The following is a 230,686-nucleotide window of genomic DNA, read 5'->3' as shown; positions in this document are numbered from 1 at the left end:
GGCAGTACGAGCGGCCAGTGCGACGGCGCAAAGGCGATCGCCCCCGCCGACAGCGCGAGCGTGAGCGCGATCGAACCCGCCATCTGCCGATAGAAGCCGCTCAGGTTAAGCCGGGGGGCGCCTTTCGACTGCGCGGCGGTGGTCCATTCGAGCAGGTGCCGGTGCGTCACGAACAGCCGCATCAGCGTCCGCGCGATCGCATCTCCCATGCGCCACGCGTGGTCGACGAGAAACGCGCCGGACAGCAGCGTTTGCAGCGCGGCGAGCCGCGCGTCGCCGCCGAGCGTACGAAGGCGGCTGCGCAGACGAACCCCTGTGCGACGCTGCAGGATCGCGAACACGGTCGGCAGGAAGGCAGGAATCGCGAGCACGCATAGCATCCACGCCACGCCGGCAATCCCCGCAGGCAGCGGCATGAGCCAGCACAGCGCAAGCCCGGCGACCAGCAGCGGAGCAATCAGTGAGCGGCGCAGATTGTCGAGCATCTTGAGACGGCCGATCAATGGCATCGCCTGACGGTCCCGGCGACGATGCCCGACGATCCACGGCAGCAACTGCCAGTCGCCGCGCGTCCAGCGATGTTGACGCTTCGCCACCACGTCGTAGCGAGCCGGTGCTTCTTCGACCACCTCGACATCCGATGCCAGCCCGGCACGCGCAAAGACACCCTCGAACAGGTCGTGACTGAGCAACGCGTTCTCCGGCACGCGGCCCTGCAACGCAGCTTCGAATGCATCGATGTCGTAGATGCCCTTGCCGGTAAACGAGCCTTCGCCGAACAGATCCTGATAAACGTCGGAGACAGCAGCAGCATAGGGATCCATTCCGCTGGGGCCGGAGAACACGCGCTGATGCAGCGACCCTTCCTGGCCTACCGGCAGCGAAGGCGTCACGCGCGGCTGAAGAATCGCGTATCCGCCCACGACGCGTTGCTCGACGCTGCTGAATCTCGGCCGGTTCAGCGGATGCGCCATTTTGCCGATCAGGCGCAATGCGGCGTCGCGCGGCAGCCGGGTGTCCGCATCGAGCGTGATGACGTAGCGCACATCAGGCGGCACATGCGGCGTGTATCCGGCGATCGGCACGAACGTGGTGTCGGTCGCGCCGCGCAGCAAACGGTTGAGTTCGTGCAGCTTGCCGCGCTTGCGCTCCCAGCCCATCCAGCAGTTTTCGCCTGCATTGAATACGCGTCGGCGAACCAGCAACAGGAAACGGTCGCCGCCCGGGCCCGGTCCATAGCGGTGGTTCAACGCTTCGATGGCAGCCGCGGCGACGGCGACCAGCTGCGCGTCGCCGGCGAGGGTCTCCTGATCGGCGTCGAGCCCGTCGGCCAGCAACGCAAACGATAGATCGCCGCCCGCGCCCGCCAGGTGATGAACCTCGAGACGTTCGACGAGTTCGCGCGTATCGGCTTCGCTGGTCAGCAGCATGGGTACCGCGATCAGCGTACGCAGCGACGACGGCACGCCGGCTGTCAGTTCGAGTGCCGGCAACGGGTTCGCACCGAAACTCCAGGTCACCGTCCGGTTGACGAGCGCGACGGCGATTTCCGTGGCGGGCAGGAATCCGCATACGGCGAACAGCACGAACACCCAGGGATCGTGCCATTGCGGCGCTAGCGCCGACACCGCCCACAATGCCAGCGCAAGCAGCATGGCAGCGACCGCCATCACCTCGCCGACGTAACCGATGATGCCGAGGCGGACGTTGAAGCGCATGAGCCGCAAGCCTGTCGGAGGACGAAAGCCGATCGCGTCTTCCAGCGCGCGCCGTCCCTCGGCAATCAGGTGGTAGCCGGGGTCCGCGGTGCGTTCTTCATGGGCGGAATCGGTGGCGGGCCCGGCCGTCGTATGCGCCAGATGCAGCGCGAGGTCGGTGATTTCGAGTTCGGTAAAGGCCGAGCCGCGTGCCAGTTGCTCGATTGCGCTGCGATACAGATTACGGGTCGGAAAATCCATCGCCGAGAAGGCGCTGCCCGCGCGTAGCCGTTCGTCGACGAGGCTCACGCTTTCGAACAGATCGGTCCAGCTGATGTCGGAAATCATCCGCATGCTGGTGATCACGTTGCGCACGGTGACATTGGACGCGCCTTGTCTCTGCTGCGCATGGAGCACCACTTCCTCCACCGACGAGCCCTGCTGCCTGAGCCGCTCCTCCAGCCATCCGAGCGCCGGCGTCGTGCGGGGGTCCTGGTCGCGCAGCCGCTTCGCGAGTTGGGCCGCGAACAGTTCCGACAGCAAGCCCGACGAGCGCGTCGAAATATCCGCTTCGAGCGCGGAGCGCGCGCTACCCGATTCGAGCAGACGTTCGGTCAGTGCGTCGGCATCGGCGCGTGCGATCCGGCCGGCGGTGATCTGGTCGGCGAGGCGTCTCAGGTTCTCGATCAGCACGATACGCAGCGTGATCGCGACCGCCCATAGCTCACCGATCGTCAGCGGTTGAACCCGCTGATAGGCGTCGATGAAACGCCGCAGGATCTGCGGGTTGAAGTGGCTGTCGGTGTGCGCGACGAACGCCCATGCAAGACCAAACACGCGCGGGTAGCCGGCGAACGGACCGCTCGAGAGTTTCGGCAGCAGCCGGTAATAACCAGGAGGCAGATCATCGCGGATCTCGCGGATCTGTTCTTCGACCAGGTGATAGTTGTCGAGCAGCCATTCGGCAGCGGGCACCACGCTATGGCCGCGCTCCAGTTCTCTGGCGCTTGCGCGGTAGGCGGCGAGCAGGACGGCGGCGTTGTCGTCGAGCCGCGTGTGCAGCGACAGCACGACAGGCGGTTGATCCGTCACCGGCTGCGCGGCCGCGAGGCTTTGCGCGTGCTGTTCGAGGCGTTCAATCCCGAACAGTTCGTCCCGCACCGGCGCGGTGTCGGTCCATGGCGGCGAGCGCGGACGCAATCGCGCGGCGAAGTGGAGGAGTGTTTTCATGAGCGTCCGTCCTGCGGTGGCGATGGTGTCGATGGACGAGGCAAATGCTTCGCACGCGTGATATTTCTGAAGGGCGTACCGCGCGCTATCGTCGCAGCGATGCACGGCTTGTCGAGTTGAGACATGATCGGTCCTTCCTTCGGGACAGCCGGACGAGGCGCGGCGTGTGCGGACTGAGGTGGCGCTCGTTCTGTGCGGTTGAACACACGCAACCAGATGCAAACGGACGGAACGAAGAAACGGTCGTGTGCTACCGCGGGTCAATGCGCATGCGGCCGCTGAGACCACCGATGGCAGCCGAAGCGGCACGAGACCCGGTCGAGTGCCCGCGGCCATCACCATGGGCCGCCGGTGTGACGGATATTCCGGTGCAGCGGCACAAACCGCGGACGAGGAAACCGCGCGAGGACTTCGCGACGGGTGGAGGCTCATGCCGGGATAACAGCAAACGCATGCAGGTCATCCGCGACCTGCGCAATTCGTTCCGGAGCGGGTGAGCGCGTGGGGTGTTGCCGTCGCCGATCCGTATGGCGCTGCGACAGGCAGGGGTGGAGGAGGTAAGAGAGACGCAGACCTTGGTCTGCGTGATCGGTTGCCCGCTATTTCTTCTTTGCTGGTTCGCCGGATGAGGTGGTCTTCGGAACGGCCGTCCATGACGTACCTGCTACGGGAGACGGCAATTTCTTCGGTTGCTTAGGCTTTTTCGCCTCTCGGTTACTACGCGCTTGGCCCTTTGCCATAATGTTTCCCCAATTTCACCGGCCGCAGACGCGGCCGTCGTGTCAGGCAGTTTGGGCGCATTTCATGATGCTGTCGCGATCTATTTTCGGCGGCACGCATGCAGACCTTCCGGACGGGGGATTCAGGAAAGACCGCCGATGCCCGGCGGTGGCGGCGCTGACGCTGTCGTGGGCAGCGGAATCTGAGACGAATACCATGCGGCCGTCTTGGAAAAGATGTCCGATCCGTTGATTTCCATAGGGTCCAAAGACAACTTTTCCGGCAGCCTGCATTTCTCGGGTCACGCTCCTGATACGACTACCCCCAACTCCGCCGTATCAATCCTTGCACTTGTGCTGCGGGAGCACCCAAAGCATCCGTCCGACCGCTTCGGCCTGATTCCGCGAATGGGTCTTTTCATAGATCGCCCGCAATTGGGTGCGAACCGTCGCCAGCGACACGCCGGCGATGGCCGCACATTCGTCTGGCGTCTTGCCGTTGATGAGCGCTTCGGCGACGGCGGCTTCGGCGCTCGACAAACCGAACGACTGCCGCAACTGTTGTGCGACGACGAGCGGGGTAGCGCCGCGTCGCCTGACCGTGATCAGTATCGTCGCATCGCCGAACGTCGCATGGAGCGCTTGTCCGGACAGTGCCGCAATGCCGAGAAAAATTTCGTGCGCCGCCACCCGCGTGCCGGAAAGCGCAAGGCTCTCGCTCTTGCGGGTCTTCGCGACACGCGTCAACGCCGCCTTGAGCGCATCGTTCTGCGGCGCGCTCGTCGCGCTCAGGTATCCGTTCTCCAGCCTGAGGCAGGTGGTGGCGCGCAGCATCGACTCGGCCGCGCGGTTAACGAAGACGACGCGCGCGTGCCTGTCCAGTGCAAAGACGGAAAGACCCAGCTCCTCCATCAATTCGGCGCCGAGCGCGGCGTCGCGATGCAGCACGCGCGCGTCTCGCCACAGGTTGATCGAGCGCTGCAGATGCCCGGCCATACGGGTCAGGGCCGCACGTTCTTCCGACGAATACGGCGTTCGGCCGTGTGCTCGGAGTAACCCGAGCAGAATGTTGTCGCTGCCGGGGCGTGCGAAGCGAATCCCCATCAGGTAGCGAAATCCCGACGGAATCTGAAAATCCTGGAAGAACTCGCTGCGTTCGACGTCGCAGTCGGTGAGGTGATCCTGACAGCAAACGAATTCGCCGAGCGGTGCGTTCTCGACGAAGCCGCGGCGTGGATCGAGCGCGCCGTAATACTGGTCGTAGAGAGCGATGATCTCGTCGAACTCCGCGCGCGGCGAATAGATCGAGAATTGCGGGGCATTGCGCGCGGCGTCCCAGCTGAACATGTGAAATACGTTTGCGCCGAGCGATTCGGATACCCGATGAAAAACATCGAGAAAACCGTCCGGCTGCAGCGCGGCCTCGTAGAGGTCCCCGATGAGTTCGTCCCGTTGCATGCTTCCCCCCGTCGCTTCGCGATCTTCGTATGTGGATTTTGTCTGACGATATCGCTTCGAATACCGAATTTTTTTCAGGCTAACACAGGTTATTTACGTTTCACGCGGTGTTATTTCCCGATTTTCATCCACCTGAATGATGATCGCAAAAATCGTCTTTGCGAGAATCCTCGCCGTCCAGCGTGCATGAGCAGTGCATATGACACGCATCAACCAGAAGGATGTCGGGGGAAACGCAATGAAACTCACGCCTGTCGTATCCGGTATTGCAGCGCTCGTCCTGTCGGCTTGCGGGGGTGGCGGCAGTTCGTCGTCGCAGCCGCCGGGCGAACCCGCGGCTCAGACGGTCAGCGGGGTCGCGGCCGCCGGCGCTGCGATGCAGGCCGCCACCGTGAAACTGGTCGATGCGACCGGCAAGACGGTCGACTGCCCGGCCGATGCGTCAACCGGCGCGTTTCATTGCACGGTGACCGGCCTGACCGCGCCTTTCGCGTTGTCCGCATTCGGCAACGTCGCCGATTCGCAGGCCACGCTGATCGCGCTCAGCGCGACGGCCGGCACGCAGACGATCAACATCACGCCGATCACGAACGCGATCGCCGCCACGATCATCGGCGACAATCCGACGAAGCTGCTGGCCGACACCGGTTTGCTCCAAAGCAAGGTGACGGCCCAGGCGGTTGCCGGCACGATGCAGGCCTATTCGTCAGCGCTGGCCGACCTGCTGGCCGCTACCGGCAACACGGGCATCGACCTGATTTCCGGCCCGTTGACCGCGGGTGCGCCGGGGCTCGACCGGTTGCTCGACCAGGTGAAGATCAACGTCCTGCCGGACGGCGGCGTGCAGATCAGCTCGGTGGCGGGCGCGTCCAGCGATACGCCGGTGCAGCTTCAGCTCGCGCCCGGCGTCGCGCCGCAGGCGAGCGACAAGGCCAGCCTGCCGGCCGCCGCGACGATCAATGGCGCGGTGGTGTCGAACCTGCCGAGCGCCAGCGATCTGGCGGCATTGCAGCGCGCGCTCAACCAGTGTTTCGCCGGTTCGACCGGCGCTGCGCGCACGGGCGGCAGCGTATCGGCATGCGGCCAGATCTTCGTCGACGATGTCGCGTCCGGCGCGCTGAATGCCGGCGTGCCCGCCACGTATCTCAACAACGGGATGTCGGTCGGCCAGGAGTTCGGTGCGGTTGCCGGCGGCGCGCCGGGCATCGCGGCCGACGACGCGATGAACAACGCCAGCTTCAGCTTGCCGGAAGTCATCCGTGTCGTCGCCAGCGACACGATGTGGGTCAAGCTCGCGTGGACGCGCAGCGACGGCATTCGCGACGGCATGCAGCAGCATGTTCAGCTCGCGGTGCGGGCGAGCAGTCTCGCGAATGGCGATACCGGCTGGCGCGTGATCGGCAATCAGCGCGCGGTACTGAGCAAGATCAACGCGAATGCGCAGAAGTGGGATTGGTTGAATCCGGCCAATCCGTCGACGGGGACCAACGCATTCGTCGATTCGCTCAACCTTCAGGTGGGTACCGTCGACGCGGCTGGCACGGCGGTGGATTTCGCGATCGTCAACGGTCCCGGCTTGCGCAACGGCGTGTTCCTCCAGCCGTCGAGCGGCACCTGCGACACGCTGAACATCCGTGCGCAGATCGCAAGCGGGCAGACGCCGGCGCAGCTCGCCGCCCTGGCGAAGAGTGCGCAGTGCCGCAACAACTTCCGTCTGGCCGGCGTCGCGCAGGACCCGGCCAACCAGGGCCTGTTCACGTGGCCCGGCGACGCGCCGCGCAACAATACCGCGTGGGCGAAGCCGCAACTGAGCGCCGCCGAACTGGCCGACATCAAGCCGTTCAGCGCCTATACGATCGACGTCTACCAGCACGGCAACACGTCGACGCCGGCCAGGCGTTACACGGTGCGGGTGCGTATGCCGTCGCCGTCACCCGACGCGCTGCGTCAGTACGCGTGGCACGATCTCGCGCAGTCGACGCGCGACAAGCTGACGCCGGGCTCCGCCGGCACGTTCGCGGGTGGCGCGACCTTCCCGCTGGGCTGGACGTCGAAAGCGGGGTTGCCGTTCGTCAAGCGCGGCAACGTGCAGATTCGCGCAACCGCGGCCGGGCAGACCGTGGCGACGTTCGTCAACGGTGTTGCATCGGCGTCGCCGGTCCAGCCGGGGGCGGCGGTGACGCTCAACGTGCCGGGCGATCAGGGCGTCGCGTTCCCGTCGGTGGCCGGCTGGGCAGGCAGCACGGATTTCTCGTTCGTGAGCCTGAACTGGTCGGATGCGAGCGACACGTTCTTCACCGAATCCTTCGAGTACGACCGGTAACGGACAGCCGGGCCGATGCGCCCTGCGAACACGCGGCCGACGGGACGATTTGCCATCCCGTCGGTGCGTTCCGGCTCGCAGGCTCTCCGGCTTGGCGTGACGGCGACGCCCGGCCTTGCGCACGCTTGGCAGGGACGGGCATCGAGACGTTGACGGATGAGTCGCGCTCCGGCGCATGCTACCGCCGCCCCCCAACCCGCCCTTTCAAACACTTGACCCACAGCCTCACAGCCCCGACCCCGCCCGCCACCGGGATCCGCGGCAACAGAAACGGATCGTCGGCCGCACCGGCACATCCGCGCCGGGTCGTCGTCGCATTGCCGTAACCGGCATCGACGACCTGGTCGCGCACGCGTGCATCGAGATCACCGTATGGATAACAGAACGATTCGACGCACTGGCCACTCAGCATTTCGAGTTGCCGCTTCGATTCGGTTAACTGAAAGTCCGATACGGGCGGCGGCACATACGACAGCGCGACATGATCGAGCGTATGCGAGCCGATTTCATGGCCGTGATCGCGCCATGTGAGCATGTCCTCGCACGTCATCAGCGGCGAGCGCGCGGTCGGGGCGCCCGCGTCCCAGTCGTTCGCGCCGCCGAACCGGCCGGCGACGAAGTAGCAGGTCGCGGTGAACCCGAGCGCGTCCAGCACGGGCATCGCATGCGTCAGCACGTTGAGAAAGCCGTCGTCGAACGAAATGCCGAAGACCTTTCCCCGCCGCTTCCCGCACAGGTACGGCTGCAGTTCGCGCACGCTCAGGCCGCGGTAGCCGAGCCGCTTGAACAGCGTCATCTGGCGGCGGAATGCGTCGGGCGCGACGCTCAGGCCGCGCAGCCGGTCGGTCGGCGGCGGCAGCGGGCGGATCTGGTGATACATCAGGATCGGATAGCGTGGGGTGCGCGCAAGCATCGGCGGATCGCAGGAAAGCAGAAAAGCGGGATTACGCGGCCTTGCGGAAAATCCGCAGGGTCTTGAAGTCGCCAGCCTCGGCGAAATCGGCATGCGCGGCCCACTGCGCGATGATCGGCTCGGCCTTCCGGTAGGCCGACGATCCCTTGTAGAACAGCAGGTGGCCGTTGGGCGCGGTATGGCGCGCGAACAGGTCGAGCACCGCTTCGTCGGTCTTCGCGCCGTAGCGGCTGTTCGCTTCATCGCGGAACTCGCACAGATGAAACAGCGTGACGACGTCGAACGTCGGCAGCAGGCCCGAATTGCTCGTGTAGATATCGCCGAAATACGCGAGGTAGGTCTTGCTCACCTCGGGCTGGCGCGTGACGAGATCGACATACGACTTGTATTCCTTCGGCGACGCCGTCACGCCGAAGACGGCGTTGTTCAGGTGCGGCCGCGCGCATTCGACACCGACATGGTGGTGGCCGCCGGTGCCGAAGTGATAGATGCGGATGCCCTTGAGGCGCACGGATTCCAGCCATTCGACGAAATGCACGTCGCACGGACATTCCTGCGTGCGCAGGTCCCAGTACTTCTTCCAGATATTCAATGCCATTTAGTGGGTCTCAAGGCGGTCACCCAGCGGGAAGGGTTGTGTCGAACCGATTTCTGATAGACGGACAAGGTCGCGTCGACGAACGCGTCGAACGAGAATTCGCGCTTGCCTTTCAATCGCGCGCTGCGTCCCATCGCACGGACGCAGCCGGGTTCCTGCACGATCGCGCGCAGGATCGCTTCGATCGCCGCGGGCTCGCGCGGCGGGACGACCCAGCCGTCCACGCCCGGTTCGACGTTCTCGGGCAGGCCGCCTACCCGTGTGACGATCGCGGGACAGCCGAGCGACATCGCTTCGCGGCACGCATACGACAGGCTCTCGTGGTACGACAGCACGAACGACACGTCGATGATCGAGAACGGTGCCCGCACATCGTCGAGCCGTCCGGTGAACGCGGTGCGCGATGCCATGCCGTGCCGCATGAGCTGCTCGCGCTGCTCGCCGGACGGCTGCGCGCCGACCAGCAGCACGCGAAACCGCTCGCGCTCGGCTTCGGGCAGGCGGCCGAGCGCCGCGATCAGGTCCATCCAGCCTTTTTCCGGCGCGGTGCCGGCGCTGCTGCCGAGCACGATCGCGTCCGCGCCGGCCACTCCGAACAGCGCGATCTTGCGGCGGCGGATCTCGTCGCCCGCAAGTCGTTCGGCAGCCGGCCGGCGCACACCGTGCTTGACCACCGTGACGTTTCCGTACGGCGAGCGCAGCGCGAGCATGCTCGCGACGTAGTCGCTGACGGCGATCGTGTGGTCGGTGGCCAGCCGCGCGCGCAACTGGTTGCCGAAGCTGTCGGCGCGATAGGTGTTGTGCTTGGTCAGTACGACCGCGGGCCGATGCCGGCACCCGAGCAGCGCCAGCATCACCTGCCGGTGATCGGCGGACCCGTTCACATGGATCACGTCGAAGCGCTCCGCGACGATCTGCCGACGCAGCCGCAGGATCTCCCGGCACAGCCGGTTCCAGCGCGGCTTGAACTCCATGTCGAAGATGCCCACGTCAGGGCTGTCCTGCAGCAGTCGCGACAGGCGGCTCCCTTGCGGCGACGCCACGGTCACGCGGTGACGGCGGCTCATCGCGACGGCGAGATCGCGAACGTAGGTGTCCTGGCCACCGCCATAATCGCCGTGGAAGTTGGTGTACAGAATGTTCATCACGATGCCGTTTTTTCTCCGTCCTTCATTTCAAAGGATTACTGATGAAGTGAAGGACTCGACCTGATGGAAGGGAAGCAATGACGCGAACGCGGTGCCGCGTTTCCGGCTCGAGATTGCGTGTTGACGTCAAGACATGGCGCCAACGCGAATCATTTCCAAATATTACAGACCGGTTACGTGCCGTAGTGTCGAGGTCTGCGCATCTTTGTGCGAATGTGTCGCGATCGCTGGATCGTGTCGCTTCGTGCGTGACGACCTCCCGCGATCGTGGCCGGCAGGGCGGCGCCCGGATTTGATCCCGACGGGTCTCTTACCTGCAATGCGAAATCCCCCGGCATCCGGCCGCGAGGGGAACAGGCCCGGACTGCGACACAGCCCCTTCGCGGCGACACCAGGATGCAAATCAACCGATGCCGCTTTCAGATTTGTAAGCCGACGGGCCATTTGCGTTAGAATGCCCCCCCCTGTCCGTCCAGGCGACCGCCCGAAGCGGACAGGTCGCCCGCTTGGCGACACGGGTTTCGATTCGCAGGCGAACGCGAATGATTGGCCAGCCGTTGGCAACACATGCTTTGTAATTTGGATCACTAATGAAAAAGAAGCACAACATTACCAAGTACATCGTTGTCGCGATGATTCTTGGTATCGCCGTGGGTTACGCCTGCCACAGCGCGTTTCCCGACCCGAAGATGGCGAAGGAGGTCGCCGGTTACGTGTCGCTGCTGTCCGACGTGTTCCTGCGCCTGATCAAGATGATCATCGCGCCGCTGGTATTCGCGACGCTGACCGTCGGCATCGCGCAGATGGGCGACGGCGGCGCGGTGGGCCGCGTGGGCGTCAAGGCGTTCGGCTGGTTCTTCATCGCGTCGTTCACGTCGCTGCTGCTCGGTCTGCTGACCGCGACGCTCCTGCAGCCGGGCAGCCACCTGAGCTTGCCGCTGCCGGCCGCCGATGCGGCGCTCAACCTGAAGACGGGCGCGTTCACGCTGAAGGATTTCGTGGTGCACCTGGTGCCGAAGTCGATCGCCGAGGCGATGGCGAACAACGAAATTCTGCAGATCGTCGTGTTCTCGATCTTCTTCGGCACCGCGCTGTCCGCGCTCGGCGAAGCGGGCAAGCGCCTGACCGCCGTGATCGACGATCTCGCGCAGGTCATGCTGAAGGTGACGGGGGCGGTGATGGGGTTCGCGCCGGTCGCGGTGTTCGCGGCGCTGGCGTCGACGATCACGACCGAAGGGCTCGGCATCCTGCTCACGTTCGCGAAGTTCATGGCGAGCTTCTATCTGGCGCTCGCGCTGCTGTGGGCCGTGCTGACGCTGGCTGGCGTGACGTTCCTCGGCAAGCGCGCGTTCACGCTGATCCGGCTGATCCGCGAGCCGTTCCTGCTGTCGTTCGCGACGGCCAGCTCCGAGGCCGCGTATCCGAAGCTGCTGGACGCGCTCGATCGCTTCGGTGTGAACCGCAAGATCTCGAGCTTCGTGCTGCCGATCGGTTATTCGTTCAACCTCGACGGCTCGATGATGTACTGCACGTTCGCGGTACTGTTCATCGCCCAGGTGTACGGCATCCATTTGCCGCTCGGCACGCAGATCACGATGCTGCTGATGCTGATGGTGACGTCGAAGGGGATGGCGGGCGTGCCGCGCGCGTCGCTGGTCGTGATCGCGGCGACGCTCAACCAGTTCAACCTGCCCGAAGCGGGGTTGCTGCTGATCATGGGCGTCGACATGTTCCTCGATATGGGGCGCTCGGCCACCAACGCCGTCGGCAACTCGATCGCGGCGGCCGTGGTCGCGAAGTGGGAAGGGCAACTCGGCGACCCGCGCGACGACGCGGATTCGGATGGCGACGCCGGGATCAAACAGGCGGAAGTGCGGGAGACGGCGACGTCCGCGTGATGTCCTCGTCCCGATAAATGATGTAAGCCGGCCGGGATTCGACATGAATTCCGGCCGGCGCGCGATACGCTCCGCTGGTCATTCCCTTGACCGCATCCGGCGATTTACCCGATTCGCCGAATCCCTCTCCGCTATCTCCGCCTTTGCCCTATCGATACGTCGCACCCGAATCAGCGGCTTTATTCCCGAAGGCAAAAGCCTGATTTTCCCGATATCGAATCCCGCCGTAAGTGAACGTTCACTGCGTCGGAGACACGCGTCTGCGCGGGCGGTCCGCAATTTTTTTCGATTTATATGAAGTTATGCTCGGCGTGGCCGAGTATCGAATGCGCGCCCGATGTAATACCGACCGGGCCGGATGATTCAGCGGAAGTATTTACGCGTGACCGATTTTCAAACCATCCGGCCGCCCCTTCATGTGAATGACGCCACCATTCAGGAGAGCATCCGCCATGGTCGCCCGACAACCGATTCAGGCCGTGCTGCTCGCCGCCGCGATTGCTACGATCGCGCCGGCCGGATACGCGGGCAATACCACCGACTGGATCGCCAATACCTACGGTACGCTCGCCGCCCACGTCGGCAACGTCGCGCGTTCGATGTGGGTCGCGCCCGAAGGCGTGATCTACACGGCGTCGATGTGGGACGAGGATGAAGGCGGCGTCGCGATCTACCAGAACGGCAAGAGCGTCGGCTCGATCGGCGCGCATTCGGAATTCCAGGGCAGTGCGATCACCGGTAACGCAACGTCGCTGTTCGTCGCGCTGCAGCCCGGCAAGACGTACGGCAGCGGCGCGGTGGGGCGCTACAACCGCGCGACGAAGTATCGCGACCGCGTCATCCAGATCAGCGCGGCGACCAACCAGCCGCGCATCGACGTCGTCACCGGCCTCGCGACGGCCGGCTCGCTGCTCTATGCGAGCGACTTCTACGGCAATCGGGTGCGGGTGTTCACCACCGATGGCGTGTGGCAGCGGGACATCGGCGTGTCGGCGCCGGGCGCGCTCGCGGTGGACGGCGCAGGCAACGTGTGGGTCGCGCAGAAGAGTGCGGGCTCGATCGTCGGCTTCAGCCCGGCCGGCGCGCTGCTGAATACGATCCGGATGCCGGCCGGCTCGCACCCGTCGGCGCTGTATGTCGATGCGGCGGCCGGGCAGCTGCTGGTGGGCGACGAAGGCCCCGACCAGAACATCAAGCGTTATTCGATATCGGGCCGGGCCGCGCTGGCCGGCACGTTCGGCGTACGCGGCGGCTATCTCGACACGACGACGGGCGTCAAGGGCCAGGTCGGCGCGCAACGCTTCACACGCATCGTCGGGATCGGCAAGGACACCGGCGGCAACCTCTATGTGCTCAACAACCCGTGGGGCGGGAGCTGGGATCTCGGCCGCAACGGCGCGACCGACATTCATGCGTACGGCAGCAGCGGCAACCTGCGCTGGACGCTGCAGTCGCTGAACTTCGAAGGCATCGCCGCGCCGGACCCCGTCACGGACGGCGCGCTGTTCTACGGCGGCACGCACATATACAGCGGCAGCGCGGGCGGCAAGTTCGTCGCGAACACCGTCGATCCGTTCACGTATCCGTCGGACCCGCGCATCAACATGAGCGACACGCAGCGCGACGAACATTTCGGGTTGCTCACGTCGGTCGGCGCGAACCGGATCCTCGTCGCGGCCGGCCAGAATCCGCCGGTCTTCTACTTCTATCACTTCAACGCGGCGAACGGCTACGTCGCGATTCCGGATGGATCGATCCCGGGCGCCGCGTTCAACACGACGCGGCGCGTGTCGGCCGGCTTCAGCCTCGACAGCCGGGGCGGCGTATGGGCCGGCCTCGACAAGACCGGCGCCATTTATCACTATCCGCTGACCGGTTTCGATGCAAGCGGCAAGCCGTCGTGGGGGCCGGGCGTGCCGACGCCGATTCCGGCGAGCATCGAGCCGCTCACGCGCATCGTCTATCTCGCCGACAGCGACACGATGGTGCTCGCGCAGGGCGCCGTCGGCAGCAACGACTGGACGTCGATCGGCACGCGCATCGAGGTGTATCACGGCTGGCTCGCGGGCAACACGACGAAACCGAATCCGGTGATCACGCTGCCGCACAGCGGCGCGAAATCGATCGACGCGGCGGGCAACCACCTGTTCGTCGGCTACTGGTTCAGCAGCAGCGGGCCGCTGTGGCCGAACATCGATGCGTTCAACCTCGACACCGGGAATCTCGACACGACGCTCGTCAACGCGAGCCCGGCGACCGTGGATACGAGCAGCGCGATCGATGCGATGTACAGCGTGCGCGCGTATCGGCGCACGAACGGCGAATACGTGGTGACGAAGAACAACGTGAAGGGGAACAGCATCACCGTTTATCGATGGACACCGTGACGGGGCAGCGTCGATCTGGGCGATGACAGTACGGTGGCTGTCATCGAAACGCCTTCGCTGTAACGATGTGTAATTGTCCGGTCCGCAATGGAACCGGTCACGTGCTTGACATTGGGCGGCGATGTAATGCCGGCACGTCGGCGCTCGCCGACGCAACGTATTTCGATCGATTGGCACGGGCTCCCGCCGCCGTGCGATACGGCCAGACGACGCCAGGATCATGCCGGATACGTCAGACGATACTCGCCCCCACCAGTACAGAGGATTCCTATGAGAAATGTCCAGGTCAAGCGCGCGCTCCGGCTCGGCGCCATCATGTCGGCCGTGCTGCTCGCATCGCATGCATACGCGGACGGGTTCAACGCCGCCGATGCCGCCCGCGTGCCGAGCGGCCAGTTCGTCACGCCGCTGGCCGTGCGCGGCGCGGTCCAGCAGTTCCTGAATCCCGGGCTGCCGGCCTATCCGCATTTCGTCGCAGGGGAGGCCGTGCGCTCGCAGCTGAGCCCGGACGGCAAGACGCTGGCGATCATCACCGCCGGCCAGAACTCGCTGTACAAGCCGGACGGTTCGGTCGATACCGCCGCGTCGACGCAATTCATCTTCCTGTATGACGTCGCGGGCGCGAACAAGGCGCGTCCGGTGCTCAAGCAAGTGCTCCAGCAGACCAACGCGTTCGTCGGCCTGGTGTTTTCGCACGACGGCGGCACGCTCTATGCGACCGGCGGCAGCGACGATGCGGTCTACGTGTATGCACAGCGCGGCGGCGCGTGGGCGCTGTCCACCACGATCGCGCTCGGTCACGGCGGCAAGGGCGTCGGCATCCGCGTGCAGCCGAACGCAGCCGGGCTCGCGCTGTCGGCCGACGGCAAGACGCTCGTCGTCGCGAACAACTACAACGATTCGATCAGCGTGATCGATACCGCGACGGGCAGCGTGCGCTACGAGCACGACTTGCGCCCGTTCTTCTCCGGCAACGAAGGCCGCAGCGGCGATGCCGGCGGCACGTTCCCGTTCGCGGTCGTCATGAAGGGCAACGGCGTCGCATACGTATCGTCGGATCGCGATCGTGAAATCGTCGCGGTCGACGTATCGTCGCCGTCGCATGGCCGCCTCGTGAAACGCATCAAGCTGGATGGCAACGCGCTCGGCATGACGCTCGACGCGTCGCAGTCGATGCTGTTCGTCGCGCAGGACAACGCCGACCAGGTCGCGGTGATCGACACCAACAGCAACGCGGTCGTGAACCGGATCGATGCACGCGCGCCGGCCGGCGTGCTTGCGCACGGCCAGGCACATACGGGCGCGGCAACGTACGCGGTGACCCTGTCGCGTGACGGCCGCACGCTGTATGCGACCAACGCCGGCGCGAACGAAATCGCCGTCATTCCGCTCGTCGGCGAGCGCGCGTATCGCGTCACGGGCTTGATCCCGACCGCGTTCGAACCGCATGACGTGACGTTCAGTGCCGACGGCACGTGGATGTACGTCGTGAACGGCAAGAGTACGACCGGCCCGAACCCGGATCATCTGTTCGGCGCAACGCCGGCGCAGGCAGCCGCGTCGCGCGCATCGAACGAATACCAGTTCCAGCTCGAGCGGGCGTCGCTCGTGAGCGCGCCGGTGCCGGCGGCCCGTGAACTGCCGATGCTCACGCAACAGGCCGCGCGCAACAACTTCTATCGTCCGGAAGACAACGACCGCGACAACGAAGTGATGGGCTTTTTGCGCCGTCACATCAAGCACGTGATCTACGTCGTCAAGGAAAACCGCACGTTCGACCAGGTGCTCGGCGACATCGGCAACGGCGCCGACGGCGATCCGCGGCTGGCCCAGTTCGGCCGCAACATCACGCCGAACTTCCATCGTCTCGCGAGCCAGTTCGTGACGCTCGACAATTTCATGAACCCGGGCGACGGCAGCATGGACGGCTGGTCGTGGGCGCTGCAGGGGCGCGTCACCAACACGGAGACGATCACCCAGCAGATCAATTACGCGGCGGTCAATCGCGGCCTGTCGTACGAGAGCGAAGGCACCAACCGCAGCGTGCCGGTCAACTGGGAAACGGTTCAGCAGCGCGACGCGGCGGCCGGCCCGGCCGGCACGACGAACTACAGCAACGCGGCGGCGGCCCTGCCAGGCGGCGCGGCGAACCTGCTGCCCGGCACCGGCAACCATGCGTCGTCCGATGCGCCGTTCGGCCGCCAGCGCGGCTATATCTTCGACGCGGTGCTGGCCGGCGGCGGCACCGTCCGCAACTACGGCTTCCTGGTGAACAACATCGGCAGCATCGGCACGGCCGCGAACCCGATCGTCGATCCGCACGCGGCCGGCGTCGTGCAGGCCGCCGCGCTCGACCCGCGGCTCGCGCCGATGACCGACGTGTACTTCCGCGGCTTCGACCAGACGTATCCGGATCAGTGGCGTCTCAACGAGTGGAAACGCGAGTTCGACCAGTACGTCGCGAGCGGCAACCTGCCGACGCTGTCGCTGGTGCGCCTGTCGCACGATCACATGGGCGCGTTCGGCACGGCGTTCGCCGGCGTGAATACGCCGGAAACGCAGCAGGCGGACAACGACCTGGCCGTCGGCCGGCTCGTCGAGGCCGTGGCGAAGAGCCCGTATGCGAACGACACGCTGATCGTCGTGACCGAGGACGACGTGCAGGATGGTCCCGATCACGTGGATTCGCACCGCGGGCCCGCGTACATCGTCGGGCCGTATGTGAAGCAGGGCGCGGTGATCCGTACGCGCTACAGCCAGGTCAATGCGCTGCGGACCATCGAGGACGTGCTCGGCACGCAGCACATGAACCTGAATACCGCGTACCAGCGGCCGATGACCGACGTGTTCGACGTGCATGGCCCGGCATCGTGGAGCTATACGGCCGTCGCGTCGACGGCGCTGAAGGGCACCGGGCTGCGCGTGGCCGAAGAGGCGGGCGAGAACCCGCTGCGATACGCGGCCGGCCCGGACGTCACGCCGACGCATGACGCCGCGTACTGGGCGAAGGTGACGGCGAAGTTCGACTTCGACGATGCCGACGAGGTCCCGGCGGATCAGTTCAACCGCGTGTTGTGGAAGGGGATGATGGGCGCGCGGCCGTATCCGAAGCTGCGCGGCGTGACGCAGAAGGTCGCGAGCCGCGACGACGACTGATCGTTCGAGTGGGCGATGTGGAAGCGGGCCCTTCCGGCGGGAGGGCCCGTGTTTTTTGCGGGGGCGCTCGACAACTACGGGTTTCGCCGACCGCCGACGGGGCCGCGCAACGTCACGCGCTCCAGATCAGCGTCGCACTGCGTTCCGTTTCCGCCGCAAGCCGGACCCCGTGCCGTTCGTAGAGCCGCCGTGCGGGATTGCCGTGCAGCACGCCGAGCGATACGGGTACGTGCTCGCGTGCGGTTTCGGCCGGCAGGTCGCGCAGCACGGCTTCGCCGATGCGGCATCCTTGCCGCGACGGGAGGATCTGGATCCCCAACCTCCCGACGCACGAACGCGGTTCCGTGCACAATGACAGCGACCCCCGCGGATGCTGCGCGGGCGTGCCCGATGAACGGGCGCGGCTGCCTCCTGCCGCGTTTCTCATGCTCGAAGTGACAACCCGATGAAAATGAAAACGACACCGAACCGCCTGTTGACGATCGTCGCGCTGGCCGGCGCACTGAGCGGCCCCGTCCACGCACAGACGGCCGCGACCGTCGCGACCGTCAACGGCACGCCGATCACGCAGACCGACGTCGATACGCTGCTGCGCGCGTCCGGGCAGCCCGATTCGCCGCAGATCCGCCAGGCGATCAAGAATCAGTTGATCACGCGCGTGCTGGTTCAGCAGGCGGCCGAGAAGGCGAACTACGCGGACAAGCCCGAGGTCAAGGCGGCGATGCAGCAGGCGAAGGTGACGGCCGAGGTGCAACTGTATCTGCGCGACAATGTGAAGCCGGAGCCGGTGACCGACGAGCAGGTCAAGGCCCGTTACGACGAACTCGTCGCCGCGCTCGGCAAGAACGAATACAAACCGCGCGTGATCGTCGTCAAGGATCCGGTCGCGGCGGCGACCGTGCTGAGCGAGCTGAAAGCGGGCAAGTCGTTCGACGGGCTCGCGCGCCAGTACAGCGTGGCGCCGAGCCGCGATACCGGCGGCGAGCTGCCGTGGGTGAGCTTCAGCACGCCGGCGGCGGAAGGCAAGACGGCCGGGTTGCCGCTGCCCGTCGCGCAGGCACTGGAGAAACTGACGGTCGGCGCGGTGACGAAGGATTCGATTCCGGTCGACGGCGTGCGGGCGATCGTGAAGCTGGATGCGAAGCGGCCGACGCAGGTGCCGGCTTTCGAAACCGTGAAGCCGACGCTTCAGCAGCAGTTGCAGGCGATCGCGGCCGAGAAGGCGAGTGCGCAGATGATCGGCAATCTGGTGAAGGACGCGAAGATCACGCAGTAACGCGACGGCGACCAATCGCCGGGCGTCACGCGTGCCAGATCAGGTTCGCGCTCGTGTCGGTGTCCGACACGACGCGAAAGCCGAGTCGCTCGTAGAGCCGCCGCGCGGGGTTGCCGTGCAGCACGCTGAGCGACACCGGCACGCGCTCGCGTGCCGCGTCGGTCAGCAGTGCGCGCAGCACGGCTTCGCCGATTCCCTGCCCCTGGCGCGTGGGGAGGATCTGGATCTGATGGACGTGCCATTCGCCGGCGGCGCGCGTCACCTTCAGCAGGCCGATGGCGTCGGCGCCTTCGCAGACGATCATCGCGTCGTCGAAGTTCGCGCGGATGCGCCGGTCGTGCGCTTCATCGTCGGTCGGCGCGCCGACGCGCTGCAGGTGCTCGGTCATCGTGAGCTGACGGAGCGTCAGCAGGAACGGGAGATCTTCCCTGGAGGCGGTACGCAGATGGATCGCCGGTTTCATGAGTGATGAGCGGTTGCGTCGGGCGCGAGGCTTCGACGTGGATCACAGGCCCGGCAACGGAATCTGCAGGCCGGCCGGGCGATGTTCGAGGACATTCGTGACCTCGTACTCGGTTTTTGCGCCGTCCGAAGTTTGCCACTGCTGCATACGGACATTGCACAACAGCACGTCCCCCTTGCTGAAACTGATCTGGCTGTTGTTCACGCGCGACAGGAAGCCGGCATCGGTGATCGTCGCGTGAATCGTCGACGTGCCGTCGTACAGGCGCCACTTGTTGTCGTCCTTGAACGCGAGCGACACGATCGAGAACGCCATCTTGCGATGCTCGTCGAGCAGGAGCGAATCGGCTGGATCGGGCGCGTGAAACCATGCAATCTCGTCGCGGGTGACCGTCTCGTACACCTCCGTGTCGGTGCCGGCCGCGAAAATCTCGATGCCTTCGCGCGCGAGCGGCGCAAGCACTTGCGCGGTGGCGCGGCGAACGCGGACGTCGCGCAGCAGCGTGAGCACGGGCAGGTCGATTTCGAGTGTGTCGCCGTCGACGTCCAGCACCGCGGTGTGATCCTGCATCCGCACGTGCGTGATCTCGCGCCCGCGCAGCCATTTGAGGACGGCGAAAAGCCCCTTCCTCGCCCTGGGTGCGGCGATGCCGAGCGCGGTCAGGATCGTGACCGCATTGGCGAGCGCCGTGCCTTCGTTGCCGCTCAGCATGTCGCGCATGCGGCCGAGCAGCGAGGTCGCGAGTGTGAAGTCGATGCCGAAGCTGCCGGTCTTGAAGCTGCCGCGCACGTTGACCTGTGGCCGGACCTGATCGCCGCACAGTGCGCGCGTCGACGCGTCGAGCAAATCGCCGAAGGCGAGCAGCGCGGGCGCGAGTTCGCGCACGTCCATCTCGGACGAATCGAGCGTGGGCCCGTCGTATGTGATGCGAAATCGGCTCATCGCGTCGCAGGGGCCGAGATCGGCCGGGCCGGTACTGTTTCCATTTGCGGTCATGTGGCGTGCTGGCAGGAGAGGTGGACGATACCCGAAACGAACGCTTTCGGATGTCCTTCATGTTGCACGTGAATGACCGTTTGCGCGCGATTTTGGCCATCCGGACAAGACGACTTGCCGACGTGTCCCGATAACGCCCGGCAGGCAGCGAACTTGTCCGATCGCGTCGATCCGGATGCGAATCCATGTCAGGTTCCTGCGACGTCGAGGTCGATTTCTACCCGCTTGTCGCGTGCCATCATGTTCTCCGACGGACAGGTCGCGACAGGTTCATTTCCCGCTCCGCACGAAGCATGATGGCGCGCGCTTCCGGCCGCCGTGCGATCCGCTCCCGGACCTCCGGCGCCGCGAGGCACGTGGCCACCGCTTCATACCCGGGCGCGCCCGGGTAAGGCGCCACGCGCGCAGGCGGGCTGTGATTGGCCGGGCACAACAGGATGGTTTCGTCGGGGCCGACCGCTGCCAGATCGAGGATCGCCGTCGAGCGCGTCAACAGGAACAGCGGCCGCATGCCGACGGCCGCACATTCGCGCAGATGCGCGATCAATGCCAACTGCGTGGCCCGGTCGAGGCCGTGCTCGATCATGTCGACGATCCGCACGCGCGGGCTTTCCGCTTCGAGGCTGACGAGCAGCGCGGTCAGCGCCGCCGACGGTGTCGCGCCCCGGCCGGCGAGCAACGCCGACGTGCGGTCGACGCGCGACTTCAGTGCCGGATCGGCGCGCAATGCAGCGGATGCCGCCGCATAATCGTCGTCCAGCCGATCGAGGCCCACGAACACGGCGCCGGGCAGTGCGTCGGCCAACTGAAGCGCGAGCCGCGTCTTGCCGCTCCCCAGCGAACCGATGATGTAGTTCAACGGCCGGATATCGCGACACTCGAACCGTTCGCCGCCCCACGGCCACGGCAGGCTGAACGCGACACCCGCGTCCGTTTCGCCGAGCAGCCGCGTCAGTTCGCCGTCGGCCGGCATCCGGCCGCGCGCGAGGCCGGCGCGCATCGCGCGCACGCCGTCGAGCTTGCTCACGAGCGCCTGAATCCCGTGATCGAGCGCCGCTTCGTGAGCGGCCAGCGCGGCATCGAGACTGCGCGCGTCGCCATCGAGCACGCTCGTCACCTGCGCGAGACCGAGGCCGAGCTTGCGCAGCGCCGCGATGTCGGCGGCACGCGCGAGCTCTTCCGGGCCGTACGCGCGGTATCCGGCCGGCGTGCGCGCCGGCGTGACGAGGCCGTGCCGCTCGTACAGCCGCAGCGCCTTGACCGAGACGCCGAGCCGCGCGGCGGCGGCCGATGCGTTCAAACGGGGTGTGTCCGTACCCATCCGTCACCTCTTTGCCGTCGATTCGTTGCGGTCAGCATAAAGGCGATCCCAAGGGCCGGGTCAAGCGCGATCGCGCGAGCGCTCAGTCGGCGGCCGCGAACTCGTCCCGCAGCGCGCGATACAACCGTCGATAGCGCGCGAGCCGCCCCGCCAGCAGATCGACCGAAGCGGCATCGGGCACGACCGTCTCCGTGACGGGCGGCGCGACGCAGACTTCCGCCAGGGTGTCGCCCGTCGCCGCAAGGCGCGCAAGCCGCGCGGCGCCGAGCGCCGCACCGACCGCGCCGTCCGCATGCCGCTGCATCGCGAGCCCGGTCGCATTTGCGCACAGCCGCGCCCAGAACGCGCTCTTCGAGCCGCCGCCGATGAACGACACCGCGTCGAGCGCCGTGCCGGCCGCGCGCAGCGCGTCGTAGCCGTCGGCCATCGCGAACGCGACGCCCTCCATCACCGCATACGCGAGATCGTCGGCGTCGTGTTCGTTCGACAGCCCGAAGAACACGCCGCGCGCATGCGCGTCGTTGTGCGGCGCGCGCTCGCCGCCGAGATACGGCAGGAACAGCGGCGCGCGGGCCGGATCGGCGCGTTCGGCGCGCGCCGCCAGCGCGCCGGCGGTCGTGCCCTGCGCGCGCGCGAGCCAGTCGAGGCTCGCGGCGGCCGACAGGATCACGCTCATCTGGTGCCAGCGCCCTTCGACGCAGTGACAGAACGCGTGCACGGCGGCGTCCGGGTTCGGCGCGAAGCGGTCGTTGCCGGCGAACAGCACGCCCGACGTGCCGAGCGACAGGAAGCCGCTGCCGGCGCCCGTGACGCCCATGCCGATGGCGGACGCCGCGTTGTCGCCGGCGCCGCCGGCGATCGTCACGGGCCCTGCGATGCCCCATTCGCGCCGCAGCGCGTCGCGCAACTGCGCGGCGGCCGCGTTGCCTTCGACGAGGCGCGGCATCTGCGCGCGTGACAGCTCGGTCGCGGCGAGCATCCGGTCGGACCAGTCGCGGCGCGCACAGTCGAGCCACAGCGTGCCCGACGCGTCGGACAGGTCGGACACGAATTCGCCGGACAGGCGCCAGATCAGGTAGTCCTTCGGCAGCAGCACCTTGTGCACCGCGCGAAACACGGCCGGCTCGTATTTCGCGAGCCACAGCAGCTTCGGCGCGGTGAAGCCGGGCATCGCCATGTTGCCGGTGATCGCGCGCGATTCCGGTACCAGCGCCTCGAGCTGGACACATTCGGTGCCGGCGCGCGTGTCGTTCCACAGGATCGCGGGGCGCAGCACCTGGTCCGCGCGGTCGATCAGCGTCGCGCCGTGCATCTGGCCGGACAGCGCGATGCCGCGCAGCGCGGCGAAGCCGGCCGGGTGCGCGGCGCGCACCGACGCGATCGCGTCGAGCATCGCGTGCCACCACGCCTGCGGGCTTTGTTCGGACCAGTGCGGATGCGGCCGGCTGATCGACAGCGTGGCCGAGCCGGTCGCGAGCGGGACCGATCGGGAATCGGTGAGGAGAACCTTGACCTCGGACGTGCCGAGATCGATGCCGAGATATGTCACGTATGAAGCGTCCTGTCTGGGGCGCGCGGCGGCGCGCGCCGCAGGGGCGGCGCGTCGTCGTGGCCGTGCGGTTCGTTGAGCCGGTGCAGCGCGCGGAACTTCGACGGCGGCACCTGCTTCATCGCGAGAAACTGACGGTTGAAGTTCGACAGGTTGTTGAAGCCAACCCGGTAGCAGATGTCGGTCACCGTCAGGTCGGAAAACATCAGCAGCTCGCAGGCCTCGTTGATGCGCAGCCGGTTCAGGTAGCGCACGAACGACGAGCCGGTGTGACGCCGGAAAAACCGCGTGAAGGTGCTGACGCTCATGCCGGCAAACGCTGCGACGTCGGCTTCGCGCAGCATGCCGGGCAGGTTCTGCTGCAGGTACGACAGCACCTGGTTGATGGTCGACGACATGTAGTGCTGCGCGTCGCTGCGATAGCCGGGCCCCGCGAGCACGCGCCGCTCGCGGCACGACGACAGCCGGTCGAACAGCGACATCAGGATCTCGACGCGCCGGCAGCCGTGCGCGTCCGCGAGTTCGAGCATCAGCGGCGCGACCTCGATGCCCACGCGGTCGGGAAACTGCACGCCGCGCGCCGCGTCGTCGATCAGGTCGATCACCGGCTGCAATTCGCTGAACGCGCCGACCATCTTCTCGATCGCATCGCGCGAGAACTGCAGCACGACGTCGCGCGACGGCACGCGTTCGCCGCCGGCGAGTTCGCTGACCCAGTTGTGCGGCAGATTCGGCCCGGTGACGATCAGGTTGCCCGGACCGAAATCGCCGATGTGGTCGCCGACGAACACCTTGCCGCGCGACGCCTGGATCAGGTGAATCTCGTACTCGGGATGGAAGTGCCACTTCGCGACCGAATGCGGATAGTCGTGGACCCACGCGCGGAACGATTCGTCGCGGTGGGTGGGAACGATCTCGAGATCCGGGTTCATCGTGTGCTCCGTCGGGGTGTGCCGGCGTGCTACGAACGGGACATCGACCAGCCCGTCGGGGCAGGCGGCGCGGCGCGCGTCGCGGCCGCCGGCGCCGCCGCGTGCGCGATCGGGTTCGCCTCCGGCAGCGAGACGTTGCGCTCGGTGCCGGCGTCAAACAGATGCAGGGCTTCTTCGTCGAAGCGCAACGCTACCACGGCGCCCGGCGTCGGGGCCATCGGGGCCGGCACGAGTGCCGCGCACGGCAGGCCGCGCCAGTCCAGCGTGACGAGAGCCTCGGCGCCGAGCAGCTCGACGAGTTCGACCGTGCCGGTCAGCGTGAGCGCGCTCGGGGTCGGATCGCCGTCGGGGACGAGCCGCAGGTGATTCGGGCGAATCGCGGCCTTCACCTGCTGGCCGTCCTGCAGCCGCGCGAAGCGTGAAGACGCGAGCGGCCAGCGCGCGCCATTGCAGTCGAGCAGCACGTTCGTGCCGACGCGCTCGATCGTGCCGTCCGCGAAGTTCATCGCGGGCGTGCCGACGAAGCCGGCCGCGAACACGGTATGCGGCTGGCCGTACAGCTCGGCCGGCGTGCCGATCTGCTCGATGTGGCCGCCGCGCATCAGCACGACGCGGTCGGCGAGCGTCATCGCTTCGAGCTGGTCGTGCGTGACGTACAGCGTGGTCGTTTTCAACCGCCGGTGCAGCCGCTTGATGTCGCCGCGCAACTGCGTGCGCAGCTTCGCGTCGAGATTCGACAACGGCTCGTCGAACAGGAACACGGCGGGCGTCTTGATCATCGCGCGCGCGATCGCCGCGCGCTGCTGCTGGCCGCCCGACATCGCGCGCGGACGGCGCTCGAGCAGCGCGTCGAGGCTCAGGATGCGCGCGACGTCGCGCACGCGGCGGTCGATCTCGTCGGCCGGCACCTTCAGGCGCCGCAGGCCGAACGCGATGTTGTCGTACACCGTCATGTGCGGATACAGCGCGTAGTTCTGGAACACCATCGCGACGTTGCGCTCGCGCGACGGCAGGTCGTTGACGACCGCGTCGCCGATCACGAGCTCGCCGCCGGTGATCGCCTCGAGGCCCGCGATCATCCGCAGCATCGTCGACTTGCCGCAGCCGGACGGGCCGAGCAGCACGATGAATTCGCCGTCGGCGATCTCGAGGTCGAGCGGATGCAGCACGGCGGGGCCGCCGTCGTAGTGCTTCGACAAAGCCTTGCAGGTGATCTGGGCCATGGTTTAGGGCGTGTTCACGCTAATAACGGGTTTGCGCTGGCCCCCAGAAGGGCCGAGCGAGAGGATTGCGACGAAGCGAATACTCGACGTATTCGCGAGGAGCATGACGCGGCGATCGGCCCTTCTGGGGGCCAGCCCCGCGAATGAATTTTTCCAAACAGGGGAACGTGCCTTTCCGCCCACATTGCGGCGTCGTGCGTCGCTTGTTTGGCACAGCCAAACGGCGCTCCTTTCTCCTTGCACGCGCCCAAAGGAAGTCCCCTTGGGGGACGGGCGGAAAGGCACGTTCGCAAACCCGTTATTAGCGTGAACACGCCCTAATCCATTTCGATCTGAATCTTGATGTCGCGCGGCTGCCCGCTCGCCGCTTCCTCGAACGCGCGCACGCTTTCGGAGAATGGGAACGTGCGCGAGATGAACGGCTTCACGTCGATCGCGCCGGACGCGATCAGCGCAAGCGCGCGCGGGAAGATGTTCGCGTAGCGGAACACCGATTCGATGCGGCCTTCCTTCGCCTGCAGCGCGACCACGTCGAGCGGCACCGGCGCGACCGGCATCCCGATCAGCACCGCGCAGCCGCCCGGGCACATCAGGTCGACGAGGCCCGCATACGCGTTCGCGCTGCCGCTGGCCTCGAACACGACGTCCGCGCCCCAGCCGCCGGATGCGTCGGCCACCGCGTCGGCCAGCGGCTGCGTACGCACGTCGACGGTCGTGACGGCCGGATTGCCGGCGAACAGCGCGAGCTTGTCCGGCACGACGTCCGCGAGGATCACGCGCGCGGCGCCGCCGGCCAGTGCGGCGAGCGCCGTCATCGCACCGATCGTGCCGGCGCCGATCACGACCGCGAGGTCGCCCGGCTTCATCGCCGCCTTCTTCGCGGCCTGCAGGCCGATCGACAGCGGCTCGACGATCGCGCCTTCGGCGAACGACACGTTGTCGGGCAGCCGGTACGTGAACGCGGCCGGATGCACGACGAACGGCGTCAGGCAGCCGTGGATCGGCGGCGTCGCCCAGAAGCGCACGTCGGGATCGAGGTTGTAGAGCCCGCGCAGCGTCGCGGGCGAATCGAGGCGCGGCACGCCGGGCTCCATGCACACGCGGTCGCCGACGCGCAGATGCGTGACGCCGGCGCCGGTCTCGACGACGGTGCCGGACGCTTCGTGACCGAGCACCATCGGCGCATCGACGCGGAACGGGCCGATGCCGCCGTGAACGTAGTAATGCACGTCGCTGCCGCAGACGCCCACCGTGTGGATCCTGATCCGGACGTCGCCGGGGCCGACCGCCTGCGGCAGGTCGATGTCGCGCAGCGCGAGCTCGCGCGTGCGTTCGAGTACGAGCGCTTTCAACGTGTTCTCCTTATTTTCCCTTGACCAACGAATTGAGCAGCCGGCTCAGCATGCCGACGAATACGAGCGGCGGCAGCGCGAGCAGCACCGTCGACGCGTTGATCACGCCCCACGGCACTTCCTGGCCGAGCGACGTGAACGCGGACGCGACCACCGGCAGCGTCGCGCTGCGCGACGAAGTGAGTGCGAGCGCGATCATCAGTTCGTTCCACACCAGCACGAAGCTGAACACGATGCCGCCGAGCAGCGTGCTCGCGCACACCGGCAGCGCGATATGCCAGAACACCGCGTACGGGCCGTAGCCGTCGAGCGCGGCGGCTTCCTCGATCTCGCGCGGCAGCCGGCGAAATACGGGAATCGACAGCCATGTGATGGTCGACAGCGTGACGAGCAGGTACGTGACGATCATCGACAGCTTGGTGTCGTACAGCCCGAGATCGACCCAGATCGCGATCAGCGGCAGCGCGACCGCGACGGGCGGCAGGAAGCGCAGCGACAGCAGGAAGAACTGGATGTCGCGCTTGCCGCGCACCGGGTAGCGCGCGATCGCATACGCGGCCGGCACGCCGAGCACCGCGCCGATCAGCACGGCCGCGCCGACGATCGCGATGCTGTTGCCGAGCCCGATCAACACTTCGGGGCTCGACAGCACCTGCTCGTAGTTCGCGAGCGTGGGCGTGAAGAAGAAGCGCGGCGTCGGCGTGACGATGTCGAGCAGGTGCTTGAGCGAATTGAGCACGGCCCAGAACAGCGGGAACGCGGCGACGAGCAGGATCCCGCCGGCGATCGCGACGGTGGACACGGTGGCGGCGGAGCCGCGGCGAGTCATTCGGCGAGCCGTCAGTCGTCCCATTTGTTGACCCTCTTCCAGATGAGCGTGAAGACGAGCGTGGTCGCGACCATCATCAGCACGGCCATGCCCGACGCATACGACACCTTGCCGGCGAGGCCGATGCCCTGCTGGTACGCGTAGAGATCGAGCGTTTCGGTCGCGATGCCGGGGCCGCCCTTGGTCATCACGTAGATCAGGTCGAACGAGCGCAGCGATTCGACCATCTTGATGAACACGAGGCTCACGAGCGGCGCCTTCAGCATCGGCAGCGCGATGTACGCATGCACCTGCCACGTCGTCGCGTAGTCGAGCCGCGCGGCTTCGAGCGGCTCGGGCGGCAGCGTCTCCAGCAGCTTCAGGATCACGACCGCGAAGAAGAGGCCCCATTGCCACACGTCGACGAGCGCGACCGCGTACAGCGCGAGATGCGGATCGGCGAGGAACGCGGTGTGCTCGACGCCGAGCGTGCCGAGCAGCCAGCTCAGGATCCCGGTGAGCGGCGCGTACATGAACTTCCAGATGAACGCGGCCGACACGCGCGGCAGCAGCACCGGCATGATCAGCACCAGCGACGCGAAGCGGCGCCAGCGACCGTGCACGCGCTCGAACAGGAACACCGCGAGCGCGATGCCGACCAGCACCGCGCCGGCGACCGTGACGACTTCCCACAGTACCGACACCTCGATTGCGTTCAGGAAGCGCCGGTCCGACGCGAGCCGGACGAAATTGCGCAGGCCGACGTATTCGCTGTCCGGATAGCGCAGCACGCGGTTGCGTAACGCGAGGTTGATCGCGGCGATCGTCGGGACGAGGCTCAGGACCGCGAGCAGCGCCAGCGTCGGCGCGAGGAACACCCACGGCAGGCTCGTGCGGTCGCGGCGTGCGCGACCGCGCCGGGTCGAAGACGGGGAAGGGGCCGGGCGGACGCCGAGCGCGCGTCCGCCGGCGCCGTCATTTGCGAGCGCCATGTTCGAGCGCGTCCTTCGCGTACTGGTCCGCGTCGTCGAGCGTGCCGCGGATATCCGCCTGCGTGCCGGTGAACACCTGTTCGAGCGCGATGCCGAGGTTGTCGCCGATGTCCGGCCACTGCGGCGTGCGCCAGATCGTCACCTGCGTGACGGGGTTGGTGTCGTTCAGCCCGGCCTGGATCTGCGGCGCGACGTGCTGCTTGAAGTACGGGCTGCCGATCGTGCTCGCGCGGTTGTAGTCGCTGAATACGCCGTTGCGCAGCCGCGCCTGCTCCTGGTCCTTGCTGGTCGCCCATGCGATGAAGCGGCCGGCGGCCATGCGCGTGCAGTCGTCCTTCGCGCCGACCGCCGAGATCGCGAAGCCGTGGCCGTACGCGGCCGACGGCAGCGGCGCGGGCGGCCGCGTGTAGCCGACCTTGCCGGCGACGCTCGACTTGCTCGCATCTTCCATCCAGTCCGCAAACGGCGTCGATTCGATCATGAACGCGACCTTGCCGGAGCGGAACGCTTCGAGTGCGTTGCTCCAGTCGTAGGTGGCGGCGCCGGGCGGCGCGTACTTGAACAGGTCGCTGTAGAGCTGCGTGGCCTTCACGGCGGCCGGCGAATTGAACGCGGGCTGGCCGCCCTTGTCGGTCCACGCGCCGCCCATGCCGAGCATGAACGGCGACCAGCGCCACACGTTCATCCCCGAGCCGCGCTGGCCGCGCGCGACCCAGCCGTACAGCTTCGGCGGCGCGTTGAGCTTCTTGATCGCGGCGACGAGCTGGTCGAGCGTCTTCGGCACCGGGATGTGCGCGGCGTCGAGCAGATCGCGGCGGTAGAACAGGAAGTCGCCGCCGCCGATCAGCGGCGCGAAGTACGCGACGCCGTTGTAGCTCGCGACCGCGCGGCGGCCGGGCAGGAAGTCGTCGTAGTCGTATTCCTTCGGGTAGTACTTGAGGAGCGGCACGATCCAGTTGGCCGACGCGAATTCGGCGACGTTCGCCTCGTCGACGTAGTAGATCTGGTAGGAGCCCGCGCCGGTCGACGCGTCGAGCCGCGATTTCGCGCGGCGGTCGTTCTCGCCGAAATAGCTGATCTCGACCTTCGTGCCGCTCTTCTTCTCGTAGTCGGCCAGCGATTTCTCCATCACCGACAGGCCGAGGCTCTTTTGCGCGAGCACCCGAAGGGTCGGCACCTTGCAGACCTGCGCGGTCGCGACGCCCGGCAGACAGGCGCCGAGCAGCAGGCCGGCTGCGACGATTCGCATCTTGTTCACCCGTGTCTCCTTGATTCTGCTTGTTCGATCGCCGTCAGGCGACGGCAGGATCAATGGTGGGACGCGGGCGATGTGTTCACCACATCAAAAGAAAAGACGGACCGATACTTTTTGCTCAGGATCGGTCGTGCGATGCACAAAATGTGGTGGTCGGGCGGGTGCGGCGCCCGGCCGAGGGGAGGCACGGAGGCAATGCGGCGTTACCCGCGCGCCGGACGCTGCGGTGCGTCGAGCGCGATCCGGTACACACGCAGCGCGTTGTCATGCCAGATCGCGCGGCGCGAGACTTCGTCGAGGTGCCCCATCGCGCCGGCAAACGTGCGCAGCAGCGCCGGATACGACACCCGCAACCCCGCCACCGGAAAATTGCTCGCGAACAGGCAGCGCTCCCAGCCGAAGATCGCGATCGTGTCGCGGATGATCCGCGCGTTGTCCGCGTCGTTCCATACCGCATCGCGCAGGCCGAGCTCGGAGATTTTCACGGTCACGCGCGGCAACGCGGCGAGCGCTTCCATACCGCTGCGCCAGCGCGCGAGCCCGGCTTCGGAACGATCCCACGGCAGCCCCGCGTGCTCGAGCACGACGTCGACTTCGGGTGCATCGGCCAGCATCGCGGCCGCGTCGCCGAGATGCCAGAACGGCACGCGCAGATCCCAGCTCAGGCCATGCGCGGCGAGGCGTTCGAGCGCGGCCGGCCAGCGCGGATCGTGCAGCGCGCCCGGTTCGTCGATGGGCGCGTCGGGCTCGGCCGCGGTGCGCGGTTTGAACCGCACGCCGCGCACGCGCGGCCATGCGGCCTGTTCGGCGAGCCGTTGCTCCGCGTCGTCGGCCAGCAGATCGACCCAGGCGACGATCGCCGACGGCAGCGCGTGCGCGGCCGCGACCTCGTGCAGCCAGCGCGTTTCCGCGAGCGCCTCGTCGCGCGCGCGTTCGGCTTCGACGTGCACGCTGGCGACGAGCGGCGCTGCTTGAGCGGCGAGCCGGTAGTCGTCCACGCCAAAATCGCGGCACAGCGCCGCGTAATCGCCGAACATGAAACGCGTGGGATCGTACTGCTCCTGCAGCCACGGGTAGTGCGCGCCCGCATCGAGCCGCCACAGGTGATGGTGCGCATCGACGAGCGCCACCGGCATCGCATCCGCCGGCGGCACGTCGCCGAGCCGCTCAGCGCGCGCCTGCGAGCACATACGACGCATCCGGTTCGCGCAGCGTCGGCAGTGCGCTGACGAAACGCCACGCGTCTAGATCGAGTTCGCGGACATGGTCGTCCTGGAACGACACGTACGCGACGCGCCGCGACGGATGGAACGAGAGCGCGGTCGGATTCGCGGGCAGCGCGATGCGCTCGATCTCCTCGAGCTGCCGCGCGTCGAACACCGAGATCGACTGCTCGCCCGAATTGGTCAACAGCAGCAGGTCGCGGCCGTCGGGTGCGCTCGTCCGGTAGATGCGATTCGGATCGCTGCGCGTTTTCACGCGTCGGCCGCAGGTCATCGTCTCGGTGTCGATCTCGACCAGCGTGTCGTCGCCGCGATTCGCGACGAACAGCGTGCGCTCGTCGCTCGACAGCGCATTGCCTTCGGGGCGCGGGCCGGGCATGACCGCGCGCGGCGCGACCGTCGCGTCGCGCGGATGGAATCGCGTGACCGTATTCGACAGCAGATGCACGCCGTACGCACGGCTTGCGTCGCGCGTGAGCGTCACGAGGTGCGTCTTCACGCCGCCGGACGGCACGGCCATGTTCGGTACCGGCTGCCGGGTCGGCTCGTCGAATACGAGCAGCATGTCGTGCGCCTCGCTCATCGCGTACAGCCGGCCGTCGCGGTCGCTCGCCATCCCGTGCGGCCGGTAGTACGGCCACAGGTCGAGCATGCGCGTGTGCGTGCGCTCGACGAGATCGATCTCGGCGATCCGGTGATCGCCTTCATGGCCGCGCGACCATGCGGTCTCGATCCCGAAAATGCCGACATACGCATGGCGCTCGGTCACGTCGACGGTGAATTCGTGCGGGAAGTTCGGCAACACGATGTGCTTGAGCGGCGCTTTCGTATCGAGGTCGTAGAAACTGAAAGTGTGGGCGCATTTCTGCACCAGCAGCAGGATGTCGTTCATGGTGTGTCTCCGGTGTTTCGTTCGCGTGGCCGCGTGTCGAGGTGCTTCAGTCTTCGCAGCGGCGGGGCAGCGTCAGCGCGAGCAGGCCGGCCACCGCGAGCGTGACGGCGAGGCTGTACACGCCGGCCGCCGCGCTCACGTGCTGCGTCAGCACGCCGACCGCATACGGGCCGCAGAAGCCGCCGAGATTGCCGAGTGCGTTGATGAGCCCGCGTGCGCTGCCGGCCGCCTCGACGCTGCAGAGCTTCGGCGGAATCGCCCAGAACACGCCGGCCGCCGCCTGCAGGAAAAAGCCGCAACCGATCAGGAACGCGAACGACACGGCCATCGACGCATGCGTGAGCACCGACAGCGCGAGGCATGCGGCGAAGCCGACGAGCGGCAGCAGCACGAACAGGCGCCGCTTGCCGGTCCGGTCGGACCAATACGACGTGACGAGCATCCCGATCACCATCGCGACGTACGGCAGCATCGCGAGCAGGCCGATCCTGCCCATCCCGCTGTGCGTGAGGTTTTTCAGCAGGGTCGGCAGCCACATCGTATAGCCGTAGATGCCGGCCTGATAGCAGAAGTTGATCGCGATGAGCAGCCAGATCGTCGGGTGGCGCAGCAGCGCGCCGAACGAGGCGGCCGCCGGCGTGCCGGCCGCGCACTTGCGTTCGCGCTCGTCGCGCAGCGCGTCGAGGATGTACGCCTTCTCGCGCGGCGACACCCACCGTGCGGTCTCCGGGCCGTCGTCGGCGAACAGCATCCACACGACGAGGCACAGCAGCGACAGCGCGCCCGCGCTGAAGAACAGGTGATGCCAGTCGTACGCGGCGAGGATGAAGCCGGACAGCGGCGCGGTGATCATGCCGGCGAGCGGCACGAACAGGATGACCATCGCATTCGCGCGGCCGCGTTCGCGGTCGGGAAACCAGTGGCTGACCATCGTCAGCACGACGGGCAGCATCCCGCCCTCGGCCACGCCGAGCAGGAAGCGCAGCGTCAGGAGTTGCCACGTATGGGTGACGAGCCCGGTCAGCACCGACAGCACGGCCCAGCTCACGAGCGACCACGCGATGAAGGTCTTGCCGCTGCCGAGCGCCGCGCGCCGGCCGCCGGGAATCTGCAGGAACAGGTAGCCGAAGAAGAAGATGCCGCCGGCGAGGCCGGCCATCGTCGCATCCATGCCGAGGTCGGCGTTCATCCCGCCGGGCATCGCGAATGCGATGTTCACGCGGTCCATGTAGGAAATGATGCAGGCGAGCAGCAGCGGCGGGATCACGCGCAGCCAGCGGCGGCGCGGAATGGCTTCGCCGGCTTCGTATGCCGGGGTCGCGGGGTTCAGCAGGGTCATGGTGTCTCCGTCCATCCGATGAGCGGCGGCGGCCTTCTGTCGGGCCGCCGTCACGCCGATGCGCAACGCACGCGCGTTGCGGGTGCAAAAAACGAGGTCTAGCGCCCCCAGCGCAGCACGAGCGGGTCGAGCCGCCGCGCCGTATCGAGCAGGCCGGCGCGCACCTGCGGATGCAGCTCGGGCCACGGCGCACGCGGCCGGTCGCACGCGATCACGCCGCCCGCCTTCATCAGCGCCTTCGCGGTGAGGAAGCCCGACTGGCGGTTCTCGTAGTTGATCAGCGGCAGCCAGCGCGCGTACTGCGCGTACGCGTCGTCGCGGCGCCCGGCGAAATACGCATCGGTGATCCGGCGAATCCCGTCCGGATAGCCGCCGCCCGTCATCGCGCCGGTCGCGCCGGCATCGAGGTCGGCGAGCAGCGTGATGCCTTCCTCGCCGTCCCATGGCCCTTCGATCGCGTCGCCGCCGAGCGCGATCAGCTCGCGCAGCTTCGACGCGGCGCCGGGCGTCTCGATCTTGAAGTACGACACCGCGTCGATCTCGCGCGCGAGCGTCGCGAGCAGCGACGCGGACAGCGCGACGCCGCTGGCCGGCGCGTCCTGGATCATCAGCGGAATGTCGAGGCCATCGGCGACTTCGCGGAAGAACGCGCGCACCTGCGCTTCAGGCACGCGGAAGGTTGCGCCGTGGTACGGCGGCATCGCCATCACCATCGCCGCGCCGAGTGCCTGCGCGTGCCGGTTGCGTTGCGCGCAGATCCGCGCGCTGAAGTGCGACGTCGTGACGATCACCGGCACGCGGCCCGCGACGTGCTCGAGCGTGATGCGAGTGAGCAGTTCGCGTTCGTCGTCGCCGAGCGCGAACTGCTCGGAATAGTTCGCATGGGTGCAGAGGCCGTGCGAGCCGGCATCGATCATGAAATCGATGCAGCGGCGCTGGCCGTCGAGATCGAGCGCGCCGTGCGCGTCGAAGATCGTCGGCACGACGGGGAAGACGCCCTGGTAGCGTGGGTTCATGGCCGGCCTCACTCGACGATGTCGAACTGGTCGAGGAATTCGGTCTTCAGCGTGAGGCCGAGGCCCGGCACGTCGTCGCGCAGTTGCAGGAAGCCGTTCTCGGCCACCGGCTCGCCGTCGAAGATGTAATAGAACAGCTCGTTGCCGACCTCGACGTCGAACATCGGGAAGTACTCGCTCATCGGCGATGCGAGCGTGCTCATCGTCAGGTGGTAGTTGTGCATCTGGCCCGCGTGCGGAATCACCGGCACGCTGTAGGCCTCGCACAGCGCGTTGATCTTGTGCGCCATCGTGATCCCGCCGACGCGGTTCGTGTCGTACTGGACGACCGACACGGCCTTGCGGTCGAGCAACTGCTTGAAGCCGTACAGCGAGAACTCGTGCTCGCCGCCGGAGATCGGAATGCTCGTGAGCCGGTTCAGCTCCGCGTAGCCGTCGAGGTCGTCGGCGATCACCGGTTCTTCCAGCCAGCGCGGCTGGTACTTCTCGAGCTTCGGCAGGATGCGCTTCGCATACTCGAGGTTCCAGCCCATGTAGCACTCGAGCATCAGGTCGTTGTCGTAGCCGATCACCTCGCGGATCGCCGCGACCGACTTCAGGTTCTCGACCACGCCCTGCTGCCCGTGCGCGGGGCCGTAGCCGAAGCGCATCTTGAACGCGCGAAAGCCTTCCTTCAGGTACTGCTGCGCTTCCTCCTGCATCGCCTTCAGGTCGGTGCGGTAGAGCTTCGAGTAGTAGCAGGGAATCCTTTCCTTGGTGCGGCCGCCGAGCAGCTTGAACACCGGCTTGCCGACGCTCTTGCCGAGGATGTCCCAGATCGCGATGTCGACCGCCGAGATCGCGGCCATGCCGATGCCCTTGCGGCCCCAGGCGTGGGTCGCGCGGTACATCCGCTGGTTCAGGTACTCGTAGTCCCACGGGTCCTGGCCGATCACGAGCGGCGCGAGGTACTGGTCGATGATCACCTTCGCGACGTGCGGCGCGAGCGCGACGTTGCCGAGGCCGACGATGCCGTCGTCGGTTTCGACCTCGACGACCGTCCACGCATGGAAGCGGAACGTGCTCATCGTTTCCTGCGGCGCATACAGCAGGTCCATCGCGTTCGAGCAGAAGTTGCCTTGCGGCGGGACGGTCTTGCCTTTCCACTGGAATACGCGGGCGCGTACGGAGCGGATCTTCATGATGGTGTCTCCAGAATCGATGTCGTCGTGTGTGAAAGGCGTGCGGGCGTCACGCCGAAACGGTGGGCGAGCGCCGCGCGGCGCCCATCCGGCACGCGATCTGCAACGCCTGCCAGGTCGCGCCGACGTCGGCCGTGCCGCGGCCCGCGATGTCGTACGCGGTGCCGTGCGCGGGCGTCGTGATCGGCACGGGCAGCCCGCCCTGCACGGTCACGCCGCGCGAGAAGCCGAGCAGCTTGATCGCGATCTGCCCCTGGTCGTGATACATCGTGACGATCGCCTGGTAGTCGCCGGCCTGCGCCTTCAGGAAGATCGTGTCGGCCGGGAACGGGCCGTGGAACGGCGCATCGGTCGGCCAGTCGCGCGCCTGCAAGCGGCGCACGGCCGGCTCGATCACGTCGACTTCCTCGCGGCCGCAACTGCCGCCGTCGCCGCCGTGCGGGTTGAACGCGGCGATCGCGACCTTCGGCGCGGCGACGCCGTTCGCGAGCAGCGACCGGTAGATCAGCTCGGACGCCTGTTCGATCCGTTCGATGCTCAGTTGGGCTGCCGCATCCTTCAGCGGAATGTGCGACGAGATCCGCGCGGTCCACAGTTCGCCGAGCGTGTTGAATTCGCAGAAGTAGCCGGTCACGCCGAGCGCTTCGGCGAAGTGGTGCAGTTCGTCGTCGTGGCGCAGCCCGCCGAGCTTCATCGCGTACTTGTTCAGCGGCGCGAAGCAGATCGCGTCGATGTCGCCGGCGAGCGCGGCGTCGAGGCAGCGGTCGAGTACGGCGAGCGTCGAGCGGCCGCCGGCGGCACCCGCCTGGCCGACCGCGACCTGCGCGGGATCGATCGTATCGACCGCGACGAACGCGGCGCGCGCGGTGGACGGCCGGTCGCGCACGGCGGCGAGCGACGCGACGGGTTCGACGTCGACATTGACGCCGGCGACACGCTGGCCGGCTTCCCACAGCCAGCGATCGCCGATCAGTACGAGGTTCGCGCGGGCGGTCGCATCGGGGCGGGCGAGCAGTTTCGCGATCAGTTCGGCGCCGATGCCGGCGGGGTCGCCGAGCGTCAGCGCGACGACGGGCAGGGAGGCGGCGGGCGTCATGCGGCGACTCCGGTGCGGGGCGTGCGGCGGGCGAGGGGGGATTCGAGGTTCATGTGGCGTCTCCGGTGGCGGCGTGCGGCCGTTGGTCTATGGGGTTGATGCTAGGTAGACGGAATGAGTCGGTAAATTGAAAACTCTTGATGAATCGATAACCTGGAGTAATCAAAGATGGGCTCGATCGACCGACGAGACTCGACCCCGCAACTGCTGAACCGGCTGCGGATGCGCCAGATCGCGCTGCTGCTGGCCGTGGACGAATGCTCGACGCTGCGCGCGGCGGCCGAGCAGATGGGCCTCACGCAACCGGCCGCGACGAAGATGCTGGCCGAACTGGAGAGCGCGCTCGGCCAGCGGCTGTTCGATCGCATCGGGCGCGGGCTCGTGCTGAACCCGGCCGGCGAGCGCGTGCTCGGCTATTTCCGCGGCATCCGCGGCAGCATGGAGGCGCTGAACCGCGAGCTCGGCGAGCTGCAACTGGGCAGCGCGGGGCGGCTCGCGATCGGCAGCATCATGGCGGCGTCGCCGGGGCGGCTGACCGAGGCGCTGGTGCGGTTGAAGGCGCGTTATCCGCTGCTCGCGATCGATATCGCGGTGGATACGAGCGATCGGCTGATGCCGCAGCTTCGCGATGGTGTGCTCGAAGTGGTGATCGGGAGGAACGCCGGGGCCGACTGCGACTTCCGTGTGGTCGACGACGAGGCGCTCGCGATCATCGCGGGCCGCGACCATCCGCTCGCGGGCGCGGGCGCGGGCGCGGTCGAATTCGATGCGCTGCTCGATTACGCGTGGATCCTGCAGCCGGCCGGCAGCCCGGCGCGCGAGGTCGTCGAGCGCGAATTCCGCGCGCGTCACCAGCCGATGCCGCGCGGGCTCGTCGAAACGGGCTCGATCCTGACCACGATGAATCTCGTCGACCGTTCGTCGATGCTCGGCGTGATTCCGCTGACGGTCGCGCAGCGCAACGCGGCGCACGGGCTCGTCTCGATCATCGATTACACGCTTGAACAGAAGCTGCCGTCGTACGGCAGCCTCGTGCGGCGCGACCGGCCGTTGAGCATTCCCGCCCAGCAGTTTCTCGCGCTGTTTCACCAGGACGCCGTGGGGGCGGACGGCGGTGCCTGATCCGGCGGCGCGTTGCCGCGCCGGTCGCGCGTCGCGGAACGCGGCGATGCGTGATGAGCGATGAGCGATGACGGCGCGGGCGGGACGACAGCGGCAGCGAAGACGGCTTCAGTGTGCCGAAGGCGCGGCGGGTGCGTCGGCGAGCGCCGGCATCGAATCGGACAGGGCGCGGTCCGGCCGAATCCGCAGCGCGGCGACGATGCCGATCAGCAGCATCGCGACCGAGCCGATGAACGGCACCGTCCAGCTGCCGGTGCGATCGACGAGATAGCCGAACAGGATCGGCGACAGGATCCCCGCGATCGCGGAACCGGCGTTCATCATCCCGCTCGCGATGCCGGCATGGGCAGGCGCGATATCGCTCGGCACGGCCCAGATCGGCCCGATCGTCAGTTCGAGGCAGAGGAACGATCCCGACAGGCACAGCGCGACGCCGGCCGTCGCGTGCACGAACGCGAGCGGCAGCAGGCAGACGAGTGCACCGACGAAGCTCGTCACGATCACGCTCTGGCGCGACAGCGCGAGGTTGCCGGTCTTCCGGTAGATCCGGTCGCAGAGCCAGCCGCCGAGCGTGTCGCCGACGACGCCCGCGAAGAACACGCCGGACGCGAACAAGGCGGTCGATTTCAGGTTCAAGCCCTGGCCGTTCAGGAAAAAGGTCGGCAGCCACGTGAAGAACAGCCACGCGGTCCAGCCGTAGCAGAAGTAGACGAAGATGGTCGGCGCCATCCGGCGCAACAGCGGCCCCCACGGCGTGGGCCCGGAGGGTGCGGCAGGGCGGCGGCTGTGCGTGCGGCCGTCGTCGTTGCCGACCGGATGCTCGCGGAAGCCGGCGATCCACCACGCGAGCCACACCAGCGTGACCGCGCCGATCACGAAGAACGCCGCGCGCCACGACAGCCACGTCATCAGCGCGGCGACGATCGGCGGCGTGACCGCGTTGCCGAGCCGGGAGAACGAGTGCGTGAAGCCCTGCACGACCCCGCGCCGCTCGCGCGGGAACCAGTGCGTGATCGCCCGGGCCTGGGCCGGCAGCGTCGCGCCTTCGCCGATGCCGAGCAGCAGGCGCGCGGCGAACAGCAATCCGAGGCTGTGCACGAGCCCGGTCGCGAACGTGGAGACGACCCAGATCAGCCCGCAGCCGATCAGCGTGATGCGGGCGCCGAACCGGTCGGCGATCCAGCCGCCGCCGATCTGGCAAATTGCATACGAATACGCGAACGCGGAGAAGGCGACGCCAAGTTCGGTATTCGACAGCCCGAGTTCGGCCTTGATCGCCCCGGCCGCGGTCGCGAGATTGACGCGATCGACGTAGAGGATGAACGAAAGCGCGCACAGCAGCCACAGCGTGTGGCACCGTTGACGGTGATCGGTAGGCATGTGTCTCACTCCATGTTCGTGCGCGGCGTTGCAATGACGCTGCGTTCACGGGCGAGCCCAGCATCGCGCGGCGGCGCAGACACTGTCCAATGAATCTTCGGGATCAATCGATAACCGCAGGTGTTCATTCGCTTGCCCGGCCTGGGCCGCCGCGCGCGCCGGGCCGGGCGGGCGAGGCAACGTGATGCCCGGGCAGGACGGGATCGCACAGGCAGGTGAGATCGTGAACGACATCGACGAACGTTCGCTTCAACAGGACAGCCGCTTCTGGCGGTTGCCGCTGGTGAAATGGTGGATCCAGCGGGACGGCCGTGACGGCTATGCGTTCCGGCTGCCGTTCCCGCTGTTCACCGTCTTCGTGCTCGAACCGCGGACGTGACGCGGTGCGGCCCGCGCCGGCATCAATGCACCGGAAAGCGCTCGTTTTCGGGCGCCGGCACGAGGTTGTCGGGCCACTGCACCTCGAACCGCGTACCACCCGCGCCGGTCGGCACGCAAACGGCTTCGCCGCCGTGCGCATGCGCGATCGCCGCGACGACGGCGAGCCCGAGGCCGCTGCCGCCGGGTTGCGACTCGTCGACGCGCCGGAATGCCTGGAACACATGCGGCGCGAAATCGGCCGGGATGCCGGGGCCGTCGTCCTCGACGCGCAGCCGGCACATGCCCTGTTCGACGCAGGTACCGATGCGGATCGCGCCCGGCACCGCATGGCGGCGCGCGTTCTCGAGCAGCGCCTGGCGGATCCGGACCGGGTCGCAGCGCATGCGACGCGCATCAAGATCGAATTCCGGATGCTGGTCGGCGGCATGCCCGCTGCGCAGCCCGCTGCGTGCCAGATAGGCGGTGAGGATCTCGGCGATTTCGGGTTCGTCCTCGGCGATGAGGACGAGCGCCTGCGCACGCTGGCCGGCGCCGGGAGATGAAGAAAATTCGGGCATGGCCACTCGTACAGACCCATCGGGGTTCCATCGAATCGCCATACTACCGTACGGCCAACTCCATCGAATGGAGACGGGCGGGGCGTGCGAACCGGCACGCAACGTGCCGTATTGCGCGCTGCAGATGGATCATGCGATGCCGCACCTGTGCATCGGAGAGACGTTGTGTCCGCTGGAGATGACGCGCGTGATCATGCGCCGCACCCCGCGTGTCCGTGGGTGGCCGGACCGGGACCGAGCGGACGCGGAGTGAGCGTATCGGATGCCGTTGCGTTTTTCTTTACGGCTTACTTTTGCGTGTAAAGAAGTTACGACGGTGCGATCGAAACGCGCGTGCCCATGCCGCGGCACGCGCGTCCGTACTCAGATGCGACCGAGTAGCACCAGTATCACGACAATGACGACGATCAGCCCGACGGTCCCCGATGGCCAATAACCCCAGCTTCGGCTATGCGGCCATGAAGGAAATGCTCCGATGAGCAGCAGAATCAGAACGATGATGAGGATCGTACCGAGCATCGCATCCCTCCTGGATTTATTCGACACGGTGGGGGCTGGCGCAATTCGCGTGCCGCGACGCGGGTGCCGGTGAAAGCACGCGCAAGCGCATTGTTGGCATCCCCCGGAATTCATTCGATGAATATCGATTGATTCAGAAAATAAATTTCAAAAATGCACGCCCGCTCGCTATGCTGGGCCTTCGGTTTCAACCAGTCGGGCATGCAATGGCTGAACTCTTTCTGGTACGGCACGGGCAGGCGTCGTTCGGCACCGACGACTACGACCGGCTTTCCGCTGCGGGCGACCAGCAGGGCGTCTGGCTCGGCGAATACTTCGCGCGGCAGGCCCTGACGTTCGACCGCGTGGTCTGCGGCACGATGAACCGCCATGCGCAGACGGTCGCCGCGATCCTGCGCGGGATGGGCCGCGAAGGCGTCGTCGTCGACCGCCATCCGGGCCTGAACGAATACGATTTCCACGGGCTGTTCGCGGCAGCCGCCAGCGACTATCCGGAGATCGCGCGGCTCGCGGCCGGCTCGATGAAGGAACACTTCCGCGCGCTTCGGCAGGTGCTGCACCTGTGGACCGCGGACAAGCTCGGCGATGCGGCCCCCGAAACCTGGGCCCATTTCCAGCAGCGCGTGGCCGATGCACGCGCCGCGATCCGCCACGGCGGCGGCCAGCGCGTGCTGGCGGTGAGTTCCGGCGGCCCGATCGCGGTCACCGTGCAGCAGGTGCTCGCGGCGCCGCCGTTGAGCGCGATCGCGCTGAATCTTCAGATCCGCAACAGCAGTCTTTCGCAGTTTTTCTTCAACGCCGACGCGTTCCACCTCGCGTCGTTCAACGGCATCCCGCATCTGGAGGATCCCGAACGACATGCGCTGCGAACCTACGGCTGACCCACGAACGATCGCGACGATGACGAACCCTTCCCAGCCACTCGACGTAGCTCGCCTCACGCGTTATCTGGAAACGCACGTGCCCGGCTTCGAAGGCCCGGTCGACATGGAGAAGTTTGCCGGCGGCCAGTCGAATCCGACTTTCCTGCTGACCGCGAAGAGCGGCCGCTACGTGCTGCGCCGCCAGCCGCCGGGCGAACTGCTGAAATCCGCGCACGCGGTCGACCGCGAATTCCGCGTGCTGAGCGCGCTGTCGGGCACCGCGGTGCCGGTCGCGCATCCGTATCACCTCTGCGAAGACCGCGACGTGATCGGCAGCCTGTTCTACGTGATGAGTTTCGAGGATGGGCGGATCTTCTGGGATCCCGCGCTGCCGGAACTGCCGAAGGCCGAGCGCGCGACATGCTACGACGCGATGCTGCGGACGATGGCCGCGCTGCACGACGTCGATGTCGACGCGGTGGGCCTCGCCGACTACGGCCGCCCCGGCAACTACTTCGAACGCCAGATCGGCGTGTGGACGAAGCAGTATCGCGCGGCCGAAACCGGGCGCCTCGACGCGATGGAGACGCTGATCGACTGGCTGCCGAAAGCGTGCCCCGAGGACACGGGCCGGCCGGCGCTGGTGCACGGCGATTTCCGGATCGACAACCTGATGTTCGCGCATGACGGCTATCGCGTGCAGGCCGTGCTCGACTGGGAACTGTCGACGCTCGGCAACCCGCTCGCCGACCTCGCGTATTTCTGCATGTGCCTGCGGCTGCCGTCCGGCGGGCAGGTGCGCGGGCTCGCGGGCCAGGATCGCGCGGTGCTCGGCATCCCGGACGAAGCGGCGATCGTCGCGCGCTACTGCGAGCTACGCGGCATCGCGCCGATCCGCGACTGGCACTTCTACCTCGCATTCAGTTTCTTCCGGCTCGCGGCGATCGTGCAGGGCGTGAAGGCGCGCGCGCTGCAGGGCAACGCATCCAGCGAGCAGGCGCTGCGCGTCGGCGAAATGGCCGGCCGGCTGGCCGAGACGGCCGTCGGCGTGATCGACGCGCATCGCTGACATCGCCGCGATTCGCCACGGTCGCTGCACGGCGACACGACAACACAATCAATGGAGGAGCACAGCAACATGGCAACGAACCTGTTCGACCTGACCGGCAAGATCGCACTGGTGACGGGCGCGAGCCGCGGCATCGGCGAGGAAATCGCGAAGCTGCTCGCGGAGCAGGGCGCGCACGTGATCGTGTCGAGCCGAAAGCTCGACGACTGCCGGGCGGTGGCCGACGCGATCGTCGCGGCCGGCGGCCGCGCCGAGGCGCTGGCGTGCCATGTCGGGCGGCTGGAGGACATCGCCGCGACGTTCGAGCATATCCGCGGCAAGCACGGCCGCCTCGACATCCTCGTGAACAACGCGGCCGCGAACCCGTATTTCGGGCACATCCTCGATACCGATCTCGCCGCGTACGAGAAGACCGTCGACGTGAACATCCGCGGCTACTTCTTCATGTCGGTCGAGGCCGGCAAGCTGATGAAGACGCACGGCGGCGGCGCGATCGTCAACACGGCGTCGGTGAATGCGTTGCAACCGGGCGACCGGCAAGGCATCTACTCGATCACGAAGGCGGCCGTCGTCAACATGACGAAGGCGTTCGCGAAGGAATGCGGGCCGCTCGGCATCCGCGTGAACGCGCTGCTGCCGGGGCTCACGAAGACGAAGTTCGCGGGCGCGCTGTTCGCCGACAAGGCCATCTACGAGACGTGGAAGGCGAAGATTCCGCTGCGCCGCCACGCGGAGCCGAACGAAATGGCCGGCACCGTGCTGTATCTCGTGTCGGACGCGGCGAGCTACACGAACGGCGAATGCATCGTCGTCGACGGCGGTCTGACGATCTGAGCGCGAGATGAAACTCGACAGCTACGCCGGGCAGGCCGTGATGATCACCGGCGCCGCGAGCGGCTTCGGCGCGCTGCTCGCGAGCGAACTCGCCGCGATGGGCGCGCGGCTCGCGCTCGGCGACCTGAACGGTGACGCGCTCGAACGCGTGGCCGCGCCGCTGCGCGCGGCTGGCGCCGACGTGATCGCGCAGCGCTGCGACGTCCGCGTCGAAACGGACGTCGCTGCGCTGGTGCATGAAGCCGTCGCGCGTTTCGGGCGGCTCGACGTCGGCATCAACAACGCGGGCATCGCACCGCCGATGAAGGCGCTGATCGATACCGACGAAGCCGATCTTGACCTGAGCTTCGAGGTGAACGCGAAAGGCGTGTTCTTCGGGATGAAGCATCAGATCCGCCAGATGCTCGTGCAGCGCGAAGGCGTGATCCTGAACGTCGCGTCGATGGCCGGGCTCGGCGGCGCGCCGAAACTGGCCGCGTATGCGGCGTCGAAACATGCGGTGGTCGGGCTCACGAAGACGGCCGCGCTCGAATACGCGCGCCACGGCATTCGCGTGAATGCGGTGTGCCCGTTCTACAGCACCACGCCGATGGTCACCGACAGCGATATCGGCGACCGCCAGGATTTTCTCGCGCAAGGTTCGCCGATGAAGCGGCTCGGCCGGCCCGAGGAAATCGTCGCGACGATGCTGACGCTGTGCGCGAAGGAAAACACGTATCTGACCGGGCAGGCCATCGCCGTCGACGGCGGTGTCTCGGCCTTCTGACCGAACGGAACACGACAATCTCGAGGAGTCGATCATGGACTTTGGCTACACCCCGAAAGTGGAAGCACTGCGCGAACGCGTGCGCGCATTCATGGACGCGCACATCGTGCCGCGCATCCGCCAGTGGAACGACGAAGTGCACGCGGGCCAGTATCCGGTGTCGTTCATGGAGGAGCTGAAGGAGCGTGCGAAAGCCGAAGGGCTGTGGAACCTGTTCCTGCCGCACCTGAAAGCCGACGAGCCCGGCACGGGCCTGACGAACCTCGAATACGCGCCGCTCGCCGAGATCATGGGGCGCGTGAGCTGGGCGTCGGAAGTGTTCAACTGCAACGCGCCGGACACCGGCAACATGGAGCTGCTGCACATGTTCGCGACGCCCGAGCAGCGCGAACAGTGGCTGATGCCGCTGCTGCGCGGCGAAATCCGTTCGGCGTTCGCGATGACGGAGCCCGACGTCGCGTCGTCGGATGCGACCAACATCACGACGCGCATCGAGCGCGCGGGCGACGAGTACGTGATCAACGGCCGCAAATGGTTCATCACGAACGCCGCGCATCCGAACTGCAAGATCTTCATCGTGATGGGCAAGACCGATCCCGATGCCGAATCGCACCAGCAGCAGAGCATGATCCTCGTGCCGCGCGACACGCCGGGCGTGACGGTCGTGCGCAACATCACGGTGGTCAATCACCACGCACCGGAAGGGCACTGCGAGATCACGTTCGACAACGTGCGCGTGCCGGCGCGCAACCTGCTCGGCGAGGAAGGCAGCGGCTTCGCGCTCGCGCAGGCGCGCCTCGGGCCGGGCCGTATCCATCACTGCATGCGTTCGATCGGTGCGGCCGAGCTGGCGCTGGAACTGATGATCGACCGCGCGCAGTCTCGCGAGGCGTTCGGCAAGCCGCTGAACCGGCACGGCACCGTCGGCGAATGGATCGCGCGCTCGCGCATCGAGATCGACCAGGCGCGCCTCCTGGTGCTGAAGGCCGCGTGGATGATCGACAAGGTCGGCGCGAAGGCCGCCCGCAAGGAAATCTCGATGATCAAGGCGCTCGTGCCGACCGTCTATACGGACGTGTGCGACCGCGCGATGCAGGTGTTCGGCGCGGCGGGCTTGAGCCCGGATACGCCGCTGGCCGATCTGTGGACCTGGGGCCGCGCGCTGCGCTTCGCCGACGGCCCGGACGAGGTGCATCTGCAGGCGATCGCGCGGATGGAGATCAAGGGCGGCGAGCCGGGTTCGACGGCCGCCTACCTGACGCCGCCGCCGCGCGGCTGAGCGGGGCGCAGCCGATGCGCAACGCGTCGACTGCGACTCGCGGGCCCGGCGTGGACGAACGGACGGCGCCCGCCGTAAGATCTCGGCAAGGAGATCCGGCGATGCGCCTTTCGAAGCTTGACCTGAACCTGTTCGTCGTATTCGACGCGATCTACACCAAGCGCAACCTGACGCGGGCGGCCGAGGTGCTGAACCTCACGCAGCCGGCCGTCAGCAACGCGCTCGCGCGGCTGCGCAAGTCGCTGAACGACCCGTTGTTCGTGAGCACGCCGGCCGGAATGATGCCGACGCCGATGGCGGAGAACATCGTCGGCCGCGTGCGCGAGGCGCTGCAATTGCTCGATTCGAGCGCGCACGAAGGCGACGTGTTCGATCCGGCGTCGTCGACGCGCGTGTTCCGGCTGAGCATGAGCGATCTGACCGAGGCGCTGCTGCTGCCGGCGCTCGGCGAACTGCTGCAGCGGGAGGCGCCCGGCATGCACGTGCGCAGCTACACGATGGACCGCGGCGAGGTGGCGACCGCGCTCGCGAACGGTTCCGTCGACATCGCGATCGACGCGCCGCTGATCGGCGATCCGCATCTGCACCAGGCGCTGCTCGTGCAAGACCGCTACGCGTGCATGATTCGCGACGATCACCCGTTCAAGGGCGATACGCTGACCATGGACGACTACCTGTCGATGGGGCACATCCACGTGTCGAGCCGCCGCAAGGGCAGCGGGCACGTCGACGCGGAACTGACGCGGCTCGGGCTGCGCCGCAACATCCAGATGCGCGTGCAGCATTACATGGTCGCGCCGCTGATCGCGATGCGCGGCGATCTCGCGCTGACGGCGCCGCTGCGGCTGCTGCAACGCTATCCGGCGCGCATCCTCGAACTGCCGTTCGAGATGCCGGGGCTCGATTACTTCTGCTACTGGCATCGCAGCGCCGATCAGGATCAGGGCAGCCGGTGGCTGCGCGAGCAGTTGATGGCGTTGATGGGCGGGATGGGCGAGGGGCGGTGACGTGCGGTAAGGGCATGCCGCACAGGTGATCGTCGTCGTCTCGATCAGCCGCTTTCGGGGCGCGCAGCGTAACGCGGCTCGCGTGAACGGGCGGCGGCGCGCAGATGCGTGCCGCCGTTTCGTCAAAACGGCTCGTCGTCGAAGCGTGACGACGCCGGCCGACGCTTCATGTCCTTCAGCCAGCTCCTGACGTTGTCCGGATCCTCGAATTCGCGCAGCGCGATGGCCAAGTCCTGGTTGCTGCGCTGCATGCCGGCAATGTCGCGCGTAAGCATGCGCAGCACGGTATCGGGCGCGACCTTGGTGGACGGCGCGATGCCGTACGTACCCCTGAAATCGTTCTCGACGTGCACGATCTCCTGATCGAGCTCGCGCAGCTGTTCCTCGAGGATGCCGTTGTAGCGCGTAAGCCGCGCTTCGCCGAGGCCGTCGATCACACGCCGGTCGATCTGTTCGATCTCCAGCTGCAGTTCCAGCAGTTGCAGCAGGTTGCCCTTCTCGTAGGCACGGTTGACCCGCTGCATCAGCACGGTTTTGCGCTGCTGCTCCTGCGGATCGGTTTCGCGGTCGGGATGCAACGCGCTCGCGAGCTTGCGATAGATCTCGCGGATCGACTTGCTCGATTCGGCCCGGTCCGCTTCGATCCGGGCTTGCGCGGCCGATTGCTTCGGTGCTTTCTTGCGCTTCGCGCGCTGCGCCTCACGGGCCGCGTGAGCGGCCATGTCGCGCTCGAACTGGGCGTCGAGTTCGGCTTGCATCCGCTCGGCAAGTTCGTCGGGGGACAGCGAGTCGAGATCTTCTGGCGGTTGCGATTCGGATTCCCATTTCGGTTTCGTCGGCTCGGGAGCGGCCGTTGCGTTGCCGGCGCGGTCAGATCCGGCATGCCGGTTGTAAATCACCTTCAGCGCCGGGTCGTCGTTCACGTTCAGCAAATCGCCCGCCATATCGGCGATCAACTCGGACAGCGTGCGCTGCTCGGCCTTGCTCAAGCCTTTCTGCAGAAACGCGTCGTCGAGCAGATGGATCAGCCGGATGCGCAGCCCCGTCGCTTCCTGTTCGAGCGGCAACAGAGCGTCGACGAACTTCTTCTGGAACGCCGGCATCACGGCTTCCCACGCGCCGAGCCGCTCGCGGCGCTTTTCGATGTGCTTGACGAGCGTATTGAACGTTTTCTGGGCTTTGGACAGGCTGGCTGTCTCGTGGCCGGGCGCGATGGCGACCGCGGCACCGCGACGTGCGGTCATGGTTGAAATCCTCCGGCCGCGGCGGGACGCGCGGCAGGACGGTATTTTAGCTGGATGGGCGCGCGCGTTCCGGCCGCAGCGCGCCGACGCCGATGCGTTACAGCACCGCCATCGATTCCGTCATGTTCTGCTTCATGTAGTCGAGGAAGCGCTTCTGGAACAGCATCGTGTGCTCGTGCGCGGCCCGTTCGGCGGCGTCTGCGTCGCGTCGTACGATCGCGTCGATCAGTTCGTCGTGGTCGCGCCCGAGCTTGGCGGCCGTCGGCGAACTCACGGTGAAGTCGAAGTGCAGGTGGAGCAGACGTTGCCCTTCGCCGAGCAGCCGTTCGTAGTAGCCGACGAAGTACGGGTTGTTCGCGGCGTGCGCGATCGCCATGTGGAGCGCCTTGTTGGTCTCCGACATCGCCTGGAAGTCGCCGCTCGCGACGGCCTCCATGTAGACGTCGTCGGCCTTGCGGATTTTCGCGAGATCGGCGTCGGTACGCTGCGTGGCCGCGAGCCGCGTGACGGCGCGCTGGATCAGGTCGAGCGCCGAGATGTACTTCGGGAATTCCTCGATCTCGAACGGCGTGACGAGCGTCGTGCGGTTCGGCAGGATCGTGACGAGCCCCTCGCTGCTCAGGCGCGCGAGCGCGTCGCGCACCGGCGAGCGCGACAGCCCGAACTGCGCGGCCAGCGAAATCTCGTCGAGCTGTACGCCGGGTTTCAGCTTGAGCGTGAGGATCTGCTTGCGCAATTCCTCATACACATACCGCCCGCCGTGCCGGCGGCCGCCACCTTCGGTTTCAACGGCCTCTTTGCTCATCTCGCTACCCTTCCTGTAATCGGCCCGGGTCGCCGGGCGCGCTCTGGAGTTTAGCATCGCGTCCTCACGTGCCCGAGGGCCCGAATCCGTCGCCCCAGGTATCGCTCAGCATGAACCCGGCGGCCAGCGGATCGTCGGGATCGACGCCGAGCTGCTGGAACCCGAACACCCACGCGCGCCCGGTGACGCGCGGCAGCACGGCCGGCCGGTCGCCCACCTCGGTGATGCCCAGCAGTTCGACACCGAATTCCCCGCCGATCGTCGAGCGCGACGTGAGGCGGTCGCCGACCTTCACGCGCCCGCGCGCCGCGAGCGTCGCGAGATTGGCCGAGCTGCCGGTCCCGCACGGCGACCGATCGACCCGCCCGGGCGGCAGCGTCGTGCAGGTCTGGTAGACCGTGTCGCCGACGCGGTGCCTGAACATCACGTACGCGACTTCGTTGATCTCCGGGTAGAGCGGATGCTGGACGGCAACCTGCCGGTTGATGATCTCCTTCAGCCGCACGCCATGCGCCGCGAGCTGCCGCGCGTTGCCCGGCGCGATCTCGAGCCCGATCTGGTCGACGTCGACGAGCGCGTAGTAGACGCCGCCGAACGCGATGTCGGCCTTGATCGTGCCGAACGCGTCCGTTTCGACGGCGACGTCGAGATGCTCGACGAACGACGCGACCATGTCGAGCGATACGCCGGTGCAGCGGCCGTCGCGGCAGGTTGCCCGTGCCGTGACGAGCCCGGCCGGCGTGTCGAGCACGACCGTGGTCTCGGGTTCCTGCATCGGCACCATGCCGAGCTCGAGCAGCGCCGTCACCACGCAAATGCAGTTGCTCCCCGACATCGGATGCGCCTTGTCGGCCTGCAGCACGATGAACCCGGCATGCGCGTCGGGCCGCGTCGGCGGCAGCAGCAGGTTGACCGACATCTGCAGGCAGCCGCGCGGTTCGAGCACGACGAGCCGCCGCAGGCTGTCGTCGGTCTCGTTGAGATAGTTCATCTTGTCGAGCATGGTCGCGCCCGGCACGTCGAGGACGCCGCCGGTGATGACCTTGCCGATCTCGCCTTCGCAATGCACGTCGACGAGTTGCAGCGTTTTCTTCCAGCGCATGATCGCTTCACCTTACTTGATGTACCACGCCCACGGCTTGTCGCTGTCGTAGCGCGTGATCTGCTTGATCTCGAGGTAGTTGTTCAGGCCCCACTCGCCGAGTTCGCGCCCGATCCCGCTCTGCTTGTAGCCGCCCCACGGCGCTTCCGTGAACGTCGGCTGCGAGCAGTTGATCCATACGATGCCGGCGCGCATCGCGCGTGCGACGCGCTCGCAGCGCGGCAGGTCGGCCGACATGACCGCCGCCGCGAGGCCGAAGCGCGAATCGTTGGCCGACCGGATGGCTTCGTCTTCCTTATCGAACGGCCGGATGCACACGACGGGCCCGAAGATCTCCTCCCGCCAGATCCAGCTGTCTTCCGGCACGTCGGCGAACACGGCCGGCTCGATGAAGTAGCCGCGGTCGAGATGCGCGGGCCGGCCCCCGCCCGTCACGAGCCGCGCGCCTTCCTCGCGGCCGCGCGCGACGGCCGCCCGCACCTTGTCGTACTGCCCGCGGCTGACCAGCGGGCCGAGCAGCACGCCTTCGTCGCGGCCGTTGCCGATCGTGATCTTGCGTGCTTCCTGCGCCAGCCGCTCGACGAGCGGCGCGTACAGCGAACGCTCGACTAGGACGCGCGACGTGGCCGAACACACCTCGCCCTGGTTCCAGAAGATGCCGAACAAGATCCATTCGACGGCCGCTTCGAGGTCGCTGTCGCCGAATACGATGAACGGCGACTTGCCGCCGAGTTCGAGGCTCACGTTCTTGATGTCGCGCGCGGCGGCCTGCATGATGCGGCTGCCGGTCGGCACGCTGCCCGTGAACGCGAGCTTGTCGACGCCCGGATGCTCGGCGAGCGGCGCGCCGGCGTCGGCGCCGAGGCCGGTCACGACGTTCAGCACGCCGGCCGGCAGCCCGGCCGATTCGGCGATGCCGGCCAGTTCCAGCGCCGTGAGCGGCGTCAACTCGGACGGCTTGAGCACCATCGTGCAGCCGGCCGCGAGTGCGGGCGCGACCTTCCACGCGGCCATCAGCAGCGGGAAATTCCACGGGATGATCGCGCCGGCCACGCCGATCGGCTCTTTGCGGACCACCGTGCTGAAGCGCTCGTCGGCCAGCGGCACGGGGGCTTCGGCGTTGCCGTCGAGCTGCTCGGCGAGTCCCGCATAGAAATCGAAGCAGTCGGCGGCATCGCCGAGATCCCACATTGCTTCGGGCAGCGGCTTGCCGTTGTCGCGCACTTCGAGCTCGGCCAGCTCGGGCAGGCGATCGCGAATACCTTGCGCGATCGCGCGCAGCACCGCAGCGCGCGCCGCGCCGGTCATGCGGGGCCACGGGCCGTCGTCGAACGCGCGGCGCGCCGCGTTGACGGCGAGGTCCATGTCTTCGGCGGTGGCGGCCGCCACTTTCGCGATCACGGTTTCGTCGCTCGGGTCGATCGTGTCGAAGGTGTGTCCGCGAACGGGCGCTACCCAGCGGCCGTCGATGAAAAGTCGTTCGTAGGATTGCATGAAGGGTCTCGAATATCAGGCGAAGCGATAGGCGCTGAACGGCGACAGGTCCTGCCGTGTCGGCCGGCCGGCGACGAGGTCGCCGATCAGGCGGCCGGTCGTCGCGCCGAGCGTGAGGCCGAGCTGGCCGTGGCCGAATGCCATGTACGTGTTGGGCAGGCGCCGCGAACGGTCGATCACCGGTTTGGTGTCGGGCAGGAACGGCCGGTAGCCGACGCCGTATTCGACGCGCGCGGTCTGCAGCTCGGGCAGGATGCGTCGGGCTTTTTCCAGGATGATGTCCGCGCGCCGGAAATTCGGCTGCGCATGGCGGCCCGCGAATTCGATGGTGCCGCCGATCTGCAGGCCGCGCGTCATCGGGGTGAAGCAGAAGCCGCCGTCCGCGTAGATCACGGAGTGGCGAAATTCGACGCCCGGGTCGGCGAGCAGCGCCTGGTAGCCGGCGATGCCTTCCAGCGGAACGTGCACGCCGAGCTGGCTGAAGAATGGCCGCGAACCGGTGCCGGCGGCGACCACCACGTGATCGGCCACGATGCGCTCGCCGCCGGCGAGCGTCACGCCCGTCGCGCGCCCGGATGCCTCGTCGATGCGCGTGGCGTTCGCCCGGATGCGGCGCCCGCCTTGTGCTTCGAAGCTGGCCGTCAGCGCCGCGATGAAGCCTTCGGTATCGTTCACCGCGCGCCAGTCCGGAAACAGCAGCCCGTGCCGGAACCGGCCGGCCAGCGCGGGTTCGAGATCGCCGATGTCGGCGGCCGTCAGCCGTTGCGACTGGAATCCCAGCGACTGCCGCAAGTCGAGATGCGGCTGCTCGCTCGTGATGCCGGCCGGATCGTCGAACACCTCGAGCACCGGCCGCTGGCCCAGCAGCGCGCGGTCGCCGCACGCATCGAGCAGCGGCGCATAGTCGGGATAGACGTCGTGCGTCAGCGTGGCCATGGCCTGCGCGATCGACACGATCTTCGCGTGACGGGCCGACGCGACGAACCGGAAAAACCACGGCAGGATGCCGGGCAGCGCGCCGGGCCGCAGTGCAAGCGGCCCCTTCTGATCCATCAGCCAGCGCGGCACCTTCATCAGGATGCCCGGCTTCGACAGCGGGATGACCTCGCTGACCGCCATCTGCCCGCAGCTCCATTTCGCGGTGCTGTCGCCGGGGGCGGCCGGATCGATCAGCGTGACGGCATGGCCGTCGCGCTGCAGATAGAGCGCGCAGCATACGCCGACGATGCCGCCGCCGATCACGACGGCCGTTTCATCGCGTGCCGTGCCGGGCGACACGGGTGCGTGTCGTTGCGCAATCGCGTTCAATTGACGAACTCCTGCAGGCTGAACCCGTGCGCATAGGGCTGGGACGAATCGACGCGATACTGCGCGCGCCCGGTGACCCACGCGCGTCCTTCGATGCTCGGCCGCACGGCGTCGAGCCCGCTGTCGAGGCGCGTGACCGATTCCACGCGGCCGATGAAGCGGCTGCCGATCAGGCTCTCGTGGCAATACGCGTCGCCGGCCTTCAGCCAGCCGCGCGCGAAGCGCTGCGCGACGCGTGCCGAACTGCCGGTGCCGCACGGCGAACGGTCGATCAGGCTGTCGCCGGCGATCACCACGGCGCGGCCGTGCGCGTCGCCGGCGAGCGGCTTGCCCGTCCACATACAGTGCCGGACGCCGCGAATGGCCGGATGGTCGGGATGCACGACGTCGATCGCGTCGTTCACCGCGCGCTGCACGTCGCGGCCCCACGCCAGCAGTTTGTCCGGCGTGAAGTGCTCGCAACCGGGGAAGTTCGGCTGAACCTCGACGATCGGATAGAAGTTGCCGCCGTACGCGATATCGACGGCAAGCGTGCCGAGCGCCGGAATGGCGATCTCGACGTCGCGCGCGAGCAGGAAGCTCGGCACGTTGGTGAAGCGCACCGACGTCACGCGCTCGCCGTCCATCTCGTAGCGCGCGACGATCTGCCCGGCCGGCACGTCGACGGTGACCGTTCCCGGCTGCTTCGGCGCGACGAGGCGCTCCTCGATCGCAAACGCGATCGAGCCGATCGTCGCATGGCCGCACATCGGCAGGCAGCCCGACGTCTCGATGAACAGCAGGCTGAAATCGGCGTTGTCGCTGACGGGCGGGTAGAAAATCGTGCCCGACATGTGGGCGTGGCCGCGCGGCTCCAGCATCAGCGTGCGGCGAACCCAGTCGTGATGCGCGACGAATTCCTCGCGGCGCGCATTCATCGTCGCGCCCTGCAGCGCCGGCGCGCCGTCGATCACCATGCGCACCGGCATCCCTTCGGTATGGCCTTCGATACAGGTGAAGCTGTGCATCGTCATGTTCAGGTTTCCTCGGTCGGCGTACCGGCGCCGCGCGGCGCCGGTACGTGTGCGCATCACGCCTGGGACGCTTCGAAGATCGCGCGGAACTCCGCCTTTTCGTGGTCGGTCAGCGGCTGCAGCGGCATGCGCGCGTTGCCGACCTTGAAGCCCGCCAGTTCGCAGCCGTACTTGACCTTCTGGATAAACTTGCCCGCTTCCATGCTCGCCATCACCGGGAACAGCGAGCGCATCACATTCTGCGCGCCTGCGACGTCGCCGGACGAGAATTTGTCGTAGAAGCTCACGACCTGCTTCGCGAAGCAGTTCGCGGGCCCGCAAATCCAGCTCGTCGCGCCCCACAGGAAGAAGTCGAGTGCCTGGTCGTCCGAGCCGCACGACAGCTGATAGTGCTCGCGGTACTTGCCGCCGATCTCGATCGCGCGCAGCAGGTTGCCGCTGCTTTCCTTGATGCCGATCACGCGCGGGTGATCCTTGAACGCGTCGAGCACGCCGAAGCCGACCTCGACGTTCGTGCGTACCGGATAGTTGTACAGGATCACGTTCACGTCGGTCACCGCGGCGAGGATGGCGTCGTAGTGCCCGATCAGTTCTTCCTGCGACGGCAGCGCGTAGTACGGCGGCGCGATCAGGATGTTCGTGTAGCCGGCATCGCGCGCCTGGCGGACCTGCTCGATCACTTCGCGCGTCGACGAGCCGTTCGCGCCCGCGACCAGCGCGCCGCGGTTGCCGACCACTTCGCGCACGGTCTTCATCACCGCGCGGCGTTCTTCGTTCGTGAGCGCGTAATACTCGCCCGTCGAACCGAGCGGCACGAAGCCGCTGACGCCCGCGGCGAGCTGAAATTCGAGGATCGACGCGAGCGTGTCGTGATCGACCGCGCCCGATGCGTCGAACGGCGTGACGAGTGCGGGCAGAATGCCTTTCAGTTGCATGAGATTTCTCCGGCTTGACGAGAGTTAGTAGGCATAGCGCCTGAGCATCCTGGACTCCACTACGCCGACCAGGCGGGTCAGCGGAAAGGCGACGAGGAAATAGATGACGGCCACGGTGGTGAGAAACTCGACCGGCCGTGCCGTGCTGTTCGACACGTTCTGGCCGACGAACATCAGGTCGGCGATCCCCACCGACGAAATGAGCGCGCTCTCCTTGAACAAGCTCACGATGTTCGACAGCAGCGGCGGAATCGCGCGCAGCAGCGCCTGCGGAAAGATCACGTAGACGATCTTCACGTGCGGCGACAGGCTGAGGGCGATGCACGCGTCGTGCTGTTCGCCCGCGATCGACTTCAGCGAGCCGCGAAACGTCTCGCTCGTGATCGCGGCCATGTAGAGCGTCAGCGAGATCAGCACCGACAGGTACGGCGGGATCGGCAGCCGCAGCACGACCGGGAAGCAGAAGAACACCCAGAACAGCTGGATCAGCAGCGGCGTGCCGCGGAAGAATTCGACGAAGGCCACAACCGGCCCGCGAAGCCAGCGCGACGGCGACATCCGCAGCAGGCTCAGCACGAAACCGAGCAGGCTGCCGACGATCGCGCATGTCGCGGTGAAGGCGAGCGTCAGCCCGAGGCCTTTCGCGAGCACGAGCCAGTATGGCCAGACGACGGAGAAATCGAGATTCACGACGGGCTCCTCAGCGCTGGACGGCGGCGTCCTGCCGGCGCTCGACGACATGGACGAGTTTCGCGATCGGCAGCGACAGCGCGAAATACACGAGCGCGACCACCGAATACGTTTCGAGCGGCCGGTATGCCTCGGTCGCGAGGCTTTTCGCGACATACATCAGGTCGGCCACCGCGACGATCGCCACCAGCGCGCTCTGCTGCAGGCTGCCGATGCCGTTCGTCAGCAGCACGGGCATCGCGCTGCGCAGCGCCTGCGGCAGCACGACGAAGATCGTGCGTTGCCACGGCCGCAGGCCGAGCGCCACCGCGGCATCGAGGTGTTCCTTCGGCACGGCCTGCACGCCGGCCCGGTACGCCTCCGCGTTGAAGGCGGTCAGGTTCAGGCCGAGCGCGAGCACGCCCATCGCGATCGGGTCGATGAACACGTCGACCATCATCGGGATGCAGTAGAAAAACCAGATGATCTGCAGCAGCGCCGGCGTGCAGCGGAAGAATTCGATGAAGAGCCGGGCCGGCCAGCGCACCGCCGCCCAGCGGCTCATCGCGAGCAGGCACAGCACGAAACCGAGCACGAGACCCATCGCGTTCGCGGCCACGGCCAGCACGACGGTGACTTTCAGTCCGTCGAGCAGTGCCCCGATGCTGCCCGCGAGGAAACTGAAATCGAAGTGGTAGTTCATGGCTTCGGCCTCAGTCGAGATGCAGGACTTTCTCGAGGAATTCCCGCGTGCGTGCTTCCTTCGGACACTTGAAGATGTCAGCCGGCGCGCCTTCCTCGACGATCTTGCCGTTCGCGCAGAACACCACGCGCGTTGCGATGTCGCGCGCGAAGTGCATGTCGTGCGTGACGATGATCATCGCCATCTTCTGCTCGGCGAGCTGCAGCATCACGTTCTGCACTTCGACGACCATTTCCGGATCGAGCGCGGACGTCACTTCGTCGAACAGCATCAGCTTCGGTTCGAGCATCAGCGCGCGCGCGATCGCCACGCGCTGCTTCTGCCCGCCCGACAGCTGGCTCGGATACGCGTGCAGCTTGCTCTCGAGGCCCAGGCGCGCGAGATACGTGCGCGCGCGCTCGGTGGCCTCGGCTTTCGACAGCCCGCCGACCCTGACGGGCGCGAGGATCAGGTTGCCCAGCACCGACAGGTGCGGAAACAGCGTGTAGTGCTGGAACACCATGCCGACCTGCTTCTGCAGCTTCGCGTCGATGCGCCACCCGCCGCGCGCGTCGCCGCCGCGGATATACGGCGCGCCCTGGAACGCGATTTCGCCGCGCTGGATGCCTTCCAGCCCCATCATCACGCGCAGCAGCGAGCTCTTGCCGCTGCCGCTCGGGCCGATGATGACGAGCCGGTCGTCGGCGCGCATGTCGAGGCTCATGCCGTCCATGACGACGAGATTCGGGCCGTACGACTTGTGCACGTCGTGCAGCCGGACGAAATCGCCTGCCGCGGCGGACGCGGCGCAGCGCGTCGTCGAAAGGGGATGCATGGCCGACCTGACGGCCGTCGTTTGAGGCGACAACATGACTGTCTCTCCAGTGGCGCCCGACGTCGGCGCGCTAGGTGCGGATCGGAAAACCGGAGCCCGCCGACGGTCCGCCGGGCTCGTCGGCGCGGCCGGTGCTTACTTGCCGGGCGTCAGCATGGCTTGTACGGAAGTCTTGATGAGCCGATTCACGGCGCCGGACTTGACCTGCTGTGCGAGGTAGCTGTTGAGGACGTCGAGGTCGGCCTTCGGCGTGTCCTTGCGCAGGCCGAACGCCACTTCCTGCTGGGCGAGCGGCGGCGTCGGGTTGAAGCTGGCCGCCCAGTCCGGGTGCGCTTCCGTCAGCAGCATGTTGGTGATGTTCGCGTCGGCGAGCAGGTCGGCGCGCTTCGAGATCAGCGACAGGCGCGTCTCGTCGTTGCCCGGCAATCGCATGATCCGCGCCTGCTTCAGTTCGGCGGAAATCGCCTTGTCCTGCGACGTGCCCGACATCACCGCGACCGTGACGTTCGGTTTGTCGATGTCCGCGATTGAGCGAAGGCCCTTCGGGACTTTCGGATTGTTCTTGTTGTAGACGAACGAGACGTTGTAGTCGGTCGCCGGCGCGGAGAAGGCGACGGCCTTTTCGCGTTCGGGCGTGTCGTTCAGGGCCATCGACAGATCCCACTTGTCCGACTGCAGGCCGGCCACGATGTTGTCCCAGCTCGTATCGACGAACTCGACCTTGACCTTCAGCACGTTCTGCCCGAAATCGCGGCACAGATCCGAGAAGAAGCCGCTGTACGCACCTGTCTTCGGGTCGCGCATCACGTACGGCGGCGCCACCGCGGCACCGCAGCGCAGTACGCCGGCCTTCTTCACGCCGGCCCATGCGTCGGGCCCGGCGGCATGCGAAGCGGTGGCGGCGAACAGCGATGCCGCTGCCACGGTGCACGCGGCGATTTGACGAGAGAAACGAGACAGTCGATTCATGGTGTCCTCACTGGATATGGGTAAACCCGCATGTCTGAGCTATCTGATACACATCTATGTGTGTTTTGTTGTGTGCAGCGTTGTGTGCATATTAGAAGGGCAAAAATCGTCGTGTCAACGAGAAGTTGTCCTGTGAGGTGGTCGGGTTTTCCCCGGGGCAGGGGCGGGGCGGCGCGGGAGGATGTGCGGGGAAAGGCGGTGCGGCGCGGGCCGGGGAACGGCGACGCGAGGTCGGGACAGGGAAGAGCGGGGGAAATGCCGCGCCCGGTCGGAGGGTGGGCGTGCGGCGAAACCGGGGCCGCCGACAGCGGGGCCGACGGCATCCGCCGCGTCAGGCGGCGAGAGCGGGACTCGGGAAGCCGCCCTCGGCGCGGCGATCGACGTCGCGTTACCGCTTCACTGCCGCAACAGCCGGCGCGCCGGAGGACGTACCCGGCGCGCCGGCCGAACCGTAAGCGGCTTCACTCCCCTTGTGTTCCGCGAGGCGCTTCGCGGCCAGCCGCTCTTGCGCGGCGACGATGTCGTCAGGATAGTTGTCGCCGTCGCCCGCTGCCGGATCGTAGCCGACGGATTCCAGGTCGAGCAGTTCCTGGCGCACCTGCGCGCGCGTGAGCGTCGAGTGCGACGACTGCGCGTACGACGCGGTCGGTGCGGCGAGAAGTGCGGTGGCGGTAGCGGCGACGGTGGCGATGGTAACGATGATGGATTTCACGATTTCCTCAGAAGGTTTCGTCGTGGTTCGGCGCGAATGCGATGAGCTGAACCGACGTGACAAGTTTAGGAACCCGGATCGAGCGGATATACGGCAAATCCTGGCGAGCTGTGTTCCAGAATGAGCGAGAGTGGCGACGCACGACGGCGCGGTTCACGCATCGGCAGAGGCCGCGACGGCGACGTTCGCGTTGGCTGCGGCGCTGGCATTGCTGCGACTGCGTTACGGCGTGGGAGGCGGCGTGCCGCACGTCATGTCGTGGAGCGACGGTTTGCGGCATGCGCCGCGGCGGAGGAGGAGGGTGAAGCGTGCGGGAATGGAAGACCGCACGGAAAGGATGTTTGTTGCAGACATTTCAAGCACGGAGTCCGCGCCTTTTCCTTTTTATTCAAGTGCATGGCGACACACATCCGCGAGCGCGGGTGCCACGAAAACTCGGGTACGAAGGATCAGGGTTTCATTCAATTGCGATGTGCGAAATTGTGCGCTGCGGCGCGCGCGGCGTCCAAGTCGGATTTCCGACCGGGTCGATCGGTTTTACTTATTGCTCGACCGGCGGGCACGTGTAAATGCCGATCGTGCGGATGATCGGTTCGAAGAGAGCGACGCGCAAAGCGGTTGCGAGCGCAGCCGTATGACGGAACGGGCGGGCGTGTGTCGCTGTGCCGTCGGCCTCAGAACAACTGTCCTTGCCCGGAGATCACGCGTTCGAAATCGTCGCGCAGGAACGGCAGGATCGCATCGGCGACAGGCTGAAGCTGGCGGCTCAGATAGAACGCATAGTCGATCGGCGAGCGCATCGTCTCCAGCGGCTCGGGGCCGGCCGTCGTCATCACGTAGCTGATCCAGCCGCCGCGCTGGTACTGCAGCGGCCGGCCCTGCGCGAGGTTGAACTCGTCGGCGATGCGCGCCGCGCGCACGTGTGGCGGTACGTTGCGCTCGTATTCACGCAGCGGCCGGCGCACGCGCTTGCGGTAGACGAGCTGCTCGTCGAATTCGCCGGCCAGCGTGCGCTGCACGTAATCGCGAATGAAATCCTGGTAAGGCTCCCGCCTGAACACGCGCCGGTACAACTCGCGCTGGAATTGCTGCGCGAGCGGCGTCCAGTCGGTGCGCACCGTCTCGAGTCCCTTGAACACGAGATCCTCGCCGCCGTCGGCCGTCGCCGCGAGGCCCGCATAGCGCTTCTTGCTGCCTTCTTCCGCGCCGCGCACGGTCGGCATCAGGAAGCGGCGGTAATGCCGTTCGTATTGCAGTTCCAGCGCGCTGTCGAGCCCGAACTGGTCGCGCAGGTGCGCGTGCCACCAGCGGTTCACGTGCTCGACGAGGGCGCGGCCCTTGGCGCCGGCTTCGTCGTCGTCATGCGCGCGGCCGAGCCACACGAACGTCGAATCGGTATCGCCGTAGATCACTTCGTATCCCTGAGCTTCGATCAATTCGCGTGTGCGATGCATGATCTCGTGGCCGCGCATCGTGATCGACGACGCGAGGCGCGGGTCGAAGAAGCGGCAACCCGTCGAGCCGAGCACGCCGTAGAACGAATTCATGATGATCTTCAGCGCCTGCGACAGCGGCGCGTTGCGCTGCCGTTTCGCATCGTCGCGGCCTTCCGATACGCGTCGCACGATATCGGGCAGGCAGTGTGCGGTGCGCGAGAAGCGCGCGCCGAGAAAACCGGGCACCGATGCATCGTCGCCGGGGTGCGCGAGCCCCTCGATCAGGCCGACCGGATCGATCAGGAACGTGCGGATGATCGACGGATAGAGGCTCTTGTAGTCGAACACGAGCACCGAGTCGTACAGCCCGGGGCGCGAATCCATCACGAAGCCGCCGGGGCTGTTCTGCCCCGTCACGTCGCCGAGGTTCGGCGCGACATAGCCGAGCCGGTGCATGCGCGGCAGGTACAGATGCGTGAACGCTGCAACCGAGCCGCCGGTGCGATCGGCGGCGAGCCCCGTGACGCTCGCGCGTTCCAGCGCGAAGGACAGCAGGTCGGCCTTGTCGAAGATGCGCGTGACGAGCTCGCAATCCTTCAGGTTGTAGCGCGCGAGCGCGGGCTTGTCGTGATCGAAGCGGCGCTGGATCTCGTCCATCCGCTGGTACGGATTGTCGATCGACTTGCCTTCGCCGAGCAGCGACTGCGATACGTATTCGAGGCTGAACGACGGAAACGTCCACGTCGCGGATTTCAGCATGTCGATGCCGTCGAGGATCAGCCGGCCGGCCGCGCCCGCGAAAAAGTGGTCGGGCTGCTGGCCGTGCGCGCGCCAGTCGAGCACGCTGCCGCCGCGCCCGAGCTTCAGCGGCACGCCGTATTGCTCCGCGTGCGCATGCAGGATGCGCAGGTCGAACTGCACGAGGTTCCAGCCGATCACCGCGTCGGGATCGTGTTCGTCGAACCAGTCGTTCAGCCGCGCGAGCATCGCGGGTCGGCTGTCGCAGTAGTCGAGGTTGAAGTCCAGGGTGCCGGCGCTGCCGCTATCGTCGCCGTTCGGCGGGCCGAGCATGTAGACCTGGCGCTGCCCGCAGCCTTCGAGCGCGATCGAGTACAACTCGCCGTGGACGCTGGTTTCGATGTCGAGCGACACGCAGCGCAGCGCGGGGCGGTAACCGGTTGCGGGCTTCAGCTCGCCGCCGGTCAGCGTGCCGTCGCGGCCGGGCTGGCCGCGAAACTCGACGCATGCGGTGATGAAGCGCTCCATCGCGTAGCGGTCGGGCGGTTGCACGTCGGCTTCGTAGACGTCGACGCCCGCAGCGGCGAGCCGCTTCTGGAGCCCGGACAGATGGCGGTAGCGCTTGCAATAGAGGCCGACGATCGGGCGCTGGCTGAAATCGCGCAGCGCGAGCGGGCGCAACTCGGCGTCGCGCTCGCCGGCCAGTGTGCGTTCGGCAAGCGCCTGCTGCTCGGCCGGGATGAATGCGACGGCTTCCTGCGGGCGCAACCGCACGCGGCGCGGACCGTGTTCGGTTGCCAGCCAGAACTCGATCTCGATGCCGGATGCGGTGTCCCGCCAGTGGCGGGTAAGGATGAAGCCCTGCTCGAACGCCGTCAAAACGCTTGCTCGTCGTGGATGCCCAGGCGGCGGATTTTAGCGCTTGGGCGGGCTCCGTGCCTGACACGGGCACGGACGAAATGGGGATGGAGCGATATCGATTTATTGACTGATCTGTCCATAACACCTATTCTATGGCCATGGTGAGACCACGTGAATTCGATCGGGACGAGGCACTGGAGCGCGCGTTGCGCGTGTTCTGGGAGAAGGGCTATGCCGCGACGTCCACTGACGACCTGCTGAGTGCGATGCAGATCGGCAGGCAGAGCCTCTACAACGCGTTCGGCGACAAGCGCAGTCTGTACGTCGAAGCGCTCGAACGCTACCAGTCGGAAAGCGTGTCGGGCCACGTCGCACGCCTGACGGCGCCGGCGTCCGCGATCGCGGGTATCGAGGCGCTGCTGCTCGGCGTGATCGCCGGCGACGCGGCCGAGCGCGTGCTTGGTTGCATGGGCGTCAATGCGATCTGCGAATTCGGCACGGCCGATCCCGAGCTGGCCGAGCTGCGCGAGAAAGCGGGTGCGATGCTGCACAAGCAGGTCGTCGCGCGAATCCGCGAAGGGCAGGACGCGGGCGAGATCGACCGCGCGGTCGATGCGCGCGAGGCCGCGAGCTTCATCCTGACGACGATGCAGGGTATCCAGCTCGGCGCGCGTGCCGGGTCGAAGCCGCAGACGTTGCGCACGACCGCGCAATTCGCGGCCGACCGCCTCCGGGCACGCTGATACCGATAGTCGCAAGACAACGCGCCGGCACGGCTGCCGGCGTTTTTTTGAGTAAGTTATTGACTGGTCAGTCCATAAAGGAGCGAATCATGACGGACATTTCCAGCGGTGCACGCAAGGCCGCGATCGTATTCGGCGGGTCGCGCGGGATCGGCGCAGCCATCGCCCGGCGGCTAGCGGCCGACGGCGCGGATGTCGCGTTTACCTATGTCTCGGCGCCCGAACGCGCGCAGGAAACCGCTGCCGCGATCGAAGCGAGCGGGCGGGTTGCGCTGCCCATCCGGGCCGACAGCGCGAACGTGGACGAGATTCGCCAGGCCGTTGCGCAGGCAGTCGGGCGCTTCGGGCGGCTCGACGTCGTCGTGGTCAATGCGGGCATCCTGAAGCTGGGCGACGTGGCCGAGGTCGGCGTCGACGATCTCGACCGGATGCTGGCGGTCAACGTGCGGGGCGTGTTCCTGGCCGTCCAGGCCGGCGCCGCGCATCTGACGCACGGCGGCCGGATCGTCACGATCGGCAGCAATACGGCCGCGCGCAGCGGGCATCCGGGGTCGAGCGTCTATTCGATGACGAAGGCCGCGGTGGCCGTGATGGTCAAGGGTATCGCCGTCGATCTCGCCCCGCGCGGGATCACGATCAACAACGTGCAGCCGGGGCCGGTCGAGACCGACATGACGGCCGATCACCTCGACCAGATTCGCCCGCTGATTCCGCTGCGGCGGGCCGGCAGCCCGGACGAGATTGCCTCGCTGGTGGCGTGGCTCGCGAGCGCCGAATCGGGATACATGACGGGCTCGAGCCTGACGATCGACGGCGGGATGGCGTTGTAGCGTGACGCGCGACGGAGCGCACGGGATCGGGGCAGTGCGACCGCGCTGCACGATGCCCCAGGATCGCGCCGTCACTCCTTCGGCAGTAAATATGCTTGCCGCGCGAACAGCCGCCATCCGTCCGGATGCCGCTTCCACACCTGCAGCACGCCGATATGCGCGGTGCTCGTCTTGCCATCCGGCAGGTTGTTGACGGAATCGAACGTATGGCGTACCCATGCGCTGTCGCCGTTCACCGTCACCGTCTGGCCCGACAGTGCGATCGACTGGAACGCGTGCGTGCCGTCGAGCGTCTTCAGGAATGCGGCGCGGTCCTGCAACTGGCCGGACGAGTGGCCGTAGGTGAGATCGTCCTCGATGAGCGTGCGCAGCGCGGCGCCGTTGCTGTCGAGCATCGCGACGCGCAGGCGCTCGACCGCATGCGCGACGCGCTCGGCATCGGCATCGGCGGCATGAGCGGTGGCGCTTCCGGCAAGCAGCACGGCAACGGCGAGGAAACGGGCGGCGGCGCCGAAGCGCTTGAGCAATGACATGGCGAACGGATTTCCTGTGACGGGAGTAGGGAACGACGTCAAAAGTGCATCACACATGCCCTTCGTGCTCGATCGGGCTTCCATGCGCGGGCCGCGCGGCCATCGACGGCAGCGACGTACCGCTTGCCCTCGCCGCCCGTTTCGCCCACATCGCCGTCAGAATCGGCACGAGAATCGCCGTCACGAGGCAAGCAGTCGCGACGATCGCGGTCGCCGCCGGCACCATCGGTTTGAACTTCGGAATCATCTCGCCGATGATGGCCGGGTTCGCGACCGCGGCGCCGGCCGTCGACGACGCGGCAAGCCCGGCCGTCCCGTTGCCGCCGCCCAGAAACTTGTCGGCCAGAATCAACGGCACGCCGGTCACGACGATCACCGCGAGCCCGAGCGCGATGCCCGGCAGCCCGCTCTTCGCGATCACGTTCAGATCGATGCCGTTACCAAGCGCGAACCCGAAGAACGGAATCAGCGGATGCACGCAGCGCCCGAACAGTTCGCGCAGCTCAACATCGAGGTTGCCGAGCGTGAAGCCGATCAGGAACGGCAGCACCGCGCCGACGAAGAGCCGCGTCTCGAACACCGCGACGCCGGCCGCGCCGAGAATCAGCATGCTGACGAGCGGCCCCGATTCGATCGACATCAGCACGAACGCGCCGGCCTCTTCCTTGCTGCCGTACTGCTGCATCACGGCCGCATACAGGCCGCCGTTGGTCATGTCCATCGACGTCGTGATCGCGAGCAACGACAGGCCCGCGAAGAGGCCCGTGCGGATGCCGTCGTCGGGGATGAACTGCGCGGCGATCACCGTCGCGAGCCACGCGACCACGATCTTCGTCGCGAGCAGCGTGCCCGATTTGCGCAGCACGACGCCCGTCGCGCGCAGGTTGATCGTCGCGCCCATGCAGAAGAACCAGACGGCGAGGATCGGCACCGTGCCGGCGATCAGGCCGTTGGTGAACGAGCCGAAGTACTTCCCGGCGTTCGGTGCGAACGTATGCACGCACGCGCCCAGCAGCATCGGGACCAGCATGAGCCCGCCCGGAATGCGGTCGATGGCCTGTTTCAGCTTCACGTCTCCTCCGTGGACGTCAATGCGTCCCGTTGTCGAATGATGTCTGCTGACTGACTATAGAACATGATTCGGAACGGCGGTCCGTTTTTTGTGAAATTCGACGGTAGTCGTATACCCGTAATACGCGACTGAATTGATACGAAAGGAATTTATCGCTCGCCATGGCCGGATCGAAAATACGGATCGACGTTCCGAATTCAAGAAATATGTGCTTCAATCTTCATCAGGGCGATCGGCGGCGACGGTGCCGGCGGCGTGTCCATTCCCGATGGAGAACCGGCATGGAAGTACGGCAGGGCATTCACAGCGAACACGCGAAGGCGCTCGACACGGCCGGCCTGCGTCGGCATTTCCTGGTGGAGAACGTGTTCGCGCCGGACGCGCTGTCGCTCACCTACAGCCATATCGACCGCATCATCGTCGGCGGCGCGTGGCCGGCCACGCGGCCGGTCGAGGTGCCGGCGTCGCTCGGCGCCGCGATGGGCGTGAGCCATCTGCTGGAGCGGCGCGAGCTCGGGGCGATCAACATCGGCGGGCCGGGGTGGGTCGAGGTCGACGGGCAGCGGCATGCGGTGGGCACGGAGGAGGCGATCTACGTCGGACGAGGCGGGCAGGGCGTCGTGTTCGGCAGCGACGATCGCGCACAGCCCGCGAAGTTCTACCTGAACTGCGCGCCCGCGCACGCGGCGTATCCGACCCGCACGATCACGCTCGCGCAGGCAGCGCCCGAAACGCTCGGCGATGCGGCCACGAGCAACCGCCGCACCATCTACAAGTTCATCGTGCCCGACGTATTGCCGACCTGTCAGCTGTCGATGGGGATGACGAAACTCGAGCCCGGCAGCCTGTGGAACACGATGCCGTGCCATACGCACGAGCGGCGAATGGAAGTGTATTTCTACTTCAACCTCGCCGCCGACGCAGCCGTGTTCCACATGCTCGGCGAGCCGCGTGAGACGCGTCACGTGGTGGTGCACAACGAGCAGGCCGTGATCTCGCCGAGCTGGTCGATTCATTCCGGCGTCGGCACGAAGGCGTACACGTTCATCTGGGGGATGGTCGGCGAGAACCAGGTGTTCAAGGACATGGACCATATCGCCGTCGCCGATCTGCGCTGACATCATGAAACGCGATACGCCCGATCTTCCCGCCGCCGATGCGCATGCCGTGCTCGCCGGCCTGTTCGACCTGACCGGCAAGGTCGCGATCGTCACCGGCTGCAACACGGGGCTGGGCGCGGCGATGGCCGTCGCGCTCGCATCGGCCGGGTGCGACATCGTCGGCGCGAACCGTTCGTCGTCCGATGCAACGTCGGCGCGCGTCGCCGCTGCGGGGCGGCGTTTCGTCGAGGTGCACGCGGATCTGTCGACGCTCGAGCCGGTCGAGCGGATCGTCGGCGGCGCGCTCGACGCGTTCGGCCACGTCGACATCCTCGTCAACAACGCGGGCATGATCCGCCGCTGCGATGCGCTCGAGTTCACCGAAGCCGACTGGGACGCCGTGATCGACGTGAACCTGAAGAGCGTATTTTTTCTGTCGCAGGCGGTCGCGCGGCAGATGGTGCGGCAGGGGCGCGGCGGCAAGATCGTGAACGTCGCATCGATGCTGTCGTTCCAGGGCGGCATTCGCGTGCCGTCGTACACGGCGTCGAAGAGCGGCGTGCTGGGCCTCACGCGGCTGCTCGCGAACGAATGGGCCGCGCGCGGGATCAACGTGAATGCGATCGCGCCCGGCTACATGGCGACCGACAACACCGCGCAGTTGCGCGAGGACAGCCGGCGCAGCGACGAAATCCTCGCCCGCATCCCGGCCGGCCGCTGGGGCGTGCCGGACGATCTCGCGGGCGCGGCGGTGTTCCTCGCGTCGCGCGCGTCGGACTACGTGCACGGTCACACGCTCGCCGTCGACGGCGGGTGGCTCGCGCGCTGAACGCCTCGCGCGATGAACGCGTTATGCTCTCCCGATTCGCATCTCACGGATTCACGGACATGACAGCAACGCCCAGGCAGCGCAAGCGCGATCAGGCGAACCAGGAAACCGAGGTGGATCTTTCGGCGGCAGGCGCCGTCGAGAAGCCCGATTCGGTTGCCGCCGTCGGCAAGGTCTTCACGATCCTCGCCGCGCTCGGCGAGCGCCGCGAGGTCGGCATCAGCGAACTGTCGCACCAGCTCGGCATGTCGAAGACGACGGTGCATCGCTTCCTGCAGACGCTCAAGGCGCTCGGCTATGTCGCGCAGGAAGGCGAGACCGATCGCTACCGGCTGACGATCCGGCTGTTCGAACTCGGCAGCAAGGCACTGGAGAGCGTGGATCTCGTGCGCGAGGCCGATCTCGAGATGCGCCGCATCGGGCAACTGACGCGCGAAGCCGTGCATCTCGGCGCGTTCGACGAGGACGCGATCATCTACATCCACAAGATCGACGCCGATTACGGGCTGCGCATGCAGTCGCGGATCGGGCGGCGCAATCCGCTGTACAGCACGGCGATCGGCAAGGTGCTGCTCGCATGGATGTCGCCCGCCGACGCGCGGGCGGTGCTGGCCGGCATCGAGTTCAGGAAGTCGACCGCGAAAACGCTCGCGTCGGCCGACGCGGTGATGAGCATCCTGCCGCACGTGCGGCGGCAGGGCTACGGCGAGGACAACGAGGAGCAGGAAGATGGCCTGCTGTGTCTCGCGGTGCCCGTGTTCGACCGTTTCGATCGCGTGATCGCGGGGCTGTCGCTGTCGTTTCCGACGATGCGGTGCGGCGCGGACACGAAAGCGCATTACGTCGCCTTGCTGAAGGAGGCCGGGCAGGCGATTTCCGTGCGGCTCGGGCATCATCCGGAAGCGGCCGGCGTCGAAGCGACGACGCTCGCGCAGGATTGAAAGCGTGGGGCCGCCCGCGAACCGGCAAACCGAAAAAATACGGCGTAAAGAACGGATCATGCAGATGAAAACGACGATGCGCATGGGCATCGCGATGCTGGTGCTCGGCGCGAGCCTGGGCGCGCACGTCGCGCACGCGAAAAGCACGGTGGATTGCAGCCGGCTCGACGCAGCCACGAGCGGCCCGGACGATAACTTCCGGCCGCCGGCGTTCGGCACGGTCATCGGCACGGGGCGCGCGTATTTCTACTCGGCGCCCGACGCGCAGTGCATGACGAAGCGGACCTTCATCGTCCCCGGCGATTCGGTGACCGTCTACAAATCGCACGGGCGCTGGTACAACGTCATGTACGTGAACGGCAAGACCGGCGACGACTTCGAAGGATGGGTCGAGCAGGGCCGCGTGCACCTGGGCGGTCAATACGGCGCGCAGTAGCCGCCGTCGGCGGCCCGCTACACCGTCGTCGCCCGTGCGAAATCCAGCTTCAGGTTCTCCGCACGCAGCGGCCGCTGGTACAGGTAGCCCTGCGCGTACTGGATTCCGACCGCATGCAGCGCGCGATGCTGCGCTTCCGTCTCCACGCCTTCCGCGATGATCTTCAGGCCGTAGTGATGCGCGACGGCCGAGATCCCCTCGATCAGCCTCGCGCTGCCATGGTCCAGTTGCGAGACGAACTGTCGATCGATCTTCACGTAGTCGAACGGAAAGCGCGACAGCATGTCGAGATTGCTGTGATGCGTGCCGAAATCGTCGATCGCGAACTTCGCGCCTTTCGACCGCAACGCCTGGAAGATCTCGGTGGTTCGCGCGTTCTTCTCGAGCAGGATGCGCTCGGTGACTTCGAGCACCAGCGTGAAGCCGGGCGGCAGCGCGCGGATCGCTTCCTCGACGACGGCCACGAACCGCCCGCGCTCGAGGTCCTGCGGCGCAACGTTCACGGCGATGCGCAGCGGCGCGGACGGCGTCAGCGCAGCCAGCTCGGACACGGCGGTGCGCAGCACGAATTCGGTGACCTTCGGCAGCACGGTGCTCGATTCCACCTGCGGGATGAACACGGCCGGGCTGATGGCCCCCCACTTCGGATGGTGCCAGCGCAGCAGCGCTTCGACGCCGACCGTCCTGCGCGTCTGCACGTCGACGATGGGCTGGTACACGACATGGAATTCGTTGCGCCTGAGCGCGTGGCGCACGGCCTTCAGCAACAGCCGCCGCGGCGCCATCGCGAGCAGGTAGGCGGCGATCACGAGGCTATCGGCCAGCAGCACGATCGTCGCGCAGATCAGCCGGTAGTGGCGCTGGACCTGTGACGCGTAGCGCGCGGATGCGATGACCGACACTGTGAACGGCCAGTGCCGCGAAGCAATCGTGCTGCCGCCCGCGGGGCCTGCGTCCGTTTCCGGCGCGAACTTCCCGTGCTGATCGAGACGGCCCGAACCCGCGATCGACAGCATGGCCGTTTCCGCTTCATTGCCGGTGCCGCGGGCGAGCGCGTCGGCCACGTAGTCGCCTTCGATCAGGTACAGGACGCCCGCGCCGCGCGCGGTGGCGCGGAACGCGGACAGCACCGGAATGCCGTGCTGGAACGGCGTCTGGCGCAGCAGCGTGACGATCATCGATCCCGGGTCGGGTTCGCGTGCATAGGTGGCGAGCGGCAGGTCGATCGAACCGAGCGCCGACGAGCACGTGACGCGCCCGTCGTTCACCAGCGCGACCGCGCGCAGGTAGCGCAGGCGAGTGCCCACTTCGGCCAGCGTCCGGAACACCGTCGCGCAGGGCCGCCCGACGAGGGCGGTCAGCTCGTCCGCGTGTCGAAGGCGAACGCCGTCCAGGATGCGGTCCACGGATGCCACGATGTCGTTCGCCACGACGCGCTCATGCGCGGTGACGGCATCGCGCGCGTAGCGGTCGGCCAGCACGATCGCGAAGGCAGGCACGAGCACGCAAATGATCACGGCGGCGAAAAAGACGACGCGCGGCCACGCACCGCGGCGGTGGAAAAGGGGTTTCGAGCCGGGCGTGAGCGCCCGCAGTCCTGCGGTTGCCTTTGGTGTTGTACGCATGGCGTGGCAAGTCGAACCGGTCGATGCGCAAACGGCGCGCACGCCGCATGCCTGATTCGGGCCGTGCGGCTCGCGCGCCGGTTTCGGGACGCCGGTCGATTCGGCCGTCGCGACGGGCGTCGGTGCGAGCCTGCCGCGATCGGCCATTTATCCCGGCAGCATTTCGCAATAACATGCCCGCATTCAGCATGTATATCGACGCAGCGTACCGAAAAAAGCCCCGGCCGCACAGCGTGTGCAGCCGGGACGAAAGACACCGTCTCTTGGCACGAGGATGGTGCGCGGCAAGTATAAGATGCGGCGGGATATTACGAAATATTGTCGTTTAAATATTGATGAGATTTGCCGATTGTGTCTCAAAAAGAAACATTTTCATGTGGTGGCGGCGTGGGCAATCTGCTGTCGGCGCGTGAAATCGGAGCGTTGCGATGGAAGAAAATGCATCGATCGCGGTCATCGTGACGGATGGCGCCGCCGCCGCGGACGGCGGTTCGCTGTGGATCCGGATTTCGGTGGACGGAGCGGCCCGCGACTATTCGCTCGATCGTGCGCTCGCGTCGCGCGGTACGCCGCGTTACGACAGCATTCGTGGCGCGCACGGCGTGTTGTCGAGCGAAGAACGACGGGAATTGCGGGTGCTGCTGGAGCGCATCGCCGATCCCGCGATGTGGGCCGGCATCGTCGGCACGTTCATACAGGTGCTGAAGCGCGCCGGCGAGTCGTGAACGAGGCGGTGCCGGCGGTGAGTCAGAAATCGTTGCGCATCTTGTGGAGCAGGCCGCTGGGCGATTGGTGCGTGTCCACGGCGGTGAGGACGTCGGTCAGGAACCAGGGCAGGTTCAGTTGCGTGTCGGAATCGCCGACGCAGACGCGGATCGGCGGCGCGCTGGAGGGGGAACGGGCGCCTGACGAGGCATCTCGCGACGGCACGCAATTCTTTCCGTACATATGAGCCGGAGCCGCCGGGACGGCACCGGATGGCCCACCGGCGACAGCCGGCACGCTGATGGCAGCAAACAGGGTCAGGACAGCGGCAAGCGCGACGCGTTTCATAAAGATTCTCCGGCGATGCTCGTTCGACCGGCCGAGCCGCCGCGAGTTCGTCGGCGTGAGATGCCGGCAGCCCGAACGGCTATCGGCTGCGCCGCCGCGCATCACGTTACTGATACCCGTAACACTGCTTCAGCCCCGCGTAGTCGTAGAAGTGGCTGCCCGGCGCGATCTTCGCGCCGTCGCACGCGGCCTGGAAATCCGTCTCGCGCTCGTTGTACAGCATCTTCACGATGAGCCGCGACCCGTTGCGATAGACGTCCCACTGCATGTTCGCGGCCATCGGCGACACCTGGTCGCCGCGCCACGGGTTGTTCGCATACGTGTACGTCTGTGACTGCGGCGTCGGCACGAACACGTTCTTCAGATTCATGATCGACGCGAACGGAATCACGATCTCCGCATGCGTGAAGCGCAGCTTCGCGGCATGCGTCAGGTCGCCGCGCGCGATCGCGTCGACTTCGCCGAAGAAGTCGTCCTGCAGCACCTTCGCCATCCGGTACGTCACCGGGTTCGCTTCCTGGATGCCGGGCCCCTTCTGGTAGTAGTCCTCGGCATCCTGCAGATACGCGAGATACTGCGCCTGCTCGGCGCCGATGTACTTCTCCATCGTGACGCCGCCGGTTTCCGTGGTCATTGCGGGCGCAACCTGCAGCAGGTTGTACAGCACGTTCACCGCGTCGACGGCGGTCGCGATCTTCGTCTTGCCGTCGCCCTTCAGCGTATTGGTGAACTTGCCGTCCGTCGACGTGAACGCATAGGTGCCGGTGTTCGCGAACGTGTAGCCGTCGGTGCCGAGCTTCGCGATGAAGGCCGGCGACACGAGCGCGGACAGCACCGTTTGCGCGACGTCGGCCGCCTGCGGCGCGGCCTTGATCGCCTTCAGCTTCGCGGCCACCGTCGCGTCGTTCGCATAGGCCTGGTACGTCTGGCTCGCCTGATAGGTCGCGTAGTACGGATCGCTCGTGTCGGTCACGAGATCGGTGGCCGGCTTCAGCGAGTGGAAATACAGCAGGAAGCGGTTGGTGCCGGCCGGCTGCGCGACCGGTGCGCTCGCCGGATAGCCGGCCGGCGCGGCCGGCAGCGTGACGGCCGGCGCCACTGCCGGCTGCGCGGCGACGAGCGCCGCCGAGAAATACGTCGAACTGTCGACCGCGCGATCCTGGCCCGAGTTGACGACGACCACCTGCCGGTTGCCCGCGGCGAACAGCGCGGGCAACCGCTGCGCGAGACGCGCGGCAAGTTGCTGATGCTCGCGGATGCCGGTTTGAGTCAGGTTGCCGTACCCGGGTGTCGAGATGCCCTGCACGCCGTAGCCGAGCAGCGCATTGGCCTTCATCATCGCGTACGTGTCGGCCTTGAGCTGCGCCCCGAGCGCGGTCAGCGCGCCGTCGGCCTCGGCCTTGACCAGCATCGCGTGGATCGCGCCGTCGTACTTGAAGCCCGACAGCCCGCGCGAGCCGTGACGTGCGACGAGTTCGGTATAGACCGGCGCGTAGCCGGCCGGCGGCGCTTCGTACGTCGCGGCGTCCTGCTGCGGGCGGTACGGCGTCTTCGTCTGGTAGTAGGTCGCGGGTGCCGGGGGCGGCGCGGGCTGAGGTTGAGGCTGGGGCTGCGGTGCGGGCGCCGAGCCGTTGTTGTCGGCCGACGCGGCGGGCGGCGTCGAGTCATCCCCGCCGCAAGCGGCGAGCAACAGGCAGGCAATCGTGAGGGCGGCGGCGGTGCGGGTCGGGCGTGTCATCGTGGCGGGCAACGGACGGGGCGATGCGCATGCGCGTCGCCCCGCCTCAGGGGAATGTGGTCGAGCCCCGAAGTGTTGCAAGCGACTTTGACAGCAGAATGTCAGGATGCGGTCGGGCAATCGTCGGATTGCCGCCGGATCGACGACGATGGCCGGCTCAGGCCGGCCCGTGTGCGGGCGTTCAGTGCAGCCCGGCCGATGCGATCGAGCGCACCGTATCGGTGATGTTCACACAGCGCGACAGCCCGAAATGCTCGGCTTCGAGGCGTTCCGGTTCGCTGCTCGCGATCCCGACCGCGCGCTCCCGCGGCACGCCGAGCGCCTGCAGCGCGACATCGAACGGATGCTGATTCGATCGGGAGTCCTGTTGATCGGTGTCCGTGACGACGACCGAGAAGCGGTCGAGGTTCGCGCGGCCGAACTGGCCTTCGAACATGTCGTTGAGCCGCGCGGCCGGCAGCGTCGTGACGAGACCGAGCCGATATCCTTCTTCCGATGCCTGGTCCAGCCACTGGATGATCGCGTCGCGTTGATGGCGCGATTCGCGCGAATCCGGCGTTGCTTCGATCTGCGCGAATGCTGCGTCGAGACGGGTGACGATGGCTTCGATGACCACGGTGATTCCTTTTCAGAAACGTGATGATCCGTTCGCCGACGGGAATGCCACACACCTTAGCGTCGATCCGGAAAACGCAACCAATTAATATTTATAGTCGACTCATACGTTCCGACTAATGAATGGGTGGCCAAGCCAGAGCGGGCGCGGGATGCGTGTCGCACGGCTTTTCCCGCATGAATCGCATCGTATCGATGGCCTTCGATGGGATGCACCGGCATGGCGCACGTTCCGGATGCATCGTGCATTTGCATATAGAAAAACGGCATATCGGGCGATGCTCGCCCGATATGCCGCGCTGCGATCTTGCGTGCGACCAGGTGAGATCAATGCAGCTTGATCGACGGCTGGTTGCGGCTTTGCAGCCAATGGCTCAGCGACTGGAACAGCGCGCGCTTCATGCCGACCACGCTGAACAGGTGCTTGCGATACAGGAACTTGTACAGCCCGATCGCCGCCAGCCCGTCGACGATCAGCGAGCGTGAGCGCACGCCGATATCCGCCTGATACACGGCGCCCGCATGCCCGAGCGACACGACGGTGCCCGCATCGCGGAACGTGAAGCCGGGCACCGACTTGCCGGCGACGCGGCGTGCGAACGCGTTGACCAGATACACGGCCTGCTGATACGCGACCTGCGCACGCGGCGGCAGGAACCCGCTTGCGCCGGTCGACGGGCATGCAGCGCAGTCGCCGAACGCATACACGTGCGGATCGTCGGGTGTCTGCAGCGTGTCGGTCACGATCACCTGGTTCGACCGGTTGAGCGCGATCTCGCCGATGTCCCGCAGCATCGCGGGGCCCGCGACGCCGGCCGCCCAGATCGTGATGTCGCTCGCGAGCCGTTCGCCGGTCGCGGTCGTCACGGCATCCGCGCCGACTTCCGCCACGCGCGTATCGGTCAGCACGTCGACGTTCAGCGCGCGAAGCCGCGCGTGCATCTTGCCGGACAGCCGTGCGTCGAGCGCCGGCAGGATGCGCGGGCCGCCTTCGATCAGCCGGATGTGCACGTCGCGCGCGGACACCAGCGCCTTGAAGCGGTACGTCGTCAGTTGCTGGACCGCATGCCGCAGCGCGGCGGCCAGCTCGACGCCCGTCGCGCCCGCGCCGATCACGTTGATGCAGATGGGCGCGCCGCGCTGCGCGGGCTGCTGCTCGGCCAGGTGATTCGCCTTCGTGCAGGCAGCAAGGAACTTGCGGCGGAAATCCTCGGCCTGGTCGAGGTTTTCGAGCGGCAGCGCATGACGCTCGGCGCCCGGCACGTTGAAGAAGTTCGTCACGCTGCCGACCGCCAGCACGAGATCGTCATAGTCGAGCGTGCGCTGCGGCAGGATTTCCGTGCCGTCCGCATCCTGCACGGCCGCGATCGTCGCCGTGCGTGCTGTGCGATCGACCCGCTGCAGCGCGCCCTGCACGAAGCGGAAGCCGTGGCGCTTCGCCTGCGCCGCGTATTCGATCGTGTGGGAAGCCGGGTCCCGATGGCCCGATGCGGCTTCGTGCAGCAGCGGCTTCCAGAAGTGCGTCGGATAGCGGTCGACGAGCACGACGTCGGCCTGGCCGCGGCGTCTGACCGTATCGCCGAGACGCGTCGCGAGCTGCAGGCCGCCGGCGCCGCCGCCGACGATCACGATGCGCGGCAGGCGCGGTGCGCGGTCCGTTGCAAGGTTGGGCGTGGTGTTGTCCATGTTGGGCTCCCGCTGAATGACGATTCGGATGACATTGCTCATGAACCGACGATATAGTTTGGAACCCACTCGAACAATTTAATGTTTATAAGCGACTCATATGTATTCACTTATAGGAAAGACCGCGACGTTCCGGCAGTTGAAGGCGCTGGACATGATTGCGCGGCTCGGCAGCGTGTCGCGCGCGGCCGAGGAACTGAACCTGACGCAGCCGGCCGTGTCGCTGCAGGTTCGGCTGCTCGAGGAGGCCGTGGGCGCCGCGTTGTTGCAGCGAGTGGGGCGCGGCGTGCAGCTGACCGCGGCCGGCGAGATCGTGGCGCGCTACGCGCGAGAGATCCTGCATCTGTGGAGCGAGGCCGGCGACGAAGTGGCCGCGCTGACGGGCGATCTCGGCGGCACGCTGCGGATCGGTGCGATCACGACGGCCGAATATTTGATTCCGCCGCTGCTCGTCAAATTCACCGCGACGCGTCCGCACGTGAAGACGTATTTCAAGGTCGGTAATCGCGACGACATCATCCGCATGCTCGCGACGCATGAAATCGATCTCGCGGTGATGGGCAGTGCGCCGAAGGAGCTGCGTACGCACGCGGTCGAGTTCGCGAAGCACCCGATGGTGTTCGTCGCGGCGCCCGGCCATCCGCTGATGCAGCGCAAGCGCGTCGCGCTGAAGGATCTCGAATCCGCGCACCTGCTCGTGCGCGAACGCGGCGCGGGCACGCGCTCGACCGTCGAGAGCCTGTTCAAGAACGCGGGCCATCGCTTTCATGTGGGCTCCGAACTGTCGAGCAACGAGGCGATCAAGCAGATGGCCGAAGCGGGGCTCGGCGTCGCGTTCCTGTCGTTGCACGCGTGTGCGCTCGAACTGCGCACGGGGCTGCTCGGGCAACTGCCGTTCCCCGGCAACCCGATCGAGCGCGAATGGTATGTGGTGACGGTCGCCGACCGGCGCATCTCGCAGGTGACCGGGCTGTTTCGCGACTTCCTGATCAAGCAGGGCGCGCCGGTGATCGACGGCGCGACGGTCGCGCCGCACGAGCGGCGGCGCAAGTAGGCGGGGTGTCGAACGGCCGGTCAGCCGAGCCCGAAATCGTCGTTGCTGTCGGGAATCGACGCGAGCAGCCGTTCGAGCCGGTACCAGCCGACGATGCGCAGGCACCACGCGGCGATGGCGGTGCGGCCGCGGCGGCCGTGGGGGCCGGATGAAGCGCGGGCGGCGTGGGGCGAGCGCGCGATGAACGCCGCGCGTTGAGGGCAGTAATGGGGCATGACGGGTTCCGTAGGTGTCGGATGAGCCGATCGTAAGCGGCGCGGCGCCCGTCGGCGCGCACGCAAGGATCGTCCCGAGCAGAAACGGATGATCTTTTTTTGCTTGATTCGGCGGCGGTTGCGCAGGGCCGGCACGCCGGCCCGAAACGCGTCACAATGCGCATTCGGCACCTGATCTGGCGGAGACCATCAATGAGCGACCCGATTCTTGCCGCGCCGACGGACAACGGCGTCCCGGTCAGCCTGCGCTCCAGCCGCGGGCTCGGCTGGCACGGCTTCGGCGCGTCGCTGCTGGAGATCCGCGCGGGCACGTACCGGATTCCGGCAGCCGAGCATCACCGGATCGGCGTGCATGTCGGCGCGCCGGTCCGGGCGGATTGTGTCTGCGACGGCGAGCGCACGTCGCGTATCCAGGCGCACGGCGACGCCGACGTGATTCCGGCCGGCCTGCCCGGCCAGTGGACCGACAGCGCCGACTGCCGGATCCTGCACATCGCGCTCAGCGACACCTTCGTGCGGCACACGGTCGAGCAGCTCGAACTGAAGCCGTCGCACGCGCAGATCCGCCGGCGGCTGCAGGTGCGCGACCCGCGGCTGCAGCACATCGCATGGGCGATGGCCGCCGAACTCGAAGCGGAAGACGCATCGGATCCGCTCTATGCGGAAAGCCTGTGCACGGCGCTCGTCGCGCGGCTGGTCGACGGCCAGCCGGCGTTTCGCGAACGCCGGCGCACGCTGGCGCCGAAGGCGGCGGCGCGCGTGATCGACTATGTCGAAGCGAATCTCGACCGGCGCATGACACTGGCCGAGCTCGCGGCGCTCGTGTCGATCAGCGTGCCGCATTTCAAGGTCCTGTTCCGCGAAACGCTCGGGATGCCCGTGCACCAGTACGTCGTGCGGCGCCGGGTGGAGCGCGCGAAGGCGCTGCTGCTCGAAGGCCGGCTCAGCATCAGCCAGATCGCGCTGGAAGCCGGGTTCGCGCATCAGAGTCACATGGCGAACTGGATGAACCGCGTGCTCGGCGCGACGCCGACGGAGATTGCGCGGTCGGGCGCGCGGGGCGGGTTGCGGCTGGCTTATGACGGCGAGGATGGCGGCAGCGACGCATAACGAAACAGCGGTGCACGGGCCGCACCCGCACTCGCATCCCATCATCCTTTCCTGCTCGATTCATCCCTCCGTGCGCGCCACTCGGGCCGCGCATGTCGACAATCACAGCACTTTCATCCCTCAGGAGCAGATCGTGTTCGTGATCTTCGGAGCATCCGGCAACGTCGGCCTGTCGACCGTGACGGCCTTGCGCAACGCAGGCCATTCCGTGCGCGCGGTGCTGCGCGACGCACGCCATCGTGAACGGTTCGCGCAGCTCGGCTGCGATGTCGCGATCGCGGACCTGACGGACGCGAACGCGATCGCCGCGGCGATCGACGGCGCGCAGGCCGTGCAGATCCTGTGCCCGGTGCCGGTCGCCGATCCCGATCCGGCCGCGACGATGGCGCGGACCATCGATGTCGCGACCGCCGCGCTCGCGGCGAATCCGCCGCCCGCGCTGCTGGCTTTGTCGGACTACGGCGCGGAGCTGGAAGGCAATACGGGTATCACGCGTCTGTTCCATGATTTCGAGGAACGACTGAAGACGGTTCCGACGCAGCTGACGCTGCTGCGCTCGGCCGAGCATCTGCAGAACTGGGCGCGCGTGCTGCCGGTCGCGCTCGGCGCCGGCGTGCTGCCGAGCTTCCACCATCCGGTCGGCAAGGTATTTCCGACGGTCTGGGCGCCCGATGTGGGCGTCGTCGCGGCGCGGCTGCTGCTCGATGCGCCGGAAGGCGGTAGCGGGCCGCGCATCGTCAGCGTCGAAGGGCCGCGGCGGGTGAGCGTGACGGCGATCGCGGAGATGCTGGGCACGGCGGCCGGTCGTGCGATCGTCGCGCACGAGCTGCCGCGCGACACGTGGAGCGCGACGCTGCTGCGGGCCGGGCTCAGCGAACGCCATGCCCAGCTGATCGTCGATCTGTACGACGTGCACAACGCGGGGCGGATCGACGTCGAGGCCGACGTGTCGGAGCGGGCCTACGGTACGACGACGCCGGAGGAGGCGCTCGCGCAACTGGTGCGCCGGCATGCGCGCTGAGTGAAGCGGCGGTGCGCGGCGCGTATCACGCAGGCCGCTGCACCTTGTTCAGCACCGCATACGCCACCGACCCGATCACGATCCCCCAGAACGCGGACCCGAGCCCGAGCCACGTCATCCCCGACGCGGTTGCGAGGAACGTGATCACCGACGCTTCGCGGTGGTTCTCGTCCTCGAAGATGCCGTGCACGTTTGCGCTGATCGCACCGATCAGCGCGAGCCCCGCGAGGATCGCGACGAACGCCTTCGGCAGCGCGAAGAACAATGTGACGATCGTCCCCGCGAAAAGCCCGCCGATCAGATAGATCGCGCCGTTCGCGAGCCCGGCGACATACCGCCGGTCCGGATCCTCGTGCGCGTCCTTGCCGGTGCAGAGCGCCGCGGTAATCGCCGCGACGACGATCGTGATCCCGCCGAAGCACGCGACGGCCAGCGACATCACGCTGGTCGCGGTAATGATCGGGCGCGCCGGCGTGTGATAGTCGGACACGCGCAAGATCGTCATCCCCGGCAGGAACTGGCCGGTGAGGCTGACGACGACGAGCGGCAGCGCCAGGCTGAGCGTCGTGCCGAGCGTCCATTCGGGGGCGATGAAGATCGGCCGCGCGAGGCTCGGCGACACGTTGCCGAGATGCGTCATCCCGAGCAGCGTCGCGAGCGCGGCGCCCGTCAGCAGCACGAGCACGATGCTGTAGCGCGGCAGCAGACGCTTGAAGATCACGTAGGCCGCGATCATCCCGAACGCGAGCGCGGGCTGCTCCGACGCGGCGGAGAACGCATGCATGCCGAACGGCAGCAGGATGCCGGCCATCATTCCGCAGGCGATGCCGCGCGGGATGTGGCGCACCAGTCGGTCGAAATAGCCGCTCACGCCGATTGCCAGGATGATCAGCGCGGCCGTGATGTACGCGCCGACGGCCTGATTGAGCGTCAGTTGCGGAAACAGGCCGACGAGCAGCGCGGTGCCGGGCGCCGACCACGCGGTGACGACCGGTACCTTCAGCTTCCAGCTCGCGAACAGGCCCGATACGCCCGCGCCGATCGAGATCGCCCAGACCCACGACGACACCATCTCGTTGGACGCATGCGCGGCCTGCGACGCCTGGAAGAAGATCGCGAGCGGGCCTGCATAGGAAATCAGGACCGCGAGAAAGCCTGCGGTGATCGCGGAAACGGACCAGTCGTTGCCGATCGTGCGGATCGCGCCGGGTGGGGTGTTCGGTTGCATCGTCGTCGGGGAGTGCGGCGCGCGGCCGGGCGGCGGAGCCGGGGCGAATGATTGTTGGAAGCCCTGGATGAGCCGCCATTCTGGGCATTGCCGACGCAATTGGCAATTCGCGGGCGACGATCGGTGTTGTCGGTATTTTGTAAGAATTTGCTGGGCGACGTTACGTGCTGATCTGCAACACTTTGTCGACCACCGCCACTTTCACGCCGCTGCCGGTCGACAGCGATGCCGTGCCCTCGTCGAACGGATGCACAGGAGGATCGGTCGGCGTCCACGCATGGCGCGCGAGCAGCTCGCGATACCCGCCGCGGATCACGAAGCCGCCGCATTTGTGCGCATACGCGTCGCGCCGCATCCGGTACGCGCGCGGCAGGTCGTACCACGGCAGCTTCGGCAGGTCGTGATGGACGAGGTGATAGTTGTTGTTCAGGTACAGCAGCCGCATCGCGAAGCCGGCTTCGTTGATCGTGATGCGCGCCTTCGGATGCGGCGCGGCGCGATGCTCGTACAGCGAACGGATCATCGCGAGCGACAGCGCGGGCCATGTGACCGCCAGCAGGTAATACCACCACGGCACGCCGATCGCCCATTGCAGCCACGCGAGCAGCGCGGCCACGCACGCGGCATGCGTCGCCCACATCGGCAGATAGCGGAAGTCGCCGCGCCGGAACGCGGCGAACGCATCGCCGAACGTCGCGGCGATGGCGAGCGGCGGCCCGACGACGATTCGTCCGAGGAAAGTCTTGCGCGCGACCGTCAGCGCTCGGCGCCAGCGTGGCAGCCGCGCCCAGCGTTCGCGCGTCACGTAGTTCGTTTCGGGATCGATGCCCGGCACGGTCAGGTCTTCGTCGCGATGATGGTCGAGGTGCGTGTCGCGATACAGCGTGTACGGATACCAGACCGTCAGCGGCGGATAGCCGAGCAGCTTGTTCACGAACGCGGAACGCGTCGGATGGCCGTGCAGCAGTTCGTGCTGCAACGACAGGTGCCACGCGCCGAGCAGGATCAGCGGCGGCGTCGCGGCGGCGAGCGACAGGTGCCCGTCGCGCACGCGCAGCAGCACGGCGAGCCAGCCGCCGTAGATGACGACGACCAGCAGCCAGGTCGGCCACTCGGTGCGGGCGATGAAGCGGGCGTCGAGCGCGGCGATCGCGCGCGCGTGGTCGACGTCGAAGTATTCGGCCATGGTGCTGAAGCGGGATGGAACGGGCAGTGCAAAGAGCGGGCAATCGAGTCGGTGCGCTGGCCCGGATGTCCGGTCGTCGCGCGGATCGCGGTCGGCCGGCCACGCATGGCGCACGGCGGCGATGCGGGGCCGGCATCGGGACGTTACCGGGAGGGCGCGGCACGGCCAACCAATCGATTCGCATTTGCTTATCGTCGCGCGGCCGATAAGCATTCGGGTCGTCCTCGCCCGTTCCGCACCCGTTTGGGCGTGCTCGAACCGGGTTCCGCCGCGCCGACGCCGATGCGTAGAATGCGGGCATGAACTCATGGATCGCAGTCTTGCCGATGTACAACGTGACGCCGCGCCACGCCACTCTGTGGCGCGCGCTGCTGCGTGACGCGCTTGACATGTTCGCGAACGCGGGCGGGCCTGTCGGCGTCGCGCTGCCCGACGCGCCGTTCGACGATCTGCATGCGCTGTGGCGGCGCAACGATCTGCTGTTGTCGCAGACCTGCGGCTACCCGTACCGGATGCTGGGCCTGCGTGATGCCGTGCGATTGATCGCAACCCCGGTTTTCGACGCGGACGGTTGCGACGGTGCGCACTACAGCAGCGTGCTGGTCGTATCGGCGCGCGTGCATGCGGGCGGCGCGACGACGCTCGCCGCATGCCGCGGGTTGCGGGGCGCCTTCAACGGCGAGGATTCGCATAGCGGAATGAACGCGTTCCGGCACGCGGTTGCGCCGCATGCGCACGACGGGCGATTCTTCGAATCGGTCATGCCGTTCGGCTCGCACCTGAACGTGTTGCGGGCGCTGGCATCAGACGAAGCCGATTGCGCGGCGATCGATTGCGTGACGTTCGCGTATGTGCGCGACGCGTTGCCTGAATTGCTGAAGGACATCCGGATCATCGATATGACGGCATCCGCGCCGGGATTGCCGTTCATCGCATCGCGGGCGCTGGCGGACACGCAGGTCGGCGCGTTGCAGGATGCGCTCGATCGCGCGGTCGCCGCCGATGCGCAGCGGGCGCGCGTGCTGAGACTGAAGGGATTCGACCGGCTGTCGCCGGCCGACTACGACACGATTGCGCGGTTCGAGCGGGAAGCCGTTGCGCACGGCTATCCCGAACTCGCCTGAGCGCCACGAGCGCGCCGTTTTTCGCTAGAACGGCAGCGTGCCGGGCGGCGCGTTGCGCACCACGGCGAGCGTCGTGCCGATATGGTCTTCTAGCGCGAGCGCGGCGCGTGCATCGGCGCGCCGCATCGCGGCTTCGAACAGGCACGTGTGTTCCGCATGCACGTCGCGCTTCGAATCGCCGAGCCCGATGCACACGCGCCGGTAACGTTCGCTCTGCTGCGACAGCATGCGCAGGATCAGATAGGTCCACGGCGTCGCGGCGGCCGAGATCAGCGCTTCGTGAAAGCGCCGGTTGCACGCTTCCCACGCGGTCCGGTGCGCGATCGATACGGGCTGCTCCCATGCCGACAGCATCTCGAAGCTCTGGCGCACGCGCTGCGCCCATGCGTCGTCGCCGCGTCGCACGGATTCGCGCAGCGCATCGACCTCGATGTGAATGCGCAACCGCGTGATGGCTTCCAGGTCGTCGACCGACATCGGCGTCACGCGAAAGCCGCGCTGCCCTTCGGCCACGACCAGCGCGTCGCTGACGAGCCGCGTGAGCGCTTCGCGCAGCGTGCCCGCACCGACACCGTACACGTTCTTCAGATGCTCGACGCGAAGCTTCGCGCCCGGCGGGTAGTGCCCTTCGATAATGTGCTGACGGAGCTGGTGATACGCATGCTCGCTGAGCGTGCGCGCGTGCGGTTCGACCGCGTCGTCGGCGGCGGGCTCGAGCGCGCCCGATGCGTCGTCGGGCAGCGCGTCGTCGACCGGATGGGTGGGCAGGATGGTGTTCATGTCACGCGTCCTCCTGATCCTGTTTGCGGTTGAGGCGATAACTGAGCTGCGCGCGCGTCAGGCCGAGCAGGCGCGCGGCGGCCGACAGGTTGCCGTTCGCGCGGTCGACGGCCTCGTGCAGCAGCGCGCGCTCGAGGCCGTCGAGCCCGCCGCCGCCCTGCAACTGGTCGAGGATCGTCGCGCAGTCGATCGACAGGGCGGCGGCCGGCCGAATCTGCCCGGCACGGTCGACCGTCGCGCCGCCGGGCAGCCCGACACCGGGGAACAGGTCCTTCGCGTCGACCGGGCGGTTGGGGCGCGACAGGATCACCGCGCGCTCGATCAGGTTCTCGAGCTCGCGCACGTTGCCGGGCCACCGGTAGCCGCGCAGCGCGTCGTACGCATAGTCGGTCAGCGTGGGTGTCGGCTTGCCGTGCAGCGACGCGAAGCGCTCCAGCATCGCATCGGCGAGCAGCGCGATGTCGTCCTGCCGGTCGCGCAGCGGCGGAATCAGCACGGGGTAGACATTGATCCGGTAGAAGAGGTCGGCGCGAAAGGTGCCGTCGCGCACGGCCTGTTCGAGGTCGCGGTTGGTCGCCGCGACGACGCGGACATCCACCTTCCTGCCATCGGTCGCGCCGAGCCGCTCGACCTCGCCTTCCTGAAGCACCCGCAGCAGCTTGGCCTGCACGTCGAGCGGCAATTCGCCGATCTCGTCCAGGAACAGCGTGCCGCCGTCCGCGCGCTCGAAGCGCCCGGCACGCGCGGCCTGCGAGCCCGTGAATGCGCCTTTCTCCGCGCCGAACAGCTCCGATTCGATCAGCGCATGCGGAATGGCCGCGCAGTTGATCGCGACGAACGGCTTCGTGGCGCGCGGGCTGAGGCTGTGCAGCGCACGGGCGAAGCGCTCCTTGCCCACACCCGTCTCTCCCGTGAGCAGCACGGCCACCTTGGTCGGCGCCGCCGTTTCGAGGAGCGCATAGGCGCTGCGAAACGCGTCGGAGCGCCCGACGAGCCGGGTCCGGCCATCGTCGGGCGCGATCTCGAGGCGTAGCGATTCGACCTCGGTCTGCAGGTCGCGGAGCGTCTTGATCAGCGAGTCGGCCTTGAACCACGACGAGATTTCCTCGGCGTCGGGCCATTCCTCGGCCGGCTTGCCGACGATCGTGCAGTGCGCGTCGTGCATGCCGACGCAGCCGGTTTCCTTGAACAGGATCGTCCGGCCGATGAAGGCGCTCGTATAACCGGTCGCATAGCCGATCAGCATCCAGCACACGGGCTCGGGCTGCGGCCCGAACGTGCGGCGGTGCACGTCGGCTTCCCATGAGTGTTCCCAGCGGTACTCGCAATAGAACGCGCCCGTCGCGGGGTCGGCTTCGAAGCGCAACGGCGTGACCTGCACGGCGCCTTCGAGCATGTGCAGCTGAGGGCCGACGTGGAACATGTCGAACAGCGAGGCGCCGCTGCGGATCTCGCGAGCGAGCGCGGCATCGCGTTCGCCGGCGGCGAAGCCGACGCGCGTGAAGAAACGCCGCGTCTGCGCCGGCCCGACGCTTTCCATCAGTTCCTGGCGCAGCGTCGCCAGCGCGCCGGCATGCAGCAGCACCATCCGCTGCCCGGCAAGCCAGATGCGGCCGTCGCTCGCCGAAAAATGGATCAGCTTGCGCAGGTCGGTGTCCGGTGGCAAGGGGGGCAGGTTGGGCCGCGTCATGTCTCCTCCGTCGAGATTTCTCGTGATTTTAGAAATTTCCGCAACCGGCGCCGCAGGGCGGACAACGGTTTGATCATTTCATCAAATGCGTGCGATCGGGTTGATCAAATGGTGAAGAGGGCCGCCGAATATGGAGTTTTGCTTGATCGGCCGGGCACGGTTTCCGTTCTGGTTAACCGCCATTGTGGATCGCGAATTCGAACTTCGCGTCAGGGCTTTCCCTGAATTATCGAGATTTTTTGCCTGGCCGGTCGCGGGTGGCATGGATGCTGCATTGAGGTACGGGCATGGAGGCGACACCGATCATGACTCAACCCGATACCGATCTTCCCCTGCTCGACCCGGCCCGCAAGTGCGTCCGCGTGACCGGCACGAACGTTCGCGGCTTCGTCGAATTCGAATTTTCGATCGGCGGTGCGCCGGACCTGTTCGTCGAACTGGCGTTGTCTCCTGCCGCCTTCGACGCGTTCTGCCGCGAGCAGCACGTCACGCGGCTGGACGTCGAAGCGAACCCATGACCTTGAGGAGCAAGAAGTGACCATCGAGCTGAAGACAGTCGACATCAAGCCGCTCCGGCACACCTTTGCGCACGTTGCGCAGAACATCGGCGGCGACAAGACGGCGACGCGCTACCAGGAAGGCATGATGGGCGCGCAGCCCCAGGCGAACTTCCATTACCGCCCGACGTGGGACCCCGATTACGAGATCTTCGATGCGTCGCGTTCGGCGATCCGGATGGCGAACTGGTACGCATTGAAGGACCCGCGCCAGTTCTACTACGCATCGTGGGCGACGGCGCGGGCGCGCCAGCAGGACACGATGGAAGCGAACTTCGAGTTCGTCGAATCGCGCCGGATGATCGGCCTGATGCGCGACGACGTCGCCGCGCATGCGCTCGACGTGCTGGTGCCGCTGCGCCATGCGGCGTGGGGCGCGAACATGAACAACGCGCAGGTCTGCGCGCTCGGCTACGGCACCGCGTTCACCGCGCCCGCGATGTTTCATGCGATGGACAACCTCGGTGTTGCCCAGTACCTCACGCGCCTTGCGCTCGCGATGGCCGAGCCCGACGTGCTCGATACGGGCAAGGCCGCGTGGACGACCGGCGCCGCATGGCAGCCGCTGCGCCGCTATGTCGAGGACACACTGGTCGTCGCCGATCCGGTCGAGCTGTTCGTCGCGCAGAACCTCGCGCTCGACGGGCTGCTCTATCCGCTCGTCTACGACCGCTTCGTCGACGAACGGATCGCGCTCGATGGCGGCTCGGCCATCGCGATGCTGACGGCGTTCATGCCCGAATGGCATGCCGAATCGAACCGCTGGATCGACGCGGTGGTGAAGACGATGGCGGCCGAATCCGACGACAACCGCGCGCTGCTCGCGCGCTGGACGCGCGACTGGTCCGTGCGGGCCGACGCGGCGCTCGCGCCGGTGGCGGAGCTTGCGCTGCGCGACGCCGGCCGAGCGGCGCTCGAGGAGGTGCGCGAACAGTTCCAGGCACGGGTCGCCAAGCTCGGCATTGCGCTCTGACGACGGGCCTCCGTCACTCAATCAAGGAAAACAGCATGTCCAACGTATTCATCGCCTTTCAGGCCAATGAGGAGTCCAGACCGATCGTCGAGGCGATCGTCGCGGACAACCCGCTCGCGGTGGTGGTCGAGTCGCCCGGCATGGTCAAGATCGATTCGCCCGACCGGCTGACGATTCGCCGCGAAACGATCGAGACACTGACCGGCACGCGGTTCGACCTGCAGCAGCTTCAGGTGAACCTGATCACGCTGTCCGGCCACATCGACGAGGACGACGACCAGTTCACGCTGAGCTGGACGCACTGAACGCCGCGCAACGCACACCGCCAACACCGGAGACACGCATGGACACGCCAACGCTCAAGAAAAAGCTCGGCCTGAAGGACCGCTACGCGGCAATGACACGCGGCCTCGGCTGGGAGACGACCTATCAGCCGATGGACAAGGTCTTCCCGTACGACCGCTACGAGGGCATCAAGATCCACGACTGGGACAAGTGGGTCGACCCGTTCCGCCTGACGATGGACGCGTACTGGAAATACCAGGGCGAGAAGGAAAAGAAGCTGTATGCGGTGATCGACGCATTCACGCAGAACAACGCGTTCCTCGGCGTGACCGACGCGCGCTACATCAACGCGCTGAAACTGTTCATCCAGGGCGTGACGCCGCTCGAATACCTCGCGCATCGCGGCTTCGCGCACGTCGGCCGGCACTTCACCGGCGAAGGCGCGCGCATCGCGTGCCAGATGCAGTCGATCGACGAATTGCGGCACTACCAGACCGAAACGCACGCGATGTCGACGTACAACAAGTTCTTCAACGGGTTCCATCACTCGAACCACTGGTTCGACCGCGTCTGGTACCTGTCGGTGCCGAAGTCGTTCTTCGAGGATGCGTATTCGTCGGGGCCGTTCGAATTCCTGACTGCGGTGAGCTTCTCGTTCGAGTACGTGCTGACGAACCTGCTGTTCGTGCCGTTCATGTCGGGCGCCGCGTACAACGGCGACATGTCGACCGTCACGTTCGGCTTCTCCGCGCAGTCGGACGAATCGCGCCACATGACGCTCGGCATCGAGTGCATCAAGTTCCTGCTCGAACAGGATCCCGGCAACGTGCCGATCGTGCAGCGCTGGATCGACAAGTGGTTCTGGCGCGGCTACCGGCTGCTGACGCTGGTCGCGATGATGATGGACTACATGCAGCCGAAGCGCGTGATGAGCTGGCGCGAATCGTGGGAAATGTACGCGGAGCAGAACGGCGGCGCGCTGTTCAAGGATCTCGCGCGCTACGGCATTCGCGAGCCGAAGGGCTGGCAGGACGCGTGCGAAGGCAAGGATCACATCAGCCACCAGGCGTGGTCGACGTTCTACGGCTTCAACGCGGCCTCCGCGTTCCACACGTGGGTGCCGGCCGAAGACGAGCTGGCATGGCTGTCCGCGAAGTATCCCGACTCGTTCGACCGCTACTACCGCCCGCGCTTCGACTACTGGGGCGAGCAGGCGAAGGCCGGCAACCGCTTCTACATGAAGACGCTGCCGATGCTGTGCCAGACCTGCCAGATCCCGATGCTGTTCACCGAACCGGGCAACCCGACGAAGATCGGCGCGCGCGAATCGGACTACCTCGGCAACAAGTTCCATTTCTGCAGCGATCACTGCAAGGAAATCTTCGACCACGAGCCGCAGAAATACGTGCAGGCGTGGCTGCCGGTGCACCAGATCCATCAGGGCAACTGTTTTCCGCCCGATGCGGACCCGAGCGCCGAAGGCTTCGATCCGCTTGCCGCGGTGCTCGACTACTACGAAGTGGGCATGGGCCGGGACAACCTCGATTTCGACGGCTCGGAAGACCAGAAGAATTTCGCGGCATGGCGTGGCCAGGCCACGAGCAACTGATACGCAACCTTGAAGAGGGCCCGCGCGCGCGATGCGCGAACGCGGGCCGACAGGAGACAAGCATGGCCGTCATCGCGCTCAAACCCTACGACTTCCCGATGAAGGACGCGGTCGGGAAGTTTCCGGCACCGCTGCTCTACGTGTGCTGGGAAGACCACCTGATGTTTCCGGCGCCGTTCTGCCTGCCGGTGCCGCCCGACCTGCCGTTCGGCGCGCTCGCGAAGGACGTGCTGCCGCCGGTCTACGGCTATCACCCCGACTTCGCGAAGATCGACTGGGACCGCGTCGAGTGGTTCCGCTCCGGCGAGCCGTGGGCGCCGGATGCAGCGAAAAGCCTGGCCGGCAACGGCCTCGGGCACAAGGACCTGATCAGCTTCCGCACACCGGGCCTCGACGGCCTCGGCGGCGCGAGCTTCTGACCGCCACGCGGACGAGCGAACCATCATGAGCCACCAACTTACCATCGAGCCGCTGGGCGTCACGATCGAGGTCGAGGAAGGACAGACGATGCTCGACGCCGCGTTGCGCCAGGGCATCTACATTCCGCACGCGTGCTGTCACGGCCTGTGCGGCACCTGCAAGGTCGCGGTGCTCGACGGCGAGACCGACCTCGGCGACGCGAATCCGTTCGCGCTGATGGACTTCGAGCGCGAGGAAGGCAAGGCGCTCGCATGCTGCGCGACGCTGCAGGCCGACACCGTGATCGAGGCCGACGTCGACGAGGAGCCGGATGCGGAAATCATCCCGGTCAAGGATTTCGCGGCCGACGTCACGCGTATCGAGACGCTTACGCCGACCATCAAGTCGATTCGCCTGAAGCTGTCGCAGCCGATCCGGTTCCAGGCCGGCCAGTACGTGCAACTCGAGATTCCGGGGCTCGGGCAGAGCCGCGCGTTCTCGATCGCGAATGCACCGGCCGCCGTCGCGGCCACCGGCGAGATCGAGCTGAACGTGCGGCAGGTGCCGGGCGGGCTCGGCACCGGCTACCTGCACGAGCAGCTGGCGACGGGCGACCGCGTGCGCCTGTCGGGCCCGTACGGCCGCTTCTTCGTGCGCCGTTCGGCCGCGCTGCCGATGATCTTCATGGCCGGCGGGTCGGGGCTGTCGAGCCCGCGTTCGATGATCGCGGACCTGCTCGACGGCGGCGCCACCGCGCCGATCACGCTGGTCTACGGCCAGCGCAACGCGAAGGAACTCTATTACCACGACGAATTCCGCGCGCTGGCCGAACGCCATCCGAACTTCACGTATGTGCCGGCGCTGTCGGAAGGCACGCCGGACACGGGCGGCGGGATCGCGCACGGGTTCGTGCACGACGTCGCGAAGGCGCATTTCGACGGCGACTTCTCGGGTCATCAGGCCTACCTGTGCGGACCGCCCGCGATGATCGACGCATGCATCACCACGCTAATGCAGGGGCGCCTGTTCGAGCGCGACATCTATCACGAGAAGTTCATCTCGGCGGCCGACGCGCAACAGACGCGCAGCCCGCTGTTCCGGCGGGTGTGACATGGACGCTGGCCGCATGTGCGGGACGGTCACGATCGCGCAAACCGGCGAGCGCTACGCATGCGCGGCCGGCGAGTCGTTGCTGGCCGGCATGGCGAAGCTCGGCCGGCGCGGCATTCCGGTCGGCTGCCTGAACGGCGGGTGCGGCGTGTGCAAGGTGCGCGTGCTGCACGGCGCGGTACGCAAGCTCGGGCCGATCAGCCGCGCGCACGTGAGCGCCGACGAAGAGGGCGACGGTTATGCGCTCGCGTGCCGCGTGGTGCCCGACGGCGACGTCGAGCTGGAAGTGGCCGGCCGGCTGAGCAAGCCGTTTTTCTGCGGGTCGGCCTGCGCCGGTGCGCCGGATTTCAACAAGTAACCAGGAGGAGACACATCATGGGTGTGATGCGTATTGGTCATGTCAATCTGAAGGTGATGGACATGGAAGCGGCGCTGCGTCATTACGTGCGCGTGCTCGGCATGCAGGAAACGATGCGCGACGCGGCGGGCAACGTCTACCTGAAATGCTGGGACGAATGGGACCGATATTCGCTGATCCTGTCGCCGTCCGACCAGGCGGGACTCAAGCACGCGGCCTACAAGGTCGAGCACGATGCCGATCTGGACGTGCTGCAGCAGCGTATCGACGCCTACGGGATCGAGACGGAGATGCTCCCCGAAGGCGCGCTGCCTGTGGTGGGCCGCCAGTTGCGATTCCAGCTGCCGAGCGGGCACGAGTTGCGCCTGTATGCGAAGAAGGAGCAGGTCGGCACCGCGGTCGGTTCGCTGAATCCCGATCCCTGGCCCGACGATATTCCGGGCTCGGCCGTGCACTGGCTCGACCACTGCCTGCTGATGTGCGAACTGAACCCCGAGGCCGGCGTGAACCGCGTCGAGGAGAACACGCGCTTCATGGCCGAGTGCCTCGACTTCCATCTGGCCGAGCAGGTGATGGTCGGCCCCGGCAACACGATCCGGGCCGCGACGTGGATGTTCCGCAGCTCGACGCCGCATGACATCGCGTTCGTCGGCGGGCCGCGCAATGGCCTGCATCACATCGCGTTCTTCCTCGACGACTGGGCCGACGTGCTGAAGTCGGCCGACGTGATGGCAAAGAACAAGGTGAAGATCGACGTCGCGCCGACGCGGCATGGCATCACGCGCGGCACGACCATCTATTTCTTCGATCCTAGCGGCAACCGCAACGAGACCTTTGCGGGGCTCGGCTATCTCGCGCAACCCGACCGCCCGGTCACGACGTGGACCGAGGAGGAACTCGGGCGCGGCATCTTCTTCCACTCCGGCGAGCTGAACGAAGCGTTCACGACCGTCTACACCTGACCCGCGCGGGAGCACAGCGTCATGGCATCGAACGATTCGACCCGAAGCGTCGATCTGCGCACGATCGACTGGCCCGCCGCGGCGCGCGCCGCGCAGGCGGCGGCACAGGCGGCCGAGCGGCTCGGCGTGCGCGTGAACGTCGCGGTCGTCGACGCGGCCGGCCTGCTCGCGGCGTTCGTGCGGATGCCCGGCGCGCCGCTGCATTCGATCGACATCGCGATCGACAAGGCATACACGGCCGCAAGCTTCGGCCTGCCGACCGGCGCCTGGCACGACGCGCTGGGTGCGCACTCGGAGGCAGTGCGGCAAGGGCTCGTCTTGCGTGCGCGCTTCGTCGCGTTCGGGGGCGGGTTGCCGATCGTCGAGGACGGCGTGCGGATCGGCGGCATCGGCGTGTCGGGCGGCAGCGAGGCGGAGGACGAGCGTTGCGCATACGCGGGCCTCGAAGCGGCCGGCTTCGGCGGCCCGTGACGGGCCGCACGCGAAAGCGCTTCACGAACGAACCGGATCACGAATTCACGACTATCGGCAGACACATCATGTACGACACGGAACCCATCGCCGCGACACGCGGCTCCACCGGCGGGCAGCCGGACCTGCGGCTCGTCCGCAATTTCATCGACGGCGACTATCGCGCGGGCGAACGCTGGTTCGACAAGCGCTCGCCGCTCGACAACGCTGTGATCGCGCGCGTGGCCGAAGCGAGCCGCGCCGATGTCGACGCGGCCGTCCACGCGGCGCGCGCGGCGTTGTCGGGGCCATGGGGCGGCTTCACCGTCGCGCAGCGCGTCGAGATCCTGTACGCGGTGGCGGACGGCATCACGCGCCGCTTCGACGATTTCCTCGAAGCCGAGGTGGCCGACACCGGCAAGCCGGTGAGCCTCGCGCGTCATATCGACATTCCGCGCGGCGCGGCGAACTTCAAGGTGTTCGCCGACGTCGTGAAGAACGTGCCCGGCGAAACCTTCGAAATGGCGACGCCGGATGGCGCGGGCGCGCTCAACTACGCGATCCGCCGGCCGGTCGGCGTGGTCGGCGTGATCTGCCCGTGGAACCTGCCGCTGCTGCTGATGACGTGGAAGGTCGGGCCGGCGCTCGCCTGCGGCAACACGGTGGTCGTGAAGCCGTCGGAGGAAACGCCGCAGACGGCCGCGCTGCTCGGCGAGGTGATGAACGCGGCAGGCGTGCCGCGCGGTGTCTACAACGTCGTGCACGGCTTCGGGCCCGATTCGGCCGGCGAATTCCTGACGACCCATCCCGGCGTGAACGCGATCACGTTCACCGGCGAGACGCGCACCGGCGCGGCGATCATGAAGGCGGCGGCCGACGGCGCGCGGCCCGTCAGCCTCGAGATGGGCGGCAAGAACGCGGCGATCGTGTTCGCCGACTGCGATTTCGACGCGGCCGTCGAGGGCACGCTGCGCTCGTGCTTCGCGAACGCCGGACAGGTGTGTCTCGGCACCGAGCGCGTGTATGTCGAGCGGCCGCTGTTCGAGCGCTTCGTCGCCGCACTGAAGGCTGGCGCCGAGCGGCTGCGGCCGGGCCGCCCGGACGCGGAAACGACCGGCATCGGCCCGCTGATCAGCCAGGAACACCGCGACAAGGTGCTGTCGTACTACCGCAAGGCGGCCGAACTCGGCGCGACGGTCGTGACGGGCGGCGGCGTGCCCGACATGCCGGACGACTTGCGCGGCGGCGCGTGGGTGCAGCCGACGATCTGGACGGACCTCGGCGACGATTCGCCGATCGCGCGCGACGAGATTTTCGGCCCGTGCACGCTGGTGATGCCGTTCGATTCCGAAGCCGAAGTGATCGGCCGCGCGAATGCGAATGCATACGGGCTGTCGACCGCGATCTGGACGGCCAGCCTGTCCCGTGCGCATCGCGTCGCCGCGTCGATCGACGTCGGCATCGCATGGGTCAACTCATGGTTCCTGCGCGACCTGCGCACCGCGTTCGGCGGCGCGAAGCAATCGGGCATCGGCCGCGAAGGCGGCGTGCATTCGCTCGAGTTCTACACGGAGCTCCGCAACGTCTGCATCAAGCTCTGACTCCCCACGTTACTGATCGGAAGACTCTTATGGACTCCATGTTGATTACCGCGCTGGGCGACCGGTTGTACGACGCGATGCGGTCACGCACGCCGGTCGCGCCGCTGACGTCGCAGCACGAGGACCTGTCGGTCGACGACGCTTACCGGATCCAGCAGCGCTTCGTCCAGCGCCGCCTGGACGCCGGCGAGAACGTCATCGGCAAGAAGATCGGCGTCACGTCGAAGGCCGTGATGGACATGCTCGGCGTGTACCAGCCGGACTTCGGTTATCTGCTGTCGGGCATGGTGCATGGCGAAGGCGAATGCATCCCGCTCGACACGCTGATCCAGCCGAAGGCGGAAGGCGAGATCGCGTTCGTGCTGAAGCGCGACCTGCTCGGCCCCGGCGTGACGAACGCGATGGTGCTGGCCGCGACCGAATGCGTGATGCCGTGCTTCGAGATCGTCGATTCGCGCATTCGCGACTGGAAGATCCGGATCGGCGACACGGTCGCGGACAACGCGTCGTGCGGCGTATTCGTGCTCGGCGACAAAGCGGTGAGCACGCGCCGCGTCGATCTCGCGACCTGCGGGATGGTGTTCGAGAAGAACGGCGACGTGATCGGCACCGGTGCCGGCGCGGCGGCGCTCGGTTCGCCGGTGAATGCCGTCGCATGGCTGGCCAATACGCTCGGCCGTCTCGGCATTCCGCTGAAGGCGGGCGAAGTGATCCTGTCCGGCGCGCTCGCCGCGATGGCGCCGGTCGGGAGCGGCGACAACTTCCGCGTGTCGATCGGCGGGATCGGCGCGTGTTCGGTGCGGTTCGCGTGAGCGGCGCCCTCATTCACTGGCAAACAAGGAACTCCCCATGACCAGAAAGATCCGTTGCGCGCTGATCGGCCCCGGCAATATCGGCACCGACCTGCTCGCCAAGCTGATGCGCAGCCCCGTGCTCGAACCCGTCTGGATGGTTGGCATCGATCCCCATTCCGACGGCCTGAAGCGTGCGCGCGAACTCGGCCTGAAGACCACCGCGGGCGGCGTCGACGGCCTGCTGCCGCACGTGCAGGCCGACGGCGTGCAGATCGCGTTCGATGCGACGAGCGCTTACGTTCACGCGGAGAACAGTCGCAAGCTCAACGCGCTCGGCGTGCTGATGATCGATCTGACGCCGGCCGCGATCGGCCCGTATTGCGTGCCGCCCGTCAACCTGAAGGATCACATCGGCTCGGGCGAGATGAACGTGAACATGGTCACGTGCGGCGGCCAGGCGACGATTCCGATGGTGCGTGCGATCTCCCGCGTGCAGCCGGTCGCGTACGGCGAGATCGTCGCGACCGTGTCGTCGCGCTCGGTCGGCCCCGGCACGCGCAAGAACATCGACGAGTTCACGCGCACGACGGCGGCGGCCGTTGCGCAGGTCGGCGGCGCGAAGGACGGCAAGGCGATCATCGTGATCAACCCGGCCGACCCGCCGCTGATCATGCGCGACACCGTGCATTGCCTGACCGAAGATGAGCCCGACCAGGCACGCATCGTCGAATCGGTGCACGCGATGATCGCAGACGTGCAGCGCTACGTGCCGGGCTACCGGCTCGTCAACGGGCCGGTGTTCGACGGCAAGCGCGTGTCGGTCTACCTCGAGGTCGAAGGCCTCGGCGACTACCTGCCGAAATACGCGGGCAACCTCGACATCATGACGGCCGCCGCCGCGCGCACCGCCGAGATGTTCGCCGAGGAACTGCTGGCGGGACGCCTCGCGCTGGCGCCCGCCGCGCACGCAGTGGCCTGATGCCCGCGCACGCATATCCCACGATCGGACGAACAAAGGAACGGCAATGAATCTCAAAGGCAAGCGAATCACCGTCCACGACATGACGCTGCGTGACGGCATGCACCCGAAGCGTCACCAGATGACGCTCGACCAGATGCGCTCGGTCGCGAGCGGGCTCGACGCGGCCGGCGTGCCGCTGATCGAAGTCACGCACGGCGACGGGCTCGGCGGATCGTCGGTCAACTACGGCTTTCCCGCGCACACCGACGCCGAATACCTCGGCGCGGTGATCCCGCTGCTGAAGCGCGCGAAGGTATCGGTGCTGCTGCTGCCGGGCATCGGCACCGTCGACCACCTGAAGGAGGCGCACGCGCTCGGCGTGCATACGATCCGCGTCGCGACGCACTGCACCGAGGCGGACGTCTCCGAGCAGCACATCGCGATGGCGCGCCAGCTCGACATGGATACCGTCGGCTTCCTGATGATGAGCCACATGAACAGCCCGGAAGGGCTGGTGAAGCAGGCGAAGCTGATGGAGTCGTACGGCGCGAACTGCATCTACATCACCGATTCCGCGGGCTACATGCTGCCCGACGACGTGAAGGCGCGTCTGGGCGCGGTGCGCGACGCACTGCAGCCGGAGACGGAACTCGGCTTTCACGGCCACCACAATCTCGCGATGGGTGTCGCGAACTCGATCGCCGCGATCGAGGCCGGCGCGAACCGGATCGACGGCGCGGCGGCCGGGCTCGGCGCCGGCGCCGGCAACACGCCGCTCGAGGTGTTCGTCGCGGTGTGCGAGCGGATGGGCATCGAAACCGGCGTCGACGTGTGGAAGATCCAGGACGTCGCGGAGGATCTCGTCGTGCCGATGATGGATTTCCCGATCCGCATCGATCGCGATGCGCTGACGCTCGGCTACGCGGGCGTGTACGGCTCGTTCCTGCTGTTCGCGAAGCGCGCGGGCGAGAAGTACGGCGTGCCGGCGCGCGACATCCTCGTCGAGCTCGGCCGGCGCGGGATGGTCGGCGGGCAGGAAGACATGATCGAGGACACCGCGCTGACGCTCGCGAAGGCGCGCGCGGCGCAAACGAAGCGGGAGGCCGCATGAATCTGACCACCGAAACCGTCGAGTCGCTCGCCGCGCATCTCGACGACTGCATGCGCGACGCACGCGACACGCCGAAGATCACCGACCGCCATCCGGAGATGGACTGGGACGACGCCTACGCGGTTCAGGACGAGATCCGCCGCCGGCAGCTCGCGCGCGGCGCGCGCATCGTCGGCTACAAGGCCGGCCTGACGTCGCACGCGAAGATGCGCCAGATGGGCGTCGACACGCCCGTGTTCGGCTTCCTGACCGATCTTTACGACTTGCCCGACGGCGGCGAGTGCGACACGTCCGCGTTGATCCATCCGAAGGTGGAGCCCGAGATCGCGTTCGTCACGAAGGCCGAACTGAGGGGGCCCGGCTGTCATATCGGTGCGGTGCTGGCCGCGACGGATTTCGTCGTCGCCGGCATCGAGGTGATCGACAGCCGCTACCGCGACTTCAAGTTCGACCTGAAGAGCGTGGTGGCCGACAACACGTCGGCCGCGCGCTTCGTCGCGGGCGGCCGCCCGTTGGCGGTGGACGGCGTCGATCTGCGCACGCTCGGCGTCGTGCTCGAGAAGAACGGGCTGCCGGTCGCGTTCGGCGCCGGCGCGGCGGTGCTCGGGCATCCGGCCGCCGCGATCGCGATGCTCGCGAACCATCTGGGGGCGCGCGGCGAATCGATTCCCGCGGGCAGCCTGATCCTGTCGGGCGGCATCACCGAGGCGGTGGCGGTCGAAGCGGGCGATAGCGTGACGCTGCGCGTGCAGGACATCGGGTCGGTCGGCCTGCGATTCATCTGACGAGGAGGCCGATCGTGCCGGTTGCTCATCTGTACATCCTGGAAGGCCGCGACGACGACAAGAAGGAACGCCTGATCGCCGAGGTCACCGAAGCCATCCATCGCTCGCTCGACGCGCCGATCGAATCGGTGCGCGTGATCATCACCGAGATGCCGAAGGCGCATTTCGGGATCGGCGGGCAGAGCGCGAAGAAGCGCGGGCGCTGACGCGCCGCGCCTACACGAATCGACTGGAGGAGCGTCATGTCACCCAATCCTGAAATCGGCCGCCGGATCGTCGCCGGCGGCATCGACACGAACTATCACGACCATGGCGACGGGCCGCCCGTGCTGCTGATCCACGGCTCGGGGCCGGGCGTCACGGCCTATGCGAACTGGCGGCTCACGATGCCCGCGCTCGCGCGGCAGTTTCGCGTGATCGCGCCGGACATGGCCGGATTCGGCGAGACCGAGCGCCCGGCCGGGTACCGGTATTCGATGGACCACTGGGTCGATCACGCACTCGGCTTGCTCGACGCGCTGGGCGTCGAGCGCGCGCACTTGATCGGCAATTCGTTCGGCGGCGCGCTGGCGCTTGCATTGGCGATCCGGGCGCCCGCGCGGGTCGGGCGACTCGTGCTGATGGGCGCCGCGGGAACGCGTTTCACGCTGACCGAAGGGCTCGATGCGGTGTGGGGCTACACGCCGTCGATCGCGAACATGCGCGCGCTGCTGGACATCTTCGCATTCGATCGCACGCTGGTGAACGACGAACTCGCGAAGCTGCGCTACGACGCGAGCGTGCGGCCTGGCTACCAGGAGGCGTTCGCGAACATGTTTCCGGCGCCTCGCCAGCGCTGGGTCGACGCGCTCGCGAGCGACGAAGCGAAGCTGCGCGCGCTGACGCACGACACGCTGATCGTGCACGGCCGCGAGGACCGCGTGATTCCGCTCGAGAGTTCGCTGAAGCTGGCCGCACTGCTGCCGAATGCGCAGCTTCACGTGTTCGGCCGGTGCGGGCACTGGACGCAGATCGAGCACGCGGCCCGCTTCAACCGGCTCGTCATCGATCACTTCAACGAGTAGGGCATCGGCAGGACAGGTCGCGCAGGACAACCATAAAAAAATCAAATCAGTAGAACGAATATTGGAGACATCGATGAAACGAAAAACTGCATACGGATTGATCTCGCTCGCCGCGTGCGCGGGCATGGCGCTGAGCACTGGTGCACGGGCGACGGAGGGTGGCGGCGATACGATCGGCGAGGGCGCGGAAGCGTTCTTCGCCGGCGCGCTGCCGCCGGCTGGCCTCTACGGGCTGCTGTACTACACGCATTACCATGCGTCGCGCTTCAACGATTCGCACGGCAATGGCGCGGTGCCGGGCTTCAAGCTCGATGCCGACGTGCTGATTCCGCGCGTCGTCTGGATGTCGAACCTGTCGGTGCTCGGCGGGCGCTTCGGCGTGTATGCGGTGCTGCCGATGGAACACCTGGCGCTGGATGCGGGCGGCGCGTCGTTCGACCGCACCAATCTCGGCGACCTGATCGTCAGCCCGGCGCTGATCGCATGGGGCTCGGGGGCGCTGCGGACCGTCGCGGCGATCGAATTCGTGTTCCCGACCGGGCAGTACGACGCGCATGCGGCGCTGAATACCGGCAAGCACTACTACACCGCACGGCCGGTATTCGGCGTGTCGTGGTTGCCGAACGACAAGATCGAGGTTTCCGCGAAGATCACGTACAGCTTCAACTCGCCGAACAACGACACCCATTACCACTCGGGGAACCTGTTCCACGTCGACTATTCGGCGAGCTATGCGGTTACGCCGAAGGCGCGGGTCGGGTTGTCGGGCTACTTCGTCAAGCAGACCACCGACGACATGCAGAACGGGCAGCCGGCTGCGGGTGACGGGTTCCGCGGGCAGGTGTTCGCGATCGGGCCGGGCGTGCGCTACCAGTTCGGCAAGGTCAGCGTCGAAGCGCGGGTGGTGAAGGAGTTTTTCGTCCGCAACCGGCCGGCCGGTGAGGCCGTGTGGGCGAAGGCCGTCATTCCGTTCTGACGGGCGGAAGGCGTATCGCTTGTTCCGCGCGTGACGCCGCCGTCGCGGGGCGTTACGCCGCGCGTTACCGGGCGAGCGACGCGAGGCGCGGAAACAGCGCAAGCGCGTTGCCGCGGTTGATCGCACCGTGCCGCTCGGCGCTCAGCGCCGCGCAGGCATCCTGCTCCGCGGCAAACGACGTGCTGACGGCGGCCGGCGCGTACGGGAAATCGCTTCCGTACAGAATGTGGCCGGGCTGCGCGAATGCGACGAGGCTCGGCAGCGCCGACGGGGACGACAGCGCGGTGTCGAAGTAGAACGTTCGGAGAAGATCGAGCAGCCCGTCGCGGGTCGGCACGTCGTCGCGCACGCCAGGCGCCAGTTCCGCGAACCGGTAGGCCGCGTACGGCAGGAAGCCGCCCGCATGCGACAGGATGATGCGCACGTTCGGGTGTCGCGCGATCACGCCGTCGAGCACGAGCTGCAGCGCGGTGCGCGTCGTATCGAACGGATAGTCGAGCAGCGGGCCGGGCATCCCGGGCAATGCGTCGATCGCTGGCTTCGCGGGGTGGATGAAGACCACCGCGCGGCGGCGATCGAGTTCGGCCCAGACGGCTTCGAACGCCGGGTCGCCGAGATAGACGCCGCCATAGTTGCTGAGCAGCACGACGCCGTCGGCGTTCAGCGCATCGAACGCATGGTCGATTTCCGCCAGCGTGCCGTCGACGTCGGGCAGCGGCAACGTGGCGAAGTTGCCGAAGCGCGCCGGATGGTTCGCGACGAGGCCGGCCGTGTATTCATTCACCTTGCGTGCGAGGTCGCGCTTCGCGTGACCGTTCCATCCCTGCACGCCCGGTGCGGTCAGCGACAGCACGCCGGTCTGGATTTCCAGCGCATCCATGAAGGCGAGCGCGCGCTCCGGGCTCCATGCGGGGCTTTTCCAGCCGGACGGATCGCCGCCGTGCGCGGGCAACGCATCGGCCCAGAAGGGCGGAACGACGTGCTGATGAACATCGATGCGGTTGAGCGTGGACATGATCGGGCTCCTGAGGAAGTGCGCTGCGTTGCAGCGTTCGATCGTCAGGATGCGCGTGGTTGATTTTTCAATCCAATAGATTAAATTTGAAGATTGATTGTTTTGAGTGATTGATCGACCGTATGGATCTTCGTCATTTGCGCTACTTTCTCGCGGTTGCCGAAGAAGGGCATTTCGGCCGCGCGGCGGAGCGGCTGCATATCGTGCAGCCCGCATTGAGTGTGCAGATCCGCGCGCTCGAGGATGAACTGGGAACCGCGCTGTTCGAGCGCAGTACGCGCAAGGTCGCGTTGACGGATGCGGGCCGGCTGCTGGTGATCGAGGCACGGCGCACGCTCGAGCAGGCCGAACGCACGAAGGCCGTGGTTCAGCGCGCGGCGCGCGGCGAGACGGGGGTGGTGCGGGTCGGCTTCGTCGGGAATGCGGTCGCGACCGGGCGTCTGTCCGACGATCTGACCGCGTTTCATGCGGCATGGCCGCTCGTGGCGCTCGATCTGCACGAAATGGCGCCGGCCGCGCAGCAGGATGCGATCCTCGCGGGCCGCCTCGACATCGGCTATTGCCCGGCGTTCGGCACGGCCTTCGATGCGAAGCTGGCCGTGCGAACGGTCGGAAGCTGGTCGTGGGAAGTGGCGATGAGCGACAGGCATCCGCTGGCGAAGCGGCGCTCGGTGAGCGTTGCGGCGCTGGCCGACGAACCGTTCATCGTCTACGCCGCCGACGGCGACGACGAAGGGCAACTGGCGATCCTGCGGCAGGTGCTCGGCAAGGCGCCGCGCATCGCGCACAAGGTGAGCAGCACGTTGTCCGTGCTGGCACTGACCGGTGCCGGCTTGGGGGTGACGCTCGCGCCGGCGCCGCTCAGCCGGATCGCGGCGCCGAATGTCGTGTACCGGAAACTTGCCGGGAGCGCGCCGAGATCGGAACTCGTCGCGATCAGCCGGATCGGCGGGGAATGGGGCGCGGTACGGCAGTATCTGGCGATGCTGGGCGAGCGCGCCGCATGAGCGGTGCGCCAGCGCCGCGACGCATGGCGCCGCGGCGCACCGGCGTCACTCCTCGTCCATCAACCGGACCTTGACCCGCTTGCCCTTGATCTTCCCGGCATTGAGCTTGCGCAGCGCGTCGCGCGCGACGCCGCGCTCGATCGCGACATAGGTCGAGAACTCGGTCACGTTGATCTTGCCGATCTGCTTGCCGTCGAACCCGGCGTCGCCGGTCAGCGCGCCGAGCACGTCGCCCGGACGGATCTTGTCCTTGCGTCCGCCGAGGATCTGCAGCGTTTCCATCGGCGGCAGCAGCACGCTGTCGTCCGCTGGCTTCAGTTCGGCGAGCGGATGCCATTCGACTTCGCGCTTCTGCGCCTGCTCGATCGCGCCGACGCGGCCCATCTCGTCCATGCTCGCGAGGCTCAGCGCCCAGCCGTCCTGATCCGCGCGGCCCGTGCGGCCGATGCGGTGCACATGCACTTCGGGGTCGGGCGTCACGTCGACGTTGATCACCGCTTCGAGCTGCGCGATATCGAGCCCGCGCGCGGCGACGTCGGTTGCCACCAGCACCGAGCAGCTGCGGTTCGCGAACTGGATCAGCACCTGGTCGCGCTCGCGCTGGTCGAGCTCGCCGTGCAGCGCGAGCGCGTGGAAGCCCTGCGCGTGCAGCACGTCGAGCAGGTCGCGGCACTGCTGCTTGGTGTTGCAGAACGCGATCGTGCTCACCGGCCGGTAGTGGTTCAGCAACTGGCCGACCGCATGCAGCCGCTCGTCCTCGGTCACTTCATAGAAGCGCTGTCGGATCTTGCTGTCGTCGTGGCGTTCCGCGAGCTTGATTTCCTTCGGATTGCGCAGGAACTGCTGGCTCAGCTTCACGATGCCGTCCGGATAGGTCGCGGAAAACAGCAGCGTCTGCCGCGTCGTCGGGCACATCCGCGCGACCTTCGCGATGTCGTCGAAGAAGCCCATGTCGAGCATCCGGTCGGCTTCGTCGAGCACCAGCGTATTCAGCGCGTCGAGCTTCAGGTTGCCGCGTTCGAGGTGATCCATGATGCGGCCCGGCGTGCCGACGACGATGTGCGCGCCGTGCTCGAGGCTCTGCGCCTGCGGGCGCATCGGCGTGCCGCCGCACAGCGTCAGCACCTTCACGTTTTCCTCGCCGCGCGCGAGGCGGCGCACTTCCTGCGCGACCTGGTCGGCGAGTTCGCGCGTCGGGCACAGGATCATCGCCTGCACGTCGAAGCTGCGCGCATCGAGGCGCGACAGCAGCGCGAGCGAGAACGCGGCGGTCTTGCCGCTGCCCGTCTTCGCCTGCGCGATCAGGTCCTGGCCGGCCAGCGCGATCGGCAGGCTGGCGGCCTGGATCGGCGTCATGTCGACATAGCCGAGCTGCGCGAGATTGGCGAGCGTGGCGGGTGTCAGCGGCAGCGCGCTGAACGGCGTGGCGGTCGGTTGGGTCAAGACACGTCTCCGAGGTAGGGTCGGCCTTCCATCTGCTCGTAGACGACGTTGCCTTCGTCGTCCTCGAAGCGTTCGAGATAGTTGCGGGCGCCGCACAGCGGGCAGCGGAACAGCAGCCCCTGGCCCTCGTCCTTGATGACGACGTCGGACGTCTCCCACGGCGAGCCGCAGCTCTGGTTTCGGCAGGTAAACACGGTCTTTCTCCAGCTGAATTCGGTTGTGCGCCCTTGGCGGGCGGGCTCGGGCGCCGCACGGCCACGGCGGTCGCGTGCACCCGCGGGAGCGGGGCGGTGCGGACGGTGGCGTAAGGGCGCGACGCTGCGGATGATGGATCGGGAGGGCGATTCGGGATCGCGCGTGCCGCAATTCTAGCGGATACCGCGCGCCGCGCCGGGCCGGATGCGGCGGAACCGGCGCAATCGGTCGATTTTGCCCGGTGTCGCGGCCGTGCGGCTGGGTGGCACGCGCCGGGCCGCCTGGCGCCGACGCAAAAACGGCCATCCTCGCGGATGGCCGCAGATCGCCGACTGCCTCCCCGTTCTTCGGAGCGAGGGGCTGTCCGCTTTCACGCGAAACGGGCCGGAACGGGCAACGGCTCGCGCGTCAGGTTCGCGTTGCGTGTCGCCGTTCGGCGCGTTACAGCGCCATGTCGGCCGACGCCTTCGCCGGGCGGGCCGGCGCGGCACTGGCGCCGGACGGGGCCGGCGTGCTCAGGTCGATCTTCGGCGGCGGCGCGAGTTGCAGCACGTTGCTCGTGTAGGTCCATTCCTCGACGACCTTCGCCGGGCTGTCGTTCAGCTTCGTGCCGTAGCTCGGCACGATCTGGCGGATCTTCTGCTGCCACTCGGGCGTCGCGACCTTGTCCTTGAACACCTTCTTCATCAGGTTCAACATGATCGGCGCGGCGGTCGATGCGCCCGGCGACGCGCCGAGCAGGCCCGCGATGCTGCCGTCCTGCGACGCGACGATCTCGGTGCCGAGCTTCAGCACGCCGCCCTTGACCGGGTCGCGCTTGATGATCTGCACGCGCTGGCCGGCCTGCCACAGGCGCCAGTCTTCCTTCTTCGCGTTCGGGAAGTATTCCTTCAGCGCGTTGAAGCGGTCGTCGTCGGACAGCATCAGCTGGCCGGCGAGGTACTGGACCAGCGGGAATTCGTCGACGCCCACACGCATCATCGGCGCGACGTTGTGCAGGTTGGTGCTCTTCGCGAGGTCGAAGTACGAGCCGTTCTTCAGGAACTTGGTGGAGAACGTCGCGAACGGCCCGAACAGGATGATCTTCTTGCCGTCGATGATCCGCGTGTCGAGGTGCGGCACCGACATCGGCGGCGAGCCGACCGACGCCTTGCCATACGCCTTCGCGAGATGCTGCTTCACGACCTCGGGGTTGTCGGTCACGAGGAACGAGCCGCCGACCGGGAACGCGCCGTAGTCCTTCGCTTCGGGGATGCCCGACGCCTGCAGCAGGCGCAGCGCACCGCCGCCCGCGCCGATGAACACGAATTTCGCGTCCACGGCCTGCGGCGGCTCATCCGAGTGCAGCTTGACCCACGACACGTGCCACGTGCCGTCGGCGTTGCGCGTGATCTCGCGCACTTCGCTCGACAGCGACAGCGTGAAGTTCGGTTGCGTCTTCAGGTAGCCGACGAACTGGCGCGTGATCTCGCCGAAGTTCACGTCGGTGCCGATCGGCGTCCACGTCGCGGCCACCTTCTGGTTGCGATCGCGGCCTTCCATCATCAGCGGCACCCACTGCTTGATCTGGTCGTAGTCTTCCGAATACTGCATCCCGCGGAACAGCGGGCTGGCCTGCAGGGCTTCGTAGCGTTTCTTCAGGAAGCGGACGTTGTCGTCGCCCCAGAGGAAGCTCATGTGCGGCGTCGAGTTGATGAACGCGTGCGGGTTCTTCAGCACGCCCTGTTTCACCTGCCACGCCCAGAACTGGCGCGAGATCTGGAACGACTCGTTGATCTCGATCGCCTTCGAGATGTCGATCTTGCCGTCCGCCTTCTCCGGCGTGTAGTTCAGCTCCGCGAGCGCCGAATGGCCGGTGCCGGCGTTGTTCCAGCCGTTCGAGCTTTCCAGCGCGACGCCGTCGAGGCGCTCGACCATCGTCATCGACCAGTCGGGCTGGAGTTCGTGCAGCCAGACGCCGAGCGTCGCGCTCATGATGCCGCCGCCCACCAGCAGGACGTCGACCTTCTTCGTGTCGGCGGCGTGCGCGGACGATGTCGCGACGCACAGCGCGAGCGCCGACAGTATTACCCGTAACGTTTTGATCACAGCAGATCCCTCTTCAACTTGGATGCATCGGTTTGCCATGCCGCCCGGCGCGCGGTTCCGTTGCGCCGAAACGCGGATCCGGAGATCCGGATCGCGAATCCGGAATTCCGGATCGACGCTGCGCGCCGTTGCATTTGCGCGCGCGAAGCCATTCGGAAGGACACCTTCGGATCGGCTTCCCGCGAACAGGCAAGCGCCTGTGTCGCGACGGTGCGTCACGCGTCCGGGCCTTGGCGGCAAGCCTGAGCGGACGGCGCTTCAGGCTGCGTTGCAAGAGGCCGCGTGCGACGCGTTTCGCGGGGGCGGGATGGCAAGGGGCGCGTAATATAACCGAACTCGGACAACGTGTCGCAGACGCTGAATATCCCTGTTTTCGTGGGGTTTTTGTGCGTCCGGGTTTCCAGAATGGCGGTGTGGGAAGCGAGGTTCTGGGGGAAGGGCAGGGGCGTCGTGCGGCCAACGTCAACGCTTCGCCGGCAAGGCTGACCGGGCTGCGCCGCGCGATGGCTGAAGGGAAAGCGCAAGAGGCGGATTCGAGCCGTATCGTGACCTACTCGCGCACGGCTACGATGGAGAGTTGGCCGAATCCATCTTTGCGCAAATTACTGGCTGTGGCGAGTGCCGGTTCCACGAGGGGGCGGTTGGCGTGCCGTCGCCTCCCATCTCGCCCGCGCGGCTTCGCTCGGAAACGAGTCAGAACGGCCGAACGAAACGTGACAAGCGTTGCGGCCTCGGTTCTCCGTCGATTGACGCTCAAGAAATCAATTCGAGGTGCTTTCCGCCGTTCGGCACAGCGTCGACTACGAGTCGCCGATCGAAGCTCGCGAGCTTGCCGTTGTGCGCGCGAGCGAGCGCGAGCAGATACGTGTCGGTCAGGTGCGCAGAGGACAACAAGCGAGTGGCATCGACGTGTTCTGCGTCGAGCAAGCTCACATCGTCCGGCCAGAAAGTGTGCCCTGCGTGGCCCCGCAGTTGCGCGACGAGCGGCGCAACGGATACCGGGGAACCCATCGTATTCGGGTATTTCGGATTACCGATTATCCGAAGGACGCCGTTCTCGGTCAGAGGGCATGTGGCCCAGCCAGCGTATCCGACGCGACCGAACCATGCGTGCGCGGATTCGTGCTGAACGTGCGCAGGGTCCAGCAATGCAATAAGAACATTGACGTCGAGAAGGTAGGTGATCAAAGCGAATCGTCACGAAGTTGATTAACAGTATCGAGCGTGACCGGTTGGGCCGACGACGAGACCGGCATCAGCGGCAACCCGTTGCGGCTCGTCTGGTTGGTCGTCGGTCGCTGCAATGCCGTGCGAGCGAGTTCGGAAATGACCTTACCGATACTCGTACCCGGCCTTGCACGTTCTCGGGCGAATGCGAGGACGTCGTCATCGATGTCGATTGTGGTACGCATGAGGTGGTTCTCCCATCAAACATCACCCATTTTACTACAATCGCATCAAGCATCAAGCATCAAGCATCAAGCATCAAGCATCAAGCATCAAGAATCAAAGAGGCAAAAGGTCTAGCAAGGCCTTCGATTTACCGGAGATTTGCCTGGGATTTTCATTCAAGTTATTGATTTTTATAAAAATAACTGTGCGTTCCGTTGGCGCGCTGATCTACGGACTGCCCCGATCGCATCACTTCGACGAACCGTTCCGGCAGAACTGCTCATAAGCCTGCGCCGAATTCGCGAAGCCGTGCGCCTTCGCGAGCTCCCACGGACGCTCGCATTGTTGCGTCTGTTCGCACCATGCGTAGCCGGCCGAGCCGATGCAGCCATGCGCGTCGCGATCGCCCCCGACGCGTGGCGGTGCGACAGGCGCCGACGCATCGGCCGGCGCAGAGGATGGCGCCGCACAGGCACTCAATGCGAATGCGCATGCAAGCGCGGCGGCAAGCGACGCGGAAGGAAGGCAACGTTTCATCAGGTAGCGCTCCATGGGATGACGATCGACAGCGGATGCCCGCGCACGGGCGCTTGAAAGCATGAACGGTCACGCGTTGGGCACCGGCACGCGCGACGAGAACTTCACCTCGCGCAACGCGAGGCTCGACTGGATCGACGACACGCCCGCCTGCTTCCTCAGCACGCGCTCGACGAATTCCGCATACGCGTCGAGATCGGCCGCGACGACCTGCAGGATGTAATCGGCCGCGCCGGTGATCTTGTGGCACGACGTCACTTCGTCGTGACGCCGCATCACGTCCTCGAAGTGATCCGAATCCTGGTCCGAATGCATGTTGAACGTCACCTGCACGAACGCGAACACGTTCATCCCGAGCGCGCGCCGGTCGAGATTCGCCTGGTAGCCGGTGATCACGCGTTCGTCCTCGAGCCGCTTGCGGCGGCGCCAGCACGGCGTGACGCTCAGCGACAGCTTTTCGCCGAGCGTGGCGTTCGACAGCGCGCCATCTTCCTGCAACAGGCGGAGCATCGCGCGGTCGACGCCGTCCAGTTCAACTGAAGCGCGATTTTTGCTCATATTCTTCGTTCCGTAGACTGTTTTCTCAAAATTGTACGGAACGCGGAAGTGAAAAGCAAAGTTATTGCCGACCGGCCTCAATAGACTGTTGCCATCCCCTTTCCAGTCATCCCTGCAACGGTCAATCATGCTCACGGTCTACAGCAGCGATCACCACCTGCATCGCGGCGTCGAACTGAAGGACGGCGCGATCACCGAGTCGTTCGAAAACCCTCTTCGCGCCGAAACGGTGCTCGCGCAGGTCCGCGCGGCCGGCCTCGGCGACGTGATCGCGCCGCGCGCGTTCGACCGCGCCAGCTACGTTGGCGCACACAGCGCGCGCTACGTCGATTTTCTCGCCGGCGCATGGGACGAATGGACCGCGACCGGCCGCACCTGTCAGGCGTTGCCGCTCGTGTGGCCGGTGCGCGCGATGCCGGCGGCCGCGACGCTGCCCGGCTTCATCGACGGCAAGCTCGGCTTCTTCGCGATGGACGCCGGGGCGCCGATCAACGCCGGCACGTGGGATGCGGTGAGCGCGGGCGCGAATTCGGCGCTGACCGGCGCCGACCTGCTGTCGCGCGGCGGCGCACGCGCCGCGTTCGCGCTCTGCCGCCCGCCCGGCCACCACGCGGGCCGTGAGTACATGGGCGGCTACTGCTACCTGAACAACGCGGCGATCGCCGCGCAACACGGTATCGCGAGCGGCGCGGCGCGCGTCGCGGTGCTCGACGTCGATTTCCACCACGGCAACGGCACGCAGGACATCTTCTACGAGCGGTCGGACGTGCTGTTCGCATCGCTGCATGGCGAACCGCCGGTGTCGTATCCGTACTTCTCCGGCTATGCGGACGAGCGCGGCGCGGGCGCTGGCGCAGGCTTCAACCTGAATCTGCCGCTGCCGAAGGGCACGCAGTGGGACACCTACTCGGCGGCGCTCGATCAGGCCGCGGCGGCAATTGCGAAGCACGCACCGGACCTGCTGGTCGTGTCGCTCGGCGTCGACACGTTCGAGCACGACCCGATCAGCCATTTCAAGCTGCGCTCGCCCGACTACCTGCGGATCGGCGAGGCGCTCGCGCGCCTGAACCTGCCGACGCTGTTCGTGATGGAAGGCGGCTACATGGTCGACGAGATCGGCATCAACGCAGTGAACGTATTGCTGGGATTCGAAGGGCGTGCGTAAGCGCGCGGCATGACCTTCGACGAACGACGGATCCGAACACGAACGAAGCGCGACAAGGAAGGAGACAGGCATGAATCGGCATCACAAGACGGTATTCGCCACCGCGGTTGCGCTGACGTGCGCGCTGCCTGCATGGTCCGCGCATGCGGACGACGTCGTGCGCATCGGGCACGTCGCGCCGCTGACCGGCGCGATCGCGCATCTCGGCAAGGACAGCGAGAACGGCGCGCGGCTCGCCATCGACGAAATCAATGCGAAGGGGCTCGTGATCGGCGGCAAGAAGGTCAGGCTGCAGCTCGACGCGCAGGACGATGCGGGCGACCCGCGCACCGCGACGCAGGTCGCGCAGCGGCTGGTCGACGACAAGGTGGTCGGCGTCGTCGGCCATCACAACTCGGGTACGTCGATTCCGGCGTCGCGCGTCTATCGCGACGGCGGCATCGTGCAGATTTCGCAGGCCGCGACTAACCCGACGTACACGCAGCAGGGCTTCAAGACGACCTATCGCGTCGTCGCGACCGACGCGCAGCAGGGGCCGGCACTCGCGATGTACGCGGCAAAGAACATGGGGATCAGGACGGTCGCCGTGGTCGACGATTCGACCGCGTACGGGCAGGGCCTCGCGACCGAATTCGAGAAGGCGGCGAAGGCGGCCGGGATGAAGGTCGTGTCGCGCGACGCGACGAACGACAAGGCGATCGACTTCCGCGCGATCCTCACGAAGATCAAGGGCGCGAACCCCGACGCGATCATGTACGGCGGGATGGACGCGACGGGCGGCCCGCTCGCGAAGCAGGCGCGCCAGCTCGGCATGCGCGCGAAGATCCTCGCCGGCGACGGCGTGTGCTCGACCGACCTGCCGAAGCTTGCCGGGCCGGCGTCGGACAACGTCGTGTGTTCCGAGGCCGGCATCGCGCTCGAGAAAATGCCGGGCGGCGCGGCGTTCGTGAAGCGCTACGAGGCGCGTTACCACCAGCCGATGCAGGTGTATGCGCCGTTCTCGTACGATGCGGTGTACATCATCGTCGACGCGATGAAGCGTGCGAATTCGACGGATCCGGCGAAGGTGTTGGCCGCGATTCCGACAACCGACTATCGCGGCGTGATCGGCGAAACCAGCTTCACGCCGCAGGGCGACCTGAAGCACGGCGCGATCTCGGTGTTCACGTACAAGAGCGGCAAGAAGGCACTGCTCGATATCGTCAGGATGTAACGCGTGGGCGGCCCGGGATCGCGCGCCAGGCGCAGGCGAAGATCTCAGGCCGCGATATCGGCGAACATGTCGTGGCCGATCACGCCTGGCACAAGGCGGGGCTGCCGCAGCCAGTCGAACGCGAGTTCGACGATGAGCGGCGTCGGCTGGCTGCAATGCAGCGACCCGAGCGATTCACGGTCGATCCACGCGCAATGCGCGATCTCGTTCGCCGGACGTGCGGTTGCATCCGCATCGATCTCGGCGAGAAACACGTGATGCAGCTTGTGCGTGCCTGCGATCCGGAACAGATAGCGGGCGTGGCCGCAGGCAAGCCCGGTTTCTTCCAGCAGCTCGCGGCGCGCGGCGCCGCGCAGCGATTCGCCGCACTGCGGCTTGCCGCCGGGCAGCGCCCAGCGGGCATTCAACCGGGCGACCAGAAGGATCCGGTCGCCGCGTCGGCAAAGGACGGTGGCGCGTTCTTTCATTGAGGTTTCCTGATTGCATGCCCGCGCATCGAATCGGCAGGCAAAAAAAAGCCGCCCGCGAAGGGCGGCAAGGAACGGAGAGATTCGCTACTGCTTGCCGGAGGAGATGACCGTTTCGTCCAGCACGGCCATTGTCGCGAGAGGATGCCGCGCAGTGAATCAGACGGGTCTGATTCGAACGCGGGCCGGGCGGAAAATCGAATCGAAGCGGAGCGATTGCATGCCGCGACGCGGTAATCGGCGCCGTGATCGTGATGGCGGCAGCGCGATCCGGGCGCGCTCGCCGCCGCGTCGGTTACATCTGTCGTGCGCGCATGCTGTCCGCGCGGCGCTCCGCATCGTGCACGATGTGCAGCTCCCGCGTGCGGATCGGCAGCGCGCAATCCGCATCGGCGAGCGCCTTGCGCACCTGGCGCGCGAGGCGCCAGCGCATCGCCCAGAACTTGTCGGTATGCGTCCACACGCGCAGGTTCGCGACGGCCGTGCTGTCGTCGAAGCGCATCACCATCACGTCCGGCTCTGGATCCTGAAGCACGTCGGGATCGGCCACGGCCAGCGCGTGCAGCGCGGCGAGCGCGCGATCGATGTCGTCATGCACGGACACCTCGACCTCGAGATCGAGGCGGCGTGTCGGGTTGCGCGTGTAGTTGCGGATCGAGCTGCCCCACAGCGCGCTGTTCGGCACGTACTCGCAGATGCCGTCCGGCTTCGTGAGGCGTGTCATGAAGAGGCCGACCTCGTCGACGGTGCCCGCGACGCCCGTGCCGCCGTCGATGTAGTCGCCGACCTTGAACGGCCGCAGCAGCAGAAGCATGATGCCGGCCGCGATGTTCTGCATCGTGCCTTGCAGCGCGAGCCCGATCGCGAGGCCGGCTGCGCCGAGCACCGCGACGATGCTCGCGGTTTCGATGCCGAGCTGCGACAGCGCGCCGACGATCGCGACGATGCGGATACCCCACACCGCGACGTCGCAGAGGATCGGCCGCAGCGTGTCGTCGACGCGCTCCTTGTTCGAGAGCAGCCGGTTCAGCCAGTTGCCGATGCGTTTCGACAGCCACCAACCGGCGACGAGCAGCGCCAGGCCGGCGCACAGCTTAATGGAGAGGGTGGACAACGCGTTCCACAGGAACGTCCAGCGTTCCGGATGAAGATGATCGAGAAACATGACGGGATTCCGGTTTGAAGACACAGTGCGCGACGCGTCGGGCGGCGGCCGCATTCGGGCAGGCTGCGCGCGAGCGCGGGCAGCCCTCGACTGTACACGGCGCACGATGTTTCGCGCGAGCGTTTGGGGCGGAGCGACATGCTGTCGGACGGCGAAATTGCGATTTCGTTCTCGTACGAATGGGCTTTTCCAACAAATAGGATTGGTCCTATTTAGCCGTTTCAAGCGTGCCGATACACTCGCCTTCACGTTGCCGGATCGCGACGATAGTCCCTCCGCGATACCTGGCTCTTTCCCGATTTTTCATTGATAGACAGCGAGTGACGACGTCATGCGGTTAGACCTGCGTTTCCGTCTCGCACGCGAACAAGGTCGACCCGCGCAACGCGGCGTTCACTGTTTTGCGATTCGCCGCGCGCTGCTGCGCGGCGTCGTCGCGGCGGCCTGTGTGGCCGGCGCACCGGGTGCGACAGCGCAGGCGTTTGACGACGCCGCGCCGTTCGCGCCGGTGACGGCGGAAACGACCGACCTTGTCGACGTGCCTTTTTTCAGTTCCGCCCGGACGACGTGGGGCGGCTTGCATGCAGCGTCCGCGTCGCACGTACCGGCGGGCGTCGATCATGGCGGCGCTGCCGCGCGCTTCGGCGCGTGCGTGGCTTACAGCGTGCTGTGCGACGCGGCGCGCGGCGCGATCGAACGTGGCTACGCCACGCGGTTCGCCTACGGCATCGCATCGCCGTTGCCCGCGGTGGGCGCGCAGCCGGCGTTCGAACGGGGCGCCGTCGGTCTGGCATCCGCCGAGCCGTTCGTGTTCGCGCAGCCGGATCGCGGCACGCGCACCGGTGCGATTACCGGCAGCCTGCGAGCGTCGCTGGCGCGCGCCGACTTGCCGGCCGGCGTCGCGGCGCAGATCACCCGCATGCTGGCCGGGCGCATCGATCCGACGCAGCGCGGCGCGATCGGCGATACCTTCCGCGTGGCATACGAACTCGACCATACCGAGACGCTGCCGAGCGGCGTGCGCGTGACGGCGCTCGAGATCCGCTTTCGAGGCCAACATGTCGCGGGTGTGTGGTTCGCGCCCGATGCAGGCACGCCGGGCGCCTACTACGACCTCGACGGCGTGCCGCTTGCCGGTTCCCGGTTCGCGATGCCGGTCAACGCGACGCGGATCAGCTCGCATTTCGGCGCGCGCGTGCATCCGGTAAGCGGCGCGCGTCACGTGCATTCCGGCGTCGATCTTGCCGCGCCGGCCGGGCGCGCCGTTCACGCATCGGAGAACGGCGTCGTGTCGTTCATCGGCACCGAGCCGCGCGGCTACGGCAAGTATGTGGTGATTCGTCACGACGGCGGTTACGCGTCGTACTACGCGCACCTGTCGGCGTTCGAGCCGACGCTGCGAACCGGTGCGCGCGTCGTTCGCGGCCAGCGCGTGGGCGCCGTCGGCAGTACAGGGACGGCGACGGGCCCGCATCTGCATTTCGAAGTCCGGCGGCATGCCCGTCTCGTCGATCCGATCGCACTGGTGCAGGCGACCAAAGCGGCGACGCTGAAGGGTGAACGGCGTGTCGCGTTCAACCGCGTGGCCCTCGATGCGCGTACGCGCCTGGCCTCGGCGGCGTGGTCGCTGCCGGTCGCGATGTCGACGCCCGTCGCATCGGATGCCGGTTGACAGCTGACCGGATGCCGGCCACGGCGGCCGGCATCATGGCCTGTGCGCATCGACGCGTACACCGGCTTGCGAATTGCTGCTCATCGTGCGGAGCAACATGAGCGAATGACGTGAAGCCATTGCACGGTTAATCGATCGTCGAATAACGTCAATTTTTTCCGGCTCATTCGCTTCGCATTCTTCGCCGCTTTCGAGGCTCCCGGGAAAATCGGAAAATTCACCCGGTTTTCCTTCCCGCTTTCCCGCCACGCCTATCGCGCAGGGCTTTCCGCAACGCAACAGCGCAGCCATTCCCGTTATTTCCCAATGCGAAATTAACCCAGCACTGATTGCCGATATCACGCGATCGGATCTTGCGATTATTTCATGTCAGGTGATATAACCCGTTTCACACACCGGTTTGCTGCAATAACGTCACCAATAAAGGCGGGCGGAAAATGAAAAGAAAGGCGCGGAACCTGGGTTTGGGTGGGATGGCGATCCTGAGCGGCGCGATGCCGATGGGCGCCCATGCGGCATGCTCGGCCACCGCGCCGGGCAGCGGCACGACGGTCACGTGTTCCGGCGCCAGTGCGCCGTCGGTCGTGGCCGCGGCCGGCAGCACCAACGTGACGATCAATCTCGATTCGACCGCGACCGGCAGCTATGTGCTGACGTCCACGCCGACGCCGTTCTCCGTCGACACGTCGAGCGCGATCACCAACAACGGCAACCTGTCGATGTCCGGCAACGGCACGGGCGTCGCGAACCGAGGCGCGGTGCTGCTCGGCGTGAACAACGGCAATACGCTCACCAATGCCGCCACCGGCGTGATTTCGACGACCGGCACCTACAACGATGGGATGGCCGCGAACGGCAACAACAATACGCTCGTCAACAACGGCACGATCACGACCACCGGCAACAATTCATACGGGATGACGGCCGCGTGGGGGCAGAGCAATCCCGGCGCGTCGGGCAACCGGATCGTCAACACCGGCACCGTGACGACGTCCGGCAACAACGCGCGCGCGGCGTCGTTGCTCGGCGGCAATGGCACGATCACCAACAGCGGCACGCTGACGTCGAACGGCCGCGATGCGCCGGCCGTGTACATGCAGGGCAACAACGACACGCTGGTCAACAGCGGCACGATCCAGACGACCGGCACGGCGACGAGCGGCGGCAGCGTCGATGCGGTCGTGTCGAACACGCTCGGCAGTTCGTTTACCGCGACGATCACGAACCAGGCCGGCGGCAGGATCATCAGCAACAACGGGATCGGCGTGCGCTCGACCAACGGCGCGACGACGATCACCAACGCGGGGCTGATCCAGGGCGGCGGCGGCACCGCGATCCAGGGCGGCAGCGGCAACGTGACGCTGATCCTGCAGACTGGCTCGCAGATCGTCGGCACGGCCAACGGTGGCGCGGGCACCAACACCGTGACGCTGCAGGGCACGGGCACCGCGTCGAATGCGTTCACGAACTTCCAGAGCCTGACGATGGCCGGCACCGACTGGACCTGGGCCGGCACCGGTACGTTCTCGACCGCGCTGGTGCAGAGCGGCACGCTGAACCTCACGGGCACGCTCGGCACGACGACGGCTTCGGTCGTCGCGACCGTGAACGCGGGCGCGACGCTGCAGGCGAATGCGTCGAACCTGCCGCTTTCCGTGACCGACAACGGGCTCGTGCGCTTCCAGCAGGACAGCGCCGGCACGTACACGGGCACGATCGGCGGCTCGGGCGCGGTGGAGAAAACCGGCGCGGGCATGCTGACGGTCGCGCCAACGGCGGCCGGCGGCAATACGTATTCGGGCGGCACGATGATCACGCAGGGCACGCTGTCGATCGCGGCCGATAATGCGCTCGGTGCTTCGTCAGGAAGCCTGACGTTCAACGGCGGCACGCTGCAGCTCGGCAGCGCATTCAACGTCGCAGCGGGCCGCGCGGTGTCGATCACGTCGAACAACGGCACGATCGATACGCAGGGTTTCAACTCGACGTTGACGCAAGGGATCACGGGTGCGGGTTCGCTGACGAAGTTCGGCAGCGGCACACTGACGCTGAATGGCGCGAACAGCTACGCGGGCGGCACGAACGTGAACGCGGGCACCGTGATCGTCGGCGACGGCACGAGCGCGTCGGCCGCGTTGAGTGGCGGCGGCCCCGTTTCAATTGCATCGGGCGCGACGCTCGGCGGCTACGGCAGCGTGACGGGCAACGTGACGAACAACGGCACGATCTCGGTCGCGAATGCGCTCGCGAGCCTCGCCGGTGGCGCTACCGGCAACTTCCGGATCAGCGGCAACCTGACGAACGCGGGGCTCGTGCAGCTCGGCGGCAGCGGCGTGGGCAACACGCTGACAGTGGTCGGCAACTACGTCGGCCAGAACGCGACGATCGCATTGAACACGACGCTCGCCGGCGACGGCGCACCTTCCGACAAGCTGATCGTCAGCGGCGGCGCGGCGAGCGGTGCGAGCACGCTGAAGGTGACGAACGTCGGCGGCGCCGGCGCGCAAACGGCGGCCGATGGCATCCAGGTCGTGCAGGCGACCAACGGTGGGACGACCAGTGCCGGTGCATTCTCGCTGTCGGGCGGCACGGTGAGCGCCGGCGCATATTCGTACTTTCTCGCGAAGGGCGGCGCGGCGAACGGCACCGGCGAAAGCTGGTATCTGCGCAACACGGTGCCGCCGAAGCCGGTGCCGCCGGTCGTCCAGCCGGGACAACCGACGCCGCCGCCCCAGTCGCCGATCACGCCGGCCGAAGGCACGCCGGAGTCGATCGTCGAAGCCGTCGACAATGCCGGGACGGGCGGCGCGTCCGAATCCGTCTACCGCCCCGAAGTGCCGCTGTATGCGGAAGCGCCGGCCGTCGCGCGCCAGCTCGGCCTGCTGCAGATCGACACGTTCCATGACCGTCAGGGCGAACAGGGCCTGTTGAGCGAGAACGGCCCGATGCCCGCGTCGTGGGCGCGCGTGTGGGGCGGCAACAGCAATATCAAGCAGAAGGGCGACGTGACGCCGTCGTTCGATGGCACGGTGTGGGGGATGCAGGTCGGCCAGGATCTGTATGCGGACACCAGCCCGAGCGGACACCGCAATCACTACGGTTTCTTCCTCGGCTTCTCGCGCGCGGTGGGCGACGTGAACGGTTTCGCACTCGCGCAGCAGGACCTGGGCGTCGGCACGCTGCAGGTCAATGCGTACAACCTCGGCGGCTACTGGACGCATATCGGCCCGGGCGGCTGGTACACGGATGCGGTGCTGATGGGCAGCGCGCTGACCGTTCGCACGCATTCGAACGACAACGTGAACGGCTCGACGAACGGCAACGCGTTCACGGGTTCGGTCGAGGCGGGCTTCCCGGTCGCGCTGGGCTACGGTCTGACGCTCGAGCCGCAGGCGCAGCTCGTGTGGCAATGGCTGTCGCTCGATCACCTCAACGATGGCGTGTCGAGCGTGATGTGGAACAACGGCAACACGTTCCTCGGCCGGCTCGGCGCGCGGCTGCAATGGGCGTTCGATGCGAACGGCGTGAGCTGGAAGCCGTACTTGCGCGTGAACGTGTTGCGCTCGTTCGGCGCCGACGACAAGACGACGTTCGGCGGCACGACGACGATCGGCACGCAGGTTGGGCAGACGGCCGGGCAGATCGGCGCGGGGTTGGTGGCGCAACTGACGAAGCGCGGCAGCGTGTATGCGACGCTCAGCTACCTGACGAATCTCGGCGGCGAGCATCAACGCACGATTACCGGGAATGCGGGCGTGCGGTGGGCGTGGTGATTTCGATCGGGTGATGATGCGTCGATCGAGCGGCCGTCGCGCGCGTCGCCGCGGCCGATCGGCGCAGACCACTCACGCGGATTTTTCTACGGGCAACCAGATTTCAAGCACGCCTGTACCCGCGGCCGGATCGTAGTCCTCGCTATAGCGTTCGAACTCGGGCGCTTCCGCCGCCTTGAATCCCGACGTCGGCAGCCATCCGTTCCAGATGCTGTAGAAGGTCTGGTGAATCGTCGAGACGTGCCCGCTGTGTTCGAAGACCGCATACCGCTGCGGTTCAAGCTCGATGCAGCGGAACGGGGCAGGCAACCGGTCGCGACGCTTCACCTCCACGCCTGCGATGTATTCGAAGCTGCCGTCCGCACCCGGGTTGCAGCACACGCCGTAAGTCACGCCGCCGACCTGGCCGGATATGTTGCCGATGTACGGGATAAAGGTTTGCCAAAGCGCCGGAATCCCGTCATTGGTTTCGAAGGTATACCGGTCGCTCATGCCCGCGATCAACCGCCTTTCGCCGTCTTCGAAACGTGGCGAGGCAAGGTCGATGATTTTCAGTTCTTTCATGCGTAGCGGCTCCACAAGAGATAGCCCGTCGAGTGCGCGACGTGCCCGTACTTCTTCGGGTGTCACGCCAAATAGATCGCGGAAGGCGCGCGTAAATGCCTCATGGGAGCCATATCCGGCTTCGAGTGCCACGTGAAGGATATCCGGGGCGCCTTGCGCCAACGCCTGCGCTGCACGCGTCAGCCGCCTCGACCGGACGTAGCGCATCACCGGCCAGCCGGTATTCATCGAGAAGAGGCGCGAAAAACCGAAGCGCGCCATGCCGCAATCCGCGGAAATCCTGTCGAGCGTCAATTCCCTGTCCAGCTCGGTTTCGATGAACCAAAGCGCTTTTCCAACCGGATTCATGGTGTGCCAATGAGGGTGTCGGGCAGACTATATGTTATCGGCGGCTGGGCGATTTGATCGTTCTTGCGGTGTGGTGCCAGGCGTGGAGGATGCATTGAAGCACATCGCCACGCCGGGCGGCGTGGCGATGGTCGGCAGGATTCCGTGACTTAACCCAGCGGCCAGTTCAGGATCGCGATGCCGTCGTTGTAGTCGCCGTCGCCGCCATCCTCCGATCCGACCAGCCCGAAGTAAGTCTTCTTGAAGATGTCGACCTGACGCGAGCCGATCTTCGACGGCTTGCCGTTCGCCGTCACGACCACGCGCACCTTCCCCTTGCCCGAATTCAGCACTTGCGTGTTCAGGTTCGCGTCCTGCGTGCCGGCGCCCTGGAACGTCGCGGCCGGTTTCGGGTTGTCGTCGACGAACACCTCGATCGTCTGCTGCGCCGACGAGTTGACGAGCGCCGTCACGCCGAACGCGATGTTCGGCGGCAGGTTGAAGATGCCGTCGCGCTCGCCGCCGGCGTTCGTCACCGGGTCCGGCTGAGCGGGTTGCGGTTGCGCCGTCGCTTTCGCGAAGTACGTGACCACCGCACCGATGCCGAACTTCGCGGCGGCGCCCGGCAGTACGCCGGGCGCACCGGCCCACGTCACCGTGCAGGCGTCGATCTTCCCGGTCGTGTCGGTCTTGACCTTGTTCATCCAGCTGGAGATGTCGAAGCTGTACGGCACGGTCGAGAGGTGGACGAACACATCGAATTGCGGCAGCTTCTCGGTGAGCTGCGTGGTCATGAGCTGACGCATCCGGTCGAGCACCGCCTGGTCGCCGCCGGATTGCGCGGCAGTCGCGTCGTTGCCGGCGAGTTGCAGCAGCGCGTACAGATCGTCGTGGGTAAAGGGTTGTTGCATGTCGTCCTCGTCTTGATGGAATGTCTACCGTCGTGCGGCCGGCGAATCGGTTTCGCCGTGCAGCGCGCGGCGCAAAGCGCGGGGCAGCACAGCGCTGCCCCGACTCATTCGCAATGTGTGGTTGGCCCCGTCGCCATTGCGATCCCGACAGCGGCGCGCAATCCGTGCCGCGCCGCGCATCTCGGTTATCGACGCGTGTCGATCAGCCCAGCGGCCAGTTCAGGAACACGATGCCGTCGTTGTAGTCGTCGTCCGCGCCGTCCTCCGACCCGACGATCCCGAAGAACGACTTCTTGAAGATGTCGACCTGCCGCGAGCCGAGCCGCGACGGCTTGCCGTTCACCGTCACGATTACGCGCACGCGGCCCTTGCCGGAGTCGAGCACCTTCGTGCCGAGGTTCTGGTCCTGCACGCCTGCGCCCTTGAACGTGGCGGCCGGTTTCGGGTTGTCGTCGACGTAGATGTCGATCGTCTGGTCGTTCGACGCGTTGGTGAGCGCGGTGACGCCGAACTTGATGTTCGCCGGAAGATTGAACAGGCCGTCGCGTTCGCCGCCGCCGCCGATGGTGCCGGTGCCGCCTGTTCCAGTGCCGGTGCCACTACCGGTGCCGGTTCCAGTGCCGCTGCCGGTTTCGGTGCCTTGATTCCCGCCGCCCTGCGACGACGACTGCGCAGCCGGTTCACCGATCGCGGAAAGGCTTGCGAACGAATCGATATGCATCGCGCTGCCGCGCACGCTTTTCCACTGGCCTTTCACGAACGTGACGCCGCTGCCGACGTCGATCGTCGTGACGAGCGTAAAGGGCATGCGCCCGGTGCTTTCGGGCACCTTCGACGAATAGGTGAAGCAGCCGTCCGCGACGACACCCTTGTCGGTCGCGATCGCGAAATAGATGCCGGGGAAGTTGTTGCCGGTGGCGTACGGTGTCGGTACGTTGAGCGTGACCAGCAACTTGCCGTCGCGAATGTTCTCTTTCGCGACGTCGATATGCAGGCCCGGAATATCGACGTAAGTCTCGGACGTGACGACGGGCGCGCTACTGATCGAAGCCGAAAGGATGGGCATGGAGGTCTCCTGATGGCGAAACGGTTTTCGATTGAGGTGCTACGCGGTTCGACGCGAAACCGCCGGGCTGCCTGACAGGCGGCACCCGGCGGTCGGTTACCGATCGCTCAGCCGATCGGCCACTGGAGGACGACGATGCCGTCGTTGTAGTCGCTGTCGTGGCCGTCTTCCGACACGACGATCCCGAAGTTGACCGTGAACGGCGAGCCGTCCGACTTCTTGCCGTTGATCGGCGCGAGGCGCGCGTCGGTGGCCGACGTCTTGCCGTTCACCGTCACTTCGAAGCGGAGCTTGCCGTTGCCGGAATTCAGCGTGGCTTCACGCGGGCCGTCGCGCGTCGTCAGCTTGTGATAGGCGGCAGGTTCCTTGCTGTCTCCGATAAACAATTTGATGTGTTGTTGCTCGGCGGCATTCGCGAAGAAAATCGCACGGAAATCGGTATTCGGCGGAATGGAAAACTCGCCAGCGCGATTGGATGACGTTTGATTATCGGCCATGCTTCCCTCCTGAGGAGTGTTGGGTAACGCTTCAGACCGTGTCTCGCAAACGTTTGCTGTTTGAAACACGGCCTGTCGAGCATGCCGAAAAATAAATGAAAAAATATTCGCCTGAGAATGATTATTGTTCAATAAATCGAAAATGAAGTCGGTCCGATTTAATGAAATGGTTTTAATTGGACGTGAATCGATATATTCGAGAAATTATATCGATGTGTGTATCGTTTTTATGAATGATGCGCGGCCGTGCAGGCCGTGCAGGCCGTGCAGGCCGTGCAGGCCGTGCAGGCCGTGCGGGAGGTAGGGCAATCAGGCTTCGGCGCAGACGCTCGGCGTTCGCATATGGCAGCGTTTCGTTTCAACATCAACATCTCTGTCGTGGCCGCGCCCACCGGCCACCACCGAACGCCCACGCCGAAGCCTGGTCGCGCAGGAAAGGGGTGCGGCAACCGGCGAAGATTGTTGACCGACTCACTCCGAACATGAATAGGGCTTCACCGGCGCCGCACCCGTGAAGCATAGCGACGAGGCCCGTCGCCGCCTATCGGACTGGACTGATTTTGGCGGCCGTGCCGCCGAGCGATTCGTGTCCGTCCGGCGTGCGGCCTGTTGACAGCTTCCCGCGCCTGTGATTTGATGCCGCTCATGCACGCCGCCCAAATCGTCTTTTCGCTACGACTACTAGCCCGCTTCTCCGGGCTGGGTCTGCGGCTGCGCGCTTTCCATCTGCTTCTTTCCTGAAGCGCCAGATTTTCCCCGCATCACCGACCTGGCCCCGGTTGTCGACCGGCGCCTGAGTTCGTCTTTCTTCCGTCATTACTCTGCTCCGTCCCGGTCGCTCAACCGCCAAGCCGTCGTTTGCCGTACCGCTTTGCCGCTTCGCCGTTGTGCCGCTTTCTTGCCGTTTTCACCGTTGCGCGCGTAGCCGGCCCCTGATGCCGATGGCCGCCGCGCTGCGCTTCATCGACAAACAGACCGAGGACCGAACATCATGATGCTGAAGAACCCCGCGACGAAATACCGACCGTTCACGCCCGTCAACCTGCCTGACCGCACATGGCCGTCGCGCACGATTACGCAGGCGCCGATCTGGATGAGCACCGACTTGCGCGACGGCAACCAGGCGCTGTTCGAACCGATGGACGCCGCGCGCAAGATGCGGATGTTCAAGACGCTGGTCGCGATCGGCTTCAAGGAGATCGAGGTCGCGTTCCCGTCGGCGTCCGAAACCGATTTCAACTTCGTGCGCGAACTGATCGAAGGCGGCCACATTCCCGACGACGTGACGATCGAGGTGCTGACGCAGGCGCGCGATGACCTCATCGAGCGCACCTTCGCATCGCTGCGCGGCGCGAAGCGCGCGATCGTGCACCTGTACAACGCGACCGCACCGGAATTCCGCAAGATCGTGTTCGGCCTCGATCGCGACGGCGTGAAGCAACTCGCGGTGAACGCGGCGCGCACGATCAAGCGCTGCGCCGATGCAGCGACTGACACGCAGTTCACGCTTCAGTACAGCCCGGAAACGTTTACGGCGACCGAGCTCGATTTCGCGAAGGAAGTTTGCGACGCGGTGTTCGACGTGTGGCAGCCGACGCCCGAGCGCAAATCGATCGTGAACCTGCCGGCCACAGTGGAAATCGGCACGCCGAATTACTATGCGGACCAGATCGAATGGATGCACCGGAATCTTGCGCGCCGCGATTCGCTGATTCTGTCCGTGCATCCGCACAATGACCGCGGCACCGCGGTCGCGGCGGCCGAACTCGCGGTGATGGCCGGCGCCGACCGGATCGAGGGCTGCCTGTTCGGCAACGGTGAACGCACCGGTAACGTCGATCTCGTGACGCTCGCGCTGAACCTGTATACGCAGGGCGTCGATCCGGGCCTCGATTTCTCGCAGATCAACGAAGTCGCGCGCACGGCCGAGGAATGCACGCAGTTGCCGGTCCACCCGCGCCATCCGTATGTTGGCGACCTCGTGTTCACCGCATTTTCCGGCTCGCACCAGGACGCGATCAAGAAGGGCTTTGCCGTGCAGCGCGCCGACGCCATGTGGGAAGTCCCGTACCTGCCGATCGACCCGAACGATCTCGGCCGTACGTACGATTCGATCATTCGCGTGAACAGTCAGTCGGGCAAGGGCGGTATCGCGTATCTGCTCGAACAGGGCTACGGCGTCGCGCTGCCGCGCCGCATGCAGGTTGATTTCAGCGCGGCAGTGCAGCGCCTGACCGACGAGAGCGGACACGAGGTGACGAGCGCGCAGATCTGGGCGCTGTTCCAGCAGGAGTACGTCGAAAGCGACACGCCGCTGCGTTATGTCAGCCATGAGCTGACCGAACGCGACGGCCGCGAAACGATCGTGCTGACCGTCGACGTGCACGGCGAGCGCCGCGTGCTGCACGGCGAAGGCAACGGGCCGCTCGATGCGCTGATGCATGCGCTGCGCACGCCGCTGCGGATTCAGCATTACGAGGAGCGCGCACTGTCGCAGGGCGCCGATGCGAAGGCGATTGCAATCGCCGAGCTGGCCGGCGCGGGCGTGCGCGGCAGCGCGTTCGGCGTCGGCGTCGATGCGAACCTGACGACTGCGTCGCTTCGTGCGGTGATCAGCGGCGTGAATCGCGCGTATGCCCGTTCGGATGAGGTTGTGCAAGCAACCTTCTTTGCCGAACAGCCGGCGGTGCAGGCCATCGCATAACCGGGTCGAAACCCGGGCGGCATGGCCCGCCCGGGTTTCTTTTTCGGATCACGGCGTGCGCGTTCGCGCCGTCACGGCAGCAGCCCGAGCATCGCGGCCTTGGTGGCCGCATGCGTCTTGTTCATCGCGTCGAGCTTCACGACGGCGTTCTGCAGGTGGAACTTCACCGTCCGCTCCGCGATCCCGAAGATCATCCCAATCTCGTAGGCCGTCTTGCCGTCGGCCGTCCACGCCAGCACTTCACGCTCGCGCAGCGTCAGTCCGCTACCTGCCGGCGCAATCGGATCAGCAAGGCGCGGCATCAGGTACGCGTGCGCCGCGTGCGCGAGGCTCGCGCAGGGTGCACGCAGCAGCGAAACTTCGTCCGCGTCGAGCGGCGTCGTGTCGCGCACGAGCGTTAGCACGCCGAGGTTGCCGGCCCGGTCGTAGCCGCCGTGCGACCAGCCGTAACGCATCCCGAAGCACGCCGCGTCGTGCCAGAACGCGGTGTCGCCCGGTTCGTCGAACGCATTCCAGACGACCGGCCGCGGCTGGCTCGCCACCCGCTTGATGATCGGATCGATGGTGACGTAGCCGAATTTCACATAACGGTGTTCCCATTCGCGTGGATGATTGCCGACGATCTGCATGTCGGGCCGGGCGAGCGGCAGCGTGCGGCGCAAACCGTACACGCAATACTGAAACCCGAGCGCGGCCGCGGCGGCGGCAATCGGTAGGAGCGCGGCTTCCGCCGTGGGTGCGCGCTGTAGTGCGTCGAAACAGTCGTGCAGTATTGTCAGGTCCATCGGTGTTCCTCGTCGGTGTGGGCGGGCCGTGCATTGCGGCCCGCGCGTATCCTGTTCAAAAGGACAGTTTTGAGGCGAAGCCGACGCCGGTTTAATGGCGGCTGTTCGCACGACGGCCCCGCTTGTGCGGGCACCTGTCCCCCCGTCGTTTCACGTGTTGCGGTACCCCTCCGGTTTCGTATCAGGACGATCGACCATGACCAGCGTTCAAGACGTGCCTCTCCTCGCGCGCGCCGGCGCGCGCGCGTTCGCCTTCGGCGGAATCCGCGCGATCGAACCGCCCTGCGCGTCGGCCCCCGCCCGCGCGCTTGCTCACGAGTATGCGCCGCACGCGCATCAGGCCGGGCAACTATTATTTACGACACGCGGCGTATTAGTGCTCGACGTTGAAGGCCAGCGCTGGATCACCCCGCCGCTGCGCGCGATCTGGATTCCGGCGCGCACCGTCCATGCGATGCGCGTGGCCGCCGACGTGCAGCTCTGCTCGCTCTATCTCGGCGACGCGCTCAGCGCGCGGCTACCGGCCAGGTTGTGCGCGATGACGGTATCGCCGCTGCTGCGCGAACTCGCCACGCGCGTTTCGCATCCGTTCGATTGCAGCGTTGACCGCGATCCGCTCGCGCGCCTGTTCGCCGACGAACTGAGCGAACTCGCGCAGACGCCGCTCACGCTACCGCTGCCGCGCGACCGGCGCCTGCTGAAACTGTGCGAGCGGCTGCAGCGCGAGCCGCACTGCGAATTGCCGCTCGAAACGCTCGCGCGCGACGCCGCGCTGAGCGCGCGCCACCTGGCGCGCCTTTTTCGCAGCGAGACCGGCATGAGCGTGGCCGCGTGGCGCCAGCAACTGCGGCTGTCGATGTCGCTCGCGCTGCTCGCGAGCGGCATGCCCGTCACGCAGGCCGCGCATCAGGTCGGCTATCGCAGCCCGACCACCTATGCGGCCACCTTCAAGCGCGCGTTCGGCGTCACGCCGAGCCAGTACCTCGCGGCGGCGGAAGCGGCAGCGCGCTGACCGCCACCGCTGTCGCTGTCGCTGTCGCGCTCAGCGTGCGGTCCAGCGCGGCACCACTTCGAACGCATGCACGAGCGCGTCCACGATCCGGTCGACGTCCTCACGGCCGATCACGAGAGGCGGCGCGATCGCGAGCCGGTTACCGAGCGAGCGGATCAGCACGCCCGCATCGCGCGCCGCGTCGGCGAGCGCGGCCGCATAGCCATCCGACGGATCGATCGATTCGCGCGTCGCCTTGTCCTTCACGAGGTCGATGCCGACTAGCAGCCCCTTGCCGCGCACGTCGCCGACAACCGGATAGCGGTCGACGAGTGGCTGCAGCCGCTCCAGCAGGTACGCGCCTTCGCGCGCCGCGTTGCCAGCGAGATCCTCGTCGACGATGATCTGCAGATTCGCGAGTGCGGCCGCGCAGACGATCGGGTGGCCGGAGTAGGTGTAGCCGTGCATCAGCGTGCCGATGCCGCCCGGATTGGACGCGAACGCGTTCTCGATACGGCGATTGACGACGGTCGCGCCGAGCGGCAGATAGCCCGACGACACGCCTTTTGCCAGACACATGATGTCCGGCGCGACGCCCCAGCCGCGGCTGCCGAATGCCGCGCCGGTTCGGCCGAAGCCCGTCACGACCTCGTCGGCGATCAGCAGCACGCCGTGGCGGTCGCATACTTCGCGCACCAGCGGCCAGTAGTTCGCGGGCGGCACGATGATGCCGCCCGTCGCCTGTACCGGTTCGGCGATGAAGGCGGCCACGGTATCGGGCCCCTGGAACAGGATCTCACGCTCGACGAGCGACGCGCATAGCCGGCCGAGCTCCTCAGGGTCATGCGTGAACGGGTTGCGATAGATCCACGGCGTTTCGACGTGGAAGCAGCCGGCAAGCGTCGGCTCGTAGTTGCGCCGGTAGGCGGTGTTGCCGGTGACGGAGCTGCCGCCGAAGTGCGAGCCGTGATAGGCCTGACGCAACGCGATGAACTTGGTGCGCTCGGGCTGCCCGGACACCTTCCAGTACTGTCGCGCGATCATCAGCGCGGCCTCGACGGCGTCCGAGCCGCCGGAGCCGAAGATCACGCGGCTCATGTCTTCGGGCTGCAGCATGCCGACCAGTCGCGCCGACAGCTCCTCCGCGCGGGGATGGCTGAACCCGGCGAATACCGGGTGATATTCGAGCTCGTCGAGCTGGCGGACGATCGCCTCCTTGATCTCCCGTCGGCCGTGACCGACGTACACGTTGAACAGCGACGCAACCGCGTCGAGATACGGGCGGCCGGTATCGTCGTACAGGTAGCAGCCTTCGCCGCGCGTGATGCGGATCGGCGGGCGCGACGCAGCGAGCGGATGTTGCCGGGGATGCCAGAAGCGTGATTCAGAATAGGACATGACAGGACTCCGTAGTGAATCGGTTGGACGGGGCAACAGGGTGAAGCAGATGACGCTCAGCCGGCGAGCGCCGCTGATTGAGCGTCGAGCCGGCTTTCGAGTGCGCCGAGCGTTGCGAACGGTTCGTCGAGCGCCACGCGCATGAAACTCAGGAACTGTCCGACGTGGGCGTTCAGCGCGTCGCGGCTGTAGTACTGCGGGCTCGCGTCGAAGTCAAAGCGCAGCGGCTCGCCGTTGCGGCGATCGGTCAGGTTCACCATCAGGTCGTCGGTGGTGCCGACGGACAGGTTGTGCGACGTCGTCACGCAGTCGCCGAACCGCAGGTCGTAGTCGAACGCCATGATGTTGATCTCGGGGCCGAACACGCCCTGGCCGTTGTCGAGCGACGTCAGCTCACGGTGCAGGTCGCCCATCCGGTAGCGCTGGTGCTGGCGCAGCGCGGTCATCTCGCGGTTTGCCTGGCGGCACAGGTCATCGAGCGTGTGGCCCGGCTCGACGTGCAGGCGCAGCGGCAGCATGTTCGCGCACTGCGTCGGCGTGCGGCGCTCGCGCGCCGACGTGCGGGCCATCGCGGCGACCGACAGCACGATGTCGTGCGCGCCGGTGTTCAGGTACAGGTACGCGGCGGTCAGCGCGGTGACGAGCCGCGGTACTGTCGACGTGAACAGCTGCTTGGCGACCGCCTCGATGCGCGCGCTCTCGTTCGCGCTCGCGATGCGCGTCTCGCGCAGGTCGGGTCCGTCATCGCGCTCGGGAAAGCGTGCGGGGCCGGCGAGCGTGACGGTGCGCGGCTGGTCCGCGAAGCGTTCGAGCCAGTAGCGGCGGTCGTGCGCGAACTGCTCGGAGGAGCGGTACGCGTCTTCGTCGAGTTGCAGCTCGGCGAGCGACGCGAAGCGGGCGGGCGGTGCCTTGGCGCCCGCCGCGAATGCGCTGTACAGCTCGGCGGCGCGCGTGGCGATCAGGCTGCCCGAATAGCCGTCGACCAGGATGTGCGCGTAGCCGTGATACCAGTAGTAGTGATCCGGCGCGATGCGGTACAGCGTGTGGCGGAAGAACGGCCCGCGCGCCAGCTCGATCGCGCCCGTGCAATGCGCGCGCATGCCGGCGAGCGCGATGGCGTGCGCGTCTTTGGTGCCGGCGAGATCGACGCGTTCGAGCCTCCAGTCGTCGGCGAGCGCGGCATCGAGCACGCGCACGGGCGTGTCCCCATCCAGCACGATCCGCGTCGTGTGCAGCGTCTGCGCCTCGCGAATCACCTGCCGCAGCGCGCGTTCGAATGCATCGGTGTCGAGGGCGCCGCGAATCTCGAAATACTCGGCCGCGTAGATATGCGTCGACGGGACGCGATACGCGAGCGCTGCCTCCCAGAAATCGCGCTGCGGCGCGGACAGCGGCAATTGAAGCGTCGAATTGGTCACGTCGTTTCTCCTGGAAAGCTTATTCCGGTGGATGAATTAAATGCGCGCATTTGTTTAATAAAAAATACATATTCGCATCATGCATTTCATTTCTGATGAATCGCAATTGTTATCCTAGACAGTCCGATTTGTGGCTGTCAATTCCGTGAGTTTTTGTTGTCAATTCGTCAAAGCCTTGTCGGTAAAGGATTCGAGGGGGTTGTGAGTGGTCTGGTCCGGAAAGAATATGAGAATGTCCGTTTTGAATAGGCGGCAAATTGTCAGCTTATTTAGCATCGACGCCTGAAATTGCTCCGCAAGCCGAAAACGGCATGCAGGCAATTCGCCGGAAACGGTTTCCGGCGCCGGAAGCCGGCGCAGTGGGCTGGCGCGAGCGGACATTACTAGGAGAGTGCCGTGAATCAACTGGAAGGGCTGGAGCGAAAAATCGGCGAGCAGCACGAGCGGCTCGCGCATCATCCGGTGTTCGGATCGATCCGTACCATCGATGAGCTGCGCGTGTTCATGGAATGGCACGTGTTCGCCGTGTGGGATTTCATGTCGCTCGTGAAGCGGCTGCAGCAGGATCTGACGACCGTCGCGGTGCCGTGGGTCGCGCCGCGCAATGCGAACGCGTCGCGCCTCATCAACGAGATCGTGCTCGGAGAGGAATCGGACGAAACGCCGAACGGCCACATGAGCCACTACGACCTGTACCTGCATGCGATGCGCGATGTCGGCGCCTCGACGTCGCGCATCGAGGAAATGGTGTCACTGGTGCGCTCGGGCTTCTCCGTGTCGGCCGCGCTGAAGGCCGTCGATGCGCCGGAGCCGGTGATCCGTTTCGTCGAGGCGACGATGGCCACGTGCACGTCGGGCGCGACACACCAGGTGCTGGGCAACTTCTTCTACGGCCGCGAGAACGTGATTCCCGACATGTTCCGCACGCTGCTCGACGAATGGAAAATCGAGCGCTCGTCGATTCCGCTGCTTGTGTACTACCTCGACCGCCATATCGAAGTGGATTCGGGCGAACACGGGCCGGCGGCGCGCGCGATGATCCGGGAAGCGGCCGACGGCGACGCGGCGAAGCTCGAGGAAGCGCTGCAGGCCGGGCTCGACGCGATCGACGAGCGAATGCGCCTGTGGGACGGGCTGCTCGCGCATCTCGGCCAGACCCGCAACGTGGTGCCGGCATGAACGCGCGCGGTCTGTCGGAGCGCATCGTCGATTTCGCGGCGCTCGACTGGGAGCACCCGGCGGCGTTCGACGACGGCATCGACCAGGTCGTGCTCGTCGATACGCTGGACGAGCATGCGAAGCGCGGCATCCGGACACGGATCGTGCGGTTCGATCCCGGTGCGGGCACGCGCGTGCCGTTCCTGCACGACTACCACGAGGAGGTGCACCTGATTGACGGCGACCAGAGTCTGGTCGACGTCACGACGCGCGAGTATCGCGCGACGTATCGGGAAGGCAGCTACTTCGTGCGTCCGGCTGGCACGCCGCATGGCCCGTTTCGCAGCGACGCGGGCTGCCTGCTGCTTGAAATCCATTACTACGGTTTCCCGGAGGACACGCGATGACGACCGCCGTCACATACGTGAGCCACGTCGACCGCTGGGAGGCGCGCGCGACCGTGCGATCGCGCCCACGGCGGATCGTCGAGGACGACGAACTGCGCTACTACCCGCTCGAACGCCAGCCGTTGTGCGCGCACCCGGCGATCGTCGACGCGGGCGACGCGGTGCGCGACTTCGTCCTGCTGCAGAGCTTCTACAAGTACATCCAGGACGTGATCATCTTCGAGACGGAGATCGTCAACGCCACCGCGTTGCGCATTGCGCGCGGCCGGTTCGCGCACCCGTTTCCGTTCGCGTGCCGGCAGGACGCGATGACTGTGGTGATCGATGAGGATTATCACGCGTACGTCGCGATGGACTACCTACGGCAGGTTGAGGAGGCCACCGGCATCGCGCCGCTGCCGCCGAACAGCGAGATCGAGCTGTCGCGTGCGATTCCGCGCGCGGTCGAGCGGGTCGGCGCGCAGTATCGCGACGGCATGGAGCTGCTGTGCGTCGCGATCTCGGAGAACACGGTCACGGCGGAAGTCGCGGCGTTCTCGCGCGACGCGACGCTCAAGCGCTCGGTGAAGGGCGTGATGGCCGATCACCTCGCGGACGAAGGCCGTCACTCGGCGTTCTGGATCAATCTCGTGAAGCTGTACTGGTCGCAGATCGACGGACCCGCGCGGCTCGCGCTCGGCGAAGGGCTGCCGTGCTTCCTGCGCGAATACCTGAGCGCCGATCTGCAACTGCAGTTCGATCGCCGCCTGATCGACGCACTCGATCTGCCGGCCGCCGAGCGTACGCGCATCGCGGACGACATGGTCGGTGCGTATCCGATCACGAGCCAGCATCCGATGATCGTCAACATCCGGCAGTTCTTCCGGATGAGCGGCCTGCTCGATCACGCGCCGACCCGCGCGGCCTTGTCCGACTACCTGTGAGTCACGTCGATGAAAGCGATCATCATTGCGATCGGCGGCCAGACCCGTCTTGCTGCACGGCTGGCGGCTGAACTCGAGGCGACCGGCCATACCGTGTGCATCGCCGACGGACGCGACGGCCCGTTACGCGACGCGGCCGACGCGCTGCTGTTGCCGGCGCCGGCACCCGACACGTTGCGCAACGCGGCCGAGTGGTCGATCGTCTGCGGCGCGCCGGACCCGGCCGTACACTGCGCGCACGCTCGGCCGCTGCGGTGCGAGATCGTCGCCGATGCTTTTCCGCCGCGCGAGGTACGCGTCGCGTGGCTCACGGACGTGGCGCCGGGCGACACGCGCGAGCTGGCCGACGCGACGCTCGCGTTCGGCGCGGCGCTCAACGGCGCCGATCTCGCGAACGAGATTGCCGCGTGCGCGGTCGATCTGATGCACGAAGTCGCGAGCGCAATCGCACGCGAGCTAAGCGACCCGCACGACGCGCCGCGCGCGACACCGCCCGGGCCGGACGACATTCTGATCGATCTCGAACGGCTGGCCGGCTGGCACGCATCGAACGACACGGCCGCTGCGTGGCCGTGCGAGCCGTCGTTGCCGGAACTCGTCTCGCGTGCGGCGGCCGCAGCGCCGGACGCCTGCGCGCTCGTCGCGGCCGACGGTCGGTTGACCTATCGTGAGCTGCTCGCGCGTGCCCGCCGTGTCGCCGCGCGTATCGCCGCTTGGCGTGCCGCGCCACGCGTGGTCGCCGTGCGACTCGACAAGGGCGTCGCGCTGTATCCGGCGATCGTCGGCGTGCTGGGCGCCGGCGCGACTTGCGTGCCGCTCGATCCGGCGTTTCCGCCCGAGCGCGCTCGCACGATCCTGCGCGAATCGGGCGCGCAGGCGCTCGTCGTCGGTGGTGCGGTCGAGCCGGTGCTGCTCGACGGGCTCGATCTCGACGTAATCGACTGCGGCACCCACGCGGAAGCGGACGCTGCGCCCGACGCGCTGGCCGGCCAGTGGCCGCTCGAGCGGGATGCCGATCGCGATGCGCGCTGCGCGGTCGCGATCTACACGTCGGGTTCGACCGGCGTGCCGAAGGGTGTGATGCTGTCGCACCGGAACATCGTGCAGTTCTGCCACTGGTATCGCGCGCACGTGTCGCTTGATGCGTCCTCGCGCGTGCTGCAGTTCTCGACGATCGCTTTCGATGCGTCGCTGCTCGACATGTTTCCGACCTGGCTCGCCGGTGCGACGCTGGTCGCGCCGAGCGAAGCGCAGCGCCGCGAACTCGACGCGCTCGCGGCGCTCGTCGCCGACGCGGGTATCACACACGCGTTCCTGCCGCCCGCGCTGCTCGCGGCGCTGCCGGATTGCGACTGGCCCGCACTCGCGCATCTCGTCACGGGCGGCGACGTGTGCGATCCCGATACGATCGCGCGCTGGAGCGCGAACCGGCGGCTGCACAACATCTACGGGCCGACCGAATGCACCGTGCTCGCGACGACGGGCGAACTGCGCGCCGGCGACAGCAACCGGCGCATCGGCCGGCCGATCGCGAACGCGCGCTGCCATGTGCTCGCGGTCGACGGCCGTCCGGCGCTCACCGGCGAGGAAGGCGAGCTGTGCATCGCCGGCGCGGGCGTCGGGCTCGGCTATCTCGGCCGGCCCGACCTGAGCGCCGAGCGCTTTGTCGCCGATCCGTACGGCACGCCGGGCGAGACGATGTACCGGACCGGTGACATCGCGAGCTGGGAGCCGGACGGCACGCTGCGCTACGTTGGCCGCCGCGACGCGCAACTGAAGATTCGCGGCTTTCGTGTCGAGCCGGGCGAGATCGAGACGGCCGCACTGGCGGCGGGGCTGTACCACCAGTGCGCGGTGGTACCTGACGAGCGCAAGCGCATCCGGCTGTTCGCCGCGAAGCCGGTCGACGCGGCAGCGACGCCCGACGCGCTGCGCGCCGTGCTGGCCGGCACGCTGCCCGACTACATGGTGCCGTACGACATCACGGCGCTCGACGTATTGCCCGCGACGCCGAACGGCAAGATCGACCGCGCCGCGCTGGCGCGCCTGCCGGTCTCGCGTGCGGCGAGCCACACGCGCGATGTACCGCGCGGCGCGTTGGAGACGCGTCTTGTCGCGTTGTGGGCGACGCTGCTCGAACTCGCACCGGAAGAGATCGGCCGCGACGCGTCGTTCTTCGAACTGGGCGGCCATTCGCTGCTGGTGTCGCGGCTGATGCTGGCGGTCAAGCGCGAGCTGGGCGGCAACGCGGCGCTCGCGCGTTTCATGGAACGGCCGACGGTGGCCGCGCTCGCGGCACTACTGAGCGATGAGTCGGTCGAGCGCGGCGCGAACGTGCCGGCTCGCGTGCACGACGACCGCCGCTTGCCCGACGACGTGCGACTGCCGGCCAGCCAGCCGGCGGGCGACGGGCCCGGCGCGGTGCTGTTGACCGGCGCGAACGGCTTTCTGGGCAGCTTCATCCTCAGCGAGCTGATCAGCCGCACGAACCAGACCGTCTACTGCGTCGTGCGCGGCGACGACGATGCGAGCGCGCGCCGGCGGCTCGACGAAGCGGCGTTCGTCAACGGGCTCGGCCATCTGTGCGGGCACCCGCGCGTGCGGGTGCTGCGCGGCGATCTCGGCGCGCCGCACCTCGGGCTGTCGGACGCGCAGTGGCAGACGCTCGCGGCCGAGGTCGGCGTGATTCATCACAACGGCGCGCACGTGAACCACGTGTACGACTACCCGTACCTGCACGCGGAGAACGTCGGCTCGACGCTCGAACTGCTCCGCCTGTGCTGCAGCGGCCGCCGCAAGGCGCTGCATTTCGTATCGACGCTATCCGCGGCGAGCGCGACGGGCCCGACGGGCCGCCTGATCGAGGCGGCCCCGTCGGAGGCCGGCCCTGCCTTCGTCAACAACGGCTACAACCTGACGAAGTGGGTGTCCGAGCATCTCGTTGCCGAAGCGGCCGCGCGCGGGATCGACACGACGATCCTGCGGCCTGGCAACATCACGGGCCATTCGCGCACGGGGCTGTGCCAGCCGGGACGCAACCGGATCCTGCTGCTGCTCAAGGGCGCGGTGCAACTCGGCTGCGCACCGCTCGCGAGCGAGGGCGGGCTGTTCGACCTGAGCCCGGTCGACTACCTGGCGCGGGCGATTGTCGCGTGCACGCTCGACGGTGCGCGCACCGAGCGCGTGTTTCATCTGCACAACCCGCGCCCGCTCGATTGGGCCGGGTACCTGCGCGCACTCGCTCGGCGCGGCTACCCGCTGCGCTTCGAGGCGCCCGAGGTCTGGCGCGAGCGACTGTTGTCGATCGACGAATCGAATGCGCTGTTCGACGTCGTCGCGTTCTATCTGGACGACCGGCAGGACGATATCGGCGACATGGCCGTGATCGACCACGCGCGCACCGAGGCGACGCTGCGCCGGCTCGGCGTCACGTATCCGGACAAGGACGATGCGTTGCTCGATGCGCATTTCGGCTATCTCGCCGAATGCGGCTTCATGCCGCCGCCGGCCGAGCCGGCTGCGCGCGCGAACGACGCCCGCCGCGACGCCGAGCCCGAACCCGCGTGGTGAAGACTACCCGTTTGATTAATCGCTGTCATCGCATCATTCATCAAGGAGGCATCATGCTGCAACGTACTGCAACGCAACCCCGTCCGTCCACGCTCGTCTACGCGCCGCAAACGCCGATCCTGTCCGGCTCGGCCGATCTCGACGTGCCGGCGCGCGACGCGTGGCGCGTGGTCGGTGATTTCGCCGGCTTCTCGCGCTTCATCACGGGGCTCGACCATACCGACATGATCGGCGACGGCGTGCGCTCGCTGCGCATCAAGCATTTCGCGGACGGCAACGTCGTCGTCGAACAGCTCAACAGCCACGATGACGAAGCGATGGTGATGACGTGGAGCCTGATCCATACGTCGTTCGACATCGGCAATCTGTGGGCGCTCATGCGCGTCGAGCCGCGCGGTGAGCGGGCCTGCACGGTGACGTGGGACATCGCTGGTGAACCGTCGCACGGGGGCGCCGCGCGCCAGCCGGAATTCGACGCGTTCGTCACCGGTTTTCTCGACATGGCGATGACGAACCTGCGCGCGCTGTTCAAGCCGCAGTAACCGTGCATTGCGCCGCCGGCGCCGTGCCGCTACGCGGTGGCGCCGGCCCACGCGCCGGTCTTGCCCGGCGCGTGGCTTTTTTTCCCGACCGGTTGTGCGCATGCGTCGTCGAGCATCTGCGCGAATGCGTCGCGCAGCGCGGCTTTCATGAAGTCGACCCACGCGCGCGTTTTTGCATCGAGATGCTGGCGCGACGCGTACACCAGGAACACGCCGATTTCTTCCGCCTGGTAGTCGGGCAGCACACGCACGAGCGTGCCGGAGCGCAGGTCCGCCGCGGCGACGAAGTCGGGCAGCAACCCGATTCCCGCGCCCTCGCGTACCGCGATCGCGAGCGACGCGGCGACGTCGGCCGTCATCGACGGATCGACGTCGACCGTTTGCGCTTGCGCGCCGCTCCACAGCGTCCAGATGCGCTCGTGATACGCGGGCGCGACCAGTTTCACGCAGCGATGGTGGACGAGCGCGCCGGGCGAATCGGGCATGCCGTGCGCCTCGAGATACGCGGGCGATGCGCACAGCACGCTGCGGATCCGGCCAACGTCGATCGCGATCTCTTCGGAACTCGGCAGGCTTGGCATCGCGATCACCGCGACGTCGTAGCTGTCGCGCACTAGTTTCGGCAAGTGCGGCGCGAGCGTCAGGTCGACGCTGACGTCCGGGTAACGCGCCTGGAATTGCCCGATCAACGGAATCACGAAATGGTTCGCGATGCTGGCACTGCAATGCGCGCGCAGCCGGCCGTGCGGATGCACGCGCGCGTCGCGCGCCTCGCGCTCGCTCGCGTCGACGGCGAGCGTGATGTCGCGCGCGCGTGCGAGATAGCGCTCACCCGCTTCGGTCAGGCACATCGAACGCGTCGTGCGGTTCAGCAACCGGATGCCGAGACGATGCTCGAGCGACGCGACGAGCCGGCTGACATGCGCGGTCGTGATGCCGAGCCGTTTGCCAGTCTCGGTGAAGGTGCCCGCGTCCGCGAGCGTGACGAACGCCTGCATGCTTTGAATCAGATCCATCGGATAACGAAACCTGCGGCCGGCCATATGGCAATGCCGCTACTGTAGCGACGGCAGCGACACGCCGCGCGCGCGCATTAGCGATCGATCGTCGCAAAACGGACAATCGATACGCGCGTCAGCGCCGCCGGAAGTATTCGCTCGGCGCGACGCCGAGCGCCTTGCGGAACATCGCCGCGAACGCGCTGGGGCTGTCGTAGCCGTGTTCGAGTGCGAGCTCGAGGATCGGCGTGCCGGCGGCGAGGCGCGGCAGGCTCAGCAGCAATCGCGCGTGACGGCACCATGCGCCGTGCGTCATGCCCGTCTCGCGCTTGAACGCGCGCGCGAGCGTGCGCTCGTTCATGTGCGCGTCGCGCGCCCACGCCTGCAGCGTGACGGCCGACGACGGGTCGTTGATGAGCCGCGTGCACAGCGTGGCGAGCGCGGGGTGGCGCGGCATCGGCACGTGTAGCGACAGTGGTGGCGCGATCTCGATCTCGTCGAGGATCAGCGCGAGCACGCGGCCCGCGCGGTGCGACAGGTCGTAGTCGGCGGGCAGGTCGCAAGCCGTCACGATCAGTTCGCGCAACAGCGTGCCGACTTCGATCACCCGGCATTCGGTCGGCAGGCTCGGCCGCACTTCCGGGCCGACGAACACGGTGCGCATCTGCACGTCGCCGGCCGAGCGGATCTCATGCTGCGTACCGCCCGGCACCCACACCGCGCGGCCCGTCGGCACGACCCAGCTGCCTGCGTCCGCGTGCACGATCATCACGCCGGAAATCGCGTGGATCAGCTGGCCCTGCCGGTGCGAATGCGGCGGGTACGCCGTGCCCGCCGGCGAGTCGGATGCGACGACGGCGATCTGCTTGTCGCGCGCCTGACGCTCGAGTGCGACGAAGAAGTTTTCCAATTGATCTGTGTGTCCTTTTCTCGACGACGAATGCGCTTTACGCGTGAGATCGACCACTTAGGTCGAAATTACCATAAACCCATCGTTTGTTCGACCTACTTGCCACCCGATGCGCGTTCCAACCATTTCGTCCGCTTCGCCTGTTTCTCCCGCCGTCGATGCACGCTTGCCGCGCGTGCGGCGCGCCACCTGTGCGGCCGTGCTGCTGGCATCGGCCGCGCTGGCCGCGTGTTCGGTCGGCGAGCCGTACCGGCCGCCTGTGTCCGATACGGCGCGCACCGGGCCGTTCGACGCGGTGGCCGACGTGCCGGTCGCCGCCGCCGGCGAGCCGCCGCAACGCTGGTGGCGCCTCTACGACGACCCCGTGCTCGACGGCCTCGTGCGCGATGCGCTCGCGCAGAACCGCGATCTCGCGGCGGCCGTGGCGCGGGTTGAGCGCGCGCGCGCCGTGTTCGATGAGGCCGGCGCCGCGCGGCTGCCCGACACGACGGCCGGGTTCGGCGTCGACTACGGTAAGCACGCGCCCGACCAGATCGTCGCGGCGGCCAAGGGTACCGATGCGCATACGCGCTGGGGTTTCGCGCCGTCGTTCTCGCTGTCGTGGGAAGTCGATCTGTGGGGGCGCGTGCGCCATCTGGTCGACGCCGCCCGGGCGGACGCGGAGGCGGTGCAGGCTGCGTCGGACGCGATGCGCGTCGTGGTGGCCGCCGAGACGACGGCCGCCTATGCGCAGGTGTGCGCGTACGGCGAGCGGATCGACGTGGCCGAGCAGTCGGTCGGGATCGCGGACCGGCTGGCCGCGCTGACGGCGAAGCAGCGCGCGCACGGGCTCGTGTCCGACCTCGAGGTGGCGCGTTCGCGCGCGTTCGCCGACGACACGCGTGCCGATCTGCCAGCGCTTGTCGGCTCGCGGCGCGCAGCGCTGTACGAACTCGCGGTGCTGACCGGGCGCGCGCCCGGCGCGCTGCCTGACGCGGCCGCGCATTGCCGCACCGCGCCGGTGCTTGCGCGGCCGTTCCCGGTTGGCGACGGCGCGTCGCTGCTGCGCCGCCGCCCCGACCTGCGCGAGAGCGAGCGCCAACTGGCCGCCGCGAATGCACGCATCGGCGTGGCGACGGCTGAGCTGTATCCGTCGATATCGCTCGGCGGCTCGGTGAACTGGCTGTCGAGCGGCGGCGATCCGTCAACGCTCGGTGACAAGTACGCGATCGCTTGGGGTGTCGGCCCGCTGATCACGTGGCGCTTTCCGAACATGGCGGCAAGTCGCGCGCGACTCGCGCGGGCCCGCGCCGACGACACGCTTGCTCGCGCGCAATTCGATGCGCAGGTGCTGCGCGCGCTGAAGGAAACCGAGCAGGCGCTGGCCCGGTACGGTGCGGCGTGGCGCCGCCGCGCCGCGCTCGAAACCGCACGCGCTGAGCATGCACGCGCCTATCACCTCGCCGAGCTGAACTACAAAGCCGGCGCGCTCGATTTCCTCGGCGTGCTTGATGCGCAGCGCAGCCTCGTTGCGGTCGATTCGGCGCTGGCCGAGTCGACGCAGCAGGTCTCGCTCGACCAGGTCGCCGTGTTCAAGGCGCTCGGAGGCGGCTGGCAACCGTAGCCGGCCGCGTTCGCAGCGTCCTTGCCTGTTCTCTTGCACGCCAACTCATCTTTCCGATCATGAGCACGACTGCCGTACCCGAAAAAGCCAAAACCGCCCGGTTCTCCCGGCGCCAACTGATCGCCGCGGGCACCGTGCTCGCCGTCATCGCGCTTGCTGTGTTCGGCTGGCACTGGTGGACCGTCGGCCGTTTCATCGAAGGAACCGACGACGCGTACGTTCGCGCCGACGTCGTGACCGTCAGCTCGCGCGTGTCGGGTTACGTCGCGCAAGTCGCCGTCGACGACAACCAGCCGGTGAAGCGCGGTGACGTGCTCGTGCGGCTCGACGATCGTGACTATCGCGCGAAAGTCGACGATGCTAAGGCCGCGGTGGCAGCGGCCGAGGCGACGCTGCAAGCCGAGCAGGCCGCGGCCGCGACGCTCGACGCGCAGGTTGGCCAGCAGCGCAGCCAGATCGCGCAGGCCGATGCTGACGCGGCCGCCGCGCGCGCTGAAGCCGCACGGCGCGACGCCGATGCGACGCGCTACAAGCAACTGCTGGCCGAATCCGCCGCGAGCGGACAGCGCTGGGAGCAGGCCCACGCGGATGCGCTGAAGGCGCGTGCCGAACTGGCCCGCGCCGGCGCGGCCGTGCGCGTGCAGACCGACCAGCAGACCGTGCTGCAGCGCCGCCGCGAACAGAGCACGGCTGCGATCGCGCAGGCGCGCGCCCGGCTTGCGGCCGCCCAGGCGAAGCTCGCGCTCGCGCAGCTCGATCTCGACCACACGGAGATCCGTGCGACGCGTGACGGCAGCGTCGGCCAGCGCGCGGTGCGGGCCGGCCAGTACGTCGAGGTCGGGATGCCGTTGCTTGCGGTGGTGCCGCTGAGCGACGTGTATGTGGTCGCGAACTTCAAGGAAACGCAGTTGGGCGCGATGCACGACGGCCAGCCCGTTGAGATCGACGTCGACACCTATTCGGGCCGCACGCTGCATGGCCATGTGATTGGCCTCGCGCCGGGCTCCGGCGCGCAGTTCGCGCTGCTGCCGCCCGACAACGCGACGGGCAACTTCACGAAGATCGTGCAGCGCATCCCGGTGAAAATCCGTGTCGATGCGCCGCCGGCTGGCGTCGTGTTGCGGCCCGGCATGTCGGTGATCGCGCGCGTCGACACGCGCGGCACGCAGGGGGCCGGCTCGTGAGCGCGACGACCGTGCAGGCCGCGCACGAAGACACTGTTTCGCTGCGCGCGTGGGTCGCGGTGCTCGGCGGCGTGTTCGGCTGCTTCATGGCCGGCATGAACGTGCACGTGACCAATGCGTCGCTGCCCGACATTCGCGGCTCGCTCGGCGCGAGCTTCGAGGAGGGCTCGTGGATTACCACCGCATACCTGGTCGCCGAGATCGTCGTGATTCCGCTCACTGGCTGGCTCGTGCAGGTATTTTCCGCGCGACGCGTGCTGTTGGTCGGCGCGACCGGCTTTCTCGCGTTTTCGCTCGCGTGCTCGGTCGCGCCGAGCATCTCGACGATGATTGTCGCGCGCGCACTGCAGGGCGCGTTCGGCGGCGTGCTGATCCCGCTGTCGTTCCAGCTGATAGTCACCGAGTTGCCGCCGTCGAAACATCCGCTCGGGATGGCGCTGTTCGCGATCGCGAACAACGTCGCGCAGGCAGCGGGCCCGTCGGTGGGCGGCTGGCTGACCGACATGTATTCGTGGCGCTGGATCTTCTATCTGCAGATTCCGCCGGCGATCGCGCTGGTTGCGGCGATCGGTTGGGCGATCCGGCCCGTGCCCGTGCAGCTTGGGATGCTCAGGCGGGCCGACTGGTTCGGGATCGCGACGATGGCGGTGGGCTTGAGCGCGCTGCAGATCGTGCTGGAGGAGGGCGGTCGCAAGGACTGGTTCGCCTCGGACATGATCGTCGAGCTGTCGATCGTCGCGGCGCTCGGGCTGGCGGCGTTCGTCGCGATCGAACTGCGACGCAAGGAGCCGTTCATCAACCTGCGCCTGCTCGGCCAGTACAACTTCGGGATCGCAAGTCTGATGCAGTTCCTGTTCGGCGCGGTGGTGTTCGGCGTGGTGTTTCTCGTGCCGAACTACTTTGCCGAGCTGCACGGCTACAGCGCGCGCGACATCGGCCTTGCGATGATTCCGTACGGGCTGGTGCAGTTCGCGATGTCGTTCCTGACGCCGCCGCTGATGCGCCGCACGAGCCCGCGCACGACAATCGTGCTCGGCTTCGTGCTGGTTGCGGCCGGGTGCCTGATGAACATCCACCTCGACGCCGATGCGGCGTCGAATGTGATCGTCCCATCGCTGGTCGTGCGCGGGATCGGACAGTCGTTCGTCGTGATCGCGCTGGCCGTGATGGCCGTCGACGGAATCGAGAAGGCGCAGCTTGGCTCCGCGTCGGGCGTATTCAACATGGTGCGCAACGTCGGCGGCGCGATCGGCATCGCGGTGATGAGCCAGATCGTCGTCGAGCGGCAGAAGCTGCACGCGATGCGCATCGGCGAGGCCGTCACGCCGTTCTCGGAAGCGTTCCAGGAGCGCATGGCGACGCTCGCGCGGCTACTCGCGCGCATGCATGCGCCGCGCGCGGACGTGCTGCCCGGCGGGTCGATATCCGGCGTGCAGGAACTGGCGCTCGGGCTCGTGAACCAGCGCGTGATGCGCGAGGCGCTGCTCATGGCATACAGCGATACGTTTCTGATCGCAGGAATCGCGATGATCGGGTGTACGGTAGCTGCGTTCATACTCAAGGGCAAGAAGCCGGCATGACGCGGCGGATGGGACATTTCGAAGATGGCCGTTCGCGCCTACACAGGGTCGGCCCGTACGGTCAGCTCCGCGTAGCTCGCTCCGCTTTCAACTTGCGACACACGGCGTCTGAGAAGCGATGCGGGTCCGACATGTCAACGTGGCGCTACACATTGTCGCGTGGCGATGTCGATCTCGTTGGGTGCCCTCGGCAGTTGTTCTCGGCTGGCATCGTGCGGGTATCGCGTGTTTTCCGCGCGCTAAATCAACGAGCGTTGTGCGGGCCGCATAGCTGCGCGGCCCGCACGCCGAGGGCACGTGAGGCATCGCGATAAGACGACGACATCGCGCATTGCATGTAACGAACGCGTCTGATACGGCCCGCGAGCAGTGTATTTCGCGCCACGGGCCACCTAGCGTGTGCTTACTCCTGCTCGATCAGGAACCGCTCACGCCTTTTACCCTTAATCCAGCCCGGTTCGCGTCCGCGACCGCTCCACGTTGCGCCTGTCTTTGGATCACGATATTTGGGTGACACGCTGCTTTGAGCTGCACGTGTGCCAGATGCCGCCCGGCGACGCCCAAAGACTTGCTCAGGCGTTATTCCATATTCGGCCACGCGGGCGCGCACTTCCTGAAGAACGGTTTCAAGCTCCGCTTGCCGCGCTTCCTCCGCTTGCAGCATCAGTCGTTCCGCTTGGGCTTTCAGCTCGAGATACGTTGCCATCGAAGTTCCTCCTGTCGGATGTACTGTGACTATAGACGGTAATGTCACACTCAAACACGTGAAGCGAGAGCAATACGATGTGGCTACATAAGTTTAAATTTCAATCACCGACATGAATTAGCCGGTATCGGCCGGTGTTGCATGGAAAATTTGCAACGTCATCGTAAAATATCTACAAACTATTTCAATTTCAGAAATATCAAGCGAAATTTTGGTAATGCGTTTTCAAGAACGATGTGTGATACGTGCGAATGACATTTTGTCACGAAGACCGAACGCCTCTATCCTCCCGAGTTTGGTAGTTGACGATCCGCGATACACGAATCAACAATGCCGTGGCAAGCACCCGGCGTTCGATGGTGACTGCGATATGGACGGGCGGTAGTACAGCCAAATGGGCGTGTGGCGCAAGCGGGCCGTCTCGAGCGAAATGGTTTGTGGTGAGCGAATGCCGGTCCGACTCGAGAATGTTCGCACTCAGGTTGAGGTAAATCCATGGAGCAACGTGAGAATACGTGTCAATCCGATGAGAAGGTGGCGTGCACGCTGCCGACAGACGAATGTGCGGTGTTGCGCGAGCGACTGCGGCTTGCGGAACTGGAAATCGGCCGATTGCAAAACTGCCTGGGGCTCAAGACCCAGGAGCTTGACAGGTTAACTCGGGTTATTGTCAATTTCTCGATTGTTCATTGTGATGTTGAGACAAGATTGCAACGCGAGCTCGACGCGGCGCGCACCGGCGTGTGCGGCAACGCAATATCGAATTCCAATGCCTTCGTCAATGTTGATTCGTCGGATAGTCTCATCACTGTAAAGCTGCCTTATATAACGACCATTCTGTCCGTGTTGTTCGATAGCATGTTCGAATTCTGGGCTGACTGTGATCCTCAGCGCTTACCCAAATCCTCTGCTGTCGCGCATGCGATCGATGCGCGTCTGGGGCTGGCCGCTCAAACTAACGGCGAAGCTTCTCGCAGCGGTCAGGCATACGCGTCGGCAATTCGCCCCGATTGGGTCAAAGACGCGGATCGCCGACATCATCGCCACGGGCAGCGACACTGATCCGGCCACGGACTCGCGTTCCAGATGCAAATTGCCGCACGATTTAAGGCCGGCACCGAGCACCCCGCTCAACGGGTTTGGTCACTTTGCGAACGGTTGTATGCTCAATGATCATGGAATGGGGTATGACCGGCCGAGCTCGCAAACACGGCGGCAGAGCACGGGCTGAGCCAGGTCACATTGCGTAGCAACGCGCTGGCATCGCAGCCCAAACGCTCGAACGTCGAAGCGCGGAGATTGATGGCGCAGACGAGATAGTTCGCCGCATTCGCACGTTCGGCGATTGGCAGGGTTTCGAGTTCAAGCCCGGCGCGGCGGTAAAGGCGCGCTATCGCGTGAGAGAGCGCACCGATAATGCGCGTTGCACCTAATGAAGCTGCGATCGCGAGGACCGGTGGGAAGAACTGCATCCCGTTCGAGGGACCCATTGACCGAACGTGCCGGGTGCTGGCGGCAAATCGAGATAGCTCCCATACGGTGGGGGCGATGGGTAATGTGCAATTCGGTGAATGTGCGTGCAGCGTCTGGAGCAAATACGGTCTGGTCGTTTGCATCAGCCTCGCACAGCCGCAGACTTGTTCCATCGGATCCAGTAACACGACGTGGATCGTATCGCCTCGGTCGAAGTGGTCCCACTCGGTGGCGCTGACGGCGTCGGCATTGGGCAACTGCCAACCGAGGCGCTTAACGAAGATTTCATATCGGAATTCGCCAAGGCGGCGACGTAACGGGTGGGGTATATCGACAAGCCTGCCTGCAAAAATCGATTGCACGGTTTTTCCCTCGCACTCAAGAAACCGTGTCACGCTAGCAAGTAGGCAGTCTGAACGGAACTAGTGATCTAGGGAGGGTGTAGGTCGCAAAAGGCGCGTGCGGGTGCGCACACGGGAGTGCGAACGTTAGGTGTCGCTGCGATGTGTGTGCGCGAGACGCATCGAGTATTCCGACAGCGTAAGGCATGTGCGAGAAGGCGCGTGAGATGATACGGCGCGCCGGGCGGATGAACTGCCGATCAGACCAGAATCAATCCGTGGGCGGCCGCATACACGGCCGCGGCGGTTCGGCTATTGATGCGCAGGCTCCTCTTTGCCTCGTCGATGTGGTAGTCAACCGTATGGGGCGATATACCGAGAATGCCTGCGATCTCCCATGAGGATTTGCCGCGCGCGACCCACGCAAGACATTCCTTTTGGCGCGGGGATAGTTTGGGCAAGGGGCCGACGCAGCGCGGGCGGGTTAAGCGATTCAGCTCTTGATGAAACAATGCGCTAATGAGGCTTGCGAGCCGCAAATTGACTTCGGTCTTGATCTCCGGTGAGGGGCTTGCGAGATTGACGAGCAAGATGTTGCCATCGGGCTCGTGAATCGGGATGCTTACCCCATTAGCCAATCCGGCCTCGCGCGCTTCGTCGAGCACGCGCTGCTCGATGTGATTTAACCCCACTATATCGGTCCAGCGATAGGGCGTGGCGTGCACGAGTGCCATGCGATGAACGGGATCGACCGGACCATAGTCGTGCTTCGCATAATGAAAAACCCAATTATCGGGATAGCGCGCGTAAAGCGTGTCGACGGCCATCGCTACGCGCGAGCGAGCACGTGCGCGTGAGAGCCGGCTGACGGCAAAACGAGGAAACCCTAACGAAGCGGCCACATCACCGAAGAGCTTCACGAGTGACGAGAGATCCACGGTGTCGAGAAAGGATGTGGCCAGCGGCGCCCATCGCGCAATCGCGTGTGAAGGTTGCAGCGCCGCGACGGGCGTGTTGCCCACGCTGCAGGGAAATATCTGATCCACCGAGGTCCCTCACAGAAAATCGTCGCGCATCGGACCCGCGTGATGACCATGCGCGCAAAATTCAGGCTCAAACAACACAATGCTTGACAATGGCGCTTGTTTTACTCGTGACGGATATATGCGCGTTGTCCATCATTATTTTAGACGCTTGCGGGCCAATTATGGGTATCAATATTTAATGTCGTGATACATCCACGAGCAACCAACCAGTACACGCAGTAGGGGTATTCGGTATATCCGAGCCTCAGGTTGCGCGCTTGCCCATGGCCGCGTTCGAACGGCGCGTCTAATGAATGAGTAGCGTTGCTGCGGAAAAGCCGCCTACACCCTGCGCGTAGAGCACGAGCGGGGTGCCTGGCGCGAGCGCATGGCAGTCGGCAAGGTTGATAAAGGGATCGCTCACGGTCACATGTGCGATGCGCGAGAAGTTGCGAATAAAAAGACGCTCAGGCGGCAGATCCAGCGACTGGACAAGCCGCTGCCACGCCGGTAGATCGAGATGCGGTGGCAAGATGTAACACACATCGGCTAGCGCGATCGGAGCCTTGCTCGCGAGATGCGTGATGAGCTTTCTAGCGGCAAGCTGGTATTGGGCGACGGAATTCGGATCGGCTTGGCCGAGCATGCCGCGCCAACCTTGCCCGGTGGCATGCGTGGCTATCGCAACAAGGCGGTTGATACGGGCGTGGCGCTCGATCGTTGCGGAAAACGCCCCGTCGCCCAGAAGCGCGGAGGTACCCATGCGACGCTCTGCCTCAATGGGCATCGTGTCTGCTCCGACGAGCAGCACGCGATTGAGCGAGCGGTGCGCGGCGAATAGCGCGCGCACAATGCGCAGCGCGCCGAGCGAGGACGCGCAGTGCTGTTGGGCAAACGAAAACGACTGCGCGCGGGTGAACCCAAATCGCTCGCATAGCGCGCGTGGCAGTGACTGCGGCGGCGGCGCAATGCTGCCTTGCAGCGTATGGGTGTACAGGAGATAGTCGATCGAGTCTGGCGCGATCGGCGCGGTGCGCAACAACGACTCGACGGCTTTGACCGCGAGGCTGAGCGCACTTTGCTCATATGCCACGTGAAAATTGCATACGCCTGATCGTTCGAGCTTTGCGATGATCGTGTCGGGCTGGCGCGTACGGCGGCCCCATGCCCGGACCGTGTCGACACGCTCGGGCAGATAGTATGCGACATACGGAATACCGATCGACACGCCCGTCATCGACGGCTCCGACCGGGGTCACACGAGATGGCGGGCGCACCGCGCGCGTCAAGCAGTGCGCAGCCCACGTAGCCGCACACGCTCATCCCCCCTATCAGGAGATGACCGCGTGTAGGCAGCGTGTTGTCCGCGAGCCTCTCGGCCAGTTGGATGATCGGTTCTGCTGCACCGAGGTGCGCATCATGAAGGCGCGCATGGGTGTGCGCCTTCATGTTCAGACGATGCGATACGCGCTTGGTCCGTGTCGGATCGAGGTCCTGTCCGATGCCAGTGACATCGCACGCCGCGAGCGCGTGTTGCGCGAGCATCGCGTCAATGAGTTGCAGCAGAATCCGCTCCGAGGCGGAATCGGAATATGAGCGTTGACTCGACGGGTAGTCGGGCCGCACAGGGCATTGACGCGTTTGCGCGTCCATCACGCGAAAGCCGCGGGTTGTTGCCGTGGCTCGCTCAAGCAAAGCGGCGGCTGCGGCATCACCTTGCGCTGACCCCTGCGCGGTCCAGCGTGAAAACGGCGGTGTCCATTTTTCTGCCGCGACAATCAGCGCACACTGCACATCGGACTCGGCGACCATCAGGTCTCGGACGAGCTGCAATGCGGAAAATAGCGAGACGCCATGCTGCTGGGAGACGGAAAACGCAAAGCATGGTCCTACCACGCTTGCCAGACGCCCGGCCGTTGTAGTCGATACGTGCTCTTCCACGCTGCTGTGACAAAACACAATGATATCGATGGGGACAGCAGCCGGATGCCGGATGGCGAGTATCTCATTGGCGACGCGCACGGCGAGCCCCGATAGTTGCTCTTCGCGTTCGACGGGAATACGAAGCGACCGAGCGTGGTGATCGATACCATCATTGGCGCTGGCCACCGGTGTATCGAATGCACCGAAGTCAGCACGCCAGGCCGTGATCCAGGCATCCCAGCCGGTGCGAGTCGCGGTGTGTGACGCCGTGAGCTCAGCGTCTGCCGATCGCGGCGCACGCGTGAGCGCTATGGTGGGCGGCACATAGGTACTCAGTGCGGTAATGATTGGCGACATCATGGCGCACGTCAGGCTAGATTGTCCGGAAGCAGATCGTAGAGTAGACGCCCCACGCGCTGGCCGGCGATGACATGGCAGTTGCGCTGCAGGCCGATCAGGCGAAAACCCAGGCGTGCGAGTAGGCGTTGTGATCGCACATTCGTCTGAACGGCCCAGGCGCTGATGCAGTGCAGCCGATCCAGTTCGAAGCCGTCGCGCAGCACGCGTCGGGAAGCGTCGAATGTCATGTTCGCGCAAGTAGGGCGCAAAGGATCACGCAGCACCCAGAACGAGCCCAAACCGAAGCGATGCGTGATATCGCTAATCGCCACCAAACCGCTCGGTTCGGCAGTCCCGAGCGAGCCAAATACGCATATGCGGTGCCGTTCGCTTTGCACCATCGCCTGGACGGCGAGTGCGCTCAATCCTTGCCGACCCAGTCCGAAATCGAACCACTGCGCGATCGGGGGGCGAGCAAGCCAGCGCGTGATATCGCGAGCGTCTTCTGAATTTGCATTGCGCAGCCAGCAACCAATCGACGATCTCGCGGCAACCCTGGAGCGTGCGTCGCAGCGCCGCCGCGGGCGTTTCTCCTCGTTCATGCCTGCGCTCCCGTTGCAGAGCGAGGCGAGCTGAGGCCATCGAGCTGGCCGAGTGCTGCGTCGACTTGCCTGAGCAACATGGCAAACCAGTGACATGTTGCCAGGCGCGCAGCAGGCGCCAGCCCCTCGACATAGCCATGAGCGCCGCAGAACTGAACGAGCTCGTGCGTGAATTCAACAGATTCGGCTGCGACATGTCGGGCTAGCTGGCGCACCAGTGTGAGTGATGTGCCGGGCTGCGCAAGCGCGAGCATGCGCACAAAAAGTTGCGTGCCTTGCACTGCAATAAGCATATCGGCCAGGCGTATAGCAACACGTTGATGCATCACCAACGGTTTGCGAAATGCCTGCCGCTCCGCCCCGTAGCTCAGTGCAAACGTCACACCGTGCTGCATGGTGCCGCTGAGCAGGGCCGACAAATAGAGCGCGGTGTTGGTGAGCCACGTCTGGGCCGGCGACACGCCGTGCGCGTCGGGCCGCTCGAGCGTGACCAGCGCAGCGGCATACAAAGCGTCGTCGCAGCGCAACTGCTCAAGCGTCAGTGCGCCAAGGCAGGTGACGTGTCGCCGAGCGAGCTTGGACCGGGCACACGTCGATTCGATCAGGGTAACGCCAGGTGCAGCCGGCGCGGGAATCAATGTCAGCGCTGGCGGGGCGGTATGGTCACACAGGCGCCAAAGCGTGGCGGTACGAAAATCGGGCACGGTAAGCGCAATCGGGCGTGTGCCATCGAAGTATTCGCCGATTCGAGCGAAACCGAGCGACTGAAGCGCATCGTGTGCGCGCAGCGTCATGAGTGCAGGAATGCTCTGCGTCAATTGCACGGCGCGCTCGATAGGCCCGCAGGCCAGCGCGCCGAGAATGCAGGACAGATCGTGGTGGTTGATGGCCATGCCACCAAGCTCCAGCGGCAAAATCATGGTACCCAAATCGAGTGCGCGTGCTTGCTTGACGATCTCGTGCCAGGCCTCTTGTGAGGGTGCTTGTGAGAGCAGCGGCTCAAGTTGTTCGCGAGCAAAACGTTGGCTTGCCGCGACGAGCGCGCGCTGATCCTCGGACAGATGCCACGAGTGTGGCGCGAGGTCGGATAACGAAAAGTCGGGCTGGTGCATCGCAGTTCTCCGTGTACGGAATTCAGACGAGCATCTCGAGTGCCTCGGGGTGGCCGAGGAAGTCTCCGGGACTTGCCGAGCGGGCGTAGGCGCCCGATTGCAGAACCACCACGAAGTCGCCAATTTGCGCGCTCGGGAGAAGCACATCGTCGGCGATGCGATCCAGCGGCGTGCACGAGCACCCAACGATGTGGCACCGCTCGACCGGTAGATCATTGAGCCGATTGCCGAGCAGCACCGGGAAATTGCGGCGCAACACTTGTCCAAAATTGCCGGAGGCCGCGAGATGGTGATGCAGACCACCATCGGTGACGAGGAAGGTGGTGCCGCGCGAGACTTTGCGGTCAATAATGCGACATACGTAGATACCCGCTTCTCCAACCAAGTAGCGCCCCAGCTCGAGGACAGGCACTGCCCCGGGCAACGCCCGTTGGAGCTGTGCGAGCCACGTATGCATGGGCTGGGTGACCGCATCCAGATCAAGCGGCTTATCCCCGTCGAAATAGGGGATGCCGAAACCGCCGCCAAGATTCACATATCGGGGTGGTGTCGGCAAATCGCGGCCAAGCCTGATAACAAGCTCCGCGCTGTGTTGCTGCGCTTTGACGATGGTTGGTGCGTGCAGGCACTGCGATCCCCAAAAGATGTGAAAACCGGCCAATGTCACCTCGCGCGCGGCAAGTTCCTGCAGCAATGCCGGCACTTGTTCGACGTCCACGCCGAACTGGGCGGCACCCCCGCCCATGCGCATGCCGCTGTGGCTGACGTGAAAATCCGGGTTCACGCGAAGGGTGACCTTCGGCTGCACGCCCAATTCCCAACCAATCGCGGTGACCAGATGCAACTGAGTGGCGGACTCGATATGAACGTTCACACCGTAGGCCACCGCGCGTCGCAGCTCGTCGCGCGCTTTGCCGGGCCCTGCAAAGCCGATTTGATCGGGCGACGTGCCTGCGTTAAGTGCCAGCGCCATCTCGCCGGCGGATGCGACATCAAACCCATCGACGCGGGTCGCCAGATGATGCACGAGCGCTGGCATCGGGTTGGCCTTGACGGAGTAATGCAAATGAACCGAAGCCGGCAGCTTTGCGCGCAACAGGCGCACACGGGCGTCGATTGCCGCGCGCCCGTAAGCAAAAAAGGGCGTTGATCCGGCACAGTGAGCCAAGCGGGCGACGTCGATGCCGTCGACTGTCAAGACGCTGCTACGGTTGATCAACGACGCGTTCATACGGACCTCGCTTGGTCTTGAGCTATGGGTTGGGCGAGCGCATTTCGCAGTGCTGTGCGATCAAACTTGCCGTTTGCGTTGCGCGGCACGTCGGTTTGCACGACGATGCGCTTCGGCACCATGTAGCCCGGCAAATGTTGCGTGCACCATGCCATGAGTGTTTGCGGGACAAAGGGTTCGACCGCCGGCACGACAACCAGCGCTATGGCCTCGCCCAGCGCATCATCGGGCACGCCCACGGCGACCGCTTCGGCCACGAGTTCGCTGCGGTGCACAGTCTCTTCGATTTCTTCTGGACTGATCCGGTAGCCGGAACTCTTGATTTGCGCGTCGTTGCGCGCAATGAAGTAGAGAAAGCCCTTTTCGTCGCGTCGTACGAGGTCACCCGACCACACGGCAATGTCCGGTATGGCTCCACCCGCCTTGGGTTCGGGCGAGGGCCGATAGCGCTCGGCCGTTCGAGCCGGGTCGTTCCAGTAGCCCATCGTCACGCACGCGCCCACATGGACGAGCTCGCCCGTCTCGCCGGAGGCGCAGGGTGTGCCGTCCGGATGCACGACCAGGATTCGGGCGTTGGGCACGGCCTTGCCGATCGAGTCAGGGCGACGGTCGACCTCGGACGGATCGAGGTACGTCGAGCGGAATGCCTCGGTCAACCCATACATCAAGTAAGGTTTTGCTTGGGGAAAGAGCGTGCGTAGGCGGTGCAATGTCGGAACGGGTAGCCGGCCGCCGGTGTTGGCGAAATAACGCAGCGTGGTGCGTGCCGCGTGCGGCCAGCTCGCGCGCGTCAATTGCATCCACAGCGGCGGCACGCCCGTGAGGGCCGTAATACGCTCGTGCATGCAGGCGTCGATAACGCCTTGCGGGCTGAGATAATTGATGAGAACAACGGTTGCGCCGGCTGCCCACGCAGATGTGAGCTGGCTCAGACCCGCGTCGAAGCTGAGCGGCAGCGCCGCGAGAATCCGGTCGGAGCTCGTATGCTGCAGATAATGGGCGACGCTCCACGCACCCTCGAGCAGATTGCGATGGCTGAGCATCACGCCTTTGGGCAAGCCGGTAGAGCCCGACGTGTACAGAATAGCTGCCAGGTCCGTGTCGATTGCCGTTTCTGCTATGGGGCCGGTGTCGCTCAGCGGGCCGAAAGTGTGCGCACTGACACACGCACTCCAGCTATGAACGCAGCCATTCCCGCGCGACGCATGCTCGGTCACATCGATTGAGTCGGTCACGATCGTATGCGGCACGCCGGACAGCCCGTTCTCGGCGAGCAGGCGCGCGCGCAATGCGCTCGTAATCAGGCAGCTCGCACCGCAGTCACGCAGAATATGGGCGACCTGCTGGGGCTTCAGAAGCGGATTGATGGGAACGAACACGCATTGGGCAGCGGCCGCACCAAGCAGCGAGACGACCGTTTCGATGCGCTTGTCCAGGAAGATGCCGACTCGTGAGCCCGGCACGATTCCTATCGAGACGAGGCCACGGCCGAGCATGCTGGCGCGCGTTGCCAGGTCCTGGTAGCTCAAACTGGTGTTCGCGAAAACGATTGCTGACGATTCGGGCGTATGCCGCGCAGCAGTGAGCACGAGATCGAGTATGTTTCGCATGGTAAGGTCAACGGTGAATGGTTGAGGAGTAGGCCCGTGTCAGTGATGAATCACCATGGCGCCGAAGCAACCGGCAAGGCCGCTGGAAAAAAGCAAGGACCACTCGCCGGCTTGCGCGCGACAAGTCTGAAAATTGATGAATGGATCCGCACCGAATACGTGGCCGAGCGCGGCGAAGTTCGGCACGAATAGTCGCGTTCGCGGAATGGAGAGCATCGTCATTAACCTCATCCATCCTGGTAGATTCACGTGGTGCGGCAACACGTGGGCGATATCGCCCGTCGTGATGCCGGCTTGGCGGATCGCTGCGCGCATGGTCGTGAATGCGGACCAGTAATACCGATCGTCAGCGATCGGCTGCAAGGTCTCATCAGTGCCGCGAGAAAAGCGCGCGTCGGTATACAAGTGCAAACCACTGATGATGTTGCGTTGCGCGCTGCGCTCGAGCAGCAAGGCGCACGCTCCGTCACTATGCAATGCGAGGTCATGGATTGCGCGCAGTTGATCGCAACCGGAGCCGATGACGTCGGCGCATACGACGATCGCACGTTCGATTGAGGGTTCTCGTGCGGCAAGCGTGAGCAGCACGCGAATAGCTGCCATCGGTGACACGCACTGCTGCTGCGTGATGGAGAACGTCAACGCGCGAGTGATCCCAGTGCGGCGCTGAATGTAATGAGCGCTACCGGCGGGCGGTGCGAGTACGCTCGTCTGGATCGTATGTGTATAGACGAGTGCATCAATGGCCGACCCCGGGGTTGAGGTGTCGCGTAATAGCGTTGTGACAGCACGTGCGGCAAGGCTGACGGGCGACTCGCCCGCGGCATCATAAAATTGCGCGGCGCCATGAGCGCGCAAAGCGATAACGCGCGAAGCCGGTAGACCACAGCGTGACGCCCACTGCTGAACGTTGACGATGCGTTCCGGAAGACAGTGAGCGACGCCTGAAATCGAAAAAGGCTGCGTTGTCATGAGCGCACACCCCGGAATTCGAGGATCGCACAGGCACTTTGGCCTTGAAATCCCGTGGACCACACAAGCACACGCTGACCGTCACGTGGCGAAATCACCCCGAGCAGATCATCAAGGCGTGCCGGTGTCTGTGCCGCACATAGATGGCTTTGGCGGCCGTCGCCCATGCCCATGACACGCTCTGGCGCCAGTTGGCATCGGGCACAGACGGTGCGAATGACCGCACTGTCGACCGTAGACGGGAGAATCCAATCGATTTGCGCGGCACGGAGTGCGGCGCGTGACAACGACTTGTTGATCGCCCCGACGAGCATGGGCGAATCGAGGCTTGTATTTACGGTGTCCTCGCAACTCAGTTGCGTACCAGGCGTGCAGATTGAAAGACCGCGGACACGCCATCCTGGCATCGAGCTGCGAGCGATCAGCACGGCAGCAGCGCCGTCGGCAAGCGAGATCCGCGCGCCGACCTGCTGGGACAACGCACGGTGCCAGCACTCGGCCGCGACAATCAGCACGGTGTTCAGTGTGGTATCCGTGTTCATCATCGCAAGCGCCACGTCCACCGCTGTCAGAAACGACACATCCTGGAGTTGCCCGATCGCGAAGGGCGCGCGGCTGGAGCCGAGTTCGCAGTGCAAGCGTCCTGCGCAGGACAGGGCCAAATCATGTTCGAAGCTTGTCGTGCAAACGATGATCTGGTCAGGGGCAGGCCGCGCCGGTGCAGTGGGGCAGATCATGCGCGCCACGCGTAGCGCCATGTCCGACAGCGACAAATTCGTTTCGGTTGCGATGCGGTTGTCTGGCCGAAAAGTGGCTTCGGTCATCGAGCCGTTGTCGCCGCATGGTGCGCATTGAGCGCGCCAACGCAGCGTATCGGCGTAGAGCACATGCATGACGGTGTCGAGCGCGCTCGGTTGTGCGGACGAGATCGTCTCGGCCACCGCACGATCAACGTGGCGCCGAAGCGGCACGTATTGCGCGGTGGCAACGATTCGAGGCTCGGCGCTCGTGGAGTCAGTTCGATGAAACATGGGAAGTGACGAACCCGACGAGATTGTCGAACCGTACAAAGAGGTCGCTGGACAGATCTTCCGGGTCCAGAACAAATCCGAAGCGTTGCTCGAGCTGGAGCAGAAGATCGGTCATGTTCATGGAATCCACACCAAGATCGAACAGATTCGTATCGTTGTTGATGAGCTCGGCGCTCAGATGAGTGCCCAGTACTGAGAGCAGGCAATCTTTGACCGAAGCGGGGATATCGCCGTGACGACTTGATTCGAGATGAGAGCTCATGAAAGTCTCCAGTAACGGTTCTAAGACGAAATCATGCTCACATGCATGCGGGGCGATGCACGGACGCACTTGGTTGGATCGTCTCCCACGGCGGGCGTGACGCACGCTGGGCGGCCCGAGCAATCATTAGGCGTTGCATGTCTCCGGTGCCTTCCATAATGTCGAACGCTTTGGCATCTCGGCAGCTTTGCTCCAGCGAGGGGAAACGGGCGATGCCGTCCAGACCGACTAGCGTGAGGGCCGTACGAGTGACGTGCGCGGCCATGCGTGCGGCGTACGCCTTTGCGATCGAAGCATGCATGGCGTTTGTGATGCCTTGGTCTGCATACCATGCAGCGTGATGGCAGAGCAGATAGGCTGTCGTGATATGCCGGTCGAGCTCCAAAAGACTCGCTTGTACGTTGCTCGCGCCGCAGTGCAGATTGACGGGACGTGCGCCTGCTTCGAGATAGGTGGCGAGTTCGTCGCGCACGCGTCGACAGGCGCCGATCATCACAGCGGACAGAAGCGGCCGAAAATAGTCCCACGACTGTTGCGCGCCTGAGAACGCATCGCTAAGCGGCGTCTCATGGTCGCGCGTGAGCCGAGCGTCGTCTGGCACCTCGCAGTCGGTAAAGGACAGCACAGCCAGTTGGGTCACGCGCAAGCCGACCATGCGTTCGATGCGCGTCACCGCGAAACCCGGGGTGTCTTGTGCAACGCGAAACGCCCTGATGCCAAAGCGGCCCGCGTTTCGATTGATTGTCGCAAACGTGATAACGGTGTCAGCACGCGCACCATTCGTGATGAAGCACTTGGTTCCGTTAAGGACCCAGCCATGGGCCGTCTTGCGTGCCGACGTGCGCATGGCTGTTGCGTCGGATCCGCAGTCGGGCTCGGTGATCGCAAATGCGCCCCAGCGTGGCGTATCGCTTTGAAAGCGCGCGAAGAACGCTGCCTGCTGCTCACGATTGGCGAGCGCAAGAACAGGTGGCATCGCCAGTCCGGGGCCGGGAAGCGCGAGCGCAAGCGCCGCATCCGCGTAGCCGAGATGCTCCATTAGCATGACGCGCGAGACGAGCGATTGGGCCTGCGGGCACCCGCCGTACTCCTGCGGAACGAGGTTCAGATTCAGCGCCCGTACCGCATCGGAATGCCAGAACGCATCAGGGATTTGCCCGGTGCGGTCGGCTTCGTCGCGATGCAAGCGCATCTGCGAAGTAAGGCGGTCGAGGTCCAGGCCAAACGCCGCGAGGCTCGCCTTGAGCACCGCTACGGTGGGAGATTGTTGGGATCCTTGCGATGAGTTGGGCATATGCGATCTTCCCGGATGGCGCACCGGCGCCGAGCAGTTGAGCTGTATGGAGACCACGCTCACGCCATATCCATACTGCTCGATCTGCAGCGTAGGCATTCTCGGCGATGCTCGCTACCTCCCAAGGTTGGGAGGGTATGGACGGCTGGCAGCGACGCCTGATTCTCGCCAGGCGATTTACGGATGTCCGATAATGGCGCCGATAGGAAATGACGAAGGCTAACCACGGACTTGAGGGACATGGCAGGACGACAACGGACAGCGCGCAAGACACAGTTGGTGCAGCCGGACAAGCGCGGCCCGCGCACGACCAAGCGTGGCGATCAGGTAGCCGATTCGATCAAAGGGTGGATCAACGACGGTCGGGCGCGGCCCGGCAAGCGCCTGAGTAAGGAAGCCGAGCTGCAGCAAATGTTCAACGTCAGTCGTGGCTCGATGCGCGATGCGCTCAAGGCGCTGGAGGTGCAGGGGCTGGTTAGCCTGAGCACTGGGCCCGAAGGCGGAGCGACAATTACTCGTGTGCCGCTCGCGCGGGCGTTCCAGTCGCTGCAGAACTATCTGTTTTTTGAACAGATCACGCTGGAGGACATTTACGCGGTGCGGCGAACGCTTGAGCCCATGGTGGCCGCGGGCGCAGTGGCGTATTTGACGGATGCGGATTTCGAAGCACTCGAGCGCAGCATTTCAGTGTGCGAACCATTCGTGTCCGGTCACGAGCAAGCGCTTGATCAGCGTTGTGAGGACATTCATTTTCACGACGTGCTTGCTGCCGCGCATCCCAACGCGTTTTTGCGTTGCCTTTGCCAGATCATCAACCAGATGCTGCACTCACTGGTGATCGTGGCAGGGAACGTCACGCAGCGGGACTATCAGGCGTTTGGGCGGACGACTGTCGCCGCACATCGCGCGATCTTAGATGCCGCAAGGCGGCGTGATGCGCAGGCCGTCGAGCGATTGATGGTCGAACATATGGACGAGGCCGAGGCGCAGTTGCGCAAGGTACATGCGGCACTGAGGCAAAAGCTCGTGCTGGACTCCGAGCTTGATTTGCATGTGGATCGCGACATGTGCTGACCTGGTTTGGCTCCGTGGTCAGGGAATGGAGGCTTGGATCGCTGACGCTCGATTGCGCTTGCGCCAAGTTACAAGGCGCTACGGCGAAGAGCGATATATTTATTATAATAAATACCCGAAAGGGGAGGTATGGCGCGAAGCGCGCTGCCTGCGCGCAGATCCTATTTTCTACGTATTCTTCGGGTAAACACCAGCGTCGCGCTGATTGACAGTGTTGTATCTGCCTCGTAGATTCCCTGACAATAAATTGGCTGGCTGAGCGCACACAGCACGCGAAGGGCTATCGTTCCGCTCGTCAATACACGCTCACGGGCCTCCCTCAATCTCGTCATCAGATGGCTTAGGATGGGCGTGACGCGGAGGATAAATGGGAAGATGTGGTTGCGGGCTGCGTCGGTAGCGGCTCGTGGTGTTTTCACGAGCTTGGTGGATTCAGCGAAGGTTCATGCGATCTTCCGCGCCCTTGAGCAACTGCGAGAGAGGGGTATCGAGCGCAGCAGAGAGAACCAGCAACGCGTCGATTTTCGCGACTATTTGAGCACGCTCAATTAACGAGACGGTGTTCGGATGGACGTTGGCGCGCAGCGCGAGACCGACCTGGGTAAGTTTCTTCATCTTGCGGCGCGCGCGGATCTCATTTCCGAGGGCCTCGATAAATTTTTCTGTGGTCATGCGGACTCGATGGGACAGGGCACATCGAGTATCCCGGAAGGTGCGCCCAGAAATTCACAACAGATTGTGAATTTTGCTTGCCTGTTTTTGGATTCACAATGTATTGTGATATTTGAGTCGCGCGCCATCAGGGTGCGCCGCTGAACAGAATGGCCTGCCTTGTGGGTTAGACGCTTTGGCATACCGATGCACGGTTGCAAGCGTCGGAGGATCCCCGGGCTTCAGAATTTCGCTTTTGGAGACGATATGTTAGGACTATTGAATATTTTGAATTATGTATCTTTGTTAATTTTGGTCGCCCTTGGCCTCGCAATCGTGTTTGGCATGATGGACATCGTGAATCTTGCACACGCAGAGTGGGTCACGATGGGGGCATACACCCTTGCTGTGGCGCAATCACTCGGTGGTCAACACGCGTTTTGGGTTGCGCTGATCGTGGCACCGATCGTTGGCGCGGCGCTGGGTTGGTGTCTCGAACGCTTTGTTATCCGGCTACTTTATGACCGACCACTGGACACGCTTCTGGCGACTTACGCGGTCAGTCTGATCGTTCAGAAGGTGCTGGAGCTCGTTTTCGGTACACAACCGATGCTCGTCTATGCGCCATTCAACGGAACCATCGACGTGCCGGGCGGCGGCTATCCCGCATATCGGATGTTCGTGATCGGTGTGGCATTGGCCGTCACCGTGGGGTGCTGGCTACTTTTTGCTCGAACGCGCTTTGGGACGAAGTTGCGTGCGGTCATTCAACATCCTGCGATGGCAGAGGCCGCCGGCATCAATACCACGCGACTCAATCGAGCAGCATTTTGTGGCGGTGCGGCGCTCGCCTCGCTTGCCGGTGTGCTTGTCGCGCCGATGGTGTCGGTGGAGTCCCATCTCGGGGTGTCCTATCTGGCCAAGGCATTTTTCGTGATTGTACTCGGTGGTATCGGCTCGGTCGCCGGCAGTGTGCTCGGTAGTGCCTTCGTTGGCACGATCGAAACCTTGCTCAGCTATCGCGTTGATCCTTCGCTTGCCTCAGCGATCGTCCTGATCGTCTCCATTGTCCTGATCCGCTTCCGCCCACAAGGCTTGCTTCCGGGTTTCAGTGCTGCTCACCAGCTTCTCGAAAAGGGGTAAGGCGATGTTCGACCGTCATCTTTCGCGTGCCCGTACCTGGTTGTCGCAGCCAGCACTGAGCCGCACGGATCTCTCTCCTGTCGCGATAGGGTTTGCGTTGGCGGTTGCCGGCGTGATTCTTCCTGTTGTCGTGGGCGTCTATCAACTCACCGTGATACGAGACGCGCTGGTGTTGGCGATATTGGCGCTCAGTTATGACCTTCTTTGGGGCAAGGCGGGCGTTCTGACGCTTGGGCATACGACCTTCTTTGGGCTTGGCGCATATGGGTTTGCCGTGGCCACCGTCCAGTTTGGTCAAGCGCCGCTTGTTGGGATCCTCGCGGGGCTCACATGTGCGGCCATCGTGGCAATCGTTCTCGGCTACTTTCTGCTGTATGCGGGTGTCAGATTGCATTTCTTTGCCATTCTCAGCATGGCCGTTCTGATCATCGTGCAGCAGGTGGCCACGAGTTGGCAGTCCATCACGGGGGGGGATACCGGTTTGCTCGGCATTCCGGGGTTGTCCCTCCAGCTCGGGAGGTTCGCAGTGGATCTCAGTAGCCCGGTGGCGTCCTGGTATGTCGTCACGGCTGTACTCGTTCTGATCCTAAGTGCGACGTGGCTGCTCTGTCGAAGTCGCTACGGGAAGGTGCTCACAGCGATTTCGACCAACGAGTGGCGTGCACAAGCGTGCGGGTACCACACATCGTGGCATTTGCTGTTGACATTCGTTGCCTCAGGGGTGGTAGCTGCGGTTGCCGGCTGCCTGATGGCAGCATGCGCTGGCGTCGTGGCCCCGGACGTATTTTCTCCGGTACTGGCCACTGAAGTCATCCTTTGGGTTGCCGTGGGCGGCCGCGGCACTCTTGGTGGACCGGTGATGGCAGCTGTTGCATTGACGCTCCTTAAGCATTCCGCGTCCAGTCTTAGCACGCAATGGTGGCCGTTGGTACTCGGCGCGATCTTCTTGATGTGTGTGCTGTGCTTGCCGAACGGCATTCGGATCGGTCGTTTAGTCGCGCGGTTGCATCACGTCGCACGATTTCGGATCGGACGTGTGCCCCAGCATTGCGCCAAGCGAGCCGAAGGAGGGCAGTGATGGAAACGCCGCTTATGAAGGGCATCGGGCTACGCCGCGCGTTCGGTGGCATCAATGCGATCGCAGGCGTTGACGTCGAAATCGGCCCACGCGACCTGATCTGCGTCATTGGCCCGAATGGGGCTGGAAAGAGCACGCTAGTGGGACTGTTATCCGGCGCGGTTATCCCAGGGGCGGGAGAGCTGTATCTGTCTGGGGAGCGGATGACTGGCCGGCCTATGTATAAGTATTGCCGGCGTGGCGTTGTCCGGAAATTCCAGGGGACCAACGTTTTTCTCACGATGAGCGTTCGGGAAAACCTGGAAGTCGCCGCGCTCGGCGTTGCGGCTCGCAGGCCATCAGTGATGCGAGAGATCGATTCCGTTCTGGACGAGATCGGACTCACGTCGCAGGCAGACGTGCTCGCCATGCATCTCCCGCACGGAGAGCGCCAGTGGCTGGAGATCGGTATGGCCATGATGTGTCGGCCGGCGCTGTTGTTGCTCGACGAGCCTGCTGCGGGATTGTCCGCTAATGAGGTTCAGCGGCTCGTGCGTCTTCTTCATCGTTTGCGCGAACAATGTGCGGTGCTTGCCATCGAGCATGATCTGAGTTTCGTTCAGTCGCTTAAGTGCGACACGTGGGTTATGCATCGTGGAGAAATTGTTCGGCAGGGCAGCTATGACGACATCGCCAGGGACGAAGAAATCCGACGCATTTATCTTGGGCAAGGAGCGGACCATGCTGCACATTGAAAGTCTGTCGGCCGGATACGGCGAAATCTCGATTTTGAGTCAGATTGACCTTACCGTTCAGCCTAATGAAGTTGTCGGCGTGCTGGGATGTAATGGCGCGGGTAAGTCAACGCTTGTCAAGGCCATCATGGGGCTGTTGCCGCGCGTGAGTGGTGATATTCGCTTCGGCGGACGGGCCATTCAGGGTTTGCGCACGCATGAAATCGCACGACTGGGCATCGGCCTGGTGCCGCAGGGACGGTGGATTTTCCCCAAGCTCACAGTGCGGGAGAACTTGGCAATCGGTACCGCGGCCGCTGGTGACGGCGAGATTCTGGACGAGGTGTTCGAGTATTTCCCAGTATTGAAATCAAGACTTGCTCAGCATGGAGGGACATTGTCAGGAGGCGAACAGCAGGTCCTGGCCATCGCGCGAGCGTTGTGCGGCCGACCGAAGTTGTTGCTGTTGGACGAACCCTCGGACGGCGTGCAACCAAATCTTGTTGAGCTGATCGGTGACGTGATTCCGACACTTTGTCATCGATCGAAGCTCGCCGTGCTTCTGGTCGAGCAGAACCTCAATCTGGTATTGCGCTGCGCGCAACGATGCATCGTTCTGAAAAACGGTCGACTCGTGCATGCAGGTGCAGTCGAGCCCCGACACGGTACTAGCGGCGCCCACCCTCTGGCTCACTTCCTTTCACCTGCTGCGGAACAAACCATGGGTTCGTCGGCAGCGTCTATTGAATGAAATGATCATGAATCGACGCGATTTTTCACGTATGACGATGCTCGCTGCGGTCGGCGCATTGGCTACCACTGCATATCCGACGCGCGCGCGTGCGGTGGCACCCATCAAGATCGGATTACTCGCGCCATTGAGCGGGCCGCTCACCCGCGTGGGTGAAACAAATCGACATTGTGCCGCGCTTGCCATCGAAGAAATCAATGCAGCGGGCGGACTGCTGGGGCGTCCGTTGCAACTGGCTGTCGAGGACACGCAGATGTCGACGACCGTGACGCTCGAGAAAGCGCGGCAGCTCCTTATGCGCGATGAAGTGGCAATGATTACGGGCATGGTGTTGCCCGCCGAACGCGAAGCAGCGTTGCAGGCGGCCAGGGGCGCGGCTCGCCTTGTTGTCTACCCGAACTTCGACGAGGGGCGCTGTGATCCGCAGTTGTTGAGCACGGGTCTCAGTGTCGCGCAGCGGGTCGAGCCGCTCATTGGATGGTTAATGCGTGCCGGCGGCAAGAGCGTGAGCGCGGTGGTCTCGGATGTCGGCAGCAACCGTAAGGTACTGATTCCTTCGCTGGAGGCGGCAGTTATGCGCCACGGCGGTCGGTTTCTCAATGTGTACTGGCTGCCGTTCGGCACGCGTGACTATGGGGCGGTGCTTCAGCGGATTGCTGGGGAGCAGCCGCAGCTTGTTTGGCACAGCGTCGGCGACGATCCGGTGACGTTCGTCAAACAATATCGGTCATTTGCGATGAAGCCGCAGTTGGTGACGGATATTGCGCACGAGTCGCTGTCGATTGCTACTGCTGGTGCATCGACGGGCATCATTGGAGTGTCATCCTACTTTATGAGTCTCGATAGTTCCGAAAACCGAACCTTCCTTGCACGTTATACCGCGCGCGTGGCCGACACTCATGTTCCCCGATTGGACTCTTATGCGGTGATGCTTCCGCACGGCGAATGCACGTACGCAGGCGTCCGGCTCTTCGCGCAGGCCGTGCGTGCAGCCGGCAGTCTCGATGTGGCGCGCATCAAGTCCGTTTTGCCGGGCATTTCACTGGATTTGCCGCGAGGCAAGGCGGGTGTGAGCCAAGGCGGCGACCACGTTACTTGTGAGGCACGTATTGCTCGGGCGCGCGCCGACAACAGCTTTGCGGTTTTGGACTCGATCGGGCCGATCCAAGCAGTGTGTCAGAGGTAGAGCAGTCTCGAGATGCTTCTATCAATTTAATTTGATCAATTAGGAATACATATGAATGACATTGCATCGATGAGTGCGGAAGAGTTGATTATTGAGTATCGACGTCATGCGATTTCTCCGCTTGAGAGTATGAAAGCGGTCCTGGACCGCGTTGAGCGTTTCAATCCCCTTGTGAACTGTATGTGCGCCCTTGACAAGGAGGCGGCGCTGGAGGCGGCGCGCGAATCGGAGCGGCGCTGGATGCGGCGTGAGCCGTGCGGGCTGCTGGATGGTGTGCCTGTATCGGTCAAGGATCTGATCGATGTAGCCGGATTTCCGACGCGATACGGATCGTTGACGACGCCGGACACACCCCAGCGCGAGGACGGCCCCGCCGTGGCGCGTCTGCGGCGTGCCGGTGCGCTGCTCTTTGGCAAGACGACCACTTCGGAATACGGCAACAAGATCGTGACTGATTGTCCGCTGACCGGTATTACGCGCAATCCCTGGGACCGGCGTCTGACGCCAGGTGGCAGCAGCGGCGGTTCATCAGTGGCAATCGCGCTCGGTATGGGGCCGCTCGCGCTTGCGACTGATGGTGGTGGGTCGATTCGTGTGCCCGCCTGCTGGACTGGGGTGGTGGGGTTTAAACCAACGTTCGACCGCGTTCCGACAGGCGTGGCCGGTTCGTGGACGCGCCTGTCTACGTTCGGGCCGATGGCGCGCAATGTGCGCGACGCAGCGTTGATGCTTAGCGTGGTAGCCGGTCAACGTGGATCTGGACCATCAGGCTATGTTGCCCCGCAGGATTATCGAGTCGGTCTGGAAGAGGGCGTCGCGGGGCTGCGTATTGCATATTGCCCGTCCATCCCGGGCGTCACCGTGGACCCCGTGATTGCCGCGAGTGTGTCGCACGCCGCAGAGGTGATCGAAACATTGGGCGCACACGTCGAGCAAGTCGACGTAAAGCCGCTCGGCGACTATCTGGGTAGTCGCATGCACGCGATCCAATGGTCGGTGTTTTTTGCGCAGCGCGCCTGCGGATTGACGGAGCCGCAACGCATGCAGCTCGATGCGGACGTGCAAGCGCTTGTGCGGGCCGGTTTGCGCGTCACGGCGCTCGAGCTTGCCGACGCATTGCGTGCGCGCCACGCGCTCGGCGTCGAGATGGCGGCGTTCTTCGAGCGCTATGACTTGCTTGTGACGCCAGTGTTCCACTGTGGGCCACTGCCCGTTCCAGGTCTGCCTGAGACGCTGCTCACGGCACCTCAGCAGACGTCGTGGTGCAACCAAACTGGGCTGCCCGCCATCAGCGTTCCTTGTGGATTGCCCGCAGGGCTGCCGACCGGCGTTCAGATTGTTGGCCCCTTACACGGAGATGCCCTTGTGCTGCGCGCGGCACGGGCTTATGAGTCTGCACGCGGGACGTTCCCCATACCGGCCGCAGCACCGGCCGAGAATGCGATGGTCGCTGAGGTATGACCGTGAACACACAGATTGAGAAGATTGTTGTTCACGTGATCGAACGGCGCGCGGAGCTTGGTATCGCGGTCCATCCGGCGCATCGCCAAGCGATTGCAGCCGCGGTTCTGACGTCGAAGAACTGGTGTACCGATACTTCGCTCGAACCTCTGTACGAAGTTGGTGCGGAGCTCGGGACGTTATTGAGCGAGCGCGCGAGAGACGCCCTTGACACACCGCGCGCGCAGATTCAGGCGTATGGCAAGGCCGCGCTCGTGGGCACTGCCGTGCCGCTTGAGTGTGCGGCGGCGATCCTGCATCCGCGTATGGGCAAGGCAATCCGTGCGTGTCTGCCCGGCACCATATCGCTTATCCCGTCTGTTACCAAGCGCGGTGCGGCCGGCGCATGCATGGATATTCCTGTGCATGGTGCTCTTGATATGTGGAGCTTTGATCACTTTGACACGGCGTCGCTCGTTGTGCCGGATTCACCTGCACCGCATGAGATCGTGGTGGCCGTCGCGCTGTCCGAGCGAGGGCGGCCGCTTGCGCGCATCACACCGGCGTAGCGCATACACGTGTTTCGGCAAAAGAAAATAAATGACAGCGAGGAGAACCAATGCAGAAAGCGTTTCGTGGTTTAGGCCGGGTATGTGCGATGGCGATGGGGATATGGGGTTTCGCGACGATCGCACACGCTCAATCTTCAGTGTCGCTTTACGGGTTGGTCGATGCTTTTGTTGGCGACACGCACATGCCGGGCAGCGCCGGAAGTGCCTGGCAGGTCAGTTCAGGCGGGATGACGACTTCATATTGGGGCCTGTCCGGGTCCGAGGATTTTGGACGTGGGATGAAGGCGGTATTCTCGTTGGAGAGCTTTTTTAGGGTCAACAGCGGTCAGATCGGATCGTTCAATGGCCAGTCATTCTTTGGCCGCAACGCTTTTGTCGGATTGAGCGGGCGTTTCGGTGAGGTGACGATAGGCCGCAATACGGCGCCGTTGTTCGTATCGACGCTGCTGTTCAATCCGTTTGGCAACTCGTTCGCGTTCTCGCCGATAGTGGCGCACAGCTATCTGGGTTCGGCCATGGGCGCGGCATCGGTACAAAGCGATACCGCGATCGACAATTCCATGCTGTATCAAACACCGGAGGCGGGCGGATTGTCGGGGAGTTTTCTGTACAGCAATGCAGGCGTGGTGGGGCACGCGGGACAGGCGAACTACAGCGTGAATATGCTCTACTTCGCGGGCCCGTTTTCGGCAACCGCTGCAGTACAAAGTCTGCATACCGCCTCACTTTTTCTCAACGGAGCGACAGCACAAACTGCTTGGCTCGTCGGGGGTGCCTATCGACTCCACGCGATGAAGCTCATGTTTTTGTACGAACACGTCGACAACAACAGCGAAGTAAAGGACGACACAGTGCAGATGGGGGCGAGCGCTCGAATCGGCACGGGCAGTGTGTTGATTTCGTGGGCGGGTACGCGTCGACGCCCCGCTGTTGGTTCCGCGCTCCGTTGGTCGACGCTCGCCTTGGGCTACGACTATCCGCTATCAAAACGCACGGATATCTATGCGGCTTGGCGATACGACTGCATCACGGGCGTATCGTCGGGTAATAGCTTGGGGGCTGGAATGCGGATGCGATTTTGATTCACCTACGATGCTACGGGGCGAGAGCGGGATCATTCATCAATCGTTCGCGAAGACCCGCGACCGGCGGTTCCAGGCGGCGTCACTACGTAGTTGCGTTTCAGTGCAACGTGCGCGCTCGTATGAGGTATGAACTGGCCGTCGGCGGCGCGCATAGGCCCATTCTTCGGTCGTTAAATGCAATCGTGATAAAACATACGACTTATCACGGTTAAAACGCCGCGGAAGGTCGGAAAATTCCTGCTTCTGTTGGCAAAAATCTAGTGCAAACGCGCGCACTTTATTTGATTCGACCCTTATTTAATTGTGCAAGCACTGTCTGCACAATCCACGACGAACTCGAAGCATTCCGACAGTTTCTATGTGGAAACTGTAGAAAGCGAGTCGGGATATGGCTAGCGCAACGAATGGATGTCGTGAACCACTGTGCAGAAGGGGGCGCCTTCGAGGCGAGGCCTGTGGAACGAAGGGGAACATATTAAATGATATGAACGCCTCCCACCCGTGATCGGTGGGAGCCGGCATGAAGGCGGAGCCTCACGGGCCGACGGCATCAGAGCGCCCAGATGGAAGACCATAGAGGTTTTCCTGGCAAACCGGAGGCTCCGACATGAAGCATATGGCAGTGGGTGCGGACATTGCAAAGAACGTGATGCAACTCCATTACATCGACGCAGAGACGGGCGAGATCGTGAACAAGCCGGTTAAGCGTGCTGTATTCCTCGAGCATTTCGCGAACCGGGCTCCCTGCCTGATCGGGATGGAAGCTTGTGGGGGCTCGCAGTATTGGGCCCGCAAGCTCACGGCGATGGGCCATGAGGTGAAGCTGATGCCGGGGAAATTCGTGAAGGCGTTCGTGATGGGCAACAAGAACGACGCGGTCGATGCGAAAGCGATCTGGCTTGCCGTGCAGCACGCAGAAAGGTCGGTCGCGGTGAAGACGGAAACGCAACAGGCGGTGCTGGGCCTGCACCGGATGCGCGAGCAACTGGTGAAGTTCCGTACGATGCAGATCAACGGCCTGCGCGGCCTGCTGACCGAGTACGGCGAAGTGATGGGCAAAGGCCGAGCCGCGTTGGACAAAGCTATACCGAGCGTACTGGAGCGACTGGTCGATCGTCTGCCGGCGATCTTGATAGACACGCTGCGCGAGCAGTGGAACGGGCTGGCGGAGCTGGATAAGCAGATTGCCGGCATCGAACGGCGCTTACAGATGTGGATGAAAGAGGACAAGGCATGCAAGGCGATCGCGGCGATACCGGGCGTCGGTCTCCTGACGGCGACGGCGGCCGTCGCGACGATGGGCGATGTGAAAACGTTTCGGTCCGGACGCGAATTCGCAGCCTGGATCGGACTGGTGCCCAAGCAAACGGGCTCGGGCGGCAAAGTCCAGTTGCTGGGAATCAGCAAGCGCGGCGACACGTATCTGCGCAAGCTGCTGATTCATGGTGCCCGGGCTGTGCTGTGCCTCACGAAGGAACCGGAGCCGTGGGCTGAAGGGATTAGGAAGCGGCGACCGCTGAATGTGGCGGTCGTGGCACAGGCCAACAGGACAGCCCGCACGATCTGGGCGATCCTGGCGCATGACAGGCCGTACGAAAAGGGCTACGTGAGCGTGTGACCCTAGCCCACAAAACTGTCCCATTCGGAAGTGGAAAATTCCGGCATGACGTTGTCATCGAGACCAGGAGGTCATGCCGTGAAGAAGAGCAAGTTCAGCGAAGAACAGATCGCCTATGCGTTGAAGCAGGCCGAACTGGGCACGCCGGTCGCAGAGGTCTGCCGCAAGATGGGGATCAGCGACGCGACGTTTTACAACTGGCGGACCAAGTACGGCGGGCTATCGCCCTCAGAGCTGCGCCGGCTGAAGCAGCTTGAGGAAGAAAACGCGAAGCTCAAGCGGCTCGTGGCCGATCTGTCGCTGGACAAGGCCATGCTGCAGGACGTGCTGTCAAAAAAGCTCTGAAGCCTTCCCGGCGCCGTGAACTGATCACGGACTTGATGCAGCGCTTTGGCGCGAGCCAGCGGCAGACCTGTGCGTTGTTGCAACTGTCCCGCACGGTCTACCGTTACGAGTCGGTCGCGCGGGATCAAAGTGCGCTGGAGATGCGCATCAAGGAGATCACGGAAGTGCGGGTGCATTACGGTGCGCCACGCGTGTACGTGATGCTTCGCCGGGAAGGCTGGCGAGATAACCATAAGCGTGTCGAACGCGTGTACCGCGAGCTGGGGCTTTCGTTGCGCCACAAACGACCTCGACGTAACAAGTCGGCCAGACGCCGGCAGCCAAAGCAATCCGTGAGCGCAATCAACGAAATCTGGAGTATGGATTTTGTCGCTGACGCGCTGTTTGATGGTCGGCGCTTGCGCACGCTCACGATCGTGGACAACTACACGCGCGAATGTCTGGCTATAGAGGTCGACGGCTCACTGCGTGGCGAGCACGTTGTCGCCGCACTGACTCGGCTTGCACAGCGTCGTCCGCTTCCCCGCTATATCAAGGCAGACAATGGCAGCGAATTCATATCGAAGGCGCTCGACAAGTGGGCGTACGAGAATGGCGTGGAAATTGACTTCTCGCGCCCAGGCAAGCCGACCGACAACGCGAAGAACGAATCCTTCAACGGACGATTTCGGGAGGAATGCCTCAACGCACATTGGTTCTTGTCGCTGGAGGACGCCAGACGCAAAATCGAAGTCTGGCGCGAGTACTATAACGAGGCCCGTCCTCACTCTGCGCTGCAGTGGATGACGCCGGCGGAATTCGCCCGCGAGTGCACCGATCGGGCCGATCCGGCCCACCCCGAAGAGCCGGAATTTTCCAACTAAGACCGGGACGGAAATTGGGCCAGCCTCAGTATAGCGTCGGCCTGCTTACGCCTATCTTTTTCGCGATCACGCGTGCACCTTCGTCTCTGGTGCACAGCTCAATGACCGCTACCTGCCTCAACTCTGGGGACGACGGCACATTCGGAGCATTGCTGACAAGACGTTTCCGAATATCGGGGCGCAGCTCGTGGACCCACGCGGCCAGCACTGCGCGACACGGATACCCCAGTGCTCTCGTGGTCGCGGCAAAATTGCAGCCATGACTCAAATAATGCTCGACCGCGATCTGCTTCTGTTCGGCGGAGTATCGTGGCCTGGAGCGGCGATAGCCCGCCGGCAAATCGCCGGCCTCAATGAACGCACGGTACCATCGTGCCAAGTTCTTCCGCGAAGGATATCCCAGCTCGCGAATAGTTGCCGCTGCGCTCCTACCGTACTTGATGTAGAGCCGAACCGCTCGAACCCGGTCTTCGTACGAATACATGAACTACCTCCAAGGTAGTCCAAGATTTTGTCCGCACCCCCTATGGCGGCAGAGTCGGCCAGTCTCTACTACTCTCGGCGCGGTTCATAGCGACGATCCGCTATTGTTAACTCGCTGAGCACAACGCCTCGATTCGACGGGAGAATCCGTCGACAAGACGGATTTGGGCTCTTGCCAGCTACTGCATAAATTCCCTCCTGTTCCCACCACGGTTCGCGTACCACTCAGGACCGAGGCGGTGTGCGACTCATAACACGAACAAGCTTCTGACTATGTGCCGCCGCGATCATGGCGGCTTCGGCGGTTGTGGTGAAACCGCTTTGAGTGACATGTCGAAATAGTGGAGAGATTTCGGCCGAACAATAGAGGGCGATCGATGATGGCACACGACTTTATGGCACTGGCTCAGCAATGTGCACCTGCCATCGCACCACCGACGCTAGCCGCTATTGTGCGCGTCGAATCTGGATTCAATCCGTACGCAATCGGCGTTGTCCACGGCCGTCTGGCAAGACAACCGCGGCGCCAGGACGAAGCGATTGCCACGGTCAACGCGCTTGAGGCAACCGGATGGAACTATAGTGCGGGCCTCGCGCAAATCAATCGAGCGAACTGGTCTCGCTATGGACTGACGGCATCAAACGTGTTCAATGTCTGCCAAAACTTGGCCGCTGGCGCGACGATTCTAAGCGAGTGCTTCGCACGTGCACGCGTTGTCTACTCGGACCCTCAGCAGGCACTGCGCGCAGCGTTGTCATGCTATGAAAGCGGTGACTTTATCACCGGCCTCCGAACGGGATACGTCCGACGTGTGGTGACAACTGCAAACGCTATCCAGGCCATCGTACCCGCTCCGACTTCAGAGGCAAAGCCGATTCCGGCGATCCCCGTGCGCCCCGTAGCTTCACAACGGGAGATTAGACCGCGGTTTTCGCCGGCATCTTCTGCGCTCCAGAACTCCGGAGACAGGACGATGCGCGGTCAGCGAGATGGCGAGTCCGCAACCGATGCTGTGATCTTCTGAACGAAAGAGGTGATAGAAGATGAGACGGGATAATATTAAGAAATTAGGCCTGCTATTAAATAATAGTCTATTAAATACGATTGATATATTCTGCAGAAAAATTTCTCTTATGTATCTTCGAATTGTAGTGGCCAGTGCACTTGTCATGACGACTGTGCCAGCAAGCGCTCAGCTCACTCAGGTCAGCACCTTGTTGATTACGATTCAGAATACATTGCTCGGCGTGGGTGGGGTGGTGTGTTCGATTTCGATCATCTGGGCAGGTTTCAAGATGATGTTTCAACACGCCCGGTTTGGTGATATTGCGCACGTCTTTATCGGCGGTCTATTCGTCGGCTGTGCGACGGTGATCGCCGGCATGCTGATTCCGACAAGCTGACGTGTGCACGGAGTGATCAATGGACGCACTCACGGATCCCATCTTCAAAGGTTGCACCCGGCCTGCAATGCTATGGGGGGTGCCGCTCGTGCCGCTCTTGATTGTTCTCGGTGCCGTGCTGATTCCTGCCGTGTGGGTATTGATTGCCAGTCCACCTGCGGGCGTTGGGCTCGTGCTGCTGATCATTCCAGTATTCGCGACAATGCGAATGATCACGCGCCAGGACGATCAGCGGCTCAGCCAGCGTCTGTTGCGTATCAGGATGAAGTTGCATCAGCGCAATTGTCCGTTCTGGGACGCTCACGCCTATGGGCCTATCCGTTTCAAGCGCAGAGGCTGATATGAATATGCGATCAACGCTTGCTGCAGTCGCGCAACGCGAAGTGATGCTTGCCGACTTTATTCCGTTTTCCTCGCACGTCACAGACCGGGTTATTCGTACGTGCGAGGGCGACTACGTGCAAATCTGGAAAATTTCCGGCATCGCGTTCGAAGCGGTCGATCCGGCCGAGATCCTTACACGCCACATCGGATTCAATCAGCTCGTACGTAACCTTCCTGGCGGCCATATCGCGCTTTGGACACATCGGCTACGGCGGCGCACCGTAGATCGCTTCCAGACATCGTACTCCAACCGGTTCTGTCAGGAGTTGGCTGAGCGCTATTACGCGAGCTTTTCCGGATACCGAATGATGGTCAACGAACTGTATCTGAGCGTGGTGTATCGACCACATCGCACGACACTGGGACGGGCATTTAGCCGTGCGGCCCGTCGTACGTTTGACGATATTCGTCGCGACCAGCAGGACGCGTTGCGAGCCATGGAAGATATCGCCTCGCAGATCGAATCGGGTTTAAAACCCTGGGCGCCTATCGCATTGGGTGTGGTTGAGCGTCCCGATCCATTAACGGAGCAGTCGCGCTGTTACTCGACCGCGCTCGAGATGCTGGGCTATCTCGTCAATGCAACGTGGGAAGCGGTGCCGGTGCCGGCCGGTCCAATCTACGAAGCGCTGCCGACCTCTCGGCTGCTGTTTCAGCGGGAGAAGCTCGAAATCCGTATGCCTGCGCAAACCCGATACGCGGCCATGCTCGATCTGAAGGATTATCCGGAGCAAACCGAACCAGGAATGCTCAACGGATTGCTGTATGGAGAATTCGAGTATATCGAAACGCAAAGCTTTACCGTTCTCGACCGTCCAAGTGCCAAGGAGACGCTCGAGCGTCAGCGTAATCAACTTGTCGCCGGCGACGATGTGGCCGTCTCCCAAATTGAAGCGATGGATCATGCATTAAACGATCTTGTGAACGGTGACTTTGTGCTAGGCGAGTATCACTACACGTTGGCTGTAATGGGCGACTCGTTAAGCGACGTGGTCCGCCATGTCGCCCAAGCACGGACGTCCCTGGCCGACGCCGGGTTCCAAAGCGCGCTCATCGACCTTGTGGCCGACGCCGCATGGTTCGCGCAGTGGCCGGGCAATTGGCGATATCGGCCGCGGGATGCGAAGCTCACTTCGCGCAATTTCTGCGCAATGGCCAGCCTGCACAATTTCGCAACCGGAAAGCGCAATGGCAATCCGTGGGGCGAGGCCATCACAATCGTGAAGACGCCCAGTGGCCAACCGCTCTATCTGAACTTTCACGCGACGCCTGAGAAGACCGACGCCATCGACGAGAAGGCTTTAGCCAATACGCAGATCATCGGTCGTGCAGGCGCAGGTAAAACGGTGCTCGAACTATTCTTGCTCGCCATGGCGACGAAGTATGGCGTGACCGCCGTGCTCTACGACAAGGATCGCGGTGCCGAGATCGGCATTCGTGCAATGGGCGGTAAATATACGGTCTTTCGTCGGGGAGAGCCGACCGGTGTGAATCCGTTCCAGCTTGAACCGGACGAGGCCACACGCAATTTTTGGGAACGCCTCGTATGCAAGCTCACCGATAGCGGCTCTCTGCTGTCAGCTAAGGAGGAGCTCGACATTTCCCGCGCCGTCCAGCAGGTCGCGCGCATGGAGCGTTCGTTGCGCCGATTGTCGATGGTCCGACAACTTTTACCGAACGTCGGCGAAAACAGTCTGCATGCACGGCTTGCTAAATGGTGTGCCGGTGGACGTCTCGGTTGGTTGCTCGACAATCCGATGGACCGGAATGATTTCCACAGCCATAGTCTCCTCGGATTTGACGATACGGAGCTTCTTGACGATCCCGAAGCGTCCACACCCCTTACGATGGTGTTGCTCCATCTGACCGAGCGCTTGATGGACGGCCGGCGCTTCATCTACGTGATGACGGAGTTCTGGAAGCGGCTACGCGATCCGGTTTTTAGAGAATTTGCAAACGACAAGCAAAAGACGATTCGGAAACAAAATGGTCTGGGTATATTCGACACGCAGTCGCCAGCGGATGTACTCAATAGTCCTATTGCCCGCGCACTTGTCGAGCAAACAGCCACATTTTTCTTTCTGCCGAACCCTACAGCTGACTATGACGACTACGTGCATGGGTTCAAGCTGTCCGAAGCCGAATTCAACATCGTGCGGCGCATGGGCGAACACAGCCGGCTATTTCTGGTTAAGCAAGGCCATCGTTCGGCTGTCGGGCGGCTGGACTTAACCGGTTTGGGTGACGTGCTCGACGTACTGTCCGGCACGACGGATAACGTTGCATTGCTCGATGAGATTCGTGCCGATGTGGGTGAGCTACCGGAAGCATGGCTGCCGCACTTTCATGATGCAGTGGCCGCGCGCCGAGCACGATCAAGTGCGCTTGGAAGAGATCATGTGAACACCGCAGTAAGCCCTGAGCGAGGTGTGCGATGAACGGGCTTTTCAGCGCGGTGGGCGGCACGCTCGAAAATGGTATGCAAACGTATGTGACCGACGCGTCATCGGCGCTTTCCTCCCTGCTTGTACCTGTGGCGACAACCGGGGTGACAATCTGGATTCTCGCTTTTGGCATGGCCGTGGTTCGCGGCGAGGCTCATGAACCGGTTCCCGCATTCGCCTGGCGCGGTGTGAAAGTCGCAACCACACTCGCATTTGCGCTAGGCACGGGCCTTTATCAGGCGCAGGTTGTCACCGCCGTGAGCGGGGCCATCAGCGGGGTCGCGCAGGCGATTCAGGCGGCGGCGGTCAATGCTGGCGCCGGAAACGCGGGGTGCGCGGCGCTCGTGCGAGCGAGCGCATCAGATGCGAGTGCCGCCGGCATCTATCGCACGCTTGATTGCTATGACCGACAGCTTAACCTCGTGGTGGATGCCTATTTCGATAAGGCCACCCATGAAGGGCTAAGCGTGAGCGGCATTGTCGCGGGCATCGGTGACCTGGCCTGCGGTCTGGTGGCCGCGTTCGGCGGGGCGATTTTCCTGATGGTGCTGGCCGTCGAAGTTCTCATGGCGCGCATGCTGCTTGATCTCGTGCTCGCGCTCGGACCTGCATTCATCGCGTGCGCTGCATTTAGCCCGACTACGCGCTTTTTTGACGCTTGGACGGCCAAGGTGGTGAATTATGCGCTGCTTCAGGTATTGGTTGCAGCGTTCCTGGGACTCGCGCTTGCCGCATTCTCCACCAATCTCGCACCGTTTCATGTGACGACGGCTTCGCCCGAGACTTCTGCTGATGCGCTTGCGGCAGCCGCGCGCGAGGCACTGGAGGCGAGCGCGCCATGGGCGGCAGCATTTGGCATGTTCGTAACGTCCGTACTACTGGCCATGATCGGCTGGCAGCTGCCGGCGGTCGCCTCCGGGCTTGCCGGAGGCGCGACCCTTTCCGGTTTTGGTGCCTTCGTCGCGGGATACGCGTCCCGGCAGATGAGCGGCACACTCGTCTCCGTACTGCGTGCGTTGCCCCGAAGCGCGTCGTCGGGTGCCCGGACAAGCAACGCCGGCGCACTTGCGCGCACAAGCGGGGCCGCGCGAGCTCCCGCGTATCAGCGCGCCGCACGTGCTCATCTCGATCAAACCGAGGATTGACGAGGGGTTCAAACCATGAAACGTCACTCATTAACGACCCACATTCTGATTGCTGCGACTGCAGTCGCCGGTGCGATTGCCATGCCCGCAAGCGCGGAGATTTATTCCGTCTATGACGAACGGAACGTGGCCCAGGCCATCGCGATGGTCGGGCAGTTAAAGCAGCAAGTGCAGCAGGAAATCGCGCTGTATCGCTCGATGAGCGGTGCGCGCGGGTTCGGCGCGTTGCTTGACCGACCGGGACTAGCCAATGCGCTGCCTGCTGATTGGCAAAACATTTATACAGCGATTCGGCAGGGTGGATATGCGGGCCTTACCGGTCCTGCGAAGGCATTGCGTGCGCAAAACAAGCTCTATGACTGCGAGGACCAGCGCGGCATCGATCAACAGGTTTGCCAGCGCGCGCTGAACAAGCCGTTTCAAGACCAGGCGCTAGGCCTGCAGGCCTATCAGACCGAGCTGGCCGAGCTTGACCGGATCGAGCGCCTGATGCGGCAGATCGATGCGACCCAGGACCCGAAAGGCATTGCAGAGCTGCAGGCGCGAATTCAATCTGAGAGCGCCGCAGTCGGCAACGAGATGACGAAGCTGCAGCTTTTCAAGACGCTGTCAGATACCGAGGACCGCTTAATCGCGCAGCAGCAATCCGAACTGATTCTCAAGCGCGCTGGCAACACTCGCCGCCTTCAGGACGAGATGGTGCCCGCGACATTCGGACGCTAAGGAGGACGATCATGAAGCCGATTTGGTCGTCGATGATGCTGAGCATGCTGATCATAGCGCTGTCAGGCTGTGGCGGTGTGCCAGCCAAGCCGGAGCTGCCCGATGGTTCTCATCGGGTGCCGGTCAATCAGCAGACGCCCATCCCGCCCGGTAAAGTTGCGCCATCGGTTGGGGACTGCCCATGAAAGGCGGGGACGACTACCGACGCGCGCTCGACTTTGAGACGTCGCTCACGCATCTGCAGGCGCGCTCCGAACGCCGAGCATGGCAGGTGGCGGGTGCAGCCGTTGCCGTCGCAATGGGCTCCGTGGCCGCGCTTGCCGTGATGGCGCCGTTTTACCGTGTGGTGCCGTTACCGATTGAGGTGGACAAGCTCACTGGTGAGGCTCAGCTCATCGATGTGCTTGACGCAAAGCACGTTCCACTGCGCGAGATACAAGACAAGCATTGGGTCGCGGTCTATGTCCGCTCGCGAGAGCGCTATGACTGGGGATTGCTGCAGATGGATTACGACCGCGTCCTCGAAATGAGCGACGAGTCGGTCGCCCGCGCATATCGCCAAATCTATAGCGGACCTGACGCGTTAGATCAACGCCTTGGCGCGTCGGTACAGTACCGTGTTCGAGTTGTGTCCACCACTTTGGTGCCTGACGAGCCCGGTCGGGCAGTCGTGCATATCGAACGCACGACTCTCAAGAATGGTATCGACAGCGGCGAGCCCGCACAACGTTTCGTGATTACGCTGGCTTTTACGTATCGTCCAGCTACGCTCATGCGCGAGCGTACGGCAATCGAAAACCCCTTTGGTTTCAAGGTTACCGCGTACAGTCGGGACGCAGAAGATATATCACCTGCTCAGCCTGCGGTTGCAGGGGGGACGCGATGAACGTGCTCGTATCTGCGACAGTTTTGCTAGCAAGCGTGGCGACGCAATCCGTCGATGCTCATATCGTACCGGAATGGACTCGTGATGCGCGGGTGCGCCAAGTGCACTTCATGCCAGATGATGTGGTGCGCGTAATCGCACAGCGCGGCTTTGCCACGCATATCGAGCTGGATCCGGGCGAGCATATTCTTGTGGTCGCGCCAGGTGATCGTGACGGATGGCACGTCGTAGCCAACCGGGGCGATCACGACGTTTATCTGAAACCAAAGCTTGCGGCTCACGACACGAATCTCGTGGTTCGGACCGATCGACGCAGTTACAGTTTCGATCTTGTCGTGCTGCCGTTGAAGGCCCGCTTCGGTAATACGCGCGAAATGTACCGGGTAAGTTTTGTGTATCCCGACGCCAACGCAGCGAACGCTCGTATTGCGGCGCGCATGACGTGCCTGCAACAACGCCTTTCCCAACCTTCGAGCGTGCGCAACACCGCGTACTCGATGCAGGTTATGCCGCATGCCGAAGACATTGCACCGTCTGCGGCATGGGATGACGGTCGCTTCACATATATCCGAATTCCGAACAATCGCCGGATACCCGCTGTCTTTCGTGTTGAAGACGACGATAGCGAGCGCGTTGTGGACAAGCATATGGACCACGATGTGATCGTTGTCCACGAGCTTGCTCGGCGCCTCGTGTTGCGTCTAGGCGAGGAGACGGTCGGACTGTGGAACGACGCATTTGACGTTGACGGCGTAGCGCCCCGGCACGGTGTAACGGTCGATGGCGTGCGCCGTACCCTGCGGAGCAACGAGCATGATTGACGAGACTTCGCGCCACGGTACATCCCCTCACGACAATCGCGAGCCGAACCAGACCGACTTGTCAGGACCCGATTCGCTTACCGTCCTGGATCGTGGTTTACCTAGTCTAGATGGACAGGGTCGTCGCTCGATAGCCGGCTGGCTTATCCCACTCGTGATTATCATGCTCGCGCTCGCTGGCGCCGTCTGGACGGTTCATGGCGTGCTTAGCCGCCATGATGCTGCCGAGCGTGCTCGGCGTAATACGGTTCGTGCTCAGGATACACACGACAAGGTATTCGAGATCGATCCGGCGCTGGCGGAAATTGCGGGGGCTGCAAGCGCGGTGCCTGCGCCATCGACGGCTGTGTCAGCATCACGCGCGGCCGTGGTCGTTGATCGTATCGGACCGGCACACAGCTATTACGATGCACCGTTGCTCGTCGTTGCCGCTCGTGAGAGTGAGCCTGGCGACATGAAGGACGCAGCTTCCGTTGCAGCAGGGGCGGCCCTGGCACACGTGAGCGGACAGACCGGTGGCGCCGATCAGGGAACGTTCTCGAGCCTGGCGCAGGCGCTGGTTCCGACGCACACGCCGAAGGTGAAAGCCGCATTTATCGGCAACCGCAGTTTGCTGCTCAGTCAGGGCACCAAGATCGACTGTGCGGGCGACACTGCGTTCGATTCGACACGGGCCGGTATTTCGACCTGTACGGTCGCGCGCAATATTTATTCTGACGACGGGCGCGTTGTGCTCATCGAGCGCGGATCGCAAATCAATTGCGAATATCGGGCCAATCTCGCGCCCGGGCAAAAGCGCGTGTTCGTTCTATCGGCCAGAATCGTTACACCGAACGGCGTGATCGTACAAATCGACTCACCCGTGGCCGATGCGCTAGGTCGTATGGGCGTGGCCGGTGCACTCGACAATCACTGGGGCGAGCGTGTGGGCGCGGCGATGCTGCTCGGACTGAGCCAGGATGCAATCGGCTATCTGGCCACGCGTGGAGGCAACGCCAACGGCACAATCGTTTATCAGAGCACGCAGGCTCAAGGCAACGACATGGCTACGCGCGTGCTCGATCAGACCATCAATATTGCGCCAACACTCAAACAGAATCAGGGCGCGGAATTCACGATAGTTCTCGCGCGCGATCTCGATTTCAGTTCCGTCTACTCCCTTGAACCGGAGGGCGTGCGATGAACGACGTGTATGCGCATACGCCGTCGGTGGCGCTTGGCCCTCTAGCCGGTGCACTACCCGTGTTGCCCGACGACGCGTCGGTGAGGGAGTTGATGCGTCCGTTTGCACCATTGCTCGAAGATGCAGAAGTCACCGAGCTCGTCATCAATCGCCCACAGCACGTACTAACTGAAACTCCTCTAGGCTGGCAAGCGCACGAACGCTTGGAGCTCGACTTCGAGCGACTGATGGCGTTTTCCGTCGCGATTGCGACCCTGACGAATCAGGGCGTTTCAGCCGAACGTCCATTGCTCTCAGCACTGCTGCCGGGCAACGCGCGCATTCAGATTGCTGTACCACCGGCGGTTCCCTCAGGCTCGGTTTCGGTAACGATTAGGCGACCGTCCGCCAAGGAGAAGACTCTCGAGTGCTATCGCGACGAGGGGCTTTTTGAGACGACGCAGTGGCATCGCCCGGGCGACCTCGATACGGCGACATCGGCTTTGCATGCAGAAGAGCGGTTGCTCATCGAACGGCTGGATGCACGCGAGTTTGCCGCCTTCTTTGAGCACGCCGTGCAGGCGCGCAGGAACATCGTCGTTGTCGGTAACACAGGATCTGGCAAAACGAGCTTTATGCGCAGTTTGTGTCGATACTTGCCCGCGAACGAACGCATTGTGACGATCGAGGACGTGCGCGAACTATTCATCGGGCATCTGGATAACTGCGTGCACCTTCTGTACAGCAAAGGCGACCAGGGCCGCGCCCGCGTCACGCCCGCCGACTTGATTGCCAGCGCCATGCGTATGCGCCCCGATCGGGTATTGCTTGCCGAATTGCGCGGCTCGGAAGCGTACGATTTTTTGAAGCTGCTGACGACTGGGCACGCGGGGTCGATGACGAGCTTTCATGCTTCCAGTGCGCGCGTTGCCATCGAACGCTTCGCGTTGATGGCCAAAGAGCACCCGGAAGCCGCGGCGTGGGATGTCGCATCGCTTAAGCACTTGTTATTTCTCACGATCGACGTCGTTGCGCACATGCAGACGCAGGCGGTGCTCGACTCGCACGGCGCTCAGATCGGAAAACGCTGGGCGATGACTGAAGTGTGGTTCGATCCGCTGCGCAGAATCGGGCAGGTGGATAATCAGAGTGGAGTGAATCGTGATGCGACAGCGACGTCCAATCTCTGACTGGCATTCGTTCTCGTGGCGCGCGACGATTGTCACGCTCTGCGTGGTCATCGGGATGTTGATGGGGCTTTGCCTTGCAGTGTGGTTAGCTACCTGCACGCTATACGTGAGCTTGCACCTCAATCCGCTTCGCGCGCATTGGTCGGCATGGGTCGATGCACTTCTGGCGTGGTCCGATGGCGGCCTGCCGAATATGGGTAGGCGTTTGGCCGGTGCAGGTTTCATCGGACTGGCCATTGCCTTTGGCGGTTCTGCGCTTGCCGTCTACGCATGGGTTGAGCGGGCAGCGCGCCGGGCGCTTTACGGCGACGCGCGTTTTGCCACCGATGCGGATATTCGCAAGGCGGGATTGTGATGAGGCAGGGCTTGCTCACGGCACCACCACACCCAGCGCTTGTCGTAGGCCGCTGGCGTAGTCGCTATCTGCGCTTTACGGGGCAGCAGTTCGTGTTGCTTGCTGCACCCGCGCGTTCGGGAAAGGGTGTTAGCGTCGTCGTGCCGAACCTGCTGAGCTATCCCGATTCTGTCGTAGTGCTCGACATTAAACAGGAGAATTTTCAGCTAACTGCCGGCTTTCGGCACGCACACGGGCACGCGGCGTATCTCTTTAACCCCTTTGCGGAGGATGGCCGAACGCATCGGTATAACCCCCTATCCATAATCGGCGACGGGGTGTTTCGTGTCGGCGATATCCTGGCCATTAGCCATGTGCTGTACCCGGCGGGTGGACACGACGAATTCTGGAAAGACCAGGCCCGCAATCTGTTCCTCGCGCTCGTACTGTTGCTGTGCGAATGGCGCGATGCTCGCCACGCGGAGGTGGCCGATGCGCCGGACTATCCGGTGACAATGGGTGAAGTACTCCGCCAGTCCTCGGGAAACGGGATGCCGCTTAAGGTCTACTTGCAACGGGTGTTGGCGCGAGATCGACAGTGTTTGAGCCGAGCCTGTGTTGACGCGCTGAATCGCTTTCTTTCCAACGACAACAAGGTGCTGGCCAGCATCCTGGCGACATTTAATGCGCCCCTCACGATCTGGGCCAATCCGATCGTCGACGCTGCAACGAGTGCGAGCGACTTCGATTTGAGAGATGTGAGAAAGCGCCGAATGTCCGTGTATCTCGGTGTAACGCCAGACCATCTGAGTGAAGCAGCGCTGCTGATGAATCTGGTCTTTTCGCAGCTCGTGAATCTGAATACCAAGGAGCTGCCGAAGAACAATCCCGATCTGAAATATCAGTGTCTGCTGTTGCTAGATGAGATGACATCAATCGGGAAAATTCAGATCCTCGCGCGAGCGGTGGCCTACATGGCCGGCTACGATCTGCGCTTGCTCTCGATTGTGCAATCTGTTTCCCAGCTCGAATCGGTCTACGGCCGTGCCGACGCGAGAAGCATCGTGACGAATCATGCGATGCAGATCCTGTTTGCGCCGCGCGAGCAGGCAGATGCCAACGCGTACTCGGAGATGTTGGGCACGCGTACGACACATTCGCGCACCACGAGCCGCTCAGGGGGCATCTTCGCGGGCCGAGGTGGCACAAGTGAGAGCTTCTCGGAACAGCGCCGGCCGTTGATGTTGCCGCAGGAACTCAAAGAACTCGGTCGTGACAAGGAGATCATCCTTCTTGAAAATACCCGGCCGATTCTGGCCGATCGGATTTGCTACTGGCGTGATCCGGTCTTCACGTCACGTCTGATGGACGCGCCCACGGTGCCGGCACTAGATATCGCTGGATTTACTGCTCAAATCGAACACCGGGTAATGGACTTAGCAGACGACGAAGTCAACGCCCATACCTCGAGTCTTGCACACGCTTTACCTGATTATCTGGAAAGTGCTCAGGCATGGGATCCGCAGGACTTGTCGCAACCGCTGGACGATATCAGTTGCGAGGACGCTGATGCATACGTGGAACAGCAATTTGCGTTGTTTGGCGCGCCAGCCGATGACACAGCGCGCGCTCGAGGCCAGTTGTCGGGTAACAAAGCCGGTACGGCCGGGGCTGCACCGGCTACAGGGCACTCGTGTCAAAGTGCGCGCCGTACCCGGACATCTGCCCGTACCAGCGAGGTTTCTGCGGGTGGAGCGAACCCATGAATGGTCCCTTCGTGAGCGAGACAGAACGGGTGCGCGCCGCTTTGTCCACGATCCCGGCCGACGACTATACGACCTGGGTCGACATGGCGTTTGCGGTGAAGCAAGGGTTTGGTGACGCGGGCTTCGATCTGTGGGACGCGTGGAGCCAAACGGCATCCAATTACGATGCGCGAGCCGCACGTGTGACGTGGCGTTCGGCGAGCAAAAATGGGGGGAAGACACTCGCGTCGCTGTTTTGGCTGGCCAGTCGGCATGGGTTCGACCTTGCCGACTCGCGTGTGCTTGGCAATCGTACGAGTTCCACCGCGACGAGTTCCGCCCCAATGGTCGACGGCGGGTCCGATCGCATGCGCAAAAGCCAGGCAAGGCGAGCTGCCGTCGCGCGTGAAGCGCGAGCGATCTGGCGATGGGCGCGCCCACTCGCGCCCGACCATCCCTATCTGACGCGCAAGCAGATCCAGCCAGTGTCCGGGCTACGCGAGCTCGAAGCGGAGGAGTTGCGCGTGTTGCTCGGCTACGTGCCCAAATGCACCAACGAGCCACTTTGTGGTCGCGTGTTGATCGTGCCGGTCAGCATCGGGGACCGAATCTCGACGCTCGAACTGATTGATCGTGATGGACGTAAATCCGCACTGGCGGGTGGCGCAAAAGCTGGGGGCTTCTGGGAAGTTGTACCGATGCGAAATCATGGCGAGGTACGCCTGCCGATCGCGATCGCCGAGGGCGTAGCAACGGCTGTGTCGGCATGGCAAGCAACTGGATGGCACACGCTTGCCGCCTTATCGAGCGGCAATCTGCTCAAAGTGGCGCTTGCCTGGCGCGCACGGTATCCGCAAGCCGAACTCGTTATTCTGGCTGACCTCGGTGCGGGCTACGCCCATGCCATGCATGCGGCGCGCGATGCTCGGGCGAGATTGGCGGCTCCCCAGTTCACGCGAGGATCGCGTATCGACAATCAGGTACCGACGGACTTCAACGATATGGCGGTGCTCAGCGGAATCGGTGCTCTTGGTGAACTTTTACGAAGCGCTACTCGTGGCAGCCCCATACCTGCGCCGCTTGACGCAGGTATGGGCGGCAACATGGTGGCAAACAGCATGTCATTTAACCTAGCAGGAGGTCAAGATATGGCACGCGCAAGAGCAGACAAGAGCGCAGACGTGACCGACGCGGGACAACGCATTATGCCTAACGATTCAAGTAACGAGGAAACAGCGGTGCGAACGCCGGAAAATGGGCAGACGGCAAGACCCTCTGCTGCGTGGGTCGGCCTGCCGGGTGAACCTGTTGCGGGCGAGCACGCGATCGAGCCATCGCGTCGGCTGCCTGGGGCATTGCTTTATGGGCTCAACGCGGTGCCGGCGGAAGTCAAGGCGTTGGCTCAGCATCGGTTTGGCGCGGCGTTAAGGATGGCGACACCACGAGAACACGGCGGCCCCTATCGAGGAGAGGTGTTCAATACCGAACATTATCTCGTTCAAGAGGTCGCGCCGCGAAGCGTGGTGTTTCACGCCAAGGCGCAGATGACGTTTGTCTCGGACCGGTTGCGATGGATGAACGAAAATCATCGCTTGAACGGCGCGGATGTACAGATTGGCTACGACGGCGAACGAGCGAAAGTCTATCCGTGGGACCGCGCGCGCGATCAGCTCGAGCGGGCGGTGGCATCGCTGAAAAAATCGGCGCGGGAAATGGGACTGGGCGAAGACATGGACGCGAAGCTCGACGCATTGCAGACTGCATCATGGGAGCGTGTAAAAGCAGCGCGTGCGACTGCGCTTGTACAAGCGAAGACGCGCACGCAAGGTCGTGGCGACACCGATGACCCACCGCGGTAGTCGATAGCGTGATACGCAATATTCGGATTTTTACCGCATAGACTGGCCTTACAGACCGAACGACAGGCAAGGTTCGTCATGGATGAACGTGAATGGTTGTCACTACACGAGACTGGCGCAGATCCCGTCACGAACGTGATCGAGCTGGATTTATCACTAGAGATCGGGTCCGATCGACACAGTGCGACCGGCAGACCTCTGGTCGATCTATCCAGCTACATAACGACGCACATGCGTCGGCAACGAGAGTTCGACGCAGTCCGCGATCGTTTGCGCAAGCAAGCCACACGGAATCCGCGCATGGATGCTCAAGTCGATCCCGGGTCTACCGGTATCTCTGGCATCTGCGACGAACCCGCTACCATGCCGCCGCCCCGAAGTGCATCGGTAGCTGATGCAGAGCACTCACGGGATGTGGCGCTGCGCCAGTCGATGTCCGATGCTCATGCAATTCAGCTTGCCGTGATCGTGGCAACTATGCGCGAGCAGGAATTTGGCGATCGTTCGATCGATTGCGGCAAGCAACGCGCCACGCGCATGCTCGACGCATTTCGCGCCGACGGGATCGAGCTTGCCCGGCCCGGGGTATTCGAGTCGCAGGCGCCGTCCACACAAACACGGCAAGCACAGCAAAGGAAAGCGCGCTTGCAGCAGCGGGAAATCGAGCAGACACGTGCCGTGCCAGCGGCTCGCGAAAGGTAGACGACCATGGGATCGCGAACTCGAGCACGCGTTGCTGTCGAACTCGGCACGCTCAAACCCGTCTGGGCGGCTTGGTGTGCACAGCGTGGTGTGCTACCGGGCGAAGGGTTGCGCCGACTCGTGGCCGAGACGGTGGGAATTACCGTCGAGCCGCCGGACATGGCACGGTTGCTCGAACCACTGAGCGAGCGCGAAGTACGAATTGGCGTAGGGCTCACGCGTGCCGAACTGGAATGCGTCAAAGGACAGGCCTATCTACACGGCTTTACGCCGAATCGATGGATTGCCGCGTTGGTTCGGGCACACCTGACAAATCAACCACAGTTCGGAAACCGTGAATTAATGCTGCTCGCGGAGTCGAATCGGCAACTCGCCGCAATTCGTACGCGACTGAACGAACTAGCAAGGCACCCGGATGCTAGCGAGCGCATGGAAGGATTCGACTGGGAGCAACTTCGCGGCAAGGTCGACGCGCACTTGCGCACAGTGGTGAAACATCTACAAAGTAATCTGAACCGGTGGAGTCGCTGACATGCCGTTTCCTAAAGCCTATGTCGATTCGCTTCTGGTCAATTGGGGAGATCGATTGTTCCCTGAGCCACTGCGGCACTCACGCGCCCTATATTTGTCGCACGGGGCACTACCATCCGACGCACGACGCTTGCGTGAGCGGTTAGCCTTGATGCTTCGGCGCGCACCCGAAGTGATGGTAAAGATTACAAATCGGGCTTCGGGCGCTCAGGGCATGGGTGCGGTACGTCGCCACTTGCAATATATTTCTCGCCACGGTCGTGTCGGATTAGAGGATCAGGACGCACGCATCATTGCCGGGGATGCCGCATTGCAGGATCTGTGCGAGGAATGGAAATGGGGTGGCTTGGGACTACCGGAACAAAGCCGACATTGTGAAACGTTCAATGTGATGCTGTCGATGCCGCCCGGTACGAGCCGCGAGGCGGTAGGCAATGCGGCTCGAGCGTTTGCGCGGGAGATTTTTGGAGATGGGCGACCGTATGTGTTTGCCCAGCATGATGATGAAGCACATCCTCATGTGCATCTTTGCGTTCAGGTGCGCGGTCCTGACGGGCGGCGTCTGAATCCCCGTAGGCCGGATCTACGGCATTGGCGAGACGAGTTCGCTCGACAGTTGCGCGAACAGGGCGTCGAGGCTAACGCGACGCCGAGACTGGTGCGCGGCCAGACGCAGCGCTTGCCGAAACAGGCTGTTGTTCGGATGGCCTCTCGCGGCGTTGCTCCGCGTTTTTACCAGCCCGTGATTAGCGAGAGGGCACAAAGCTCGTTGTGGCGCGCGCATATCGAATCATTGAGCGTCTGGCGCGAGCTTGCGCACGCATTGGCCAACTCTGTCGAGCCTGAAGACCGTGCCATGGCGATGGGTGTTGTGGACTTTGTGCGGCGCATGCCGGTGCGGCGACTGGATCCCGAAGCGCTGCGGCGGGATAGCGCTGTCGCACAGTTGCGGCGCGCCCAATCGCCCGAACGACCGCGTAGTTCGTATGTCCCGGAGCGACGGCGGAGTCGAGGCGCTGAGCACCACGAGTTCGATCCCCCATTGGAAAGGGATTGACACCGGCCGTACGTAGGCCGGACATACCTGCGAGCCGACGAATTCACTTAACGGGGGTATCGTTCAGTCGGTGTACGTCAGGGTGGAAAACGGTCTGTTCCGGCGCGCGGCCTTCATCCGTAAATCGGCAACGCCAGAAACAGCTTGATGACGATCGCATTCGCGATGTCGATGAAGAACGCGCTGACCATCGGTACGATCAGGAACGCCATGTGCGATGGACCGAAACGCGCGGTCACGGCCTGCATGTTCGCGATCGCCGTGGGCGTCGCGCCGAGCCCAAAGCCGCAATGGCCGGCGGCGAGCACCGCCGCGTCGTAGTTGCGGCCCATCAAGCGGTACGTGACGAGCACCGAGTAGGTGACCATCAGCACGGTCTGCGCGACGAGCAGCACGAGGATCGGCAGCGCGAGCGACGCGAGCTCCCAGAGGCGCAGCGTCATCAGCGCCATCGCGAGGAACAGCGCGAGGCTCACGTTGCCGAGCAGCGACACCGCATGCTCGGACGGCCGCCAGCCGAACAGCGATAGCCCGTTGCTGAGCATCACACCGACGAACAGCACGCACACGAACGTCGGCAGTTCGAACGCGGTGCCGCGGATCAGCGATTCGATCGCCGTGCCGCCCGACAGCGCGATCGCGAACAGCGCGAGCGTATTGATGAACGCGGACGGCGTCATTGCCTGCTGCTCCTTCGGATGTTCGAGACCGCCGGTGTCGCCAGCGGCGCCCTGCGGCGCGTGAGGTTCGGCAAGCCCGGGTGTCTTCAGGTTGCGCGTAAGGAAGCGCGCGATCGGGCCGCCGAGCAGGCCGCCCAGTACGAGGCCGAACGTCGCGCATGCGATCGCGGCCTCGGTCGCCGATTCGATCCCGTGGCGCTCCGCGAACACCTTGCTCCAGGCGGCGCCGGTGCCGTGCCCGCCCGACAGCGTAATCGAGCCCGCCAGCAGGCCGAGCAGCGGGTCGAGCCCGATGGCCTTCGCTAGGCCGATGCCGATCGCATCCTGCAGGATCAGCAGGCCGAGCACAACGAGCAGGAAGCGCACGAGCATCGGGCCGCCGGCCTTGAGGCTCGACAGCTTCGCGTTCAGGCCGATCGATGCGAAGAACGCGAGCATCAGCGGCGCCTGCATCGACGTGTCGAAACGGATCTCGGTGCCGGCGAAGCCGCGCAGCGAGGTCAGGGCCAGCGCGACCACGAGGCCGCCCGCGACGGGCTCGGGGATCGTGTATGCGCGCAGCACGCCGATGCGCGAAACCAGCAACTGACCGAGCAGAAGAACGAGCGACGCTGCGACGAGCGTGCCGAAGGTATCGATTTGCACGATGGATTATCCGGTCGTTTTGTTGACACAATTATCCGTCAACGTGCCTGCGATGGGGCAGGTTAGATCGTCATCGCTCGTTAGCGAAATCAGTCCAGTCCGATTTACTTGCCCGCGAACCGAACGCGATACTTGTATCGGCAACTTTCCATTCAAACGAGCGCGGTGCGGTACTGCCGAGGACGAACCCCTATGAACATCATGGGCCATCGACACATCGTCGGACGGCTGGCGACACGGGTTGCGCATCCGTTCACGGATGGGCGGTCAACGCCTGGTCGGCGCGCCCGGCACCCGGTCATTGTCATGGCGATGGCGGGATTGATGTTCGGGGCCACCTGTGTTGCGGCGCCGCATTCGCGTGAGACGCGGCGACCGGCCGCGATCGGGATGCACGACAGCGCGAACCACCCGCACCCCGGTTTCATCGCGCCCCCGGCCGCCACACCCACTGGCGTCACGCACGACGGCCTCGGCGAATCGAGCCGCAAGGCACGCGAATCGGCCGCGCACGCGGCGGCGCACGCGAAGGCGCGCTATCCGTACAAGCCCGCCGCGTCGTCCGATACCGCGAAGGCGCTCGGCATGACCGATGCGGAGCTGGCGTCGTGGCTCACCGACATTCGCCAACAGGCGTCGGCCCCGATCCTTCGGCCGCAAAGGCGCGGTGAGGCCCAGCTTCACCCCATGCACCCGGCGCGCCCGACCGATTCCTGACCCTGCCGAGCGGCACTGCTTCCGACGATCGGTGGGGCTGCCGGTCGCGTCTCTCACTTGCTCCTGGCGCATGCGCCGCCACGCGCCGAGGGCCGACCATCCAACCAGAAACCAGCAAACGGAGACCCGCATGCAGTTCTACGACGAGATGCATCTCGAAAGCGGCGCCGTGCGACGCCACTACGAGGCGTTCGAGCACTGGCTGAGCCAGCAGACCGACGACACGATGCGCCGCAAGCGCGCGGAAGCGGATCTGATGTTCCGGCGGGTCGGCATTACGTTTGCCGTCAACGGCGACGAATCGGGCGGCGAACGGTTGATCCCGTTCGACCAGATTCCCCGCATCGTGCCGGCCGACGCGTGGCGCATGCTCGAAGCCGGGCTGCGGCAGCGCGTAGAGGCGCTGAACCGGTTCCTGCACGACGTCTACCATCGTGGCGACATCGTGCGCGCCGGCATCGTACCGGCCGCGCAGGTCTATGCGAACGCGCAGTACCGGCCGGAAATGCAGAACATCGAGGTGCCGCGCGACATCCGCGCGCACATCGCGGGCGTCGATATCGTGCGGGCCGGCGACGACGGCGCGTTCTATGTGCTCGAGGACAACCTGCGCGTGCCGTCGGGCGTGTCGTATATGCTGGAGAACCGCAAGATGATGATGCGGCTCTTTCCCGACCTGTTCGTGCGCAACCGCATCGCGCCGGTCGCGCATTACCCGGACCTGCTGCTCGACACGCTGCGCGCGAGCGCGCCGGATGGCGTCGACGATCCGGTGGTCGTCGTGATGACGCCGGGCATGTACAACTCCGCGTATTTCGAGCACACGTTCCTCGCGCAGCAGATGGGCGTCGAGCTCGTCGAAGGCAAGGACCTGTTCGTCGACGGCGGGCACGTGTATATGCGCACGACCCACGGGCCGAAGCGCGTCGACGTGGTCTATCGCCGGCTCGATGACGATTTTCTGGATCCGCTCGCGTTTCGCAGCGATTCGGCGCTCGGCGTGCCGGGGCTCCTCGGCGCGTATCGCGCGGGGCGCGTGACGATCGCGAACGCGATCGGCACCGGCATCGCCGACGACAAGTCGATCTACCCGTTCGTCCCCGACATGATCGAGTTCTATCTCGGCGAGCAGCCGATCCTGAACAACGTGCCGACCTACCAGTGCCGCAAGCCTGACGATCTCGCATACACGCTCGCGCATCTGCCCGAACTCGTCGTGAAGGAAGTGCACGGCGCGGGCGGCTACGGGATGCTCGTCGGGCCGGCCGCGACGAAGGCCGAGATCGACGCGTTTCGCACGCGGCTGGCCGCGCAGCCGGACAACTACATCGCACAGCCGACGCTCGCGCTTTCCACCTGCCCGACCTTCGTCGAAGCCGGCATCGCACCGCGCCACATCGACCTGCGTCCGTTCGTGCTGTCGGGCCGCACCGTGAAGATGGTCGCGGGCGGCCTCACGCGCGTTGCGCTGAAGCAGGGCTCGCTGGTGGTGAATTCGTCGCAGGGCGGCGGCACGAAAGATACGTGGGTCGCTGGATGAGCGCGGCACGGCGGCCCGCCGGGCGAGGCGACGGCCGGAATCACAAGACACAGGAGGCAGCATGCTGAGCCGCACCGCGGATCATATCTACTGGATGGCGCGTTATCTGGAGCGGGCCGAGAACACCGCGCGCATCGTCGACATCAACCTGAAATCGCTGCTGCTGCCGCAGGACGACGAACGGCAGCGCCGCACGCTGCGTGCGCTGCTGCGCTCGGTCGAGCTCGAACCGGCGTTCTCGGCGAAGCATGGCGAACCCGCGCCGGACACGGTCATCGCGTTTCTCGTCGCCGATCGCGACAATCCGTCGAGCATCCACTCCTGCTTGCGCAGCGCGCGGGAGAACGCGCGCGCGGTGCGCGGCCTGCTGACGACGGAGTGGTGGGAGACGATCAACCATACGTGGATCGAATGCACCGAACAGCTCGCCTCGGATGCGCTCGCGTCCGATCCGCATGAATTCCTCGAATGGGTGAAGTCGCGCGTGCACCTTGCGCGCGGCGTGTCGATCGGCACCGCGATGCGCGACGACGCCTATCACTTCTCGCGGCTCGGCACGTTTCTCGAACGCGCGGACAACGTCGCGCGGATGCTCGACGTGCGTTTTCTCGACATCGAGCAGGCCACCGCCGACGCACCGGACGAGATCGACGAGTTCTACTACTGGACGTCGATTCTCACGTCGGTATCGGGGATGGAGATCTATCACAAGGTCTATCGCGACGTCGTGACGCCCGACCGCGTGGCCGAACTGCTGCTGCTGAACCCTGCGATGCCACGCTCGCTGCGCGCGGCGATCGACGATTTCTGCATGACGCTCGACAAGCTGAAGAACGGCGCATCGGCCGAGTGCGAGCGCGAGGCCGGCCGGCTGCGGGCGGAGCTGCACTACGCGGACATCCGCAAGCTCCGCGCGCAGGGGCTGCACGCGTTCCTGAACGAATCGCTCGAGCGCGTGTATGCGCTCGGCAACATGGTCTCGCGCACCTTCATGATGTCCGCGAGCTGAATCGAGGTTCCCATGTATCTGACCATTCGACACGACACGATCTATCGCTATTCGGCGCCGCTCACCTATTCGATCCAGCAGATCCGGATGACGCCGCCGGCGCTGCCGTCGCAGTATGTCGCGGGCTGGCGGATCACCGCGCCCGGCGCGCTCGACGCGTCGACGGATGCATACGGCAACGCGCTGCATTCGCTGGTCGTCACGCGTCCGCTGACCGAGATCGCGCTGCACGCGCACGGCGCGATCGATACTCAACCGCTCGACGAGGGCCGGCTCGGGCTCGACCCGGGGCCCGTGCCGGTCGAGCATTACACGTGCGCGACGGGGCTGACCGAGGCCGACGGCGCAATCCTCGAACTCGCCGCACCGCTCGACGCGGGCGACGGCCCGGGCGCGTTCATCGCGCTGGCAGAGCGGATCGCGGGCACGGTTGCGTACCGGCAGGGAATCACGGTCGCGACCAGCACGGCGGCCGACGCGCTCGCGCTGCGGCACGGCGTATGCCAGGACCATGCGCACCTGATGCTCGCGTGCTGTCGCGCCAGCGGCGTGCCCGCACGCTACGTGAGCGGGTATTTCGACGCGGGCGATGTGCAGCATGCCGCGAGTCACGCGTGGGCCGACGTGTGGGTGCGCGAGATCGGCTGGGTGTCGATCGACGTCACACACGCGCGCTTCGCCGGAGAAGCGTATTGCCGCGTCGCGACCGGCCGCGACTATGAAGCGGCCGCGCCCGTGCGCGGCATGCGCATCGGCGGCGGCGACGAGTCGCTCGACGTGCAGGTGGACGTGCAGGCGGGAGGCGTGCAATGACGTATTGTGTGGCGATGCGCGTGGACGAGGGGCTCGTGTTCCTGTCCGATTCGCGTACCAATGCGGGCATTGATCACGTGAGCACGTTCCGCAAGATGGTGCTGTTCGAGGTGCCGGACGAGCAGGTCGTCGTGCTGCTGTCCTCCGGCAATCTGGCGATCACGCAGGCGGTTACGCAACGTCTCGCGTCGCAGCTGAGGACCGATCCGCAATCGATCTGGCGCGTGCGCTCGATGCATGATGCGGCGCGGCTCGTCGGCGACGCGGTGCGGGCAGTGCATGCGCGCGATGCGCAGTCGCTGCGCGAGTTCGGGGTCGACTTCAACTGCAGCTTCATCGTCGGCGGGCAGGTGCGTGGCGAGGCGCCGCGGCTGTTCCAGATCTATGCAGCGGGCAATTTCATCGAGGCGTCGACGTTGAGCCCATATGTGCAGATCGGCGAGGCGAAGTACGGCAAGCCGATCATCGAGCGGATGCTGGGCGAATCGATGCCGCTCGCGGACGCGACGAAGTGCGCACTGATTTCGATGAACTCGACGATTCGCTCGAACATGTCGGTCGGGCTGCCGGTCGATTTGCTGGTGTACGAACGCGATACGCTGAGCGCGACGAAGTTCACGACGTTCGACGAACGCGATCCGTACTACCGGATGCTGAATACGACGTGGGCGGAACGGCAACGGTCGATGTTCGACGAGATTCCTAACTTGCCGTGGGGCGAAGTGACGAAAGGTCCGATGCCGAGGATGGCGCCGGAGCGCACGGCGCTGCGGGAGGGTAGCGAGGGCGAAGCGGGGAGGGCGCGCGAGTAGGGGGCGTCGTCGCTGCTTTCCGGGCGTCAATATTTTGTACAATCGGATCCGTCCCGTTATTTATAGGACTGGTCCGATTGGGGTGAATCCACGATAGCGATACCCTTCGGATGCCAGATTCAAACGGGTGGCCCGTACCGGTCACCCGTCTGCCTCCGCGTTCGCAGCAATGCGGTCACCTTGACGGGACCCTGCGTTGCGCGGTCCATCGTGCTTCACCCGGCCCTAGCCGCGACCCGTCGCGTGCCGGATTTCAAGGAATACCGACATGCCCCACATCGTCGAACTCGCCGGCGCGATCATCTTCGGCTTCGCGCTGTTGCACACCTTCCTCGCGAAGCGCTTCGAAGTGCTCGCGCATCGCCATCCGCGCCACGCGGGGCTGTTCCATTTTCTCGGCGAGGTTGAGGTCGTGTTCGGCTTCTGGGCGCTCGTGCTGCTCGTCACGATGACGGCGCTCGCGGGCCCGAAAGTTGCACTCGATTACGCCGAGTCGCGTGTGTTCACCGAGCCGCTGTTCGTGTTCACGATCATGGTGATCGCCGCGAGCAAGCCGATCCTCGACGCGGTCACCGGGCTCGTGCTGCGCATCGCGCGCATGCTGCCCGTCAACACCGAAGTGGCCGTCGTGTGGCTGTCGCTCGCGCTGATCCCGCTGCTCGGCTCGTTCATCACCGAGCCGGCCGCGATGACGCTCGCCGCGCTGATCCTGCGCGACCGGCTGTTCTGCGCGCCGATCCAGGAGCGCTGGAAATACCTCGCGCTCGGCGTGCTGTTCGTCAACGTGTCGGTCGGCGGCACGCTGACGGCTTACGCGGCGCCGCCCGTGCTGATGGTTGCTTCCGCATGGGGCTGGGACAGTGCGTTCATGGCCGCGCAGTTCGGCTGGAAGGCGCTCGTCGCGGTGCTGATCAACGCTACCGTGCTGACGGCGCTGATGCGCGGCGCACTCACCGCCTCGCCGGCGCAGGCCGCCAAACCCGATGCCGTGCGCGTGCCGGTCAGCGTCACGCTGATCCATATCGGCTTTCTGATCGGCGTCGTGCTGAGTGCGCATCATCCGGTGATCTTCATCGGCCTGCTGCTGTTCTTCCTCGGTTTCACGCATGCGTATGAGCGCTATCAGTCGCCGCTGATGCTGCGCGAGAGCCTGCTCGTCGCGTTCTTCCTGGGTGGCCTCGTCGTGCTCGGCGGGCTTCAGCAATGGTGGCTGCAGCCGGTGGTCGAATCGATGGATGCCTATGCGCTGTATGCGGGTGCGCTTGGCCTCACCGCGATCATGGACAACGCCGCGATCACCTATCTCGGCTCGCTGATCGCCGGTATCCCGGACGAGGCGAAGTACATGCTCGTTGCGGGTGCGGTGGCGGGTGGGGGCCTGACCGTGATCGCCAACGCGCCGAATCCGGCCGGGCTTGCGATCGTTCGGAAGGGCTTTCATGACGAATCGGTGAGTGTCGGCGGGTTGCTTGCCGCGGCGATCGTGCCGACGATTGTGGCGAGTGCGGCGTTGCTGTTTCTTTGAGTTTCCCCGTAGGGCACGGAGCGGTTCTTTCTTGAGAGGCGAGGGCACGACCAATTATCGGACTGGGCCGATGGCTTCGACCGGACGGTTAGAAAATAATGATCGCTCGAACCAACGACGAAGGTTTGTTCGACGCGCTTGACCCAGCGTGTCCTCGTATTCGCCGCCCTTGCCGGGCGTTTTTTTGCGCGTGCGCCTATCGCACGCGGCTCATCGATCCCACTCAACGCTCATGATCCACCTGCGCCTGGTCGTTCCACCGGAACGCGTCGCGGTCGTCACGGCCATGCTGATCGCTCGCGATGACGTCACCAATCTGATGCATCTGCCGGGCGCCGCGCTGCGTCCGGCGGGCGATGTCGTGCTGTGCGACGTGGCCCGCGAGACGGCCGACGACTTGCTCGCGAGGCTCGATGCGCACGACGTCGGCGGCTCGATCGAGATCGGCATGATGGAGTCTCAACTGGCGCAACGGACGGCGTCGGGCGGCGCGTCCACCCGCGACGACGCCGATGCCGTGTTCTGGCGCGGGGTCGAGACCCAGGCCGAGCAGAGCGTCGCGAATCACTGGATGTTTCATGCGTTTCTCACGTTGGCGGTGGCGCTCGCGGCGATCGCGGTGAAGCTCGACTCCGCGATCGTCGTGATCGCCGCGATGGTCGTCAGCCCGGACTTCGGCCCCGTCGCGGCCGCCTGTGTCGGCACGATCCGGCGCGGCAAGCGCTACCTGATCGTGCAAGGTGCCGCGCTGCTCGGGACCGGCTTTGCGCTGTCGGTCGGGATCGTCGCGATCGCCGCGTTCGTCGGTGCCTGGGCGGGCTGGTTCGACATGCATGACCTGCTCGCGCCGCGCCCGCAAACCGACTTCATCTGGACGCCCGATCGCTGGTCGTTCGTCGTCGCCCTGCTCGCCGGCGCCGCCGGCGTGCTGGCGCTGACGTCGCCGTCGTGGTCGAACGCGCTCGTCGGCGTCTTCATCGCGGTCACGACCGTGCCGGCCGCCGGCAATCTGGCACTGGCGATCGGCATCGGCCTTCACGATTTCCTCGTGACGGGCGGCTACGTCGGATGGACGTTCGGCCGCGATACGATCCCGACCGAGATCGGCGGCTCGCTTGCGCAACTGGCCGTCAATGTATTCGGCATGGTGTGCGCCGGCATCGCGACGCTGCTCGCGACCCGCTTCGTCGACCGGCGGCGCGCCGCCATGCGTGTCGCTGCGTGATCGGAGCGGGTGTGCGGTCAGCGCCGCACGCGCTGCGCCGTATCGAGCGCGGGCCAGCCTTCTTGCCGATGCGCGCGCGTTCCACCACCGGAATAATCAGCCTGGTCCTATAGTCCGGACCGCCGCGCATGCCGACAATCGATTGCATCTCAATCTTGTCGGCATCGCGGCTCATCACCGTCACCTCCTCGACGGAGCGCCGCCGCCGACCGAATCATGGAGGCGACATGCGCGTGCTTACCCGCTTCAAACTTGCGCCGCTGGCGATGTGGCAGCAGATCCTGATCGCGATGATCGTCGGCGTCGCCGTCGGCCAGCTCGTCGGCGAGCCGGCCCGGATGCTGCAACCGCTTGGCGACGTGTTCATCTCGCTGATCCGGATGTGCGTGATTCCGGTCGTGTTCGTATCGCTCGTGTGCGGGATCATGTCGCTGTCCGATCTCGCGGCGATGCGGCGGATCGCGTGGAAGTCGCTCGCGATCTACGCGCTGCTGATGGCGTCGACGGCCGCACTCGCGATGGCCGTGGCCACGCTGTTCGGTGTCGGCCGCGGCTTCGGTCTGCCCGCGCAGATCGGCGCGGTGGCCGTCGAGCCGGTCGGCCTCGTCGATGCGCTGCTGTCCGCGATTCCGTCGAATCCGTTCAAGGCGTTCGCCGACGGCGCGCTGCTGCCGACGATCGTGTTCGCGATCTTCTTCGGGCTGGCGGTCAACCTGTCGGGCGAACACGGCGCGCCGGTGCGCAAGCTGTTCGAGAGCCTCGCAGCCGTCGTATTCCGGCTGATCGGGATGGTGCTGAAGTTCGCGCCGCTCGGTGTGTTCGGGCTGATGGCCTATGTGACGGCCGATCACGGGTTCTCGGCGCTCGGCCATCTCGGCTCGCTCGTCGCCGTGAACTACGTCGTGATGGCGGTTGTGATGACCGTATTCTGCGCGGCGCTGTTGGTGCTCGTGGGTCTGCCGCCGCTGCCGTTCCTGCGCAAGATGATGCCGGTCCAGTTGTTCGCGTATTCGTCGGCGAGCAGCGCGGCCACGCTGCCGCTGAATCTCGACACCTGCCGCGCGCGGCTCGGCGTCGGCGACGGGGTGGCGAGCTTCGTGCTTCCGCTCGGCTCGACGGTCAACATGGCGGGCCTCGCGTGCTATCTCGGCACGGTGGCCGTGTTCGCGAGCAACGCGTACGGCATCGAGCTGTCGGCGATGCAGCTCACCACCGTCGTCGCGACGACGACGCTCGCGTCGATCGGCGCGGCCGGCGTGCCGGGCGCGGGGCTGGTCGTGATGAGTCTCGTGCTGGCGTCGGTCGGGTTGCCGCTCGAAGTGATCGGCGTGATCGCGGCGGTGGACCGGTTGATCGACATGGGCTGCACGTCGGCCAATGTGACCGGCGATTCGGTGACGGCCGTCGTCGTCGCGCAGTCGGAGGGTGCGCTCGATGTCGAGCGGTATCGGCAAGCGTGAATGATGCGCGGCCCGTGCTGCGCGCGATTCGCAATGGATCGCGCCGGTCGGTTTCCGGGGCTCCCGATTCGAAACAAGATGTATCGGCGCCGCAAAATCAGACACGACTGATTCCGAATCCTCTTTCTCTCCACCACAATTTCAGTTCAGTGAGGTGTCGGACATTGGTTCCGCCGCCTGCTGGAAACGATCTGCGATTGCGGCCGCTCCTGTCGAGCGGCCGTTTTTTTGCGTCATGTGACGTTACGTCTACGGAGAACCATTGTGGCGATGTCGGTTGAACGACTGATTCCTGAAATCCTGTTCGGCTTCACGGGCCTGGTCGGCATCATCAATCCGATCGCGATGGCCTTCGTGTTTCTCGAGCGCACGCAATCGCTGACGGAAGCCGAGCGCGCGCAGTTGACGAAGAAGCTCGCGATCAACGTGTTCGGCACGCTGCTCGTGATTTTTTTCGTCGGCGCGCCGGTGCTGAACTTCTTCGGCATCTCGATGGAGGCGCTGCGGATCGGCGGCGGGTTCGCGGTAGCGGTTGCCGGCTGGTCGATGCTCAATGCGCCCGACGTGCCGGGCGGTTCCACGCCGGCGCACGGCGGCGATCTCCAGAGCCTGATGTCGCGGGCGTTCTTTCCGCTGACGGTGCCGCTTACGATCGGGCCGGGGTCGATCGCGGCCGGTATCGCGCTGCATGCGAATCGCTCGCGCGGTGTGTCGGATTATCTGATGTCGGGCGTGATTTCGCTGGCCGTCGCCGCGCTGGTGGCGCTTGCGATCTGGCAGATCTACAGCCGCGCGACGACGCTGGCGCGTTATCTCGGTGCGGACGGCACGAAAGTAGCGATGCGCGTGTCGGCGTTCCTGCTGCTGTGTGTGGGCGTGCAGATCATGCTGACGGGCGTGTCGGAGTTCGTTCGTACCGTGGGGGCGCAGGTGGGTTGAACGTGGTGTGCATGGGCGAAGGTCACTGCGCGTCACCCAGGCAGTCTTCCGTCCGTTCATCTTTCCTCGGGGCCCAGCCCTCTTCAGGGCTGAGCCGAATCCGGCGCGCTGTCCAGCAAGACGTTGAACAGTGCCGCGTTCAAGCCTTGCTCAATGCGACTCGGCGTGCTCCACGCCCATTCCCGGCAGCATTCGGCGCCTCAAGCCCGTGTTGGGATTGACCATCGGGATTCCGTGACGCGCAACGTCGCAGTCTGACTCCTTCACGGGCGTGATCACCAGCCGCTGTTGCGTGACCTCGATTCGCACACGTTGCGCGGGCTCGAACCCCGCCGTTTCGATCCAGCGGCCGGACAGCTTCATCCACGGATACGCGACGGGAGGGGTCTTGGGGCGATATTTGCCACGATGGTTCGGACTGACCGTCCGGTCACGGTAAGACTCCTGAATCGTCACGAAACGATCGGGGAACAGCACGGGTGCGTTATGATTCGCGTCAGCCATGATCAACTCCTTGGTTGAGTTGGTGGTGGTCAGCGGGTCGTGGGTGCTCCAACACTCACGGCCCGCGCTCGTTTACGCCGCAGAATTTTGCAATCCGATTCATCGGATGCCGGGTGCTTTTGAAGGCAATTCATCCGCGCGCGAAAACTGGTATCCACTCTAGCGGAATCGACGACCGAACAGGTGCTCGTTATGTGCGTTTTGTGATCGTTAGCCGTTCGGCCAATGTACGTTGGGGAGAGCGCTTCGATGCGCAATTGAGCGATTCGCGCGGTGCAGGTCGCGCGTTTCGCCGACCTTGCCGCGTCCGATCGATTCGACGCGCTAGGCGGGATCGATCGTGAAATTCTTGAGCGCGTAGTGCGCGCGACACGTCCACAGCGTATTGCCGCCGCGATGGAAAACCGCGATGCCATCGCGCACGGTCATCCTCGTGCGCGGATACACGGCCCCATGGCCGTTGACGGCCGCGGCGAGATCGTTGCGTTCCTTGCAGGCGGCCCAGTATTCGCCGTCTTGCAGGGTCGTCTGTCGTGGATTCATATGAACTCCGATCGCGATCGGTATCGCATACACGCGGCAGGGCTTCGATGCGGGCGCTCGACGCTCGCATATGGCAGCGTTATCGAGTTGCAGCAGGATCAGCGCCCTTCAAAACGTGGCCGCGCCCACCGGCCACCATCGAGCGCCCGCATCGAAGCCGTCGCAAGCGAACGGCGCGCGGTATCCGGAATCGCCGGAGCGTAGCTGGGCGAGGACCGATTAGCCCTGCGAATCCGGACCCGCGCAAAACAAGCTTATCGTCGAAAGCCGCGCGCGCCCATCAGACCAGGCTGATTCGGCGCGGCAGGCAATCGACGCTCAATGCACCCAGGCGAAGTGGTACGACAGCCAGACCGTCAGCACCGCGCCGATCAGCGCCGCATACGGCGCGAGATTCAGCAACTTGCCGCGCTTCGGCACTTCCAGCTCCATGTCGTGCTGCATCTGCGCGGGGAAGCGGCCACGATCCTGCCAGTAGTGGCGATAGACGAACACAGGCACGATCAGCAGCATCGCGATCAGCCCGTTGCGCAGCGTGCCTTCGCCTTGCAGGTCCGCGCCCGCGCCGACATAGACGAGGTTCGCGTAACCGCAAATCGCACCCGCAACCAGCAGCCACGTCGGGCAGCGGAACGGACGCTCCCAGTTGCCGCGATCCATCCGGTGAATCCAGCCCGACTGCAAATTCAGGAACACGAACAGCATGTAGCAGACGTTCGAGATCGACAGCACCGTCATGTAATCCGACATCATCAGCAGCACGAGGTTGAAGCCGAGATCGGTCCACATTGCGCTGGTGGGCGCGCCGTGCTCGTTCACGCGCGACAGGTATTTCGGCAGCCAGCCGTCGACCGACGCCTGGTACAGCGTGCGCGACGAGCCCATCATCGACGTCATCACGATGAGCAGGATCGACAGCATCAGCATCACGACAATCGCATTCGCGATCCACGCGCCGCCGCCGACGATCTTCGCCATCGCGGCCGCCACGCCCGTGCCGTCGCGAATCGCGGGATCGAGCATCGCCTGCGTGCCGAGCGCGCCCTGGAACGCCATCGGCACGAGCGTCATCACGACGAGGCATAGCGCGCCCGACCAGAAGATCGCCTTCGCGGTGTCGCGGCGCGGATCGCGGAATTCGCGCGTGTAGCAGACGGCCGTCTCGAAGCCGTACGATGCCCAGCCGGCCATGAACATCGCGCCGAGCGCCATCGTCACGCCTTGCCCGTTCCACGTGCCAAGCGTCGCGGCCGTGAGATTGCCTTGCGCATCGTGACCGAGCGGCAGCAGTGGCAGCAGGTTCGACATCGGCACGTCGCCGGTGACGAACGGCACGATACCGACGATCAACAGCGGCGTGAGCGATGCGATGCCGAGAATGCGCTGTGTCTTTGCGGCCTTCGATGCGCCGCTGTGCTGAAGCCGGAACGTGATCAAAAGCAGGATCGCCGCGATGACGAAGGTCGCGTTGATCCGCAGTGAGAGGCCCGGCTTGATGAAGCTCAGGTCAGCCAGCGTCAGCTTCCATTGCACGATGGCCGCATCGGCGGGAAACAGGCTCGTGAGCGCATAGCTTGCCGCGAGGCCGCAACCGAGCGCGAGCATCGGCGACCATGCGAGCCAGTTGCACCACACGGATACTGGCGCAATAAGCTTGCTGTAACGCACCCAGCCCATCGCGCCGTACACCGACGCACCGCCCGATTTATGCGGGAACAGCCCGGAGATTTCCGCGTAGGTCGCGCTTTGAATCAGCCCCATCGTGATCGCGGCAATCCAGATCGCCCATGCAGGGTGGCCGATCGTCGCGGACACGCCGCCGATCGTGAACAGCACGCCGGCCGGCACGCCGCTCGTCACCCAGAAACCATCTTTCCAGGTCAGGCCGCGTTGCAGCGTGTGGCCGCCGGCATCGGCATCATTCGGAGCCTCGCGCGTGGCGGGGCCGGTGCCACGTGTAGGCAGTTCTACTTCGCTCATCGAAATAATCCTGTTGGGATTCCGGAGCCGTGATGCGGTGTCGAGGACGATCGCAGAGGATGACTGGCGAGCGTCGACATACCGGAATCGGGAATCGGGTTGAACCATGCGGGCGCGACGTGGCGAGAAGCGAGCACACCGTGAATGAGTGCAACGATCACGCATGCCGGAGCGATGCGGGTCCGGATATCGCGGCGGCCGGCTTCCTGTCGCTGCGAGGCGGCCTGAAATACGTGGCTGCCGCACGGGATTGCGAGCAGGTATTGCGCGTTGCTCGAAACAGGAACGCCGCATTGGCGCAATTGCGCCCGCGGTGCGTGCCCGATCGGTCGCCGATTTGAGCGCCGATCGAGGCGGGTAGACGATGCTCGCAACAATTGGAAGACGGGGCAATCGGACTAGTCGGAAACTGCGGTGCTGCGGTGCTGCGGTGCTGCGGTGCTGCGGTGCTGCGGAGCGACGGGGCGCTCACTCATTCGAGCGCATCACCAGAAGCTGCAATGCGATGTGTCTCTTATTGTTCAAACATGGATCAATCTATTTGGGGCGAGTACCCAAGTGCGAGGTGCGGTCGTTTTTAGGACTGGTCCGATCGAATGGGGAGCGCCCCAGAAATAAAGTGACGCCTGACAGATGAACCCATATCTCAGGAGTCGCCATGAACAAGACGCATCGCACCATCTTCAATACGGTCACGGGTACTTGGGTGGCGGCTTCGGAATTTGCCAAGGGCCGGAAGAAGTCCGGTGGCCAGCGCGCGCTGGTGCGTAGCGCAATTGCACTGGCAGCCATGCTGCTCGGGCTGGGGGCGTCGCAGGCCTTCGCCGATACGACGGATGCAGGCACCTGCACGACCGTCGATGGGCGGAACGGCACGCTCGGAGAAACAGGCGCATGCAACGCTTCGAGTATCGGTTCGATCGGCACCATGGCCGCATTGGACGACACCTACGTCAAGGTGAGCGGCACGACCGCGGCCATCGGGTCCGGCGAGAATAGCCTCGCCATCGGCAACAGTGCTCAGGCCCTCACCAAGGATGCGACGGCTGTGGGCAGCGGCACACTGGCCACTGGTACGTCGTCGGCCGCCTTTGGCGCCTTTGCGTCGGCCTCGGGTACATCGTCGGCCGCCTTTGGCGCCTCGGCGTCGGCCACCGGTACGTCGTCGTCTGCCTTTGGCAGTTTCTCGACCGCATCGGGCCTCGGGTCGGTTGCCACGGGACGTTACGCCAATGCGAACGGCGACTACACGACGGCCTTGGGTAATAGCGCGTTGGCCGGTACTACCTATGCGACCGCCGTTGGCACGAGTGCGACGGCCTCTGGAATTTCGGCGTCCGCATTCGGTAGCTCGGCGACCGCATCGGGTAGCGGAGCGGTTGCCGTTGGACGTCTTGCCACCGCGAGTGGCACCGGCGCACTGGCCCTGGGTAACGCTGTGTCTGCAACGGGTAATTACACCACGGTGGTGGGTAACACGGCAAAGGCGTCCGTTGCGGGTGCCGTGGCGCTCGGCTACAACGCCAATGCAAGTGTTTCCAACGCAGTGGCCATCGGCACCAACTCCGTTGCCGATAAAGCGGACACGATTTCCGTTGGATCGGCCGCGGTTAAACGCAAGATCGTGAATGTGGCGGCTGGCGATGTGTCGGCGTCAAGCACCGATGTGGTGAACGGGTCGCAACTGTATGCCACCCATCAGCAGATCGCGCAGAACACCGCCGACATCACGACGATCAACAGCAAGCTGGGTAGCGCCATCACGGACGATTACGTGAAGATCAATACGGTGGCTGCCCCCGCGAAGGCTGCAGCCGGTTCGATCGCGATCGGCGGTGCCGCGGAAGCCACGAGTACCTACGCGATCGCCATCGGTCACAGCGCAACCGTGAGCGGCACGAACACTATCGCGCTGGGCGTGGGTGCTACGGCATCGGGCGAGTCCAGTACGGCACTGGGCAAGGGGACGATTGCAACGGGGCTGCGCTCGTCGGCCGTCGGCGTATCTGCAACGGCGTTCGGTCACGAGTCGGTCGCGCTTGGCGCCAACTCGGTCGCGGACCGGGACAGGACGGTGTCCGTCGGCTCTTCGGCATGGCAACGCCAGATCACCAACATGGCAGCCGGCACGGAGGCCAACGACGCGGTGAACGTGTCGCAGTTGTCGCCGGTGGTGGAAGCGCTCGGCGGCGGCTCATCGATCGATCCGGTGACGGGTGCCGTCACGGGCCCGACGTACAACCTCGCGAACGGTGGCACGCAAACGACCGTGGGCGAAGCGCTCGACGGTCTCGACCACGCACTGACGACCGCGAACGGCAACCTCGCGAAGAACACGTCCGATATCGCGGACCTGGGCAGCAACGTGACCCGGCTCGGCAGCGACATGACGGACCTCGGCGCGCAGGTGACGGGCATCGACGGCCGCGTGACGGTCAACGAAGGCGACATCAAGGCGCTCGCGGACCAGATCGGCAGCGGCACGACGGGCCTGGTCCAGCAGGCGGGTGCAGGTGCGGACCTGACGGTGGGTGCGAACACGGATGGTGCGGCGGTGAACTTCGCCGGCACGGCTGGCGAGCGCAAGCTCACGGGTCTTGCGAACGGCGACGTCGCGGCTGGCAGTACCGATGCCGTCACGGGCGATCAATTGCATGCCACGAATCAGGACATCGCAAAGAACACGTCCGACATCGCAGAGCTCGGCAGCAGCGTGACTCAACTCGGCGGCGACGTGTCGAATCTGAACACGCAACTGACGAACATCGACGGTCGTGTGACGCAGAACCAGACCCACATCGCGAAGAATACGACCGACATCACGACGATCAACGATCAACTCGCCGATTTGTCGAGCGGCACGATCGGCCTGGTGCAGCAAACGGCTGCGGGTGCGGACTTGACGGTGGGCGTGAACACGGACGGCGCGGCGGTGAACTTTGCCGGCACGGCGGGCGAGCGCAAGCTGACGGGCCTCGCGAACGGCGATGTCGCGGCAGGCAGCACCGATGCCGTCACGGGCGATCAGTTGCATACGGTCGGCGTGAACGTAAGCAACCTCGATCAACGTGTGACGAACAACGAAACGTCGATCACGCAGATCCGCAGCGACATGAACAGCGGTTCGATCGGTCTGGTGCAGCAATCGGCGGTGGGTGCGGACCTGATGGTGGGCGCGAACACGGACGGCGCGGCGGTGAACTTTGCCGGCACGGCGGGTGAGCGCAAGCTGACGGGCATCGCAAACGGTGACGTCGAGGCAGGCAGCATGGATGCGGTCACGGGCGATCAACTGTATGCCACGAACCAGGCCGTCGCGCAGAACGCATCGGGTATCTCGGACAACCGTACGGAGATCACGAACATCAACAGCCAGCTCGCATCGGGCCAGATCGGTCTCGTCCGGCAGGACCAGACGACGGGCGCGATTACGGTCGCCGCGAGCACGGGCGGCACGTCGGTGAACTTCGCCGGAACGAGCGGTGCGCGCACGCTGTCGGGCGTTGCGAACGGTGTGCAGGACGACGACGCCGTGACGATCGCGCAATTGAAGGCGACAGGCCTGATCGATTACACGGGCAAGGAGCTCGGTGCCGTGGTGTACGACGGCATCGACCTCGACAGCGTGACGTTCGGCGGCTCGAACGGCACGGTGCTGCACAACGTCGGGGCTGGGCTGATCGCGTCGGGCAGCATGGATGCGGTGAACGGCGGCCAGTTGTTCGCGATGCAGCAGGAATTCGAGAATCGGTTCTCCGGCCTCGGCGACCGTGTGTCCGACCTGGAAGCGGGTGGGGGTTCCGGTGGCCCCGGCGGCCCGGGTAACGGCTCGGGCGGCTTCGATCCGTCCGGTAGTGGCGAAGGCAGCGTGCAGCTCGGCTCCGAAGCCGATGCGGCGGGCAGCAACAGCACGGCGATCGGTAATGGCGCGAGCGCATCGGCCGGCGGCGGCACGGCAATCGGTCAGGGCTCGCTGGCTTCCGGCAACAACGGCACGGCGATCGGGCACGGCTCGAACGCGTCGGGCGACGGCAGCACGGCGCTGGGCCAGGGTTCGAATTCGTCCGGTAGCGGCAGCACGGCAGTCGGCCAGAACGCGAACGCATCGGGCAGCAACTCGGTGGCGCTGGGCGCCGGCTCGACCGCGGATCGCGACAACGCGGTGTCGGTCGGCAGTGCAGGCGCCGAGCGCCAGATCACGAACGTCGCGGCGGGCACCGCGCCGACCGATGCGGTCAACGTGCAACAGATGAACAATACAGCTCGCAGCGCACGTCAGGACGCGATGGGCGGCGTGGCCGCGGCGATGGCGGTGGCAGGCTTGCCGCAGTCGACGCTGCCCGGCCGGACGTTCGTCGCGATGGCCGGCAGCACGTACGGCGGCGAGTACGGTTCGGCGCTGGGCGTGTCGTATATGACCCGTGACGGCAAGTGGACGATCAAGGCATCGGCGAACACGAGCAGTCGCGGCGAAGTCGGCGCCGTCGTGGGTGGCGGTTTCTACTGGTAAGCGGCTCGTCACCCTGGCGTGACACGATGAATGCCCGTGATCGACGCGAATCCGCCGATCACGGGCATTCGCCGTTTACCACCGACCTGGCCGGTTGTGTCTACGCGAATCCCGGCCACCGCCGCGGCTCAACGGTACTGCGCCGCACCGATGAACTGCGAGAAACGCTCGCACCAGTAGTCTGGGCCCGGCGCAATATCGCCGCTGAACGCGATGGCGGTGTCTGAGACCGCGAGCTTGCCTTGAGCCCAGTGCAACGCGTCCCTGCCGGGCAGGTCGCGCCTGAATTCCCCGGTATAGCGCGCAGCGTTGCTTGCCGTGCGAATTTCAGTGTCGCTGGCTTGTGCTTGAGCGGTCAGAACGGGAGCGTATAGATACCGGCCGCGAAGCCGATGGCGGCGGCGTGATGGGTGTGCATCGTGCGAGACCTCGCCTGTGTCGCGCCGACGTGGCAGGGGAGCGATCGGGCTCAGGCGTAAGCGTTCGATGTCCGCATATGGCAGCGTATCTGTTTCAACTCCAACACCTCTGTCGTGGCCGCGCCCACCGACCACCACCGAGCGCCCACGCCTGAACCCGCCTGTTTCGATCGAAACGGCGATTGCCATCGCGACCGTGCGCAAAAAAGCACCGCCCGGAGCGGGCGGTGTCGAACGGAGACAACTATTGCGATGTGCCGGGGTGACAGGGGGTGTCATCCAGCACGGCCATTGTGTCCAACGCCGGTAGAAGGGGGAATCAGACCTGTCTGATTCAATGGATCGGCGTCCGCACGAACACCTTCGAATCGGACTGGGCCGATTGTGCGAACACCTGTGACCCCTTGACAATGATCGAATCGAACGGATGCATGGTGACCGTTCGATACCTCGTATCCGAAGCTCGTCTTCGTTCGATGCGCCGCTCGGGTTCGGGCGGCGTCTTTTTCCCGGGCGCGCGGCGAACCGCTTGTGGAACCGACACGAATGAGTGTCCTGCGGCGGCCGGTGGGCTCGGCCGCGTTAATTGACCTCCACGGTTGATTGTCGGAACAACGCTGCCAGATGCGAGCGCAGGACATTCTTCCGTGTCGGCGTTCGCAAACACGCACGACGCGGGCACGCAATCGCGGCGTGAGCCGGGATTGCCAGTGCTGCGACACGAAACGTTGCGCCAGTGCATGCATCACCCTTCTGCATGACGACCGCCTCGCTGCATCGTGGCGTCGGCAGACCAGCCGCGATGGCATCGCGGGAACACGCGTTCATCGTCATGTCGAGCGCGATATTCGATTTCACTTACCAAGGAAGGACACCCTCTCATGAAGAAGAACCGCCTCCACGCCATTTCCGCCATTGTCGCGCTCGTCTGCACGGCTGGCATCACGCATGTGTCGGCCGCCGAGCCGCAAGCAGCCGCTTCGGCGCTGCCGAAGGGCGTCGCGGCACTCGTCAACAACCAGCCGATCGCGCAAGCCGATGTCGACAGCATCGTCAAGGCGTCGGGCCAGCCCGACACGCCGGCGCTGCGCGCGCAGATCAAGCGCGACCTGATCGTCCGTCAGTTGGTCGAGCAGGCCGCCGACAAGGCGAACTACGGCAGCCGTCCGGAAGTGCTCGGCATCGTGGCGCGCGCCCGCACGGAAGCCGCCGCGAACCTCTATCTGCGCGATACGACCCGCGTGCAACCCGTGACCGACGCACAGGTGAAGGCGCGCTACGACGCGATCGTCGCGTCCGCCGGGAAGTTCGACTACCACACGGAAGTGATCGGCGTTGCCGACGCCGCCACGGTCAATGCCGCGCTCGCGGAGCTGAAGCAGGGCGCCGCATTCGACGCGGTCGCGAAGAAGTACAACACCGTCGACAATGCGGGCGTCGCCCCGTGGTTCTCGCTGAAGACGCCTGTGACCGAAGGCAACACGGGCGGCCTGCCGTTGCCCGTCGCACAGGCGATCGCATCGGCGCAGCCGGGCGCGACCGTCGGCCCGGTTCAGGTCGGCAATGCGTTCGTGCTCGCGAAGCTCGCCGAGAAGCGGCCGACCGTCGTGCCGACGTTCGACCAGGCGAAGACCGTGTTGCGCCAGCAAATGGAAGCGCAGGCGACGAGCCAGGCCATGAACGCGCTGGTCGACAAACTGGCGGCGCAAGCGACGATTCGCCAGTAACGCTGGTTTCGCGCGGGCGGCAGGCGGAAACGCAGGCCGCGCCGCGCGGCACCGCCAAATGGCGGCAGCACGACCGTCAAACCCGAGCACGTAAATGTGACCGGAAAATCAGCCTGGTCCGATTGGTTGAAGCACGCAGCGGCGCTATGCTGGTCGTGCGTGGCGCCGAGGCAAGTTCGACGGCGGCCGGTGGGCTCGGTCGTGGTTCACGCTACTTTGTAGCACTACTCCTAACGCTGCCTCATGCGAGCGTCGAACCTCAGCGTTCGGTAGCCACGCACCTTTCTTTACTCTCGCTGTTCTCCCTTTACTCCCTTTATCCCGCACGCACCCCGTCATGCGCGGGCGCTCGGCCATGCATGGCCGCGAAGCCGGCCGCCATGATCGTGCACCGCGCGGCGACAAAGGAATCAAACATCCGCTACGTATCAAAGAGAAAGCGCCGCGCCCGAGTGGCGGGCCGGCGTCGACACGTCGACATCTGGTGGATGGAGTCCATCCGTGCCCGCTGCCGCGCGGCAAGCGGGCCGGTGCTTATCGTCCGGCTTCGGTATCGGCCGGCACCGACGAGCATGACGATTTTCCATCGGTCGCGCGGCGTCGGCCCAGCGCTTCATCCGCGCTGCGCCGGTATTGATCGAACCCGCGTGCGAACGCGACCGCATCACCGGCCTGGGCCAGCGTTTCCAACGTCGCGCAGATATCCGACACGCCGCGTTCGCCGATCATCGCGAACGCGCCGCGCATGCTGTGGATCTCGGCGCGCGCCGCTTTCAGGTCGCCCTGTTCGAGTGCGCGCAGGACCGCGGCGTTGGCGCGTTGCGTCGCGTCGGACAGCGCCGCGTGCAACTCGTGAGGCAGTGGTCCGCCGGTGGACGACGGCAGGTTCTGCATCGGACGGTGCTGACGTTGCGTGCCCGTATAGCGGGCGATCACCAGTTCGAGCGACTTCAGCGACGTCGGCTTCGTGACGATTTCATCGATGCCGGCTTCGCGCGACAGGCGCTGCTCGCCGGCATCCGCATGGGCGGTCACGGCCAGGATCGGCAGCACGTGGCCGCGTTCGCGCAGCACCCGCGCGAACGTGTAGCCGTCGAGGCCCGGCATGTTGAGATCGGTCATCACGAGCGCGTAGTCGTTGCGCTCGACCAGTTCGAGCGCTTCCATGACGCTCGCGGCCACGTCCGCGCGATAGCCGAGCACGTCGAGCTGATCGTGCACGAGCGAGCGGTTGACGGGGTTGTCGTCGACGAACAGTACGCGCGCATCCGGCGCGTCGGCACCCGGTTCGTCGGTCGCCGCACCGGGGCGATCGTCGAGCGCCAGCGGCAGCGTGACGACGAACGTCGAGCCGACGTTCGGCACGCTATCGGCCGTGATGCCGCCGTCCATCGATTCGGCGAGCCGGCGGCTCAGCGCGAGGCCGATGCCGGTGCCTCCGAAACGGCGCGCGATCGACGCGTCGGCCTGCGCGAACGGCTCGAACAGGGTTTCGAGTTGCGCGGCCGTCATGCCGATGCCCGAATCGCTGACGCGGATCGTCACCGGCGTCGCATCGGCGCCCGATGCGGATACCGACAGTGCGACCATCCCGCGATCGGTAAACTTGATCGCATTGCTGACGAGGTTGACGACGATCTGGCGTACGCGTAGCGGATCGCCGATGTAGTGGCGCGCGACGCGCGAATCGATATCGGCATGCAGCACGACGCCCTTCGCGGCGGCGATCGGCTCGAACAGATCGACCACCTCGCGCGCGAGCTCGTCGATCCGGAAGCTGCCGGCCTCGAGCGTCATTCGGTCGGCTTCGATCTTGGTCATGTCGAGCACGTTGTTCAGCATGTCGAGCAGCAGGCGCGCGGCGGACGTGACCGCGTGCAGGCGGTTTTTCTGGCGGCTCGGATCGGGCGCACGATCGAGCAGTTCGAGGTTGCCGAGCATCGCGTTGAGCGGTGTGCGAATCTCGTGGCTGATCGTCGCGAGGAACGTCGATTTCGCACGGTTCGCGCTATCGAGTGCGCGCTCGGCGTCGGCGCGCGTCGTGATGTCCGAGAAGTTGAGCAGCATCGTGTCGCGGCCCTTGTAGCGCAGCCGCACGTAGTTCACGAGCAGATCGCGTTTGCGGCCGTCGTCGAGCGTTATCGGAAGCTCGACATCGAGTTGCGCGTGCGAGCCGTCGCCGTGCGCCGCATGGTGCGCGAGCAGGCGCGCATGCAGCGGCGGATCGCCCGCGGCCTGCTCGTAAAGCTCCATCATCTGATTGCGGAGCAACACCGTTTGCGTATCGAGCGATACGAGACCGATGCCGAACGGCGACGTCGCGATGATCGCGTGGTTCATCCGTTCGCTTTCGAACACGCGGCGCGAGCGGCGGAACAGCGGTGCGAACACCTTCAGGTCGAACGCGATCACGAGCCCCCACAGCACGAACAGCATCAGCGCGGTCACGCCGAATTCCCGTGCGATCGCGGGCCAGATTCCGATCGCGATCGTGCGCCACGAATACGCGTAGACGATCGCGAAGCCCGTGTCGGACACGCGGCCGCTGATCGTAAAGACGCCGTCGCGATAGCTGTCCTCGGCGCGTTCGAAGCCACGGCGCCACGCGCCCTGTTCGAGCGTGCGGCGCATCAGTGCGCCGCCATCGATCGACGCGCGCGTGCGGTCCTCGCTCAGCAGCACGCGGCCGTCGCGGTCGACGAGCATCACGACGGCGTCTTCGGGCGCGTGCTTGAGGCGATCGTCGATCACGCCGGCGTCGAGATCGCTGACAAAATTCATGAACAGGTGGTCGCCGTCAAACGCGGGCTCGACGAGCCGGAACACATACTTCCCCGTGAACGGATCGACGAGCGGCCCCTGCCAGGAGATCCGGCGTGTTTTGCGCCAGTCGTGTGCGACGGCCGGGTCGGACCAGTTCGCGACGTCGAATGCGAGCCGGTCGATCAACGCGCGGGTGTCGGGCACGCCGAATCGCGCGAGCACGTCGCGGTACGGCACCGATGGCGGCGGCGCGATCGCGATGATGGTCCGGTCGGGGTTGTACGCGTAGCCGGTGACGGGGCGGCCGGTTTGCCGGGCCGCCGCGGTCACGGAGATCGTCTGCCGTTCCATCAGCTCGACGTAGCGGGTGATTTCACGCGACGGCGCGTGGCCCGGGTCAGCCTCGGCCACGAAGATCGGCGCCACGCCGGGCATCGGCGCGACGACCACGTGCCCGTCGCGCACCAGCGCGTCGCTCGGCGCGTCGTGGTGCGGCGGATGGCCATGCCATAACAGCTCGGCATTAAGCACCGAGCGCCGCAACGATGCCTGCTTGGTGTCGATCTCGAGTTGCACGAGTGCCTTGTGCGTCGTAAAAAGCTCGTGCCGCTTCGCAATGTAGTCGCGCGCGGTACCGATGAGCAGCACGGTCGTCGCGAACACGATCACGATCGACAGCACGACGGCGCCGCCGTAGAGCGTGAAGCGCTGGTAACGGTTCAGCAGGCTCAGGTCGCGCGTGTCGTCGTCGATCGACGCGAACGGCGCGTTCGCGCCGTTCGGCGGCTTGAAGAGTTTTCGGATGGGCATGAAACGAATACCGTTGTAACAAAGCGCATGTCAGGCGCCGCGAGCGATTCGACCTGAAAACAGGGCGAAGCCGTCCGGCGGTGGCGATATCCGTAGGCCGTGTGGGATGGCGGCATGCATGCCGCGGGCTCGGAGAACGAGCCAATTATCGGGATAGCCTGCCTGTCCGTATGTAGGGCAGTCCGAAGTATTGTGTTCGGATCGCTAGGACAAGTCCTATTTGCTGGGTCGCCTGCGCGATGCGTATATAAGGCCCGTGCGCGAAGTTTGTCAAACGAAATCCGTTATCGGGCGAGCGAACCCAACCGGCTTAAATATCCCTGTGATTGTCAAGCAAGGTCATGGTCGGACCAGTCCTAGAAGATATGTGGTAGGGCGTCCCATCGTCCGATTATCGAAGCGAAGTTAAAAAATTACCCTCCTGCATGTAACTGGAATTTCGTCCTCCCATCTTTTTATACGCAGGGGAAGTAACGTGAACAAAACATATCGTTCCGTCTGGAACGCGACGACGGGCACCTGGATGGCAGCTCCGGAAACGGCACGCGCGCATGCGAAATCGACGTCGACCGTGCGCTCGGCGGTGACGGCCGCGGTGGCGATGATTGCGGGTGTCGGCGGTACGGCGGTTTCGTTCGAAGCGGACGCGCAATCCGCTGCGAACGGCGCGGGCGGGTTGGCTCTTTGCGGCCCGACGGGGGGCGTAAACGGGATGGCCTATGGATCCGGCACCGGCGTGGGCACGGCGTTCACTCAGGCGTGTGCTGGCGGAAACAACAAGTTGACGCAGAATCACCGTCCGTCGTTCATGCTCTATAACAACACCACGCCGGCTGGTAGCGGCAACGGCGTGCCGTCTGCGGCAACCGAAGCCGGCATCATGGGGAGCGCGGACGGCCATCTCGTGCTGCTCGGCGGTTCCGGCGTGCACATCACCGGCCCGGCGGATTTCGACAACAACGTCAACATGACGAGCCACCGCATCAACAATCTGGCCGCGGGTGTCGCAGGCACGGATGCGGTCAACCTCAATCAGTTGAATGCGGCGGTGGCGGCGGCGGGGGGGGATCCGTACTTCGTGGCCAACGCTGGGGCGGCAGGCGTTCCAGCCAATGCGGCGATGGCGAGCGGCGGATCGCTGGCGGCCGGCGCGAATGCAACCGCGGCAGGTGTGTATAGCGTCGCCGTTGGCGCCAATACGAATGCCGGGCGCAGTGATTTTGCGACGGCAATCGGGACTGGTGCAAGTACGAATACCTACGCTGTTGCCGTCGGAGCCGGTGCTGCGGCAGGCGGCAGTGCTTCCACTGCACTTGGTCGAAACGCGAGCGCCACTACTGCGAACTCGGTTGCACTCGGTGCCGAATCCACGACCGATCGACGCGACTCGGTATCGGTTGGGTCTGCCGCTGTGCAGCGCCAGATCACCAACGTGGCCGCCGGTACGGCGAGCACGGATGCTGTCAACGTCAACCAGTTGACCGCCGCAATTGCGGCAGCGGACAACCCCTATATCGTGGTCAACGCGGGAAGCGCAGGTGCTGCTGCGGTGGCCACCAACACCGGATCGATCGCAATTGGTGGCGGGGCAGCCGCGACTGCTAGCGGTGCGAACGGGTCTAACGGCGGCGGCATCGCAATCGGCCAGACTGCTAACGCTGCTCATAGCTCGGTAGCCATCGGTACCAACGCCTCGGCAGACGCCGTCGCAGGCCAGGCGACCGCGGCGGCCTTCGGCACGTCATCGGTTGCCAATGGCGGCGGTGCCACTGCGCTGGGTTCCAATGCCAACGCGACCGGCTCCCAGGTTCTTGCCGTCGGCAGCCGCTCATCGGCGTTGGCCGATAACGGGACTGCCGTGGGCTATGGCGCCTCGGTAACCGCATTGGGCACCAACAGTGTGGCGCTCGGCCGTAACTCGATAGCGGATGCCGCGAACGTCGTTTCGGTCGGTACTACCGCAGCGGGCGGCCAGCGAAGGATCATCAATCTGGCCGACGGCACACTGAACACCGACGCTGTGAACCTAGGTCAGTTGAAGTCTGCGATTGCAGGGGTGAGCGCAGGTGATACACCGTACTTCAAGGCGAACGGTGCGAATAACGGCAGCGATAATGCCGTGGCGTCTGGCACCGGCGCGGTTGCGATCGGCAGCAATGCGAAGGTCGGGATGAACGGTGGCGTTGCGATCGGCGATACCGCAGCTGCCTCGCAGGATGCCGTGGCGCTCGGTCACGACGCGAAAGCCCAGAGCACGAACTCGATCGCGATCGGCGCGCAGTCGTCGGCAGCAGCCAACGGCACGTCGCTCGGTTTCAACGCGAAATCCGCGTCGAACACCATGGCGCTCGGCGCGAATGCGGTCGCGATCGGCAATAACTCGGTTGCGCTGGGTAATGGCTCGGTCGCGGTCGATAGCAATGTCGTGTCGGTCGGCGGTACGGGCGCCGAGCGTCGGATCGTCAACGTGGCGGCAGGTGTTGGCGACGCGGACGCGGTGAACGTCGGCCAGTTGAAGACCACCGGCCTGGTGGGTGACGACGGTTCGGGTAACTTGACGTCGCTGGCGGTGACGTACGACAACGCGGCGAAGGGCACGATCACGCTGGGCGGCGATCCGGCAACGGGCACGCAGATCAAGAACGTGGCCAACGGCACGGACGCCAACGACGCGGTGAACGTTTCGCAACTGGACGCGCTGCAAGCGTCGACGGGCGATCAGATCACGACGGCCACGCGCTACTTCAAGGCGAACGGCCTGAACGACGGCACGGACGACGCGTCGGCAACGGGCACGCGGGCAGTGGCCATTGGTGCGAACGCGAATGCGGTATCGGGCAATTCGGTCGCGCTGGGCGCGAACGCATTGTCGAGCGGGACAGCCTCGCTCGCGCTGGGCGCGGGTGCAAGCGCATCGGCCATGAACTCGGTGGCGCTGGGCGCGAACTCGATCGCGAACCAGATCGGCGTGGTGTCGGTGGGCCAGGCAGGCGCTGAGCGCCGGATCGTCAACGTCGGCGACGCACGAGACGAAACCGATGCGGTGAACCTGCGCACGCTGGAGGAGAAGATCGGCGCCGGTTCGACCGCGACGCTGAATCAGGTCGATGCCCAGGTGGCCAAGATCAAGTCGACGCTGGATGCGATGCCGCAGACGGCGGCGGCCAGCGACTACTTCGTGGCGGACGGGGCTGGCGACGGCAGCGATGTGCCGACCGTAACGGCCGGGGACGGCGGTCTTGCCGCGGGCGCGGGCGCAAGCGTGAGCGGCATCGGTGGTGTCGCAGTGGGTGGGGCGGCGAAAGCGACCGGCACGCAAGCCACGGCGCTCGGCAGCGATGCTCAGGCGCTGAGCGGTAGCGCCACGGCCATCGGCGGCGGCGCGACGGCGAACGGCAGCTCGAGCGTGGCGATCGGCTCCGGCGCGGTGACCGCGGCGGGTGCCAATTTCGCGACGGCGATCGGTTCGCTGGCTAACGCGGCAGGCGGAAGCGCTGTCGCGATTGGTAATGGCGCAACGGCAGCCCGCCAGAGTCTGGCGATCGGCACGAACTCGGGGGCCACGGGTGCCAATTCGGTGGCGATGGGCTTTAACGCGAAGTCGACCGCCGACAACTCGGTCGCACTGGGCGTCGGTTCGCAGGCGGATCGCGTCAACTCGGTATCGGTGGGTACCGCAGGCGGTGAACGTCAGATCACGAACGTGGCGGCGGGTACGGCGGACACCGATGCGGTGAACGTGAAGCAGTTGAAAGATGTCGGTCTGGTGGGCACGGATCCGGGCACGGGCGACCTGACGTCGCTGGCGGTGGCGTACGACGACACGTCGAAGGGCTTGATCACGTTGGGCGGCGATCCGGCGACGGGCACGACGATCACGAACGTGGCGGCAGGCGAAGTCAGCGCGACGAGCAAGGACGCGGTCAACGGCTCGCAGCTGTTCGGCGTGTCGAAGAGCGTGGCGGACAACCTGGGTGGCAGGTCCACCGTGAACCCGGACGGCACGATCTCGGCGCCGACGTACGATCTCGCGGATGCGAGCGGCGACGGCCGGACCGACTACCACAACGTTGGCGATGCGCTGACGAACCTGGACGGTCGCGTGACGGGCAACACGACGAACATCACGAACCTGCTGGATGGCAAGGCAGGCCTGGTGCAACAGGCGAACGCGAGTGCGGAGCTGACGGTCGGCAAGGACACGGGCGGGACGAGCGTGAACTTCGCGGATGCGAACGGCAACCAGCGCACGCTGACGAACGTGGCGGCGGGCGTGAACGGCACCGACGCGGTGAACGTCCAGCAGTTGAAGGATGTGGGCCTGGTGGGCACGGATCCGGGCACGGGCGACCTGACGTCGCTGGCGGTGGCGTACGACGACACGTCGAAGGGCATGATCACGCTGGGCGGTGATCCGGCGACGGGCACGCAGATCAAGAACGTGGCCGATGGTGTGGATCGTCGTGACGCGGTGAACCTTGGCCAGTTGCAGGACGCCGGCCTGGTTGCGCCGATCGATCCGACCAACCCGGGCGCAGGCCTGGCCTCGCTGGCGGTGACGTACGGCACGAACGCGGACGGTTCGGCGAACTTCGACGAGGTTGCGCTGAAGGGTGGCGCGAACGGCACGAAGCTGTCGAACGTGGCAGATGGCAGCCTGTCGGCGACGAGCAAGGACGCGGTCAACGGCTCGCAGCTGTTCGGCGTGTCGAAGAGCGTGGCGGACAACCTGGGTGGCAGGTCCACCGTGAACCCGGACGGCACGATCTCGGCGCCGACGTACGATCTCGCGGATGCGAGCGGCGACGGCCGGACCGACTACCACAACGTTGGCGATGCGCTGACGAACCTGGACGGTCGCGTGACGGGCAACACGACGAACATCACGAACCTGCTGGATGGCAAGGCAGGCTTGGTGCAACAGGCGAACGCGAATGCTGAGCTGACGGTCGGCAAGGACACGGGCGGGACGAGCGTGAACTTCGCGGATGCGAACGGTAACCAGCGCACGCTGACGAACGTGGCGGCGGGCGTGAACGGCACCGATGCGGTGAACGTGCAGCAGTTGAAGGATGCGGGCCTGGTGGGCACGGATCCGGGCACGGGCGACCTGACGTCGCTGGCGGTGGCGTACGACGACACGTCGAAGGGCACGATCACGCTGGGCGGTGATCCGGCGACGGGCACGCAGATCAAGAACGTGGCCAACGGCACGGACGCCAACGACGCGGTGAACGTGTCGCAACTGGATGCGCTGCAAGCGTCGACTGGCGATCAGATCACGACGGCGACGCGCTACTTCAAGGCGAACGGCCTGAACGACGGCACGGACGACGCGTCGGCAACGGGCAGCCGTGCGGTGGCCATCGGCGCGAAGGCGAATGCCGTGTCGGGCAATTCGGTCGCGCTGGGTGCGAACGCGTCGGCGAGTGGGACGTCGTCGCTCGCGCTGGGTACGGGTGCAAGTGCGTCGAGCATGAACTCGGTGGCACTGGGCGCGAACTCGGTCGCGAATCAGGTTGGTGTGGTGTCGGTGGGCCAGGCGGGCGCCGAGCGCCGGATCGTCAACGTCGGCGACGCGCAGAGCGGGACCGATGCGGTCAACCTGCGCACGCTGGACGCGAAGCTCACCAGCAGCTCGACCGCGACGCTTAATCAGGTGAACGATCAGGTGGCGGAGATCAAGTCGACGCTGGATGCGATGCCGCAGACGGCGGCGGCCAGCGACTACTTCGTGGCGGACGGCGCCGGCGACGGCAGCGATGTGCCGACGACGGCGGCCGGGCTGGGCGGTCTTGCCGCGGGCACGGGTGCAACTTCGAGCGGCATCGGCGGTGTCGCGGTGGGTGCGGCCGCGCAAGCGACCGGCACGCAAGCCACGGCGCTCGGTAGCGATGCGCAGGCGCTGAACGGCAATGCCACGGCGATCGGTGGCGGTGCGATTGCGAACGGCAGCTCGAGCGTGGCGATCGGCTCCGGCGCGGTGACCACGGCGGGTGCCAATTTCGCGACGGCGATCGGTTCGCTGGCTAGCGCCACCGGCGCGAGCGCCGTTGCGATCGGTAACGGTGCAAACGCGGCTAGCCAGGGTCTGGCGATCGGCACGAACGCGGGGGCGACGGGCAACAACGCGACCGCGATGGGCTATAACGCGCTGGCGAGCGCCGGTAATTCGGTCGCGCTGGGTGCGAATTCGCAGGCGAATCGCGTCAACTCGGTGTCGGTCGGCACCGTGGGCAGTGAACGTCAGATCACCAACGTGGCGGCGGGTACGGCGGGCACCGATGCGGTGAACGTCGATCAACTGAAGGATTACGTCGCCCAAAACCCGGGCGGCCCGGGCAACCCGCTCGCCGTCGCTTACGACGACGCGACGAAGGGCTTGATCACGCTGAGCGGAGATCCGGCGACGGGCACGACGATCACGAACGTGGCGGCGGGCGATGTCAGCGCGACGAGCAAGGACGCGGTGAACGGCGCGCAGTTGCATGGCGTGTCGCAGAGCGTGGCGGCTTCGCTGGGCGGCGGTTCGACCGTCGATGCGAACGGCAACGTGACGGCGCCGACATACTCGCTGGCCGATCCGACGGATGTATCGCAGAAGGCCGATTACCACGACGTGGGCGCGGCACTGGGTAACCTCGATGGCCGAGTCGTGACCAATACGAACAACATCACGGTGATCCAGAACCAACTGGCCGATTCGGGCCTGGTTGATCCGGTGACGGGTCAGTCCTTCGCTGCGGTGACGTACGACAACAAGAACGGCGCGACGGACTACAACTCGGTGACGCTGGGTGGTGGCAAGTCGACCGGCCCGGTGACGCTGAAGAACGTCGCGGATGGCGTGGACGCGCACGACGCGGTGAACGTGAGCCAGTTGCAGAACGCGGGCCTCGTCGCACCGGTCGATCCGACCAACCCGGGTTCGGGCCTCACGTCGCTTGCGGTGACGTACGGCAAGAACGCCAACGGTACGGCGAACTTCGACGAGATCGCGCTGAAGGGCGCGGCCGGCACGACGATCTCGAACGTGAAGGCGGGCGCGGTGAACGCCACCAGCACGGAAGCGGTGAACGGCGCGCAGTTGCATGGCGTGTCGCAGAGCGTGGCGGCTTCGCTGGGCGGCGGTTCGACCGTCGACGCGAACGGCAACGTGACGAGCCCGACGTATGTGGTCAACAAGCAGACGTTCAACAACGTTGGCGATGCGATCACGAACATCTCCGACAGCCTGTCGGATGGCTCGATCGGCCTCGTTCAGCAGGATGCGACGACGCGCGACATCACGGTCGCGAAGGACACGGACGGTACGACCGTGGACTTCACGGGCACGGCGGGCGACCGCGTGCTGACCGGCGTGGCTGCGGGCGCGGTGAGCGCGGCGAGTAAGGACGCAGTGAACGGTTCGCAGTTGTACGGTGTCGCGGACAGCGTCGCGACGACGCTCGGCGGCGGCACGACGGTCGACGCGGACGGCAAGCTGGCCAACTCGGCGTTCCAGGTGAATGGCCAGCAGTACAAGACCGTCGAGCAGGCGATCCAGGCTGCGGCCGCGTACGGCGCGACCGATTCGCTGGCGGTGCGTTACGACCTGAACGCCGACGGCACGCCGAACTACGGTTCGGTGACGCTGGGCGGGACGGCCGCGGCGCCGGTGGTGCTGACCAACGTGGCTGACGGTGTGAACCGGAGCGACGCAGTGAACTTCGGCCAGTTGACCGACCGATTCGATAGCCTCGACGGTCGCGTCGGTGCCCTCGAGCAATTGCCCCCGGGCAACGGTGGCGGCGGCGGTTCGGGCGACAACCCGTACTTCGCCGGTACCGGCGACGCGAGCTCGACCGCAGCCAACGCCGGCAACGGCACGGGCAACACGGCGGCCGGTTCGGGCGCGACGATCGGCACGGGCGCGAACAACGCCACGGTCATCGGTTCGGGTGCGAACGCGACGAAGGACAACGGCGTGGCGATCGGCTCGGGTTCGAAGAGCGGCGCCGAAGGCGCGGTTGCAATCGGCCAGGGCGCGAGCGCGACGGGTTCGAATTCGGTGGCGCTGGGCGCAGGCTCGGTGGCGTCGGACAACGACACCGTGTCGATCGGCTCGCTCGGCAACGAGCGCACGCTGTCGAACGTGAAGGACGGCTTCAATGCGTCCGACGCGGCGACGAAGGGCCAGCTCGACCGCGCGGTCGGCGGTCTGCAAGGCCAGATCAACGACGTGTCGAAGAACGCGTATTCGGGTATCGCCGCAGCCACCGCGCTGACGATGATCCCGGGTGTCGATCCGGGCAAGACGCTGTCGTTCGGCGTCGGCGGCGCGACCTACAAGGGCTATCAGGCCGTGGCGTTCGGCGGCGAAGCCCGCATCACGCAGAACCTGAAGATGAAGGCCGGCGTGGGTCTGTCGAGCGGCGGCAACACGGTCGGCGTGGGCGCTGCGTACCAGTGGTAATCGCGCAGGGCGGAGCGGTTCGCGCCGCTCCGCCCGCGCGGCACCGCTTTCCGCATTCCATTTATTCCCATTCAAATCAGGCGTCCGCCTCCGGGCGGACGTTTCTCATCATGAAAATGACTTCACTGTTGGTGCGCACCGCGTCGATCGGCGCGATCGCGATGGCGCTCGGCGCCTGCACGACCCAATCGGGCATGACCTACGACATCCGCAGCGTGGCGACGCCGGGCAAGCCGGACAACGTGTTCCGCGTGAGCTGCGATGGGCTGCTCGGCAGCGCGAACGCCTGCGCCCGCGCGGCCGAAGCGTTCTGCCAGGGGCAGGGCTTCACGCCGCTGCAGATGATCGACCGCGTGTACAGCCGCGCGCCGATGAAGGATCCGCGCGAGATCACGTTCATGTGCGGCAAGCCGCAGCCGGTCGTCCAGGCCGCGCCGCAACCGCAGCCGCAACCCCAGCCCGCGCCGCAACCGGTGCCGCAGCGCCGCGTGCTGCTGCAAGGCGATGCGAACTTCGCGACCGACAGCGCCGCGCTGACGTCGCAGGCGCGCGGCGAACTCGATCGCTTCATCGACGTCAATCGCGGCGTCGAATTCCGCCAGGTATCCGTCACGGGCTTCACCGATTCGACGGGTAGCGCATCGCACAACCTGACGCTGTCGAAGGCGCGTGCGCGTTCGGCGATGGTCTACCTGCGCGAGAACGGCCTGCAGGCCCGGTCGTTCGCATCGGAAGGCCTGGGCGCGGCAAGCCCGGTGGCGTCCAACGCGACCGCGGAAGGCCGCGCGCAGAACCGCCGCGTGGAAGTGCGTATCGACGCGCAGTAAGGCGGGGGCGCCCGTTCGCGGGCGTCAGCCACCACACCGCCGCCGCCCTGCCACGGATGGGGTACGCGGCGGACGGTCGGCCTGATCGAACGCGGTGCAATGCCGCGCGGCGCGGCCGCTTTCCCGTTCGTCGATGTTCCCTCAGCCCGCCGGCTCATCCAGAGCCGGCGGGCTGTCTTTTTGCGGCGGCGCCGGCCGCCCGGCCCATTCGTGGAATGCACCCGCATTTCGTGCGAATATAGCGCCCATCTACGATCTGCGGCCATGCGCCGGTGCCACGGCGAACGCGCAGGCAAACAACGACCCCCATGCCCACGCATGAGGCGGTCACTCGGACGATTATGGGAAGCTATCAGATACGCGTGGTGCTGGCCGACGATCACCCGGCGATGCTCGTCGGCGTCGAGCACGGGCTGTCGGCAGTGCCGACGATCCAGCTCACCGGCAAGGCCGTCAACTCGACCGAGCTGGTCAAGCTGCTCGATGCCGGCGCATGCGACGTCGTCGTATCCGATTACGCGATGCCCGATAGCACCCACGGCGACGGCATCGCGCTGTTCTCTTATCTCCAGCGCCGCTACCCGGCCGTCAAGCTGGTCGTGCTGACCATGCTCGACAACGCGGCCGTCGTTGGCGCGTTGCTGCGCCTCGGCATCGCGTGCATCGTCAGCAAATCCGACACGATCGATCACCTAATTCCGGCGATTCACGCGGCTGCGACGGGCGGCACCTATTATTCGCCGTCCGTTGAGAAGGTCGTGCTGACGCTGTCCACGCATTCGAGCTCACGCTTCGTCGATCAGGCGCCGGCGCTGAGCAGCCGCGAGATCGAAGTCGTCCGGATGTACGCGTCGGGCATGACCGTCAACGAAATCGCCGAGAAGTTGAGCCGCAGCAAGAAAACCATCAGCACGCAGAAGGCGCGGGCGATGCAGAAGCTCGGCGTCGACAAGGACATCGACCTGCTGCGCTACGCGATCGAGCACGGGATCGTGGCCGCGTCGGGCAGCGAAGGCAAGGGCACGGAAGATACGGATGGGAATCAGGCGGACGACGCCTGAATGAGGAGGCGCTCCGCCCGTCGATGGATGGCGAGCGGGGCGCGATGCGGCGCGCTGCAACGGCGCGCCGGCGAGGAAGGGGTCAGTGCGTGTCGTCGGGCGGCAGAGCCGCCGAACCCGGATCGGCGACCAGCCCGCACGAAATTGCATAGCGCACCACGTCCACATCACGCTCGAGGCCGAGCTTCTGCATGGCCGAGCTTTTCTGGGTACTGATGGTTTTCTTGCTGCGGCTCAGCTTGTCGGCGATCTCGTTGACGCTCAGGCCCGACGCGAACAGCCGCACGACCTCGGCTTCCCGTACCGACAGCGCGGGCGCCTTGCCGTCCGGCGCGCCGATCTGGCGCAGGATCTTGTCCATCGACGGCGACAGATAGCGGCCGCTCGTATAGGCGGCGTGAATCGCCATCGTCAGATGGCTCGTCATGTCGGATTTGCTGACGAGGCAATGGATGCCGAGATCGACGAGCGCGCGCAGCGCGACCGCGTTTTCCAGCATCGTCATCACGACGATCTTCAGGTTCGGATGACGCTTCAGGATCGCGCCGAACAGCGTGAAGCCGTCGCCGTATTCGGTGCCGGGCATCGCATAGTCGGATACGAGCACGTCGCACGGATGGTTCGCGAGCGCGTCCATCAAGGCCGTCGAATCATGCGCGGTCGCGACGACCGCGATGGTGTTCGTCGTCGAGAGCTCGTACTTCGCGCCGATCACGACGGCCGGATGATCGTCGGCGATCAATACGCGGATGGGGAAGCTTTTCATGATGGGGTTGTCGGTTGTCACGCCGTTTCAGATAGGAAAAGGAGTGGCGCGCATGCCCGTTGGCGGCCGGTAAGCCGGCAAGGGCATGTGTCGCCGTACCGACGGCCAGTGGCGGCTCGATGGAAACCACCACTGGCCGTCGGGCGAAAAAGCGGGGAGATCGCTCCCCCCGCTTTCGCTGCGATGCTCCGCCCGGAGGCGGAGCCGCGGGTCAGAACTCGTAGCCGACCTGGGTGCGAACCCCCGCGTCGCCCGTCGACGTGACGGACACCGCGCCGTTCACCAGCCACTTGCCGTTGCGGGACCGGTAGGTCGCGCCGGCTGCCACGGCCGAGCCGCTCTTGTAGTTCGCGGCACCGGCCGCGACGACGGTCTTGCCCGGCTGCGACGGCGTCATGTTCGGCATTGCCATCGCCGCGGCGACACCGGCGTATGCGTTCTTCGCGACGTCGTTGATCATGCGGTTCGTGTCGCCGATGCGCCGTTCGAGCTGCCCCACGTTCACGGCATCGGTCTGCGCGGTACCTTCCGCGACGTTGGTGATCTGGCGTTGCTGATCCGCCGAACCAACCGACACGGTGCCTTCGCGATCCGCCACCGAACCCTGGCCGAGTGCCACCGAGTTACCGGCAGTCGCGCTCGAACCCTGCCCGATCGCCGTGCTGTTTTCGCCCGACGCGACGGAACCTTGGCCGATGGCCGAGCTACCCGAGCCCGATGCGACCGAACCCTGGCCGAACGCCGACCCGTTGTCACCCGAGGCGACCGCGCCCTGACCGACCGCCGAGCTGTTTTCGCCCGACGCGTCCGAGCCGTTGCCGACCACGAGCGAGCCGTCGCCACCCGTGCCCGTGCCGGGGCCCATGCCGTTGCCCGAGCCGTTACCGGGGCCGCCGGAACCACCCCCTGCTTCCAGGTTGGACACGCGGTCGCCCAGACCGGCGAACTGGTTCGCGAAGTCCTGTTGCAGCGCGTAAAGCTGGCCGCCGTTCACCGCGTCCATGCTGCCCGACGCGATCAGGCCCGGTGCGACGTTGTGCAGCCGAGTACCACCCGAGCCACCGAACGTCACGTGGTCGAGATCGATACCGTCGTACACCACGGCACCGAGTTCCTTGCCCGTGTAGTCGATCAGGCCCGTTGCCTTCAACTGCGCGATCGTCACGGCATCGTCGTCTTTCACGCCGTTCGCGACGCCGGTCAGCGTGCGCGGCGAGTCGCCGATGCCGGCGAAGCTCACCGACGTGCCGCCCGTGTTCGCGGCAACCGTGATCGCGCCCGTCGTCTGGTCTTGCTGAACGAGACCGATCTGGCCCGATGCGAGCTGTTGGTTGATGGTCGTGATCGAGCCTTCGTTGGTCGTCACGCGGCCGTCGAGGTTATCCACCACGTCGCCGACGTTGTGGACGACTTTCGAGCCGCCGTTGCCGTCGCCGACCGTGAAGCTCGGTGCCGAGATCGACCCGTCCGGGTTCACCGTCGAGCCGGCGCCGATGGCCGATGCCACGCTTCCCGACACGCCATGCAGTTGCGAGCCGTTCACGGCGTCCGCGCTGGTAGCCGAGACGTCGCCCGCCGCCACGCCGGTCAGCTTGCGTGCGCCTGCCGTGCCGGTGAAGTCGACTGCTGCGCCGTCGGTGTTCCTCGCGACCGTGATGTCGCGCGTCGTCGCATCCTGCTGGACGAGGCCGACCGTGCCGTTACCGATCTGGTCCGCGAGTTGCTTGATGTCGCCTTCGTTGGTCGTCACGCGGCCGTCGAGGTTTTCCACCACGTCGCCGACGTTGTGGACGACTTTCGAGCCGCCATTGCCGTCGCCGACCGTGAAGCTCGGTGCCGAGATCGAGCCATCCGGGTTCACCGTCGAGCCGGCGCCGATGGCCGATGCCACGCTTCCCGACACGCCATGCAGTTGCGAACCGTTCACGGCATCCGCGCTGGTGGCCGAGACGTCGCCTGCCGCCACGCCGGTGAGCTTGCGTGCGCCCGCCGTGCCGGCGAAGTCGACGGCCGCGCCGTCGGTGTTCGCGCCGACCGTGATGTCCGCGCCCGGCGCCGATTGCTGGACGAGGCCGAGCTTGCCGCTCGACAGGTCACCCAACTGATCGTTGATGTCCGAGATGTCGCTCGTGTTCTTCGCGATGTTGCCGTTTGCGGTCGTCAGTGCCTGGTCGAGACCCTCGAGCGCGTCGCCCACGGTCGTTTGCGTGCCGCCGTTCGCGAGGTTGTACGTCGGGCCCGTGACGGCACCCGTCGTCGAATTGATCAATGCGCCGCCGCCGAGTGCTTCCACGACGGGGGTGAGCTGCGACACGTTCACGGCGTCGGTAGCTTGCGTGCCGGCTGCCATGTTGACGATCTGCCGAGCACCGGTGGTCGAACCCACTGCGACCGCATCGTTACGTGTCGTGGTCGAGTTTGCCCCGAGTGCAACGCTGTTCGTTACGTTGGCACCAATGGTTGCGCCGTTACCGAACGCGATCGAATTGGTTGCTCCCGTATTGACGACGGCCCTTTGACCGATCGCAATGGATCCGGCTTCGCCGGCGTTTGCGTTGAGGCCCATGGTGACCGATCCCGCGCCGGTGGCACGGGCATTGCCGCCGATAGCTACGACGCCACTACCCGTCGCACTCGCATTGGCGCCAAGCGCTGTTGCGCTGATGCCGCCGCCGGCTGCGTTCGCATTGACGCCGAGAGCGACGTCGCCGGCGCCCGAGGCCGACGTAGCGGAACCAATCGCGATGGCATTGAGCGCCGATGTCGAGGCACCGGCTGCCGTGGACTGAATCTTGATGTAGTCATCGGTGACCGCGGTAGCCAGCTTGTTGTTGATGGTCGTGATGTCGGCCGTGTTCTGCGTGATGTTGCCGTTGGCGGTCGTCAGTGCTTTGTCGAGACCGTTGAACGCGCCGGCCACGGTCGTTTGCTGGCCGCCGTTCGCGAGGTTGTACGTCGGACCCGTGACAACGCCCGTCACCTTATCGATCGACGCGTTGCCGCCGAGTGCAGCTACGACAGGGGTCAGTTGGCTCACGTTGACCGCATCGTTGGTTTCCGTACCTGCGGCCATGTTGACGATCTGGCGGGTAAAACTCCGCCCGTCGCGATTGTTTGCCGCACCTACCGACACTGTATTCGCCCGATCTGCGAGAGTACTGGCGCCCAAAGCTACCGAGTTATCCGCCCGGGCTTCACTCACCACCCCGATGGAAACCGAGTTGCTCCCTTTCGCATAAGCGCCGCGGCCGCCGTTCGCATCAATCGTCGTCGCACCGCCGATCGCAACGGAATAGCCACCCTCTGCACGCGTATTGCCACCCAATGCCATCGACGAGCCGCCAGTTGCCTCCGCGGCGGATCCGCCGCCTGCGCCAAATTTCAGGAAATTGGTGAGTTCGTCACTGGTCGCCATGGTTCCGATGCCGCCCGAGATGGTCTTACCCGTTGTGCCTGCGCTGGAGACCTTGCACACGCCGCCCGCATCGAGCGCGCCGTTTTCGCCATCAGCCGTCGTGCACGCATCGGCCGCGAACGCACCGCCGATACCCGCGCTGCCCAGTGCGAGCGCGACCACTGCTTGACGCGCCGCGCGCGCCGAGCCCTTCGAATGCGACTTCGCCGTTTCGGCGACCGCCGTCCACGTGCCCGTCGCGGCGTTCCAGATGTTGCGATATGTCTTGTTCATTGCCCTACTCCTTTCAGTTCGTTTGGGTAACGAATGAATGGTAGGGATCGGCCTTGTCTGAATCAGTCGTCCGAAGCTGATTCAGAGGGCCAAATTCGTAGGCCCAGTCCTACAAGCCCGAAGCATGCCGGAGCGCGTCAGCGCAGAGATGAGAAGCAGGTAGGGCAGGCGCTGCGTACGCAGTATGTTCAGTTCGAAGAAGTCTGCGCCGCGCGCCGTGCGAGCGCTTCGCGTGCGAGGTTTTCCGTCTGCGCGAGCAGCGCATCGAGCGATGCGGTCGCGCCGGCGTGCACGGCGTCCTGCATGTCGCGCACCGCATCGGCCACCGCATGCTCGTGAATCGTCGCGAACGCACCGCGCAACGTATGCAGTTCGTCGCGCAGCGTGGCCACGTCGTTCTGCGCGTTCGCCGTGCGGATCGTCGCAACGGATCGTTCAAGGCTCTCGGTGAGCAGCGCATGCACGTCGGGCGGCAACGGGCCCGTCGCGAGATCGGCCAGCGCGGGCCGCTTTGCGGATGGGCTGACCGGCGCCGCCTGCGCGAAGCGGCGCACGGTGCGGTCCATCGTATCGAGCAGCACCGGCTTCACGAGCACCGCGACGATCCCGGCCTCCGCGCAGCGTGCATGCTCGGCGGCACTCGCATGCGCGGTGATCGCGACCACGGGCAACTCCGGATACTGCGCGCGCAGCACGCGAGCGAGCGTATAGCCGTCCATGCCCGGCATGTTGAGGTCGGTCATCACGAGGTCGTAGCGCGCGTCCGCGCAGCGGCGCAACGCGGCGGCGCCGTCCTCGGCCGCGTCGGCCGTGTAGCCGAGCGTGACGAGCTGCCCTTGCTGGAGCTTGCGGTTCACCGGATGATCGTCGACCACCAGCACGCGGGCGGCGAGCGCTGGTAGCGCCGCGTCGTTGTCCGCCACGTCGTGGCGCGCGATCTCCGCGTCGGTCGCCGCGCGCAGCGGCAGCGTCACGACGAACGTGCTGCCGAGGCCCGGCTCGCTCTTCACGTCGATCGCGCCTTCCATCATCAGCGTGAGCCGCTTCGTCAGCGCGAGCCCGAGCCCCGTGCCGCCGTAGTGGCGCGAGATCGACGTGTCGGCCTGCGTGAACGGCCGGAACAGCGTCGCGCGCTGGGCTTCGGTCATCCCGATGCCCGTATCGCTCACGCCGATCACGACGGGCGATGCCGGGTCGGTGTCGTCGCGCAGATAGACCTCGAGCGTCACGTCGCCGTCGCGCGTGAACTTGATCGCGTTGGCGACGAGGTTCGCGGCGATCTGACGGATGCGGGTCGGGTCGCCGATGTAGCGCGCGGCGAGCGCATCGTCGACGACGACGTCGTACTGCAGCCCCTTCGCGGTGGCAAGCGGCTCGAACATCGCGCCGGTCTGTCGGACCGTTTCCGCGAGGTCGAACGGAATCGCCTCGATCGTCATCTGGCCGGCTTCGATCTTCGACAGATCGAGGATGTCGTTGATCAGATCGAGCAGCGTCGACGATGCGCCTTCGACGATATGCAGGCGCTCGTCTTGCGTTGCCGTGAGCGGCTCGCGGCCGATCAGTTCGAGATTGCCGAGGATCGCGTTCAGCGGCGTGCGGATCTCGTGGCTCATCGTCGCGAGGAACGCCGATTTCGCTTCGTTGGCCGCGTCGGCCGCGCGGCGCGCGTCGGCGAGATTGCGCTCGACGGCCTTTTGCGACGTGATGTCGGAGAAGTTGCAGAGCAGGACGTCGGCGTCCTGGTAGCGCGTGCGCACCAGCGTGACGAGCAGATCGACCGTTTCGCCGTCGGCGGTCGGCAGGCTCACGTGATGATCGGGTTGCCATGCGTTCGCGTCGGGCGACCGGTCGAAGCACGCGTAGAGGCGTGTGGCGAGCGGCGGCTCGGTGCTCACGCGCGCCTCGTATGCGCGCATCGTGTCGTTCTGCAGCAGCACGGCGCCATCGGCGAGCGCCAGCAGCGCGATGCCGGCGGGCGCGGCTTCGACGATCGTCCGGTTCAGGTTTTCGCTTTCGACGATGCGCCGCGTGCGTGCCGCTTCGGGTTTCAGCACGCGCCGATCGAACCGCACGAGCATGAACCACGCGAAGCCGATGGCGGCGGTCATGATCGCCACGTACCAGCCGATGCGCTCGCCGAGTGCCGCGAACAGCGAGCGCAGCGAGAAGGATTGCACCAGTGTCCAGTCCGTATCGGGGATGCGCTGGCTTAGCGTGAACGAGCCTGCGTGGTAGGCGGTGCGAGACGCCGCGGTCTGCACCGCGCGCGCATCGGCCGTGAGTTGCGTGATCGTTGCGGGGGCGTCCTCGCCGTCGGCGGCCGTACCGGCGCGCAGCACCGTGCCGCCCGTCGCGCTGGCGATGATCGCCGCGTCGCGGTGATCGTTGCTGGCAAGACGCTGGCGCAGCACGTCGACGGGCAGCGTCGAGATGAACACCGCGCGCGCGGTACCGGCTTCGTATGCGGTGCCCACGAGCCGGAACACGTCGCGCCGCTGCACGGGATCGTACGCGGGCGCGCGCCACACGTAGCGCCCGGCGGGCACCGGGCCGGCATCCGTCGCGACCTTCGCGAGCAGCGCGGCGACATCGGCGGCGCCGGTGGCGGCGAGCGGATCGGCGGGCGTCGGCTGCGGGATGATCAGCACGAAGCGGCGATCGGGGCGGTATGCATAGCCGGCGATTTCATGGTTCGCGACGTACGCGCCGACGCGATAGCTCATGTCGCTGGCCATTGCGAGATCTCGGGCATACGCCGCCGCCGGTTGTGCCGGCGACAAGTCGGCGAGTGCGAGCACCGGCGGGAAGCGCGGGCTCGCTTGCAGCACGATCCGGCCGTGCTCGTCGGTCAGTCGCGACACGAGCGCAGGGTCGGTCACGCGCGTGTTCCAGACGGCTTCCTCATGCGTGACGAGCGTGTCCATGCCGGTCGCGCGCAGCCTGAACTCGAACTGGACGAGAAACTGCCGCACCGCGAATTCCGTGTAACGCTCCTGCACGTAATCCTTGGCCAGCGCATACAGCAGCAGGCCGCTCGCGACGAGCGCCGCAAGGGTGACCGCGATGCCGCCCGCGTAAAGCAGCGTGCGCTGATGGCGCCCGATCAGCGCGCGGGCCGAACGGCGAGGGGCGGGGTCGGGGGTAGTGCAGGTGCGGTCGGATTCGGCGCGATGATCCATCGTGGCACGGTGCGGTCGGCGAGGGTTCCGACATGATAATGGAGACGGATCGCCAGCGCGGAGCAATGTGCCGAGGGGTTTCTCGCCGTCGCCGGCCGCGGTGTCGTCGGATCGAAGGCAGTATCCGCCGGGGAGCGACGCCGGTCCGTCTCTTGTCGTGCCGTCAGCGTCGCCCGGCGTGCCGCCGCCGGGTCATTGGCGTGCTTCGCCGGATGGCTCGGCCGGCTCGCATTCCACCAGCCGATAGCCGAATCCATAGACGGTCATCAGCCGCAGGCCGTGCCGGCCATCGAGCCCGAGCCGGTCGCGCAGGTTCGCGACGTGTGTGTCGATCCGGCGGCTCGACGTCGCGACGAGCGAGCCCCACACCATCTGGCTCAGATGCGCACGCCCGAGACTGCGCCCGAGATTCATGAGGAGCGCGGTTGCGATCTGAAAATGCTTCTCGGTCAGGAAGTGTTCCGCGCCCCCGATGTGGATGCAGCGATTGGCCGCGTCCACCTCGACGCCGCCGACGCGCCAGTGCCGGCGGTGCGTGGTCCGGAAATGCGCCCAGCGCAGCCAGGTCGACACGGCCATGACGATCTTGTCGGCGGACGACGTGTAAGGCAGGTATTCGTTGGCGCCGGCCTGGAACGACAGCACCTGCGAGGTACCGTCGTCGCGCTGGCTGACCATGATGATCGGCACCGAATCGGAGAAACGCGCGCGCAGTGTGCGGATCGCGTCGAGCGTGCGGACGCACGGTGTCTCGCACTGCACGATCAGCAGGTCGAACGGCTGCGCGTCGCCGGCCGCCAGCAGGTCGGGCACGAACTCGAAGCGGACCGGGCGGTACAGCGCCTTCCTGAGCAGATCGTCGATCCGGAGGCGGTCGTAGCCGTATCCGGCGCGCCGCAAGCGATCGTCGAACGCGTGCCGGCTCGGATGATCGATCGTCAGAATTGCGATGCAGACCGACGAGACTTCGGCTGCGGTGGGTGTATGTGATGCCTGCATGGTTCGGTCGAGCAAGCCCGTGGTGAGCGAACTGGCGCGCGGCGCCGGGCGTCAATGTGCCGCGTGCGCGCCGGTCGCGGGCGGCGCGCGGGATGGGTCGATCGCGTGTCGTTCGTGTGCGGCGGGAGCGGGCGGGTGTGATGCCGTTCGGATGAGCATGACGGCGTGCCGACCGTGGCCGGACCGGATGCGCGCGTGACGCACTTGAATGATGCGAAAAAGATCCCGCCGCGAAGGCGGGATGAATATCGACTATCTATCTCTGGATTCACGACATGCCCGCATTCGGGAGAACAGGGCATATCGCAAGACGATTGTCGTATCGGCGGCGCGTCGCGTGAATCGGTCCAGTCTGAAAATACAGGCGCGGATGCTTGAATATCGAGCGAGCTTGGCCGAATGCGGGCGTTGTGCTGCCGCGTTGCTGTTTCGCACGGAGCAGGCCCTGCGTCGCGCGCGCCGGCGCGTATATCGGACCGGGCCCACCGATCCGCGGCGCAGTATCGGACCACGGGCAGAGGCATCTTGCGGACAATTTGCGGAACAGGGCGCGGCGTGCGTTCGACGTTCCTTGTCTCCACGCCGGGCCCGCCCGAACCGTTTCGCGACGCGCGCGAACGGCCGCGGGCCGCATCGTGCGGCCCGCCGACGAATCGTGGCCCGCTGCTCGGCGGCGGCGCCTTTTTTTCATCGAAGAGCATCCGACATGAATCTGACCCGAACCGCGACGAGCCGGCTCGTCGCCGCCGCGCTATGCGCACTGACCGCAATGATGACCCCCGCGCAAGCGGCCGACGTACCCGCGCCGGCCACGGCCGCGCCGGCCGACCACGACTTCGATTACGACCACCAGCGCGACTGGCATCTGGAATCCGGCGATGCGCAGTCGCCGGTCGCGATCGATTCGAACACGGTCAAGCAGGCAACCCGATACGCCGACGACAACAACGCGATTGCCATGCATATCGACGACACGCGCGCGAAGGTGATCGACAACGGTCATACGATCCAGATCGTGCCGGCCAGCGGCAGCGCAACGATTCGCGGGCGCCATTTCAGGCTTCAGCAGATTCACTTTCATGCACCTGCGGAACACACGCTCGACGGCCAGACCTATCCGGTCGAAGGGCATTTCGTGTTTCGTGCGCAGGACGGCCGGCTGGCGGTCGTGGCCGTGTTCTATCGCACCGGGGCCGAGAACGCGCAGTTCGCGGCCGTGATGGGCGCACTCAAGGCGGGCGACACCGCGAGCCTGCCGTCGTTTCGCGCGGCCACGCTGATGCCGACCAGCGCGAATACCTACTATCACTATCTCGGTTCGCTGACGACGCCGCCGTTGACCGAAAACGTCGAATGGTACGTGCTGGCCGAGCCGGTCGAACTGTCGGTGGACGACCTGACCGCGTTCCGGATGCGCTACTCGCACAACGCGCGCGTGGTGCAGCCGCTGAACGGGCGGCCGCTGCTGCGTTATGACGTGAACGGGACGCCGCGGTAGTACGCCGACACCAAGGCTCGCGTGCACGCGCGGGCCATTCCGACGACGTGTTCGAACGATTGGCGCAATAGTTAATTAATGGCAATTCTCGGCCGAACCAGACCAGTCCGATTCAAAAACGACTGGCGCGCTGTCACTATCCGATCCAGGAGTTGAAGGGCGTGCGCCGGCGCTTTGCGCCGTGCGAGCCTTCATCGAGCGTCTGCCGCTTCGTACGCCGCTCGCCGAAGCGCTATGCGAAAGCATACGGCGCCGACTGGCTCCGCGATCGCGATCGTCGTGACGAAGCGGGCGTTGCTCGAACGCCCGATCTCTCGTGCACCGGCGATGCACGCGCATCTGCTCCACATGATGGAGCGTGCAGTCTATCGTTCCGGGTATCCAATGTATCCAGTCAGTCGTAAGTACTCCGATAATTCAATCAGTCTCGCAGGCATCGCGCGTCGCATCTGTGACATCGGCGTCCTGATTGCCGGCGGCGTCATTGCAACGAAGCTGTTCGGCAGCGCGGAAGATATCGGCTTCACCGAGGCGTTCGTGGCGTTCTCGGTCGTGCTGGCCCTGCTCGTCTTCCCGGTATTCGGGCTGTATACGTCTTATCGGCGCTGGTCCTCGTACGCACACGTGCTGCGGCCGATCGCCGCTTCGATGGCCGTGACGGCGGGCAGCGGCGCGATCATGAGCGCGTTGCATCGTAACTATCGGGCGACGCCGCTCTGGTTCGTCTGCTGGGCGGTCGTGGTCGCCGGCGGGCTGGTGTCGGCGCGTGCGCTCATGTGGCAGTGGAAAAAGCACATCGCGCGGGTGTCGGCTGCGTGCCCGGTGGCGGTCGTCGGCGACGGCGACTATTGCGCCACGCTTGCACGCGACATCGCGGCCATGCCGCACGAACCGTACCGCGTCGCGGCGATCTTCGATACGGCCGGCCGTGCGTCGACCCCGCATGCGCCGGTGCACCGGGACATGGAAGCGTTCGTCATCCATGTCCGGCGCTTCGATATCGAAGAAATCTGGCTTGCGCTGCCCCTGCACGAAACGGAGCGCATCCAGGCATTCGTCGACGCGTTTCAGAAGGATCTCGTGAACATTCGCTTCATGCCGGATACGCGTGGGGTGGCGATGTTCTCGGGCGACGACTGGGTCAACGTCGCGGGCGCGCCGGCGCTCAATCTGGTGGCTTCGCCTTTGTCCGAACGCGCGCTGTATCGCAAGGCGATCTTCGACCGGCTCTTCGCATTTTGCGTGTTGATCGCCATCTCGCCGCTGATGGCGGCGATCGCGGTGGCCGTGAAGCTGTCGTCGCCGGGGCCGGTTTTCTTCAGGCAGCAGCGCCGGGGCGCGAACGGCCGCAAGTTCAGCATCTACAAGTTCCGCAGCATGCACGTGCATCAGGACGCGCCCGGCGAAGTCCGCCAGGCGACCCGTAACGATCCGCGCGTCACGCGCCTGGGCGCATTCCTGCGCCGCACGAGCCTCGACGAGCTGCCGCAGTTCATCAACGTGCTGTGCGGCGACATGTCGGTGGTCGGGCCACGTCCGCATGCGGTGGAGCACGACCTGGTCTATCAGGATCTCGTCGACGGCTACATCCACCGCTATCGCGTGAAGCCGGGCATCACCGGCTGGGCCCAGGTCAACGGGTTCCGCGGTGAGACCGATCGCATCGAGAAGATGAACGGACGCATCGAGCATGACCTGTACTACCTGAGGAACTGGTCGCTCGCGCTCGACATCCGGATCATCGTCGCGACGGTGTTTCGTTCCGCTGCACATCGCAATGCCTATTGACGCGCGATCGTCGCGCCGCCTTTTTTCAGGGTCCACGGTCATCATGATTTTGTTCGGAACGACTTCCTTCGCCGGCCATGCACGGCGCGTGCTCGCGATCGCGAGGCGGGCGCGCATCGGCATGGCGATGACGCTCTGCGTCGTGGGGCTGTCCGCCTGCGCGTACGCGCCCGGCATGCGGATGAGCCGGCCGGTTGCGCTGGAACCCGGTCTGTCGAACCCGGCTGTGCCCTCGGCAGGTGCGGCGCCAGGGCCGTCCGATATCGCGATCACCGAGCTCGACCTCGGTCTGATCCGGCAGATGAACCGCGCGGCCGCGCAGGCCTCGCTCGAGAACGGGCAATCGCTCGCGGGCGAGCCGGGCCCCTACACGATCGGGCCCGGCGACGTGCTGCGGATCGTCGTCTGGAATAACCCGGAACTGGCCGCCGCGCAGGGGCCGTTGCCGCAGGGCGCGCCGCGTCCGGCCGATCCGGCCACGGGCTTCGTCGTCGGTCAGGACGGCAGCCTGACCTTTCCGTATGCGGGCACGCTGAAGGTGGCGGGTTTGAGCGCGGAGGCGGCGCGCGTGCGTCTCGTGGGCGCGCTTTCGCGCTATCTGCGCGATCCGCAGGTCACGCTTGCCGTGGCGTCGTACCGGTCGGCGCAGGTGTACGTCGAAGGCGACGTGCATACCCCGGGCGCGCTGTCGCTGAACGACGTGCCGATGACGCTGTACGAGGCGATCGGCCGCGCCGGCGGCTTCAACGACACCGCCGACCGCAGCCGGGTCGAGCTCGTGCGCAACGGCGTTACGCATCCGCTGAACCTGACGCGCATGTTGGCGAATGGCATGAATCCCTCGCGGATCGTGCTGAAGGGCGGCGATCTGCTGCGCATCGCGGCGCGCGACGACAACCACGTGTACGTGATCGGCGAAGTCAATCGCCCGGTCACGGCCGTTCCCGACAAGAGCGGCCGTCTCACGCTTGCCGATGCGCTGCTGCAGGCCGGCAGCCTGAACGCCGGCACGGCCGACGCCGCGCAGATGTACGTGATCCGCGGCTCGCTGGCCGGGCAGCCGCAGGTGTTTCATCTCGATGCGACGTCGCCGGTGTCGATGCTGGTCGCGAAGGAGTTCGACCTGCAGCCGAAGGACGTCGTCTATGTCGACGCGAACGGGCTCGTCCGCGCGAGCCGCGTGCTGAACCTGCTGTTGCCGGCGATCAATGCCGGCCTGACCGGTGCGGTGGTGACCAAATGACGCCGCTTGCGCACGACGGGGCACGTGCCGTGACGAGCCGCGCACGGCTTCAAGGAGGAGCGTGATGGATCGTCGCGAACTGCTGAAGGCGTCGCTGCTGGGGGCGGCCGGCGTATCCGCGATGGACACGCATGCGGCCGCGGCATCGGGGCCGGTTGCTGCCGCACCGGACGGTTGCATCTCGGTGCGCGATTGCGGCGCGCTCGGCGACGGCCTCGCCGACGACACGGCCGCGCTGCAGCGCGCAATCGACCAGGTGCGTGAGCGTGCGGCCGCGCTCGGCAATACGGCGTTCCTGCCATGCGTGCTGTTGCCGTCGGGGCGCTACCGGCTCACCGACACGCTGCGCACGGCGCCCTGGATCAAGCTGCGCAGCGCCGGCAGCGTGCTGCTCGAT

General features: G+C 65.4%; 197 protein-coding genes and 4 pseudogenes (2 of these 201 running past the window's edge). 104 read left to right on the top strand and 97 right to left on the bottom strand.

The window, feature by feature from the left end:
* A protein-coding gene (locus C4B30_RS06635; RefSeq protein WP_105132131.1) for a GH36-type glycosyl hydrolase domain-containing protein crosses the window boundary here: on the bottom strand, positions 1-2,927 show its 5' portion. The gene continues 5,653 nt to the left of window position 1, outside the view; 2,927 of the gene's 8,580 nt are visible here — the first part of the coding sequence; its start codon is at positions 2,925-2,927; the stop codon falls past the left edge of the window.
* A 1,058-nt stretch (positions 2,928-3,985) separates the two neighbouring features.
* Positions 3,986-5,104 carry a helix-turn-helix transcriptional regulator gene (locus C4B30_RS06630; RefSeq protein ID WP_105132130.1) on the bottom strand — a complete coding sequence of 373 codons (1,119 nt, stop codon included), beginning with the start codon at positions 5,102-5,104 and terminating at the stop codon, positions 3,986-3,988.
* Positions 5,105-5,342: 238 nt separating this feature from the next.
* Between C4B30_RS06630 and C4B30_RS06625 the strand changes: the two genes are divergently transcribed.
* Complete coding sequence (locus C4B30_RS06625; RefSeq protein WP_105132129.1) at positions 5,343-7,427, top strand: hypothetical protein; 2,085 nt, start codon at positions 5,343-5,345, stop codon at positions 7,425-7,427.
* A gap of 178 nt (positions 7,428-7,605) precedes the next feature.
* Here C4B30_RS06625 and C4B30_RS06620 read toward each other — a convergent pair whose 3' ends face one another.
* The 3 genes from C4B30_RS06620 to C4B30_RS06610 are packed head-to-tail and all read right to left on the bottom strand — an operon-like array spanning position 7,606 to position 10,083.
* On the bottom strand, positions 7,606-8,340 hold the full coding sequence (locus C4B30_RS06620) for a polysaccharide deacetylase family protein (protein ID WP_105132128.1): 735 nt from the start codon (positions 8,338-8,340) through the stop codon (positions 7,606-7,608).
* Between the two features lie 31 nt (positions 8,341-8,371).
* Positions 8,372-8,932: a hypothetical protein gene (locus tag C4B30_RS06615; protein WP_105132160.1), complete on the bottom strand. Its 561-nt coding sequence runs from the start codon at positions 8,930-8,932 to the stop codon at positions 8,372-8,374.
* Positions 8,929-10,083 carry a glycosyltransferase gene (locus tag C4B30_RS06610; RefSeq protein ID WP_105132127.1) on the bottom strand — a complete coding sequence of 385 codons (1,155 nt, stop codon included), beginning with the start codon at positions 10,081-10,083 and terminating at the stop codon, positions 8,929-8,931. Before C4B30_RS06610 ends, C4B30_RS06615 begins: the two co-directional genes overlap by 4 nt.
* Before the next feature lie 593 nt (positions 10,084-10,676).
* On the opposite strand from C4B30_RS06610, the gene C4B30_RS06605 reads away from it, so the two are divergent.
* The 3 genes from C4B30_RS06605 to C4B30_RS06590 all read left to right on the top strand — a co-directional run bounded on the left by C4B30_RS06605 (position 10,677) and on the right by C4B30_RS06590 (position 17,527).
* Positions 10,677-11,984 (top strand): dicarboxylate/amino acid:cation symporter, encoded by a 1,308-nt coding sequence (locus C4B30_RS06605; protein WP_105132126.1) that lies wholly within the window; start codon positions 10,677-10,679, stop codon positions 11,982-11,984.
* 452 nt (positions 11,985-12,436) lie between these two features.
* Positions 12,437-14,371 (top strand): SMP-30/gluconolactonase/LRE family protein, encoded by a 1,935-nt coding sequence (locus C4B30_RS06595; RefSeq protein ID WP_105132124.1) that lies wholly within the window; start codon positions 12,437-12,439, stop codon positions 14,369-14,371.
* Between the two features lie 270 nt (positions 14,372-14,641).
* A complete protein-coding gene (locus C4B30_RS06590; protein WP_105132123.1) occupies positions 14,642-17,527 on the top strand; it encodes a beta-propeller fold lactonase family protein in 2,886 nt (961 codons plus the stop codon).
* A gap of 112 nt (positions 17,528-17,639) precedes the next feature.
* On the opposite strand, the pseudogene C4B30_RS06585 reads toward C4B30_RS06590, so the two are convergent.
* A pseudogene (locus C4B30_RS06585) lies at positions 17,640-17,840 on the bottom strand (GNAT family N-acetyltransferase); the annotation flags it as partial.
* Between the two features lie 132 nt (positions 17,841-17,972).
* On the opposite strand from C4B30_RS06585, the gene C4B30_RS06580 reads away from it, so the two are divergent.
* The gene (locus C4B30_RS06580; protein ID WP_105132122.1) at positions 17,973-18,803 is read left to right on the top strand and encodes a peptidylprolyl isomerase; all 831 of its coding nucleotides are present in this window, start codon (positions 17,973-17,975) and stop codon (positions 18,801-18,803) included.
* A gap of 25 nt (positions 18,804-18,828) precedes the next feature.
* Here C4B30_RS06580 and C4B30_RS06575 read toward each other — a convergent pair whose 3' ends face one another.
* The 16 genes from C4B30_RS06575 to C4B30_RS06500 all read right to left on the bottom strand — a co-directional run bounded on the left by C4B30_RS06575 (position 18,829) and on the right by C4B30_RS06500 (position 36,441).
* On the bottom strand, positions 18,829-19,266 hold the full coding sequence (locus C4B30_RS06575; protein WP_105132121.1) for a GNAT family N-acetyltransferase: 438 nt from the start codon (positions 19,264-19,266) through the stop codon (positions 18,829-18,831).
* Positions 19,267-19,308: 42 nt separating this feature from the next.
* Positions 19,309-20,262, bottom strand: a complete 954-nt coding sequence (locus tag C4B30_RS06570) for a hypothetical protein (RefSeq protein ID WP_105132120.1) — start codon at positions 20,260-20,262, stop codon at positions 19,309-19,311.
* Between the two features lie 238 nt (positions 20,263-20,500).
* Complete coding sequence (locus tag C4B30_RS06565; protein WP_105132119.1) at positions 20,501-21,583, bottom strand: MerR family transcriptional regulator; 1,083 nt, start codon at positions 21,581-21,583, stop codon at positions 20,501-20,503.
* An 82-nt stretch (positions 21,584-21,665) separates the two neighbouring features.
* The gene (gene xylB, locus C4B30_RS06560) at positions 21,666-23,132 is read right to left on the bottom strand and encodes a xylulokinase (protein ID WP_105132118.1); all 1,467 of its coding nucleotides are present in this window, start codon (positions 23,130-23,132) and stop codon (positions 21,666-21,668) included.
* Positions 23,129-24,064, bottom strand: a complete 936-nt coding sequence (locus tag C4B30_RS06555) for an AraC family transcriptional regulator (protein ID WP_105132117.1) — start codon at positions 24,062-24,064, stop codon at positions 23,129-23,131. Before C4B30_RS06555 ends, xylB begins: the two co-directional genes overlap by 4 nt.
* A 29-nt stretch (positions 24,065-24,093) precedes the next feature.
* The gene (locus tag C4B30_RS06550) at positions 24,094-25,287 is read right to left on the bottom strand and encodes an ABC transporter ATP-binding protein (RefSeq protein ID WP_105132116.1); all 1,194 of its coding nucleotides are present in this window, start codon (positions 25,285-25,287) and stop codon (positions 24,094-24,096) included.
* A 317-nt stretch (positions 25,288-25,604) separates the two neighbouring features.
* The gene (locus C4B30_RS06545; RefSeq protein ID WP_105132115.1) at positions 25,605-26,639 is read right to left on the bottom strand and encodes an NAD(P)-dependent alcohol dehydrogenase; all 1,035 of its coding nucleotides are present in this window, start codon (positions 26,637-26,639) and stop codon (positions 25,605-25,607) included.
* 10 nt (positions 26,640-26,649) lie between these two features.
* Complete coding sequence (locus C4B30_RS06540) at positions 26,650-27,468, bottom strand: carbohydrate ABC transporter permease (RefSeq protein WP_442778450.1); 819 nt, start codon at positions 27,466-27,468, stop codon at positions 26,650-26,652.
* An 11-nt stretch (positions 27,469-27,479) separates the two neighbouring features.
* Positions 27,480-28,439, bottom strand: coding sequence for a carbohydrate ABC transporter permease (locus tag C4B30_RS06535; protein WP_234015401.1), 960 nt, complete (start codon positions 28,437-28,439; stop codon positions 27,480-27,482).
* Positions 28,423-29,688, bottom strand: coding sequence for an ABC transporter substrate-binding protein (locus C4B30_RS06530; RefSeq protein ID WP_442778451.1), 1,266 nt, complete (start codon positions 29,686-29,688; stop codon positions 28,423-28,425). The genes C4B30_RS06535 and C4B30_RS06530 overlap by 17 nt, the downstream gene beginning before the upstream one ends.
* A 209-nt stretch (positions 29,689-29,897) precedes the next feature.
* Positions 29,898-30,884, bottom strand: a complete 987-nt coding sequence (locus C4B30_RS06525) for an amidohydrolase family protein (RefSeq protein ID WP_105132159.1) — start codon at positions 30,882-30,884, stop codon at positions 29,898-29,900.
* Positions 30,862-31,809 carry a YncE family protein gene (locus C4B30_RS06520; RefSeq protein ID WP_105132112.1) on the bottom strand — a complete coding sequence of 316 codons (948 nt, stop codon included), beginning with the start codon at positions 31,807-31,809 and terminating at the stop codon, positions 30,862-30,864. Before C4B30_RS06520 ends, C4B30_RS06525 begins: the two co-directional genes overlap by 23 nt.
* A gap of 46 nt (positions 31,810-31,855) precedes the next feature.
* Positions 31,856-33,148, bottom strand: a complete 1,293-nt coding sequence (locus C4B30_RS06515; protein WP_105132111.1) for an MFS transporter — start codon at positions 33,146-33,148, stop codon at positions 31,856-31,858.
* 98 nt (positions 33,149-33,246) lie between these two features.
* A complete protein-coding gene (locus C4B30_RS06510; RefSeq protein ID WP_105132110.1) occupies positions 33,247-34,164 on the bottom strand; it encodes a dihydrodipicolinate synthase family protein in 918 nt (305 codons plus the stop codon).
* An 8-nt stretch (positions 34,165-34,172) separates the two neighbouring features.
* On the bottom strand, positions 34,173-35,345 hold the full coding sequence (locus C4B30_RS06505; RefSeq protein WP_027781887.1) for an L-rhamnonate dehydratase: 1,173 nt from the start codon (positions 35,343-35,345) through the stop codon (positions 34,173-34,175).
* A 49-nt stretch (positions 35,346-35,394) separates the two neighbouring features.
* Positions 35,395-36,441 (bottom strand): 4-hydroxythreonine-4-phosphate dehydrogenase PdxA, encoded by a 1,047-nt coding sequence (locus C4B30_RS06500; RefSeq protein ID WP_105132109.1) that lies wholly within the window; start codon positions 36,439-36,441, stop codon positions 35,395-35,397.
* A gap of 168 nt (positions 36,442-36,609) precedes the next feature.
* Between C4B30_RS06500 and C4B30_RS06495 the strand changes: the two genes are divergently transcribed.
* Positions 36,610-37,563, top strand: coding sequence for a LysR family transcriptional regulator (locus C4B30_RS06495; protein ID WP_105132108.1), 954 nt, complete (start codon positions 36,610-36,612; stop codon positions 37,561-37,563).
* 108 nt (positions 37,564-37,671) lie between these two features.
* Here the strand turns inward: C4B30_RS06495 and C4B30_RS06490 are convergent, their stop codons facing one another.
* Positions 37,672-38,943, bottom strand: a complete 1,272-nt coding sequence (locus tag C4B30_RS06490; RefSeq protein ID WP_105132107.1) for an MFS transporter — start codon at positions 38,941-38,943, stop codon at positions 37,672-37,674.
* Positions 38,944-39,166: 223 nt separating this feature from the next.
* On the opposite strand from C4B30_RS06490, the gene C4B30_RS35185 reads away from it, so the two are divergent.
* Entirely contained in the window at positions 39,167-39,322 is a 156-nt protein-coding gene (locus C4B30_RS35185) for a hypothetical protein (RefSeq protein WP_158683393.1), read from the top strand.
* Between the two features lie 22 nt (positions 39,323-39,344).
* On the opposite strand, the pseudogene C4B30_RS06485 reads toward C4B30_RS35185, so the two are convergent.
* Together C4B30_RS06485 and C4B30_RS06475 are read right to left on the bottom strand one after the other, a co-directional pair.
* Positions 39,345-39,749: pseudogene (locus C4B30_RS06485) on the bottom strand (sensor histidine kinase); the annotation flags it as partial.
* 495 nt (positions 39,750-40,244) lie between these two features.
* A complete protein-coding gene (locus tag C4B30_RS06475) occupies positions 40,245-40,400 on the bottom strand; it encodes a DUF3309 family protein (protein WP_034185249.1) in 156 nt (51 codons plus the stop codon).
* A 206-nt stretch (positions 40,401-40,606) separates the two neighbouring features.
* Here C4B30_RS06475 and C4B30_RS06470 point away from each other — a divergent pair, with 206 nt between their 5' ends.
* The 6 genes from C4B30_RS06470 to C4B30_RS06445 all read left to right on the top strand — a co-directional run bounded on the left by C4B30_RS06470 (position 40,607) and on the right by C4B30_RS06445 (position 46,218).
* On the top strand, positions 40,607-41,281 hold the full coding sequence (locus C4B30_RS06470) for a histidine phosphatase family protein (protein WP_105132105.1): 675 nt from the start codon (positions 40,607-40,609) through the stop codon (positions 41,279-41,281).
* A 19-nt stretch (positions 41,282-41,300) separates the two neighbouring features.
* Positions 41,301-42,332, top strand: coding sequence for a phosphotransferase (locus C4B30_RS06465; protein WP_105132104.1), 1,032 nt, complete (start codon positions 41,301-41,303; stop codon positions 42,330-42,332).
* A 69-nt stretch (positions 42,333-42,401) separates the two neighbouring features.
* Positions 42,402-43,166: an SDR family oxidoreductase gene (locus C4B30_RS06460; protein ID WP_105132103.1), complete on the top strand. Its 765-nt coding sequence runs from the start codon at positions 42,402-42,404 to the stop codon at positions 43,164-43,166.
* A gap of 7 nt (positions 43,167-43,173) precedes the next feature.
* Positions 43,174-43,932 carry an SDR family NAD(P)-dependent oxidoreductase gene (locus C4B30_RS06455; protein ID WP_105132102.1) on the top strand — a complete coding sequence of 253 codons (759 nt, stop codon included), beginning with the start codon at positions 43,174-43,176 and terminating at the stop codon, positions 43,930-43,932.
* Between the two features lie 34 nt (positions 43,933-43,966).
* Positions 43,967-45,211, top strand: coding sequence for an acyl-CoA dehydrogenase family protein (locus C4B30_RS06450; RefSeq protein ID WP_105132101.1), 1,245 nt, complete (start codon positions 43,967-43,969; stop codon positions 45,209-45,211).
* 101 nt (positions 45,212-45,312) lie between these two features.
* Entirely contained in the window at positions 45,313-46,218 is a 906-nt protein-coding gene (locus C4B30_RS06445; RefSeq protein WP_105132100.1) for a LysR family transcriptional regulator, read from the top strand.
* 122 nt (positions 46,219-46,340) lie between these two features.
* Here the strand turns inward: C4B30_RS06445 and C4B30_RS06440 are convergent, their stop codons facing one another.
* From C4B30_RS06440 to C4B30_RS06380, 13 genes are all read right to left on the bottom strand, one after another.
* Positions 46,341-47,462, bottom strand: coding sequence for a J domain-containing protein (locus C4B30_RS06440; protein ID WP_105132099.1), 1,122 nt, complete (start codon positions 47,460-47,462; stop codon positions 46,341-46,343).
* Between the two features lie 97 nt (positions 47,463-47,559).
* Positions 47,560-48,267: a GntR family transcriptional regulator gene (locus tag C4B30_RS06435; protein ID WP_027781899.1), complete on the bottom strand. Its 708-nt coding sequence runs from the start codon at positions 48,265-48,267 to the stop codon at positions 47,560-47,562.
* A 64-nt stretch (positions 48,268-48,331) separates the two neighbouring features.
* Complete coding sequence (locus C4B30_RS06430) at positions 48,332-49,369, bottom strand: proline racemase family protein (protein WP_105132098.1); 1,038 nt, start codon at positions 49,367-49,369, stop codon at positions 48,332-48,334.
* A gap of 12 nt (positions 49,370-49,381) precedes the next feature.
* Positions 49,382-50,863: an aldehyde dehydrogenase family protein gene (locus tag C4B30_RS06425; protein ID WP_105132097.1), complete on the bottom strand. Its 1,482-nt coding sequence runs from the start codon at positions 50,861-50,863 to the stop codon at positions 49,382-49,384.
* A 15-nt stretch (positions 50,864-50,878) separates the two neighbouring features.
* Positions 50,879-52,171, bottom strand: a complete 1,293-nt coding sequence (locus C4B30_RS06420) for an NAD(P)/FAD-dependent oxidoreductase (RefSeq protein ID WP_199779055.1) — start codon at positions 52,169-52,171, stop codon at positions 50,879-50,881.
* Positions 52,168-53,184 (bottom strand): 4-hydroxyproline epimerase, encoded by a 1,017-nt coding sequence (locus C4B30_RS06415; protein WP_105132157.1) that lies wholly within the window; start codon positions 53,182-53,184, stop codon positions 52,168-52,170. The genes C4B30_RS06420 and C4B30_RS06415 overlap by 4 nt, the downstream gene beginning before the upstream one ends.
* A gap of 56 nt (positions 53,185-53,240) precedes the next feature.
* The gene (locus C4B30_RS06410; protein ID WP_105132096.1) at positions 53,241-54,119 is read right to left on the bottom strand and encodes a dihydrodipicolinate synthase family protein; all 879 of its coding nucleotides are present in this window, start codon (positions 54,117-54,119) and stop codon (positions 53,241-53,243) included.
* A gap of 24 nt (positions 54,120-54,143) precedes the next feature.
* The gene (locus C4B30_RS06405; RefSeq protein ID WP_105132156.1) at positions 54,144-54,809 is read right to left on the bottom strand and encodes an amino acid ABC transporter permease; all 666 of its coding nucleotides are present in this window, start codon (positions 54,807-54,809) and stop codon (positions 54,144-54,146) included.
* Positions 54,810-54,819: 10 nt separating this feature from the next.
* Positions 54,820-55,491 carry an amino acid ABC transporter permease gene (locus tag C4B30_RS06400; protein WP_105132095.1) on the bottom strand — a complete coding sequence of 224 codons (672 nt, stop codon included), beginning with the start codon at positions 55,489-55,491 and terminating at the stop codon, positions 54,820-54,822.
* A 10-nt stretch (positions 55,492-55,501) separates the two neighbouring features.
* The gene (locus tag C4B30_RS06395; protein WP_034185250.1) at positions 55,502-56,341 is read right to left on the bottom strand and encodes an amino acid ABC transporter ATP-binding protein; all 840 of its coding nucleotides are present in this window, start codon (positions 56,339-56,341) and stop codon (positions 55,502-55,504) included.
* 99 nt (positions 56,342-56,440) lie between these two features.
* Positions 56,441-57,274: a substrate-binding periplasmic protein gene (locus tag C4B30_RS06390; protein ID WP_105132094.1), complete on the bottom strand. Its 834-nt coding sequence runs from the start codon at positions 57,272-57,274 to the stop codon at positions 56,441-56,443.
* Positions 57,275-57,662: 388 nt separating this feature from the next.
* On the bottom strand, positions 57,663-57,986 hold the full coding sequence (locus tag C4B30_RS06385; protein ID WP_105132093.1) for a DUF4148 domain-containing protein: 324 nt from the start codon (positions 57,984-57,986) through the stop codon (positions 57,663-57,665).
* Positions 57,987-58,660: 674 nt separating this feature from the next.
* Positions 58,661-61,039, bottom strand: a complete 2,379-nt coding sequence (locus C4B30_RS06380; protein WP_105132092.1) for a DNA polymerase II — start codon at positions 61,037-61,039, stop codon at positions 58,661-58,663.
* A gap of 140 nt (positions 61,040-61,179) precedes the next feature.
* Here C4B30_RS06380 and C4B30_RS06375 point away from each other — a divergent pair, with 140 nt between their 5' ends.
* Both C4B30_RS06375 and C4B30_RS06370 read left to right on the top strand, forming a co-directional pair.
* Positions 61,180-61,764: a TetR/AcrR family transcriptional regulator gene (locus C4B30_RS06375; protein ID WP_105132091.1), complete on the top strand. Its 585-nt coding sequence runs from the start codon at positions 61,180-61,182 to the stop codon at positions 61,762-61,764.
* Positions 61,765-61,853: 89 nt separating this feature from the next.
* Positions 61,854-62,594 carry an SDR family oxidoreductase gene (locus tag C4B30_RS06370; RefSeq protein ID WP_105132090.1) on the top strand — a complete coding sequence of 247 codons (741 nt, stop codon included), beginning with the start codon at positions 61,854-61,856 and terminating at the stop codon, positions 62,592-62,594.
* Between the two features lie 71 nt (positions 62,595-62,665).
* Here C4B30_RS06370 and C4B30_RS06365 read toward each other — a convergent pair whose 3' ends face one another.
* Entirely contained in the window at positions 62,666-63,127 is a 462-nt protein-coding gene (locus C4B30_RS06365; RefSeq protein WP_105132089.1) for a nuclear transport factor 2 family protein, read from the bottom strand.
* Positions 63,128-63,176: 49 nt separating this feature from the next.
* On the bottom strand, positions 63,177-64,199 hold the full coding sequence (gene kdgT, locus C4B30_RS06360; protein ID WP_089500987.1) for a 2-keto-3-deoxygluconate transporter: 1,023 nt from the start codon (positions 64,197-64,199) through the stop codon (positions 63,177-63,179).
* A 281-nt stretch (positions 64,200-64,480) separates the two neighbouring features.
* On the opposite strand from kdgT, the gene kduI reads away from it, so the two are divergent.
* The 4 genes from kduI to C4B30_RS06340 all read left to right on the top strand — a co-directional run bounded on the left by kduI (position 64,481) and on the right by C4B30_RS06340 (position 67,505).
* Positions 64,481-65,317, top strand: coding sequence for a 5-dehydro-4-deoxy-D-glucuronate isomerase (kduI, locus tag C4B30_RS06355; RefSeq protein ID WP_105132088.1), 837 nt, complete (start codon positions 64,481-64,483; stop codon positions 65,315-65,317).
* A gap of 4 nt (positions 65,318-65,321) precedes the next feature.
* Positions 65,322-66,128 (top strand): 2-dehydro-3-deoxy-D-gluconate 5-dehydrogenase KduD, encoded by an 807-nt coding sequence (gene kduD / locus C4B30_RS06350; protein ID WP_105132087.1) that lies wholly within the window; start codon positions 65,322-65,324, stop codon positions 66,126-66,128.
* Positions 66,129-66,187: 59 nt separating this feature from the next.
* Entirely contained in the window at positions 66,188-67,069 is an 882-nt protein-coding gene (gene kdgR, locus C4B30_RS06345; protein WP_105132086.1) for a DNA-binding transcriptional regulator KdgR, read from the top strand.
* 64 nt (positions 67,070-67,133) lie between these two features.
* Entirely contained in the window at positions 67,134-67,505 is a 372-nt protein-coding gene (locus tag C4B30_RS06340; protein WP_027781925.1) for an SH3 domain-containing protein, read from the top strand.
* A gap of 17 nt (positions 67,506-67,522) precedes the next feature.
* Here C4B30_RS06340 and C4B30_RS06335 read toward each other — a convergent pair whose 3' ends face one another.
* Positions 67,523-69,130, bottom strand: coding sequence for an EAL domain-containing protein (locus C4B30_RS06335; protein WP_105132155.1), 1,608 nt, complete (start codon positions 69,128-69,130; stop codon positions 67,523-67,525).
* Between the two features lie 428 nt (positions 69,131-69,558).
* Between C4B30_RS06335 and C4B30_RS06330 the strand changes: the two genes are divergently transcribed.
* Positions 69,559-69,855 (top strand): hypothetical protein, encoded by a 297-nt coding sequence (locus tag C4B30_RS06330; RefSeq protein WP_105132085.1) that lies wholly within the window; start codon positions 69,559-69,561, stop codon positions 69,853-69,855.
* 22 nt (positions 69,856-69,877) lie between these two features.
* On the opposite strand, the gene C4B30_RS06325 is transcribed toward C4B30_RS06330, so the two are convergent.
* The 4 genes from C4B30_RS06325 to C4B30_RS06310 form a co-directional block, all read right to left on the bottom strand.
* Complete coding sequence (locus C4B30_RS06325; protein ID WP_105132084.1) at positions 69,878-70,183, bottom strand: hypothetical protein; 306 nt, start codon at positions 70,181-70,183, stop codon at positions 69,878-69,880.
* Positions 70,184-70,289: 106 nt separating this feature from the next.
* Positions 70,290-71,921: a histidine-type phosphatase gene (locus C4B30_RS06320; RefSeq protein ID WP_105132083.1), complete on the bottom strand. Its 1,632-nt coding sequence runs from the start codon at positions 71,919-71,921 to the stop codon at positions 70,290-70,292.
* 181 nt (positions 71,922-72,102) lie between these two features.
* Entirely contained in the window at positions 72,103-72,537 is a 435-nt protein-coding gene (locus C4B30_RS06315) for a phosphatase (RefSeq protein ID WP_105132082.1), read from the bottom strand.
* A 326-nt stretch (positions 72,538-72,863) separates the two neighbouring features.
* Positions 72,864-74,222: an NAD(P)/FAD-dependent oxidoreductase gene (locus C4B30_RS06310; protein ID WP_105132081.1), complete on the bottom strand. Its 1,359-nt coding sequence runs from the start codon at positions 74,220-74,222 to the stop codon at positions 72,864-72,866.
* A 100-nt stretch (positions 74,223-74,322) separates the two neighbouring features.
* Here C4B30_RS06310 and C4B30_RS06305 point away from each other — a divergent pair, with 100 nt between their 5' ends.
* Complete coding sequence (locus C4B30_RS06305) at positions 74,323-75,276, top strand: LysR family transcriptional regulator (RefSeq protein WP_105132080.1); 954 nt, start codon at positions 74,323-74,325, stop codon at positions 75,274-75,276.
* A 20-nt stretch (positions 75,277-75,296) separates the two neighbouring features.
* Here the strand turns inward: C4B30_RS06305 and C4B30_RS06300 are convergent, their stop codons facing one another.
* A complete protein-coding gene (locus C4B30_RS06300; protein WP_199779054.1) occupies positions 75,297-75,491 on the bottom strand; it encodes a hypothetical protein in 195 nt (64 codons plus the stop codon).
* Between the two features lie 192 nt (positions 75,492-75,683).
* Between C4B30_RS06300 and C4B30_RS06295 the strand changes: the two genes are divergently transcribed.
* Positions 75,684-76,601, top strand: a complete 918-nt coding sequence (locus C4B30_RS06295) for an AraC family transcriptional regulator (RefSeq protein WP_105132078.1) — start codon at positions 75,684-75,686, stop codon at positions 76,599-76,601.
* A 133-nt stretch (positions 76,602-76,734) separates the two neighbouring features.
* The gene (locus C4B30_RS06290) at positions 76,735-77,622 is read left to right on the top strand and encodes an NmrA family NAD(P)-binding protein (protein WP_105132077.1); all 888 of its coding nucleotides are present in this window, start codon (positions 76,735-76,737) and stop codon (positions 77,620-77,622) included.
* A gap of 25 nt (positions 77,623-77,647) precedes the next feature.
* Here C4B30_RS06290 and C4B30_RS06285 read toward each other — a convergent pair whose 3' ends face one another.
* Both C4B30_RS06285 and C4B30_RS06280 read right to left on the bottom strand, forming a co-directional pair.
* On the bottom strand, positions 77,648-78,850 hold the full coding sequence (locus tag C4B30_RS06285) for a benzoate/H(+) symporter BenE family transporter (RefSeq protein WP_105132076.1): 1,203 nt from the start codon (positions 78,848-78,850) through the stop codon (positions 77,648-77,650).
* A gap of 160 nt (positions 78,851-79,010) precedes the next feature.
* A complete protein-coding gene (locus C4B30_RS06280; protein WP_105132075.1) occupies positions 79,011-80,036 on the bottom strand; it encodes a fatty acid desaturase in 1,026 nt (341 codons plus the stop codon).
* A gap of 299 nt (positions 80,037-80,335) precedes the next feature.
* Between C4B30_RS06280 and C4B30_RS06270 the strand changes: the two genes are divergently transcribed.
* Positions 80,336-81,160, top strand: coding sequence for a phosphate/phosphite/phosphonate ABC transporter substrate-binding protein (locus tag C4B30_RS06270; RefSeq protein WP_105132074.1), 825 nt, complete (start codon positions 80,336-80,338; stop codon positions 81,158-81,160).
* Positions 81,161-81,184: 24 nt separating this feature from the next.
* On the opposite strand, the gene C4B30_RS06265 is transcribed toward C4B30_RS06270, so the two are convergent.
* Entirely contained in the window at positions 81,185-81,940 is a 756-nt protein-coding gene (locus C4B30_RS06265; RefSeq protein ID WP_105132073.1) for a GntR family transcriptional regulator, read from the bottom strand.
* A 1-nt stretch (position 81,941) separates the two neighbouring features.
* A complete protein-coding gene (locus C4B30_RS06260; protein WP_105132072.1) occupies positions 81,942-83,630 on the bottom strand; it encodes a sigma-54-dependent Fis family transcriptional regulator in 1,689 nt (562 codons plus the stop codon).
* Between the two features lie 305 nt (positions 83,631-83,935).
* Between C4B30_RS06260 and C4B30_RS06255 the strand changes: the two genes are divergently transcribed.
* The 17 genes from C4B30_RS06255 to C4B30_RS06175 all read left to right on the top strand — a co-directional run bounded on the left by C4B30_RS06255 (position 83,936) and on the right by C4B30_RS06175 (position 97,625).
* Entirely contained in the window at positions 83,936-84,148 is a 213-nt protein-coding gene (locus tag C4B30_RS06255; RefSeq protein ID WP_234015400.1) for a phenol hydroxylase subunit, read from the top strand.
* Between the two features lie 16 nt (positions 84,149-84,164).
* Positions 84,165-85,160, top strand: a complete 996-nt coding sequence (locus C4B30_RS06250) for a phenol hydroxylase (protein WP_105132070.1) — start codon at positions 84,165-84,167, stop codon at positions 85,158-85,160.
* A gap of 35 nt (positions 85,161-85,195) precedes the next feature.
* On the top strand, positions 85,196-85,465 hold the full coding sequence (locus tag C4B30_RS06245; protein WP_105132069.1) for an MmoB/DmpM family protein: 270 nt from the start codon (positions 85,196-85,198) through the stop codon (positions 85,463-85,465).
* Positions 85,466-85,503: 38 nt separating this feature from the next.
* Positions 85,504-87,054, top strand: coding sequence for an aromatic/alkene/methane monooxygenase hydroxylase/oxygenase subunit alpha (locus C4B30_RS06240; RefSeq protein WP_105132068.1), 1,551 nt, complete (start codon positions 85,504-85,506; stop codon positions 87,052-87,054).
* Positions 87,055-87,116: 62 nt separating this feature from the next.
* Positions 87,117-87,473, top strand: coding sequence for a phenol hydroxylase subunit P4 (locus C4B30_RS06235; RefSeq protein ID WP_105132067.1), 357 nt, complete (start codon positions 87,117-87,119; stop codon positions 87,471-87,473).
* Between the two features lie 25 nt (positions 87,474-87,498).
* Complete coding sequence (locus C4B30_RS06230) at positions 87,499-88,563, top strand: NADH:ubiquinone reductase (Na(+)-transporting) subunit F (protein WP_105132066.1); 1,065 nt, start codon at positions 87,499-87,501, stop codon at positions 88,561-88,563.
* A gap of 1 nt (position 88,564) precedes the next feature.
* Complete coding sequence (locus C4B30_RS06225; protein ID WP_105132065.1) at positions 88,565-88,921, top strand: 2Fe-2S iron-sulfur cluster-binding protein; 357 nt, start codon at positions 88,565-88,567, stop codon at positions 88,919-88,921.
* Positions 88,922-88,938: 17 nt separating this feature from the next.
* Positions 88,939-89,883 (top strand): catechol 2,3-dioxygenase, encoded by a 945-nt coding sequence (locus tag C4B30_RS06220; RefSeq protein ID WP_105132064.1) that lies wholly within the window; start codon positions 88,939-88,941, stop codon positions 89,881-89,883.
* A gap of 21 nt (positions 89,884-89,904) precedes the next feature.
* Positions 89,905-90,354 (top strand): GlcG/HbpS family heme-binding protein, encoded by a 450-nt coding sequence (locus C4B30_RS06215; RefSeq protein ID WP_105132063.1) that lies wholly within the window; start codon positions 89,905-89,907, stop codon positions 90,352-90,354.
* A gap of 68 nt (positions 90,355-90,422) precedes the next feature.
* A complete protein-coding gene (locus C4B30_RS06210; protein WP_199779053.1) occupies positions 90,423-91,934 on the top strand; it encodes a 2-hydroxymuconic semialdehyde dehydrogenase in 1,512 nt (503 codons plus the stop codon).
* Positions 91,935-91,963: 29 nt separating this feature from the next.
* Entirely contained in the window at positions 91,964-92,746 is a 783-nt protein-coding gene (gene dmpE / locus C4B30_RS06205; RefSeq protein ID WP_105132062.1) for a 2-oxopent-4-enoate hydratase, read from the top strand.
* A gap of 37 nt (positions 92,747-92,783) precedes the next feature.
* Positions 92,784-93,707: an acetaldehyde dehydrogenase (acetylating) gene (locus tag C4B30_RS06200; protein WP_105132061.1), complete on the top strand. Its 924-nt coding sequence runs from the start codon at positions 92,784-92,786 to the stop codon at positions 93,705-93,707.
* Positions 93,708-93,753: 46 nt separating this feature from the next.
* The gene (gene dmpG / locus C4B30_RS06195) at positions 93,754-94,800 is read left to right on the top strand and encodes a 4-hydroxy-2-oxovalerate aldolase (protein ID WP_105132060.1); all 1,047 of its coding nucleotides are present in this window, start codon (positions 93,754-93,756) and stop codon (positions 94,798-94,800) included.
* Positions 94,797-95,585 (top strand): 2-oxo-3-hexenedioate decarboxylase, encoded by a 789-nt coding sequence (dmpH, locus tag C4B30_RS06190; RefSeq protein ID WP_105132059.1) that lies wholly within the window; start codon positions 94,797-94,799, stop codon positions 95,583-95,585. Before dmpG ends, dmpH begins: the two co-directional genes overlap by 4 nt.
* Positions 95,586-95,596: 11 nt before the next feature.
* A complete protein-coding gene (locus C4B30_RS06185) occupies positions 95,597-95,791 on the top strand; it encodes a 2-hydroxymuconate tautomerase (RefSeq protein WP_267896563.1) in 195 nt (64 codons plus the stop codon).
* A gap of 36 nt (positions 95,792-95,827) precedes the next feature.
* Positions 95,828-96,649: an alpha/beta fold hydrolase gene (locus C4B30_RS06180; RefSeq protein WP_105132057.1), complete on the top strand. Its 822-nt coding sequence runs from the start codon at positions 95,828-95,830 to the stop codon at positions 96,647-96,649.
* 73 nt (positions 96,650-96,722) lie between these two features.
* On the top strand, positions 96,723-97,625 hold the full coding sequence (locus C4B30_RS06175) for a SphA family protein (RefSeq protein WP_105132056.1): 903 nt from the start codon (positions 96,723-96,725) through the stop codon (positions 97,623-97,625).
* A 64-nt stretch (positions 97,626-97,689) separates the two neighbouring features.
* Here the strand turns inward: C4B30_RS06175 and hndA are convergent, their stop codons facing one another.
* Entirely contained in the window at positions 97,690-98,640 is a 951-nt protein-coding gene (hndA, locus tag C4B30_RS06170) for a 2-hydroxy-1-naphthoic acid nonoxidative decarboxylase (protein ID WP_105132055.1), read from the bottom strand.
* 122 nt (positions 98,641-98,762) lie between these two features.
* Here hndA and C4B30_RS06165 point away from each other — a divergent pair, with 122 nt between their 5' ends.
* A complete protein-coding gene (locus C4B30_RS06165; RefSeq protein WP_105132054.1) occupies positions 98,763-99,647 on the top strand; it encodes a LysR substrate-binding domain-containing protein in 885 nt (294 codons plus the stop codon).
* Between the two features lie 45 nt (positions 99,648-99,692).
* On the opposite strand, the gene dbpA is transcribed toward C4B30_RS06165, so the two are convergent.
* The 7 genes from dbpA to C4B30_RS06130 all read right to left on the bottom strand — a co-directional run bounded on the left by dbpA (position 99,693) and on the right by C4B30_RS06130 (position 105,860).
* Positions 99,693-101,090, bottom strand: a complete 1,398-nt coding sequence (gene dbpA, locus C4B30_RS06160; RefSeq protein WP_027781938.1) for an ATP-dependent RNA helicase DbpA — start codon at positions 101,088-101,090, stop codon at positions 99,693-99,695.
* Entirely contained in the window at positions 101,087-101,284 is a 198-nt protein-coding gene (locus C4B30_RS06155) for a hypothetical protein (protein WP_027781939.1), read from the bottom strand. Before C4B30_RS06155 ends, dbpA begins: the two co-directional genes overlap by 4 nt.
* Positions 101,285-101,726: 442 nt before the next feature.
* Positions 101,727-103,412, bottom strand: a complete 1,686-nt coding sequence (gene mqo / locus C4B30_RS06150; RefSeq protein WP_199779052.1) for a malate dehydrogenase (quinone) — start codon at positions 103,410-103,412, stop codon at positions 101,727-101,729.
* 714 nt (positions 103,413-104,126) lie between these two features.
* Complete coding sequence (locus C4B30_RS06145; RefSeq protein WP_199779051.1) at positions 104,127-104,561, bottom strand: TA system VapC family ribonuclease toxin; 435 nt, start codon at positions 104,559-104,561, stop codon at positions 104,127-104,129.
* Complete coding sequence (locus tag C4B30_RS06140) at positions 104,558-104,785, bottom strand: hypothetical protein (protein WP_027813869.1); 228 nt, start codon at positions 104,783-104,785, stop codon at positions 104,558-104,560. The genes C4B30_RS06145 and C4B30_RS06140 overlap by 4 nt, the downstream gene beginning before the upstream one ends.
* A 229-nt stretch (positions 104,786-105,014) precedes the next feature.
* A complete protein-coding gene (locus C4B30_RS06135) occupies positions 105,015-105,302 on the bottom strand; it encodes a hypothetical protein (protein WP_105132152.1) in 288 nt (95 codons plus the stop codon).
* Between the two features lie 69 nt (positions 105,303-105,371).
* A complete protein-coding gene (locus C4B30_RS06130) occupies positions 105,372-105,860 on the bottom strand; it encodes an Lrp/AsnC family transcriptional regulator (RefSeq protein ID WP_027781944.1) in 489 nt (162 codons plus the stop codon).
* 127 nt (positions 105,861-105,987) lie between these two features.
* Here C4B30_RS06130 and C4B30_RS06125 point away from each other — a divergent pair, with 127 nt between their 5' ends.
* On the top strand, positions 105,988-107,025 hold the full coding sequence (locus tag C4B30_RS06125) for a histone deacetylase family protein (protein ID WP_105132052.1): 1,038 nt from the start codon (positions 105,988-105,990) through the stop codon (positions 107,023-107,025).
* 70 nt (positions 107,026-107,095) lie between these two features.
* Complete coding sequence (locus C4B30_RS06120) at positions 107,096-108,238, top strand: branched-chain amino acid ABC transporter substrate-binding protein (protein WP_105132051.1); 1,143 nt, start codon at positions 107,096-107,098, stop codon at positions 108,236-108,238.
* A 44-nt stretch (positions 108,239-108,282) separates the two neighbouring features.
* Here C4B30_RS06120 and C4B30_RS06115 read toward each other — a convergent pair whose 3' ends face one another.
* From C4B30_RS06115 to C4B30_RS35810, 3 genes are all read right to left on the bottom strand, one after another.
* Positions 108,283-108,705, bottom strand: a complete 423-nt coding sequence (locus C4B30_RS06115) for an NUDIX hydrolase (RefSeq protein ID WP_105132050.1) — start codon at positions 108,703-108,705, stop codon at positions 108,283-108,285.
* A 295-nt stretch (positions 108,706-109,000) separates the two neighbouring features.
* Entirely contained in the window at positions 109,001-109,870 is an 870-nt protein-coding gene (locus C4B30_RS06110; protein ID WP_089501004.1) for a mechanosensitive ion channel family protein, read from the bottom strand.
* A 337-nt stretch (positions 109,871-110,207) separates the two neighbouring features.
* Complete coding sequence (locus tag C4B30_RS35810; protein WP_234015399.1) at positions 110,208-110,453, bottom strand: hypothetical protein; 246 nt, start codon at positions 110,451-110,453, stop codon at positions 110,208-110,210.
* On the opposite strand from C4B30_RS35810, the gene C4B30_RS06105 reads away from it, so the two are divergent.
* A complete protein-coding gene (locus C4B30_RS06105) occupies positions 110,448-111,542 on the top strand; it encodes a M23 family metallopeptidase (RefSeq protein ID WP_234015398.1) in 1,095 nt (364 codons plus the stop codon). The two genes, C4B30_RS35810 and C4B30_RS06105, sit on opposite strands and share 6 nt — an antisense overlap.
* A 33-nt stretch (positions 111,543-111,575) precedes the next feature.
* On the opposite strand, the gene C4B30_RS35180 is transcribed toward C4B30_RS06105, so the two are convergent.
* Complete coding sequence (locus C4B30_RS35180; protein ID WP_158683391.1) at positions 111,576-111,833, bottom strand: hypothetical protein; 258 nt, start codon at positions 111,831-111,833, stop codon at positions 111,576-111,578.
* A gap of 97 nt (positions 111,834-111,930) precedes the next feature.
* Positions 111,931-112,161, bottom strand: a complete 231-nt coding sequence (locus tag C4B30_RS35805; protein ID WP_234015397.1) for a hypothetical protein — start codon at positions 112,159-112,161, stop codon at positions 111,931-111,933.
* On the opposite strand from C4B30_RS35805, the gene C4B30_RS06100 reads away from it, so the two are divergent.
* Positions 112,151-115,315: an autotransporter outer membrane beta-barrel domain-containing protein gene (locus C4B30_RS06100; RefSeq protein ID WP_234015396.1), complete on the top strand. Its 3,165-nt coding sequence runs from the start codon at positions 112,151-112,153 to the stop codon at positions 115,313-115,315. The genes C4B30_RS35805 and C4B30_RS06100 overlap by 11 nt on opposite strands.
* A 72-nt stretch (positions 115,316-115,387) precedes the next feature.
* Here C4B30_RS06100 and C4B30_RS06095 read toward each other — a convergent pair whose 3' ends face one another.
* The 4 genes from C4B30_RS06095 to C4B30_RS06080 all read right to left on the bottom strand — a co-directional run bounded on the left by C4B30_RS06095 (position 115,388) and on the right by C4B30_RS06080 (position 118,680).
* The gene (locus C4B30_RS06095; protein WP_105132047.1) at positions 115,388-116,227 is read right to left on the bottom strand and encodes an AraC family transcriptional regulator; all 840 of its coding nucleotides are present in this window, start codon (positions 116,225-116,227) and stop codon (positions 115,388-115,390) included.
* Positions 116,228-116,376: 149 nt separating this feature from the next.
* The gene (locus C4B30_RS06090; protein WP_105132046.1) at positions 116,377-117,117 is read right to left on the bottom strand and encodes a fucose-binding lectin II; all 741 of its coding nucleotides are present in this window, start codon (positions 117,115-117,117) and stop codon (positions 116,377-116,379) included.
* Positions 117,118-117,319: 202 nt separating this feature from the next.
* Positions 117,320-118,183: a fucose-binding lectin II gene (locus tag C4B30_RS06085; RefSeq protein ID WP_105132045.1), complete on the bottom strand. Its 864-nt coding sequence runs from the start codon at positions 118,181-118,183 to the stop codon at positions 117,320-117,322.
* A 107-nt stretch (positions 118,184-118,290) separates the two neighbouring features.
* The gene (locus C4B30_RS06080) at positions 118,291-118,680 is read right to left on the bottom strand and encodes a fucose-binding lectin II (protein ID WP_027781956.1); all 390 of its coding nucleotides are present in this window, start codon (positions 118,678-118,680) and stop codon (positions 118,291-118,293) included.
* A gap of 994 nt (positions 118,681-119,674) precedes the next feature.
* Here C4B30_RS06080 and leuA point away from each other — a divergent pair.
* Positions 119,675-121,384 carry a 2-isopropylmalate synthase gene (gene leuA / locus C4B30_RS06075; protein WP_199779056.1) on the top strand — a complete coding sequence of 570 codons (1,710 nt, stop codon included), beginning with the start codon at positions 119,675-119,677 and terminating at the stop codon, positions 121,382-121,384.
* A 71-nt stretch (positions 121,385-121,455) separates the two neighbouring features.
* On the opposite strand, the gene C4B30_RS06070 is transcribed toward leuA, so the two are convergent.
* Entirely contained in the window at positions 121,456-122,169 is a 714-nt protein-coding gene (locus C4B30_RS06070; protein WP_027781958.1) for an autoinducer binding domain-containing protein, read from the bottom strand.
* A gap of 196 nt (positions 122,170-122,365) precedes the next feature.
* Here C4B30_RS06070 and C4B30_RS06065 point away from each other — a divergent pair, with 196 nt between their 5' ends.
* The gene (locus C4B30_RS06065; protein ID WP_027781959.1) at positions 122,366-123,181 is read left to right on the top strand and encodes an AraC family transcriptional regulator; all 816 of its coding nucleotides are present in this window, start codon (positions 122,366-122,368) and stop codon (positions 123,179-123,181) included.
* Between the two features lie 30 nt (positions 123,182-123,211).
* Here C4B30_RS06065 and C4B30_RS06060 read toward each other — a convergent pair whose 3' ends face one another.
* Both C4B30_RS06060 and C4B30_RS06055 read right to left on the bottom strand, forming a co-directional pair.
* Positions 123,212-124,558, bottom strand: coding sequence for an aspartate aminotransferase family protein (locus C4B30_RS06060; protein ID WP_105132043.1), 1,347 nt, complete (start codon positions 124,556-124,558; stop codon positions 123,212-123,214).
* Positions 124,559-124,614: 56 nt separating this feature from the next.
* A complete protein-coding gene (locus C4B30_RS06055; RefSeq protein ID WP_105132042.1) occupies positions 124,615-125,976 on the bottom strand; it encodes a condensation domain-containing protein in 1,362 nt (453 codons plus the stop codon).
* A gap of 396 nt (positions 125,977-126,372) precedes the next feature.
* Here C4B30_RS06055 and C4B30_RS06045 point away from each other — a divergent pair, with 396 nt between their 5' ends.
* Genes C4B30_RS06045 through C4B30_RS06025 form a run of 5 tightly spaced genes read left to right on the top strand, consistent with a single transcriptional unit; the run spans position 126,373 to position 132,576 of the window.
* A complete protein-coding gene (locus C4B30_RS06045) occupies positions 126,373-127,155 on the top strand; it encodes a DUF3050 domain-containing protein (protein ID WP_060352929.1) in 783 nt (260 codons plus the stop codon).
* Positions 127,152-127,541 carry a cupin gene (locus C4B30_RS06040; RefSeq protein WP_027781963.1) on the top strand — a complete coding sequence of 130 codons (390 nt, stop codon included), beginning with the start codon at positions 127,152-127,154 and terminating at the stop codon, positions 127,539-127,541. The genes C4B30_RS06045 and C4B30_RS06040 overlap by 4 nt, the downstream gene beginning before the upstream one ends.
* A complete protein-coding gene (locus C4B30_RS06035) occupies positions 127,538-128,464 on the top strand; it encodes a diiron oxygenase (RefSeq protein WP_027781964.1) in 927 nt (308 codons plus the stop codon). The genes C4B30_RS06040 and C4B30_RS06035 overlap by 4 nt, the downstream gene beginning before the upstream one ends.
* A 9-nt stretch (positions 128,465-128,473) precedes the next feature.
* Entirely contained in the window at positions 128,474-132,034 is a 3,561-nt protein-coding gene (locus C4B30_RS06030) for an amino acid adenylation domain-containing protein (protein ID WP_105132040.1), read from the top strand.
* Between the two features lie 53 nt (positions 132,035-132,087).
* Entirely contained in the window at positions 132,088-132,576 is a 489-nt protein-coding gene (locus tag C4B30_RS06025; protein WP_089501017.1) for an SRPBCC family protein, read from the top strand.
* A 29-nt stretch (positions 132,577-132,605) separates the two neighbouring features.
* Here C4B30_RS06025 and C4B30_RS06020 read toward each other — a convergent pair whose 3' ends face one another.
* Both C4B30_RS06020 and C4B30_RS06015 read right to left on the bottom strand, forming a co-directional pair.
* Positions 132,606-133,592, bottom strand: a complete 987-nt coding sequence (locus C4B30_RS06020) for a LysR family transcriptional regulator (protein WP_105132039.1) — start codon at positions 133,590-133,592, stop codon at positions 132,606-132,608.
* Positions 133,593-133,710: 118 nt separating this feature from the next.
* Positions 133,711-134,484 (bottom strand): AraC family transcriptional regulator, encoded by a 774-nt coding sequence (locus C4B30_RS06015; RefSeq protein WP_105132038.1) that lies wholly within the window; start codon positions 134,482-134,484, stop codon positions 133,711-133,713.
* Positions 134,485-134,593: 109 nt separating this feature from the next.
* On the opposite strand from C4B30_RS06015, the gene C4B30_RS06010 reads away from it, so the two are divergent.
* Genes C4B30_RS06010 through C4B30_RS06000 form a run of 3 tightly spaced genes read left to right on the top strand, consistent with a single transcriptional unit; the run spans position 134,594 to position 138,851 of the window.
* Positions 134,594-136,087, top strand: a complete 1,494-nt coding sequence (locus C4B30_RS06010; protein WP_105132037.1) for an efflux transporter outer membrane subunit — start codon at positions 134,594-134,596, stop codon at positions 136,085-136,087.
* A 59-nt stretch (positions 136,088-136,146) separates the two neighbouring features.
* Positions 136,147-137,271, top strand: a complete 1,125-nt coding sequence (locus C4B30_RS06005; protein ID WP_027781970.1) for an HlyD family secretion protein — start codon at positions 136,147-136,149, stop codon at positions 137,269-137,271.
* Complete coding sequence (locus tag C4B30_RS06000) at positions 137,268-138,851, top strand: DHA2 family efflux MFS transporter permease subunit (protein ID WP_105132036.1); 1,584 nt, start codon at positions 137,268-137,270, stop codon at positions 138,849-138,851. Before C4B30_RS06005 ends, C4B30_RS06000 begins: the two co-directional genes overlap by 4 nt.
* Positions 138,852-139,254: 403 nt before the next feature.
* On the opposite strand, the gene C4B30_RS05995 is transcribed toward C4B30_RS06000, so the two are convergent.
* Positions 139,255-139,557: an H-NS histone family protein gene (locus C4B30_RS05995; RefSeq protein WP_089501020.1), complete on the bottom strand. Its 303-nt coding sequence runs from the start codon at positions 139,555-139,557 to the stop codon at positions 139,255-139,257.
* A gap of 495 nt (positions 139,558-140,052) precedes the next feature.
* Between C4B30_RS05995 and C4B30_RS05990 the strand changes: the two genes are divergently transcribed.
* Positions 140,053-140,619 (top strand): hypothetical protein, encoded by a 567-nt coding sequence (locus C4B30_RS05990; protein WP_105132035.1) that lies wholly within the window; start codon positions 140,053-140,055, stop codon positions 140,617-140,619.
* 104 nt (positions 140,620-140,723) lie between these two features.
* Here C4B30_RS05990 and C4B30_RS05985 read toward each other — a convergent pair whose 3' ends face one another.
* The 12 genes from C4B30_RS05985 to C4B30_RS05930 all read right to left on the bottom strand — a co-directional run bounded on the left by C4B30_RS05985 (position 140,724) and on the right by C4B30_RS05930 (position 152,772).
* The gene (locus C4B30_RS05985) at positions 140,724-141,392 is read right to left on the bottom strand and encodes an acyl-homoserine-lactone synthase (protein ID WP_105132151.1); all 669 of its coding nucleotides are present in this window, start codon (positions 141,390-141,392) and stop codon (positions 140,724-140,726) included.
* A gap of 239 nt (positions 141,393-141,631) precedes the next feature.
* Positions 141,632-142,417: an autoinducer binding domain-containing protein gene (locus C4B30_RS05980; protein ID WP_105132034.1), complete on the bottom strand. Its 786-nt coding sequence runs from the start codon at positions 142,415-142,417 to the stop codon at positions 141,632-141,634.
* A 286-nt stretch (positions 142,418-142,703) separates the two neighbouring features.
* Entirely contained in the window at positions 142,704-143,633 is a 930-nt protein-coding gene (locus tag C4B30_RS05975) for a 3-oxoacyl-ACP synthase (RefSeq protein ID WP_105132033.1), read from the bottom strand.
* A complete protein-coding gene (locus C4B30_RS05970) occupies positions 143,630-144,679 on the bottom strand; it encodes a 3-oxoacyl-ACP synthase (protein ID WP_105132032.1) in 1,050 nt (349 codons plus the stop codon). The genes C4B30_RS05975 and C4B30_RS05970 overlap by 4 nt, the downstream gene beginning before the upstream one ends.
* 8 nt (positions 144,680-144,687) lie before the next feature.
* On the bottom strand, positions 144,688-145,260 hold the full coding sequence (locus tag C4B30_RS05965; RefSeq protein ID WP_105132031.1) for a GNAT family N-acetyltransferase: 573 nt from the start codon (positions 145,258-145,260) through the stop codon (positions 144,688-144,690).
* Positions 145,257-146,372 (bottom strand): acyl-CoA dehydrogenase family protein, encoded by a 1,116-nt coding sequence (locus C4B30_RS05960; RefSeq protein ID WP_105132030.1) that lies wholly within the window; start codon positions 146,370-146,372, stop codon positions 145,257-145,259. Before C4B30_RS05960 ends, C4B30_RS05965 begins: the two co-directional genes overlap by 4 nt.
* Positions 146,373-146,394: 22 nt before the next feature.
* On the bottom strand, positions 146,395-147,603 hold the full coding sequence (locus tag C4B30_RS05955; RefSeq protein WP_105132029.1) for a pyridoxal-dependent decarboxylase, exosortase A system-associated: 1,209 nt from the start codon (positions 147,601-147,603) through the stop codon (positions 146,395-146,397).
* Entirely contained in the window at positions 147,600-149,213 is a 1,614-nt protein-coding gene (locus C4B30_RS05950; RefSeq protein ID WP_105132028.1) for an acyl-CoA ligase (AMP-forming), exosortase A system-associated, read from the bottom strand. The genes C4B30_RS05955 and C4B30_RS05950 overlap by 4 nt, the downstream gene beginning before the upstream one ends.
* Positions 149,214-149,252: 39 nt before the next feature.
* On the bottom strand, positions 149,253-150,185 hold the full coding sequence (locus tag C4B30_RS05945; RefSeq protein WP_105132027.1) for a 3-oxoacyl-[acyl-carrier-protein] synthase III C-terminal domain-containing protein: 933 nt from the start codon (positions 150,183-150,185) through the stop codon (positions 149,253-149,255).
* Positions 150,182-151,216 carry a 3-oxoacyl-[acyl-carrier-protein] synthase III C-terminal domain-containing protein gene (locus C4B30_RS05940; RefSeq protein ID WP_105132026.1) on the bottom strand — a complete coding sequence of 345 codons (1,035 nt, stop codon included), beginning with the start codon at positions 151,214-151,216 and terminating at the stop codon, positions 150,182-150,184. The genes C4B30_RS05945 and C4B30_RS05940 overlap by 4 nt, the downstream gene beginning before the upstream one ends.
* Entirely contained in the window at positions 151,200-151,478 is a 279-nt protein-coding gene (locus tag C4B30_RS05935; RefSeq protein ID WP_089501032.1) for an acyl carrier protein, read from the bottom strand. The genes C4B30_RS05940 and C4B30_RS05935 overlap by 17 nt, the downstream gene beginning before the upstream one ends.
* Before the next feature lie 37 nt (positions 151,479-151,515).
* Entirely contained in the window at positions 151,516-152,772 is a 1,257-nt protein-coding gene (locus C4B30_RS05930) for an acyl-CoA dehydrogenase family protein (RefSeq protein WP_105132025.1), read from the bottom strand.
* A gap of 240 nt (positions 152,773-153,012) precedes the next feature.
* Here C4B30_RS05930 and C4B30_RS05925 point away from each other — a divergent pair, with 240 nt between their 5' ends.
* Positions 153,013-153,846 carry a FadR/GntR family transcriptional regulator gene (locus C4B30_RS05925; RefSeq protein ID WP_105132024.1) on the top strand — a complete coding sequence of 278 codons (834 nt, stop codon included), beginning with the start codon at positions 153,013-153,015 and terminating at the stop codon, positions 153,844-153,846.
* A 432-nt stretch (positions 153,847-154,278) separates the two neighbouring features.
* Here the strand turns inward: C4B30_RS05925 and C4B30_RS05920 are convergent, their stop codons facing one another.
* Positions 154,279-154,518, bottom strand: a complete 240-nt coding sequence (locus C4B30_RS05920) for a helix-turn-helix domain-containing protein (protein ID WP_027781984.1) — start codon at positions 154,516-154,518, stop codon at positions 154,279-154,281.
* A 246-nt stretch (positions 154,519-154,764) separates the two neighbouring features.
* Here C4B30_RS05920 and urtB point away from each other — a divergent pair, with 246 nt between their 5' ends.
* The 10 genes from urtB to C4B30_RS05870 all read left to right on the top strand — a co-directional run bounded on the left by urtB (position 154,765) and on the right by C4B30_RS05870 (position 165,291).
* Positions 154,765-155,640 carry an urea ABC transporter permease subunit UrtB gene (gene urtB / locus C4B30_RS05915; RefSeq protein ID WP_105132023.1) on the top strand — a complete coding sequence of 292 codons (876 nt, stop codon included), beginning with the start codon at positions 154,765-154,767 and terminating at the stop codon, positions 155,638-155,640.
* Positions 155,641-155,644: 4 nt separating this feature from the next.
* Positions 155,645-156,718 (top strand): branched-chain amino acid ABC transporter permease, encoded by a 1,074-nt coding sequence (locus C4B30_RS05910; RefSeq protein WP_105132022.1) that lies wholly within the window; start codon positions 155,645-155,647, stop codon positions 156,716-156,718.
* Entirely contained in the window at positions 156,718-157,452 is a 735-nt protein-coding gene (locus C4B30_RS05905; protein ID WP_105132021.1) for an ABC transporter ATP-binding protein, read from the top strand. Before C4B30_RS05910 ends, C4B30_RS05905 begins: the two co-directional genes overlap by 1 nt.
* Positions 157,439-158,182, top strand: a complete 744-nt coding sequence (locus tag C4B30_RS05900; protein WP_105132020.1) for an ABC transporter ATP-binding protein — start codon at positions 157,439-157,441, stop codon at positions 158,180-158,182. Before C4B30_RS05905 ends, C4B30_RS05900 begins: the two co-directional genes overlap by 14 nt.
* A 7-nt stretch (positions 158,183-158,189) precedes the next feature.
* Positions 158,190-159,368 carry an ABC transporter substrate-binding protein gene (locus C4B30_RS05895; protein WP_105132150.1) on the top strand — a complete coding sequence of 393 codons (1,179 nt, stop codon included), beginning with the start codon at positions 158,190-158,192 and terminating at the stop codon, positions 159,366-159,368.
* 51 nt (positions 159,369-159,419) lie between these two features.
* Positions 159,420-160,829: an amidase family protein gene (locus tag C4B30_RS05890; RefSeq protein WP_105132019.1), complete on the top strand. Its 1,410-nt coding sequence runs from the start codon at positions 159,420-159,422 to the stop codon at positions 160,827-160,829.
* Positions 160,830-160,831: 2 nt separating this feature from the next.
* Positions 160,832-161,377, top strand: coding sequence for an amino acid synthesis family protein (locus tag C4B30_RS05885; protein ID WP_089502277.1), 546 nt, complete (start codon positions 160,832-160,834; stop codon positions 161,375-161,377).
* Positions 161,378-161,427: 50 nt separating this feature from the next.
* A complete protein-coding gene (locus C4B30_RS05880) occupies positions 161,428-162,462 on the top strand; it encodes a porin (RefSeq protein ID WP_089501038.1) in 1,035 nt (344 codons plus the stop codon).
* A 610-nt stretch (positions 162,463-163,072) separates the two neighbouring features.
* Entirely contained in the window at positions 163,073-164,083 is a 1,011-nt protein-coding gene (locus C4B30_RS05875; protein WP_105132018.1) for an IS110 family transposase, read from the top strand.
* Positions 164,084-164,161: 78 nt separating this feature from the next.
* Positions 164,162-165,291 (top strand): IS3 family transposase gene (locus C4B30_RS05870; protein WP_105132017.1). Its coding sequence is split into 2 segments (ribosomal slippage): positions 164,162-164,414 and positions 164,414-165,291, totalling 1,131 coding nucleotides; the frame shifts between segments, so codons are not numbered across the junction.
* A 28-nt stretch (positions 165,292-165,319) separates the two neighbouring features.
* Here C4B30_RS05870 and C4B30_RS35600 read toward each other — a convergent pair.
* Positions 165,320-165,775: pseudogene (locus tag C4B30_RS35600) on the bottom strand (helix-turn-helix domain-containing protein); the annotation flags it as partial.
* Positions 165,776-166,151: 376 nt separating this feature from the next.
* On the opposite strand from C4B30_RS35600, the gene C4B30_RS05860 reads away from it, so the two are divergent.
* From C4B30_RS05860 to C4B30_RS05785, 17 genes are all read left to right on the top strand, one after another.
* Positions 166,152-166,799, top strand: coding sequence for a lytic transglycosylase domain-containing protein (locus C4B30_RS05860; protein WP_105132016.1), 648 nt, complete (start codon positions 166,152-166,154; stop codon positions 166,797-166,799).
* 19 nt (positions 166,800-166,818) lie between these two features.
* A complete protein-coding gene (locus C4B30_RS05855; protein ID WP_105132015.1) occupies positions 166,819-167,178 on the top strand; it encodes a TrbC/VirB2 family protein in 360 nt (119 codons plus the stop codon).
* A 19-nt stretch (positions 167,179-167,197) separates the two neighbouring features.
* Entirely contained in the window at positions 167,198-167,518 is a 321-nt protein-coding gene (locus C4B30_RS05850; protein WP_105132014.1) for a type IV secretion system protein VirB3, read from the top strand.
* 7 nt (positions 167,519-167,525) lie between these two features.
* The gene (locus tag C4B30_RS05845; protein ID WP_442778449.1) at positions 167,526-170,000 is read left to right on the top strand and encodes a VirB4 family type IV secretion/conjugal transfer ATPase; all 2,475 of its coding nucleotides are present in this window, start codon (positions 167,526-167,528) and stop codon (positions 169,998-170,000) included.
* Positions 169,997-171,151 carry a type IV secretion system protein gene (locus tag C4B30_RS05840; protein WP_105132012.1) on the top strand — a complete coding sequence of 385 codons (1,155 nt, stop codon included), beginning with the start codon at positions 169,997-169,999 and terminating at the stop codon, positions 171,149-171,151. Before C4B30_RS05845 ends, C4B30_RS05840 begins: the two co-directional genes overlap by 4 nt.
* Before the next feature lie 15 nt (positions 171,152-171,166).
* Positions 171,167-171,874, top strand: a complete 708-nt coding sequence (locus tag C4B30_RS05835) for a type IV secretion system protein (RefSeq protein ID WP_105132011.1) — start codon at positions 171,167-171,169, stop codon at positions 171,872-171,874.
* 11 nt (positions 171,875-171,885) lie between these two features.
* Complete coding sequence (locus C4B30_RS35175; protein WP_158683389.1) at positions 171,886-172,059, top strand: hypothetical protein; 174 nt, start codon at positions 171,886-171,888, stop codon at positions 172,057-172,059.
* Positions 172,056-172,760: a virB8 family protein gene (locus tag C4B30_RS05830; protein ID WP_105132010.1), complete on the top strand. Its 705-nt coding sequence runs from the start codon at positions 172,056-172,058 to the stop codon at positions 172,758-172,760. The genes C4B30_RS35175 and C4B30_RS05830 overlap by 4 nt, the downstream gene beginning before the upstream one ends.
* Entirely contained in the window at positions 172,757-173,581 is an 825-nt protein-coding gene (locus tag C4B30_RS05825) for a TrbG/VirB9 family P-type conjugative transfer protein (RefSeq protein WP_105132009.1), read from the top strand. Before C4B30_RS05830 ends, C4B30_RS05825 begins: the two co-directional genes overlap by 4 nt.
* Positions 173,574-174,764, top strand: coding sequence for a type IV secretion system protein VirB10 (gene virB10, locus C4B30_RS05820; RefSeq protein ID WP_105132008.1), 1,191 nt, complete (start codon positions 173,574-173,576; stop codon positions 174,762-174,764). The genes C4B30_RS05825 and virB10 overlap by 8 nt, the downstream gene beginning before the upstream one ends.
* Positions 174,761-175,933 (top strand): P-type DNA transfer ATPase VirB11, encoded by a 1,173-nt coding sequence (gene virB11 / locus C4B30_RS05815; protein WP_199779050.1) that lies wholly within the window; start codon positions 174,761-174,763, stop codon positions 175,931-175,933. Before virB10 ends, virB11 begins: the two co-directional genes overlap by 4 nt.
* Positions 175,908-176,288 (top strand): hypothetical protein, encoded by a 381-nt coding sequence (locus tag C4B30_RS05810; RefSeq protein WP_105132007.1) that lies wholly within the window; start codon positions 175,908-175,910, stop codon positions 176,286-176,288. Before virB11 ends, C4B30_RS05810 begins: the two co-directional genes overlap by 26 nt.
* Positions 176,288-178,033, top strand: coding sequence for a type IV secretory system conjugative DNA transfer family protein (locus C4B30_RS05805; RefSeq protein ID WP_105132006.1), 1,746 nt, complete (start codon positions 176,288-176,290; stop codon positions 178,031-178,033). The genes C4B30_RS05810 and C4B30_RS05805 overlap by 1 nt, the downstream gene beginning before the upstream one ends.
* Entirely contained in the window at positions 178,030-179,871 is a 1,842-nt protein-coding gene (locus tag C4B30_RS05800; RefSeq protein ID WP_105132005.1) for a PriCT-2 domain-containing protein, read from the top strand. The genes C4B30_RS05805 and C4B30_RS05800 overlap by 4 nt, the downstream gene beginning before the upstream one ends.
* A gap of 78 nt (positions 179,872-179,949) precedes the next feature.
* Complete coding sequence (locus C4B30_RS35170) at positions 179,950-180,573, top strand: hypothetical protein (RefSeq protein WP_158683387.1); 624 nt, start codon at positions 179,950-179,952, stop codon at positions 180,571-180,573.
* Positions 180,574-180,732: 159 nt separating this feature from the next.
* The gene (locus tag C4B30_RS05790) at positions 180,733-181,104 is read left to right on the top strand and encodes a plasmid stabilization protein (protein WP_234015394.1); all 372 of its coding nucleotides are present in this window, start codon (positions 180,733-180,735) and stop codon (positions 181,102-181,104) included.
* A gap of 1 nt (position 181,105) precedes the next feature.
* Positions 181,106-182,161: a relaxase/mobilization nuclease domain-containing protein gene (locus C4B30_RS05785; RefSeq protein WP_105132002.1), complete on the top strand. Its 1,056-nt coding sequence runs from the start codon at positions 181,106-181,108 to the stop codon at positions 182,159-182,161.
* Between the two features lie 113 nt (positions 182,162-182,274).
* Here the strand turns inward: C4B30_RS05785 and gltS are convergent, their stop codons facing one another.
* A complete protein-coding gene (gene gltS, locus C4B30_RS05780; RefSeq protein WP_105132001.1) occupies positions 182,275-183,489 on the bottom strand; it encodes a sodium/glutamate symporter in 1,215 nt (404 codons plus the stop codon).
* 189 nt (positions 183,490-183,678) lie between these two features.
* Here gltS and C4B30_RS35165 point away from each other — a divergent pair, with 189 nt between their 5' ends.
* From C4B30_RS35165 to C4B30_RS05735, 9 genes are all read left to right on the top strand, one after another.
* Positions 183,679-184,203, top strand: coding sequence for a hypothetical protein (locus C4B30_RS35165; RefSeq protein ID WP_158683385.1), 525 nt, complete (start codon positions 183,679-183,681; stop codon positions 184,201-184,203).
* Between the two features lie 130 nt (positions 184,204-184,333).
* Entirely contained in the window at positions 184,334-185,743 is a 1,410-nt protein-coding gene (locus C4B30_RS05770; RefSeq protein ID WP_105131999.1) for a circularly permuted type 2 ATP-grasp protein, read from the top strand.
* A gap of 61 nt (positions 185,744-185,804) precedes the next feature.
* Positions 185,805-186,752 (top strand): alpha-E domain-containing protein, encoded by a 948-nt coding sequence (locus tag C4B30_RS05765; protein ID WP_105131998.1) that lies wholly within the window; start codon positions 185,805-185,807, stop codon positions 186,750-186,752.
* Positions 186,753-186,764: 12 nt separating this feature from the next.
* A complete protein-coding gene (locus C4B30_RS05760) occupies positions 186,765-187,565 on the top strand; it encodes a transglutaminase family protein (RefSeq protein WP_105131997.1) in 801 nt (266 codons plus the stop codon).
* On the top strand, positions 187,562-188,377 hold the full coding sequence (locus C4B30_RS05755) for a peptidase (RefSeq protein ID WP_105131996.1): 816 nt from the start codon (positions 187,562-187,564) through the stop codon (positions 188,375-188,377). The genes C4B30_RS05760 and C4B30_RS05755 overlap by 4 nt, the downstream gene beginning before the upstream one ends.
* A gap of 268 nt (positions 188,378-188,645) precedes the next feature.
* Positions 188,646-189,902 (top strand): putative Na+/H+ antiporter, encoded by a 1,257-nt coding sequence (locus C4B30_RS05750; RefSeq protein ID WP_105131995.1) that lies wholly within the window; start codon positions 188,646-188,648, stop codon positions 189,900-189,902.
* Positions 189,903-190,134: 232 nt separating this feature from the next.
* Positions 190,135-191,127, top strand: a complete 993-nt coding sequence (locus tag C4B30_RS05745; protein ID WP_199779048.1) for a DUF389 domain-containing protein — start codon at positions 190,135-190,137, stop codon at positions 191,125-191,127.
* A 227-nt stretch (positions 191,128-191,354) separates the two neighbouring features.
* Entirely contained in the window at positions 191,355-192,587 is a 1,233-nt protein-coding gene (locus C4B30_RS05740) for a dicarboxylate/amino acid:cation symporter (protein WP_158683383.1), read from the top strand.
* 270 nt (positions 192,588-192,857) lie between these two features.
* Entirely contained in the window at positions 192,858-193,526 is a 669-nt protein-coding gene (locus C4B30_RS05735; RefSeq protein ID WP_105132147.1) for a MarC family protein, read from the top strand.
* Positions 193,527-193,676: 150 nt separating this feature from the next.
* Here the strand turns inward: C4B30_RS05735 and C4B30_RS35595 are convergent, their stop codons facing one another.
* The 3 genes from C4B30_RS35595 to C4B30_RS05720 all read right to left on the bottom strand — a co-directional run bounded on the left by C4B30_RS35595 (position 193,677) and on the right by C4B30_RS05720 (position 196,553).
* The gene (locus tag C4B30_RS35595) at positions 193,677-194,030 is read right to left on the bottom strand and encodes a SymE family type I addiction module toxin (protein ID WP_199779047.1); all 354 of its coding nucleotides are present in this window, start codon (positions 194,028-194,030) and stop codon (positions 193,677-193,679) included.
* Positions 194,031-194,354: 324 nt separating this feature from the next.
* On the bottom strand, positions 194,355-194,573 hold the full coding sequence (locus C4B30_RS05725) for a hypothetical protein (protein ID WP_105131992.1): 219 nt from the start codon (positions 194,571-194,573) through the stop codon (positions 194,355-194,357).
* Positions 194,574-194,891: 318 nt separating this feature from the next.
* Entirely contained in the window at positions 194,892-196,553 is a 1,662-nt protein-coding gene (locus C4B30_RS05720; RefSeq protein ID WP_234015393.1) for an APC family permease, read from the bottom strand.
* Positions 196,554-197,211: 658 nt separating this feature from the next.
* Here C4B30_RS05720 and C4B30_RS05715 point away from each other — a divergent pair.
* Positions 197,212-201,063, top strand: coding sequence for an ESPR-type extended signal peptide-containing protein (locus C4B30_RS05715; RefSeq protein WP_105131991.1), 3,852 nt, complete (start codon positions 197,212-197,214; stop codon positions 201,061-201,063).
* A gap of 128 nt (positions 201,064-201,191) precedes the next feature.
* Here C4B30_RS05715 and C4B30_RS36275 read toward each other — a convergent pair whose 3' ends face one another.
* A complete protein-coding gene (locus C4B30_RS36275; RefSeq protein ID WP_442778448.1) occupies positions 201,192-201,671 on the bottom strand; it encodes a hypothetical protein in 480 nt (159 codons plus the stop codon).
* Between the two features lie 692 nt (positions 201,672-202,363).
* On the opposite strand from C4B30_RS36275, the gene C4B30_RS05705 reads away from it, so the two are divergent.
* A complete protein-coding gene (locus tag C4B30_RS05705) occupies positions 202,364-203,209 on the top strand; it encodes a peptidylprolyl isomerase (RefSeq protein WP_105131990.1) in 846 nt (281 codons plus the stop codon).
* Positions 203,210-203,743: 534 nt separating this feature from the next.
* On the opposite strand, the gene C4B30_RS05700 is transcribed toward C4B30_RS05705, so the two are convergent.
* The gene (locus tag C4B30_RS05700; protein ID WP_105131989.1) at positions 203,744-206,782 is read right to left on the bottom strand and encodes an ATP-binding protein; all 3,039 of its coding nucleotides are present in this window, start codon (positions 206,780-206,782) and stop codon (positions 203,744-203,746) included.
* Positions 206,783-207,257: 475 nt separating this feature from the next.
* Between C4B30_RS05700 and C4B30_RS35800 the strand changes: the two are divergent.
* From C4B30_RS35800 to C4B30_RS05680, 4 genes and pseudogenes are all read left to right on the top strand, one after another.
* A pseudogene (locus C4B30_RS35800) lies at positions 207,258-208,874 on the top strand (ESPR-type extended signal peptide-containing protein); the annotation flags it as partial.
* 27 nt (positions 208,875-208,901) lie between these two features.
* Positions 208,902-215,237 (top strand): YadA-like family protein, encoded by a 6,336-nt coding sequence (locus C4B30_RS05695; protein ID WP_234015403.1) that lies wholly within the window; start codon positions 208,902-208,904, stop codon positions 215,235-215,237.
* 110 nt (positions 215,238-215,347) lie between these two features.
* Positions 215,348-216,064, top strand: coding sequence for an OmpA family protein (locus tag C4B30_RS05690; RefSeq protein WP_105131987.1), 717 nt, complete (start codon positions 215,348-215,350; stop codon positions 216,062-216,064).
* 341 nt (positions 216,065-216,405) lie between these two features.
* A complete protein-coding gene (locus C4B30_RS05680; RefSeq protein ID WP_027782084.1) occupies positions 216,406-217,125 on the top strand; it encodes a response regulator transcription factor in 720 nt (239 codons plus the stop codon).
* 82 nt (positions 217,126-217,207) lie between these two features.
* Here C4B30_RS05680 and C4B30_RS05675 read toward each other — a convergent pair whose 3' ends face one another.
* From C4B30_RS05675 to C4B30_RS05660, 4 genes are all read right to left on the bottom strand, one after another.
* Positions 217,208-217,894 carry a response regulator gene (locus tag C4B30_RS05675; RefSeq protein ID WP_105132145.1) on the bottom strand — a complete coding sequence of 229 codons (687 nt, stop codon included), beginning with the start codon at positions 217,892-217,894 and terminating at the stop codon, positions 217,208-217,210.
* Between the two features lie 208 nt (positions 217,895-218,102).
* Entirely contained in the window at positions 218,103-221,579 is a 3,477-nt protein-coding gene (locus C4B30_RS05670) for an ESPR-type extended signal peptide-containing protein (RefSeq protein ID WP_105131986.1), read from the bottom strand.
* A 188-nt stretch (positions 221,580-221,767) separates the two neighbouring features.
* On the bottom strand, positions 221,768-224,761 hold the full coding sequence (locus C4B30_RS05665; RefSeq protein WP_105131985.1) for a hybrid sensor histidine kinase/response regulator: 2,994 nt from the start codon (positions 224,759-224,761) through the stop codon (positions 221,768-221,770).
* A gap of 192 nt (positions 224,762-224,953) precedes the next feature.
* A complete protein-coding gene (locus C4B30_RS05660) occupies positions 224,954-225,760 on the bottom strand; it encodes a response regulator transcription factor (protein WP_105131984.1) in 807 nt (268 codons plus the stop codon).
* A 706-nt stretch (positions 225,761-226,466) separates the two neighbouring features.
* Between C4B30_RS05660 and C4B30_RS05655 the strand changes: the two genes are divergently transcribed.
* From C4B30_RS05655 to C4B30_RS35590, 4 genes are all read left to right on the top strand, one after another.
* Complete coding sequence (locus tag C4B30_RS05655; RefSeq protein WP_105131983.1) at positions 226,467-227,258, top strand: carbonic anhydrase family protein; 792 nt, start codon at positions 226,467-226,469, stop codon at positions 227,256-227,258.
* Positions 227,259-227,492: 234 nt separating this feature from the next.
* Positions 227,493-229,046, top strand: a complete 1,554-nt coding sequence (locus tag C4B30_RS05650) for an undecaprenyl-phosphate glucose phosphotransferase (protein ID WP_234015392.1) — start codon at positions 227,493-227,495, stop codon at positions 229,044-229,046.
* Between the two features lie 43 nt (positions 229,047-229,089).
* Entirely contained in the window at positions 229,090-230,289 is a 1,200-nt protein-coding gene (locus C4B30_RS05645) for a polysaccharide biosynthesis/export family protein (RefSeq protein ID WP_442778447.1), read from the top strand.
* Positions 230,290-230,353: 64 nt separating this feature from the next.
* On the top strand, positions 230,354-230,686 hold the start of the coding sequence (locus C4B30_RS35590; RefSeq protein WP_199779046.1) for a glycosyl hydrolase family 28-related protein. The gene runs 972 nt beyond the window's last position; 333 of the gene's 1,305 nt are visible here — the first part of the coding sequence; it begins with the start codon at positions 230,354-230,356; its stop codon lies off the right edge, out of view.

Source organism: Burkholderia sp. BE12, assembly GCF_002959955.1.
Lineage (GTDB): Bacteria > Pseudomonadota > Gammaproteobacteria > Burkholderiales > Burkholderiaceae > Burkholderia.
This window is presented reverse-complemented; position numbering and strand designations above follow the sequence as displayed.

Excerpts from the sequence above, each read along its gene's own strand:
- C4B30_RS06630 (WP_105132130.1), bottom strand. The coding sequence starts at position 5,104 with ATGCAACGGGACGAACTCATCGGGGACCTCTACGAGGCCGCGCTGCAG.
- C4B30_RS06625 (WP_105132129.1), top strand. The coding sequence starts at position 5,343 with ATGAAACTCACGCCTGTCGTATCCGGTATTGCAGCGCTCGTCCTGTCG.
- C4B30_RS06620 (WP_105132128.1), bottom strand. The coding sequence starts at position 8,340 with ATGCTTGCGCGCACCCCACGCTATCCGATCCTGATGTATCACCAGATC.
- C4B30_RS06610 (WP_105132127.1), bottom strand. The coding sequence starts at position 10,083 with ATGAACATTCTGTACACCAACTTCCACGGCGATTATGGCGGTGGCCAG.
- C4B30_RS06605 (WP_105132126.1), top strand. The coding sequence starts at position 10,677 with ATGAAAAAGAAGCACAACATTACCAAGTACATCGTTGTCGCGATGATT.
- C4B30_RS06595 (WP_105132124.1), top strand. The coding sequence starts at position 12,437 with ATGGTCGCCCGACAACCGATTCAGGCCGTGCTGCTCGCCGCCGCGATT.
- C4B30_RS06590 (WP_105132123.1), top strand. The coding sequence starts at position 14,642 with ATGAGAAATGTCCAGGTCAAGCGCGCGCTCCGGCTCGGCGCCATCATG.
- C4B30_RS06580 (WP_105132122.1), top strand. The coding sequence starts at position 17,973 with ATGAAAATGAAAACGACACCGAACCGCCTGTTGACGATCGTCGCGCTG.
- C4B30_RS06575 (WP_105132121.1), bottom strand. The coding sequence starts at position 19,266 with ATGAAACCGGCGATCCATCTGCGTACCGCCTCCAGGGAAGATCTCCCG.
- C4B30_RS06570 (WP_105132120.1), bottom strand. The coding sequence starts at position 20,262 with ATGACCGCAAATGGAAACAGTACCGGCCCGGCCGATCTCGGCCCCTGC.
- C4B30_RS06565 (WP_105132119.1), bottom strand. The coding sequence starts at position 21,583 with ATGGGTACGGACACACCCCGTTTGAACGCATCGGCCGCCGCCGCGCGG.
- C4B30_RS06555 (WP_105132117.1), bottom strand. The coding sequence starts at position 24,064 with ATGAACCCGGATCTCGAGATCGTTCCCACCCACCGCGACGAATCGTTC.
- C4B30_RS06550 (WP_105132116.1), bottom strand. The coding sequence starts at position 25,287 with ATGGCCCAGATCACCTGCAAGGCTTTGTCGAAGCACTACGACGGCGGC.
- C4B30_RS06540 (WP_442778450.1), bottom strand. The coding sequence starts at position 27,468 with ATGACTCGCCGCGGCTCCGCCGCCACCGTGTCCACCGTCGCGATCGCC.
- C4B30_RS06535 (WP_234015401.1), bottom strand. The coding sequence starts at position 28,439 with ATGGCGCTCGCAAATGACGGCGCCGGCGGACGCGCGCTCGGCGTCCGC.
- C4B30_RS06530 (WP_442778451.1), bottom strand. The coding sequence starts at position 29,688 with ATGCGAATCGTCGCAGCCGGCCTGCTGCTCGGCGCCTGTCTGCCGGGC.
- C4B30_RS06525 (WP_105132159.1), bottom strand. The coding sequence starts at position 30,884 with ATGTGCTCGCAGGCGCGCGCTGAGCGGCTCGGCGACGTGCCGCCGGCG.
- C4B30_RS06520 (WP_105132112.1), bottom strand. The coding sequence starts at position 31,809 with ATGAACGACATCCTGCTGCTGGTGCAGAAATGCGCCCACACTTTCAGT.
- C4B30_RS06515 (WP_105132111.1), bottom strand. The coding sequence starts at position 33,148 with ATGACCCTGCTGAACCCCGCGACCCCGGCATACGAAGCCGGCGAAGCC.
- C4B30_RS06510 (WP_105132110.1), bottom strand. The coding sequence starts at position 34,164 with ATGAACCCACGCTACCAGGGCGTCTTCCCCGTCGTGCCGACGATCTTC.
- C4B30_RS06505 (WP_027781887.1), bottom strand. The coding sequence starts at position 35,345 with ATGAAGATCCGCTCCGTACGCGCCCGCGTATTCCAGTGGAAAGGCAAG.
- C4B30_RS06500 (WP_105132109.1), bottom strand. The coding sequence starts at position 36,441 with ATGACGCCCGCCGCCTCCCTGCCCGTCGTCGCGCTGACGCTCGGCGAC.
- C4B30_RS06495 (WP_105132108.1), top strand. The coding sequence starts at position 36,610 with ATGGGCTCGATCGACCGACGAGACTCGACCCCGCAACTGCTGAACCGG.
- C4B30_RS06490 (WP_105132107.1), bottom strand. The coding sequence starts at position 38,943 with ATGCCTACCGATCACCGTCAACGGTGCCACACGCTGTGGCTGCTGTGC.
- C4B30_RS06475 (WP_034185249.1), bottom strand. The coding sequence starts at position 40,400 with ATGCTCGGTACGATCCTCATCATCGTTCTGATTCTGCTGCTCATCGGA.
- C4B30_RS06470 (WP_105132105.1), top strand. The coding sequence starts at position 40,607 with ATGGCTGAACTCTTTCTGGTACGGCACGGGCAGGCGTCGTTCGGCACC.
- C4B30_RS06465 (WP_105132104.1), top strand. The coding sequence starts at position 41,301 with ATGACGAACCCTTCCCAGCCACTCGACGTAGCTCGCCTCACGCGTTAT.
- C4B30_RS06460 (WP_105132103.1), top strand. The coding sequence starts at position 42,402 with ATGGCAACGAACCTGTTCGACCTGACCGGCAAGATCGCACTGGTGACG.
- C4B30_RS06455 (WP_105132102.1), top strand. The coding sequence starts at position 43,174 with ATGAAACTCGACAGCTACGCCGGGCAGGCCGTGATGATCACCGGCGCC.
- C4B30_RS06450 (WP_105132101.1), top strand. The coding sequence starts at position 43,967 with ATGGACTTTGGCTACACCCCGAAAGTGGAAGCACTGCGCGAACGCGTG.
- C4B30_RS06445 (WP_105132100.1), top strand. The coding sequence starts at position 45,313 with ATGCGCCTTTCGAAGCTTGACCTGAACCTGTTCGTCGTATTCGACGCG.
- C4B30_RS06440 (WP_105132099.1), bottom strand. The coding sequence starts at position 47,462 with ATGACCGCACGTCGCGGTGCCGCGGTCGCCATCGCGCCCGGCCACGAG.
- C4B30_RS06435 (WP_027781899.1), bottom strand. The coding sequence starts at position 48,267 with ATGAGCAAAGAGGCCGTTGAAACCGAAGGTGGCGGCCGCCGGCACGGC.
- C4B30_RS06430 (WP_105132098.1), bottom strand. The coding sequence starts at position 49,369 with ATGCGCTGGAAGAAAACGCTGCAACTCGTCGACGTGCATTGCGAAGGC.
- C4B30_RS06425 (WP_105132097.1), bottom strand. The coding sequence starts at position 50,863 with ATGCAATCCTACGAACGACTTTTCATCGACGGCCGCTGGGTAGCGCCC.
- C4B30_RS06415 (WP_105132157.1), bottom strand. The coding sequence starts at position 53,184 with ATGACGATGCACAGCTTCACCTGTATCGAAGGCCATACCGAAGGGATG.
- C4B30_RS06410 (WP_105132096.1), bottom strand. The coding sequence starts at position 54,119 with ATGCAACTGAAAGGCATTCTGCCCGCACTCGTCACGCCGTTCGACGCA.
- C4B30_RS06400 (WP_105132095.1), bottom strand. The coding sequence starts at position 55,491 with ATGAACTACCACTTCGATTTCAGTTTCCTCGCGGGCAGCATCGGGGCA.
- C4B30_RS06395 (WP_034185250.1), bottom strand. The coding sequence starts at position 56,341 with ATGTTGTCGCCTCAAACGACGGCCGTCAGGTCGGCCATGCATCCCCTT.
- C4B30_RS06390 (WP_105132094.1), bottom strand. The coding sequence starts at position 57,274 with ATGAATCGACTGTCTCGTTTCTCTCGTCAAATCGCCGCGTGCACCGTG.
- C4B30_RS06375 (WP_105132091.1), top strand. The coding sequence starts at position 61,180 with ATGGTGAGACCACGTGAATTCGATCGGGACGAGGCACTGGAGCGCGCG.
- C4B30_RS06370 (WP_105132090.1), top strand. The coding sequence starts at position 61,854 with ATGACGGACATTTCCAGCGGTGCACGCAAGGCCGCGATCGTATTCGGC.
- C4B30_RS06365 (WP_105132089.1), bottom strand. The coding sequence starts at position 63,127 with ATGTCATTGCTCAAGCGCTTCGGCGCCGCCGCCCGTTTCCTCGCCGTT.
- kduI (WP_105132088.1), top strand. The coding sequence starts at position 64,481 with ATGGAAGTACGGCAGGGCATTCACAGCGAACACGCGAAGGCGCTCGAC.
- kduD (WP_105132087.1), top strand. The coding sequence starts at position 65,322 with ATGAAACGCGATACGCCCGATCTTCCCGCCGCCGATGCGCATGCCGTG.
- kdgR (WP_105132086.1), top strand. The coding sequence starts at position 66,188 with ATGACAGCAACGCCCAGGCAGCGCAAGCGCGATCAGGCGAACCAGGAA.
- C4B30_RS06340 (WP_027781925.1), top strand. The coding sequence starts at position 67,134 with ATGAAAACGACGATGCGCATGGGCATCGCGATGCTGGTGCTCGGCGCG.
- C4B30_RS06335 (WP_105132155.1), bottom strand. The coding sequence starts at position 69,130 with ATGCGTACAACACCAAAGGCAACCGCAGGACTGCGGGCGCTCACGCCC.
- C4B30_RS06330 (WP_105132085.1), top strand. The coding sequence starts at position 69,559 with ATGGAAGAAAATGCATCGATCGCGGTCATCGTGACGGATGGCGCCGCC.
- C4B30_RS06325 (WP_105132084.1), bottom strand. The coding sequence starts at position 70,183 with ATGAAACGCGTCGCGCTTGCCGCTGTCCTGACCCTGTTTGCTGCCATC.
- C4B30_RS06320 (WP_105132083.1), bottom strand. The coding sequence starts at position 71,921 with ATGACACGCCCGACCCGCACCGCCGCCGCCCTCACGATTGCCTGCCTG.
- C4B30_RS06310 (WP_105132081.1), bottom strand. The coding sequence starts at position 74,222 with ATGGACAACACCACGCCCAACCTTGCAACGGACCGCGCACCGCGCCTG.
- C4B30_RS06305 (WP_105132080.1), top strand. The coding sequence starts at position 74,323 with ATGTATTCACTTATAGGAAAGACCGCGACGTTCCGGCAGTTGAAGGCG.
- C4B30_RS06300 (WP_199779054.1), bottom strand. The coding sequence starts at position 75,491 with ATGCCCCATTACTGCCCTCAACGCGCGGCGTTCATCGCGCGCTCGCCC.
- C4B30_RS06295 (WP_105132078.1), top strand. The coding sequence starts at position 75,684 with ATGAGCGACCCGATTCTTGCCGCGCCGACGGACAACGGCGTCCCGGTC.
- C4B30_RS06285 (WP_105132076.1), bottom strand. The coding sequence starts at position 78,850 with ATGCAACCGAACACCCCACCCGGCGCGATCCGCACGATCGGCAACGAC.
- C4B30_RS06280 (WP_105132075.1), bottom strand. The coding sequence starts at position 80,036 with ATGGCCGAATACTTCGACGTCGACCACGCGCGCGCGATCGCCGCGCTC.
- C4B30_RS06270 (WP_105132074.1), top strand. The coding sequence starts at position 80,336 with ATGAACTCATGGATCGCAGTCTTGCCGATGTACAACGTGACGCCGCGC.
- C4B30_RS06265 (WP_105132073.1), bottom strand. The coding sequence starts at position 81,940 with ATGAACACCATCCTGCCCACCCATCCGGTCGACGACGCGCTGCCCGAC.
- C4B30_RS06260 (WP_105132072.1), bottom strand. The coding sequence starts at position 83,630 with ATGACGCGGCCCAACCTGCCCCCCTTGCCACCGGACACCGACCTGCGC.
- C4B30_RS06255 (WP_234015400.1), top strand. The coding sequence starts at position 83,936 with ATGACTCAACCCGATACCGATCTTCCCCTGCTCGACCCGGCCCGCAAG.
- C4B30_RS06245 (WP_105132069.1), top strand. The coding sequence starts at position 85,196 with ATGTCCAACGTATTCATCGCCTTTCAGGCCAATGAGGAGTCCAGACCG.
- C4B30_RS06240 (WP_105132068.1), top strand. The coding sequence starts at position 85,504 with ATGGACACGCCAACGCTCAAGAAAAAGCTCGGCCTGAAGGACCGCTAC.
- C4B30_RS06235 (WP_105132067.1), top strand. The coding sequence starts at position 87,117 with ATGGCCGTCATCGCGCTCAAACCCTACGACTTCCCGATGAAGGACGCG.
- C4B30_RS06230 (WP_105132066.1), top strand. The coding sequence starts at position 87,499 with ATGAGCCACCAACTTACCATCGAGCCGCTGGGCGTCACGATCGAGGTC.
- C4B30_RS06225 (WP_105132065.1), top strand. The coding sequence starts at position 88,565 with ATGGACGCTGGCCGCATGTGCGGGACGGTCACGATCGCGCAAACCGGC.
- C4B30_RS06220 (WP_105132064.1), top strand. The coding sequence starts at position 88,939 with ATGGGTGTGATGCGTATTGGTCATGTCAATCTGAAGGTGATGGACATG.
- C4B30_RS06215 (WP_105132063.1), top strand. The coding sequence starts at position 89,905 with ATGGCATCGAACGATTCGACCCGAAGCGTCGATCTGCGCACGATCGAC.
- C4B30_RS06210 (WP_199779053.1), top strand. The coding sequence starts at position 90,423 with ATGTACGACACGGAACCCATCGCCGCGACACGCGGCTCCACCGGCGGG.
- dmpE (WP_105132062.1), top strand. The coding sequence starts at position 91,964 with ATGGACTCCATGTTGATTACCGCGCTGGGCGACCGGTTGTACGACGCG.
- C4B30_RS06200 (WP_105132061.1), top strand. The coding sequence starts at position 92,784 with ATGACCAGAAAGATCCGTTGCGCGCTGATCGGCCCCGGCAATATCGGC.
- dmpG (WP_105132060.1), top strand. The coding sequence starts at position 93,754 with ATGAATCTCAAAGGCAAGCGAATCACCGTCCACGACATGACGCTGCGT.
- dmpH (WP_105132059.1), top strand. The coding sequence starts at position 94,797 with ATGAATCTGACCACCGAAACCGTCGAGTCGCTCGCCGCGCATCTCGAC.
- C4B30_RS06180 (WP_105132057.1), top strand. The coding sequence starts at position 95,828 with ATGTCACCCAATCCTGAAATCGGCCGCCGGATCGTCGCCGGCGGCATC.
- C4B30_RS06175 (WP_105132056.1), top strand. The coding sequence starts at position 96,723 with ATGAAACGAAAAACTGCATACGGATTGATCTCGCTCGCCGCGTGCGCG.
- hndA (WP_105132055.1), bottom strand. The coding sequence starts at position 98,640 with ATGTCCACGCTCAACCGCATCGATGTTCATCAGCACGTCGTTCCGCCC.
- C4B30_RS06165 (WP_105132054.1), top strand. The coding sequence starts at position 98,763 with ATGGATCTTCGTCATTTGCGCTACTTTCTCGCGGTTGCCGAAGAAGGG.
- mqo (WP_199779052.1), bottom strand. The coding sequence starts at position 103,412 with ATGGCAAACCGATGCATCCAAGTTGAAGAGGGATCTGCTGTGATCAAA.
- C4B30_RS06140 (WP_027813869.1), bottom strand. The coding sequence starts at position 104,785 with ATGCGTACCACAATCGACATCGATGACGACGTCCTCGCATTCGCCCGA.
- C4B30_RS06135 (WP_105132152.1), bottom strand. The coding sequence starts at position 105,302 with ATGAAACGTTGCCTTCCTTCCGCGTCGCTTGCCGCCGCGCTTGCATGC.
- C4B30_RS06130 (WP_027781944.1), bottom strand. The coding sequence starts at position 105,860 with ATGAGCAAAAATCGCGCTTCAGTTGAACTGGACGGCGTCGACCGCGCG.
- C4B30_RS06125 (WP_105132052.1), top strand. The coding sequence starts at position 105,988 with ATGCTCACGGTCTACAGCAGCGATCACCACCTGCATCGCGGCGTCGAA.
- C4B30_RS06120 (WP_105132051.1), top strand. The coding sequence starts at position 107,096 with ATGAATCGGCATCACAAGACGGTATTCGCCACCGCGGTTGCGCTGACG.
- C4B30_RS06115 (WP_105132050.1), bottom strand. The coding sequence starts at position 108,705 with ATGAAAGAACGCGCCACCGTCCTTTGCCGACGCGGCGACCGGATCCTT.
- C4B30_RS06110 (WP_089501004.1), bottom strand. The coding sequence starts at position 109,870 with ATGTTTCTCGATCATCTTCATCCGGAACGCTGGACGTTCCTGTGGAAC.
- C4B30_RS35810 (WP_234015399.1), bottom strand. The coding sequence starts at position 110,453 with ATGCAAGCCGCCCCACGTCGTCCGGGCGGAACTGAAAAAAGGCACGTC.
- C4B30_RS35180 (WP_158683391.1), bottom strand. The coding sequence starts at position 111,833 with ATGGCTGCGCTGTTGCGTTGCGGAAAGCCCTGCGCGATAGGCGTGGCG.
- C4B30_RS06095 (WP_105132047.1), bottom strand. The coding sequence starts at position 116,227 with ATGAATCCGGTTGGAAAAGCGCTTTGGTTCATCGAAACCGAGCTGGAC.
- C4B30_RS06090 (WP_105132046.1), bottom strand. The coding sequence starts at position 117,117 with ATGCAACAACCCTTTACCCACGACGATCTGTACGCGCTGCTGCAACTC.
- C4B30_RS06085 (WP_105132045.1), bottom strand. The coding sequence starts at position 118,183 with ATGCCCATCCTTTCGGCTTCGATCAGTAGCGCGCCCGTCGTCACGTCC.
- C4B30_RS06080 (WP_027781956.1), bottom strand. The coding sequence starts at position 118,680 with ATGGCCGATAATCAAACGTCATCCAATCGCGCTGGCGAGTTTTCCATT.
- leuA (WP_199779056.1), top strand. The coding sequence starts at position 119,675 with ATGCTGAAGAACCCCGCGACGAAATACCGACCGTTCACGCCCGTCAAC.
- C4B30_RS06070 (WP_027781958.1), bottom strand. The coding sequence starts at position 122,169 with ATGGACCTGACAATACTGCACGACTGTTTCGACGCACTACAGCGCGCA.
- C4B30_RS06065 (WP_027781959.1), top strand. The coding sequence starts at position 122,366 with ATGACCAGCGTTCAAGACGTGCCTCTCCTCGCGCGCGCCGGCGCGCGC.
- C4B30_RS06060 (WP_105132043.1), bottom strand. The coding sequence starts at position 124,558 with ATGTCCTATTCTGAATCACGCTTCTGGCATCCCCGGCAACATCCGCTC.
- C4B30_RS06040 (WP_027781963.1), top strand. The coding sequence starts at position 127,152 with ATGAACGCGCGCGGTCTGTCGGAGCGCATCGTCGATTTCGCGGCGCTC.
- C4B30_RS06035 (WP_027781964.1), top strand. The coding sequence starts at position 127,538 with ATGACGACCGCCGTCACATACGTGAGCCACGTCGACCGCTGGGAGGCG.
- C4B30_RS06030 (WP_105132040.1), top strand. The coding sequence starts at position 128,474 with ATGAAAGCGATCATCATTGCGATCGGCGGCCAGACCCGTCTTGCTGCA.
- C4B30_RS06025 (WP_089501017.1), top strand. The coding sequence starts at position 132,088 with ATGCTGCAACGTACTGCAACGCAACCCCGTCCGTCCACGCTCGTCTAC.
- C4B30_RS06020 (WP_105132039.1), bottom strand. The coding sequence starts at position 133,592 with ATGGATCTGATTCAAAGCATGCAGGCGTTCGTCACGCTCGCGGACGCG.
- C4B30_RS06010 (WP_105132037.1), top strand. The coding sequence starts at position 134,594 with ATGCGCGTTCCAACCATTTCGTCCGCTTCGCCTGTTTCTCCCGCCGTC.
- C4B30_RS06005 (WP_027781970.1), top strand. The coding sequence starts at position 136,147 with ATGAGCACGACTGCCGTACCCGAAAAAGCCAAAACCGCCCGGTTCTCC.
- C4B30_RS05995 (WP_089501020.1), bottom strand. The coding sequence starts at position 139,557 with ATGGCAACGTATCTCGAGCTGAAAGCCCAAGCGGAACGACTGATGCTG.
- C4B30_RS05990 (WP_105132035.1), top strand. The coding sequence starts at position 140,053 with ATGGAGCAACGTGAGAATACGTGTCAATCCGATGAGAAGGTGGCGTGC.
- C4B30_RS05975 (WP_105132033.1), bottom strand. The coding sequence starts at position 143,633 with ATGACGGGCGTGTCGATCGGTATTCCGTATGTCGCATACTATCTGCCC.
- C4B30_RS05970 (WP_105132032.1), bottom strand. The coding sequence starts at position 144,679 with ATGATGTCGCCAATCATTACCGCACTGAGTACCTATGTGCCGCCCACC.
- C4B30_RS05965 (WP_105132031.1), bottom strand. The coding sequence starts at position 145,260 with ATGAACGAGGAGAAACGCCCGCGGCGGCGCTGCGACGCACGCTCCAGG.
- C4B30_RS05960 (WP_105132030.1), bottom strand. The coding sequence starts at position 146,372 with ATGCACCAGCCCGACTTTTCGTTATCCGACCTCGCGCCACACTCGTGG.
- C4B30_RS05955 (WP_105132029.1), bottom strand. The coding sequence starts at position 147,603 with ATGAACGCGTCGTTGATCAACCGTAGCAGCGTCTTGACAGTCGACGGC.
- C4B30_RS05950 (WP_105132028.1), bottom strand. The coding sequence starts at position 149,213 with ATGCGAAACATACTCGATCTCGTGCTCACTGCTGCGCGGCATACGCCC.
- C4B30_RS05945 (WP_105132027.1), bottom strand. The coding sequence starts at position 150,185 with ATGACAACGCAGCCTTTTTCGATTTCAGGCGTCGCTCACTGTCTTCCG.
- C4B30_RS05940 (WP_105132026.1), bottom strand. The coding sequence starts at position 151,216 with ATGTTTCATCGAACTGACTCCACGAGCGCCGAGCCTCGAATCGTTGCC.
- C4B30_RS05935 (WP_089501032.1), bottom strand. The coding sequence starts at position 151,478 with ATGAGCTCTCATCTCGAATCAAGTCGTCACGGCGATATCCCCGCTTCG.
- C4B30_RS05930 (WP_105132025.1), bottom strand. The coding sequence starts at position 152,772 with ATGCCCAACTCATCGCAAGGATCCCAACAATCTCCCACCGTAGCGGTG.
- C4B30_RS05925 (WP_105132024.1), top strand. The coding sequence starts at position 153,013 with ATGGCAGGACGACAACGGACAGCGCGCAAGACACAGTTGGTGCAGCCG.
- C4B30_RS05920 (WP_027781984.1), bottom strand. The coding sequence starts at position 154,518 with ATGACCACAGAAAAATTTATCGAGGCCCTCGGAAATGAGATCCGCGCG.
- urtB (WP_105132023.1), top strand. The coding sequence starts at position 154,765 with ATGTTAGGACTATTGAATATTTTGAATTATGTATCTTTGTTAATTTTG.
- C4B30_RS05910 (WP_105132022.1), top strand. The coding sequence starts at position 155,645 with ATGTTCGACCGTCATCTTTCGCGTGCCCGTACCTGGTTGTCGCAGCCA.
- C4B30_RS05905 (WP_105132021.1), top strand. The coding sequence starts at position 156,718 with ATGGAAACGCCGCTTATGAAGGGCATCGGGCTACGCCGCGCGTTCGGT.
- C4B30_RS05900 (WP_105132020.1), top strand. The coding sequence starts at position 157,439 with ATGCTGCACATTGAAAGTCTGTCGGCCGGATACGGCGAAATCTCGATT.
- C4B30_RS05895 (WP_105132150.1), top strand. The coding sequence starts at position 158,190 with ATGAATCGACGCGATTTTTCACGTATGACGATGCTCGCTGCGGTCGGC.
- C4B30_RS05890 (WP_105132019.1), top strand. The coding sequence starts at position 159,420 with ATGAATGACATTGCATCGATGAGTGCGGAAGAGTTGATTATTGAGTAT.
- C4B30_RS05880 (WP_089501038.1), top strand. The coding sequence starts at position 161,428 with ATGCAGAAAGCGTTTCGTGGTTTAGGCCGGGTATGTGCGATGGCGATG.
- C4B30_RS05875 (WP_105132018.1), top strand. The coding sequence starts at position 163,073 with ATGAAGCATATGGCAGTGGGTGCGGACATTGCAAAGAACGTGATGCAA.
- C4B30_RS05860 (WP_105132016.1), top strand. The coding sequence starts at position 166,152 with ATGATGGCACACGACTTTATGGCACTGGCTCAGCAATGTGCACCTGCC.
- C4B30_RS05855 (WP_105132015.1), top strand. The coding sequence starts at position 166,819 with ATGAGACGGGATAATATTAAGAAATTAGGCCTGCTATTAAATAATAGT.
- C4B30_RS05850 (WP_105132014.1), top strand. The coding sequence starts at position 167,198 with ATGGACGCACTCACGGATCCCATCTTCAAAGGTTGCACCCGGCCTGCA.
- C4B30_RS05845 (WP_442778449.1), top strand. The coding sequence starts at position 167,526 with ATGCGATCAACGCTTGCTGCAGTCGCGCAACGCGAAGTGATGCTTGCC.
- C4B30_RS05840 (WP_105132012.1), top strand. The coding sequence starts at position 169,997 with ATGAACGGGCTTTTCAGCGCGGTGGGCGGCACGCTCGAAAATGGTATG.
- C4B30_RS05835 (WP_105132011.1), top strand. The coding sequence starts at position 171,167 with ATGAAACGTCACTCATTAACGACCCACATTCTGATTGCTGCGACTGCA.
- C4B30_RS35175 (WP_158683389.1), top strand. The coding sequence starts at position 171,886 with ATGAAGCCGATTTGGTCGTCGATGATGCTGAGCATGCTGATCATAGCG.
- C4B30_RS05830 (WP_105132010.1), top strand. The coding sequence starts at position 172,056 with ATGAAAGGCGGGGACGACTACCGACGCGCGCTCGACTTTGAGACGTCG.
- C4B30_RS05825 (WP_105132009.1), top strand. The coding sequence starts at position 172,757 with ATGAACGTGCTCGTATCTGCGACAGTTTTGCTAGCAAGCGTGGCGACG.
- virB10 (WP_105132008.1), top strand. The coding sequence starts at position 173,574 with ATGATTGACGAGACTTCGCGCCACGGTACATCCCCTCACGACAATCGC.
- virB11 (WP_199779050.1), top strand. The coding sequence starts at position 174,761 with ATGAACGACGTGTATGCGCATACGCCGTCGGTGGCGCTTGGCCCTCTA.
- C4B30_RS05810 (WP_105132007.1), top strand. The coding sequence starts at position 175,908 with ATGCGACAGCGACGTCCAATCTCTGACTGGCATTCGTTCTCGTGGCGC.
- C4B30_RS05805 (WP_105132006.1), top strand. The coding sequence starts at position 176,288 with ATGAGGCAGGGCTTGCTCACGGCACCACCACACCCAGCGCTTGTCGTA.
- C4B30_RS05800 (WP_105132005.1), top strand. The coding sequence starts at position 178,030 with ATGAATGGTCCCTTCGTGAGCGAGACAGAACGGGTGCGCGCCGCTTTG.
- C4B30_RS35170 (WP_158683387.1), top strand. The coding sequence starts at position 179,950 with ATGGATGAACGTGAATGGTTGTCACTACACGAGACTGGCGCAGATCCC.
- C4B30_RS05790 (WP_234015394.1), top strand. The coding sequence starts at position 180,733 with ATGGCACGGTTGCTCGAACCACTGAGCGAGCGCGAAGTACGAATTGGC.
- C4B30_RS05785 (WP_105132002.1), top strand. The coding sequence starts at position 181,106 with ATGCCGTTTCCTAAAGCCTATGTCGATTCGCTTCTGGTCAATTGGGGA.
- C4B30_RS35165 (WP_158683385.1), top strand. The coding sequence starts at position 183,679 with ATGAACATCATGGGCCATCGACACATCGTCGGACGGCTGGCGACACGG.
- C4B30_RS05770 (WP_105131999.1), top strand. The coding sequence starts at position 184,334 with ATGCAGTTCTACGACGAGATGCATCTCGAAAGCGGCGCCGTGCGACGC.
- C4B30_RS05765 (WP_105131998.1), top strand. The coding sequence starts at position 185,805 with ATGCTGAGCCGCACCGCGGATCATATCTACTGGATGGCGCGTTATCTG.
- C4B30_RS05760 (WP_105131997.1), top strand. The coding sequence starts at position 186,765 with ATGTATCTGACCATTCGACACGACACGATCTATCGCTATTCGGCGCCG.
- C4B30_RS05755 (WP_105131996.1), top strand. The coding sequence starts at position 187,562 with ATGACGTATTGTGTGGCGATGCGCGTGGACGAGGGGCTCGTGTTCCTG.
- C4B30_RS05750 (WP_105131995.1), top strand. The coding sequence starts at position 188,646 with ATGCCCCACATCGTCGAACTCGCCGGCGCGATCATCTTCGGCTTCGCG.
- C4B30_RS05745 (WP_199779048.1), top strand. The coding sequence starts at position 190,135 with ATGATCCACCTGCGCCTGGTCGTTCCACCGGAACGCGTCGCGGTCGTC.
- C4B30_RS05740 (WP_158683383.1), top strand. The coding sequence starts at position 191,355 with ATGCGCGTGCTTACCCGCTTCAAACTTGCGCCGCTGGCGATGTGGCAG.
- C4B30_RS05735 (WP_105132147.1), top strand. The coding sequence starts at position 192,858 with ATGTCGGTTGAACGACTGATTCCTGAAATCCTGTTCGGCTTCACGGGC.
- C4B30_RS35595 (WP_199779047.1), bottom strand. The coding sequence starts at position 194,030 with ATGGCTGACGCGAATCATAACGCACCCGTGCTGTTCCCCGATCGTTTC.
- C4B30_RS05725 (WP_105131992.1), bottom strand. The coding sequence starts at position 194,573 with ATGAATCCACGACAGACGACCCTGCAAGACGGCGAATACTGGGCCGCC.
- C4B30_RS05720 (WP_234015393.1), bottom strand. The coding sequence starts at position 196,553 with ATGAGCGAAGTAGAACTGCCTACACGTGGCACCGGCCCCGCCACGCGC.
- C4B30_RS05715 (WP_105131991.1), top strand. The coding sequence starts at position 197,212 with ATGAACAAGACGCATCGCACCATCTTCAATACGGTCACGGGTACTTGG.
- C4B30_RS36275 (WP_442778448.1), bottom strand. The coding sequence starts at position 201,671 with ATGGCAATCGCCGTTTCGATCGAAACAGGCGGGTTCAGGCGTGGGCGC.
- C4B30_RS05705 (WP_105131990.1), top strand. The coding sequence starts at position 202,364 with ATGAAGAAGAACCGCCTCCACGCCATTTCCGCCATTGTCGCGCTCGTC.
- C4B30_RS05700 (WP_105131989.1), bottom strand. The coding sequence starts at position 206,782 with ATGCCCATCCGAAAACTCTTCAAGCCGCCGAACGGCGCGAACGCGCCG.
- C4B30_RS05690 (WP_105131987.1), top strand. The coding sequence starts at position 215,348 with ATGAAAATGACTTCACTGTTGGTGCGCACCGCGTCGATCGGCGCGATC.
- C4B30_RS05680 (WP_027782084.1), top strand. The coding sequence starts at position 216,406 with ATGGGAAGCTATCAGATACGCGTGGTGCTGGCCGACGATCACCCGGCG.
- C4B30_RS05670 (WP_105131986.1), bottom strand. The coding sequence starts at position 221,579 with ATGAACAAGACATATCGCAACATCTGGAACGCCGCGACGGGCACGTGG.
- C4B30_RS05665 (WP_105131985.1), bottom strand. The coding sequence starts at position 224,761 with ATGGATCATCGCGCCGAATCCGACCGCACCTGCACTACCCCCGACCCC.
- C4B30_RS05660 (WP_105131984.1), bottom strand. The coding sequence starts at position 225,760 with ATGCAGGCATCACATACACCCACCGCAGCCGAAGTCTCGTCGGTCTGC.
- C4B30_RS05655 (WP_105131983.1), top strand. The coding sequence starts at position 226,467 with ATGAATCTGACCCGAACCGCGACGAGCCGGCTCGTCGCCGCCGCGCTA.
- C4B30_RS05650 (WP_234015392.1), top strand. The coding sequence starts at position 227,493 with ATGCGAAAGCATACGGCGCCGACTGGCTCCGCGATCGCGATCGTCGTG.
- C4B30_RS05645 (WP_442778447.1), top strand. The coding sequence starts at position 229,090 with ATGATTTTGTTCGGAACGACTTCCTTCGCCGGCCATGCACGGCGCGTG.